General features: G+C 72.6%; 171 protein-coding genes, 7 tRNA genes and 3 pseudogenes. 60 read left to right on the forward strand and 121 right to left on the reverse strand.

Annotated features, from left to right (window positions below; translation table 11 throughout):
- Positions 1–1,311: 1,311 nt before the first annotated feature.
- The 4 genes from DDQ41_RS05955 to DDQ41_RS31165 form a co-directional block, all read right to left on the reverse strand.
- Entirely contained in the window at positions 1,312–2,028 is a 717-nt protein-coding gene (locus tag DDQ41_RS05955) for a hypothetical protein (RefSeq protein WP_109293538.1), read from the reverse strand.
- A gap of 84 nt (positions 2,029–2,112) precedes the next feature.
- On the reverse strand, positions 2,113–5,787 hold the full coding sequence (locus DDQ41_RS05960) for a golvesin C-terminal-like domain-containing protein (protein ID WP_262508369.1): 3,675 nt from the start codon (positions 5,785–5,787) through the stop codon (positions 2,113–2,115).
- Between the two features lie 661 nt (positions 5,788–6,448).
- Positions 6,449–7,276: a hypothetical protein gene (locus DDQ41_RS05965; protein WP_162602618.1), complete on the reverse strand. Its 828-nt coding sequence runs from the start codon at positions 7,274–7,276 to the stop codon at positions 6,449–6,451.
- Positions 7,277–7,388: 112 nt separating this feature from the next.
- Entirely contained in the window at positions 7,389–7,892 is a 504-nt protein-coding gene (locus DDQ41_RS31165; protein ID WP_147317759.1) for a hypothetical protein, read from the reverse strand.
- 934 nt (positions 7,893–8,826) lie between these two features.
- Here DDQ41_RS31165 and DDQ41_RS05970 point away from each other — a divergent pair.
- Complete coding sequence (locus tag DDQ41_RS05970) at positions 8,827–9,393, forward strand: CHAT domain-containing protein (RefSeq protein ID WP_109293541.1); 567 nt, start codon at positions 8,827–8,829, stop codon at positions 9,391–9,393.
- Between the two features lie 764 nt (positions 9,394–10,157).
- On the opposite strand, the gene DDQ41_RS05975 is transcribed toward DDQ41_RS05970, so the two are convergent.
- From DDQ41_RS05975 to DDQ41_RS05985, 3 genes are all read right to left on the reverse strand, one after another.
- Positions 10,158–10,234, reverse strand: a tRNA-Ile gene (locus DDQ41_RS05975).
- A 176-nt stretch (positions 10,235–10,410) separates the two neighbouring features.
- Positions 10,411–10,483: transfer RNA gene (locus DDQ41_RS05980), tRNA-Asn, on the reverse strand.
- A gap of 5 nt (positions 10,484–10,488) precedes the next feature.
- Positions 10,489–10,561, reverse strand: a tRNA-Asn gene (locus DDQ41_RS05985).
- A 252-nt stretch (positions 10,562–10,813) separates the two neighbouring features.
- Here DDQ41_RS05985 and DDQ41_RS05990 point away from each other — a divergent pair.
- The 4 genes from DDQ41_RS05990 to DDQ41_RS06005 all read left to right on the forward strand — a co-directional run bounded on the left by DDQ41_RS05990 (position 10,814) and on the right by DDQ41_RS06005 (position 17,264).
- Positions 10,814–11,113 (forward strand): hypothetical protein, encoded by a 300-nt coding sequence (locus DDQ41_RS05990; protein WP_109293542.1) that lies wholly within the window; start codon positions 10,814–10,816, stop codon positions 11,111–11,113.
- 736 nt (positions 11,114–11,849) lie between these two features.
- Complete coding sequence (locus DDQ41_RS05995; protein WP_109293543.1) at positions 11,850–13,289, forward strand: FGGY family carbohydrate kinase; 1,440 nt, start codon at positions 11,850–11,852, stop codon at positions 13,287–13,289.
- Between the two features lie 316 nt (positions 13,290–13,605).
- Entirely contained in the window at positions 13,606–15,339 is a 1,734-nt protein-coding gene (locus tag DDQ41_RS06000) for an ABC transporter ATP-binding protein (RefSeq protein ID WP_109293544.1), read from the forward strand.
- Positions 15,339–17,264: an ABC transporter ATP-binding protein gene (locus DDQ41_RS06005; RefSeq protein ID WP_109293545.1), complete on the forward strand. Its 1,926-nt coding sequence runs from the start codon at positions 15,339–15,341 to the stop codon at positions 17,262–17,264. Before DDQ41_RS06000 ends, DDQ41_RS06005 begins: the two co-directional genes overlap by 1 nt.
- 338 nt (positions 17,265–17,602) lie before the next feature.
- On the opposite strand, the pseudogene DDQ41_RS32985 reads toward DDQ41_RS06005, so the two are convergent.
- The 6 genes and pseudogenes from DDQ41_RS32985 to DDQ41_RS06045 form a co-directional block, all read right to left on the reverse strand.
- Positions 17,603–18,544, reverse strand: a pseudogene (locus tag DDQ41_RS32985) (RNA polymerase sigma factor); the annotation flags it as partial.
- A gap of 877 nt (positions 18,545–19,421) precedes the next feature.
- Positions 19,422–21,329 (reverse strand): DNA primase, encoded by a 1,908-nt coding sequence (gene dnaG / locus DDQ41_RS06020; RefSeq protein ID WP_109293547.1) that lies wholly within the window; start codon positions 21,327–21,329, stop codon positions 19,422–19,424.
- Between the two features lie 9 nt (positions 21,330–21,338).
- The gene (locus DDQ41_RS06025) at positions 21,339–22,607 is read right to left on the reverse strand and encodes an NAD(P)/FAD-dependent oxidoreductase (RefSeq protein ID WP_109293548.1); all 1,269 of its coding nucleotides are present in this window, start codon (positions 22,605–22,607) and stop codon (positions 21,339–21,341) included.
- Between the two features lie 627 nt (positions 22,608–23,234).
- The gene (locus DDQ41_RS06035) at positions 23,235–24,575 is read right to left on the reverse strand and encodes a deoxyguanosinetriphosphate triphosphohydrolase (protein ID WP_109297563.1); all 1,341 of its coding nucleotides are present in this window, start codon (positions 24,573–24,575) and stop codon (positions 23,235–23,237) included.
- A gap of 38 nt (positions 24,576–24,613) precedes the next feature.
- Complete coding sequence (locus DDQ41_RS06040; protein ID WP_449451403.1) at positions 24,614–25,621, reverse strand: sirohydrochlorin chelatase; 1,008 nt, start codon at positions 25,619–25,621, stop codon at positions 24,614–24,616.
- Between the two features lie 259 nt (positions 25,622–25,880).
- Positions 25,881–26,585, reverse strand: a complete 705-nt coding sequence (locus DDQ41_RS06045; protein WP_109293549.1) for a hypothetical protein — start codon at positions 26,583–26,585, stop codon at positions 25,881–25,883.
- A gap of 516 nt (positions 26,586–27,101) precedes the next feature.
- On the opposite strand from DDQ41_RS06045, the gene DDQ41_RS06050 reads away from it, so the two are divergent.
- Both DDQ41_RS06050 and DDQ41_RS06055 read left to right on the forward strand, forming a co-directional pair.
- Positions 27,102–27,722 (forward strand): SanA/YdcF family protein, encoded by a 621-nt coding sequence (locus tag DDQ41_RS06050; RefSeq protein ID WP_109297565.1) that lies wholly within the window; start codon positions 27,102–27,104, stop codon positions 27,720–27,722.
- A 238-nt stretch (positions 27,723–27,960) separates the two neighbouring features.
- Positions 27,961–30,336 (forward strand): molybdopterin oxidoreductase family protein, encoded by a 2,376-nt coding sequence (locus tag DDQ41_RS06055; protein WP_262508371.1) that lies wholly within the window; start codon positions 27,961–27,963, stop codon positions 30,334–30,336.
- Positions 30,337–30,368: 32 nt separating this feature from the next.
- Here DDQ41_RS06055 and cutA read toward each other — a convergent pair whose 3' ends face one another.
- Both cutA and DDQ41_RS06065 read right to left on the reverse strand, forming a co-directional pair.
- A complete protein-coding gene (cutA, locus tag DDQ41_RS06060; RefSeq protein WP_109293550.1) occupies positions 30,369–30,701 on the reverse strand; it encodes a divalent-cation tolerance protein CutA in 333 nt (110 codons plus the stop codon).
- A gap of 366 nt (positions 30,702–31,067) precedes the next feature.
- Positions 31,068–31,325 carry a hypothetical protein gene (locus tag DDQ41_RS06065; RefSeq protein WP_162602619.1) on the reverse strand — a complete coding sequence of 86 codons (258 nt, stop codon included), beginning with the start codon at positions 31,323–31,325 and terminating at the stop codon, positions 31,068–31,070.
- A 379-nt stretch (positions 31,326–31,704) separates the two neighbouring features.
- On the opposite strand from DDQ41_RS06065, the gene DDQ41_RS06070 reads away from it, so the two are divergent.
- Positions 31,705–32,151 (forward strand): hypothetical protein, encoded by a 447-nt coding sequence (locus tag DDQ41_RS06070; RefSeq protein ID WP_109297566.1) that lies wholly within the window; start codon positions 31,705–31,707, stop codon positions 32,149–32,151.
- 244 nt (positions 32,152–32,395) lie between these two features.
- On the opposite strand, the gene fxsT is transcribed toward DDQ41_RS06070, so the two are convergent.
- Positions 32,396–34,534 carry an FxSxx-COOH system tetratricopeptide repeat protein gene (gene fxsT / locus DDQ41_RS06075; protein WP_162602620.1) on the reverse strand — a complete coding sequence of 713 codons (2,139 nt, stop codon included), beginning with the start codon at positions 34,532–34,534 and terminating at the stop codon, positions 32,396–32,398.
- Positions 34,535–34,628: 94 nt separating this feature from the next.
- On the opposite strand from fxsT, the gene DDQ41_RS31170 reads away from it, so the two are divergent.
- From DDQ41_RS31170 to DDQ41_RS06100, 3 genes are all read left to right on the forward strand, one after another.
- Entirely contained in the window at positions 34,629–35,012 is a 384-nt protein-coding gene (locus tag DDQ41_RS31170) for a hypothetical protein (RefSeq protein ID WP_162602621.1), read from the forward strand.
- Positions 35,013–35,460: 448 nt separating this feature from the next.
- Entirely contained in the window at positions 35,461–35,988 is a 528-nt protein-coding gene (locus DDQ41_RS06095; RefSeq protein ID WP_109293554.1) for a hypothetical protein, read from the forward strand.
- Positions 35,989–36,150: 162 nt separating this feature from the next.
- Positions 36,151–36,783, forward strand: a complete 633-nt coding sequence (locus DDQ41_RS06100; RefSeq protein ID WP_109293555.1) for a class F sortase — start codon at positions 36,151–36,153, stop codon at positions 36,781–36,783.
- Between the two features lie 235 nt (positions 36,784–37,018).
- Here the strand turns inward: DDQ41_RS06100 and DDQ41_RS06105 are convergent, their stop codons facing one another.
- Positions 37,019–37,798, reverse strand: a complete 780-nt coding sequence (locus DDQ41_RS06105; protein WP_109293556.1) for a sulfite exporter TauE/SafE family protein — start codon at positions 37,796–37,798, stop codon at positions 37,019–37,021.
- Positions 37,799–38,180: 382 nt separating this feature from the next.
- Between DDQ41_RS06105 and DDQ41_RS06115 the strand changes: the two genes are divergently transcribed.
- The 5 genes from DDQ41_RS06115 (at position 38,181) to DDQ41_RS06135 (ending at position 44,192) form a co-directional block, all read left to right on the forward strand.
- Entirely contained in the window at positions 38,181–39,407 is a 1,227-nt protein-coding gene (locus DDQ41_RS06115) for an NAD(P)/FAD-dependent oxidoreductase (RefSeq protein ID WP_109293557.1), read from the forward strand.
- 1 nt (position 39,408) lies between these two features.
- Positions 39,409–41,919, forward strand: a complete 2,511-nt coding sequence (nirB, locus tag DDQ41_RS06120; RefSeq protein WP_109293558.1) for a nitrite reductase large subunit NirB — start codon at positions 39,409–39,411, stop codon at positions 41,917–41,919.
- Positions 41,916–42,263 carry a nitrite reductase small subunit NirD gene (gene nirD / locus DDQ41_RS06125; protein WP_109293559.1) on the forward strand — a complete coding sequence of 116 codons (348 nt, stop codon included), beginning with the start codon at positions 41,916–41,918 and terminating at the stop codon, positions 42,261–42,263. The genes nirB and nirD overlap by 4 nt, the downstream gene beginning before the upstream one ends.
- A gap of 232 nt (positions 42,264–42,495) precedes the next feature.
- Positions 42,496–43,008 carry a DinB family protein gene (locus tag DDQ41_RS06130; protein ID WP_109293560.1) on the forward strand — a complete coding sequence of 171 codons (513 nt, stop codon included), beginning with the start codon at positions 42,496–42,498 and terminating at the stop codon, positions 43,006–43,008.
- Positions 43,009–43,256: 248 nt separating this feature from the next.
- A complete protein-coding gene (locus DDQ41_RS06135) occupies positions 43,257–44,192 on the forward strand; it encodes an oxidoreductase (protein ID WP_109293561.1) in 936 nt (311 codons plus the stop codon).
- 171 nt (positions 44,193–44,363) lie between these two features.
- Here DDQ41_RS06135 and DDQ41_RS06140 read toward each other — a convergent pair whose 3' ends face one another.
- The 6 genes from DDQ41_RS06140 to DDQ41_RS06170 form a co-directional block, all read right to left on the reverse strand.
- Positions 44,364–44,771: a VOC family protein gene (locus tag DDQ41_RS06140; RefSeq protein WP_109293562.1), complete on the reverse strand. Its 408-nt coding sequence runs from the start codon at positions 44,769–44,771 to the stop codon at positions 44,364–44,366.
- 543 nt (positions 44,772–45,314) lie between these two features.
- Positions 45,315–46,358 carry an ArsR/SmtB family transcription factor gene (locus DDQ41_RS06150; RefSeq protein WP_172607620.1) on the reverse strand — a complete coding sequence of 348 codons (1,044 nt, stop codon included), beginning with the start codon at positions 46,356–46,358 and terminating at the stop codon, positions 45,315–45,317.
- A gap of 537 nt (positions 46,359–46,895) precedes the next feature.
- On the reverse strand, positions 46,896–49,604 hold the full coding sequence (gene ppdK / locus DDQ41_RS06155; RefSeq protein WP_109293564.1) for a pyruvate, phosphate dikinase: 2,709 nt from the start codon (positions 49,602–49,604) through the stop codon (positions 46,896–46,898).
- Positions 49,605–50,033: 429 nt separating this feature from the next.
- Positions 50,034–51,179: a tRNA dihydrouridine synthase DusB gene (gene dusB / locus DDQ41_RS06160; RefSeq protein WP_109293565.1), complete on the reverse strand. Its 1,146-nt coding sequence runs from the start codon at positions 51,177–51,179 to the stop codon at positions 50,034–50,036.
- Between the two features lie 242 nt (positions 51,180–51,421).
- The gene (locus tag DDQ41_RS06165; RefSeq protein WP_109297568.1) at positions 51,422–51,667 is read right to left on the reverse strand and encodes a DUF6158 family protein; all 246 of its coding nucleotides are present in this window, start codon (positions 51,665–51,667) and stop codon (positions 51,422–51,424) included.
- A gap of 115 nt (positions 51,668–51,782) precedes the next feature.
- Positions 51,783–52,007, reverse strand: coding sequence for a DUF6243 family protein (locus DDQ41_RS06170; RefSeq protein ID WP_109293566.1), 225 nt, complete (start codon positions 52,005–52,007; stop codon positions 51,783–51,785).
- A gap of 494 nt (positions 52,008–52,501) precedes the next feature.
- Between DDQ41_RS06170 and DDQ41_RS06175 the strand changes: the two genes are divergently transcribed.
- On the forward strand, positions 52,502–53,461 hold the full coding sequence (locus DDQ41_RS06175) for an aldo/keto reductase (RefSeq protein ID WP_262508645.1): 960 nt from the start codon (positions 52,502–52,504) through the stop codon (positions 53,459–53,461).
- 259 nt (positions 53,462–53,720) lie between these two features.
- On the forward strand, positions 53,721–54,308 hold the full coding sequence (locus tag DDQ41_RS06180; RefSeq protein ID WP_109293568.1) for a TetR family transcriptional regulator: 588 nt from the start codon (positions 53,721–53,723) through the stop codon (positions 54,306–54,308).
- A 654-nt stretch (positions 54,309–54,962) separates the two neighbouring features.
- On the opposite strand, the gene DDQ41_RS06185 is transcribed toward DDQ41_RS06180, so the two are convergent.
- Entirely contained in the window at positions 54,963–56,345 is a 1,383-nt protein-coding gene (locus DDQ41_RS06185; protein ID WP_109293569.1) for a glycine--tRNA ligase, read from the reverse strand.
- 405 nt (positions 56,346–56,750) lie between these two features.
- On the opposite strand from DDQ41_RS06185, the gene DDQ41_RS06195 reads away from it, so the two are divergent.
- The 4 genes from DDQ41_RS06195 to DDQ41_RS06210 all read left to right on the forward strand — a co-directional run bounded on the left by DDQ41_RS06195 (position 56,751) and on the right by DDQ41_RS06210 (position 59,998).
- The gene (locus DDQ41_RS06195) at positions 56,751–57,797 is read left to right on the forward strand and encodes a metal ABC transporter substrate-binding protein (protein ID WP_109293570.1); all 1,047 of its coding nucleotides are present in this window, start codon (positions 56,751–56,753) and stop codon (positions 57,795–57,797) included.
- Between the two features lie 50 nt (positions 57,798–57,847).
- Complete coding sequence (locus DDQ41_RS06200) at positions 57,848–58,618, forward strand: metal ABC transporter ATP-binding protein (RefSeq protein WP_109293571.1); 771 nt, start codon at positions 57,848–57,850, stop codon at positions 58,616–58,618.
- Positions 58,615–59,523, forward strand: coding sequence for a metal ABC transporter permease (locus DDQ41_RS06205; RefSeq protein ID WP_172607634.1), 909 nt, complete (start codon positions 58,615–58,617; stop codon positions 59,521–59,523). Before DDQ41_RS06200 ends, DDQ41_RS06205 begins: the two co-directional genes overlap by 4 nt.
- 64 nt (positions 59,524–59,587) lie before the next feature.
- Entirely contained in the window at positions 59,588–59,998 is a 411-nt protein-coding gene (locus tag DDQ41_RS06210) for a Fur family transcriptional regulator (RefSeq protein ID WP_109293573.1), read from the forward strand.
- Positions 59,999–60,297: 299 nt separating this feature from the next.
- Here DDQ41_RS06210 and DDQ41_RS06215 read toward each other — a convergent pair whose 3' ends face one another.
- The 8 genes from DDQ41_RS06215 to leuA form a co-directional block, all read right to left on the reverse strand.
- Positions 60,298–61,137: an isoprenyl transferase gene (locus DDQ41_RS06215; RefSeq protein ID WP_109293574.1), complete on the reverse strand. Its 840-nt coding sequence runs from the start codon at positions 61,135–61,137 to the stop codon at positions 60,298–60,300.
- 11 nt (positions 61,138–61,148) lie between these two features.
- The gene (gene recO, locus DDQ41_RS06220) at positions 61,149–61,958 is read right to left on the reverse strand and encodes a DNA repair protein RecO (protein WP_109293575.1); all 810 of its coding nucleotides are present in this window, start codon (positions 61,956–61,958) and stop codon (positions 61,149–61,151) included.
- Positions 61,959–62,111: 153 nt separating this feature from the next.
- Positions 62,112–62,444, reverse strand: coding sequence for an ArsR/SmtB family transcription factor (locus DDQ41_RS06230; RefSeq protein WP_109293577.1), 333 nt, complete (start codon positions 62,442–62,444; stop codon positions 62,112–62,114).
- 147 nt (positions 62,445–62,591) lie between these two features.
- The gene (locus DDQ41_RS06235) at positions 62,592–62,966 is read right to left on the reverse strand and encodes a hypothetical protein (protein WP_109293578.1); all 375 of its coding nucleotides are present in this window, start codon (positions 62,964–62,966) and stop codon (positions 62,592–62,594) included.
- A 409-nt stretch (positions 62,967–63,375) separates the two neighbouring features.
- The gene (locus DDQ41_RS06240; protein ID WP_109293579.1) at positions 63,376–65,685 is read right to left on the reverse strand and encodes a tetratricopeptide repeat protein; all 2,310 of its coding nucleotides are present in this window, start codon (positions 65,683–65,685) and stop codon (positions 63,376–63,378) included.
- A 176-nt stretch (positions 65,686–65,861) separates the two neighbouring features.
- Positions 65,862–66,878 (reverse strand): class A beta-lactamase, encoded by a 1,017-nt coding sequence (bla, locus tag DDQ41_RS06245; RefSeq protein ID WP_109293580.1) that lies wholly within the window; start codon positions 66,876–66,878, stop codon positions 65,862–65,864.
- Between the two features lie 1,010 nt (positions 66,879–67,888).
- The gene (locus DDQ41_RS06250) at positions 67,889–68,608 is read right to left on the reverse strand and encodes a TerB family tellurite resistance protein (RefSeq protein WP_109293581.1); all 720 of its coding nucleotides are present in this window, start codon (positions 68,606–68,608) and stop codon (positions 67,889–67,891) included.
- Positions 68,609–68,768: 160 nt separating this feature from the next.
- On the reverse strand, positions 68,769–70,538 hold the full coding sequence (gene leuA, locus DDQ41_RS06255) for a 2-isopropylmalate synthase (RefSeq protein WP_109293582.1): 1,770 nt from the start codon (positions 70,536–70,538) through the stop codon (positions 68,769–68,771).
- 302 nt (positions 70,539–70,840) lie between these two features.
- Between leuA and DDQ41_RS32275 the strand changes: the two are divergent.
- Together DDQ41_RS32275 and DDQ41_RS06270 are read left to right on the forward strand one after the other, a co-directional pair.
- Positions 70,841–71,230: pseudogene (locus DDQ41_RS32275) on the forward strand (M4 family metallopeptidase); the annotation flags it as partial.
- A gap of 275 nt (positions 71,231–71,505) precedes the next feature.
- Complete coding sequence (locus DDQ41_RS06270; RefSeq protein WP_109293583.1) at positions 71,506–71,772, forward strand: protealysin inhibitor emfourin; 267 nt, start codon at positions 71,506–71,508, stop codon at positions 71,770–71,772.
- A 51-nt stretch (positions 71,773–71,823) separates the two neighbouring features.
- On the opposite strand, the pseudogene DDQ41_RS06275 reads toward DDQ41_RS06270, so the two are convergent.
- From DDQ41_RS06275 to DDQ41_RS06320, 10 genes and pseudogenes are all read right to left on the reverse strand, one after another.
- Positions 71,824–72,199 (reverse strand): annotated as a pseudogene (locus tag DDQ41_RS06275) (zinc ribbon domain-containing protein); the annotation flags it as partial.
- 379 nt (positions 72,200–72,578) lie between these two features.
- On the reverse strand, positions 72,579–73,526 hold the full coding sequence (era, locus tag DDQ41_RS06280; RefSeq protein WP_109297569.1) for a GTPase Era: 948 nt from the start codon (positions 73,524–73,526) through the stop codon (positions 72,579–72,581).
- Positions 73,527–73,900: 374 nt separating this feature from the next.
- Positions 73,901–74,857, reverse strand: coding sequence for a WxL protein peptidoglycan domain-containing protein (locus tag DDQ41_RS06285; protein WP_167450305.1), 957 nt, complete (start codon positions 74,855–74,857; stop codon positions 73,901–73,903).
- A 175-nt stretch (positions 74,858–75,032) separates the two neighbouring features.
- On the reverse strand, positions 75,033–76,400 hold the full coding sequence (locus tag DDQ41_RS06290; protein ID WP_174720263.1) for a WxL domain-containing protein: 1,368 nt from the start codon (positions 76,398–76,400) through the stop codon (positions 75,033–75,035).
- Positions 76,401–76,706: 306 nt separating this feature from the next.
- Positions 76,707–77,060, reverse strand: coding sequence for a cytidine deaminase (locus tag DDQ41_RS06295; protein WP_109293585.1), 354 nt, complete (start codon positions 77,058–77,060; stop codon positions 76,707–76,709).
- Positions 77,061–77,218: 158 nt separating this feature from the next.
- Positions 77,219–77,572 (reverse strand): MmcQ/YjbR family DNA-binding protein, encoded by a 354-nt coding sequence (locus DDQ41_RS06300; protein WP_109297571.1) that lies wholly within the window; start codon positions 77,570–77,572, stop codon positions 77,219–77,221.
- An 8-nt stretch (positions 77,573–77,580) separates the two neighbouring features.
- Positions 77,581–78,849: a hemolysin family protein gene (locus DDQ41_RS06305; RefSeq protein WP_109293586.1), complete on the reverse strand. Its 1,269-nt coding sequence runs from the start codon at positions 78,847–78,849 to the stop codon at positions 77,581–77,583.
- Entirely contained in the window at positions 78,846–79,343 is a 498-nt protein-coding gene (gene ybeY / locus DDQ41_RS06310; protein WP_109297572.1) for an rRNA maturation RNase YbeY, read from the reverse strand. Before ybeY ends, DDQ41_RS06305 begins: the two co-directional genes overlap by 4 nt.
- A 14-nt stretch (positions 79,344–79,357) precedes the next feature.
- Positions 79,358–80,380 (reverse strand): PhoH family protein, encoded by a 1,023-nt coding sequence (locus DDQ41_RS06315; protein ID WP_109293587.1) that lies wholly within the window; start codon positions 80,378–80,380, stop codon positions 79,358–79,360.
- A 344-nt stretch (positions 80,381–80,724) separates the two neighbouring features.
- The gene (locus DDQ41_RS06320; RefSeq protein WP_109293588.1) at positions 80,725–81,834 is read right to left on the reverse strand and encodes a carbohydrate kinase family protein; all 1,110 of its coding nucleotides are present in this window, start codon (positions 81,832–81,834) and stop codon (positions 80,725–80,727) included.
- Positions 81,835–82,360: 526 nt separating this feature from the next.
- Here DDQ41_RS06320 and DDQ41_RS06325 point away from each other — a divergent pair.
- Entirely contained in the window at positions 82,361–83,647 is a 1,287-nt protein-coding gene (locus tag DDQ41_RS06325; RefSeq protein ID WP_109293589.1) for an MFS transporter, read from the forward strand.
- Between the two features lie 304 nt (positions 83,648–83,951).
- Here DDQ41_RS06325 and DDQ41_RS06330 read toward each other — a convergent pair whose 3' ends face one another.
- The 8 genes from DDQ41_RS06330 to hrcA all read right to left on the reverse strand — a co-directional run bounded on the left by DDQ41_RS06330 (position 83,952) and on the right by hrcA (position 92,045).
- The gene (locus DDQ41_RS06330) at positions 83,952–84,953 is read right to left on the reverse strand and encodes an adenosine deaminase (protein WP_109293590.1); all 1,002 of its coding nucleotides are present in this window, start codon (positions 84,951–84,953) and stop codon (positions 83,952–83,954) included.
- 30 nt (positions 84,954–84,983) lie between these two features.
- The gene (locus DDQ41_RS06335) at positions 84,984–85,892 is read right to left on the reverse strand and encodes a ribonuclease Z (RefSeq protein ID WP_109293591.1); all 909 of its coding nucleotides are present in this window, start codon (positions 85,890–85,892) and stop codon (positions 84,984–84,986) included.
- A 138-nt stretch (positions 85,893–86,030) separates the two neighbouring features.
- Positions 86,031–86,390 (reverse strand): histidine triad nucleotide-binding protein, encoded by a 360-nt coding sequence (locus tag DDQ41_RS06340; protein WP_109293592.1) that lies wholly within the window; start codon positions 86,388–86,390, stop codon positions 86,031–86,033.
- 384 nt (positions 86,391–86,774) lie between these two features.
- A complete protein-coding gene (locus tag DDQ41_RS06345; RefSeq protein ID WP_245990991.1) occupies positions 86,775–87,326 on the reverse strand; it encodes a hypothetical protein in 552 nt (183 codons plus the stop codon).
- 537 nt (positions 87,327–87,863) lie between these two features.
- On the reverse strand, positions 87,864–88,595 hold the full coding sequence (locus DDQ41_RS06350; protein ID WP_109293593.1) for a 16S rRNA (uracil(1498)-N(3))-methyltransferase: 732 nt from the start codon (positions 88,593–88,595) through the stop codon (positions 87,864–87,866).
- Positions 88,592–89,665 (reverse strand): nitronate monooxygenase, encoded by a 1,074-nt coding sequence (locus tag DDQ41_RS06355; protein WP_109293594.1) that lies wholly within the window; start codon positions 89,663–89,665, stop codon positions 88,592–88,594. Before DDQ41_RS06355 ends, DDQ41_RS06350 begins: the two co-directional genes overlap by 4 nt.
- Before the next feature lie 226 nt (positions 89,666–89,891).
- Positions 89,892–91,028, reverse strand: coding sequence for a molecular chaperone DnaJ (gene dnaJ, locus DDQ41_RS06360; protein ID WP_109293595.1), 1,137 nt, complete (start codon positions 91,026–91,028; stop codon positions 89,892–89,894).
- On the reverse strand, positions 91,029–92,045 hold the full coding sequence (gene hrcA, locus DDQ41_RS06365; protein WP_109293596.1) for a heat-inducible transcriptional repressor HrcA: 1,017 nt from the start codon (positions 92,043–92,045) through the stop codon (positions 91,029–91,031). It abuts the gene before it with no gap.
- 188 nt (positions 92,046–92,233) lie between these two features.
- On the opposite strand from hrcA, the gene DDQ41_RS06370 reads away from it, so the two are divergent.
- Positions 92,234–92,956: an MBL fold metallo-hydrolase gene (locus DDQ41_RS06370; RefSeq protein WP_109293597.1), complete on the forward strand. Its 723-nt coding sequence runs from the start codon at positions 92,234–92,236 to the stop codon at positions 92,954–92,956.
- Between the two features lie 10 nt (positions 92,957–92,966).
- Entirely contained in the window at positions 92,967–93,767 is an 801-nt protein-coding gene (locus tag DDQ41_RS06375; protein ID WP_109293598.1) for a DUF3097 domain-containing protein, read from the forward strand.
- 392 nt (positions 93,768–94,159) lie between these two features.
- On the opposite strand, the gene DDQ41_RS06380 is transcribed toward DDQ41_RS06375, so the two are convergent.
- From DDQ41_RS06380 to lepA, 4 genes are all read right to left on the reverse strand, one after another.
- Positions 94,160–94,666, reverse strand: coding sequence for a DinB family protein (locus DDQ41_RS06380; protein ID WP_109293599.1), 507 nt, complete (start codon positions 94,664–94,666; stop codon positions 94,160–94,162).
- Positions 94,667–94,884: 218 nt separating this feature from the next.
- Positions 94,885–96,117, reverse strand: a complete 1,233-nt coding sequence (gene hemW, locus DDQ41_RS06385) for a radical SAM family heme chaperone HemW (RefSeq protein ID WP_109293600.1) — start codon at positions 96,115–96,117, stop codon at positions 94,885–94,887.
- A gap of 415 nt (positions 96,118–96,532) precedes the next feature.
- Positions 96,533–98,422, reverse strand: a complete 1,890-nt coding sequence (locus DDQ41_RS06390) for an AMP-dependent synthetase/ligase (RefSeq protein WP_162602622.1) — start codon at positions 98,420–98,422, stop codon at positions 96,533–96,535.
- 304 nt (positions 98,423–98,726) lie between these two features.
- A complete protein-coding gene (lepA, locus tag DDQ41_RS06395) occupies positions 98,727–100,598 on the reverse strand; it encodes a translation elongation factor 4 (RefSeq protein WP_109293602.1) in 1,872 nt (623 codons plus the stop codon).
- A 281-nt stretch (positions 100,599–100,879) separates the two neighbouring features.
- On the opposite strand from lepA, the gene rpsT reads away from it, so the two are divergent.
- Positions 100,880–101,146 (forward strand): 30S ribosomal protein S20, encoded by a 267-nt coding sequence (gene rpsT, locus DDQ41_RS06400; RefSeq protein WP_109293603.1) that lies wholly within the window; start codon positions 100,880–100,882, stop codon positions 101,144–101,146.
- Positions 101,147–101,804: 658 nt separating this feature from the next.
- Here the strand turns inward: rpsT and holA are convergent.
- Positions 101,805–102,791: a DNA polymerase III subunit delta gene (gene holA, locus DDQ41_RS06405; RefSeq protein WP_109293604.1), complete on the reverse strand. Its 987-nt coding sequence runs from the start codon at positions 102,789–102,791 to the stop codon at positions 101,805–101,807.
- A 232-nt stretch (positions 102,792–103,023) separates the two neighbouring features.
- Positions 103,024–103,269, reverse strand: coding sequence for a hypothetical protein (locus DDQ41_RS06415; RefSeq protein ID WP_109297574.1), 246 nt, complete (start codon positions 103,267–103,269; stop codon positions 103,024–103,026).
- Positions 103,270–103,643: 374 nt separating this feature from the next.
- Here DDQ41_RS06415 and DDQ41_RS06420 point away from each other — a divergent pair, with 374 nt between their 5' ends.
- Positions 103,644–104,099 (forward strand): pyridoxamine 5'-phosphate oxidase family protein, encoded by a 456-nt coding sequence (locus DDQ41_RS06420; protein WP_109293605.1) that lies wholly within the window; start codon positions 103,644–103,646, stop codon positions 104,097–104,099.
- A gap of 9 nt (positions 104,100–104,108) precedes the next feature.
- Here DDQ41_RS06420 and DDQ41_RS06425 read toward each other — a convergent pair whose 3' ends face one another.
- From DDQ41_RS06425 to leuS, 5 genes are all read right to left on the reverse strand, one after another.
- Entirely contained in the window at positions 104,109–106,622 is a 2,514-nt protein-coding gene (locus DDQ41_RS06425; protein WP_109293606.1) for a ComEC/Rec2 family competence protein, read from the reverse strand.
- A complete protein-coding gene (locus tag DDQ41_RS32875; protein WP_316681489.1) occupies positions 106,619–107,287 on the reverse strand; it encodes a ComEA family DNA-binding protein in 669 nt (222 codons plus the stop codon). The genes DDQ41_RS06425 and DDQ41_RS32875 overlap by 4 nt, the downstream gene beginning before the upstream one ends.
- 948 nt (positions 107,288–108,235) lie before the next feature.
- Complete coding sequence (locus DDQ41_RS06440; RefSeq protein WP_109293609.1) at positions 108,236–109,081, reverse strand: DegV family protein; 846 nt, start codon at positions 109,079–109,081, stop codon at positions 108,236–108,238.
- Positions 109,082–109,278: 197 nt separating this feature from the next.
- Positions 109,279–110,067, reverse strand: coding sequence for a hypothetical protein (locus DDQ41_RS06445; RefSeq protein WP_109293610.1), 789 nt, complete (start codon positions 110,065–110,067; stop codon positions 109,279–109,281).
- A gap of 247 nt (positions 110,068–110,314) precedes the next feature.
- A complete protein-coding gene (leuS, locus tag DDQ41_RS06450; RefSeq protein WP_109293611.1) occupies positions 110,315–113,206 on the reverse strand; it encodes a leucine--tRNA ligase in 2,892 nt (963 codons plus the stop codon).
- A gap of 553 nt (positions 113,207–113,759) precedes the next feature.
- Here leuS and DDQ41_RS06455 point away from each other — a divergent pair.
- Together DDQ41_RS06455 and DDQ41_RS06460 are read left to right on the forward strand one after the other, a co-directional pair.
- Complete coding sequence (locus DDQ41_RS06455; RefSeq protein ID WP_262508372.1) at positions 113,760–115,376, forward strand: hypothetical protein; 1,617 nt, start codon at positions 113,760–113,762, stop codon at positions 115,374–115,376.
- On the forward strand, positions 115,373–116,959 hold the full coding sequence (locus DDQ41_RS06460; RefSeq protein WP_109293612.1) for an NADH-quinone oxidoreductase subunit NuoF family protein: 1,587 nt from the start codon (positions 115,373–115,375) through the stop codon (positions 116,957–116,959). Before DDQ41_RS06455 ends, DDQ41_RS06460 begins: the two co-directional genes overlap by 4 nt.
- Before the next feature lie 174 nt (positions 116,960–117,133).
- On the opposite strand, the gene DDQ41_RS06465 is transcribed toward DDQ41_RS06460, so the two are convergent.
- Positions 117,134–117,760, reverse strand: a complete 627-nt coding sequence (locus DDQ41_RS06465) for a DNA topoisomerase subunit B (RefSeq protein ID WP_109293613.1) — start codon at positions 117,758–117,760, stop codon at positions 117,134–117,136.
- A gap of 157 nt (positions 117,761–117,917) precedes the next feature.
- On the opposite strand from DDQ41_RS06465, the gene DDQ41_RS06470 reads away from it, so the two are divergent.
- Entirely contained in the window at positions 117,918–118,454 is a 537-nt protein-coding gene (locus tag DDQ41_RS06470; protein ID WP_162602623.1) for a hypothetical protein, read from the forward strand.
- A gap of 199 nt (positions 118,455–118,653) precedes the next feature.
- Here DDQ41_RS06470 and DDQ41_RS06475 read toward each other — a convergent pair whose 3' ends face one another.
- Positions 118,654–118,953: a helix-turn-helix transcriptional regulator gene (locus DDQ41_RS06475; RefSeq protein ID WP_109293615.1), complete on the reverse strand. Its 300-nt coding sequence runs from the start codon at positions 118,951–118,953 to the stop codon at positions 118,654–118,656.
- A 72-nt stretch (positions 118,954–119,025) separates the two neighbouring features.
- Between DDQ41_RS06475 and DDQ41_RS06480 the strand changes: the two genes are divergently transcribed.
- Together DDQ41_RS06480 and DDQ41_RS06485 are read left to right on the forward strand one after the other, a co-directional pair.
- Positions 119,026–119,946: a hypothetical protein gene (locus DDQ41_RS06480; RefSeq protein ID WP_109293616.1), complete on the forward strand. Its 921-nt coding sequence runs from the start codon at positions 119,026–119,028 to the stop codon at positions 119,944–119,946.
- 50 nt (positions 119,947–119,996) lie between these two features.
- Positions 119,997–121,685, forward strand: a complete 1,689-nt coding sequence (locus DDQ41_RS06485) for a hypothetical protein (protein WP_109293617.1) — start codon at positions 119,997–119,999, stop codon at positions 121,683–121,685.
- Positions 121,686–121,926: 241 nt separating this feature from the next.
- On the opposite strand, the gene DDQ41_RS06490 is transcribed toward DDQ41_RS06485, so the two are convergent.
- The 8 genes from DDQ41_RS06490 to DDQ41_RS31620 all read right to left on the reverse strand — a co-directional run bounded on the left by DDQ41_RS06490 (position 121,927) and on the right by DDQ41_RS31620 (position 127,558).
- Positions 121,927–121,999, reverse strand: a tRNA-Ala gene (locus DDQ41_RS06490).
- A 560-nt stretch (positions 122,000–122,559) separates the two neighbouring features.
- Positions 122,560–122,793 (reverse strand): hypothetical protein, encoded by a 234-nt coding sequence (locus tag DDQ41_RS06495; protein ID WP_109297576.1) that lies wholly within the window; start codon positions 122,791–122,793, stop codon positions 122,560–122,562.
- 399 nt (positions 122,794–123,192) lie between these two features.
- Positions 123,193–123,265 (reverse strand) — tRNA-Ala (locus DDQ41_RS06500).
- A gap of 340 nt (positions 123,266–123,605) precedes the next feature.
- Positions 123,606–124,265, reverse strand: a complete 660-nt coding sequence (locus DDQ41_RS06505; RefSeq protein ID WP_373995437.1) for a histidine phosphatase family protein — start codon at positions 124,263–124,265, stop codon at positions 123,606–123,608.
- Complete coding sequence (gene rsfS / locus DDQ41_RS06510) at positions 124,262–124,702, reverse strand: ribosome silencing factor (RefSeq protein ID WP_109293619.1); 441 nt, start codon at positions 124,700–124,702, stop codon at positions 124,262–124,264. Before rsfS ends, DDQ41_RS06505 begins: the two co-directional genes overlap by 4 nt.
- A gap of 177 nt (positions 124,703–124,879) precedes the next feature.
- Complete coding sequence (locus DDQ41_RS06515; protein WP_109293620.1) at positions 124,880–126,718, reverse strand: LCP family protein; 1,839 nt, start codon at positions 126,716–126,718, stop codon at positions 124,880–124,882.
- Positions 126,719–126,740: 22 nt separating this feature from the next.
- Positions 126,741–127,358 (reverse strand): nicotinate-nucleotide adenylyltransferase, encoded by a 618-nt coding sequence (nadD, locus tag DDQ41_RS06520; RefSeq protein WP_109293621.1) that lies wholly within the window; start codon positions 127,356–127,358, stop codon positions 126,741–126,743.
- 38 nt (positions 127,359–127,396) lie between these two features.
- Entirely contained in the window at positions 127,397–127,558 is a 162-nt protein-coding gene (locus DDQ41_RS31620) for a hypothetical protein (RefSeq protein ID WP_167450240.1), read from the reverse strand.
- A 284-nt stretch (positions 127,559–127,842) separates the two neighbouring features.
- Between DDQ41_RS31620 and DDQ41_RS06525 the strand changes: the two genes are divergently transcribed.
- The gene (locus DDQ41_RS06525) at positions 127,843–128,967 is read left to right on the forward strand and encodes a M48 family metallopeptidase (RefSeq protein ID WP_109293622.1); all 1,125 of its coding nucleotides are present in this window, start codon (positions 127,843–127,845) and stop codon (positions 128,965–128,967) included.
- Here the strand turns inward: DDQ41_RS06525 and DDQ41_RS06530 are convergent.
- The 12 genes from DDQ41_RS06530 to rplU form a co-directional block, all read right to left on the reverse strand.
- Complete coding sequence (locus tag DDQ41_RS06530; RefSeq protein WP_109293623.1) at positions 128,952–130,052, reverse strand: SCO2583 family membrane protein; 1,101 nt, start codon at positions 130,050–130,052, stop codon at positions 128,952–128,954. The genes DDQ41_RS06525 and DDQ41_RS06530 overlap by 16 nt on opposite strands.
- 77 nt (positions 130,053–130,129) lie before the next feature.
- A complete protein-coding gene (locus DDQ41_RS06535; protein ID WP_109293624.1) occupies positions 130,130–130,741 on the reverse strand; it encodes an SCO2584 family spore wall biosynthesis protein in 612 nt (203 codons plus the stop codon).
- 66 nt (positions 130,742–130,807) lie between these two features.
- Positions 130,808–132,091: a glutamate-5-semialdehyde dehydrogenase gene (locus tag DDQ41_RS06540; protein WP_109293625.1), complete on the reverse strand. Its 1,284-nt coding sequence runs from the start codon at positions 132,089–132,091 to the stop codon at positions 130,808–130,810.
- Positions 132,092–132,305: 214 nt separating this feature from the next.
- Positions 132,306–132,872 (reverse strand): hypothetical protein, encoded by a 567-nt coding sequence (locus tag DDQ41_RS06545; protein ID WP_245990986.1) that lies wholly within the window; start codon positions 132,870–132,872, stop codon positions 132,306–132,308.
- 144 nt (positions 132,873–133,016) lie between these two features.
- Positions 133,017–134,099: a glutamate 5-kinase gene (gene proB, locus DDQ41_RS06550; RefSeq protein WP_262508646.1), complete on the reverse strand. Its 1,083-nt coding sequence runs from the start codon at positions 134,097–134,099 to the stop codon at positions 133,017–133,019.
- Positions 133,996–134,658, reverse strand: coding sequence for a hypothetical protein (locus DDQ41_RS32280; protein WP_262508373.1), 663 nt, complete (start codon positions 134,656–134,658; stop codon positions 133,996–133,998). The genes proB and DDQ41_RS32280 overlap by 104 nt, the downstream gene beginning before the upstream one ends.
- A gap of 100 nt (positions 134,659–134,758) precedes the next feature.
- Positions 134,759–136,885 (reverse strand): hypothetical protein, encoded by a 2,127-nt coding sequence (locus DDQ41_RS06555; protein WP_373995429.1) that lies wholly within the window; start codon positions 136,883–136,885, stop codon positions 134,759–134,761.
- Positions 136,886–137,068: 183 nt separating this feature from the next.
- Complete coding sequence (locus tag DDQ41_RS06560; protein WP_109293629.1) at positions 137,069–138,568, reverse strand: bifunctional cytidylyltransferase/SDR family oxidoreductase; 1,500 nt, start codon at positions 138,566–138,568, stop codon at positions 137,069–137,071.
- Positions 138,569–138,760: 192 nt separating this feature from the next.
- Positions 138,761–140,842, reverse strand: a complete 2,082-nt coding sequence (locus DDQ41_RS06565) for a glycosyltransferase family 4 protein (protein WP_109293630.1) — start codon at positions 140,840–140,842, stop codon at positions 138,761–138,763.
- Positions 140,843–141,471: 629 nt separating this feature from the next.
- Positions 141,472–142,908, reverse strand: a complete 1,437-nt coding sequence (gene obgE, locus DDQ41_RS06575; RefSeq protein WP_109297577.1) for a GTPase ObgE — start codon at positions 142,906–142,908, stop codon at positions 141,472–141,474.
- A 143-nt stretch (positions 142,909–143,051) separates the two neighbouring features.
- Positions 143,052–143,306 (reverse strand): 50S ribosomal protein L27, encoded by a 255-nt coding sequence (rpmA, locus tag DDQ41_RS06580; RefSeq protein ID WP_109293632.1) that lies wholly within the window; start codon positions 143,304–143,306, stop codon positions 143,052–143,054.
- A 14-nt stretch (positions 143,307–143,320) separates the two neighbouring features.
- Entirely contained in the window at positions 143,321–143,641 is a 321-nt protein-coding gene (gene rplU, locus DDQ41_RS06585; protein ID WP_017944922.1) for a 50S ribosomal protein L21, read from the reverse strand.
- A 527-nt stretch (positions 143,642–144,168) separates the two neighbouring features.
- Here rplU and DDQ41_RS06590 point away from each other — a divergent pair.
- The 5 genes from DDQ41_RS06590 to DDQ41_RS06610 all read left to right on the forward strand — a co-directional run bounded on the left by DDQ41_RS06590 (position 144,169) and on the right by DDQ41_RS06610 (position 152,352).
- Entirely contained in the window at positions 144,169–144,765 is a 597-nt protein-coding gene (locus tag DDQ41_RS06590) for an acyltransferase (RefSeq protein WP_109293633.1), read from the forward strand.
- Positions 144,766–145,778: 1,013 nt separating this feature from the next.
- The gene (locus DDQ41_RS06595; RefSeq protein ID WP_245990984.1) at positions 145,779–147,284 is read left to right on the forward strand and encodes a D-glucuronyl C5-epimerase family protein; all 1,506 of its coding nucleotides are present in this window, start codon (positions 145,779–145,781) and stop codon (positions 147,282–147,284) included.
- Positions 147,285–147,558: 274 nt separating this feature from the next.
- On the forward strand, positions 147,559–148,662 hold the full coding sequence (wecB, locus tag DDQ41_RS06600) for a non-hydrolyzing UDP-N-acetylglucosamine 2-epimerase (protein ID WP_109293635.1): 1,104 nt from the start codon (positions 147,559–147,561) through the stop codon (positions 148,660–148,662).
- A gap of 145 nt (positions 148,663–148,807) precedes the next feature.
- Positions 148,808–150,220, forward strand: a complete 1,413-nt coding sequence (locus DDQ41_RS06605; protein WP_109293636.1) for a glycosyltransferase — start codon at positions 148,808–148,810, stop codon at positions 150,218–150,220.
- Positions 150,217–152,352, forward strand: a complete 2,136-nt coding sequence (locus DDQ41_RS06610) for a glycosyltransferase family protein (RefSeq protein ID WP_109293637.1) — start codon at positions 150,217–150,219, stop codon at positions 152,350–152,352. The genes DDQ41_RS06605 and DDQ41_RS06610 overlap by 4 nt, the downstream gene beginning before the upstream one ends.
- Before the next feature lie 102 nt (positions 152,353–152,454).
- Here DDQ41_RS06610 and galE read toward each other — a convergent pair whose 3' ends face one another.
- The 21 genes from galE to DDQ41_RS06725 all read right to left on the reverse strand — a co-directional run bounded on the left by galE (position 152,455) and on the right by DDQ41_RS06725 (position 182,946).
- Entirely contained in the window at positions 152,455–153,423 is a 969-nt protein-coding gene (gene galE / locus DDQ41_RS06615) for a UDP-glucose 4-epimerase GalE (protein WP_109293638.1), read from the reverse strand.
- Between the two features lie 80 nt (positions 153,424–153,503).
- Positions 153,504–154,787: a nucleotide sugar dehydrogenase gene (locus tag DDQ41_RS06620; RefSeq protein WP_109293639.1), complete on the reverse strand. Its 1,284-nt coding sequence runs from the start codon at positions 154,785–154,787 to the stop codon at positions 153,504–153,506.
- Positions 154,784–156,415: a glycosyltransferase family 2 protein gene (locus DDQ41_RS06625; RefSeq protein ID WP_109293640.1), complete on the reverse strand. Its 1,632-nt coding sequence runs from the start codon at positions 156,413–156,415 to the stop codon at positions 154,784–154,786. Before DDQ41_RS06625 ends, DDQ41_RS06620 begins: the two co-directional genes overlap by 4 nt.
- On the reverse strand, positions 156,412–157,425 hold the full coding sequence (locus tag DDQ41_RS06630; RefSeq protein WP_109293641.1) for a Gfo/Idh/MocA family protein: 1,014 nt from the start codon (positions 157,423–157,425) through the stop codon (positions 156,412–156,414). The genes DDQ41_RS06625 and DDQ41_RS06630 overlap by 4 nt, the downstream gene beginning before the upstream one ends.
- Positions 157,422–158,540, reverse strand: coding sequence for a DegT/DnrJ/EryC1/StrS family aminotransferase (locus DDQ41_RS06635; protein WP_109293642.1), 1,119 nt, complete (start codon positions 158,538–158,540; stop codon positions 157,422–157,424). Before DDQ41_RS06635 ends, DDQ41_RS06630 begins: the two co-directional genes overlap by 4 nt.
- A gap of 333 nt (positions 158,541–158,873) precedes the next feature.
- Entirely contained in the window at positions 158,874–162,875 is a 4,002-nt protein-coding gene (locus DDQ41_RS06640; protein WP_109293643.1) for an Rne/Rng family ribonuclease, read from the reverse strand.
- Positions 162,876–163,110: 235 nt separating this feature from the next.
- The gene (locus DDQ41_RS06645) at positions 163,111–163,899 is read right to left on the reverse strand and encodes a TIGR03936 family radical SAM-associated protein (RefSeq protein ID WP_109293644.1); all 789 of its coding nucleotides are present in this window, start codon (positions 163,897–163,899) and stop codon (positions 163,111–163,113) included.
- Between the two features lie 770 nt (positions 163,900–164,669).
- Positions 164,670–164,948 carry a hypothetical protein gene (locus DDQ41_RS06650; protein ID WP_373995428.1) on the reverse strand — a complete coding sequence of 93 codons (279 nt, stop codon included), beginning with the start codon at positions 164,946–164,948 and terminating at the stop codon, positions 164,670–164,672.
- 32 nt (positions 164,949–164,980) lie between these two features.
- Positions 164,981–165,829, reverse strand: coding sequence for a helix-turn-helix domain-containing protein (locus DDQ41_RS06655; protein WP_109293645.1), 849 nt, complete (start codon positions 165,827–165,829; stop codon positions 164,981–164,983).
- An 18-nt stretch (positions 165,830–165,847) separates the two neighbouring features.
- Complete coding sequence (locus tag DDQ41_RS06660; protein WP_109293646.1) at positions 165,848–166,372, reverse strand: DUF6879 family protein; 525 nt, start codon at positions 166,370–166,372, stop codon at positions 165,848–165,850.
- Between the two features lie 567 nt (positions 166,373–166,939).
- Complete coding sequence (locus DDQ41_RS06675) at positions 166,940–168,865, reverse strand: TIGR03960 family B12-binding radical SAM protein (RefSeq protein WP_109293649.1); 1,926 nt, start codon at positions 168,863–168,865, stop codon at positions 166,940–166,942.
- An 80-nt stretch (positions 168,866–168,945) separates the two neighbouring features.
- Positions 168,946–170,664, reverse strand: coding sequence for a CYTH and CHAD domain-containing protein (locus DDQ41_RS06680; RefSeq protein ID WP_109293650.1), 1,719 nt, complete (start codon positions 170,662–170,664; stop codon positions 168,946–168,948).
- A 243-nt stretch (positions 170,665–170,907) separates the two neighbouring features.
- Positions 170,908–172,107: a rod shape-determining protein RodA gene (rodA, locus tag DDQ41_RS06685; protein ID WP_109293651.1), complete on the reverse strand. Its 1,200-nt coding sequence runs from the start codon at positions 172,105–172,107 to the stop codon at positions 170,908–170,910.
- A gap of 3 nt (positions 172,108–172,110) precedes the next feature.
- Entirely contained in the window at positions 172,111–174,285 is a 2,175-nt protein-coding gene (mrdA, locus tag DDQ41_RS06690; protein WP_109293652.1) for a penicillin-binding protein 2, read from the reverse strand.
- A 19-nt stretch (positions 174,286–174,304) separates the two neighbouring features.
- Positions 174,305–174,970, reverse strand: coding sequence for a rod shape-determining protein MreD (gene mreD, locus DDQ41_RS06695; protein WP_109293653.1), 666 nt, complete (start codon positions 174,968–174,970; stop codon positions 174,305–174,307).
- An 18-nt stretch (positions 174,971–174,988) separates the two neighbouring features.
- Entirely contained in the window at positions 174,989–176,065 is a 1,077-nt protein-coding gene (gene mreC, locus DDQ41_RS06700) for a rod shape-determining protein MreC (protein WP_109293654.1), read from the reverse strand.
- A 166-nt stretch (positions 176,066–176,231) separates the two neighbouring features.
- Positions 176,232–177,251 (reverse strand): rod shape-determining protein, encoded by a 1,020-nt coding sequence (locus tag DDQ41_RS06705; protein ID WP_109293655.1) that lies wholly within the window; start codon positions 177,249–177,251, stop codon positions 176,232–176,234.
- Positions 177,252–177,575: 324 nt separating this feature from the next.
- Complete coding sequence (gene ndk, locus DDQ41_RS06710; RefSeq protein ID WP_109293656.1) at positions 177,576–177,986, reverse strand: nucleoside-diphosphate kinase; 411 nt, start codon at positions 177,984–177,986, stop codon at positions 177,576–177,578.
- Positions 177,987–178,092: 106 nt separating this feature from the next.
- On the reverse strand, positions 178,093–178,458 hold the full coding sequence (locus DDQ41_RS06715) for a DUF4233 domain-containing protein (RefSeq protein ID WP_109293657.1): 366 nt from the start codon (positions 178,456–178,458) through the stop codon (positions 178,093–178,095).
- Between the two features lie 4 nt (positions 178,459–178,462).
- Positions 178,463–180,013 carry a bifunctional tetrahydrofolate synthase/dihydrofolate synthase gene (gene folC / locus DDQ41_RS06720; protein ID WP_373995427.1) on the reverse strand — a complete coding sequence of 517 codons (1,551 nt, stop codon included), beginning with the start codon at positions 180,011–180,013 and terminating at the stop codon, positions 178,463–178,465.
- Positions 180,014–180,297: 284 nt separating this feature from the next.
- Positions 180,298–182,946, reverse strand: coding sequence for a valine--tRNA ligase (locus DDQ41_RS06725; RefSeq protein ID WP_109293658.1), 2,649 nt, complete (start codon positions 182,944–182,946; stop codon positions 180,298–180,300).
- A 136-nt stretch (positions 182,947–183,082) separates the two neighbouring features.
- Here DDQ41_RS06725 and DDQ41_RS06730 point away from each other — a divergent pair, with 136 nt between their 5' ends.
- Positions 183,083–184,075, forward strand: coding sequence for a hypothetical protein (locus tag DDQ41_RS06730; protein WP_109293659.1), 993 nt, complete (start codon positions 183,083–183,085; stop codon positions 184,073–184,075).
- 180 nt (positions 184,076–184,255) lie between these two features.
- Here the strand turns inward: DDQ41_RS06730 and clpX are convergent, their stop codons facing one another.
- The 5 genes from clpX to DDQ41_RS06755 form a co-directional block, all read right to left on the reverse strand.
- Complete coding sequence (gene clpX / locus DDQ41_RS06735) at positions 184,256–185,533, reverse strand: ATP-dependent Clp protease ATP-binding subunit ClpX (protein WP_017944896.1); 1,278 nt, start codon at positions 185,531–185,533, stop codon at positions 184,256–184,258.
- Positions 185,534–185,676: 143 nt separating this feature from the next.
- Positions 185,677–186,360, reverse strand: coding sequence for an ATP-dependent Clp protease proteolytic subunit (locus DDQ41_RS06740; protein WP_109293660.1), 684 nt, complete (start codon positions 186,358–186,360; stop codon positions 185,677–185,679).
- Between the two features lie 40 nt (positions 186,361–186,400).
- Positions 186,401–187,006: an ATP-dependent Clp protease proteolytic subunit gene (locus tag DDQ41_RS06745; RefSeq protein ID WP_109297579.1), complete on the reverse strand. Its 606-nt coding sequence runs from the start codon at positions 187,004–187,006 to the stop codon at positions 186,401–186,403.
- 409 nt (positions 187,007–187,415) lie between these two features.
- Positions 187,416–188,846: a trigger factor gene (gene tig / locus DDQ41_RS06750; RefSeq protein ID WP_109293661.1), complete on the reverse strand. Its 1,431-nt coding sequence runs from the start codon at positions 188,844–188,846 to the stop codon at positions 187,416–187,418.
- A 192-nt stretch (positions 188,847–189,038) separates the two neighbouring features.
- Positions 189,039–189,115: transfer RNA gene (locus tag DDQ41_RS06755), tRNA-Pro, on the reverse strand.
- Positions 189,116–189,324: 209 nt separating this feature from the next.
- Here DDQ41_RS06755 and DDQ41_RS06760 point away from each other — a divergent pair.
- A tRNA-Gly gene (locus DDQ41_RS06760) sits at positions 189,325–189,398 on the forward strand.
- On the opposite strand, the gene DDQ41_RS32290 is transcribed toward DDQ41_RS06760, so the two are convergent.
- Both DDQ41_RS32290 and DDQ41_RS06770 read right to left on the reverse strand, forming a co-directional pair.
- Positions 189,367–189,618 carry a hypothetical protein gene (locus DDQ41_RS32290; RefSeq protein ID WP_262508374.1) on the reverse strand — a complete coding sequence of 84 codons (252 nt, stop codon included), beginning with the start codon at positions 189,616–189,618 and terminating at the stop codon, positions 189,367–189,369. The two genes, DDQ41_RS06760 and DDQ41_RS32290, sit on opposite strands and share 32 nt — an antisense overlap.
- Before the next feature lie 670 nt (positions 189,619–190,288).
- Positions 190,289–190,483: a hypothetical protein gene (locus DDQ41_RS06770; protein ID WP_109293662.1), complete on the reverse strand. Its 195-nt coding sequence runs from the start codon at positions 190,481–190,483 to the stop codon at positions 190,289–190,291.
- Between the two features lie 402 nt (positions 190,484–190,885).
- On the opposite strand from DDQ41_RS06770, the gene DDQ41_RS06775 reads away from it, so the two are divergent.
- On the forward strand, positions 190,886–192,118 hold the full coding sequence (locus tag DDQ41_RS06775; protein ID WP_174720264.1) for an acyltransferase family protein: 1,233 nt from the start codon (positions 190,886–190,888) through the stop codon (positions 192,116–192,118).
- Here DDQ41_RS06775 and DDQ41_RS06780 read toward each other — a convergent pair.
- The gene (locus tag DDQ41_RS06780) at positions 192,066–192,515 is read right to left on the reverse strand and encodes an HD domain-containing protein (RefSeq protein WP_109293663.1); all 450 of its coding nucleotides are present in this window, start codon (positions 192,513–192,515) and stop codon (positions 192,066–192,068) included. The two genes, DDQ41_RS06775 and DDQ41_RS06780, sit on opposite strands and share 53 nt — an antisense overlap.
- A 39-nt stretch (positions 192,516–192,554) precedes the next feature.
- Complete coding sequence (locus tag DDQ41_RS06785) at positions 192,555–193,697, reverse strand: PP2C family protein-serine/threonine phosphatase (RefSeq protein WP_109293664.1); 1,143 nt, start codon at positions 193,695–193,697, stop codon at positions 192,555–192,557.
- 105 nt (positions 193,698–193,802) lie between these two features.
- On the opposite strand from DDQ41_RS06785, the gene DDQ41_RS06790 reads away from it, so the two are divergent.
- Positions 193,803–195,032: a GNAT family N-acetyltransferase gene (locus tag DDQ41_RS06790; protein WP_109293665.1), complete on the forward strand. Its 1,230-nt coding sequence runs from the start codon at positions 193,803–193,805 to the stop codon at positions 195,030–195,032.
- A gap of 158 nt (positions 195,033–195,190) precedes the next feature.
- Here DDQ41_RS06790 and DDQ41_RS06795 read toward each other — a convergent pair whose 3' ends face one another.
- From DDQ41_RS06795 to DDQ41_RS06805, 3 genes are all read right to left on the reverse strand, one after another.
- Entirely contained in the window at positions 195,191–196,018 is an 828-nt protein-coding gene (locus DDQ41_RS06795) for an Fpg/Nei family DNA glycosylase (protein WP_109293666.1), read from the reverse strand.
- Entirely contained in the window at positions 196,018–196,512 is a 495-nt protein-coding gene (locus DDQ41_RS06800) for a ribose-5-phosphate isomerase (protein ID WP_109293667.1), read from the reverse strand. Before DDQ41_RS06800 ends, DDQ41_RS06795 begins: the two co-directional genes overlap by 1 nt.
- A gap of 199 nt (positions 196,513–196,711) precedes the next feature.
- Positions 196,712–197,308, reverse strand: a complete 597-nt coding sequence (locus tag DDQ41_RS06805; RefSeq protein WP_109293668.1) for a biotin transporter BioY — start codon at positions 197,306–197,308, stop codon at positions 196,712–196,714.
- Positions 197,309–198,011: 703 nt separating this feature from the next.
- On the opposite strand from DDQ41_RS06805, the gene DDQ41_RS06815 reads away from it, so the two are divergent.
- From DDQ41_RS06815 to DDQ41_RS06825, 3 genes are all read left to right on the forward strand, one after another.
- A complete protein-coding gene (locus tag DDQ41_RS06815) occupies positions 198,012–199,475 on the forward strand; it encodes an amino acid permease (protein WP_109293670.1) in 1,464 nt (487 codons plus the stop codon).
- Positions 199,476–199,647: 172 nt separating this feature from the next.
- Positions 199,648–199,905: a hypothetical protein gene (locus DDQ41_RS06820; RefSeq protein WP_162602624.1), complete on the forward strand. Its 258-nt coding sequence runs from the start codon at positions 199,648–199,650 to the stop codon at positions 199,903–199,905.
- A gap of 73 nt (positions 199,906–199,978) precedes the next feature.
- The gene (locus DDQ41_RS06825; RefSeq protein ID WP_109293672.1) at positions 199,979–200,623 is read left to right on the forward strand and encodes a superoxide dismutase; all 645 of its coding nucleotides are present in this window, start codon (positions 199,979–199,981) and stop codon (positions 200,621–200,623) included.
- 181 nt (positions 200,624–200,804) lie between these two features.
- On the opposite strand, the gene DDQ41_RS06830 is transcribed toward DDQ41_RS06825, so the two are convergent.
- A complete protein-coding gene (locus DDQ41_RS06830) occupies positions 200,805–201,440 on the reverse strand; it encodes a DsbA family oxidoreductase (protein ID WP_109293673.1) in 636 nt (211 codons plus the stop codon).
- A 136-nt stretch (positions 201,441–201,576) separates the two neighbouring features.
- Between DDQ41_RS06830 and pepN (DDQ41_RS06835) the strand changes: the two genes are divergently transcribed.
- The 6 genes from pepN (DDQ41_RS06835) (at position 201,577) to DDQ41_RS06860 (ending at position 214,716) form a co-directional block, all read left to right on the forward strand.
- On the forward strand, positions 201,577–204,168 hold the full coding sequence (gene pepN, locus DDQ41_RS06835) for an aminopeptidase N (protein WP_172607614.1): 2,592 nt from the start codon (positions 201,577–201,579) through the stop codon (positions 204,166–204,168).
- A gap of 217 nt (positions 204,169–204,385) precedes the next feature.
- Positions 204,386–205,393, forward strand: a complete 1,008-nt coding sequence (locus DDQ41_RS06840; protein ID WP_109293675.1) for a hypothetical protein — start codon at positions 204,386–204,388, stop codon at positions 205,391–205,393.
- A 397-nt stretch (positions 205,394–205,790) separates the two neighbouring features.
- A complete protein-coding gene (locus tag DDQ41_RS06845; RefSeq protein WP_174720351.1) occupies positions 205,791–209,123 on the forward strand; it encodes a S8 family serine peptidase in 3,333 nt (1,110 codons plus the stop codon).
- Between the two features lie 204 nt (positions 209,124–209,327).
- Positions 209,328–210,356 carry an aspartate-semialdehyde dehydrogenase gene (locus tag DDQ41_RS06850; RefSeq protein WP_109293676.1) on the forward strand — a complete coding sequence of 343 codons (1,029 nt, stop codon included), beginning with the start codon at positions 209,328–209,330 and terminating at the stop codon, positions 210,354–210,356.
- 220 nt (positions 210,357–210,576) lie between these two features.
- The gene (pepN, locus tag DDQ41_RS06855; RefSeq protein ID WP_109293677.1) at positions 210,577–213,147 is read left to right on the forward strand and encodes an aminopeptidase N; all 2,571 of its coding nucleotides are present in this window, start codon (positions 210,577–210,579) and stop codon (positions 213,145–213,147) included.
- Between the two features lie 315 nt (positions 213,148–213,462).
- On the forward strand, positions 213,463–214,716 hold the full coding sequence (locus tag DDQ41_RS06860) for a S8 family peptidase (RefSeq protein ID WP_174720352.1): 1,254 nt from the start codon (positions 213,463–213,465) through the stop codon (positions 214,714–214,716).
- Positions 214,717–215,567: 851 nt separating this feature from the next.
- Here the strand turns inward: DDQ41_RS06860 and DDQ41_RS06865 are convergent.
- From DDQ41_RS06865 to DDQ41_RS06875, 3 genes are read right to left on the reverse strand one after another with little or no spacing between them, the layout of a single operon-like run.
- Positions 215,568–215,810 carry a hypothetical protein gene (locus DDQ41_RS06865; protein ID WP_109293679.1) on the reverse strand — a complete coding sequence of 81 codons (243 nt, stop codon included), beginning with the start codon at positions 215,808–215,810 and terminating at the stop codon, positions 215,568–215,570.
- 20 nt (positions 215,811–215,830) lie between these two features.
- Entirely contained in the window at positions 215,831–218,089 is a 2,259-nt protein-coding gene (gene malQ / locus DDQ41_RS06870) for a 4-alpha-glucanotransferase (RefSeq protein WP_109293680.1), read from the reverse strand.
- Positions 218,090–218,350 carry a hypothetical protein gene (locus tag DDQ41_RS06875; protein WP_109293681.1) on the reverse strand — a complete coding sequence of 87 codons (261 nt, stop codon included), beginning with the start codon at positions 218,348–218,350 and terminating at the stop codon, positions 218,090–218,092.
- 254 nt (positions 218,351–218,604) lie between these two features.
- Between DDQ41_RS06875 and DDQ41_RS06880 the strand changes: the two genes are divergently transcribed.
- A complete protein-coding gene (locus DDQ41_RS06880; RefSeq protein ID WP_109293682.1) occupies positions 218,605–221,529 on the forward strand; it encodes a beta-N-acetylglucosaminidase domain-containing protein in 2,925 nt (974 codons plus the stop codon).
- Positions 221,530–221,797: 268 nt separating this feature from the next.
- Here DDQ41_RS06880 and DDQ41_RS06885 read toward each other — a convergent pair whose 3' ends face one another.
- Entirely contained in the window at positions 221,798–222,334 is a 537-nt protein-coding gene (locus tag DDQ41_RS06885; protein WP_017944864.1) for an HNH endonuclease, read from the reverse strand.
- A 339-nt stretch (positions 222,335–222,673) separates the two neighbouring features.
- On the opposite strand from DDQ41_RS06885, the gene DDQ41_RS06890 reads away from it, so the two are divergent.
- From DDQ41_RS06890 to DDQ41_RS06915, 6 genes are all read left to right on the forward strand, one after another.
- A complete protein-coding gene (locus DDQ41_RS06890) occupies positions 222,674–223,726 on the forward strand; it encodes a mechanosensitive ion channel family protein (protein ID WP_109293683.1) in 1,053 nt (350 codons plus the stop codon).
- A gap of 262 nt (positions 223,727–223,988) precedes the next feature.
- Positions 223,989–225,635 carry a ricin-type beta-trefoil lectin domain protein gene (locus DDQ41_RS06895; protein ID WP_109293684.1) on the forward strand — a complete coding sequence of 549 codons (1,647 nt, stop codon included), beginning with the start codon at positions 223,989–223,991 and terminating at the stop codon, positions 225,633–225,635.
- Positions 225,636–226,092: 457 nt separating this feature from the next.
- A complete protein-coding gene (locus tag DDQ41_RS31175; RefSeq protein ID WP_162602625.1) occupies positions 226,093–226,254 on the forward strand; it encodes a hypothetical protein in 162 nt (53 codons plus the stop codon).
- 7 nt (positions 226,255–226,261) lie between these two features.
- The gene (locus DDQ41_RS06905; RefSeq protein ID WP_109293685.1) at positions 226,262–227,569 is read left to right on the forward strand and encodes a 6-phospho-beta-glucosidase; all 1,308 of its coding nucleotides are present in this window, start codon (positions 226,262–226,264) and stop codon (positions 227,567–227,569) included.
- A 65-nt stretch (positions 227,570–227,634) separates the two neighbouring features.
- Complete coding sequence (locus tag DDQ41_RS06910) at positions 227,635–228,687, forward strand: N-acetylglucosamine kinase (RefSeq protein ID WP_449451404.1); 1,053 nt, start codon at positions 227,635–227,637, stop codon at positions 228,685–228,687.
- 453 nt (positions 228,688–229,140) lie between these two features.
- Complete coding sequence (locus DDQ41_RS06915) at positions 229,141–230,574, forward strand: hypothetical protein (protein WP_262508647.1); 1,434 nt, start codon at positions 229,141–229,143, stop codon at positions 230,572–230,574.
- Positions 230,575–230,686: the final 112 nt, after the last annotated feature.

Here is a 230,686-nt window from a genome sequence, read left to right on the forward strand (position 1 = left end):
TCACGACAGGCCGCCAAGCCCCTCCTGCGGCCGCCCCGACCAGCAAAGTTGCAGGTCAGAACGTTTCTGCGTCACCACTGAGTGGTGGGGCGGGTGGGACTCGAACCCACGGCCGACGGATTATGAGTCCTTTGGGGATCTTGGCGGCCCTTGGTTCTCTACGCTGATTTTGGGCGTTCTCCCAGATCAGAGGGCATGACCTCTGACCGTTCCACGGAACCGTTGTCGGTCTGCTCCTGTCCTTGCGTCCTCAACGCGTCCTCAGCGCGTCTCCACAGGGCCACGCAGCCGGGCAAACAGACCATCGCCCCAGCTCCGAGCAGGACTCGAACTCTGCCGCAGCGGATTCGCTTTCCACTGCACGGGGCTCCGCCCCTCGACGTCGAGGGGCGGAGCCCGGTGACTTGTCAGCGACCAGTTGGATTCCCCACTGGCGGCTACTTCGTGTACGCAGGGTGAAGTCATCCTTGGCTGCGCTCACCCCACCACGGCGGGATCGGAGGCGGGTCGCTGAGCTTGCGGGCTGGGCGCTTCGGCATCGGCGACTCCCCATCGCCCGCACCTGGGCGATGGCACCGGCGATCAGGGAGCCGGCTCCCTTGACGGTGCCGGCCGAGACCTTGCGCAGTCGAGAGGCGACGATCAGCGAGGGCCGCGAGCGGGATGGAGGCGGTCACCATCTGGAAGTGCAGGCCTTCGACCTTGAGGCGTCCGTGCTCAGCGCCCCTGCGTGGCGGCCCCGTGGACCTGCTCCCTCTCCGAGTCGATGTCCAAGCATGACGACCTGGTCGCAGATCGGAAGCAGGTCGCAGTACCCGGCCAGGTTGCACGTGGAGACCCGTGCGGCTGAATCCAGTTGGCGTGCGTGTCCACAGCTGAACGCGCACAGGAGGCTACCCAGCGTGAACGGTACCCACAGCCCGGTGAACGCCTTCGCCACCGCACCGTGCCGCAGCATACCCATGTCGTCGCCGCTGTCCGCACTGCCCGCGACCAGGGGCTCGACCTTCGCGTCCGGCGCGGCCTCGGCGCCGTTGCCCGCCCTGGCCAGTCGCACCTTCTTCCCGCACCAGTTCCGGCAGGACGCACCGCTCGGCCTAGCGGACCGCCGCGGCCACCCCCCCCATGAGCGAGCGGGTTCTGATCATCGAATCCGGCGAATACCGCCGCACGACTATGGGGGAATTTCACTTACGAGGTGCCTTGCTGGTTGGTGCCGATGGAAGCATGAGGACTCTTGCTTCCCAGCTCAGCGGGCACCTCCCTGCGTCAGCCCAGCCCCACCTCGATCACCGATCGATGGATCAATGCTTAGTGGTCCCAGTCTAAGGTGAAATAGGTCGTACTGGCTGACCATTTGATGACGAAGTCGTGTGCGGCACGGATTTCCTCCAGGGGTGCCTGCGCTACGCCGTTCGTGCGCTCGCAGTACCAGTCATTGTCATGGCATTCCGGAACCGGAGTCCGCTCCACAAGGGTCTTCTTAACCCTGTCGTCCCACTCGACCCGCTCGCCAGCGACTGTGAGTTCTGGATAGACGAGGTTACTTCCATCCTTGTTTTTACCACTTTCCTGATAGTACATCAGGGCGTACACCAAGGAGCCGGGCGACTTCTCGTCGCCGGTGTTACGATCCCCTACTGCAGCCGCTCCATCGTCGATACTCTTGAGCACATCCGAAATCACCCCGTTTGCCCCGTAGTAGAAGTGCTTCGTCCGGTGACACTCCATGCGGTGCTCGCTCTTCTCGGTCTTTACATCTCCCTCGTTTCCTTTCATGCACATGTCGCTGGTCGTCGTCGAGTAAAGCTTCAGCCTTGTGGCCCCGCGCGCGAATGCGCTCTCGGTGCGCTTCAGACTCCGGTCTGCTGCCGCTCGCGCCTCCGCTGCTTCGGTGGAGCGTGCAGATTCCTGGAGCTCGTCCTCTTCGGCTCCAGAATCCGCCAGTAGGTAGGTAACTGGGACGAGGGCTGCCAGGACGACAAGGATCGCCAGTTCCTTCCCGCCGAACCGGGGTTTGCTGGTCATGCGGTGACTCTCCTGAGCTGAGTAACGGGGGGCCCGGGAGCACCCGGCCCCCCGCGCGTCTGCGGAACGGTGTGGTTGCGTCCGTTACAGCACGCCCTCCAGTGCATCCGCGTACAGACGCGCACCACTGATCTTGGGGTGGAAGGACTGAGCCGAGACCGGAACGCCGACGTCGGATTCGGTCATCTCCAGGACTATCCCATGGACCGTTTCGGGGTCACCACAGATCGCCTTGCCTTTGAAATCGTTTGTCGGATCAGCAAAGGTGGCTCCCGCCGAAGCAGCCGCCTTATCCATCTGCCTGTTGAGCAAATTTCCCATGGAGTTCATCCAGGATCCTTCTGCCTGATCGATGGTCGGCACGCAACTGCCGTTGTCCGACATCAGTGGCGGGTACCCCATCAAAACGATCTTGGCGTTGGGTGCCTTCGCTTTGATGGCCTTCAGGCTATTCACGATCCGCGGCGTCACGTGGTCGACGATGACGTCCTCGGCGATGTCTGCCATCGGCCGGAAGTCATCCTTGAATGCCGCGGTCAGCTCCGGGTCGTTGGCATCCTCGACCTTGAAGTGGTGTGTCATGCAGGAACCCTGTCCCGCTCCCTTGAAGCATGCCTGGACGATGTCGGCGAACTGGGCGTCGTTTCCACCGATTGAGATCGTGACCAGGGTGGTGTTCTCGTCCAGGTAACCCTTGTCGATCTGCGGCAACTCGCCGTTCTGGGAGGTCCGGGTGATGTTGTACGACCTGGCGCCGGAGCAGGCGATCAGGTGGTAGTCCATGTTGGCGTTGCGGCTGTCTGCCAGAGCACCGATGGAGCTGCTGGATCCAGGCAGCGCCGCCTGTCGGGACCACGTGTGCCTGGAACGGTGACAGGCGTTCTTGGTCTTGTCGTCGTCCCCGTAGTAGTTCGTCTCCTTGTAGTAGCCGCTCTCGTCGGAGGCCGAGGCACCCTCACCGGAAGAGTAGGAGTCGCCCATGGCCACGATGAAGTTCTTCGGCTTGCCCGGCAGCTTCTGGAAGGCGACCGCGTCCCAGGCGATGTCCTCGTCGCCCGTTCCGTCGGCGGTGATCGTGGACAGCGAGACCTTGGGAGTGCCGGCGAACTGGAAGACGCCCAGGTCCACCCAGCGGTTCTCCCTCGTGCGCTGGAGTGCCACGCGGTGCTTGATGCCGTTGCCGGTGTCGATGAGGTACTTGGCCTGACGGGTGTGCGCCCCATGGTCGGGCATGTGGACCATGACCCTGGACCAGCCGTTGATCTCCTGGTTCAGCTGCCATGTGCCGGTGGCCTTGAGCCGCTGGCCCTTGGCGTCGTCTTTACGGGTGTGGCCGAAGTAGAAGTGGCCGCCGAAGCCCGCCCCGAGTTGATGGGTGTCGATCTTCGCGGGCCACCTCACATAGCAGACTGCGCATGCGGTTTCGCCGTCACCGAAGTCGAAGGTGAAGGTGCCCTGGTTGGTCCAGGAGTTGGCGCAGCCGGGTCTCACGGTAGGAGTGCCAGCCGGCACGTTGTCGACGACCAGGGCGCCGGCGGGCAGACCGCTGGTGGTGCAGCTGGGTGGGTAGGCGGTCCCGTCGGGCTCCTCGGCCCAGCTGACCGGGAAACGGGTGAAGTCGTTGCCGCAGGAGTAGTCGCAGTCGTCTTTCCACGTCACCGACTGGTTCCACCAGCACTTGTAGTCCGCGCGGGTACAGGGGCCGGTGCCGGTACCATTGTGGGCATCGTCTCCGATCTTGTCCGGATCGCAAGCGTTGGCTGCGGTACAGAAGGTGCCCTCGGCTGGCTTGACCCGCGCCCGGTTGTACTTGGCGGAACCTTCGAGCTTCGCGCTTCCCTCGGTGCCGTTCCACCACGCTGCCAGGAAGGCGGGCACCATCTTCCCCGGGGCCTCCAGGAAGGACGGTGGATGGGCGGCAAAGCCCAGCACCTTCTCCTGGTAGGGCCAGTCCTGCGGATGTGCGGCGTCCGAGGCTTCCTCATTGCCGAAGAAGTCTTCCATGAAGGGTGTACGTCCGGCGTCCCACTCAGGATTGGCAGGGTTGTTCGCCCAGCCCACGCCCCAGGGGCTGCCGTCGCCCTTGTTCGGGTAGAAGCCGGAGTTGTACGCCCACAGGGCGAACGTCCAGTTCTCCAGCTTGGCCGAGTTGCCGTTGTTGACCTTGAGGCCACCCTTGCGGGTCTCGTTCCACTTCGAAGCCAGGATCTGCATACCAGCGGCGACGTTGGCCGTGTAGTCGAGAGCCACTGCACGCTGCGTCTGGTACGGCCAGGCCGTACCGCCGTGCCCGTCTTCCTTGCCGGCCAGTCGCATGTGGTCGGTGACCTGCATGATGCCGTAACCGCAGTCGGCCTCGGTCCAGTCGATGTCCCAGTCGTTGGACGAGCGACCGTCGTAGTAGTCGATGCCGTAGTAGTTGCCGATCAGCGGGCTACTCGTGACACCTGGCACGGCGATGCGGGATGCCTGCCACATATTGGACTCTTGCGTAGTGACGCCGAGCATCACCTGCGCTGGGATCGATCCACCGCCCTCGAGAGCTGGGGCGGGAAACAGGCTCTGCGGTTGGTAGGCCGGCATACCCAGGTTCTTCCAATTCGCCGGTCGGCTGATATGCGCGTTCAGATTGTTGCGAATAGCCTGGTTCACAGCCCACTCCACCTGACGGGGCTTGGGCTGCATCGCCTGGTTGCGCGGATCGTTGCGCGGCACGGAGCAGACCCGCTCCGATTCCACGACCTCGTGGCGGTCCGCCGAAGACATAAGGGTGCCCGCTGTCTTCGGCCTCAATCCAGCACCGCCGGAAGAAGTCGACTTCGTCGATGCCTTGTCGACACCTCCCTTGGGCGCCGCGAGTGCCGGCGTGCGGTCTCTACCCTGCTTACTGTGAACGCTGGTGCGCCTGCTGGGGTCGACGGTGAACGTGGTCTCCTTGCCGCTGTTGACCACGGTCATTTCGACGTGCACCGGGCGGGACGCGTCTGGGTCATCGGCTCGCAGCAGTACTCCCTGGCCGTCGGCCCAGGCCGTCTCGGTCAGCACCGCTTCACCACGCGTGGAGACCTTGGCGTCCTTCGGTACTTTGGCGAGCTGCCGTACCGCCCTTGGCAGCTTCTTGCCCACGGCGGGCTTGGCTTTGCCAGTCAGGTAGACAGTGCCAGCGACCTGGGTAAGTCCTGTCTCCGTCAGCGGACCCGCAGCGAGCAGCGCAGCATCGACCTTCTTGCCGTTCGGCTTGGTGACCTGACCGGCCGTGATGCGCTTGGCCTGCGTCTGCTGCACCTGGGCATCAGCGGTGGCGGTCCCCTTCTTCGCTGTGAACGCCTGCTTGTCGAGGAAGACGATGCCTCCATCGGCATCGGGTGCCAGCCGATAGGGCACCGACTCGGTGTGGACCAGTGCGGTCTTCTGGCCCTTCGCATCGATCTTGACGATCCGGGCACCGTTTGCGCCCACCACCGAGTCGTCCTTGGCGATGACGGCCGATGTGACCTGGCCCTTGGTCTCGATCGGTGGCGACAGCTTGCCGGTTGCGACGTCCAGAATGAAGAGCCGAGTCGCCGCCTTGTCCTCGCCTCCGGCCTGGGTCAGCACGGCTTTCTCGGCAACCCCGCACCCGGGGTTGTAGTACGCGAGGGACGCCTGCAGCGGCAGCTTGGTGACCTTACCGGTCTCCAACTCGACGACCGCGGTGAACGCGCCGCGCGCCATCAGCTTCGGCTCGTTGGTGAACGTACGCGGTGCGTAGACGACCACCGCACGGTTTCCCGATGCTGTTACGCAGGCATTACCGATCCACGCGTCGGCCTCGAAGCCGGGCTCGGACAGAGATGCCGCGGTCTTCCAGCCGTAGCCTTCTCGCTTGTCAGCGACGAGGATGTGGAAACCCTGTGCGTCAGACGAAGTAGTCCACGCGCGATCGGCTGAGTCCTGCCATCCCGCGCCGAGCAGGCTCTGGCGCTGGGGCTCTCGAACAGCCGGAGAACTGGCCGGTCTCTCAACTCGCTGCGAGGAGGGTTCTTGAGGAAGTGGATCAGCCGTATCGGCGACAGCAGTAGTCTGTGCGAGTCCGGCCAGGACCGCTGCGGACGCAAGGCCGGCGACCCAGCTCCGGGCGTGTCTGGACACTTTCAACTCTTACCTTCCTTTTGGTCAGGTCTTGACCTCAGCGGAAAGGGCCGCCGCCGTAGCCCTGGCGGGGGAGCAGGGCTACGGCGGCGGTCTGGAGGCTCCACGTCGGTGCCTGACAGTCGCTGGTACTGAAGGCGCCTCCTGGTAGCCAGCACGTCCGCCACGACTTGGACTGCTCGGCCGGGCGCCCCTCCGCACGGATCCGGGATCCGAGCGGGAGCGGCGCGGACTTCCGCACGGTGGGCGATGCTTGGAGGTGCGCGTACGGTTGGGGCCCGCCTGATGGCTACCTCGCCAAGGCAGTCGCCTTCGCGACAGTGGCTTTGTGCTGCACCCGTGCGGCCTCAAGGGCTGCGTGATGCTTCTTGATCCCACTCTGCTGAAGTTGAACCTCAGCTTCGAACCAGGTCTTCTCGACCTGATAGCGGTCCCGGCATGCCACATCGGCCTTCGCCGTGGCGATCTCCAGATCGGTCACTTCGTCTCGTGCGGCGAAGCGCGGATCATCGTTCGCGTCCATGGGCCGTGCGTACACGTAGCCCTTGGACTTCATACAGGCCGACCACTGTCTGAACGCCTCCTCTACGGAGGGGGATTCTTCGGCAGCCTTGAACGACTGAGTGTTGATCTCCTGCACGATGCTTGCTTCTTGCACAGGCGGCACCTGGGCATCGGCCGTCGCCGCGCATGCCTTCAGCACACCGTCGTCCGCACCTGACCGGTCAACCGCTCCCACCGCCAAAGCCTCGTCGTAGGCTTGCTGCCGAGCAGGATCAGGGTGATAGCCGTGCTGTGCGGCTTGTGCGGCGTCGTGCACCCCGTACCGCCAGTCGGTCGGCGTGTCTCCTCCGAGCGCGGGAAGATCGGGCGCAGGAACCCACTGCTCGAAACCCGCCTTGGCCATGCATTCATCGATCAGCTTGTCCCGGGCCACACTGACGACGCGCGTCTCGGAGGCTGTGGGCGCGTATGCCTCGACCGGAAGCTTCCACGTTGCCGGATCGCGTGGGTCACCCACGACCGCTGGCGGCGCCGCAATCCCTGACCGACCCGCCTCACCAGTCAGCGCCGTCGTCGCTCGCGAATCTTCCTGCGAGAGGATTCCGACTGCCAAGACCCCTGCGGCAACCGTCACGGCTACTGCGACCGGAACGCCTATTGTTACAAGCCGGCTCCTCGGCTTCATGGCTCAACTCCCCCTTAGAATGTTCTGAGAAACCTTGTCTTCAGGCCCACAGGAACGAGGCGTTCTGGTTGTACACGTTCCGGAACCGGTCGATGTGCTGGTAAGGGGCCATCGCATCGTATGGCCCCTTGTAGCCGCTGTTGTAGTGCACACGAGCCGTGTATTTATAGTGCTCGTTCTCCCCAGAGGCCGCATTGTTCTTGATTTTCTGTCCTGAACCGGGCAGGGGACGACTCCCGCCTGTAATACAGTACTTGAGAGGGTGGTCGTGACCGTCACCGGGACGAAGCGCATCAAAGTTGTATACGGCCCATCCTATGTTTCTGTACGCACCGTTTTGGCCAGAGTTGAAATATATATGGAACTTGAAAGCCGACTCATAGGGTATATCGCAGGCAGCCTCGTTTCCGAGGTTGTCGGCGTCCGAACCCGGCGGCCAGTCAGCGTATGCCGGACTGGAGATCAACAAGGCCGCAGCCGCAGTCGCAAAAACAACGCCGGCTCTTTTCATAAACTCCCCCTCTGTATGCAGCAGGGAGGCCACATCTACTGGCACAACCCCCGTTACCGATGCATGAAGTGAATGCTTTCTACTTCGCGGCCCGCTCCACCCTCGATCCCAGTGAAAGCTTGCCGATGATCACTCCAGCCCCGAGAGCATATATGCATGACCACCCGCCCTGGACTATCCAACCCAAGAGGGGGCCGAAAATGCACCAAACGGCCGCGCCGCACACAGAGCACGGGCACCGCCCCCACCTGCAGCGTCTCCAGCCGAAGGAAGTCGACTCAGCCCTACCCCAACCAGAACCGGAATGACTCATATAGGCACCCAGTTGAAGACTCTCCGCAGTAGCCCATTACCAGAGCACCCCTCTTCGCAGAAAGTTACATCGCGCCGGATGTCACATCCAGTCGCCGAGATGCGCCACCTCCGACGAGAATCAGACATTCCCCATGTAGGGGTTACCGGATAAGACCGCTTCGGACGGCATCCCTCCCGCCCTCGCGCTCTCGTTGGAAGACATCGCCCACCTCGGCAACCTCGGGGCATGCATCCGTTCCGCCCCCGGGTACCGGGCCGCGCAGGATGCCCTGGACACCGCGCTCCGAGCGGCGTTCCGGTATCGGCATGAAGGCGTCAGCTGGGCCGGCAGGAGGGCGTCGGCTGGGCCGCCATCGTGCGTGCACTCGGGGTCGCCGAGGCGGAGCTCCGGCACCGTATGGGGGAGACCAGAGACAAGCCACCCGGGCCACGCCCACCAGCCCCGGCATCGCCACGCATCGGTGCCCGGCCCGGCCACGGAGCCGCCACTCAGCAGGCGTCACATCCTCGGATGGCTGCGAGGCGGACTCGAACGGGTGAGTGGGTCCAAGTCGAGCCGATTTTGGTGGGGCCAAGTGCACCGTGAAAGCCATCCCAGCACGCCGTTCTCTTCTCGGCCGCCTTCTCCTCGTACACCGCCGGCAGAGGTGCCGTGGCACCCGTAGGCATCACCCGCCGCGTGCTCTTCCCCTCTGGCGACGCACGCCCCGGCGGCAACGACCTCGGCTCCGAGGCCGCCTGTATCCGGCAGGCCCTCGTCGGCAGCCTGGTCCAGGTCAGCGAAATGGCAGCGTTCGGGCTCGCCGAGATCTGCCGGGCGCTGGACGATCACGCCCCCGCGATCCTTCACCTCGCGGCGCACAGTTCCTTCGGCGGCATTCACCTGGCCCAGGACGGAAGTGATCTCTGCATCGCCTACACGGACCTGTGCGCGCAGATCGCCCGCGCACGCTTCCCGCCCCGCCTCGCCGTCCTCAACGTCTGCGACTCCGCTCCACTGGCCGCCGAGATGTCCAAGACCGTCACCGCAGCAATCGGCTGGTCCCACGCCCTCGACGACGGGCAGGCGCAGGTCTTCACGCGGCAGCTCTACCGCTCCCTTGCCGAACGCCGATCCGTCGGCGACAGCTGCGAGGACGCCGAAGCCGCACTGTCCGGTCCCCATCCGGGCTGCCCGCCACCCGTACCGCACGGCGACACCGGCGGCCGTGCCCTGTGAGAGCCCCGACACCAGACGCCCTGTGCACCGGCACCGGCACCGGCACCGGCACCGGCACGGAGGCGAACGCATATCCGAGGCCGCGGGCTTCGTGTCCCCGCCGCGGAAGAGCGGGCTCCCCGGCCCGACCGTTCAGGGAACCGGTGGAAGCACCCCCTGGACGGCGCCTCCGAGCGCGCCTTCGGCCCCTCGCCGGAGCTGCCGAAGGGACGTTGGGGAGCCTCGCGGAAGGCGGCCGTCGTCCGCCGGCTCCGGTTCGACGTCCACGACTGCGTCTCGTCGCGGGAGGCGAGTCCGCCACCTTCCGGCCCCGTGAAGTCAACCCGGGGCCTCCTTCAAGAAGACCCACATGATCAATCGGTGGCACCTGAACCTTCCGCGGACATCGCCTCTGTCGCCGACGTCCGCGGAACTCGCCTTCCAGGGCACGGGCGCTGTGGACACGATCTGCTCTGGGGCCTCGGCACAGAACGGCGAGCGGCCCCGGGGCCCTTGCCGGCGGAACCCGAGCCACTGGACCGGCAGAAGCCACGGAGAGCGGTCACTCGACCCGGCGTGCGGCGCGTCACACGCCGGAGCCATGGGATCGCCGTGGGATCATCCTGATGACTTGACGCTCCCGCTCCGCCGACAACCCCAGGTCAAGGCAGTCCAGGCCCGGCAGGACAGGCCGGAGACGCCGCCTGTCGCCACACCGATGCGAGGCGATCGCCACACGCGGAATCACCCCTCAGGGGTGTTTCCGCAGCTCAGAACGTTTTTCTTGGTGGGGCGGGTGGGACTCGAACCCACGGCCGACGGATTATGAGTCCGCTGCTCTAACCGGCTGAGCTACCGCCCCCAACGGCGCGTCGCGCACATGTGTGCGCGCCGTCTGCCGCAGCATAGCCGCTCATACGATCTCCTGCTTCGGATGGTCGGCAACGCCACGATCATGGGGACGGCGATGCCTGCCCGCGCGGTTCCCCGGGCGGTGACATGAAAAAGGACCCCCGAGGGGCCCCTCTTCCGCTTCCGCTCCCCCGGCTGGACTCGAACCAGCAACCCTCCGGTTAACAGCCGAATGCTCTGCCAATTGAGCTACAGGGGATCGCGCTCCCCCGACTGGACTCGAACCAGTAACCTGCCGGTTAACAGCCGGCTGCTCTGCCAATTGAGCTACAGGGGATTGCCGCGTGTGCATCGAACGTACCCACCCCGGGTGCTCCCGGGCGGCGCTCGCTCGCTGCGACACATACATTAGCGCAAGCAGGGGGGTGCTCCGCCAATCGGTTCCCCCCGGTGACCACGCGGTGAACTCCGGGCCGGCACCCGGGGTGATCGCAGGGTGATCTCGGGGCCGTGCGGGTAGGCGAGCACCGCGGCCTCACGGTCCGTATCGAATCGGCGTCGGTGACGACGCCTGCGAAGGGTGGCAGCCATGCGCTACCGGCTCACGTTCATGGCCGGACTCGGTGTGGGATACGTGCTCGGCGCACGGGCCGGGCATCAGCGGTACGAGCAGATGAAGAAGGCGGCACGGGAGTTCGCGCAGAACCCCGCCGTGCGGAACGCGGCGGAGTCCGCCGCGCAGTCCAGCCGCGAGATCGCGGGCAGGGCGCTGCACGTGGTGAGCGACAAGGTCGGCGACCGGATGCCCGACGCGGTGGCCGAGCGGGTGCGGTCGCTCCGGGAACGGAGTCGGGGCGGCGAGGACGACTGGGGCACGAGCAACACCTAGTGCCGCCTCGGGCAGGGTCTGCGCGTCGGCAGCGGCGCGGAGCGGCGTCCGGTCCGGTGCGGTGGATCGCAGGGCGCCGGATCGGCCTCGCAGCGGGTCTGCCCGGTTGGTTTCGGCAGCGCGGCGAGTCGCCGTGCCGGGCGTCGCGACGGGGCGAACGTTGCCCGATGCGGTGCCCAGCGGCCGGGGCGGGCGGCGAAAGCAGCTCCGTCCGCCCGCGGGCCGGGAGGGACCGTCGCCCCACGCCCCAGGCGTCCGGCCTGGACGGGGCCGGAACCGTCCAGGCCGGAGAGCCCCCGCACCCTTCCGGCACGCCCGGCCCTGCTCCGTAACTGCACGTCCCGGCCCGCCCCGATCCGTAGCGGCTCGTCCCGCCCCGCCCTGCTCCGTAGCGGCACGTCCCGGCCCGAGCCCCGTGCCCTTCCGGCACGGGGCTCGCCTCGTGAGGCGTTGTCCCATCCGGAGGAACGCGGCTCCCGGGGTCCCGCGCGCGGGCCGCCGCCCCCGCGCGGGCCGCCGGCACGGCGCAGCGCCCGGCTGCCGGGTGCCCGGGCCCGGAAGGCGCCCCGGAGCGACGAGCCGGCTCCTCCCCCCGGCGGTTCCGCCCGGTCCCCGCCGGTTCCGCCCGGTCCCCGCCGGTTCCGGCCGGTCCCCGCCGGTGCGGCCCGTACGGCCCCCGCTCCGTTCCATGGCCCTCGGCCGTGGGAGTGGCGCGAGTGCGGCAGAATCTGAGGGCATGGGGATAGTTGCCGGGCTGGACAGTTCGTCCGCATTCACACGCATCGTCGTCTGCGACGCGGACACGGGCGCCGTGCTGCGCCAGGGGTACGCACCGCATCCCGTCGAAGCCAGGGCCACCGACGTCGATCCGCAGGCGTGGCTGCTGTCGCTGGGTGAGGCCGCCGCCGGGGGCCTGCTCGAAGGCGTGCAGGCCATCGGCGTGTCCGCGCAGCAGCACGGGCTGATAGCGCTGGACTCCTCCGGCGCCCCGGTGCGGCCCGCGATGGTCGGCAACGACAAGCGGGCCCAGGCGGCGGCCGCCGATCTGGTCGAGGCGTTCGGCGGGCGGCAGGCGTGGGCCGAGGCCGTCGGCTCCGTACCCCAGGCCGGGCTGCCCGTGTCGAAGCTGCGGTGGCTGGCGCGGAACGAACCGGAGGCGGCCCGGCGCACCTCGCTGGTGCTCCAGCCCCATGACTGGCTGGTGTGGCAGCTCCTGGGCCGGCCGGCGCGGAGGACGACCGACCGAGGTGCCGCGTCCGCGACCGGGTACTGGTCCGCGGGCACGGGCTCGTACCGCCCCGATCTCGTGGGGCTCGCGCTCGGCCACGAGGCGGCGCTGCCCGAGGTGCTGGGGCCGGCCGACTCCGCCGGAACGACGCCGGAGGGCCTGCTGATCTCGGCCGGTACCGGTGAGACGATGGCGGCCGCGTTCGGGCTGGGGCTCGGCACGGGGGACGCGGTGGTGTCCCTCGGAGCCACCGGGTCCGTGATGGCGATCCACCACGAGGCGCTCGCGGACCCCTCCGGAATGATCACGTCGTTCGCCGACGCGACCGGTATGCATCTGCCGGTCGTGCACACCCTCAACGCCGTGCGCGCGCTGCGCGGCACCGCCGAGATGCTCGGCGTCGAGGATCTGTCCGAGCTGTCGGAGCTGGCGATGAAGTCCACCCCGGGAGCCTCCGGTCTGGTCCTGCTCCCCTATCTGGAGGGTGAGCGCACCCCGAGTCTGCCGCACACCGCGGGCACCCTGACGGGACTGCGGCGCGAGTCGATGAAGCCCGAGCATCTGGCACGTGCCGCGTTCGAGGGCATGCTGTGCTCGCTGGCCGACGCGCTGGACGTCCTTCGCGGCAGGGGCGTGGTGGTGCGCCGGGTGTTCCTGCTGGGGCAGGCGGCGGAGCTGCCGGCGGTCCAGGCGGGTGCCCCAGCGATCTTCGCCGCGCAGGTCGTCGTGCCGCAGCCCGCCGACTACGCGGCGCGGGGCGCGGCCCGGCAGGCGGCGTGGGCGCTGGGCACGGTGCAGGGGACGCTGAACCCGCACGCCCCGCCGTCCTGGCAGGGCGCGGCGGCGCAGGTCTTCGAGGCGGGTGACGAACTCGCCGTCGGCCAGGCCGTGCGCCAGCAGTACGCGGCGACGCGGGAGCAGATCCACCCGGGGGCGTTCAACCCGTGACCGGTGGTGCGGCTGCTGCCGGTTGACGCCCCGCCGGCGGGACGGCCCCACGTCCGCGCCCGGCGCGCCGTCCCCGACCGCACCCCTGCCCCCACCTCCGGCCGCGCCCCCCGACCGCGCACCTGTCCCGCCACCGACCGCATCCCCCGACCGCGCACCTGCCCCCGCCACCGACCGCTCCTGCGGACGGGTCCGCCCGTACTGCCGTCCACGCGGGCGTTCTTGACCGGGCCTTGGCGAAAACCCCTGGGTGCCCGGTGGCGCGGTACCGGAGTATGGGGACGACTCCACGAATGCCCCCGATCGAGAGACCGCCGTGCTCATACGACTCCTCCGGACGTTCCTGCGTCCCCACCGGCAAGCGATCACCCTGCTGGTGACGCTTCAGCTGCTCCAGACCGGCGCCACCCTCTATCTGCCCACACTCAACGCGGACATCATCGACAACGGCGTCGTACGTGGGGATACCGGATACATCCTGACATTCGGCGCACTGATGACCGGCATCAGCGTCGTCCAGGTCGTCTGCAGCACCGGGGCCGTGTACTACGGCGCGCGGACCGCCGCCGCGCTCGGACGGGACGTGCGGGCCGCGGTGTTCGACCGGGTCCAGTCGTTCTCGGCCCGCGAGGTGGGGCGCTTCGGCGCGCCGTCGCTCATCACCCGGACGACCAACGACGTCCAGCAGGTCCAGACGCTGGTACTGATGGCGTTCACGCTGATGGTCTCGGCGCCGATCATGTGCGTCGGCGGCATCGTGCTGGCCCTGTCCCTCGACGTTCCGCTGTCGGCGGTGCTGCTCGCGGTCGTACCGGTGCTGGGCGTCTCGGTGTCGCTGATCGTCAGGAGGATGCGGCCGCTGTTCCGGACCGTGCAGGAGCGGCTCGACACGGTCAACCGGGTACTGCGGGAGCAGATCACCGGAAACCGCGTGATCAGGGCCTTTGTGAAGGACACCTACGAGGCCGGGCGGTTCCGCCTGGCGAACACCGAACTGACGGACGTGTCGATGGCGACGGGCCGCCTGATGGCGCTGATGTTCCCCATCGTGATGACCGTCGTGAACGTGTCGAGCGTCGCCGTCGTCTGGTTCGGCGCCCACCGCATCGAGAGCGGTGCGATGCAGATCGGCGCCCTCACCGCCTTCCTCGCCTATCTGATGCAGATCGTCATGGCCGTGATGATGGCCACCTTCATGTTCATGATGGTGCCGCGCGCCGAGGTCTGCGCCGAGCGCATCGCGGAGGTCCTGGCGACCGAGTCGAGCGTGGTGCCGCCGCCCGCCCCGGTCCGCGAGACGGCGCGGCGCGGCCATCTGGAGGTCCGCGGCGCCGGCTTCCGCTACCCGGGCGCGGAGCAGCCCGTGCTGTACGGGGTGGACCTGGTGGCCCGGCCCGGGGAGACGACCGCGATCATCGGCTCGACGGGCAGCGGCAAGTCGACCCTGCTGGGGCTGGTTCCGAGGCTGTTCGACGTCACCGGCGGCGAGGTCCTCGTGGGCGGCGTCGACGTACGGGAGCTGGATCCGGCGCTGATGGCGCGGGCCGTGGGGCTGGTGCCGCAGAAGCCGTACCTCTTCTCGGGGACGGTGGCGACGAACCTGCGCTACGGGAATCCCGGCGCGAGTGACGCGGAGCTGTGGCGGGCACTGGAGGTCGCGCAGGCCGCGGACTTCGTGCGCGAGCTGGACGGCGGGCTCGACGCGCCCGTCGCCCAGGGCGGCACGAACGTGTCGGGCGGCCAGCGGCAGCGGCTCGCGATCGCGCGCACGCTGGTGCAGCGGCCGGAGATCTACCTGTTCGACGACTCCTTCTCCGCGCTGGACTACGCGACCGACGCGGCACTGCGCGGCGCTCTGGCGCTGGAGACCGCCGAGTCGACGGTCGTGATCGTCGCCCAGCGGGTGTCGACCATCCGCGACGCCGACCGGATCGTGGTCCTCGACGAGGGCCGGGTCGTCGGCACGGGCCGCCATCACGAACTGATGGACGGCAACGAGACCTACCGGGAGATCGTCCTCTCCCAGCTGACAGAGGCGGAGGCTGCCTGATGGCCGGTCCCGGCGGACGCATGATGATGGGCCAGTCCGGCGAGCGGAGCATGGACTTCAAGGGCTCGGGACGGCGGCTGCTGCGGCAGCTGCTGCCGGAGAAGGGGGCCCTGTGGGTGATGGTCACGGCCGGCGTGGGGAGCGTGGCGCTGTCGGTGGCCGGCCCGTGGATCCTCGGCAAGGCCACCGACCTGGTCTTCGCGGGCGTGGTGGGACGGGAGCCGCCGGCCGGGCTGTCCCGGGACGAGGCAGTCGAGGCGCTGCGCGAGCGCGGTGACGGAGGCCTGGCGGACATGCTGTCCGCGGTGGACTTCACGCCCGGCCGCGGAATCGACTTCACCGCCGTCGGCGGGGTGCTGCTCGCCGCACTCGCGGCGTTCGCGGTCGCGGGGCTGCTGATGCTGGTGTCGACACGGGCGTCGACCCGGGTCATCAACCGGACCGTGTACCGGATGCGCGAGGACGTGCAGGCGAAGCTCGCGCGGCTGCCGCTGGCGTACTTCGACCAGGCCAGACGCGGTGAGGTGCTGAGCCGGGCGACGAACGACATCGACAACATCTCGCAGACGATGCAGCAGTCGATGGGCCAGCTCATCAACTCCCTGCTGACGATCGTCGGTGTGCTGGCGATGATGTTCTGGATCTCGCCGCTGCTGGCCCTGGTCGCGCTGGTGACCGTGCCGCTCTCGGTGGCGGTGGCCGCGTGGGTCGGCAAGCTCTCCCAGCCGCAGTTCGTCCGGCAGTGGCAGTCGACGGGCCGGCTCAACGCGCACATCGAGGAGATGTACTCCGGCCACACCCTGGTGAAGGTCTTCGGGCGCCAGGGGCAGTCGGCACGGGAGTTCGCCGAGCAGAACGAGGCGCTGTACGAGGCGGGGTTCCGGGCCCAGTTCGGCAGCGGGGTCATGCAGCCGCTGATGTACTTCGTCTCCAACCTCAACTATGTGCTGGTGGCGGTCGTCGGCGGGCTGCGGGTCGCGTCCGGCACACTGTCGATCGGCGACGTGCAGGCGTTCATCCAGTACTCGCGGCAGTTCTCGATGCCGCTGACGCAGGTGGCGTCGATGGCGAACCTGGTGCAGTCCGGGGTGGCGTCCGCCGAGCGGATCTTCGATCTGCTGGACGCCGGGGAGCAGGCCCCCGACCCGGTCCGCGGGGCCCGTCCCGGGCAGGCGCGGGGCGCGGTCGCGCTGGAGAAGGTGTCCTTCCGCTACGACCCGCTGAAGCCGCTCATCGAGGATCTGTCGCTTGCGGTCGAGCCGGGCCAGAAGGTCGCGATCGTCGGCCCGACGGGGGCCGGCAAGACCACGCTGGTCAATCTGCTGATGCGGTTCTACGAGGTGACCGGCGGCCGGATCACCCTGGACGGGGTGGACGCGGCCGCGATGTCCCGGGACGACCTGCGCGCCGGGATCGGGATGGTGCTCCAGGACACCTGGCTGTTCGGCGGCACGATCGCGGAGAACATCGCCTACGGCGCCTCCCGCGAGGTCACCCGGGAGGAGATCGAGGAGGCGGCGCGGGCGGCCCACGCCGACCGCTTCGTGCGGACCCTCCCCGACGGCTACGACACGGTCGTCGACGACGAGGGGTCCGGTGTCAGCGCCGGCGAGAAGCAGCTGATCACGATTGCCCGGGCGTTCCTCTCCGACCCGGCGATCCTGGTGCTGGACGAGGCCACCAGCTCGGTCGACACCCGCACCGAGGTGCTGATCCAGAAGGCGATGGCCCGGCTCGCCCACGGGCGCACGTCGTTCGTCATCGCGCACCGGCTCTCCACCGTGAGGGACGCGGACGTGATCCTGGTGATGGAGAACGGTTCCATCGTCGAACAGGGCACGCACGAGGAGCTGCTGCCGGCGGGGGGCGCGTACGCGCGGCTGTACGCGGCGCAGTTCGCCCAGGCGGTCGCCGAGGTCGACTGACAGTGAGGACGTGACGTGGTGACGCTGCGGCTGAGGCACGCCGGCGCCGGGCCCGGGATCCCGGCCGCCAGGGTCCGCGTCACGTTCGTCGAGTTCGTCACGTTCGCCAGGGTCCGGCGGGATCCGGCGGGGTCCGGCGGGGTCCGGCGGGGCGCACGGCCGGATCCACGTCCCGGCCGGCAGAGTCCGGCGAGGCGCACGACCGGATCCACGTCCCGGCCGCCAGAGTCCGGCGGAGCGCACGACCGGGGCCCGCGGGGGTTGCGCCCGGAGGCCCGCGGGGTCACCGGCCGGGAGACCCGCCGGGCCGCGGCCGGGCTCGTCGGAGGTGGGAACGGTCAGTCGAGATAGCCGCGCAACTGGTCGGCGTAGGCGTGGTCGCGCAGCTTGCCGAGGGTCTTGGACTCGATCTGGCGGATGCGTTCGCGGGTGACGCCGAAGATCCGGCCGATCTCCTCCAGGGTGCGGGGCCGGCCGTCGGCCAGTCCGTACCGCAGCTGGACCACCTTGCGCTCCCGCTCGCCGAGCGTGGAGAGGACGGCTTCGAGGTGCTGCCGCAGCAGCAGGAAGGCGGCGGACTCCACGGGCGACGCGGCGTCGCCGTCCTCGATGAGGTCGCCGAGGGCGACGTCGTCCTCCTCGCCGACCGGCGCGTGCAGCGAGACCGGCTCCTGGGCGAGCCGCAGGACCTCGCCGACGCGTTCGGGCGCAAGATCGAGCTGGGCGGCGACCTCCTCGGCCGTGGGCTCGCAGCCGCGTTCCTGGAGCAGCCGCCGCTGGACCCGTACGACCCGGTTGATGAGTTCCACGACATGGACGGGCACACGGATGGTCCGGGCCTGGTCGGCGAGAGCCCGGGACATGGCCTGGCGGATCCACCAGGTGGCGTACGTGGAGAACTTGTAGCCGCGTGCGTAGTCGAACTTCTCGACGGCGCGGATCAGCCCGAGGTTGCCCTCCTGGACGAGGTCGAGCATGGTCAGTCCGCGCCCGACGTACCGCTTGGCGACGGACACGACGAGCCGCAGATTGGCCTCGATGAGCCGGCGCTTGGCCATCCGGCCCATGACGACGAGCCGGTCGAGGTCGAGGGCTAGCTGGGAGTCGAGGTCGGGGGTGCTGCCCAGCTTCTCCTCGGCGAAGAGGCCCGCCTCCACCCGCCGGGCGAGTTCCACCTCCTCGGCCGCGCTGAGCAGCGGGATCCTCCCGATCTCCCGCAGATACTGCCGGAACAGGTCGGAGGAGGGCGCGTGGCCGCCCGCGTCCCTGCGGACCGGCGGGCCGGGGGACTCGACAAGCACGGGTGAGGCGGAACGGCCGTGGGGCTCGCCTGACCCCGGGGACTCGGGGCGCCGGTGGGACCCGGAGGGCTGATGGGACCCGGAGAGTTGATCGGACTCAGGGGACCCATGGAACTCAGGAGACCCATGGAACCCGGAGGGCTGATGGGACCCCGAGGGCTGATCGGACTCGGGGGACCCATGGAACTCAGGAGACCCATGGAACCCGGAGGGCTGATGGGACCCCGAGGGCTGATCGGGCTCGGGGGACCCATGGAACTCAGGAGACCCATGGAACCCGGAGGGCTGATGGGACCCGGAGGCCTCGGGCGGGCCCTCCGCGCCGGGTCCGTCCTCCGCCTCCATGTCGTCCGGCGCCGGTGGGGGCTCGTTCTCGGGGTGGTGCGCTGCCCTGCTCTGCGCGGGGACCGCCGTGAACGGCTCGGCTTCGGTCAGGGTGCGGGTCTGCACGGGGGCGACCTCCAGAGTGGGTGCTGCCGGAAGGGGGGCAGGCGGCAGCGGGACGGGGACGGCGGCCGGGCCGCCGTCCGTCCCGTACACGATGAGCGGATCCGCGGGATTGAGTGGCCCGCCTGCCGTGGACCGGCCGCGCTCCGGGGACTCAGGCACCGCACCCCAGTGTGGGGTACGACACATCACCGCCACGAGGGGCGTGCGGTGACTTTTTGCGTCCGGCGCGTGACCGCGCGGTCACCGATGGGCCGGGGGGTGCGGGCGCCGGGGCGCGGCACGCGCCGGACCGCAGCGGGCGCCGGGGCGGGGCCGCGTCCCGCCCCTGTGCCCGACGCGGCGGGGCGCGCGTCCCGGCCGGTGCCGCCGATCAGCGGAGCGGCGACGAGACCGGCGCCGGGTCCCGTCAGAGCGCGTCGGCGCCGCGGTTGCGGAGCGACCGGGCGTACTGCTGGAGCACCCAGAGCTCGTTCTGCACGGCGGCGATCCGCTGGGGGTCGGCCTGGGCACCGACACGGGCCAGGGTGCCCTGGACCTCGCTGATACGGCGGTCGACGGCGCGCAACCGGACCTGGACGAGCTGGACGCCCGCGTAGCTCTCGTCGACGGTCCTGGAGTGGACTGATTCCACCGCGAGTTCGGTGACCATCGCGCGGACGGAGTCGTCGGGCGCGGCCTCCCGGACGCGGGCCAGATAGGCGGGCGGGTCGGGGACGCCGGGCTCCGCGCCGCCCGCGTCGGCGATCGCCTGGCGCACGGCCGCGTACGGCGGGGCCGTGAACTCGTCCGCGCCGTAGGCGTCGAAGGCGGGCGACACCAGCTCCGGATGCTGGAGGGCGAGCTTCAGCAGTTCGCGCTCGGTGCGGTGGGCGGGACTGCGCAGATTGAGCGCCGGCCCGTCCGGGCGCGGGGCGGGGGGTGCGGTGCCGTACCGCGGGGAGTGGGGTGCGGGGGCGGGCCCCCGGCCGCCGCCGGTCCCCCGCTCCCGGGCCCACCGGGCGAGTTGTGCGACGCGGCGCACCACGAACTGCGTGTCGAGGATGCCCAGCAGGCCGGCCAGCTGGACGGCGACCTCGTGCTGGGAGGCGCTGTTCTTGATCCGCGCGACGATGGGCGCCGCTTCGTCGAGGGCGGCGGCCCTGCCGACCGGGGTCTCCAGGTCGTACGCCTTCACGATCTGCCGGATCGCGAACTCGAACAGCTGGTTGCGCGGCTCGGCCAGCTCCCGCACTGCCTCGTCGCCCTTGGCGAGCCGCAGGTCGCACGGGTCCATGCCGTCCGGGGCGACGGCGATGAAGGTCTCCGCGGCGAACTTCTGGTCGTCCTCGAAGGCCCGGAGCGCGGCCTTCTGACCGGCCGCGTCGCCGTCGAAGGTGAAGATCACCTTGGCGCTGCCGTTGTCCATCAGCAGCCGGCGGAGGATCTTGATGTGGTCGCCGCCGAAGGCGGTGCCGCAGGTCGCGATCGCCGTCGTGACACCCGCGAGATGGCAGGCCATCACGTCCGTGTACCCCTCCACGACCACGGCGCGGCTGGACTTGGCGATCTCCTTCTTCGCCAGGTCGATGCCGTAGAGCACCTGGGACTTGCGGTAGATCGCGGTCTCCGGGGTGTTCAGGTACTTCGGGCCGTTGTCGTCGTCGCGGAGTCTGCGCGCGCCGAAGCCGACCACATCGCCGGCGATGTCCCGGATCGGCCACATCAGCCGGCCGCGGAAGCGGTCGATGGGGCCGCGGCGGCCCTCCTGGGAGAGGCCGGAGAGCAGCAGCTCCTTGTCGGAGAAGCCCTTGCCGCGCAGGAAGCGGGTGAGGTGGTCCCAGCCGGCCGGGCTGTAGCCCACGCCGAAGTGCTGCGCGGCCGCCTGGTCGAAGCCGCGCTCCGCGAGGAACTTCCGGCCGGTCTCGGCCTCCGCCCCGTCGAGCTGCTCGGCGTAGTACCGGGCCGCGATGCGGTGGGCCTCCACCAGGCGGATGCGCTCGCCGCGCTGGTGGGCCGGGTTGTACCCGCCCTCCTCGTAGCGCAGGGTGATGCCGGCCTGGGCCGCGAGGCGCTCGACCGCCTCGGAGAACGACAGATGGTCGATCTTCATCACGAAGGCGATGGTGTCCCCGCCCTCCTGGCAGCCGAAGCAGTGGAAGAGGCCCTTGCCCGGACTGACCTGGAAGGAGGGGGACTTCTCGTCGTGGAAGGGGCACAGGCCCTTGAGGTTGCCACCGCCCGCGTTGCGCAGCTGGAGGTACTCGGACACGACGGAGTCGATGGGGACCGCGTCCCGCACCGCCTTCACGTCGTCGTCGTTGATCCGTCCCGCCACGGGTGAATCCTAAGGGGCGGGTGCGACAGCGCTGAGCGCAGTGCCCGGGTCGGCGAGGGCGTCCGGGTCGACGGCGCCGCGGGAGCGGACCAGCTGCTGGATGTCCTGTGTGACGTCCCACACGTTCACGTTCATCCCGGCGAGGACCTTGCGGTCCTTGAGCCAGAAGGCGATGAACTCGCGCTTGCCCGCGTCGCCGCGCAGCACGACCTGGTCGTAGCTGCCCGGCGGGGCCCAGCCGGAGTACTCCATGCCGAGGTCGTACTGGTCGGAGAAGAAGTACGGGACGCGGTCGAAGGAGACGTCGCGGCCGAGCATGGCGCGGGCGGCGGCGGGACCGCCGTGCAGGGCGTTGGCCCAGTGCTCCACGCGCAGCCGGATGCCGAGCAGGGGATGGTGGACGGCCGCGACGTCGCCGGCGGCGTAGATGTCCGGGTCGGAGGTGCGCAGGGAGGCGTCCACGGCGACGCCGCCGCCGTGCGCGCGGTCGACGAGCGCCAGTCCGGCGGTCTCGGCGAGACCGGTGCGGGGCGCGGCGCCGATCGCGGCGAGGACGCTGTGGGCGGGGTGCTCGTCGCCGTCCTCGGTACGGGCGGCGAGGACCATGCCGTCCTGTCCGACGATCTCGGAGAGCCGGCTGCCGAAGTGGAAGCGGACACCCCGCTCCCGGTGCAGGTCGGCGAAGAGCTGCCCCAGCTCGGGGCCGACGACCTGGTGCAGCGGAGTGGGCTCGGGCTCGACGACGGTGACCTCGGCCCCGTAGCCGCGGGCGGCGGCCGCGACCTCCAGCCCGATCCAGCCCGCCCCGGCGATCACCAGATGGCCGTTGTCGCGGCCGAGGGCGGCCAGGACCTGGCGCAGCCGGTCGGCGTGGGCGAGCCGGCGCAGATGGTGGACGCCGGCCAGGTCCGTCCCCGGCACCTCGAGGCGGCGCGGCTCGGCACCGGTGGCGAGCAGCAGCTTGTCGTAGTGGACGGCGGTGCCGTCGCCGAGCAGTACGGAGCGGTCCTCCCGGTCGACGGCGATGACGGACTGGCCGAGGTGCAGCTCGACGTCGTGCCGGGCATACCAGGCGGGCTCGTGGACGAAGACGGAGTCCCTTTCCTCCTTGCCGGTCAGATACCCCTTGGACAGAGGTGGCCGCTCGTAAGGGTGGTCGCGTTCGTCACCGATGATGATCACCCGGCCGGTGAAGCCCTCGGCACGGAGGGTCTCCGCCGCCTTGGCCCCGGCGAGTCCCCCACCCACGATGACGAAAGTCCGATGTGCGTCGACCACTTGATGCCTCCCTGTTCACGGCTGGAGGTCCCGGAGGTGTCCTCCGGGATGACACAGCACGCTACGCCGCCTTGCTTCGAGCGTCCCGCACGGAGCGTGATGGCGGAAGAGGGGCGCCCCGGCGGGCGTACCGGAACGGCTTATTCCGGTTCCCTGATCGCGGGGCGCACGATCCGGCGCGAAGCGGGGGCGGGGGCGCGTGGTCGCCGCGGATGCGCCGGGAGGGCGGGCGGCGCGCGGCCATCGGAAGCGGAACACCGGGACGGAGACCATCGGGACGGAGACCACCCGGGCCGAGACCACCGGGGCCGAGACCATCGGGACGGAAACCAACCGGGCCGAGACCACCGGGGCCGAGACCATCGGGACGGAAACCAACCGGGCCGAGATCATCGGGCGGGAACCAACCGCAGGGACCACCGCGGGAACCACCGACCACCGCGGGAACCAACCGCAGGGACCACCGGGGCGCGCGGGCGGCGACGCCGCAGCCGCGGCCCCGCGGATCACTCGGCGGACATGCGGGCGGCGAGCGGCCGGGCCGGTCACCACCCTGGGGACGTGCGGGCGTGCGGTGTGCGCAGCCCGCCGTGCGGGGCGCGGGCGGCGGCGCACGCCCCCGCCGGATCACCGGGCGGGCGGGCGCAGCCTGGCGTGCAGGGCGCGGGCGGCGGCGTCGGTGAGGGAGGCGATCTGGTCGACGATCACCCGCTTGCGGGCCCGGTCGTCCGGGGCGCCGTCGAACATCGCCCGGAACTGCGGGTCCAGCCCCTCGGGCGCCCGGGCGGCCAGGGCCTCGGCCAGTTCGGCGACGACGACGCGCTGGTCCGCACGCAACGCCTCCTGCTCTGCGCGCTGCATCACATAGCGGTCCGCGACCGCCTTGAGCACCGCGCACTCCAGACGGGTCCGCTCCGGGACGACCAGTTCGGCGGCGTAACGGGTGAGCCCGCCGGTGCCGTAAGCCTGCCGGGTGGCACCCTCGGCCGCCAGGCAGAAACGGCCGATGAGCTGGCTGGTGGCATTCTTGAGCCGGGCCTGGGCCACGGCCGAGCCGTCGTAGCCGTGCGGCCACCATTCCTGGTCGACGAGGCGGTCGAGGGCGTCGGCGAGGGCCTGCGGATCCGTGTCCCCGGGCACATAGCGGCCGACGGCGACCGCCCAGATCGCGCCGCGCTCGGTCTCGGACAGCAGCATGTTCGGGTCGACGTGGCCCGCGTGCAGACCGTCCTCGAAGTCGTGCACGGAGTACGCCACGTCGTCGGCCCAGTCCATGACCTGGGCCTCGAAGCACTTGCGGTACGCCGGGGCGCCCTCCCGTACCCAGGCGAAGACCGGCAGGTCGTCCTCGTACACACCGAACTTGGGCGAGCCGGGGTCGGCGGGATGGCCGCCTCGGCTCCAGGGGTACTTGGTGGCCGCGTCGAGTGCCGCGCGGGTGAGGTTCAGCCCGACGCTGACCAGTTCGCCGCCCGCCGCGCCGGCGGCGGAGGGGACCGCTCCGGAGCGGACGAAGGCCTTGGGCTCGATCCGGGTGAGCAGCCGCAGCGACTGGGCGTTGCCCTCGAAGCCGCCGCAGTCCCCGGCGACCTCGTTGAGGGCCTGCTCGCCGTTGTGCCCGAAGGGCGGATGGCCCAGGTCGTGGGCGAGGCAGGCGGCCTCCACGAGGTCGGGGTCGCAGCCGAGGGCCGCGCCCAGTTCCCTGCCGACCTGGGCGCACTCCAGGGAGTGGGTCAGGCGGGTACGCGGGCTCGGGTCCCAGGCCGCGCTCCGCGAACCGGGCGTGACCACCTGCGTCTTGCCCGCGAGCCGGCGCAGCGCGGCGGAGTGCAGCACCCGGGCGCGGTCGCGCTGGAAGGCCGTGCGGCCGGGGCGCTTGTCGGGCTCGGGCGCCCAGCGCGCGGTGGCCGCGTCGTCGTAGCCGCAGCTCTCGCCGAGGCCGGTGGGCGTGCTCGTGGTGCCTTCCATGCCCCTGACGGTAACGCGGGCCGCCTCGGCGGCGTGACTCAGGCGGTGGCCGGCGGGCATGGGGCGGCTGTCGGGGCGACCGTCGCGTACGGGCCGGACGTCGCGTACGGGGCGGACGTCGCGTACGGGCCGGACGTCGCGTACGGAGCGGACGTCGCGTACGGAGCGTCCCGTGCCGCGTCGTAGCGGTGGAGGACGAGCCGGGCGAGCGCGGGATGGTCGCCGAGCGGGGCGGCCGCGACCCACGGCGCCGCGCTGCGGGACGCCGTGGCGAACCGGCCGGGCGCGGTGAAGTACGAGGCGAGCGCGACCCGGTGCCGGCCGCGCGCCGCCAGCGCCCGCAGCGCCTCGGGGACGGTGGGCGAGCAGGCGGAGGCGTAGGCGGGGACGACGGGCACGCCGCCGAGGCGCTCGGTGAGCAGGGCGGCGGTGCGCCGGGCGTCCGCGGCCGAGGCCGGGTCGCGCGAGCCGGCGGCGGCGAGGACCACCCCGGCGCCGCGGGCACCGGCCCGCGGGTCCGGCCAGCCGGCCTCCACGAGCCGGTCGTGGAGGGCCTCGACGAGCAGGGGGTGCGGTCCGAGCGGCGGCGCGAGCCGGGCGCGCACCCCCGCGGCGGCCACGGCGGCGGGGATGTCGTGCCCGACGTGGAAGCCGCGCCCCAGCAGCAGCGGCACGAGTACGGCCTCGCGACCCCGCAGCCCGGCGAGGGTGTGGGGCAGCAGCGGGGTGTCGAGTTCGATGTGCCCGAGCCGCACGTCGGCACCGGGGCGCAGCTCCCGTACCCGGTCCAGCAGGCGGCTGACGGTCCGCAGGGCGCGGGGGTCCCGGCTGCCGTGGGCGACGGCGACGAGTACGGGGTCGGCGACGGGGACGGGGACAGGGGCGGATACGGGGGCAGGCGCGACGACGGGGACGGGGACGGGGGCAGGGGCGATAGCGGTTGCGGATACGGGTACGGGTACGGGGTCGGCGCCGCACTGCGCGGTGGCCGCCGGGGCCGTGGAGGGGCCGCCCGCTGCGGCGGGCGACGGGCTGGGAGAGGTCATGGGTCTGCGCACTCCGTTGAGCTGGACATGACTGAGCTGTGCCGCGAGCTGCGCGGTGACGCTGATGAGCAGCCGCGTCGAGCCGTCGAGGGGCAGCGGATGCGGAAGCGGTGACTCGCGAGGGTGTGCCGGCTCCGTCATGAACCGATACTGGCGGGCGCAGATTGCCACGCCGTTGCGCCGTGATGACGGGTGTTTACCGCTGCCTCACCGGGGCGCGGGAAGCGATGTCGGACGGCGGGCCGCTCCGGGTGCCGACTCAGGCCGCCAGCCACACCCGCAGCTCGGGGCCGGGCACGCAGCCCTGCCTGGCCGCCGCCGCCAGGTCCTCACCGTACTCGTAGCCGACGACGGGCATGCCCGGCCAGAGGCGGGCGACGGTGGCGAGACAGCCGGACCAGGCCCGGTCGAGGTCGCCGTCCGCATCGAAGACGTTCGAGACGCCGATGACGTACTCGCTGCGGATCACCACGGCGCCGGCGACCGTGCGGCTGCCGCCGTCGGCCGTGCCGGCGAGGACGGTGACGGTGCGGTCGGACAGGAGACGCGGACGGAACAGCCCGGACAGTGCCGCGTCGCCCCCCGACCAGGCGGCCTCCCAGCGGTCGAGGTCCGGAGCGGTCCGCACGGGGCGCCAGGCGACGCCACCGGGCGCGACCGGCGCGGCGAGCACGGCGGGCCGGTGGATCCAGCGCGCCTGGAAGGCCACGTCGAATCCCTCTCCGGAGAGGTCCAGCCGTCCGAAGCTGTCCTTCACCGAACAGCCCCCCGCCGAACGGTCCACCTGGCCCAGCACCTCGCGGGCCGTTGCGTCGGGGGCGAGGGTGACGGCGTCCGGATGCAGCGGCGGGGTACGCCGCTCGCTGGTCCAGGCGCGGTCGCCGAACACCCCGGGTATCCCGTGCGCACGGCACATCGCGTGGCACCATTCGGCGTTGTTCCGGGCTGCGGAGACAGCGAGCATGGCTCGATCATGCCGTACTCTCCGCCGCACCGGCCCGGTGTCACGGAGCGGAGAGCACTGTTCCACCCCGGTTTACGGCTTCTGCGGGTGGCCCGCGACCATCGAAATGCTGAGCCGGCCGGTGTCCCGGCTCACATCGCCCGGACGCGGCGAACCATCGTGCCCCGCCGAACGTCGGAGGAGACGGGCAGACGAACCAGGGGGTCATCGATGCGGAAACTCTCGCCGCTGCGGCGGGGGCCGGGCGGACCCGTGCGGCGCCTACTCGGACCGGGCGGACCCGGCCTCCTCGGACCCGGCGGACCCGGCGGACCCGTGCGGCGCCTACTCGGAGCCGGGACCACGCGGGGCGGGCTAGGACCCGGGACCACGCGGGGCGGGCTAGGACCCGGGACCACGCGGGGCGGGCTCGCGCCGGGCGCTGCCGTGCCGCACGAGCCCGCACCCGGCCGGCTCCCGCGGGGCCGGCTGGTGCCCCGGACCACCCGGGGCAGGCGGCGGGCCGTGCAGGGGCTGATGCTGGCGACGGTGTGCGCGCTCGCCCCGGCGACCTGGCTGCACGCCGTGGCCGGCGACCGCACCGGCACCGTCACCGGCGCCCCTGATCGCGAAGTCGCCGTGGTGTTCGGTGCCGGGCTGCGCGAGGGCCGGCCGACCCCGTATCTGGCCCACCGGCTCGACGCCGCGGCGGAGCTGTACCGAGCCGGAAAGGTCAGGGTCGTCCTCGTCACCGGGGACAACAGCCGGGTGGACTACGACGAGCCGGACGCGATGCGTACATACCTCGTCCGGCGCGGTGTGCCGGACGGCCGGATCGTCAGCGACCACGCGGGCTTCGACACCTGGGACTCCTGTGTCCGCGCCAAGAGGATCTTCGGCGTCGACCGGGCCGTGCTGGTGACCCAGGGCTTCCACATCAAGCGCGCGCTCGCGCTGTGCGACGCCGCCGGGATCGAGTCCTACGGCGTCGGCGTCGCCGAGCCCCACGACCGGATCTGGTACTACGGCGGCGTGCGCGAGCTGTTCGCGGCCGGCAAGGCGGCGCTGGACGTCGCGCTCCGGCCGGACCCGCGCTTTCTGGGGCCCCGCGAGGCGGGCGTCACCGAGGCCCTGGCCGCGTCGGCCGCCGCGCCCTGACCACCCAACGCCGGACCGGGAACCACGCACCGCCGGACCGTAAACCACCCACCGCCGCGCCCCAAGCAGACCGCTCACCGCCGGACCCTGAAACACCCAACGCCGGACCGGGAACCACCCGCCGCCGCGCCCCAAGCAGACCGCTCACCGCCGCGCACCGGGCCCGGGGAGGGCCGCGTACCGAGGCCGTAATGCGGCGAGCGGGCCGCCGTAACACGGGCGACGCACGCTGGGGCGCATGTCCCACACATCGGCCCCGGCGCCCGCCCCCGGCCCCGTCGTCGCTCCCGTCGTCGCTCCCGCCGCCGACCCCGCCCTCGTCCCGACCCACTGCCCCTACTGCGCCCTGCAGTGCGGGATGAACCTGCGCGGGTCCGGGGAGACGGTCGAGGTCGTGGAACGGGACGACTTCCCGGTCAACCGGGGCGCCCTGTGCGGCAAGGGACGTACGGCACCCGCGGTGCTCTCCTCCCGGGTCAGGCTGACCGGGCCCCTGGTCCGACGCCCCGCCACCGGCAGGCTCGAACCGGCCACCTGGGAGGAGGCTCTCCGCGCCACCGCCGACGGGCTGCGGCGCACCCGGACGCGGCACGGGGCGGACGCCGTCGGCGTGTTCGGCGGCGGGGGCCTGACCAACGAGAAGGCCTACGCGCTCGGCAAGTTCGCCCGGGTGGTGCTCGGCACCTCCCAGATCGACTACAACGGGCGCTTCTGCATGTCCTCGGCGGCGGCCGCCCAGGGCAAGGCGTTCGGACTGGATCGGGGACTCCCCTTCCCCCTGGAGGACGTCCCGCGCACCGGCTGCGTGCTCCTCGTCGGCTCCAACCTCGCCGAGACCATGCCCCCCGCGCTGCGGTACCTCACCGAGCTGAAGGACAACGGCGGCACGCTGATCGTCGTCGACCCGCGCCGTACGAGGACCGCGGAGCAGGCCGACCTGCACCTCGCACCGCGCCCCGGCACCGATCTCGCGCTCGCGCTCGGCCTGCTGCACCTGGTGGTGGCGCAGGGCCGCACCGACGAGGAGTTCATCCGCGAGCGCACGACCGGGTGGGAGGATGCCAGGGCGGCCGCCATGGCGCACTGGCCGGAGCTGGTCGAGCGGATCACCGGGGTGGGCGTGCCGCGGCTGCGGGCGGCCGCGGCCATGTTCTGCGACGCCCCGAACGCGATGGTCCTCACCGCCCGCGGGCCGGAACAGCAGTCGAAGGGCACCGACACCGTCGGCGCCTGGATCAACCTCGCCCTCGCCACCGGCAACGCAGGCCGTCCGCTGGCCGGTTACGGCTGCCTCACCGGGCAGGGCAACGGGCAGGGCGGGCGGGAGCACGGCCAGAAGGCCGACCAGCTCCCCGGGTACCGCAGGCTCGACGACCCGCTGGCGCGCGCACACGTGGCAGGGGTGTGGGGAGTCGACCCCGACTCGCTGCCAGGCCCCGGCCGGAGCGCGTACGAACTGCTCGACGCGCTGGGCCGGGACGTACGGGCACTGCTGCTGATGGGGTCCAACCCGGTGGTGTCCGCGCCCCGCGCCGCGCATGTGGAGGGACGGCTGCGTTCCCTGGACTTCCTCGCCGTCGCCGACGTGGTCCTGTCGGAGACGGCGGAACTGGCGGACGTGGTGCTGCCGGTGGCCCAGTGGGCGGAGGAGACGGGGACGACGACGAACCTGGAGGGCAGGGTGCTGCTGCGCCGCCGGGCGCTGACACCGCCGCCGGGGGTGCGCAGCGACCTGGAGGTCCTGCACGGTCTCGCCGGGTTGCTGGGGCACGAGAAGGGGTTCCCGACGGACCCTGAGGAGGTCTTCGGTGAACTGCGGCGCGCCTCCTCCGGCGGCCCCGCCGACTACGCGGGCATCAGTTACCGGCGGCTGGAGGAGGAGCAGGGCGTGTTCTGGCCCTGCCCGGAGACGGGCGGGCACGGAAAGGAGCCGGGCGGACACGGAAAGGGGGCGCGCGGGTACGGAAAGGAGCCGGGCGGACATGGAAAGGAGCCGGGGACGGGGGCCGGGGAGCCGCATCCGGGCACGCCGCGGCTGTTCCTCGACCGGTTCGCGACGCCTGACGGGCGGGCCGCGTTCGCGCCGGTGGTGCACCGGGAGGCCGCCGAGCCCACCGACGCCGAGTACCCCGTCGTGCTGACCACCGGGCGGGTCGTGGCCCAGTACCAGTCGGGGGCGCAGACCCGCCGGGTGGACGAGCTGAACGCGGCCGCCCCGGGGCCGTTCGTCCAACTCCATCCGCAGCTCGCGGCGCGAGTGGGGGTTGCCGAGGGCGAGCCGGTCGCGGTGGTCTCCCGCCGCGGTCGGGCGGTCGCACCGGCCCGGGTGAGCGAGGCGATCCGCCCCGACACGGTGTTCATGCCCTTCCACTGGCCGGGGGCGGGGCGCGCCAACACGCTGACCAACCCGGCACTCGACCCGACGTCGCGGATGCCGGAGTTCAAGGTCTGCGCGGTGCGCCTGGAGCGTCCGGAACACCCGGGGTACCCGGAACACAGCGAAACCCCGAAACACACCGAAAGCCCGGAACCGACAGAAAGCCCGGAAAGCCCATCACGGCAGAACAGGCGGAGTGGGCAGAACGGGCGTCGAATTGACGGGCGGCACGGCTGACGCGGGCGCACCGCGAGGGCCCGGGCCGTACCTCACGCCCGCTCCGCGGTCTCCGACGCGATCCACGCCAGGTACTCCGCACTGCCCCGGAGGACCGGTGTCGCGATGATCTCGGGGGTGTCGTAGTCGTGGTGGGCCAGCAGATGCGCCTCCAACGCGTCGTAGCGCTCCTCGGTGGTCTTCAGCAGGACCTGCCACTCCTCACCGGTCTCGACGGCGTTCCGCCAGTGGTACACGGAGGTGACCGGCGCCGAGATCTGCGCGCAGGCGGCCAGCCTCGCCTCCACCGCGCCGCGGGCCAGCTCCTCCGCCTTGGCGGCACTGTCGGTCGTGGTCACAACGGTCAGGGCGCGACTCACGCACACTCCTCGTTCGGCGCGGACGGGCACGTCCGCGCGGCTCGGGTCCCGGCAGGCGCCGGGCCCACGGCCGTACGTCTACCACCGACCCGGCCCGGCGATCCAGCGCCGGCACACCGGCCACCCGCCCCAGCACACCCGGCACGAGGACGGTCCCCGGCCCTGCGATGTGCCGCATCCGGTGCCGTGCCGACGCCGTGCGCCGGTCCACCGGGGACGACAGCGGAAGCAGCGGGGCGGCGCATCACGTCCGCGGCAGCCCGCCGGTCCACCGGGGACGGCAGAACGGGCCCACCCGGGCCGTCACTTCCGATTCGGGCCCGGCATCTGGCGGCCACTCATCGAGTCTCACTCACGACCCGATGAGTCCCATCAGGAGTCGAGATACCGGTCGGACAGCCGGCGAAGCGGCCAGGACACCACCCATGTCACCGATGCGCACAGCACTGCCCACCCGAATCCGTCGACATTCAGGGCTTCACCGAGCAGATGGGCGATCAGCAGCGCATTGACGGCGCCGACCAGGGGCGGTGTCAGGACAACGAACACGCCCACCAGGCATCCGATGACAAAGCCGGACAGGACTGCGGTGAAGGGGTCGAACATCAGTACCCGCACGCTCGTGATCATGATTCGAATGCCCACAACGGAGCGGGCGGTAGCGGCAATTGGACCTACAGCCGCGCTGACGACGGCCCATCCCAACGCGCCGCCGGCCAGTGCGGCGGCCTCCCAGCGCAGGCTCTCACCCCCCCCCCGCACCCACCCGCACTCCCGGCAGCATCCACACCGCGCAGGCGAAGCCCACCGCATTCCCCAGCAACCGCGCTATAAGGTGCACCACGGACGAAGGCTAGCCGGGTCGGCCCCGGGCGGTGCCCGTTTCTCCGGGAGGAGTCGGCGGCCGTGGGCGAGCGGAGGAGGCGGCAGGCCGGACCCCGGCGGGAACCGAGCCGCCCGGCCAGGCGTTCCACCCATGGTGAACATCCACTCACGGAGGGTGTCCTTCATGGATCCGATTTCGATAGGGTTGCTCGCGGCCCTGGCGGGCGGTGTCGGCGGCGAGTTGGGCCGGCAGGCGTGGGCGGGGTTGAGTGCCCTGGTGCGGCAGCCCTTCAGGCGCGGGCGGGACGGGGCAGATGCCCCTCAGGTCAGTACGGGGGAGCTGGAGTTGGCAGCCCTGAGCCGGGCGCCGGACGACCAGGCGCGGGCACGGGCCCTCAGCGCCGCCCTCGCCGCTCGCAGCGCGCTGGACCCCGACTTCGGCGCCCGCCTGCGGCAGTGGCACGAGGGGGCGAGACTGATCCCCGAGGAGGACGGCGGCGTGCACAACAGCATCAGCGGAGGCAACCAGTACGGGCCTGTGCTTCAGGGCCGGGACTTCTCCGGGCTCTCCTTCAGCACGCCGCCTCCGCCGCCGGCCGCCCCTGAGGGCGGAACTCCCGCGGCGCGTTGACCGGGCGGCCCCGAGGCGAGATCAGCGCGGGATGACCTCAGTGCGGGCCGGATGCGCACGGGATGACCTCCGTGCGGGATGACCTCCGTGCGGGCCGGATACGCACGGGCCCGGCCTCGTCGCCCCTGACGAGTAGGTGCGCGGCTTCGCGCGGCCGGATGCGCGCGACCCGGATACGCGCGGGCCCGGCATGCCTCCGCGGGCGCCGGACGGTGCGGGGGGAGTTGCGCCGGGCCCGCACCGTTCAGGGGGAGCCGTCGGGACCCGGCGCACGGTGCTGCTGTTCCCGTGCGGCTTCGAGTCGCTCACGCGACCAGCGGGTGTCCGGTTCCTCCGGTCCGAGTGCCCGCTCTCGCTGGGCGAGCGTGCGCTCGTGCAGCGCGACCGCTTCGGGCACCCGGCCCGCGGCGAGATACGAGTCGGCCAGATTCGACTGGGACCGGAGGGTGTCACGGTGCTCCGGCCCCAGGACACGTACGCGGTCCGCGACGCTCTGCTCCTGCGCGGCGACGGCCTCCTCGTAGCGCCGCGCGTCGTGGTGGGTGTTGGCGATGTTGTGCAGGCACCGCAGGGTGTCCGGGTGGTCCGGTCCCAGCACGGCCGTGCGGCGCTCGAGGACCTGCCGGTGCAGATGCAGCGCCTCGTCGAGCCGGCCCGCCTGCTTGTAGGTGAGTGCGAGGTTGTGCATCGACCACAGCACGTCAGTGTGATCGTCGCCGAGGGCCGTGGCACGATCACGCAGGATGGCCTCGTGCTGGACGATGGCCTCGTCGGTCCGCCCGAGGGCCTTGCAGGTGATGGCCAGCGCCTCCCGTGTCTGCAGGGTGAGCCGGTGCTCCGCGCCGTGCAGCCTCAATCGGGCGTCCAGCGTGGCGGAATGGACGTCGAGCGCCTCCTCGTGGCTGCCGAGGGCACGGAGCGCCTCTCCGAGACGATGGCGGGAGGCGAGGGTGTCGGCGTGACCTTCCCCCAGTGCCGTTGTCCGCCGCTCGGCGGCCCGCGCCAGAGACCCGCGGGCCTGGCCGGTCCACCCCTGGGCCAGCATGAACGTTCCCACTCCGTGCAGTGCTCCCGCGAGATCGGCCACCGCCTGCCCCGGCACACCACCGATCGAGTCGACGAAGGCGTCCAGGGCCTCGGTGTGCGAGATCAGGCGGAGCCAGTGCGGCCAGTCGGCGACCGTCGAGAAGGGGTCCTCGGGGAGAGCGGACCTGAGCAGTTCGCAGGCCGTGGCCGCTTCCCCGCCGTCCACCGTCATGCCCGACCGGAGCAGCCGTCGCAGGAGCTGGTGGATGCTCACGCTTCCGCCGTCCGCCGTGATCAGCGAGTAGGAGCGCAGGAGTTCGATGTCGGAGCGTTGGCGTAGCGACGTCTGGGACTCGGGTGCCAGCAAGCCGAGCGGGATGGTCTCGGGCGCGTAGCAGCAGGCCGTCCTGAGGAGGTGGACGGCGCTCGGCCGCAGCGCGGCGACGGCGTCGACGCTCAGGCGGAGGCTGCGCGCCGTGTTGCGGCGGTACACGTCCGTCCATGCCGGTGAGTCGAGGAGCTCGCCGGGCTCGGCGTCGAGGAGCCGCTGATAGCCCTCGTAGGACAGCCCCTGTGCGCGCAGGTAGGCCGAGGCCTGCTGGAGGGCGAGGGGGAGTCCTCCCAGGTCCGCCGCCAGCCGGTGGGCGCCGTCGTCGGCGTCCAGGCCCGTACGCCCGGAGAGCCACGCCGCGCCGACGGGGGCGGGCAGGGGCTCGACGGTCGTCGCGGCCAGCCCGCACTCCGTCCAGTCCACGTGCCACCGCGTGGTCACGACCACCGGCCCGCGATCGATCCGGGCCAGCACGGCGGCCACGTCACTCGGCGTCTCGACGCTGTCGAGGACGAGCAGCCAGCCGTCATGGTGGTGCAGCCAGTCCATGGCCCAGGCGGCCGCGTCCGCCGGTGTGCGCCACTGCCGGTGTCCGGGCAGCAGATGATGGGCCAGGGCTGCGAGGCCCCGGGTCACGGCCCCGCCGTCCTGCGCGCTGACCCACCAGGTGAGCCGGTACCGCGCTCGCAGCTTGCGGGCGGCGTGCAGGGCGAGTTCGGTCTTGCCCACACCGGGCATGCCGACGAGTGCCACGCCGAAGCCGTCGTCGGAGGGCGCCTCGAGCTGCCGGACGACTTCGTCCAGATCGTCGTCGCGGCCCCACAGCCGGCCGGAGGGAGGCCGTGGCGGGTTCGCCACCGGGGTGAACGCGTGGACGTCGGACGCCGGCGGCAGTCCCGACTCGTGGATGTGCGTGTGCACGCCGCCCACGACCGTGCGGGCTTGGACAACCGGCCCGTGGACGGTCCCCGACAGGTCGTTCCCGGTGACTTCCCGCTCCGTGCCGCCGGCCGCGTCCTCCGCCATGCCCGCCCCCGTTCGTCCCGGATCACAGCGTGGCACAGGTCGGCCCCGGACCATGCGGCATCTTCGAATGGTCTTGTCTGGTTCTGGTGTGGCCATGACGCCTCGGCACACCGCCGTGAACCGCCGGCTGCCGAGCGGGAGTCCGCGGGGCCGCTACCGCCCGGGCAGCCGCCACCCACCCGGGCCGCCGCGGCGGGAGCAGCAGGAGCAGCAGGAGCAGCAGGAGCGGCACGAGCAGCACGAGCGGCAGGAGCAGCACGAGCGGCACGAGCGGCACGAGCGGCAGGAGCAGCAGGAGCAGCACGAGCGGCACGAGCGGCACGAGCGGCACGAGCGGCACGAGCGGCAGGAGCGGCAGAAGCGGCAGGAGCGGCGGGAGCGGTGCTTCAAACCGCCTGACGCGGTGGCGAGGCAACGCCACCCGCCGCCACGGCGTCACCCGGTCCCCGCGGCACCGCCGCGACCCCGCCCGTCCTGATGCGGGTGTGGCATGCGACGGCAGATGCCTGCCGAGTACGCCGGCGGGGCCGGGAACCCGCGGGGCGTGGCACCGGTCCGCCGGGCCGGCACGACGGAGTTCGCGGTGGACGAAGGGCCGTCGGGGCGACCGGCCGGGGCGTACGCGGCGGTCCCTTGGGACAGGGGCCGGCACCGACCGCCGCCGTGCCCCGCGGTGCCCTCGCCCAGCGCGTCGCCCGCCCTCTCACTCGTTCGGCGCGGTCCTTCGCACCGCCCGGCCAATGGCTCAATCACACCGCTCTGACCTGCGGTGACACCACCGGATCAACATGACACGCGGTATGGCCCGTGCGAATCTGATCGCCCATCAGCAGGCGTGGCGGGCCGACTGCCCCTTACCTCTTGAGGTGTAGGAACGGCCTCCGGCACCACCGTCCGGCGGCACGGCCAACGCCCCGGAGGACGTCATGCGCACCACCGCCCGCCTGCTGGCCGGACCGGCGCCGGCGGCCGCCTGCGTCGGCGCGGCGGCCGGGTCCGGCGCCCGGGCGGCGGACCCCGGGACGCTGGCGCTGACGCCGTCGAGCACCACCGCCGGAGCCTCCGTGACCGCGAGTACCACCGCATGCGGCAGGCGCGGTCACGGCACGGGCGACGCCGGGTCGCTCGGCGCGGAACGCTTCGACCTGGCACCCGGCGCCGGTGAGGGCGCCGCGGCAGCCGCGGCAGCCGCGGCCGGCGGGTTCACGGTGCCCGAGGACACCGAGCCGGGGACGTACACGGTATCCGTGCTCTGCGACAACGGCAGCAAGGCCTACGGGGATCTCGTGGTGCGGGCCCACGGGCAGGAACCGAGCGGCCATGTGAAGACGGGAGTCGGCGGCAGCGTCGGCCCCGACATCACCCAGATCACGGCGGGGGCGGCCGTCCTGGCCGCGGCCGCCGTCGGCGGGACCTGGCTCCTGCGCCGTCGGGCGAGCGGCGCGCAGGGCTGACGGAGAGCGTTCGCGCTCGGCCTCCACCGTCCCTCGTACCGCCGTCCCCGCCCCCGTCACGCTTCGTCCGGCTGACGGGGGCGGGGAGTTCCGCTCGTCCGGCTGACCGGGGGAGAGGAGTTCCGTCCCCGGGCCGGGCGTCCGGGGAGTCAGGAGGAGCCCATGAAGTCGAACGGGTTGCTGCCGGCCCTGGCCGTCTGCGCCGGGGTGTGGCTGGTGCAGAACGGGGCGCGGCCCGTCACCCCGCCCGCTCCCTCGGCCGCCGAGGCCTTCGCCGCCGGCCGGCACACGGACGCCGCCGCGCCCCCGCTGCCGCCGTCGCCCCCGGTGCGGTTGCGGATCCCGAGGATCGCCGTGGACACCCCGTTGGCACGCCTCGGGCTTGCCGCCGACGGCAGCCTGGAGGTGCCTTCCGGCGGCGGGGGCGGGGCGGCCGGCTGGTACGGCGGCGGCACCACCCCGGGCGCCCGGGGTACCGCGATCGTCGCCGGTCATGTCGACGACGCCGACGGGCCCGCCGTCTTCTACGGGCTGGGCACCCTGAAGAAGGGGAACCGCGTCGAGGTGCTCCGCGAGGACGGCGTCACGGCGGTGTTCGCGGTCGACGCGGTGGAGGTGTACGAGAACGACGCCTTCCCCGACCGGAAGGTGTACGGGGCCGCGCGAGGGGCCGAGCTGCGGGTGATCACCTGCGGCGGCCCGTTCGACCCTCGGACGGGCTACCGGGGCAACGTGGTGGCCTTCGCGCACCTGGTCGGGGTGCGCGGACCGGTACCGGTCCCGGTCCGGTCCTGAGCGCGCCGCGCCCGCGGGGCGGCAGGCACGGCCCCGCGGTGGCCGCAGGGCCGAGGGGCCTCGCGGTGCCGCAGGGCCGAGGGGCCTCGCGGTGCCGCAGGGCCGCAGGGCCGAGGGGCCTCGCGGTGCCGCAGGGCCGCAGGGCCGAGGGGCCCGCGGCACCGCGGCGGTCCCGGCTCCGGGCCCGGGAGCCCCGGCTCCCGGGCAGCCGCCGGACCTCGCTCCCCGCGAGCCCTCAGCCCGACCACTGGTCGAACGCCAGTTTCGCCACCAGCGAGAACACGACCACGAGCAGCACGCCGCGGACGAACTCCGCGCCCCTGCGGAGGGCCGTCCACGCCCCGAACATGCCGCCCGCCAGGTTGAACAGCGCCATCAGCGCGGCCAGTTGCCACAGCACCGTCCCCTGGTAGGCGAACATCGCGAGGGCGCCGGCGTTGGTGCACACGTTGACGATCTTGGCGGTGGCGGAGGCGGCGACCAGGTCCAGATGGAGCACGGCGGTCAGGGCGAGCACCAGGAAGGTGCCGGTGCCGGGCCCGAACAGGCCGTCGTAGAAACCGATCCCGCCGCCGACGAGGACGACCGCGGTGGCGATCCGGGCGCGGGTGACCGGTCCCCGGTCGCCACGGGTGCCGAAGGACGGGCGCAGCATGACGAACGCCGCGACGCCCAGGAGCACCACCATGATCACCGGCCGGAGCACGTCGCTGCTGATGCCCGCCGCGAAGAACGCCCCGGCCATGGAGCCGGCGAGCGCGGTCAGTCCGATCCGTACGGCCGTCCCCACCTGCACCGGGGCCTTGCGGACGTAGGTGACCGCCGCGCCGGTGGTGCCGACGATGGCGACCGCCTTGTTGGTGCCGAGGATCTGGGCGGCGGGCACCTGCGGCATGCCGAGCAGCAGCGCCGGGATGAGCAGCAGCCCGCCGCCGCCGACCACCGCGTCGATCCAGCCGGCCGCCAGCGCGGCGACACACAGGAGGACGAGGGTGGTCAGCGATATGTCAGGCATGGGGCGACCCTACGGAGACGATGCGTGCACCGTCCATCGAACCCGTGAGTCTTGAGCTACCTCTGAGGTTCCCCGGCCCGCGGCCACCGGCCACCGGCCACCGGCCCGGCCCCTCACCCTCCGGGCCCCTCACCCTCCGGGCCCTTCACCCGCCGGGCCCTTCACCCGCCGGGCCCCTCACCGGCCCGGCCCCTCACACGCCCGGCCCCTCACCCGCCCGGCCCCTCACCCGCCGGGCCCCTCACCCGCCGGGCCCTTCACCGGCCCGGCCCCTCACCCGCCGTGCGCCTCACACGCCGGGCCGGCGGGTACTGAGGGCAGTGTTCCGCGAGGGAAACAACCGGGATGCCGACGGGTAACACCCGCCCCTCAGTCTGCGTACATGGATTCGAGGATCGTGGTGGTCGGCGCCGGGATGGCGGGAGCGCGGGTGGCGCGGCAGCTCGCCCCGGCGTACGACGTCACGCTGCTCGGCGAGGAGCCGCACGCCCCCTACAACAGGGTGCTGCTGGCCGATGTCCTGGCAGGCCGGTACGGCCCCGAGGTGATCGCGCTTCCCCCGGTCCCGGGGGACGCGGCCCAGGTGCGGCGCGGGGTGCGGGCGGTGCGGGTCGACCGCCGGGCGCGGACCGTGCACTGCGCGGACGGCACGGTCGCGGTGTACGACCGCCTGGTGCTGGCGACCGGCTCGAACCCCGTGCTGCCGCCGCTGCGCGGGCTCGACGGCGGGCTGCCCGGCGGCGTGCACCCCTTCCGCACCCTCGACGACTGCCTGGCGCTGGCGGCCGCGGCCCGGCCCGGCAGCCGCGCGGTCGTCGTCGGCGGCGGGCTGCTCGGCGTCTCCGCCGCACGGGCCCTGGCGGAACGCGGCACGGACGTGGTCGTCGCCCACCAGGGCCCCACCCTGATGGACCGCCATCTCGACCCGGAGGGCGGCGGCCTGGTGCGCCGCCATCTGGAGGGTCTCGGCGCGGAGGTCCACACCGAGTGCCACGCCCGGGGGCTGCGCCACCGCGACGGTGCCGTCACCGGCGTCGAACTCGCCGACGGCTTCGTCCTCGACGCCGACCACGTCGTCCTCGCCTGCGGCGTCCGGCCCCGCACCGGCCTGGCCGCGGACGCGGGCCTCACGGTCCGCCGGGGTGTCGTCGTCGACGACACCCTGACCACATCCGACCCGCGCGTCCACGCCGTCGGCGACTGCGCGGAGCACGCGGGCACCGTCTACGGGCTGGCGGCCCCCGCCCTGGAACAGGCCGACGTGCTCGCGTCGGTCCTGACAGCCGACCCCGTACCGGGCCGGGAACCGGGGGGCCGGCGCTACACCGGCACCCGGTCCCTCACCCGGCTCACCCTCGGATCCGCCGGCGCCTTCGACGTCGCCGCGTTCGGGGAGCCCTCACCGCGGCCCGGGGACGACGTCGTCCGCCTCGCCGACGCCACCCGCGGCGCCTACCGGAAGGTCGTCGTCCGCGGCGACCGGCTCGTCGGCGGCGCACTCCTCGGCGACCTCGCCTCCGTCGGCGCGCTCGCCCGGGCCTGGGAGGGCGACGAGCCGCTCCCGGACGCACCCCTGCTCCACCTGCTCACCACCGATGGAGGACTCTGAGATGACCACCCCCACGATCGTGCTCGTCGGGCACGGGATGGTCGGCCAGCACTTCCTGGAGGCCCTCGCCGAGCGGGGAGTCACCGGTCGCGCCCGGGTCGTCGTGCTGTGCGAGGAGCCCCGCCCCGCCTACGACCGGGTCCGGCTCACCTCGTACTTCTCCGGCCGGACGCCCGACGGGCTGTCCCTCGTCGAGGACGGGTTCATGGCCCGGCACGGCATCGAACTCCACCTGGACGACCCGGCGGAGCACATCGACCGCGCCGCCCGCACGGTCACCTCCCGCAGCGGGCGGACGATCCCGTACGACTCTCTCGTCCTGGCCACCGGCTCCTACCCCTTCGTGCCGCCCGTCCCGGGCCGCGACGCCGAGGGCTGCTTCGTCTACCGCACCATCGAGGACCTCCTCGCGATCGAGGAGTACGCCAAGACCTCCCGCACCGGGGTGGTCGTCGGCGGCGGACTCCTCGGGCTGGAGGCGGCCGGCGCGCTCAAGGGCCTGGGCCTGGACACCCACATCGTGGAGTTCGCGCCCCGGCTGATGCCGGTGCAGGTCGACGACGGCGGCGGCACCGCGCTGCTGCGCACCATCGAGAACATGGGCCTGACCGTCCACACCGGCACCGGCACCCGGGAGATCGTCGCCGACGGCCCCGCCGTCACCGGCATGAACCTCTCCGACGGCTCGTCGCTCGCCACCGACCTGGTGGTCTTCTCCGCCGGCGTGCGCCCCCGCGACCAGCTGGCCCGCGACACCGGCCTCGCCGTCGGCGAGCGCGGCGGCATCGCCGTCGACGAGCACTGCCGCACCTCCGACCCCGACGTGTACGCGATCGGCGAGTGCGCCCTCGCCGCGGACGGGCGGGTCTACGGGCTCGTCGCGCCCGGCTACGAGATGGCGAAGGCCGTCGCGGACGTCCTCGCCGGCCACGCCCCCGGCACCGTCTTCACCGGCGCCGACACCTCCACCAAGCTGAAACTCCTCGGCGTGGACGTGGCCTCCTTCGGCGACGCGCACGGCACGGCAGACGGCTGCCTCGACGTGGTCTACTCCGACTCCCGCTCCGGGATCTACAAGAAGCTGGTCGTCGCGGCGGACGGCGCCCTGCTCGGCGGAGTGCTCGTCGGCGACGCCGAGTCGTACGGCATGCTCCGCCCCCTCACCGGCTCCGTACCGCCCGTGCCGCCCGAGCAGCTGGTGCTGCCCGCCGGCACCGGTGCGCCCGCGGCCCTCGGCCCGTCCGCACTGCCCGACGAGGCCGTGATCTGCTCATGCCACAACGTCACCAAGGCCGAGATCCGCGCCCACACCACCCTGCCCGAGGTGAAGAAGTGCACCAGGGCGGGCACGGGCTGCGGAAGCTGCCTCAAGGTCATCGGCCGGCTGCTGCCGGGGGCCGCCGACCAGGGCCTGTGCGGCTGCTTCTCCTACACCCGCAGCGAGCTGTACGAGATCGCCCGCACCCTCGGCCTCGCCTCGTACGCCGAACTGCTCGACTCCCACGGGCGCGAGGAGGCCCGCGGCGGCGACGGCTGCGAGACCTGCAAGCCAGCCGTCGGCTCGATCCTGGCCAGCCTCGGCGGCGGCTACATCCTCGACGGCGAACAGGGCGCCCTGCAGGACACCAACGACCACTTCCTCGCCAACCTCCAGCGCAACGGCTCCTACTCGATCGTGCCGCGCATCCCCGGCGGCGAGATCACCCCCGCGAAACTCATCGTGATCGGCGAGGTGGCCCGCGACTTCGGCCTCTACACGAAGATCACCGGCGGTCAGCGGATCGACATGTTCGGCGCCCGCGTGGACCAGCTGCCCGCCATCTGGACGCGGCTGGTCGACGCCGGCTTCGAGTCGGGCCACGCCTACGGGAAGTCCCTGCGCACGGTCAAGTCGTGCGTGGGGCAGACCTGGTGCCGCTACGGGGTGCAGGACAGCGTCCGCATGGCGATCGACCTCGAACTGCGCTACCGCGGCCTGCGCGCCCCCCACAAGCTGAAGTCCGCGGTCTCCGGCTGCGCCCGCGAGTGCGCCGAGGCGCAGTCCAAGGACTTCGGCGTGATCGCCACCGCCAACGGCTGGAACCTGTACGTGGGCGGCAACGGCGGGGCCACCCCGCGCCACGCGGACCTGCTCGCACAGGACCTGTCCGACGCCGAACTCGTCCGGCTCGTCGACCGGTTCCTGATGTTCTACATCCGCACCGCCGACCGCCTGGAGCGCACCTCGGTCTGGCTGGAGCGCCTGGAGGGCGGACTCGGCCACCTGCGGGACGTCGTGGTGCACGACTCCCTCGGACTCTGCGCCGAACTCGAGGCCATGATGGCCCGGCACGTGGACGGCTACCGCGACGAATGGGCCCAGACCCTCGACGACCCGGACCGGCTGCGCCGCTTCGTGTCGTTCGTCAACGCCCCGGGCGCACCGGACCCCTCCGTGAGGTTCGTCCCCGAGCGGGACCAGATCAAGCCGGACCTCACCGTACTCACCCTGGAAGGGACACCCACCCGATGACGGTCCAGGACGCACCCCCGCTCACGCTCCAGATCGAACTGTCCGGCACCTGGCTGCCCGTCTGCGAGGTCACCCGGCTCACCCCCGGCCGCGGCATGGCCGCCCTGCTCCCCGACGGCCGGCAGGCCGCGGTCTTCCTGGACCGCTCCGGGACCGCGTACGCGATCGGCAACCGCGACCCGTTCACCGGCGCGCAGGTCCTGTCCCGCGGCCTGCTGGGCTCCGCCGACGGGCGGCCGTTCGTCGCCTCCCCGCTGCTGAAGCAGCGGTTCGACCTGGCGACGGGCCGCTGCCTGGACGACGACGAGGTGTCTGTGCCGGTGTACGCGGTGCGCCGGGCCTGACGGGGAGCGGGCGGACCCCGGCGGCCCGGTGGCCCGGCGATGCGGCCCGCCCGGCGCTGCGGCGAGGCGGCCCGCGCGGCGAGGCGGCGAGGCACGTGCGGCCGGCCCGGACACACGGGGGCGGCCGGACGAACGGGGGCGGCCGAACTCCGGAGCGATGCCGGGCCGGGCGTACGGTCCGTGCGGTAAACCGGGTGCGGTCCGGAGAGGGCCTCCGCTACCGTCGCCGCCCATGACGCTTCCCCGGGTACGTCCCCCCTTCGTGGCAGACGAGCGCACCCAGCTCGTCGGCTGGCTCGACATGCAGCGCGCGATCGTCCACTACAAGTGCGAGGGGCTCGCGGAGGCGGACGCCCACCGGCCGGTCCTGCCGGCCTCGCCCCTGATGACGGTGGCGGGCATCGTCTCCCATCTGCGCTGGACCGAGAACTCCTGGTTCGAGGTGATCTTCCTCGGCCGGCCCGCCGACGGACCGCAGTTCGCCGAGGCGCCCGAGGACGCCGACATGCGCGTCGAGGGCGTCCCGCTGGCACACCTGCTGGAGGAGTACCGGCGGCAGTGCGCGATCTCGAACGAGATCATCGCGGCCCATGCGCTCGACGAGACCGGCCGCCACCCCGACTACACGTCGTCCGCGGCGACCCTGCGCTGGATGCTGATCCACATGGTGGAGGAGACCGCCCGGCACGCCGGTCACCTGGACGCCGTCCGGGAACTGCTCGACGGGCAGAAGGGCTACTACTGACACGGCCCCCGGCTGCCCGCGCCGCCCGGGAGATGCGAAGGGCCGTTCCGGCGGGGCTACGACCGGCCCGGACATCCAGGCGCCTGACGGGTACTCAGACCGTTCCCTTACCAGGCCGTACGGCCGACCGTACTCTTGCGGCACGGCCCGCCGCCCCCGGCACGACCAGGACTACCGAGCGGGCGCCACGGGGCAGGGGGGTCGCGCCGGCGAGACCGCCGGGCGACCGAGTAGCGGAGGAGTACCGCATGCCGTCGACGACCGGCTGGACCAGGCACGACATCCCCGACCAGAGTGGACGCACGGCCGTGGTCACCGGAGCCAACAGCGGCATCGGGCTGGTCACGGCCGGGGAACTGGCCCGGCGCGGGGCGCGGGTGCTGCTCGCCTGCCGCAGCGGGGCACGCGGCAGGCAGGCCGTCGAACGCATCCGGCGCCAGGTGCCCGGCGCGGAGGTGGAGTTCAGGCCGCTGGACCTGGCCGACCTGTCGTCCGTGCGAGCGTTCGCGGAGTCGTACGCCCCCGGGACGCTCGACCTGCTCGTCAACAACGCGGGCGTGATGGCCCTGCCGTACGGCCGTACGGCCGACGGCTTCGAGACCCAGTTCGGGATCAACCACCTGGGGCACTTCGCCCTGACCGGACTGCTCGCCGGGAAGCTGCTGCACACCCCCGGCGCCCGCGTGGTGACCGTGTCCAGCGGGATGCACGCGCTGGCCAACGTCGACATGGGCGACCTGAACAGCGAGCGCCGCTACCGCCGCTGGGTGGCCTACGCCCGCTCCAAGACGGCGAATCTGCTGTTCACACACGAACTGGCACGGCGGCTCCGGGAGGCGGGTTCGGACGTGGTCGCGGCGGCCGCGCACCCCGGCTACGCGGCGACCGGCCTCCAGACCGCCGGGGCGAGGATGGAGGGCCGCCGCACCGCCGAACGACTCGCCGAACTCGGCAACCGGGTCTTCGCCCAGTCCGCGGAGGCGGGGGCGCTGCCCACGCTGTACGCGGCGACCGCGCCCGGTGTGCGCCCCGACTCCTTCACCGGCCCGCGCCTGATGGGGATGCGGGGCGCGCCCGCGCGGTCCCGGCGTGCCCCGTGGACGCTGGACGACGCCGCCGGTGAGCGGCTCTGGGTGGCCTCCGAGCAGCTCACCGGCGTGACGTACGAGGACCTGAAGGGCTGACTCCGGGCGCGGTCACCGGCTCCGGGCCGGCCAAGGCTCGGGACTCCGGGCCGGCCAAGGCTCGGGCCGGGCCGGGGCTCGGGCCGGCTCGGGCCGGCTCGAGCTGGGGCTCGGGCTCGGGCTCGGGCTACTGGCCTAGCGGTCCCGGAGCCGGGCGGGCCGCGGGCCGGGCTACTGTCCCTCGGCGGCCTGCGGGTCCATCCAGACGACCTCCCAGATGTGGTGGTCCGGGTCCTGGAAGGAGCGGCCGTACATGAAGCCGTGGTCCATCGGCTCGTTCGCCGGCGAGCCCCCGGCCGCAAGGGCCGCGTCCGCCAGCTCGTCGACCTTCTCGCGGCTCTCGGCACTGAGCGCGACGATCACCTCGGTGCTGGTGGCGGCGTCCGCGACGCTCTTCCCGGTGAAGTCCTTGAACCTGGCCTCGGTCAGCAGCATCGCGAAGATCGTGTCACTGACGGCCATGCAGGCGGCGGTCTCGTCGGTGAACCGGGGGTTGAAGGTGTAGCCGACGGCCTCCCAGAACGCCTTCGACGTGTCGAGGTCCTTCACCGGCAGGTTCACGAAGATCATCTGGGACATGGCTGGTGCCTCTTTCGTGGTCTTGCTCGTCGTCGCGCCCTCGGGCGTCGTTTGTCGTGGGTAGAGACCGCTGGGGCGCCCAGGACTCATCGCCCGCGGAGGGGCAATTCCGCGGAGCGCGTGCGACGGCCTCGCGGGCCCGGGTACGGCCGGGCGCGTCCGGGCCCTTCAAGGGCACATCAAGGGCACATCGGGGGAACATCAGGGACATACCCAGGGGCGGCCGGGCGCGTGCGGGCCCCGTCTCCCGCTTCCGGAGGACGCGGAGACCCGGACCCGGAGCCGGACCCAGACCCGGACCCAGAGCCGGACCCAGACCCGGACCCAGAGCCGGCCCCGGAGCCGGCCCCGGAGCGGGAGCCGGAGCCGGAGCCGCGGCAGTCGGCAGTCGGCAGCGGACCGGGCACCGGAGACGGGAAACCACAACCGGGACCGGGCGGCAGGAGGAGGCGGCAGGACCAGGCGGTCGGACCGGGCGGCAGGAGCAGGCGGCCGGGTGCCGGGCCCAGCGGGTGCCCGGCGCGGGGAGTTCGTCCGGCGGCGTCACCTGCGAGGTGACGGGACCGTTCCGGGCGCGAGTCCGGACACGGGCACTCCCGGGGGCTCCGGATCGCGCTGGGCGCGGCCTCTCAGCAGGGCCGTGCCCAGCGGCGTCATCGTGTGCAGCACCGCGTTGCCGTTCCGCAGCGTGAACACGAGCCCGGCCTCCCGCAGCACGCAGGCGTGCTGGCTGGCGGAGGCGAGCGACACCCCCGCGCGGCGGGCGAGTTCGCTGGTGGTGCAGCCGCTGCCGATGGACTGGAGCACCGCCGAGCGGGTGTGCCCCACGAGCCGGCCCAGCGACATCCCGTCCCGCCCCCATGTCGCCGGCGAGCCGCTGTGCGTGACGGGGTAGACCAGCACCGGCGGCAGCTCCGGGTCCCGGCGGACCACGGGCGTGCCGCGGCAGAAGTACGACGGCTGCAGCAGCAGCCCGCGCCCCTGGAGCCGCAACTCGCGCTCCACCGGGTAGTCGGCCTCCAGCACCGGCGCACGCCAGCGCAGCATCGGCGGCAGCGAGGCGAGCAGTTCGTCCGCGCCCCCGTCGAGCAGGGCCCGGCCGCGCACGGCCCGATCGGCCTCTACCGCCGCCTGGATGTGCGGCCAGTACGGCTCGACCGCCGACCGGTGGTAGCTGCGGAGCACCCCGACGAGCCGGTCCATCGGCCCGTCCGCGCCCTCGGCGAGCCCGGCGAGCCGGCCCGTGAGCACGGTGTGGGGGCGCTCCGCGGCGAGCAGCGCCAGCTCTGCTCCGAGCCTGCGCACCGGGGTGGCCCGCACCGCCTGGAGTCCCTCCTCCAGTCCTTCCAGCGCCTCGGGCGGAGTCAGGAAGTCCGGGAAATAGCCGCGCTGCGGGACGAGCGCCGCGAGGAGCCGTGTTTCACCGTTCAGCCGGGCCCGGGTTTCCGTCCGCCATTCGCCGAAGACGGTCGCGCCGCGCCGGTCCCGTAAACGGTGGAAACTCAGAATCGTTTCCCACAAAACATCCGGCCTGGCCGCCATCCGCACCCTGGCGAGGTCTTCACCGGTGAAGTGGATTCGCAGCACGGAACCCCCACTGTTGCATCCGCAATCGCCCCCGTCACTGAGTATGCACTCAATCACAGGACGTTACCATGGTGTTTCAGCCACAGTTGAAACGCATCGCGTAACAGGGTGGCGAACCGAAAAGCTGTACGACGTCGGACACGAAACCTTCGGGTACCGAGGGGCGAGGCAAAGACCGTGGGGGGCTTTCCACGCCTGGCGGCGGTCGGCGGAGGTTGCGGCTCCGTGTCCGACATCGGGAATGGAGCGCGGCCGACGGGTGGGGATCCGTCGACCGCGCTCCGCCTGTTCTTTGCTCAACGAATGGCGGAAATCAAGCATCCGTTGAAATCCACCGCCGATCCGTGGTCGAGCAGCACGCGCGGGCAACAGATCCCACCGCCGTACCCCAAAAGGAAACGAGCGGAACAGGCACCTCCGCACAAGGTGCCCGTCCCGCTCGTCTCCTGGTGCACCGGGACCGCCGGCCGGTCGGTGAGGGTCGGGGACCACCGACGGCCCCGGAGCCGGGGCCGGCCGCGGGTGCGGCCGGGCGGATCAGCGGCTGTCGCTGCCGGAGGACCGGGCCGCCGCGCGGCCCGCCTCCAGACGGGCCACGGGGATCCGGAAGGGCGAGCAGGAGACGTAGTCCAGGCCGGCCTCGTGGAAGAAGTGCACCGACTCCGGGTCGCCGCCGTGCTCGCCGCACACGCCGAGCTTCAGGTCCGGGCGGGTGGCCCGCCCGGCCGCCACCGCGTCGCGCACCAGCGAACCGACGCCGTCCTTGTCGATCGTCTCGAACGGGCTGACGCCGAAGATGCCCTTCTCCAGGTAGGCCGTGAAGAACGAGGCCTCCACGTCGTCCCGGCTGAAGCCCCAGACGGTCTGGGTGAGGTCGTTCGTACCGAAGGAGAAGAACTCCGCGGCCTCCGCGATCTGACCGGCCGTCAGTGCCGCGCGAGGCAGCTCGATCATCGTGCCGAGCGCCAGTCTCAGGCCCACACCCGTGGCGGCCTCGACCTCGGCGATCACCTGCTCGGCCTCCTCCCGTACGATCTCCAGCTCCTGCACGGTGCCCACGAGCGGGATCATGATCTCGGCACGAGGGTCGCCCTTGGCGTTGCGGCGCTCCGCCGCGGCCTCCGCGATGGCCCGCACCTGCATGGTGAACAGCCCGGGGATCACCAGGCCGAGACGGACTCCGCGCAGGCCCAGCATGGGGTTCTGCTCGTGCAGCCGGTGCACCGCCTGAAGCAGGCGCAGATCGTTCTCGTTGGCGTCCTTGCGGGCCTCGGCGAGCGCGACGCGCACCGACAGCTCGGTGATGTCCGGCAGGAACTCGTGCAGCGGCGGGTCCAGCAGCCGTACCGTCACCGGCAGCCCGTCCATCGCCTCGAACAGCTCGACGAAGTCCCTCTTCTGCAGCGGCAGCAGCACCTTCAGCGCGTCCTCGCGCTCGTCGTCGGTGTCGGCGAGGATCAGCTTCTCGACCATCCCGCGGCGCTCGCCGAGGAACATGTGCTCCGTACGGCAGAGCCCGATGCCCTGGGCGCCGAAGCGGCGGGCGCGCAGCGCGTCCTCGGCGTTGTCGGCGTTGGCCCGTACCCGCAGCCGGCGCACCCGGTCCGCGTAGGCCATGACCCGGTGCACGGCCCGGACCAGTTCGTCGGCGTCGTCGGCACCCGCGTGCATCCGGCCCTCGAAGTACTCCACCACCGGGGAGGGCACGACCGGGACCTCTCCGAGGTACACCCTGCCGGTGGAGCCGTCGATGGAGACGACGTCGCCCTCCTCCACCACCGTGCCGTTCACCGTCATCCGGCGGCGCTTGGTGTCGACCTCCAGTTCCTCGGCGCCGCAGACACAGGTCTTGCCCATACCGCGGGCGACGACGGCGGCGTGCGAGGTCTTTCCGCCGCGGGAGGTCAGGATGCCCTCGGCCGCGATCATGCCGTCGAGGTCGTCCGGGTTGGTCTCACGGCGGATCAGGATGACCTTCTCGCCGGAGCGCGACCACTTGACCGCCGTGTAGGAGTCGAAGACGGCCTTGCCGACCGCCGCGCCCGGGGAGGCGGCGATGCCCCGGCCGAGCTTCTCGACCCGTGCGGCCTCGTCGAAGCGCGGGAACATCAGCTGCGCCAGCTGGGCACCGGTGACGCGTTGCAGGGCCTCCGCCTCGTCGATGAGGCCCTGGTCCACGAGCTGGGTGGCGATCCGGAAGGCCGCGCCCGCGGTGCGCTTGCCGACCCGGGTCTGCAGCATCCACAGCCGGCCGCGCTCGATGGTGAACTCGATGTCGCACAGGTCCTTGTAGTGCGTTTCGAGCGTCTCCATGATCTGCATCAGCTGGTCGTACGACTTCTTGTCGATCGACTCCAGGTCCGCCAGCGGCACGGTGTTGCGGATACCGGCCACGACGTCCTCGCCCTGCGCGTTCTGCAGGTAGTCGCCGTAGACGCCCTGGTGGCCGGAGGCGGGGTCGCGGGTGAAGGCGACGCCGGTGCCGGAGTCCGGGCCGAGGTTGCCGAAGACCATGGAGCAGACGTTGACCGCGGTGCCGAGGTCGTGCGGGATGCGCTCCTGGCGGCGGTAGAGCTTCGCCCGGTCTCCGTTCCAGGAGTCGAAGACGGCCTTGATGGCCAGGTCCATCTGGTCGCGCGGGTCCTGCGGGAAGTCGCGGCCGGTCCCCGACTTGACGATCTTCTTGAACTGCTTGACCAGCTTCTTCAGGTCGGAGGCGTCGAGGTCGGTGTCGACCGCGACCCTCTTGGCCTCCTTGGCCGCCTCCAGGGCGTCCTCGAACAGCTCGCCGCCGACCCCGAGGACCGTCTTGCCGAACATCTGGATGAGCCGGCGGTAGGAGTCCCACGCGAAGCGCTCGTCGCCGGCCTGCCGGGCGAGTCCCTCCACGGACGTGTCGGACAGGCCGATGTTCAGGACCGTGTCCATCATGCCCGGCATGGAGAACTTGGCGCCGGAGCGGACGGACACCAGCAGCGGGTCGTCGGTCTGGCCGAGCTTCTTGCCCATGCGCTGCTCCAGCGCGTCGAGGTGCGCACTCACCTCGTCACGCAGTGCCGCGGGCTCCTCGCCGCTGTCGAGGTAGACCTTGCAGGCCTCGGTGGTGATGGTGAAGCCCGGAGGGACGGGCAGACCGAGGTTGGTCATCTCGGCGAGGTTCGCACCCTTGCCACCGAGGAGGTCCTTGAGGTCCCTGTTGCCCTCGGTGAAGTCATAGACGAACTTCTGATCTCTGATTTCCGACACGGGTCTCGACTCCTCGAGGACTCGGTGGCTGCCCTGACGGCGAGGAACATACCCAGATCGAAGGAACGTGGGTACGTCCACTTGTCCGTCATTCGGCCGTAACCACCCGTCCGCCAGCAGATCGCAGGTTTCCGTTCCCCGAAGCGGCACCCCCCGGAGCTTCACCCCTCGAAGAGCGCTTGACCCAAAGCGGAACTTCACCGCTCGGATGAGCAGTCTTCCCGGCATCTGAGTTCACCTCTTGAACCCCGAAAGGGTGGCACGCAGTGCCACTCTTTCCGAAGTCGCAGCCACCCCGAGAGTGCTCATCTGAGCGCAACCCCTATCAGGGGTGGCGAGGATCACGCCGCCGGGAACGACCGGATCCCATCATCCGGACCCGCTCACCCCCGGATCCGGCCCGGCCTCCCGACCCGGCGCTCTGCCCGGTCAGCCGCCGGACGTGTCCAGCTCCGCGTCCTCGCTCACACCTGCGCAGTCGTACGGATCCCTCAGCCAGCCGTCCGGGAGCACCACCCGGTTGCTCCCCGACGTGCGCCCGCGCGGGCCGTCCGCACCCGGCGGCCACGGCTGCTCCAGGTCCAGCATGCTCAACTGAGCGCGCAGCTCCTCCAGCGACGAGGTCACCGCCAGCCGCCTGCGCATCTCCGACCCGACCGCGAACCCCTTCAGGTACCAGGCCACATGCTTACGGAAGTCGATCACGCCGCGGGACTCGTCCCCGATCCACTCCCCCAGCAGCCGCGCATGGCGCACCATCACCTCCGCGACCTCGCGCAGCGACGGCCGCGCACACGCCCCCGACCCGTCGAAGGCACCGACCAGATCCCCGAACAGCCACGGCCTGCCCAGGCAGCCTCGCCCCACGACCACCCCGTCACAGCCCGTCTCACGCATCATCCGCAACGCGTCGTCCGCCGACCAGATGTCGCCGTTCCCCAGCACCGGGATCTCCGGCACGTGCTCCTTCAACCGGGCGATGGCGTCCCAGTCCGCCGAGCCGCCGTAGTGCTGAGCCGCCGTGCGCCCGTGCAGGGCGATCGCCGTGACACCCTCCTCGACCGCGATCCGCCCCGCGTCGAGATAGGTGATGTGTCCGTCGTCGATGCCCTTGCGCATCTTCATCGTGACCGGCAGGCCCCCGGCGTTCCCGACCGCCTCGCCGAGGATCGCCCGCAGCAGGTTCCGCTTGTAGGGAAGGGCCGAGCCACCCCCCTTGCGGGTCACCTTGGGCACCGGGCAGCCGAAGTTCAGATCGATGTGATCGGCCAGATCCTCGTCCACGATCATGCGGACGGCCTTGCCGACCGTGACCGGGTCCACTCCGTACAACTGGATCGAACGCGGCCGCTCCGACGCGTCGAAGTGGATGAGCTGCATCGTCTTCTCATTGCGCTCGACGAGCGCCCGCGTCGTGATCATCTCGCTGACGAACAGCCCCTTGCCCCCGCTGAACTCGCGGCAGAGGGTACGGAACGGCGCGTTGGTGATACCGGCCATGGGCGCGAGCACCACCGGGGGCTGCACGGCGTGCGGGCCGATGGACAGCGTCGGGGACTGGGCGAGCGTGGTCATCGGACCATTGTCGCGCACTGTCAAATCAATTAGTTAGGCGCACTATTCATCCCGGCCGGCCGCCCGGCCCGGCTCCCCCGGCAGGCGCGGATTCGAGGCGCCCCCGGCGTCGACCCGTCTCCTGGAGCCGGCTCCCTGGGTCCGGCTCCAGGAAACGGGCCTCAGAGGGAACCCGCCCCGGGGGCCGGCCAAAAGAGGCCGGTCCAAGGGAGCCGGTCCAAGGGGGCCGGCCCCGGGGAGCCTCAGGCGTCGCCACACGTCCGGGCCCTCGCACCCTCCCGGGTCCTGCCCCTCAACGTGGCGCGCCCGGGGTGGCGGCGGAGGTACTCGGCCTCGAGAACACCCATCCGGGAGGTGTGGGTGTCCAGAGCGTCGTCGGAGCCGTACAGCAGGGTCTCGTGGCGAGTGCGGTGGATGGCCTCCAGCTCCTTCAGCAGTTGCCCGTCCTCCAGCCGCTCCGGCGGCACTCCGCGATCCCGCTCCGCCATGTCACACACCTCCGGTAGGTACGCCCCTTCCATCATGGCCCCGGATCGGGCGGCCGCATCCGAAGACGGAAGTGCCCGGACCACCGGCCGGTCCGGGCACTTCGGCGTGAGGGTGTCAGTCCCGGGCGCCGCCCTCGTCCCGGGTCGCCTCGCTGTGGGACGCCTCGGCGTCCGGGTTGTGCAGAGCGCGCTCACGCATCCTGCGCAGGAGTTCCTGCTTCTGCTCGGCGGCCGCCAGGCGGTCTGCCCGGCCCGCCGGACCGTCGCCTCGCTGGTCGGCACGGGACAGCTTTCTGCGCTGCCCGCCCACACCGAGAAGGTTGTTGCGGCCCTTGGCCACGGGGTTCTCCCATCGTGGTGAGGAGTGGTCTGGAGATCAGCTAACGGGGGCGGGGCATGCCCGCCGCACTCTCACTCGTAGATCTGGATGAAGGAGGACATGCGGCGACGGTACCGGGCCGGGCCCGGTCGAACACCTGGTTTTACCGGGCCGCTCGGGGGCGGTGCCCGATCATGTCGACAGATGGCAACTGACAGATTTTGAAATCTGTCATCTGTAATGCCATAGTTGTCACCGTCAGAAACCCACCTCTCCGAGGAGCCCCTCTCATGACCTCCCCCGGCTCTTCCTCTTCTCCCGGCTCCCCCGGCTCTTCTTCTTCTCACGGCTCCCCCGGCTCCCCCGGGTCCCCCAGGTCCCCCAGGTCCCCCGGGTCCCGCGGTTCTCGCACCGGACCAACCGGCGGCCCCACCCCTCTGGCCGCTCCAGCCCCTCCGGCACTCCGCCCCGTCCCCACCCGCTCCCTCGGAACCACCGGCCCCCGCGTCTCGGCGATCGGGCTGGGCACCATGGGCATGTCGGCGTTCTACGGTGACGTCGATCGCCCGGAGTCGATCGCGACGATCCACGCCGCCCTCGACGCCGGCGTCACGCTGATCGACACGGGCGACTTCTACGGCATGGGCCACAACGAGATGCTGGTCCGCGAGGCACTGCGTGCCGCTCCGGCGGGCAGCCGCGAGAGGGCGCTGATCAGCGTGAAGTTCGGGGCACTGCGCGACCCGGACGGCGGCTGGGCCGGCCACGACGGCCGCCCGGCCGCGGTCAGGAACTTCGCGGCGTACTCGCTCCAGCGGCTGGGTACGGACCACATCGACGTCTACCGGATCGCCCGTGTCGACCCCGGTGTGCCGATCGAGGACACGGTCGGCGCGATCGCCGAACTGGTCGAGGCAGGCCATGTCCGGCACATCGGCCTGTCCGAAGTCGGTGCCGAGACGCTCCGCCGCGCGGCGTCGGTCGCCCCGATCAGCGATCTTCAGATCGAGTACTCGCTGATCTCCCGCGGCATCGAGGACGCGATCCTGCCCGCGGCGCGGGAGCTGGGCATCGGTGTCACGGCGTACGGGGTGCTGTCCCGCGGCCTGATCTCCGGGCATTTCGCCGCCGACCGGGAACTGGCGGCAGACGACTTCCGGGGTATGAGCCCCCGCTTCCAGGGCGGCAATCTGAGCCACAACCTCGGGCTCGTCGAGCGGCTGCGCGGGATCGCCGGACAGAAGGGGGTCTCGGTCGCCCAGCTGGCGATCGCCTGGGTGCTGTCGCGTGGCGAGGACATCGTTCCGCTGGTGGGTGCGCGGCGCCGGGAGCAACTTGCGGAGGCACTGGGTGCCCTGGATGTGGAGTTCGGAGGGGACGAACTCGCGGCGGTCGAGCGGGCGGTTCCGCGTGGAGCGGCCGCGGGTGAGCGGTACCCGGCGCCGCAGATGGCGCATCTCGACAGCGAGCACTGAGGTGCGACGGCGGGTGCCGTCCGGATCCGGGCACGGCGGGAGCCGGCCGGCGGGGTCGTCCCCCGCGGCCGGACCCTGCGGCCGAACCCCGCGGCCGAACCCTGCGACCGGACCCTGCGGCCGGGCCCCGCGGCCGGGCCCCGCGGGCGCAGCGGCGGACACCGGTCGTGCCGTTGCCGGCCGCCGTGCGGCCCGTCCCGGCCGGGGCGGCTCGGCGGCCGCCCCGGTCGTGTCGGTGGGGGAGGGTACCGTCGGTGCCATGTCCACCACGGAGACCCTGAGCGCCGACCGCATCCTCGAGGCGACCGAGGAGGTGCTGCGCCGTTTCGGCCCGTCCAAGGCGACGGTCGTCGACGTGGCACGCGCCCTCGGGGTGAGTCATGGCAGTGTGTATCGGCACTTCCGTACGAAGGCGGCGCTGCGTGAGGCCGTGACGGCTCGCTGGCTGGGACGTACCGAGGAGTTGCTGTCGGGGATCACGGAGGGGCCTGCGGGTTCGGCGGAGGAGAAGCTGCGGTCGTGGCTGTCGTGCCTGTTCGAGGCGAAGCGCCACAAGGCGGGTGACGATCCGGAGCTGTTCGCCACCTACGCGGTGCTGATCACGGAGACCAGCGGTGTGGTGGACGAGCATCTTGTGGTGCTGGTCAGCCAGTTGACGCGGATCATCGAACAGGGTGTGCGCGGCGGGGAGTTCGGGGCCCCGGATCCGGTGTCGACGGCGCAGGCGGTGTTCGACGCGACGGCACGTTTCCACGATCCGGTGTTCGCGCGGGAGTGGCGGAGGCCGGCGATCGACGACGAGTTCCGCGCGGTGTGCGAGTTGCTGCTGCGGGGGCTGCGCGCCTGACCGGACCGTTCTCCGTGGCCCCGGTCAAGTCGCCCGGCGCGCGTTCCGATCGGCGGTGGCGGTCCTCCGCGCGGGGGCGAGGAGATCCGTGTCCGGGGCCGGGCCGGCGTGCGCGGGGTGGTTCGCCCGTGCCGGCCCGAGTCGTGGTCGGGTGCTCCGGGGGCGGCCGGGGTCGACGGTGTCCCGGTGTGCGTCGTCGAGATGCTCCTCGGCCCTGAGCCGGGGCTGGACTGGACGGCTCCGGTCCGGCCACAGGTGTTGCAGGTGCCGCACATGTCGCAGGTGTTGCAGGTGTTGCAGGTGTTGCAGGTGTTGCAGGTGCCGCGGGCGAGTGCTTTGCGCACACCCGCCTTCCGTACGCCCGACCGCTTCTCGTACGCGGACGGCGTGTTCACGTCCGTGCCGGTCCCATGCGCCGGTCCCATGCGCCGGTCCCATGCGCCGGTCCCATGTGCCGGTCCCATGTGCTGGTTCCATGCACCGGTTCCATGCGCCGACCCTGCTGCCCGCGCTGGTACCGCCGCTGCTGCCGGTACTGCTGCCGGGCGGCATGGAGCAACCGTCCGCCGGCGGTCGGCGAGTGGGCCCGGTAGGCGGCAGGCCCCCGGTTCCGTACCCGGAACCGGGGGCCTGCCGCCGTAGTGGCGCCGGATGTCAGCAGCCGAGGAGGCGGGTGGCGAGGTAGCCCTGGATCTGGTCCAGGGAGACGCGCTCCTGCTTCATGGTGTCGCGCTCGCGGACGGTGACGGCGTTGTCGTCGAGGGTGTCGAAGTCGACGGTGACGCAGTACGGGGTGCCGATCTCGTCCTGGCGGCGGTAGCGGCGGCCGATGGCGCCGGCGTCGTCGAACTCGATGTTCCAGTTCTGCCGGAGGTCGGCGGCGAGACCCTTGGCCTTCGGAGAGAGCTGGGGGTTGCGGGACAGCGGCAGGACCGCGACCTTCACCGGCGCGAGGCGGTGGTCGAGGCGCAGAACGGTGCGCTTCTCCATGACGCCCTTGGCGTTGGGGGCCTCGTCCTCGTTGTAGCCGTCGAGGAGGAAGGCGAGCATGGTGCGGCCGACGCCGGCGGCGGGCTCGATGACGTACGGCGTCCAGCGCTCGCCGGCCTCCTGGTCGAAGTACGACAGGTCGGTGCCGGAGGCCTTGGAGTGGGCGCCGAGGTCGTAGTCCGTGCGGTTGGCGACGCCTTCGAGCTCGCCCCATTCGCTGCCGCCGAACTGGAAGCGGTACTCGATGTCGGCGGTGCGCTTGGAGTAGTGGGAGAGCTTCTCCTTGGGGTGCTCGTACCAGCGCATGTTCTCCTCACGGAGTCCGAGGCCGGTGTACCAGTTCCAGCGCTGCTCCATCCAGTACTCGTGCCACTTCTCGTCCTCGCCGGGCTTGACGAAGAACTCCATCTCCATCTGCTCGAACTCGCGGGTGCGGAAGATGAAGTTGCCGGGGGTGATCTCGTTGCGGAAGGACTTGCCGACCTGGGCGATGCCGAAGGGCGGCTTGCGGCGGGAGGTCTGCTGGACCTGGGCGAAGTTGGTGAAGATGCCCTGGGCGGTCTCGGGGCGCAGATAGGCGACGGAGCCGGAGTCCTGGGTGGGGCCGAGGTGGGTGGAGAGGAGACCGGAGAACTGCTTGGGCTCGGTGAACCGGCCCTTGGTCCCGCAGTGGGGGCAGTTGATGTCGGTCAGGCCGCCCGCGGGGGTGCGGCCGTGCTTCTCCTCGTATGCCTCTTCGAGGTGGTCGGCGCGGAAGCGCTTGTGGCAGGAGGTGCACTCGGTGAGCGGGTCGGTGAAGGTGGCGACGTGGCCGGAGGCCTCCCAGACCTCGGTCGCAAGGATCACCGACGAGTCGATACCGACGACGTCCTCGCGCGAGGTGACCATGTAGCGCCACCACTGGCGCTTGATGTTCTCCTTGAGTTCGGTGCCCAGCGGTCCGTAGTCCCAGGCGGCGCGCTGGCCACCGTAGATCTCGCTGCTGGGGTAGACGAACCCACGGCGCTTGCTCAGGTTGACGATCGTGTCGATCTTGTCGGCGGCCACGGTGCTCTCTTCATTACGACGACGAAGTGCGAAGGCCTCAGATTACCGGCGCCCGTACCCCCTGTATCAAATCGGTTCGCCTCCTCGTTCGGGGAAGCGGCGGGGCTCGGGAGGTGGCTTCGGAGGCGGAGGTGGGGTGCCGGCGTCCGTCGGCTCCGGTCCCCCGCGCAAACCGGTCCGGGTGTGGTGCGGGTGGCGGGCCGCGATTGCGGGGCGGGGGGCGCGGGACGGGGGGCGCACGGGGCGCGGGGCGGGGGCGCGGGTTGTGCACCCTCCGCCTCCTCCGCGGGGGAGGGCGGGGCGGACCGCGGCGAACGAGGAGGCGGGGCGGGCGGGCGGCCGTCGTCTGATCGCAACCGATGATTCAATTGACAATCGTTTCCACATTTGTTGAAAATGAGTGTCATGAACGTACGCCGCCGCATATCCACCGCCGCTCTCGCCGGAACGACCGCGCTGGGCCTTGTCACGCTCTCGGCCTGTTCGGGCACGTCCTCGGCAGGCGAAGACGAGGGCGGCGGCAGGCTGGACGTGGTCGCCTCGTTCTACCCGATGCAGTATCTCGCCGAGCAGATCGGCGGCGACCACGTCGAGGTCACGACACTGACGAGGCCGGGCGTGGAGCCGCATGACCTGGAGCTTCAGCCCAGGCAGGCGTCGGAGCTCCGCCGGGCCGACTACATCCTCTATCTGAAGGGCGTGCAGCCCGCCGTCGACGAGGCGATCGCGCAGTCCGGGGTCGAGCACGTCGTCGATGCCGCGACCCTGACGAAGCTGGAGAATCACGGTACCGACGTCGGCCACGACCACGGCCACGAAGGCGAGGAGCACGCGGACGAGGAACACGCGGGCGAGGAACACGCGGGCGAGGAGCACGACGCGGACCACGCGGGCGAAGACGGGGCGGGCGAGGAGCACGGCACCGAGGCGGGTGGCGATCCGCACATATGGCTGGACCCGGTGAAGTACGCGGAGGTCGCCCGGGGGGTCGGGGACTCGCTGGCGAAGGCCGACCCGGACCGTGCCGCGGACTACCGGAAGAACACCGAGGCGCTGGTCGGCAAGCTGAAGGCGCTGGACACCGAGTTCGCCGACGGTCTGCGGAACACCACGACCAGGACCTTCATCACCGCCCACTCCGCCTTCGGCTACCTGGCCGAGCGGTACGGCCTGGACCAGCACGGCATCGCCGGGATCGGTCCGGAGTCGGAGCCGAGCCCGGCCCGGATCAAGGAGCTTCAGTCGGTCGCCGAGCAGGAGAAGGTGACCACCGTCTTCTTCGAGACGCTGGCCAGTGACCGCACGGCGAAGGCGCTCGCCCAGGACACGGGCATGCGGACGGACGTCCTGGACCCGCTGGAGGGCATCACGGACAAGTCCAGGGGTGACGACTACATCGCGGTGATGGAGACCAACCTCGCCGCGCTGCAGAAGGCGCTCGGCGCGAAGTGACGGAAGCAACCCCCGCCGTATCGGCACGAGGAGCATCGGAGGCGCGGCCCATGGATTCAGCCGCAGAGCCCGTCATATCCGTCCGCGGGGCCAGGGCGACACTGGGCTCCCGTCCCGTGCTGCGCGGTGTCGACCTCACCGTGGAGCGCGGTGAGGTGGTCGCGCTGCTCGGCGCGAACGGCTCGGGGAAGTCGACGGCGGTCCGCTCGCTGATCGGCCAGGTGCCGCTCGCGGCCGGTTCGGTGTCCTTGTTCGGTACCGAACTGCGCCGTTTCCGTGCGTGGTCGCGGGTGGGCTATGTACCGCAGCGCACGACCGCGACGAGTGGGGTGCCGGCGACGGTCCGGGAGGTGGTGGCGTCCGGCCGGCTGTCGCATTCGAGGCTGGGGCGGCTGTCGAAGCGCGACCGTGCGGCGGTGCGGCGGGCGATCGAGGTCGTCGGGCTCGCCGGCCGGGCGGGGGACTCGGTGAGCGCGCTTTCGGGAGGGCAGCACCAGCGGGTGCTGATCGCCCGTGCGCTGGCCGCCGAGCCCGAACTGCTCATCATGGACGAGCCGATGGCGGGTGTGGACCTCACCAGTCAGGACGTTCTCGCCGGGACGCTGCGGGAGCAGGTCGCGGCGGGGACGACGGTGCTGCTGGTGCTCCATGAGCTGGGCCCGCTGGAGCCGCTGATCGACCGGGCCGTGGTGTTGCGGGACGGCTGCGTCGTCCATGACGGACCGCCTCCGCGTGCCGTGGGCCAGCATGCGCTGCCCGGTCACGACCATGTACATCCGCACGCGGCCGACGAGCCGCTCCGCACGGGACTGCTGACCTGATCATGGAATTCCTCCAGGACCCCTTCATGCAGCGGGCGCTGCTGGCCGCGCTGCTGGTGGGCGTCACGGCGCCGGCCGTGGGCATTCATCTGGTGCAGCGCCGGCAGGCGCTGATGGGCGACGGTATCGGCCATGTCGCGTTGACCGGTGTCGGTCTCGGGTTCCTGCTGTCCACGAACCCGGTGTGGATGGCGGCACTGGTCGCGGTGGCCGGTTCGGTGGCGATGGAGCTGATCCGGGCGTACGGGCGGACCCGTGGCGACATCGCGCTGGCCATGCTGTTCTACGGCGGCATGGCGGGCGGTGTGATGCTGATGAACCTCAGCGCCACCGGGTCCAGCGCCAATCTGACGTCGTACCTGTTCGGTTCGCTGTCGACCGTCTCGGACGAGGACGTCGTCGCGATCTGCCTGCTGGCGGGGTTCGTACTGCTGGTGACGGTGGGGTTGCGGCGCCAGTTGTTCGCGATCAGCCAGGACGAGGAGTTCGCCCGGGTCACGGGGCTGCCGGTGCGGGCTCTGAACCTGCTGGTGGCGGTGACCGCCGCGGTGACGGTGACGGTCGCGATGCGGGTCGTCGGGCTGCTGCTGGTGAGCGCGCTGATGGTGGTGCCGGTGGCGGCGGCGCAGCAGGTGACCCGCTCGTTCGCGGTGACGTTCGCGGTGTCGGTGGCGACCGGGGTGGCGGTGACACTGGCCGGCACGGTGACCTCGTACTACCGGGACGTGCCGCCGGGTGCGACGATCGTGCTGCTGGCGATCGCGGTGTTCGTGCTGTTCACCGCGCTGGCGGCGCCGCTGGCGCGGCGGCGGTCGAGGGTGGTCGCGGCGGCCGGGGCCGCGGACGCGGGGTGCGACGTGGACGTTGCGGCGACCCGCCGTCCGGCGGGTGATGCCGCGGTCTGACCGGGCCGGCGGGCGGGCCTGGCAGAATGGCCGTCGAGGAGCGGCGGAACGTAAGGAGGTACCTGTGGCGACGGCTGGACCCCCCGTGCGCGGCCGGTCGACCCGGCAGCGGGCCGCGGTGGCGGCGGCGCTGGACGAGGTGGACGAGTTCCGCAGTGCGCAGGAGCTGCACGACATGCTCAAGCACCGCGGCGATTCGGTCGGCCTGACAACGGTCTACCGGACGCTGCAGTCGCTCGCCGATGCCGGCGAGGTCGATGTACTGCGCACGAGCGACGGAGAGTCGGTGTACCGGCGTTGCGCGTCGGGTGAGCACCACCACCATCTGGTGTGCCGGGTGTGCGGCAAGGCGGTCGAGGTCGAGGGCCCGGCGGTGGAGCAGTGGGCGGAGGCCATCGCGGCGCAGCATGGCTATGTCAACGTGGCCCACACGGTGGAGATCTTCGGTACATGCGCGGAGTGCGCGAAGAAGTGAGCCGGTGACGTGAGGGAGTGAGCCCGCGCCCCGGTGACCCCGGGTGTGCGAGGCGCTGTGTGCGCGCGGGCCCGTGGCGGCCTGCGGTTCCGGGGAACCGCAGGCCGCCACGGGCCTTCTGCCGTACGGGCTCGCGCCGTGGGGCTGTCGGACGGTGGCGCCGGGCGGTGGGGCCAGCCGGTGGGGCCCGTCATGCGGTGGGCGCCGGGCGGTGGGGCCAGCCGGTGGGGCCCGTCATGCGGTGGTGCCGGTCCGGTCGGCGGTGGCCGTGCGGGCTTCCCACCGGGTGGGTGCAGGGCTTATCCCTTGTCGAGTTCCTTCTCGATGCGGGCGAGTTCCTCGTTGGGGACGGCGCCTCCGAAGCGCCGGTCGCGCCGGGCGTACTCCAGGCACGCGCGCCACAGGTCGCGGCGGTCGAAATCGGGCCACAGCACGTCCTGGAAGATCATCTCTGCGTAACTACTCTGCCAGATGAGGTAGTTGGAGGTGCGCTGCTCGCCGCTGGGACGGAGGAAGAGGTCGACGTCCGGCATGTCGGAGTAGTAGAGGTACTTCTGGAACGTCTTCTCGTTGACCTTGGAGGGGTCTAGCCGGCCGGCGGCGACTTCCTCGGCGATCTTCTTCGCGGCGTCGGCGATCTCGGCGCGCCCGCCGTAGTTGACGCAGAAGTAGAGCGTCATGGCGTCGTTGGTCCTGGTCTGCTCCTGGGCGACCTGGAGTTCCTGGACGACGGACTTCCACATCTTGGGCATGCGGCCGACCCAGCGGATGCGGATGCCTAGTGCGTCCATCTCGTCCCGGCGGCGGCGGATGACGTCCCGGTTGAAGTTCATCAGGAAGCGCACCTCCTCCGGGGACCGCTTCCAGTTCTCGGTGGAGAAGGCGTACAGGGAGAGGTTCCGGACGCCCATCTGCAGACAGCCCTTGAGTACGTCGAGCACGACGCCCTCGCCGACCTTGTGGCCCTCGGTGCGCGGCAGGCCGCGTTCCTTGGCCCAGCGCCCGTTGCCGTCCATGACGACGGCGACGTGGTTCGGCACGAGGTCGGCGGGAAGCCTCGGCGGGAGCGCCCCGGACGGGTGCGGCTCGGGGACCTCGTACTCGCGGCGGGATCGTCCCAGGATTCCGCTTCGTGCCATGGGGGTCACACTCACTTCTTCTCGGCGTGCTTGTCGGCGTGCTTGTCGGCGTGCTTGTCGGCGTGCTTGTCGGCGTGCTTCTCCACGTACCGCAGCGAGCGCAGGCCGCGCTCCAGGTGCCAGTGCAGATAGGCGGACACCAGTCCGCTGCCTTCCCTGACGTGGCGCGCCTCGCACGCCTCCGCGGTGTCCCAGTCCCCGGTCAGCAGCGCGCCGAGCAGGCCGATCGCCTCGGCAGAGGGTACGACGCTGCCGGGTACGCGGCAGTCGCCGCAGACGACTCCGCCCGCGGCGGCGGAGAAGAACCGGTTCGGCCCGGGCATGCCGCATCGCGCGCAGTCGGAGAACGACGGCGCGTAGCCGTTCACGGCGAGGGAACGCAGCAGGAACGCGTCGAGGACGAGGTGCGGCGGGTGCTCTCCGCGGGCGAGGGCGCGGAGCCCGCCGACCAGCAGCAGGTACTGCTGGACGGACGGCTCGCCCTCGTGGTCGGTGAAGCGCTCCGCGGTCTCCAGCATGGCGGTGCCCGAGGTGTAGCGGGCGTAGTCGGTGACGATGCCGCTGCCGTACGGGGCGATGGTCTCGCTCTGGGTGCACAGCGGCAGGCCGCGGCCGACGAGGTCGCTGCCTCGGGCGAAGAACTGCACGTCGACGTGCGAGAACGGTTCGAGGCGGGCGCCGAACTTCGACTTGGTGCGGCGTACTCCGCGGGCGACGGCGCGGACCCGCCCGTGTCCGCGGGTGAGGATCGTGATGATGCGGTCCGCCTCGCCCAGCTTCTGCGTGCGCAGCACGATGCCGTCGTCGCGGAACAGGGTCATGGGGTCATTGTCTCGTACCGGCCGGGCGCCACCGGGGCGGGTCCGGTGGGCCGTCGCCCCGGCTGCACCGGCCGTCCCGTCCGGCCCGGCCGGCCCGGCTGTCCCGTCCGCCCCGGCTGTCCCGGCTGTCCCGGCTGTCCCGTCCGCCCCGGCTCACACGTCGGCCTGGCGGAGTTCCTCCAGGAGTTCGTTCTGGCCCACGAGGAGTTCGGTGAGGATGCGGCGGGCAGCACGCAGCAGTTCCGCGACGTCGCCGCCGGCGAGGGCGTAGCTGACGGTGGAGCCGTCGCGTATCGACACCACGATCCCGGAGCGGCGCAGCACCGCCAGTTGCTGGGAGAGGTTGGACGGTTCGACCTCGATGGCCGTGAGCAGGTCGCGCACCGGCACCGGACCGTTCTGCAGAAGCTCCAGCACCCTGATGCGGACGGGGTGCCCGAGCATGCGGAAGAACTCCGCCTTGGCCTGGTACAGCGGTACCTGCATGTGATCGCTCCTGGTGAATCGACGATTACGGGCCGATCCTCCCGCCTCCGGGCGCCCCCCTCCCAGAGGGTTCAGCCCATCGGGATCTCTCGAATTGCAGATTTCTTCAATTCATGGGCAGCCGGAGGCGAGGAGATCGTCACGGCGCTACAGCTCGAGGTCGACCTCGATCCGCTTGAGCTGGTGGCGGGCCATGGCCAGGTTGGCGTTGTTCTTGTCGAGGACGAGGTAGAGGAAGAGGCCGTTGCCCCCGCGGCCCTTCAGCAGCCTTATGAGGTGGTACTGGGTGCCGAGGGTGATCAGGATGTCGTCGATGTCGTCGGTGAGTCCGAGGTGCTCCATGGTGCGGGTCTTGGCGCGGATCACGTCCGTGTTGCCGGCCGCGGCCACCGCCAGGTCGAGGTCCTTGCCGCCGCCCAGGGTTCCCAGAGCCATCCCGCTGGTGTAGTCCACGAGCGCCACCCCCAGCGCCCCCTCGATCGATGTCATGGACTCTTTCAGGGAAGTCTCCACGTTGGCCATCTCTGCGCTCACTCCTCATCAGTACATGCGTTCGGATACCGGTGTACGGGCGGACTGACCGCGCGGCCGGCAGGTGACGAGGACGCTACCTACGGTGAGGAGGCCATGGAGGGTTTTGGTGGAACGTGCCATCAGCAGGCCGAAAACGGTCCCTGAGGGCTGCCCGAGCCCTTGAGGTAGCGGGTCCGTACATTGGGCCTACGGACCCGGTGTACGGACCCGGTGTACGGACCCGGATACCGGTTTCGGGCGACGACCGGCACCGGTACGGGACCGGTAGCCATCGGCGCCCGCGCGGGAACCCGCAGCATCGGGAAACCGGCACCCGTACGGAAACCCGCAGCATCCGGCGACCGCCGCCGAGCCCCGGCCGTCCGCACGGCGGCCGGGCGGATCGCGTCCACCCCGCTCAGACGTCGATCTTGCGCCTTACCTCGGCCTCGCGGGCATGGTCACCCAGCAGCCGATGAGCGGCGGCGGCCCTGCGGTACTCCTCGCCGGCGCCCGACGGGTCGCCCTGCACGAGCAGGTTGTCGCCCACCGCCTCCGCGGACGCCGCGATCCCGGCACCGAGCCCGGCACGCTCGAAGGCGGCCAGGGCGGCACGGTGCAGCTCCACTCCCGCGCCGTGGGCGCCACGGCGCTCCTCCAGGTGCCCCAGCTCGCTCAGCGCGCGGCCCTCCCCCGCCGGGTGGCCTTCCCGGCGGTAGAGGGCGAGGGCGGCGCGCAGATGGCGCTCGGCGGGCACGAGACCGCCGGCCTGGGCGTAGGCGGTGCCGAGCCGGTGCCGGGTGTCGGCGAGTGCGGCCGCGTCACCGATCCGGTGGCGGGCGAGGAGGGGCAGCGCCCGCTCCAGGCAGTCGATCGCCTCGTCGGGGCGGCGCCGGTCCAGGTGGAGGGCGCCGAGACCGCGCAGAACCTCGGCCTCGGCGGCGGTGTCGCCCGCCTCCCGGCAGTCCTCCAGGGCGGTCCCCAGCTCCCGCAGGGCCTCCTCGTACCGGCCCGCGCTGCGCAGGACGGCGCCCAGCAGCCGCCGGGTGGTGGTCTGTTCGGCGCGCACGGCGGCGTGCCGGCCGAGGGTGGCCGCCATGCGCAGATGGTCCACGGCCCGGTCGAGCCGTCCTTCGTGCGCGTACGCGGAGCCGAGGCCGCGCAGGGCGTGCGTAGTCCGGTCGTGCTCGCCGGAGCGGCGGGCCGCGTCGAGGACGGCGGCCCACATGGCGGCGCGCGCGCTCTGCCCCGGCCGGCGCGCCAGCCAGGGGTCGGCGGCGGTGGCGAGCGCGTGGGCGTGGTGGAGCAGTCCTTCGCGTACGGCGGCACGGACGAGATGGGGGACGGCGTACTGCTCCGCGACGCCCCAGGCTCGGCTGCCCCGGGCGGTGGCGTCCTCGGTACAGGCGGTCAGTACGCGTTCGAGTGCCGCCCGGCGGTCGGCGGCCGCCGTCTCGTGGTCGAGGCGTTCCGCGGCGAGCAGGCGGACCAGGTCGTGCAGCCGGTACGCGCCGTGGCCCGCGGGACCGCCGAGTTGCGCGTCGGTGAGGCGCCGGAGGCCGTTCCGGGCTGCTGCGGGGTCGAGGTCCGCGGCGGCGGCGGCGATCCGTAAGGTGACGCGGCCCGCGGGGCAGGCGCCGAGGGCGCGCAGCAGGGCCCGGTCGGCTGCGCCGAGGGCGGCGTAGGCGGTTTCGAAGGCGGCGCGGACGGCGAGGTCGTCCATGCGCAGATCGTGGAGGCGGTCGCGTTCCGCGGCGAGACGGCCCGCGAGGACCGGCAACTGCGAGGTCGACTGGGAGCGGTACACACCGGCAGCGGCGCGGACGGCGAGCGGCAGCAGTCCGCAGGCGTGGACGGCGGTCCGCGCGTGGTCGGTCGAGGCGGCGGTGCGGCCGGGCCCGGCGACGGCGGCGAGGAGGGCGAGCGCGTCGGGTTCGGTGAGCGGGGCGAGCGGGACGGGCGCGGCCTCGGGCAGGTTCCGGAGCGCGTCACGGCTGGTGACGAGGGTCAGGCAGTGCTCGCCCGCCGGCAGCAGGGCACGGGCCTGGCCGGCGTCCGCGGCGTCGTCGAGGAGCAGCAGGATCCGCCGGCCCGCGGTGCGGCCGCGGAAGCGGGCAGCCAGTTCGGCGAGCGTGCCCGACTGCTCCTCGGCGGGGGCGCCGAGGGCGGCGAGGAGCCCGGACAGCACGGCGGCGGGCGGCGGCGGTTCACCGTGTCCGCCGCCGAGTTCGGCGTACAGCCGCCCGTCGGGGAACAGCGGCCCGAGTTCGTGGGCGAGGCGGACGGCGAGCGCGGACTTGCCGGTGCCCGGCGCTCCGGTCACGGCGATGGCGCTGTGACCGGAGCGGACGAGGCGCAGGATCGTGTCGGTCTCGGCGGCACGTCCGGTGAAGTGGTCGACGGGCGGGGGCAGTTCGGTCCGGCCCGGCGGGGAGTGGCGGGCGGCCGGCGGCGGTGCGGCGGGGTCGGCGGCCGGAACCGGCGGCGCGGCGGGGCTCCGCCGGGTCCGGGGCCGGCGCACGGCGGTGTACGCGGCGGCCGCGGCCACGGTCGCCGCGAGCGGCCAGAGGAAGGGGGCGAGCGGGGCGAGGACCGGGGGGAGGGCGTGGGTGCCGCAGGCGGCGGCCGGCAGGGCCAGGACGGGGGCCAGGGCCGGGGCCAGGGCGAGTGGAACCGCCAGCAGCGCCGATCCCGTGACCAGCACGGCAGTTGCACGAGTGCGCAGCACGGTTCCCCCGTCCCGGTTCCCTCTCCCCTGCGTCCGGCGCCCTGGTCCGTGCTCACGCCGTACGCGTGCGTCACATTCTGGCCCCTGCGGTGTCCGGTGTGCTCGGCCGGGGTGGGGGATTCGGGGATCGGCGCGTGGGAAGGGCGCCGCGCGGGGATCGGCCGAGCACAGGCGCTTCAGTCATCGCCCTCGTGGGCATCGAGGCCCGCGCGCGGAGATGGGCCGAGTTCGTCCGCGAGCAGCTCGGCGATCCGGGCGACGAGCCGGTTGTCGGGGGCGGCGTCGGGATGCCGCCTGGTCGTCAGGACGGCCAGGACGACGGGGGAGCCGTCGGGGGTCCAGGCGATACCGACATCGTTGTTCGTTCCGTACTCGCCGGCGCCGGTCTTGTCCGCGAGGGTCCAGTCGTCGGGGAGTCCGGCGCGGAGGCGTTCCGTGCCGGTGGTGTTGTTCAGCAGCCATCCGGTCAGCCGCTGCCGGTCCGGGCGGGAGAGCGCGTCGCCGAGGACGAGCCGGGAGTAGGTACCGGCGATGCCGCGCGGGCTGGTGGTGTCCTCGACCCGCCAGGGCTCGGCCGAGTTCAGCCGGGGCTCCCACCGGTCGAGCCGGGTGACGCCGTCCCCGATGGAGCGGCAGAAGCGGGTGACGGCGGAGGGGCCGCCGAGTTCACGCAGGAGGAGGTTGGCCGCGGCGTTGTCGCTGTAGCGGACGGCGGCGTCGCAGAGGCCGGCCACGGTCATGCCGTTGGCGAGGTTCTCCCGGCGGCCGGTGATGACGGCGTAGCCCGACTCCTCGGTGTCCTTCTCGGTGTAGTGGATGCGCTTGGCGAGGAACTCGCCCCTGCGGTCCAGGTCCCTGAGGACGGCCGCGACGGCCGGCGCCTTGAACACCGAGCACATGGGGAAGAGTTCGTCGGCGCGGTGGGAGACGGTCCGGCCCGTCCTGGTGTCGCGCGCGAAGACGCCGAGCCGGGCGGAGTACGTCCGCTCGAGTTCTGCCAGGCGGCGGGAGATCCCGTCCGGTCGGGTCGTGCCGCCCCGGTCGGCGCCGCCGCGCGGGCCGTCGGCGGGCTGCCCGTCGCCGTGCCGCGCCGTGGCCGCCACCGTGGCCGACGGCAGGCCGGCGGCCAGCGCGGCCGCCGCGCCGGCGGTGAGCAGTGTGCGGCGGGTCCGCCGCGCCCGTGAAGTGTCCAAGGCCGTGCTTCCTTTCGTCTGCCGCACCCCGGCCCGCGGGCGGCGGGGGCGCCGCGGTCCGCGGTCGCCTCCGCCCCATGGCACCCTTCCCCCGGTGGTGCCACCGCTGCCGGTACGTGCTGGTTCCTGACCGGGTCCGGCAGGCACGGGCACGGGCCTGCCACCGTGCCCAGGCCCCAGGCGCAGGCGCAGGCGCAGGGATGGGCCTGGGCCTGCGCCGGGTCTGCGCCGGCGCCCGGGAAGCCTCGATGCCCGCGCCTCGGTTGCCGCGGGAGCCCGTGCCGTCCCCGTCCGGGGCCGCGCCCCACCATGGCCGGCGCTTCCCCGACACCCGTGGGCCGGTGGTGATCACTCTCCAGGACGATCCGCCGGCCCGATCGGTTCCGGGTGCCCGCGGGCTGCCGAGTCGCCTGGGTGTGCGGCCGTCCGGCACACCACCCGCCCCGGACCGCAGGGGCGCCGGCGGGTCGGTCCGGCGTCCCGCCTGTACGGGCTGGAGGCTCAAGTCCGCGCGGGCGCAGGCGGATCCGTACCGTCCCCGGCCGGCCGCCGCCCCGTCCGGGACCGAGGGAGCTGCCGCGGCCGGGTGCCGTCCCCGGGCGGCCGGCTGCCGGGTGTCCGGCGTGCGTGGAACGCCTCCCGGCCGGGATCGGCGGGGCGTGAGGTCCTCCGCCCGGCGATGACGGCGGGTGTCCCGGCCCGCCGGGTCCGGATGTCCGCCATGGCGGGGGCGGCGGGGGCGGCGGGGGCGGCACGCGTGCCGGAGGTGCCGAAGGCGCCGCACGTACGCGAGATGCCGAAGGCGCCGCACGTGCCGGGGGCGGCGGGGGGCGGCACGCGTGCCGCACGTACCCGAGGCACCGCACGTACCCGAGATGCCGAAGGCGCCGCACGTACCGGGGGCGGCGGGGGGCGGCACGCGTGCCGCACGTACCCGAGGCACCGCACGTACCCGAGATGCCGGAGGTACCGCACGTGCCGGGGGCGGCCCGGTCGCGATGCCGGTACGTCTACGGGGACGGCGTGCGTGCGGCGGCGAGCAGACGTGCGGTGTCGTCGGCGCACAGTTGCAGCGCGTTGCCGACCGTGGTCAGCACCTCCCGCTCCGCCGGGGTGTAGGGCCCGTCGGCGAGGGCGATACCGGCGCCCTGCAGCAGGATCGATTCACGTCCGGCCGGTGCCAGATGCGGGGTGAGCGGCTCCAGCGCCTCATGCAGTTCGATGGCGAGGGCCGCGCCGCAGGGTCCCGCGTCGGCGATGAAGCGGCCGGTGTCGGCGGCGAGTGCCTCCACCAGGGCGGTCAGCTGGTCCTCGGTGCAGTCGCTGATCCCGGCGGCGCGGACCGCGGCGACCGCGGTCCGCCGGACCGGGCGGGCGGCGGTTCCCCCGGCGGCGAGGACGGCGAGCGCGACGGTGTGCACGGCGTCGCGGAGCATCGCGGAGAAGCGGCCGGTGGTGGGGTGGTCCAGGGCGTCGGTGCCGAAGTGGCTGTGGCAGGCGGCGCATTCGACGACCGGCCCGGCGTGTCCGCGCGGGAGGACGGGGACGCCGAGGACGGTGAAGCGGCGGCGGCCGGTGCGGCGGCGGTAGTTGCGGTCTCCTCCGCATTCGGGGCAGAAGAACTCCCCGTCGCCGACAGTGCTCCACGATGTGCGCGTCCCGAAGACACGAAGTCCGCGATGGCCGTGGATGCGCGGTTTTCGGCCGCTCTGTCCGCGGGCTGGCAGCACGTCGCACCTCCGTGACCCTCCGGCAACATTGCCGCGTTGACGTGATGTTAGCCACATCACGGAGGTGGCGTCAGCACCCGGACGCCACATCGCCCGGACATGGCCGAACCCCGCCCCTGTGCGGGGAGCGGGGTTCGGCGGCCGCGGGTGGCGGCGGGCGTCAGCGGGAGGCGCGGTTGACGGCCGACACGACCGCCTTCAGCGAGGCGCGGGTGGTGTTGGCGTCGATCCCGATACCCCACAGGACCTTTCCGTCGATGGCGCATTCGATGTAGGAGGCCGCCTGCGCGGAGGCTCCCTCGCTCATGGTGTGCTCCTGGTAGTCCAGGACGCGCGCGTCGACTCCGATCGAGTTCAGGGCGTCGACGAACGCGGAGATGGGGCCGTTGCCGGTGCCGTTCAGCACCGTGTCCCGGCCGTCCACGACCGCCTCGACGGCGAGGGTGTCGGTGCCGTCGGTGTCCGAGGTGCTCTGGCCGGAACGCAGCTGGACGCGGCCCCACGGGTCGACCGGGTTGGGCAGGTACTCGTCCTGGAAGACGGACCAGATGTCCTTCGGGGTGATCTCGCCGCCCTCGGCGTCGGTCTTGGCTTGAATGATGCGGGAGAACTCGATCTGCATCCGGCGCGGCAGGTCGAGCTTGTGGTCGTTCTTCAGCACATAGGCGATGCCGCCCTTGCCGGACTGCGAGTTGACGCGGATGACCGCCTCGTAGGAGCGGCCCACGTCCTTGGGGTCGATCGGCAGGTACGGGACGGCCCACGGGATGTCGTCGGTCGTCACGCCGGGGCCCTGCGCGGCCGCGTCGGCCTCCATGGCGTCGAAGCCCTTCTTGATGGCGTCCTGGTGGGAGCCGGAGAAGGCGGTGTAGACGAGGTCGCCCGCGTAGGGGTGGCGCGGGTGCACCTCCATCTGGTTGCAGTACTCGCTGGTGCGGCGGATCTCGTCGATCTGGGAGAAGTCGATCTGCGGGTCGACGCCCTGGGAGAACAGGTTCATGCCCAGGGTGACCAGGTCGACGTTGCCGGTGCGCTCGCCCTGGCCGAACAGGCAGCCCTCGATGCGGTCCGCGCCCGCCATGATCGCCAGCTCGGCCGCGGCCACGGCGGTGCCGCGGTCGTTGTGCGGGTGCACGGAGAGGCACACGTGCTCGCGGCGGGTCAGATGGCGGGACATCCACTCGAAGCGGTCCGCGTGGGTGGAGGGCGTCGAACGCTCCACGGTGGCGGGCAGGTTCAGGATGATCTCCCGGCCGGGGCCGGGCTGCCAGACGTCGCAGACCGCCTCGCAGACCTCGAGGGCGAAGTCCAGCTCGGTGTCGGTGAAGATCTCCGGGCTGTACTGGTAGCCGAAGACGGTCTCGTCGCCCAGCAGCTTGTCGGCGTACTCCATCACCAGCCGGGTGCCGTCGACGGCGATCTGCCTGATGTCGTCCCTGGAACCCCGGAAGACGACACGGCGGAACGTCGGCGCGGTCGCGTTGTAGAGGTGGACGGTGGCGCGCCCGGCGCCGGCGATCGACTCGACGGTGCGCTCGATCAGGTCCTCGCGGGCCTGGGTCAGCACGGAGATCGTCACGTCGTCCGGGATCGCGCCCTCCTCGATGATCGAGCGCACGAAGGCGAAGTCCGTCTCGCCGGAGGAGGGGAAGCCGACCTCGATCTCCTTGTAGCCCAGCCGGACGAGCAGGTCGAACATCTCGCGCTTGCGGGCCGGCGACATCGGGTCGATCAGGGCCTGGTTGCCGTCCCGCAGGTCGGTGGAGAGCCACCGCGGGGCCTTGGTGATCCGCCGGTCGGGCCAGGTGCGGTCCGGGATGTCCACGGCCTCGTACGGGCCGTACTTGTGGACCGGCATGCCGGACGGCTTCTGGGCGTGCGTGGCGTTGGTGATCGGGGTGGGACGGCCGCTCCACTGCGACTGTGACATGGCGTCGGGCTCCTCGGGTCCTGCGGGCTGGGGTCCCCCCGCCCGGGGGCGGTGGGGGAGGCCGACTGTCGACGCAGCACCAGACTCCGCGGTGAGGGGGTCGGCCTACGACAACAGGCCCTCGCCGCGGCAGCTAAGAAGAAGCAGCCCGAAACGCATGATGCGGACGAGCCTAGCGGAGCTTCGGCGCGGGCGCCGGTGCCGTTTCAGTATGCGGGACGACCGAACCGCAACGGTCACATACGGCGGATCGCTCCATTCCACTCCGTTTCATCCCATTCCACTCGTCGCCGTTGCCTTCGGTGACGGCCGCCTGGCGCGGTGTCACCGCGCTGAACGCGTCGTTCCCGGACGTCTTCGGCTCCCCGGTGAGGCGGTACACACCCGGCCGGAGCGCGGACCGGGCCGACCGGCTCACCGGTGCCGGGCTGCCGGCCCCCGGGGCCGGCGGGGTGGCGCCGCGGTCGGCGAAGGCACCGGGGACGGCGTACGACGACATCCCCGCAAGGACCCCCAGCCTGCGACGACGGCCGGCTACGTCCGGGCGGCCGGGACAACGGCGGCGTCCACATCGACTCGGGCATCCCGACCACGTCCCCCATCGGCTCGCCGTCCAGCTGGGCGGCAAGGCGTGGGAGCGGGCCGGCCGGCTCTGGTACGACGCGTTGACCTCGGAGAGGCTGCGGGGCGACGCTTCGTTCCCCGGCTTCCCCGACTTCCCCGACCTCCCCGGCCTCCCCGGCTTCCCCGGCTTCCCCGGCTTTCCCGGCGTCCTCGGCGTCCTCGGCTTTCCCGGCTTTCCCGGCTTCCCCGGCGTCCTCGGCTTCCCCGGCTTTCCCGGGGAGACGGTCGCGGCGGCCATCGCGCGCTGCGGAAGGGGGCGAGGAGCGCGAGGCGCCGTGGTGGAGGCGTGGTCCCGGGTCGGTGCACCTGCCAACCGACCGCGGTCCGTACTAGAACAGAAGACATGCGCATCCAGGTACGACGCACGGGCGGGTTCGCCGGCATCGAGCGGGTCCGCGAGGTGGACACCTCGGGGCGGCCCGACGCCCAGGAGTGGCACACCCTGGCCGAGCGGGCGGTGGGCGACGGCCGGGACACCCCGCCGGTGGGGGTGCCGGACGGCTTCCGGTACCAGCTCACGGTCGACGGCACGACGGTGTACTGCGCGGACCCGCGGCTGTCCGAGGCACAGCGGCAGCTGATCACCCGGCTGCTGGACGAAGGCGCCTGAGCACGGCGCGGCGTTGACATCCTCGCCGCTCTGAAGGGCGGCGGTTCCCGCCTACCGCGCCGTTGATGGCTGCGGTGTCGGGTGGGTTCCTGTTTCGCTGCGCGGTGCGGGCACGGGTGCACGTCTTACCTGCGCTCGACAGGCTGACACCGCCAGTCCGGCGGCCTTGGCGACGTTGACCGCCGCGTTGATGTCCCGGTCCAGGACGGGCCCCGCACGCCGAGCACGTCCACACACGGACGTGCAGGGGCTTGGGGCCGTCCTTGACGCCGCACCGCGAGCACACCCGGGAGGTCGGTTCGAACCGGCCGATCTTCACGAGGGTGCGCCCGTACCGGGCGGCTCTGTACTCCAGCATGGTCACGAACGCCGACCATCCGGCGTCGTGGACGGACTTGGCCAGGCACGTGCGCGCGAGTCCCTTCACTTGCACCGGGGCTCGCCCATGCGGGGGCGGTTGCCCTTCAGGCCGTCGAAGATGCACCGCGAACAGACCCGGTAGCTTGGAGTCGGGCGCGCGACCCGGGGACCGTGGCTGCCGGACGGGCCCGGGGCCCGGTGACTGCCGGACAAGGCCCGGGGATCGGCAAGTGCGGGCCGGCCCCGGACCCGGTCGGGTGCCGGAGCCGGTAGGTGCCGGGTGCCGGACCCGGCCGGGTGCCGGAGCCGGTGGGTGCCGGGTGCCGAAGCCGGCCGGGTGCCGAAGCCGGTAGGTGCCGGGTGCCGGAGCCGGTAGGTGCCGGGTGCCGGAGCCGGTGGGTGCCGGGGGCCTGCGCGCCCCGGGCCGGGGGTCGCCGGCGCCCCGGTCAGAAACCCAGTCTGCGCAGCTGCTTCGGGTCCCGCTGCCAGTCCTTGGCGACCTTGACGTGCAGATCGAGGAAGACCGGCGTGCCGAGCAGCGCCTCGATGTGCTTGCGGGACTTGGTGCCGACCTCCTTGAGGCGGCTGCCCCTCGGGCCGATGACGATGCCCTTCTGGCTGGGGCGCTCGATGTAGACGTTGGCGTGGATGTCGAGCAGCGGCCGGTCCGCCGGGCGTCCCTCGCGCGGCAGCATCTCCTCGACCACGACCGCGATCGAGTGGGGCAGCTCGTCGCGTACGCCCTCGAGCGCCGCCTCGCGGATCAGCTCGGCGACCATGACCTGCTCCGGCTCGTCCGTGAGGTCGCCCTCCGGGTAGAGCGGGGGGCTCTCGGGGAGCAGCGGGACGAGGAGGTCGCCGAGCAGGGTGACCTGGCTGTCGCCGACGGCCGACACCGGGACGATCTCCGCCCACTCGAAGCCCAGCTCGCTGCCGAGGCGGTCGACGGCCAGGAGCTGCTCGGCCAGGGTCTTGGAGTCGACCAGGTCGGTCTTGGTGACGATCGCGACCTTGGGGGTCTTCCTGATCCCGGCCAGCTCCTTGGCGATGAAGCGGTCGCCGGGGCCGATCTTCTGGTCGGCGGGCAGGCAGAAACCGATCACGTCGACCTCGGCCCAGGTGGTGCGCACGACGTCGTTCAGCCGCTCGCCGAGCAGGGTGCGCGGCTTGTGCAGGCCGGGGGTGTCCACGAGGACGAGCTGGGCGTTCAGGTCGGGCCGGTGGACGATGCCGCGGACGGTGTGGCGGGTGGTCTGGGGCCGGTTGGAGGTGATGGCCACCTTCTGGCCCACCAGAGCGTTCGTGAGGGTGGACTTGCCCGCGTTGGGGCGGCCGACGAAGCAGGCGAAACCGGCGCGGTGCGGCGCCTCGGATCCGGGGGTGTGAACGCTCATGCGGGCCATTCTCCCCGATCCGCGGGGCGACCACGCACCACGTGCCCGGCGGGGCGGGCCCGGGCGCCCGGCGACGGGCAAGCGCCCCGGGGCCGGGTGGGACGGTCGCACACGGCCGCACACGGCCGCTCGGCGGCCACGCCTGCGGCCCCGGGACCGGGCGGGCCCCGCGTCTTCCCGGGAGCCGCCCCGAGGGTCCGCTTCCGCGCCTCGGCGGGGCCGCCGCGCGGGGTCTGCCGCGAGCACGCGACCCGGCTGCCCCCGGCCCGTCCCCTGCCGCCCCCTGCCGTCCCCGCGGCGCCGGCCGGCGGCTCCCGGCGCCACCGCGGCGGGCCGATTCCGCGAGCGCGACCCGGTGGCCCGGCGGGAAGGCGTCAGCCTTCCCGTACCGCCAGACGCCCTGCCCGGAGTCCTGCCCGGCGCCTTGCCCGGAACCGCAGCAGCACCCCGGCCCCGGCGGCGGCCAGGGCGGCGGCGACCAGCCAGGGCACGGCGAGGAAGGACACCGAGCCGGTTCCGCGGGTGTCGCCCGCGCTCGCGGTGAGGGTCACCTCACCCCGGTCGAGCTGCGGGGCTCCGGCCCAGCTCGCGGTGAGCCGGATCCTCTGCCGCGGCAGCAGTTCGCCGGGCACGCCGGTCAGGTCCCGGGCCAGCAGGGTGCGGCCGAAGAGGCCCTCGGCACGCAGGACGACCTTCGGATCGAGGGTGACGTTGCCGCGGTTGTGCAGTGTGTACGAGATCAGGGCGCTGCTGTCGCCGGTACCGGGGACGAGGGGTTTGTCCGGGGTGTAGCGGACGTCCTCGACGGCGAGCGCGGGCACGGCCGGGCCGTTCACACGGAGGTGGACGCGGGCGCCGACGGCCCGCTGGACGCCGACGCCCACGGCTCCCCCGGGCCCTGCGGCGACGCGTTCGTCGAGGGCGACCAGCGCGCCCGGGTGGTCGCCGGGCTCTGCGTCCTCGGGGACGGTCAGGGTGTACGGGACGGTGACCGAGGAGCGGGCGGGCACCGTCACCCGGGTGCGGTCCGGCTCCGCCCAGGCACCGACACCGCGCTGCCTCTCCTGGCGGGTGCGGACGGCGAAGCCCCCGTCCCTGGGGGTGTTGTGGGCGTCCGCCGCGTACAGCAGGAACGTCATCGGCGCGGTGGTCTTGTTGGTCACGGTGACGCTGTCGGTGAGCGTGGTGCCGGGATCGGCGGAGAGGTAGAAGTACGGGCGGCGGCCCGGTCCGGAGGCCGTGGGCTCGACGGACCACTCGCCGTTGTCGGCGGAGTGCGCGGCGGGGGCGGCGTACAGGAGCGCGGCCAGCGCGAGGAGGGCTGCGAGCAGCGGGAGGAGCGGCGCGGGACGAGGGACGAGGGGCGCGGGACGAGGAAGGAGGGGCGCGGGACGAGGAAGGAGCGGCGCGGGACGAGGGACGAGGGGCGCGGGCAGTCTTCGCACGGGTGCGGTTCCCCCGGGTCGGGGCGGGCCGACCGGGTGCGCGCCCGGCCCGCCGTGGGTGTCAGGTGAGGGTGAGGGTGAGGACTCCGGAGTAGGCGCCGGGGGCGGTGAACGCCGGCACGTCCAGCGACACCTTCGCTCCCGCGGTGAACTCGCCTCCGGTGAGGGCCGCGTCGGGGGCGGACGCCAGGGTGGCGCCGGCCGTGCCGACGACGCCCGCGGAGCCCGCCGCACAGGTGCTGGGACTGCCGGCCTTGGTGGTGCAGGCGGGGGTCCAGCTCAGCCGGCCGGCGTCGATCTTCCCGCCGGGACCCGTGAAGTCGGTGACCTTGCCGGTCAGGGACCAGCCCGCGGGCCCGCCGCGGAAGTCCTTGACGGTCACCGCGTGGAGGTCGCCGGTGGCTGCGCCGCCCTTGCCGAAGTCGACGGACGTCAGCGGGACGGTGTCACCGGCCTGGGTCATGGACAGGGTTCCGGCCGCGATCGCCGTGGAGAGCTTCTGGCTGTTCGCGGGGACGGGGGTGTCGTCGACGACGGTGTACGCCGCCGGGCCCGCACCCTTGTCGTCGTTCCAGGCGGTGCCCTCGTAGGCGACGACTCCGGTGGTGGCCTTGTCGGTGACCGTCAGCTGTGCGGAGAAGGTGCCCGTCGCGCTCGCCTTGACGGTCGCCCGGTCCGCGGTCTCGGCCGAGCCGGCGCGGCCGGCGACGGTGATGTCCGCGAGCGGGGTGAAGTCGGCACCGGTGACGGTCACCTTGTCGCCCGGTCCGCCGGAAGCCGTGCCGAGCTGGATGGAGCGTTCGTTGGCGCCGGGTTGCTCGGTGGCGACGATCGTCCGCGAGACGGGCGCGGGCGGGTTCGTCACCGTGCAGGGTGTGTCCAGCTCCATGATGTAGCTGGTGTGGATGTTGTAGTCGCCCGGGGAGAGGGTGATCGAGCCGGGTGCGGTGACCGTGAAGGTGCCGGTCATGGAGAACGGCGGGAACGGTGCCTTGCCGGGGACGGGCGGGTTCTTCTTCGGCCCGGCGACGGTGACGCCGCCCTGCTGGGCACCGCCGAGGGTCACGCTGCCGGTCGGGGTCATGATGTCCGCGGGCAGGGCGAGGTCGACGGGGTTCCCGGCGGCGGGCTTGGTGACCGTGTAGGTGACGGTGACCTTGTCTCCCACCCTGGGTGTGGCGTTGTCGACGGTGATCTCGCCCGTGGTCGTGCCGTTGATGGGCGGGATACCGGAGATCGGCGGAGGGACGCAGCGCGTCGGGTAGTCGACCTCCTGGGCCGTCCCCGCATGGGCCGTCCCCGTCTGGGCCGTCCCCGTCTGGGCTGCGGCGGAGGGAGCGAGGAGTCCACCGCCGGTGGCCACGAGCGCGCTCACCCCCAGCAGCGCCGCCCAGCGGCGTCTTAGTGGTGTGGATGGCAGGGATGCCATGCGCTTCCCCCTTCGCTCTGCCTCAACTGGGTGGCCGTCATTGACGGGGCGGGGGGAAGAGAAGTCAATGGAATCGAGACACATTGACTGATGGCCCATCAGATCGTGTCAAGATCGAGGGCCTCGCGGGCGCGGGACCGGCCGTCACCGAATCAACAGCAAATCGTGTCGCAAATCGAGGGCCTCGCGGGCGCGGGACCGGCGCCGCCCGTGCCGTACGGCGAGCTGGGCGCGCGTGGCCGCCGGAGTCGTCTCAACGGCTCCGCGGGGTCGGGACCGGCGGCCGGCGGGTCGGCGCGCCTTGCGTCAGCCCGCCCGCTCGGTCGCCCGCAGAAGGCCGTCGGGAGCGGCCAGCAGCACCGGTGTTCCGGGGCCGCCGAGGTCGCGGACGGCGGCCCGGTCGGCGTCGGCGACCGTGTCGGCGTCGGTGACGACAGCCGCGGCTTCCAGGGACTTGGCGCCGCTGGCCACGGCCATCGCGACCGCCGTCTGGAGGGCGGTCAGCCGCAGCGATTCCAGCGCCACCGTGCCGGCGACGTACGTACGGCCCGTCTCGTCCCGCACCGCCGCGCCCTCGGGAACGCCGTTGCGGGCGCGGGCGCTGCGCGCCAGCGTGATGATCTTGCGGTCCTCGGGGGCGAGTCCGGAGCTGTCGGTCATGGGACGAGCATAGTTCGCGGCACGGACACCCCGGGCGGGCGCCTGCCCGCGCGGGGCGCAGCGGGTGCGGGGCCGAGGAGCCGGGGGTGCCCGCCGGGGGTGCCCGCCCGGGGGTGCCCGCCCGGGGTGCGCGGCCGAAGAGCCCGGGGCGCGCGGCCTCAGGGGCGGTCGAGGCGGAGCCGCTGCGCCTTCGGCAGGCCGGCGACGACCAGGTCGTAGGAGTCCTCGATGAGCTCCCGGACCATCCGGGTCGGGAGCTGCCCCACCGTGACGGTGTTCCAGTGGCGCTTGTTGAGGTGGTAGCCGGGGACGACCGCCGGGTACTCCGCGCGCAGCCGGACCGCCTCGTCGGGATCGCACTTCAGCGACACCGTCAGCGGGGTGGCCGCCAGGTCGGACAGGGCGAACATCCGCCCGGCGACCTTGAAGACGGAGACGTCGGGGCCGAAGGGGAAGTCCTCCACCGCGGCGTTCTGCTCAAGGCAGAGCTCCCTCAGCCGGCGGGGCGTCAGCGGGCCGCTCACGCCGGCTCCACGAGCACGGTGACGATCTTGTTCCGGCGGCCGGCGGGGGACTCGGCGGTCAGCCGCAGGGCGCGGCCGTCCGGGAGTTCGACCTGGACGCTGGCACCGGAGATCGGAACCCGGCCGAGGGACTTGGCCAGCAGTCCCCCGACGGTCTCCACGTCCTCGTCGTCGTAGGCGTCGAGGCCGAACAGCTCGCCGAGGTCGCCGATGTCGAGCCGGGCGGTGACGCGGTAGCGCGAGTCGCCGAGTTCCTGCACGGGCGGCAGCTCCCGGTCGTACTCGTCGGTGATCTCGCCGACGATCTCCTCCAGGATGTCCTCGATGGTGACGATGCCGGCCGTGCCGCCGTACTCGTCGATGACGACGGCGACGTGGTTGCGCTCCCGCTGCATCTCGCGCAGCAGATCGCCCGCGTTCTTGGTGTCGGGCACGAAGGCCGCCGGGCGCATCGCCGTCGAGACCAGCTCGGTCTCCGCGTCCCGGCTGATGTGGGTCTTGCGGACCAGGTCCTTCAGATACACGATCCCGACGACGTCGTCCTCGTTCTCCCCGGTGACCGGGATGCGGGAGAAACCGGAACGCAGGGCGAGGGTCAGCGCCTGGCGGATGGTCTTGTAGCGCTCGATGGCGACGAGGTCCGTCCGCGGGACCATCACCTCCCGGACGAGGGTGTCGCCGAGCTCGAAGACGGAGTGGACCATCTTCCGCTCCTCGGCCTCGATCAGGGACTCCTGCTCGGCGAGGTCGACCATCGCGCGCAGTTCGGCCTCGCTGGCGAAGGGGCCCTTGCGGAAGCCCTTGCCCGGGGTCAGCGCGTTGCCGATGAGGATGAGCAGCTGCGGGATCGGCCCCATGATCCGGGCCAGCGGGAGCAGGACGTACGCGGCGGCCGTCGCCGTGTTGAGCGGGTGCTGGCGGCCGATGGTGCGCGGGGAGACGCCGACGGCGACATAGGAGACGAGGACCATCACGCCGATGGCGACGGTCAGCGCCTGCCAGGTCTTGGCGAACTCCTGGAGGCAGGCATAGGTGACCAGCGCCCCGGCCGCCATCTCGCAGGCGACCCGCACGAGCAGGGCGACGTTGAGGTAGCGCGTCGGGTCGGAGGCGACCTGGACCAGGCGGGCGGCGCCGCGCCGCCCGGACCGCAGCGCCTCGGCGGCACGGAAGCCGGACACCCGGGCGATGCCGGCCTCGGCGCAGGCGGCGAGCCAGGCGACGACGACCAGGGCGACGGCGCCGATGACGAGTTGGACGCTCATGAGACGGTCGGCGCCGGGGACGGACCGGTCAGGCCCTTCTCCGCCCTCCAGCCGTCGACGATCGCCGCCTGCAGACCGAACATCTCGGCGCGCTCGTCGGGCTCCTCGTGGTCGTACCCGAGCAGGTGGAGGACCCCGTGGACGGTGAGCAGCCGGAGCTCCTCGTCCATGGAGTGGCGGGTCGGCGCCTCCTCGCCCTGCTTCTTCGCGACCTCGGGGCAGAGCACGATGTCGCCGAGGAGCCCCTCGGGGGGCTCCTCGTCGTCCTTGACCGGCGGACGCAGTTCGTCCATGGGAAAGGACATGACATCCGTGGGCCCGGGCAGGTCCATCCACTGCATGTGGAGCTGCTCCATGGCCTCGGCGTCCACGACGATCACCGAGAGTTCGGAGAGCGGGTGGATGCGCATCCGCGCGAGCGCGTAGCGGGCGATGTCGAGGATCGCCTGCTCGTCGACCTCGGTGCCGGACTCGTTGTTGACGTCGATCGACATGGTGCTGACCGGTTTCACTTCCCGTTGCTGCCGTTGCGGCTGTCGTACTGCTCGTAGGCGTCGACGATACGGCCCACGAGCTTGTGCCGGACGACATCCCGCGATGTCAGCAGGGAGAAGTGCACGTCCGGGACGCCGTCCAGGATCTCCCTGACCTGGCGCAGACCGCTCTTGGTCCCGCCGGGCAGGTCGACCTGGGTGACGTCACCGGTGATCACGATCTTCGAGTCGAAGCCGAGACGCGTCAGGAACATCTTCATCTGCTCGGGGTTCGTGTTCTGCGCCTCGTCGAGGATGATGAACGCGTCGTTGAGCGTGCGGCCGCGCATATACGCCAGCGGCGCCACCTCGATCGTCCCCGCTGCCATCAGACGCGGGATCGAGTCCGGGTCGATCATGTCGTGCAGGGCGTCGTACAGCGGCCGCAGATACGGGTCGATCTTCTCGTAGAGCGTGCCGGGCAGGAAGCCGAGGCGCTCGCCCGCCTCGACCGCGGGCCGGGTGAGGATGATCCGGTTGACCTGCTTGGACTGCAGCGCCTGCACGGCCTTGGCCATCGCCAGGTACGTCTTGCCGGTACCGGCGGGGCCGATGCCGAAGACGACCGTGTGCTTGTCGATGGCGTCGACATAGCGCTTCTGGTTGAGCGTCTTGGGGCGGATCGTGCGGCCGCGGCTGGACAGGATGTTCTGGGTGAGGACCTCGGACGGGGTCTCGGGCGCCGCGCCGCCGTCTTCCTCGCGAAGCATGGCGATCGAGCGTTCCACCGCGTCCTCCGTCATCGGCTGCCCGGTGCGGAGCACGAGCATCATCTCGTCGAAGAGGCGCTGGACGAGTGCGACGTGCCGCTCGTCGCCGACCGCGCTGATCGCATTGCCGCGGACATGGATGTCCACGGCCGGGAACGCCTTCTCGATCACGCGCAGCAGGGAGTCACCTGAACCGAGCACGGTCACCATCGGGTGCTTCGCGGGGACGGTGAAGTGGGCTCGTGCCTGCCCCGGCGCGAGGGTCTGGTCTGTGGGTGTCTGAGTCATGGGCCGGCTCTCTGGCCTGCGCGTACCTCCCGTTGCGAGGTTCTCGCCGCTCGACAACCTCTGGGATACCAGCCTACGACCCCGCACGGACAGTCCCTAAGCGCTTTTCCACACCCCTCGGGAACCGCCTCCCCGTTTCCCCGTCTTCTCGGGGGTGCGGGGGGCGCCGGGGCGCGGGGGCGCGGGGGCGCGGGGACTCGGAGGCTCGGGGCGGGTCGGTGCGGATCGGTGGCGGGGTCCGGTGCGCGTGAGGGCAGGGCAAGGAGGGGGCAGCTACGCGGACGGGGAGGGGAGTCGGGGGCAGGTGGCAGGGGCGGCAGGAGTGGGCCCGGGTTCCGGTGGTGTCAGGCAGGCCGCCGGAAGCCGATCGTCGGGAGCGCGCGGGGCAGCGGCCAGGGGCGGCCGGGAGCGGGAACGAGCCCGGCCAGGAAGGCGTAGCGGGCGAGCGCCTCGGGGTCCTGGTCCGCGCAGCCCCGGACGTACCGCCACCACGCCGCCACCTCGGTCCAGCCGGGCGCCGACAGCGATCCGCCGAACTCCCGCACGGACAGCGCGGCGGTCAGGCCGGCGAAGGCGAGGCGGTCCGCGAGCGGCCAGCCTGCGAGAGTGCCGGTGACGAAACCCGCCATGAAGACGTCTCCGGCCCCCGTGGGATCCAGCACCTCGACCGCGATCGCCGGGACCTCGGCCGACTCGCCGGAAGCGCCGTCCACGGCGTACGCGCCGTCGGCGCCCAGAGTGACGACCGCGAGGGGCACCTTCTCGGCAAGCACCCGGGCGGCCGCGCGGGGGCAGTCGGTGCGGGTGTAGCGCATCGCCTCCTCGGCGTTGGGCAGGAACGCCTCGCACAGTTCCAGGTCGTGCAGGGCGCGCAGGTCCCAGCGGCCGGATTCGTCCCAGCCGACGTCGGCGAAGATCCGGGCTCCCCGGCCGGCCGCCTCCGCGATCCAGGGCTCGAGGCGGCCCGGCGCGAGCGAGGCGACGGCGGCCCGGGCCCGGGGCGCCACCGCCGGGGCGGTCTCGGACAGGGGGGCCTCGTGGCCGTGCGACACCATGGTGCGCTCGCCCTCGTACGCCATGGAGACCGTCACCGGGGAGTGCCAGCCGGGCACCGTCCGGGACTGGGAGAGGTCGATGCCCTCGCCCTGCTCCAGGGCGTCCCGGCAGTAGTCGCCGTAGAAGTCGTCACCGAAGGCCGCGGCGAGGGAGGTGCGCAGGCCGAGCCGGGCCAGTGCGGTGGCCATGTTGGCGACGCCGCCCGGGCTCTGGCCCATCCCCCGCGCCCAGGTCTCGGTACCGCGGGCCGGAGCGGTGTCGAGCCCGGTGAAGACGATGTCGAGGAAGACGGTGCCGGTGAGGAACACGTCGCACGCCGGGTCCCCGTCGGTGCGCAGAGCGGCCAACGGGTCGATGTGCGCGGTGTGTTGCTGCTGCTCTCCGTCGGTCGTGATCACGGTGGCTCCCGGATGGCCGTGCGCTGCGTGCAAAGAGCGGTCCGAATCATGACAGTGTGCCTGATCCGGGCCCGTGCGCGACCCGCGCACGACCCGCGCACGACCCGCGAGCGGCCCTCTCGCGGCACTTGTACGGCACTTGTACGGCGCTTGCACGGCGCTTGCACGGCGCTTGCGAGCCTGGGCCCGGGACCTTCCGCGACCCTCGCCCGGCGGTGGGCCCGGGGTTTCCGGCGGCCCGCCCCCACGGCCCTGGCCCGGGGCGTCGGGAGGGGGTCCGGGATCAGGGTCGGCATCGTCCGGGAGCGGACCTCGACCAGGAAAAAGGGCCTCTGCTACCCGGTAGTCCACACCGCAAACCAGATGTGTCCCGCATCACATCCTTCCGGCTTCTCCGCCGCCCGGGGTGCTTGATACAAATTGGCGCGCGTTCCCGTGCAGCAGTCACCGGGCGCTCTCTCTCCTCCTCGCCCGTGAGGCGCGGTGGATCCCCATGCCTTCAGCCCCCTTGCTTCCGGGAACGCCCATGTCCTCGCGCCTGCGCGCCGCGTGGCCGCTGGTCGCCGTCTTCGCCGTCGGCTACCTCGCCTCCTACCTTCTCCCCACCGTCGTCGGCCGGCTCTCCGCCGGACTCGGCCTGACCCCCGCCCAGGCCGGACTGGTCGGCTCCGGCCTGCTGTTGGCGTCCTCGGCCGCCGGCTTCGCGCTGGCCTCCCGGGTCGAGCGGTTCGGGCCGCGCCGGCTCGCCCGGGCGGGCCTGGTCCTCGCCTTCGCGGGCTACGGTGCGGCGGCCCTGACGTCCGCGGTACCGGCCGTCGTCGCCGGCGTCACGGTAGGCGGCCTCGGCTCCGGCACGGCGACCGCGGTCGCCGCGGCAGGCATCGCCGCCCAGCGCGATCCGCACCGGGTGTCCGCGCTCGGACTGCTCTCGGTGTCGGCGGCCGCCGGAGCCCTGTACCTGACGATCCCCCGGCTCGGCGGCGGCCACACGCTGCCGTTCGCCGCGCTCGCGACGGCGGCGCTCGCGGCATGGCCCGCGACCCGTCGGCTGGACTGCCCCGGGGCCCGGGTGAGCGTGCCGGGCGTCCAGGGCTTGCCGGGCCCGCGCGGCTCCCGGCCCCCGCTCCCCCGCCGCCGCTCGGGCATGGTGCTCGCGGCCTCGATGCTCTGCTGGGCGATGGCCCAGAACGCCCTGTGGGGCGTCAGCGGCCGGATAGGCACGACCCAGGCCGGACTGAGCGAGGTCACGGTCGGCGCGGTCTTCGCCGTGGCGCTGGGTGCCGGGCTGTGCGGCGTCGCCGCCGCCGGGACGGTGGGCGCGCGGTTCGGCCGGGCGGTCCCGATCGGCGCGGGTACGGCGCTCATCGCCTGCTGCGTCGTCATCAGTTCGTCCGCGCACGGCCTGGCGGCCTTCGCCGTGGGAGAGGTCCTTTGGAACACCTTCTACCCGGCGGTGCTCTCCTATCTGATCGGCCTCGCCGCCTCGCTCGACTCCCGCGGGCGCTGGGCCGTCCTCGTCGGTTCGGCGTCGTCGCTGGGCGTGGCCTGCGGCCCGGTGGCGGGCAGCCTGCTGTCGGAGCACTCGGGGTACCCGGGCATGGGGCTGGTGCTGGCCGCGGCCCTGCTGGTGGTGGCGGTGCCGATGACGGCGGTCGCCGTGCACACCTCGGGCCGTCGTCCGGTGGCCGTGCCCCTGCCGGTGCCCGCGGCGCTGCGGCGCCGCACCGCGGCGGCCCCCGCGGTGCTCGCGGAGATCCCGGTCCCGGTGGTGGAGACGGCCCCGGCGAGCGCGGCGAAGGTCCTGGCCTCCTGAGGCCGGGGCGGCGGCGCGCCCTCGGGGGGATCCGCCGCAGCCGGCCGGGGCGCCGAGGCGCGCGGCACCGCCCGGGCCCGCCGGCGCGGGTCGGCGCGGGTCGACGCAGGTCGACGCAGGTCGACGCAGGTCGACGCAGGTCGACGCAGGTCGACGCAGGTCGACGCAGGTCGGCCCGGGCACGGGGATCCGTGCCCGGGCCGGGCGGGTGGGGCAGGGGCCGAGGCCGGTGGTGAGGGACCGTGACGGCCGGTGCGGGCCACGCCCGGCGGGGCCGGTCCTCACGCCCGGCGGACCCGCGGTGTCACTCCCGGTCGAAGTCGTAGCCTGCGACCTCCGCGAGACAGCGCTCGCGGCGTGCCTCGTCCTGGTCCAGGAAGGCCGCGCGGAAGGAGTTGCGGGCCAGTTCCCGCAGCTGCTCCTGGGTCAGCCCGAGCGCCTCGCGCACCGCGTGGAAGGTGTCGCCGACGTAGCCGCCGAAGTAGGCGGGGTCGTCGGAGTTCACGGTGACCAGCAGTCCGGCGCCCATCATGGCCCGCAGCGGATGCTCCTCCAGGGTGTCGACGGCCCGCAGGCGGACGTTCGAGAGCGGGCAGAGGGTGAGCGGGACCTGCTCGCGGACCAGCCGTTCGACCAGCTCGGGATCCTCCATGGAACGCAGTCCGTGGTCGATCCGTTCGACGCCGAGGACGTCCAGCGCCTCGCGGACGTACCCGGGCGGCCCCTCCTCCCCGGCATGGGCGACCTTCCGCAGGCCGAGGGACTCGGCCGCCGCGTACACCTCGCGGAACTTCGACGGCGGGTGACCCACCTCGGCGGAGTCGAGACCGACCGCGGTGATGTGGTGCAGAAAGGGCTTCGCGGCCTCGAGCGCCGCCATCGCGGACTCGGCCGACCGGTCGCGCAGAAAGCACATGATGAGCCGGGTGGACACGCCGTGCCGCTCCTCGGCGCGGTCCAGCGCGTGCGCGAGGCCCTCGACGACCGTGCCGACCGGGACACCGCGTTCCATGTGGGCCTGCGGGTCGAAGAAGATCTCGGCGTGCCGCACCCCCTGGGCCGCGGCGCGCGCCAGATACGCGTCGGCGAGTTCCGTGAAGTCGTCCGCGGTGTGCAGGACCGCCATCAGCCCGTAGTAGAGGTCGAGGAAGGACTGAAGATCGCTGAACAGGTAGGCCCTGCGCAGGTCTTCGGTGCCGGCGTAGGGCAGTTCGACGCCGTTGCGCTCGGCCAGGGTGAAGGCGAGCTCGGGTTCGAGGGTGCCCTCGATGTGCAGATGCAGTTCGGCCTTGGGAATGAGTGACATCGGGTGCTCGCTCGGGCGTCGGCGGGTGGATCAGGCTTCGCGTCTGGGCACCGGGACCCGTACGAGGTCCCGGGCCACGGACAGTTCGCCCTCGAAGCCGGCGGCACGGGCCTGCCGCTCGAACTCGTCGGGTTCGCTGTAGCGCTGGGAGAAGTGTGTCAGTACGAGGTGCCGTACGCCCGCAGCGCGCGCCACGCGGGCCGCCTGTCCCGCCGTGAGATGACCGTGGTCGCCGGCGAGCGCGACGTCCTCGTCGAGGAACGTCGACTCGATCACCAGCATGTCGCAGCCCTCGGCCAGCTCGTACGCCCCGTCGCAGAGACGGGTGTCCATCACGAACGCGAAGCGCTGCCCCCGCCGCACCTCGCTGACGTCCTCCAGCGCGACCCCGCCGAGGACGCCCTCCCGCTGGATGCGGCCCACGTCGGGCCCCTCGATGCCGTGCGCGGCCAGGCGGGCGGGCAGCATGCGGCGTCCGTCGGGCTCGGTCAGCCGGTAGCCGAAGGACTCGACGGGGTGGTCGAGGCGGCGCGCCTCGAGCGTGTAAGAAGGCGTGTCGGCGATGACGCCGCCGCCCGCGACCGGGGCCTCGGTGAGGCGGACCGTCTCGCGGTAGGCCGTCGCGTACCGGAGCCGTTCGAAGAAGCGCTGCCCGCTCGCCGGGTAGTGGGCCGTGACCGGGTGCGGAACCTGGTCGAGGTTGATGCGCTGGATCACGCCCGCGAGGCCGAGGGAGTGGTCCCCGTGGAAGTGGGTGACGCAGATCCGGTCGATGTCGTGTGCGGCGACCCCGGCCCTCAGCATCTGCCGCTGGGTGCCCTCACCGGGGTCGAAGAGGATGCCCTCCCCGTCCCAGCGCAGCAGATAGCCGTTGTGGTTGCGGTGCCGGGTGGGCACCTGGCTGGCCGTGCCGAGCACGACCAGTTCGCGTACGGACAAGATGGGCTCCGTGCCTTTCGGTGCCTTTCGGCGCTGTTCAGTGGCGTTCGGTGCCGTCCGGTGCCTTTCGGTGCTGTTCGGTGGCGTCCGGTGCCGTCCGGTGCCGTCCGGCGCTTCAGCGCCTTGCGGTGCGCCGCTCTACCCGGGCGGCCACTGCAGACCGCGCCCGCCGAGGACGTGGGCGTGCGTGTGGAACACGGTCTGGCCGGCTCCGGCGCCGGTGTTGAAGACGATGCGGAAGCCGGAGGCGTCGACCTTGTCCATCGCGGCGACCTCGGCGGCCTCGCGCAGTATCTCGGCCGCCACGCCCGGCTCGGCCCCGGCGAGGGTGGCCGCGTCCGGATAGTGGACCTTGGGGATCACCAGCACATGCGTCGGCGCCTGCGGGTTGATGTCCCGGAAGGCGAGCGTGGTCTCCGTCTCGCGGACGACGGTGGCAGGCACCTCCCCCGACACGATCTTGCAGAACAGGCAGTCGGCTTGCGGTTCTCCCGCCATGGTCCGGGCCCCTTCACGACTCCGACGATCAGTGGAACTGCATGGTATCGGTGCCGGGGTGCGCCTTCTCCCGGTGCCGGGTGCGCCTCTTCCGGGTGCCCGGGTGCGCCTTCTCCGGGTGCCCGGGTGCGCCTTCTCCGGGTGCCGCGCGGCACGGGCCCGCGCCCCGGTCCCCCGGCAGGGCCGCTTGCCTCCCGGGGCATGCCTCGGACCCCTGCCCGGCTCCGGCCGGGGGTCGGCAGGGGGTCGGCAGGGACCTCCGGCGGCCCCTCGGCAGGCGGGCCTCCGAGCGGCAGGGGCCGGGATCTCCGGTAGGGGCGGCCGGGGGCACCTGGGCTGTGCGACCGGGAGTGCCCGGACGGGAGTGCCCGGACGGGGTGCGGCCTATCCGGCGGTGGTGCGGGTCTCGGTGACGGTGACGGTGACAGTCGCGGTGACCGTGGGACGCGGCGCCCCGCCGTTCCCCGGGGCGGGAGGGAACGACCACGGCGTCCTGGTGGCGGTGGGCAGCGGGGCGTTGCAGTCACCGAGGACGTAGGCGCGGAAGACCCGGCGGCCGTCGGACTTCGCCGTGAGGTCGCCGTGTACACACCTGCCGCCGATCTCCTGGGTGACCGTTCCGGTGATGGTGATCCTCGCGCCGTCGCCGGTCTCGCCCTCGCAGTCGACACCGGCCGCCGCGCGACCCGAAGGGGAGGCGCCGGTGGCGCTGTTGAGCCGCGCCGAGCAGCTGAGCCAGTGGACGGGGACACCCTCCTCCTCCAGCGCCCGCGTGCCCGCTCGGTCGGTGGTGTACGACACCGCCATGGCGCTCAGACCACCGGATGTCCCGGGGTCGCAGGCCACGAGGCCGGAAGCGGTCAGGGCCGCGCAGGCGGACGCGGTCAGGACACGGAGCGGGCGGGGGAGGCAGCGCAGGCGGAGAGGGGCCGTCATGGGCGGCAGCGTGCCAGGAGAGGGGGGAGCACGGTAGACCGTTTGCGGCCAACGGCCCCTTCACATAAGCCGGACGGGTGACACTCGCGGGCGCGACGCCACTCGGCGAGGCACCACCGCTCTCCCTGCTCCGGCCGGGGTCGGCTCGGCCGGGCCGCAGTCGGGGCCGGGCCGGGAAACCTTCGGGGCCGGGGCCGGGAACCCTCGGGGCGGGGGCTCGGGGTCGCGCCAGGGCCTCGGGCTCGGGCTCGGGCTAGAGACAGAGACAGAGACAGAGACAGAGACAGCAACAGGGACAGGGACAGGGGCAGGGGAGCGTTCGGGCGGCGCCCTCGCCGAAGGCGCAGCGGCGTACGCCTCCGGGAGGCCGGTCCCCGCCGGGGACCTCGCCGCTGCCGGCACCGGCCGGGGAGGGCCGCTCCGCCTTCTGCCCTCCGCCGCTCCGCCACCGGCCCGCCGCCGGCCCTCCGCCGGTCGTCCGCCGGTCGTAAGGAGCGGGCGCCCGCAGCCGCGGCGCACGGCGGAAGGCGTAGCGGTTCAGGACCAGCGGCCGGTGCGACCGAGCAGCAGGGCGGACGCCGCCGTCCCCGCGGTGGAGGTCCGCAGGACGCTCCTGCCCAGGCGGCAGGGCCTGGCGCCCGCCTCGGCGAACACGGCCGACTCCTCCGGCGAGACGCCCCCTTCGGGCCCGACGACCAGCACGATGTCCCCGGAGGACGGCAGTTGCGCGGTCGCGAGCGGTTCCGCGCCCTCCTCGTGCAGCACGACCGCGAGGTCCGCCCCTGCGAGCAGCCGGGCCACCTGCCCGGTCGTGGCCGCCTCGGCCACGTCGGGGAAGCGGAGCCGCCGTGACTGCTTGCCCGCCTCACGGGCCGTGGAGCGCCACCTGGCGAGGGACTTGGCGCCGCGGTCGCCCTTCCACTGCGTGATGCAGCGGGCGGCCGCCCACGGCACGATCACGTCGACGCCGGTCTCGGTCATCGTCTCGACGGCGAGTTCGCCGCGGTCTCCCTTGGGCAGGGCCTGGACGACGGTGATCCGGGGGGCGGGTTCCGGCTCCTCGCGCAGTTCCGTGACGGTGACGTCGAGGCGATCCCTGCCCTCGACTGCGGCGACGGTGCCGTAGCCTCCGGTGCCCCGGCCGTCGGTGAGGACGATCTGCTCCCCCACGCGCAGACGGCGCACGGAGACGGCGTGCCGCCCCTCGGGCCCGTCCAGGGTGACGGTGCCGGTGCGGACCTCTCCGACCAGGAAGACGGGGGCGGTCACGAAGGGTTCCGGAGCGCGAGGGCGGCGGCGGCCGCGGCGGTCTCTGCGGCGAGGACCTCGATGAGGCGCCCGGCGGGAAGGTAGCGGGCCAGGCGGTGACCCTGGCCGGCCCAGAGGGCCATGGCCTGCGGGTCGCCGGCCTTGGCAGCGGCCTTGCGCAGACCGGAGGTGAGGTGGTGCACCTCGGGGTAGGCGGCGGGCGCGTACGGCCCGTGTTCCCTCATGAACCGGTTGACGAGGCCGCGGGCGGGACGACCGGAGAAGGCCCGGGTCAGCTCGGTCCTGCCGAACAGCGGACTGGTCATGGCCTGCTTGTGCAACGCGTTCGCGCCGGACTCCGGGCACACCAGGAAAGCGGTGCCGAGCTGGGCCGCCTCGGCCCCCGCGGCCAGGACGGCGGCGATCTGCGAGCCGCGCATGATGCCGCCCGCCCCGACGATCGGCAGGCTCACGGCCTCGCGGATCTGCGCGATCAGCGCGAGCAGGCCGATGCCGGCGCCGTCGTCGGCCGGGTCGTCGCGGTGGGTGCCCTGGTGGCCGCCGGCCTCGACGCCCTGCACGCAGACGGCGTCGGCACCCGCGTGCTGCGCGGCCAGCGCCTCGTCGGCCGTGGTGGCGGTGACGACCGTGAGCGTCCCGGCGCGCCTCAGCCGGGCGACGGCCGCGGCGGTGGGGCAGCCGAAGGTGAACGACACCACGGGCACGGGGTCGTCCCGCAGGACGGCGAGCTTGGCCTCGTAGCCGTCGTCCCGGCCGGAGTCGGGATCGCCGAGCGGTGTGCCGTACCAGCCGGCCTCGCCGGCGAGCTGGTGCCGGTAGACGTCGACGGCCGCGGCGTCGGCGTAGGCGGGCTGCGGCATGAACAGGTTCACCCCGAACGGGCGCCCGGTGAGACCGCGAAGCTGTTTGATCTCCTGGTACATCCCGTCCGCGGTCTTGTAACCGGCGGCGAGGAACCCCAGTCCCCCCGCCTCGGACACGGCGGCGACGAGTTCCGGCCGGGAAGCGCCTCCCGCCATGGGGGCCTGCACGATCGGGTGACGGCAGAGATCGGTCAGCGCGGAGGACATGCCCGCATGGTGCCATGCCCCGCCCCCACGTCCGAATCCCGCCCTCCGGTACCCCGTGGCCGGCCCCGGGGCGCGACCGCCACCGGCACGGACGGGCGTGCGGGGCCGCGGCCCCGCACCGGGTGCCGACGCCGCCGGGGCCCGCGGGCGGGCACGGCGCCGTGCCGGTCACGACCCCGAGGGCCCGCCGGGACCCCGCCGGGACCCCGAGGCCCGCGGGGCGGCGTCACCTGCCGTTGAACGCGTCCTTGAGGCGGGAGAACAGCCCCTGCTGTCCCGGCTGGAACTGGCCCATGGGCCGCTCCTCGCCGCGGAGCTTCGCCAGCTCCCGCAGCAGGCGTTCCTGCTCGGGATCGAGCTTCCCGGGCGTCTGCACCTCGACATGGACGATCAGGTCGCCGCGCCCCCCGCCGCGCAGGTGGGTGACGCCCCGGCCGTGCAGCGGGATCGACTGGCCGGACTGGGTGCCGGGGCGGATGTCGATCTCCTCCACGCCGTCGAGCGTCTCCAGCGGCACCTTCGTGCCGAGGGCGCCCGCGGTCATGGGAATGGTCACCGTGCAGTGCAGATCGTCACCGCGGCGCTGGAACACCGGGTGCGGCAGCTCGTGGATCTCGACGTACAGATCGCCGGCGGGGCCGCCGCCCGGGCCCACCTCGCCCTCGCCCGCCAGCTGGATGCGGGTGCCGTTGTCCACTCCTGCCGGGATCTTCACGGTCAGGGTGCGGCGCGACCGGACCCGGCCGTCGCCGGCGCACTCCGGGCACGGGGTCGGGACGACGGTCCCGAAGCCCTGGCACTGGGGGCACGGCCGCGAGGTCATGACCTGGCCCAGGAAGGACCGGGTGACCTGCGACACCTCGCCGCGGCCGCGGCACATGTCGCACGTCTGCGCCGACGTACCGGGCGCGGCGCCCTCGCCCGAGCAGGTCGTGCACACGACGGCGGTGTCGACCTGGATGTCCTTCGTGGTGCCGAACGCGGCCTCGTTGAGCTCGACCTCCAGCCGGATCATGGCGTCCTGGCCGCGCCGCGTCCGCGACCTCGGCCCGCGCTGGGACGCGGTCCCGAAGAACGCGTCCATGATGTCGGAGAAGTTGCCGAAGCCGCCGGCGCCGAAGCCGCCCGCGGCGCCGCCGTTGGCAGCGGACAGCGGATCGCCGCCGAGATCGTAGACCTGCTTCTTCTGCGGGTCCGACAGCACCTCGTACGCGGCGTTGATCTCCTTGAAGCGCTCCTGCGTCTTCGGGTCCGGGTTCACGTCCGGGTGGAGTTCCCGCGCGAGCCGCCGGAAGGCCTTCTTGATCTCGTCCTGCGATGCGTCGCGGCGTACGCCGAGTACGGCGTAGTAGTCCGTGGCCACCTACGACTCCGCCAGGATCTGTCCGACGTAACGTGCCACTGCGCGTACCGCTCCCATCGTTCCGGGGTAGTCCATGCGGGTCGGTCCGACCACGCCGAGTTTGGCGACTGCCTCGTCGCCCGAACCGTAGCCGACCGCGACGACGGACGTGGAAGTGAGCCCCTCATGGAGGTTCTCGTGCCCGATCCGTACGGTCATGCCCGGGTCCTTGGCCTCTCCGAGCAGCTTCAGCAGCACGACCTGCTCCTCCAGTGCCTCCAGCACGGGCCGGATGGTGAGGGGGAAGTCGTGGGCGAAGCGCGTCAGATTGGCGGTGCCGCCGATCATCAGCCGTTCCTCGGTGTCCTCGACCAGCGTCTCAAGGAGGGTCGAGAGCACCGTCGTGACGGTGGCGCGGTCCTCCAGGTCGAAGGACTCCGGAAGGTCCTGAACCAGCTGCGGCACGTCGGTGAACCGCCGCCCGACGACCCGGCTGTTGAGCCGGGCCCGCAGGTCGGCGAGCGAGGTGTCGGAGAACGGCGCGGGGCAGTCGACGTGCCGCTGCTCGACCCGTCCGGTGTCCGTGATCAGCACCAGCATCAGCCGGGCCGGGGCCAGCGCCAGCAGCTCCACGTGCCGCACGGTGGAGCGGGTGAGCGAGGGGTACTGGACGACGGCGACCTGCCTGGTCAGCTGCGCCAGCAGCCGCACCGTGCGGGCGACGACGTCGTCGAGGTCGACGGCGCTCTCGAGGAAGTTCTGGATCGCGCGGCGCTCGGGCGACGACAGCGGCTTGACCCCGGCGAGCCTGTCCACGAACAGGCGGTAGCCCTTGTCCGTGGGGATGCGGCCGGCGCTGGTGTGGGGCTGGGCGATGTAGCCCTCGTCCTCCAGCACGGCCATGTCGTTGCGCACGGTCGCCGGCGACACGCCGAGCCTGTGCCGCTCGGTGAGGGCCTTGGAGCCGACGGGCTCCTCGGTGCCGACATAGTCCTGGACGATGGCGCGCAGCACCTCGAGTCTGCGTTCGCTGAGCATGGCGCACACCTCCAGCTTGGTTCCTCGGCGGTCCTTCGGCCCTGGTCTGGCACTCGGCCTCACTGAGTGCCAGCTTTCCCCGGCCCAGTGTACGGCCGGGAGGTACATCCCTAGCAAGGGCGGCCGGACACCCCGCCCCGCCGCGGCGGGGCGGGACGGCGCTCTTCGCTCCGGGATAGCGTCGCCGTATGGACGTCCGTTGGGAAGACTTCGGCTGGGAACGGCTCGCTCGCGGCGTGGGGCGGCGCCGACTGCCCGTCTGGGACGCGACGGCGGGACTGGTCGCCGGCGGGAGTGCGGCGCTCCTGTACGACACGGGCGCGACACTCCGCGAGGGGGAGGAGCTGCGGGCGCAGGCCGAGGCTCTGCTCGGCGGCCGGAGTGTGACGCACATCGCGCTCAGCCACCCCCACTTCGACCATGTGCTCGGCACCGCGGCGTTCCCGGAGGCCGAGGTGTACGGCGCGGTCGGTGTCGACGGGGTCCTGCTGCGGGACCGGGCCGTGCTCCGCGACGACGCGATCCGCCACGGGATGCCGCCGGAGGACGCGACGACGGCCGTCGACGCACTGGTCGTCCCGCGGCACACCGTCTCCGGCGAGTGGACGCTCGACCTCGGCGGCCTCCGGGTGATGCTGGCGAACGCCGGCCCGGGCCACAGCCGCCACGACCTGGTGCTGCTGGTGCCCGGCGACCGCGCGGTCGTCTTCTGCGGCGACCTGGTGGAGGAGTCGGGCGACCCGCAGGCCGGACCGGACGCCATCCCGTCCCGCTGGCCGGCGGCGCTGGACCGGCTGCTCGCCCTGGGCGGGGAGGACGCGGTGTACGTGCCGGGGCACGGGGCGGTGGTGGACGCCGCCTTCGTACGCGCCCAACGCGATGAACTGGCCCGGCGGTTCGGGGTGCCGTAGCGTCTGGCCGATGCGCAGCTACAGCCCCGATCTGACGCCCCCGTGGAAGCGGCCCGCCGCCGTGCCCGAGGTCCCCGCCGACCCCGGCCTGGTGGTCGAGGAGGTCACCACCGGCTTCTGCGGCGCGGTGGTCCGCTGCGAGGCGGGGGCGGTGACGCTGGAGGACCGCTTCGGCAAACACCGGGTGTTCCCGATGGAGCCACGGGGATTCCTGCTCGAGGGAAAGCCCGCCACCCTGGTCCGGCCCGCGTCCGGCGGGCCCGCCGGGCCCGCCCGCACGGCCTCCGGATCGATCGCGGTGCCCGGGGGGCGCGCCAGGGTCGCCCGCGCCGGCCGCATCTACGTGGAGGGCCGGCACGACGCGGAGCTGGTGGAGAAGGTCTGGGGAGACGACCTGCGCGTCGAGGGGGTGGTGGTCGAGTACCTGGAGGGGGTCGACGACCTGCCCGCCGTCGTCGCCGAGTTCGCCCCGGCCGCCGACGCGCGACTGGGCGTCCTCGTGGACCATCTGGTGCCGGGCTCCAAGGAGGCGCGTATCGCGGAGTCGGTGACCGACCCGCACGTCCTGGTGGCCGGCCACCCGTACATCGACGTGTGGGAGGCGGTGAAGCCGTCGTCCCTCGGCATTCCCGCCTGGCCGTCGGTGCCGCGGGGACAGGACTGGAAGACGGGCGTCTGCCACGCGCTCGGCTGGCCGCCGGACACGGGGGCCGCCTGGCGGCGCATCCTGTCCCGGGTGCAGAGCTACCGGGACCTGGAGCCGGCGCTGCTGGGACGGGTCGAGGAACTGATCGACTTCGTCACGGCCTGACCCGGGCCACTGCCGGAGCCGGATGCTGGCGCTGGAGCCGGGTGCTGGTGCTGGTGCTGGAGCCGGGTGCTGGTGCTGGAGCCGGGTGCTGGTGCGGAACACGCGCGGGGCCGAGAGCGAGCGAGCAACGCGGACCGGTCCGCTGCCGGATCCGGTCCCCGGACAGGACACCCGGGCAGGGCGTGTTGCGGCGGTAGCTCCGTCCGCCCCCAGAGCGGGGCGCGCGGCGCCCGGTGGGTGCGATCGCAGGGCGGAGGATCGCCCTCGTACTGGATGTACTGGATGTACTGGATGTACTGGACGTAATAGAAGTACTGGAAGTAGTGGTGGAAGCACTGGGATGGCTCGGACAACGCAGCGCGGGGGCCCTCCCGTACCCGAAGGCGAACGCCCTAGTCGCCGGTCGTGCCGTCGAGCATCTCGCGCAGGATGTCCAGATGGCCGTTGTGGCGGGCAGTCTCCTCGGTGAGGTGAAGGAGAATCCAGCGCAGGTCGACTCGGCGGCCGTCGCTCCGGACCCGCTTGGCCCGGCTGTCCAGGTCGTTCCCGGCGACCAGCTCGCGGTAGCGGGCGCTCTGCGCGGCGTACTCGTCGAGCAGCTGCTCCATCGGGAGGTCGACGGCGACACGCATCTCGCGGTCCGGGTCCTCCTCGGTCCAGGGGCCCTGGTCCTCCTCACCGAGGAAGACCACCTGGAACCAGTAGTACTCGACCCAGCGGAGATGGCTGATCAGTCCGCTCATCGTCATCAGCGGCGAGCCCGGCAGAAGCGCCTTGCGGGCGTCTTCCGCGGAGACGCCCGCGCACTTGACGCAGGCGGTGTCACGTGCGTAGTCGAGGAACGTGGTGAGCTGGGTACGTTCGTCCCAGGCGGGCGGCAGATCGCTGATTCTCGTCATCGCGCCAAGCGTCCCCGATCACGGCGGCCGTTGTCGACCGGTTTCGGGAAGGCCCGGACCGCTCCACCCGGGCCCCGGACCGCTCCACCCCGACACCGGGTCCGACCGGCCGCTTCGGCGGTTCGGTGCCCGGCGGGCCGCCCGGGTGGGTCATCGGGCGCCCGGCCGGTCGGTCCGTGAGCGGGACCCGGCGGAGAAGCCACCACAGATCCTCACCGTCAGTCCACCAGGTCCCGGACCACCGCGTCCGCCAGGAGCCGGCCGCGGAGCGTCAGTACCGCCCGGCCCGCGTGGTACGGCCCGGGCTCCAGCAGGCCGCTCTCCAGAGCGCGACGGGAGGCGTCGAGACCGGCCGGCCGCAGCAGGTCCAGCGGGCAGCCCTCGCGCAGCCGCAGTTCCAGCAGCACCCGCTCCACCCGCCGGTCCTCGTCCGGCAGGACCTCGCGCCCGGCGCCGGGCGAGCGGCCGCCGGCGAGCGCCGCCGCGTACGCGCCGGGGTGCTTCACGTTCCACCACCGCACCCCGCCCACATGGCTGTGGGCGCCCGGTCCGGCACCCCACCAGTCGGCGCCGCGCCAGTACAGCTCGTTGTGCAGGCAGCGCCCGCCCTCCGAGGCTGCCCAGTTGGAGACCTCGTACCAGTCGAAGCCCGCCGCGGCCAGCACCTCGTCGGCTGTGAGATAGCGGTCGGCGTGGACGTCGTCGTCCGTCATCGGCACCTCGCCGCGGCGGATCCGGTGGGCCAGCCGGGTGCCGTCCTCGACGATCAGTGCGTACGCGCTCACATGGTCGGGGCCCGCGCCCATCGCCGCGTCGAGCGAGGCCCGCCAGTCGTCGTCGCTCTCGCCCGGGGTGCCGTAGATGAGGTCGAGGTTCACGTGCTCGAAGCCCGCCGCCCGGGCCTCCGCGACACAGGCCTCCGGACGGCCCGGGGTGTGGGTGCGGTCGAGCACCCGCAGCACGTGCCGCCGGGCGCTCTGCATGCCGAAGGACACCCGGTTGAAGCCCCCCGCCCGCAGTTCGGCCAGGTAGGCCGGGTCCACGGACTCCGGGTTCGCCTCCGTGGTGATCTCCGCGCCGTCGGCGAGCCCGAACTCGTCGCGGACGGCGCCCAGCATCCGGACCAGGTCGGCGGCGGGCAGCAGGGTGGGTGTGCCGCCGCCCACGAAGACCGTCCTGACCTGCCTCGGATCGTCTCCGAGGACCTTGCGCGCGAGCCGGACCTCCTCCACGAGGGTGTCCGCGTAGTTGTCGCGGGAGGCCAGGACACCGCCGGTGCCGCGCAGCTCGCTCGCGGTGTACGTGTTGAAGTCGCAGTAGCCGCAGCGCGTGGCGCAGTAGGGGACGTGCAGATAGAACCCGAGGGGCCGGTCGCCCGAGGCCGCGAGGGCGTGCGTGGGCAGTGACCCGTCGAGGGGCACGGGCTCACCGTCAGGGAGTGCGGAAGGCATGCGTTCCATTGTCCGCTACGCACGGGGTGGCCCGGCCGGGACCGCCCGTCCCGGCGAGGAGCGGTCCGGCGGACGCGGGCCCGCGCCGGCGTCCCTCGCCCTCGTGTCCCCCTCACCGGCGTCGCCCCGCGCCCGTACCGGTCAGCGGCCGATCGGCGGCCGATCGGCGGGCCGGGAGCAACGGGCAGGTCAACGGGCCGGCAGCAGCGGGCAGGCCGGGAGCAACGGGCAGGTCAACGGGCCGGGAGCAGCGGGCCCGGGCCCCGGGCGGTTCGGCGGCCCGTCGCGGCAGGAGCCGGCCGACGGGCCGCCGAGCGGTGGTACCGCGCCCCGCCGAGCGGTGGTGCCGCACCTCACGGACGGGGTGCCGTACCCCGCGGGGGATCGGGCCACGCGCCCCTTGCGGGCAGTGGCGTCACGCCTCGCGCGCGCCCTCGTACATGCCTTCGATGAGGTCCTTGTACTCGCGCTCGACGACCGGGCGCTTCAGCTTGAGGCTGGGCGTCAGTTCGCCGTGCTCGACATCGAGGTCGCGCGGCAGCAGGCGGAACTTCTTGATGGTCTGCCAGCGCTGGAGCGTCTCGTTGAGCCGCTGCACATAGCCCTCGATGAGCCGCTCGGTCTGCGGGTCCGCGACGACCTCCGCGTACGGCTTGCCCCCCAGGCCGTTCTCCTCGGCCCAGCCGAGGACGGCGGCCTCGTCGAGCGCGATGAGCGCCGTGCAGTAGTTGCGGTCCGCGCCGTGCACCAGGATGTTCGACACGAACGGGCACACCGCCTTGAACCGGCCCTCGACCTCGGCCGGCGCGATGTACTTGCCGCCGGACGTCTTGATCAGGTCCTTCTTGCGGTCCGTGATCTTGAGATAGCCGTCGGGGGAGAGTTCGCCGATGTCACCGGTGTGGAACCAGCCGTCGGGCTCCAGGACCTCGGCCGTCTTCTCCGGCAGCCCGTGGTAGCCCTCCATGATCCCCGGGCCGCGCAGCAGGATCTCGCCGTCGTCCGCGATGCGCACCTCGCAACCGGGCAGCGGCTTGCCGACCGTGCCGGTGCGGTACGCCTCGCCGGGGTTGACGAAGGAGGCGGCACTGGACTCGGTGAGGCCGTAGCCCTCGAGGATGTGGATGCCTGCGCCGGCGAAGAAGAAGCCGATCTCGGGCGAGAGGGCGGCGGAGCCCGAGACCGCGGCCCGGAGGCGGCCGCCGAAGGCCTCGCGGAGCTTGGAGTAGACGAGCGCGTCGGCGGCCTTGTGCTTCATGGTGAGGCCGAGGGACGCCGAGGCGGTGCCGGTGCGGCGGTAGTTGTCCTGGGACTCCTTGGCGTACTCGCGCGCGACGCCGGCCGCCCACTGGAAGATCTTGTACTTGGCGGCTCCGCCGGCTCTCGCCTTGGCGGCGACGCCGTTGTAGACCTTCTCGAAGATGCGGGGCACGGCCGCCATGTACGTCGGCTGGACCACCGGAAGATTCTCGATGATCTTGTCGACCCGGCCGTCCACGGCGGTGACGTGGCCGACCTCGATCTGGCCGGAGGTGAGCACCTTGCCGAAGACGTGCGCCAGCGGCAGCCAGAGGTACTGGGTGTCCTCCTTGGTGACCAGCCCGGTCGAGGCGATCGCCTTGGCCATGTAGGACCAGTTGTCGTGCGGGAGCCGAACGCCCTTGGGGCGGCCCGTGGTACCCGAGGTGTAGATGAGGGTGGCGAGCTGGTCGGCGGTGATCGCCTCGACCCGCTCCTTGACCGCGCCGGGGTTCTCGGTGAGATGGCCGGCGCCGCGCGCCTCCAGCTCGGCGAGCGAGAGGACCCACCCCTCGGGGTCGCCCTCGGCCGGCTGCGCACCCGCCTCGTCGATCACGACCACATGTCTCAGCCGCGGCAGCTCGGCGCGCCGCTCGCGGGCCTTGGCCAGCTGGGCGGCGTCCTCGGCGATCAGCACCCCGCTCTCGGAGTCGGCCAGGATGTACGCGGACTCCTCCGCGTTCGTCTGCGGGTACACCGTCGTCGTGGCCGCGCCCGCGCAGAGGATGCCGAGGTCCGCCAGGATCCACTCGACCCGGGTGGACGAGGCGAGCGCCACCCGCTCCTCGGGGCGGACACCGAGTGCGATCAGTCCGGCGGCGATGGCGTAGACCCGATCGGCCGCATCCTGCCAGCTCAGCGACTTCCACTCGTCGGGCCCCTGCCCGAAGGCGGCGGGGACCGGATGGCGGTAGGCCTCCGCGTCGGGAGTGGCTGCCACGCGCTGGACGAAGAGCGTCGCCACGGAGGGCGGTCGGTTCTCGATCAGATTCTGTGTGTCGCTCACGACATCCTCCGGGCCTGCTGCGGTGTTGCTGCACGACTGGCTGATTGCCCCACTGGTCACAGTTGTTTAACTCGCGAGTAACCCTCGGGCCTGATCAGGGTAGAGCGCCGCGCTGCGCCGCGTAAGGGGCCGCAGGCTGCCGCTTGATAACGAACGGGCCCGTGTACCGGGGGTACACGGGCCCGTCGGGGCGCCTCGGACGAGCGGGGGCGACTGGTGCTTTCGCGCTACCCCCGCACTGCCTCTTCCCGCTTCTCCCTCTTTCTCAGCCTTGCCGCCCGCTACCTCCGAGCCTTGCCGCCCGCTACTTCTTCGCCTTGCCGCCCGCGGAGTCGTCACTCGACAGCACGGCGATGAACGCCTCCTGCGGCACCTCCACCGAGCCGACCATCTTCATCCGCTTCTTGCCTTCCTTCTGCTTCTCCAGCAGCTTCCGCTTTCGGGAGATGTCACCGCCGTAGCACTTGGCGAGCACGTCCTTGCGGATGGCCCGGATCGTCTCGCGGGCGATGACGCGGGAGCCGATGGCCGCCTGGACCGGCACCTCGAAGGCCTGGCGCGGGATGAGCTCCTTGAGCTTGGCGACGAGCCGGACGCCGTACGCGTACGCCTGGTCCCGGTGGGTGATGGCCGAGAAGGCGTCGACCTTGTCGCCGTGCAGCAGGATGTCCACCTTCACCAGCTGGGCGTCCTGCTCGCCGGTGGGCTCGTAGTCCAGGGAGGCGTAACCGCGGGTCTTGGACTTCAGCTGGTCGAAGAAGTCGAAGACGATCTCGGCGAGGGGAAGGGTGTACCGGATCTCCACCCGGTCCTCGGAGAGGTAGTCCATGCCGAGCATCACGCCGCGGCGGCTCTGGCAGAGCTCCATGATCGATCCGATGAACTCGCTCGGCGCCAGGATCGTCGCGCGCACGACCGGCTCGTGGACGTCGGAGATCTTGCCCTCGGGGAACTCGCTCGGGTTGGTGACGGTGTGCTCGGTGCCGTCCTCCATGACCACCCGGTAGACCACGTTCGGAGCGGTCGCGATCAGGTCCAGGCCGAACTCGCGCTCCAGGCGCTCCCGGATGACGTCGAGGTGGAGCAGTCCGAGGAAGCCGACGCGGAAGCCGAAGCCCAGGGCGGCGCTCGTCTCCGGCTCGTAGACCAGCGCGGCGTCGTTGAGCTGCAACTTGTCGAGCGCGTCGCGCAGCTCGGGGTAGTCCGACCCGTCGAGCGGGTAGAGGCCCGAGAACACCATCGGCTTCGGGTCCTTGTAGCCGCCGAGAGCCTCGGTGGCGCCCTTGGTCTGCTGGGTGATGGTGTCGCCGACCTTCGACTGGCGGACGTCCTTCACACCGGTGATCAGGTAGCCGACCTCGCCCACGCCGAGGCCGTCGGCCGCCAGCATCTCCGGGGAGTTGGTACCGATCTCCAGCAGCTCATGGGTCGCGCCGGTGGACATCATCCGGATCCGCTCGCGCCTGTTGAGCTGGCCGTCCACGACACGTACATAGGTGACGACGCCCCGGTAGGAGTCGTACACCGAATCGAAGATCATCGCGCGGGCGGGGGCGTCCTTGACGCCGACCGGGGCCGGCACCTCCCGCACCACCCGGTCCAGCAGGGCTTCCACACCCGTGCCCGTCTTGGCCGAGACCCGCAGGACGTCCGAGGGATCGCACCCGATGAGGTTGGCGAGCTCCTCGGAGAACTTCTCCGGCTGCGCGGCCGGCAGGTCGATCTTGTTGAGCACCGGGACGATGGTGAGTTCGTTCTCCATCGCCAGATAGAGGTTGGCGAGGGTCTGCGCCTCGATGCCCTGTGCCGCGTCCACCAGCAGGATCGTGCCCTCGCACGCGGCCAGCGACCGGGACACCTCATAGGTGAAGTCGACGTGGCCCGGAGTGTCGATCATGTTGAGGATGTGGGTACGGCCCTGCTCGTCGCCCGTGGTGGGCGCCCAGGGCAGACGCACCGCCTGGGACTTGATCGTGATGCCGCGCTCACGCTCGATGTCCATGCGGTCCAGGTACTGGGCGCGCATCTGCCGCTGCTCGACCACACCGGTCAGCTGGAGCATCCGGTCGGCAAGCGTCGACTTGCCGTGGTCGATGTGCGCGATGATGCAGAAGTTGCGGATCAGCGCCGGGTCCGTACGGCTCGGCTCGGGCACATGGGGAGGGGTCGCGGGCACGCAGGGTCCTGATTCTTGAGCGCCGAGCGCTCGTCTCGGGTCGATGTCGGATCGATACGCAGCCTCCATGCTCCCACGGCTGCGGGGCTGCGCCCGGTTTGGGCCGGCCGGAGCGGCACTGGTAGGCTGGCCAGCTGTGTCTCGCGTGTCCTCTCCGGAGGCACCTCCCACGCCCGGAAGGGTCATGCGCTCGGAAGAGCCGTGTCCTCGGAAGGCCGTCCCGGAAGGTCGTGGGTGAGGGGCACGCCTTCAAAGACCGTCAATCCTGAAAAGGCTCTTTCGTGGCGAACATCAAGTCCCAGATCAAGCGGAACAAGACGAACGAGAAGGCGCGCCTGCGCAACAAGGCCGTCAAGTCCTCGCTCAAGACCGCGATCCGCAAGGCCCGTGAGGCTGTCGCCGCCGGCGACGTCGAGAAGGCCACCGTGGCCACCCGCGAGGCGTCCCGCAAGCTCGACAAGGCCGTCTCCAAGGGTGTCATCCACAAGAACGCCGCCGCCAACAAGAAGTCGGCGCTGGCGTCCAAGGTTGCCTCCCTCCAGGGCTGAGCTCCCGCCCCGGGTGCCCCCGGGACCTCCGGCAGCCGCCCCCCTGGGGGTGACCCGCCGGACGACTTGACCGCCGGACCGGACCAGACGGGCCCTCTCTCATCCGTCCCCGGACCCCGGCACCCCGGATTCGCACGCGGCCTGCGTTCGCCACGCGGGTGCGAATCCAACGGCTTTCCCGGCCCCGGCCGGACCCGAAGACCCCGCTTCCCCGTTCCTCCCCGGTTCGGGAGGGCGGGGTCTTCGCGTTTGCGTCCGACCGCGGGCTCGGGGCCGAGCACCCGGTCGGACCCGGCGTGAGGTGGCGGCGGCCGCGGGCGGCGGCTTCCGGGGTACGGACATGGCGGCACCGGGCAGCGGGGGCGTGAGGCCGGGAAGCAGCAGGGCACGGAGAGCAGGGCGGGAGCGGCGACGGCAGAGAGGGCGGAGAACGGAGATACGGAGAGGGCGGAACACGGAGGTACGGAGAGGGCGGGTACGGGGAGGGCGCGCGGCCGGGACCCGGAAGGACCGGCCAGAGGAACCTGCCGGGACTGGGCCAAGAGGACGGGTCACGAGGACCGGTCACGGGGACGGGGCCACGAGGGCGGGCATGAGCCGGCCCGAGCCTGAACGCGCATGGCGCGGGGACAGGGCGGGCGGGCCGCGCCGGGGAGGGTCAGCGGCGCAGGCGGGCCGCGCGGGCGATCGTCACCACCGCCTTCTCCAACGCGTACTCCGGGTCGTCACCGCCTCCCTTCACCCCGGCGTCCGCCTCCGCCACGGCGCGCAGGGCGAGGGCCACGCCGTCCGGCGTCCAGCCGCGCATCTGCTGGCGGACACGGTCGATCTTCCACGGCGGCATGCCGAGTTCGCGCGCGAGATCCGCCGGGCGGCCGCCACGGGCCGACGACAGCTTGCCGATCGCCCGTACCCCCTGCGCCAGCGCGCTGGTGATGAGGACGGGCGCGACACCGGTCGACAGCGACCAGCGCAGTGCCTCCAGCGCCTCAGCCGCACGTCCCTCGACCGCTCGATCGGCCACGGTGAAGCTGGACGCCTCCGCACGACCGGTGTGGTAGCGGCCGACGACGGCCTCGTCGACCGTGCCCTCGACATCCGCGACCAGTTGCGAGACGGCGCTCGCCAGCTCCCGGAGGTCGCTGCCGATGGCGTCGACGAGGGCCTGGCATGCCTCGGGGGTCGCGGACCGTCCCAGCGTGCGGAACTCGGAGCGCACGAAGTTCAGTCGCTCGGCCGGCTTCGTCGTCTTGGGGCAGGCCACCTCGCGCGCGCCCGCCTTGCGTGCCGCGTCGAGCAGTCCCTTCCCCTTCGCGCCGCCCGCGTGCAGCAGAACCAGCGTGATCTCGTCGACCGGTGCGGAGAGGTGGGCCTTGACGTCCTTGACCGTGTCCGCGGAGAGGTCCTGCGCGCTCCGGACGACGACGACCTTGCGTTCGGCGAAGAGCGAGGGGCTCGTCAGCTCGGCGAGCGTGCCGGGCTGGAGTTGGTCGGGGGTGAGATCCCGGACGTCCGTGTCGGCGTCGGCGGCCCGGGAGGCCGCCACCACCTGCTGCACGGCACGGTCAAGCAGCAGATCCTCCTGGCCCACCGCGATCGTGACGGGGGCGAGGGGGTCGTCGTCGGTGTTCTTCCTGGTGGCCATCGCGGTCCAGCATCCCACGGGCCACCGACACCGAGGCCCCTGCCCGGCGCTCGCTGTGCCGGCACCGACGGCCCAGTCCGGCGCTCGCCGCCCCTGCCCCGGAACCGGCACCGGCACCGGCACCGGGGCGAAGCAAGCCCCTCCCGGCCCCGGAACGCAGTCCTCGAACGGTAGGTACGCGCACGGTACGCAGACGTTCGACGGGTGTTCGACGGGCGGGCTGCCGGAGCCGCTAGAGTTCCTCCCGCCAGCCGTCCCAGCCGGCCACGAAGTCGTCCAGTTCGGCGGGGCTCAGCCTGGCTTCCGGGTCCTCGACGACCACGAGCCACTGTGCGTCCTCCGCATCGTCCTCCCCCGCCAGGGCGTCGCGCACCAGCCGGGGCTCGTCGTCCACGCCGAAGCGATCCCCGATCGCCTCGAGGACCTCTTCTGCGGCGTCACGGTCCGGCAGGACGAGCACATGTCTCACATCACTCACCGCCACATTGTGCCGCGCTCCCGGCGAGCGCCCTGCCGTCCCGGCGGCGGCGAGGAGAGGCGAGCGGTGCCCCGGGGGCGTCGCGGTGTTCCCCCGGCACGGACCGCGCCGGCCCCTGCCAAGGGGCTCGCGGCACCTCCGAGTCGGCCCGGGCCGGGGCGGTCGGCCCCGATGCGGCGGGGGACAGTGCCCACGGCCTCCGGCCGGGAGGCCGCCTTGCCGCGGGGAAGGCCTCGCTGTGTTCGCGGGTGCGGTCCCTGCCGCAGGCGCTGACCGCACCCGCCATACGTCACAGGTCCTAGGACGTCGGGCGGAGCCGCCTCCGTCCGCTGCCCGACGTGCCGGAACGCACCCGCGGCGTACGCTCTCAGGTCATGACGAGCCCCGAGCCGGTCCGCAACCGTGCGCAGCGTAGGAAGGACACCCTCAGCCGACTGACGCAGGACCGTGATGCCTGGGTCGCCACCTCATCGGCGAACGGCAGGCCCGCACTCGTGCCGCTGTGGTTCCTGTGGGACCGGGGCACCCTGCTGATGTGCACCCGGCGCGACACCGTGACCGCCCGCAATCTGACACCGCGCGGCGAGGCCGTCGTCACCGTCGGCCCGGCCACTGACGTCGTGCACCTGTCCGGCACCGCCGAGATCGTGGAATGCGACGCCCTGGCGGCCGACTCCGCCCGTGCGTTCTCGGCGAAGCTCGGTTGGGACCCGCGCGACGGGGCCCAGTGCGTCTTCCTCCGGATCATCCCTCACACGGTCAAGGCCTGGCGGGAGGAGAACGAGCAGTCGGGCCGTCTGCTGATGCGCGGCGGACAGTGGCTGGACTGACGGAGCCGTTCATGACGCCCTCGAAGTCCGGGAGCCGCGTGCTACTGCTCGCAGATCTCCTCCAGAGCCCATGACCGCGATCGCCCCGTCCCTGTCGGTACGCAGCACCAAGGCGCCCTGGGACCGCAGAGCGGCGACCGTCCGGGCCGACGGATGCCCGTACGGGTTGCCCCGGCCGCAGGAGATGAGCGCCAGCCGAGGCCGGGCCGCCGCGAGCAGAGCCGGATGCTGGAAGGCCGACCCGTGGTGCGCGACCTTGAGCACGTCGACGCGTGGGAGGGCCGGATGGGCCCTCATCAGCCCCTGCTGCGCGGGGGGTTCCAGATCCCCGAGGAGCAGCAGCGACACACCCGCTTCCGTCCGCGCGAGCAGGGTGACGCTCGCGTCGTTGGGCTCCGAAGGATTAGTGCCGGTTCCCGTCCCGGGCACGGGCCAGAGCACCTGCCAGGTGAGGCCTCCCACACGCCGTCGCTCCCCCGGTCCTGGACGGATCAGCGGCACACCGGCGGCCTCCGCGGTCCGGTGCACGAACTCGGCCTGGTCGCGCGGCTCTTCGAGGCCGGTCGTCTGGATGGCGCCGACGCTTCTGCCCCGCAGGGCGCCGGGCAGCCCCGCCACATGATCGGCGTGAAAGTGGGTCAGCAGGAGCAGAGGCACCCTCCTGACGCCCAGTTCGTGGAGGCATCGGTCGGTCAGCGCCGGGTCGGGGCCGGCGTCCACCACCACGGCCGTCCCCTTACCCGCAGCCAGAACCGCGGCGTCGCCCTGGCCGACGTCGCACACGGCGAACGACCAGTCAGGCGGCGGCCATCCGGTGACGATCCTGGTCAGCGAAGGCGGCCGCAGCACCACGAGGACGAGGAGGAGGGCGCATCCCACGGCGGGCCAGGGGCCCCGGAGCAGGCGGCGCACCATCAGCACCCCCGCAGCGGTGACCGCGGCCAGCAGCAGCGCGCCCCACCAGCCACCGGGCCACTCGGCCTGTGCGCCGGGGAGACCGGCGCCGGTACGGGCGACTCCGGCGATCCACTGGACCGGCCAGCCGGCACAGCGTGCCAGCAGTTCGGCGGCCGCCGTCGAGACGGGTGCGGCGGCGAGCGCCGCGAACCCGAGCACCGTGGCGGGCGCCACGGCAGGCTCGGCGAGGAGACCGCAGGGGATCGCCACGAGACTGATCCGCTCGGCGAACACGACCACGACCGGTGCGCACACCGCCTGCGCCGCGGCGGCAGCGGCGAGTGCCCCCGCGCATCGAGCCGGCACTCCGCGCTGCCGCAGGCCGGTGCTCCAGCGCGGGGCAAGGGTGAGGAGTGAACCCGTGGCCAGCACGGAGAGCAGGAACCCGAAGGTACGGGCCGACCAGGGGTCCCACAGCACCAGCAGCAGCACGGCCGCCGCCAGGGCCGGGAGCAGCGATCTGCTCCGCCCGGTGCCGATGGCCAGGAGAGTGATCGCCCCGCACGCCGCGGCGCGCAGCACGCTCGGTTCCGGCCGGCACACCACCACGAACCCCAGCGTGAGCGCGCCGCCGAACAGCGCGGTCGCACGCAGTGAGATACCCAACCGGGGAGCCAGACCGCCCCGTTCCGCCCTCAGTGCCCTTCCCGGTGGGCCGATGAGCAGGAACAGGACGATCGCCAGGTTGCTTCCGGAGACGGCCAGCAGATGAGTGAGATCCGTCGCCTTGAACGCCTCCTGCAGTTCGGTCCCGATGCGGGAGGTGTCGCCGACGACGAGCCCCGGAAGGAGGGCACGTGCGTCCGGTGGCAGTCCGTCGGTGGCCTGCCTCAGCCCCGCGCGCAGGTCCCCCGCCACGCGCTGCGCCGTGGTCGGCGGCCCCGTGATCCGGGGCGGTCCCGTGCCTCCGGCCCGTAGTACGGCCGCGAACCGGCCCTCCCCCTCCGGCGGCGGCTCGGCCCGGGCGGAGAGCGTGAGCCGCGTCGACGGCAGCAGCTCCAGCCATGCGCCGGCCGCCGCCCCGGGCCGGACGATCACCAGCACCGGCGCCCTGGTGGCCACCGGCTCCCCGTGCGCAGTGCTGACCCGGACGACCTGTGCCTCCAGCAGGACGGCCGGCTGTGCCGCACGATCACCCCATGTCCGAGGGCGGGTCGTGCGCGGATCGGTGACGACGGTCAACTCTGCCGTGATCGAGCCGTACTTGCCCGCCGCCTCGGGCACCGGCCCCCGGTACAGGTCCGCGCCGCGCAGTGCGCCGGCGGCCGTGCCGGCGGCTGTGCACAGCAGCACCGCGGCGGCGGCGACCCTGTTGCCGGCGCCATTCCAGGGGCGGCGGCGCGCCGCCCCGACGGTCAGGGGCAGCAGCAGCGCGCCCGCTGCCGCGAGGCAGCCCAGCACCGTCGCACCCGGCCAGGGCGGCCGAGCCGTCAGACCGGCAGCCGCGGCGCCCCAGGCGGCGAGCGCGGGCAGCACCAGACGCAGATCGGCCGGGCGTTCCTCCAGGACATCGGCCGCCTCCGGCCGTGGCTCGGCCTCGGGGACACCCGCTGCGGTCATGGTCATGGCCGCACCAGCGGTTGCAGCTCCTCGAACCGGCGGTCCCCGATGCCCTTCACCTCGCGGAGTTCGCCGACCGAGCGGAAGCCGCCGTGCTCTGCTCGGTAGTCCACGATGTGCCGGGCGAGCACCGGGCCCACGCCCGGCAGGGTGTCGAGTTGCTCCACCGTGGCGGTGCTGAGGCTGAGCGGCCCTCCGCCCGGAACACCCCCGCCCGCCGGCCCCTGCGGTCCCGGAGCAGGCCCGCCGGGAGCCTGCGGGACGCCCACGGCCACCTGCTCGCCGTCCACGAGCACCCGCGCCCGGTTGAGGCCGGCGAGGTCGGTGCCGGCCCTGACCCCGCCCGCCGCCCGCAGCGCGTCGGCGACCCGTGCCCCCGCCGGGAGGTGGAGGACGCCCGGGCGCAGGACCTTGCCGCTCACATCGACGACGATGCGCCCGGTGGGCTCCCGCGTGGGCGGTGGGCCCGGCGAAGGCCCCGGCGCGGCCGCCTCCGGCGCGGGAGGTGTGCTCCCGGCCAACTGCGGCGCGGGCACCGGCTCCGGTCGGCCGACCCGGAAGTGCTGCACGGCGAAGGCCACCCCGAGGACCAGGACCACCACGAGGGCGGCCAGCGTCCTCGGCGCCAGCCCGCAGCGCAGCCGCACCCACGACGGCAAACGCTCCCCCACGGCCAGCCGTGTCCGCTCACGCAGCGAAAGCCCGATGCCGGTCGGCCGCGCCGGCGGTGACAGCCGTGGCAGCCGTGACAGCTGTGACGGATCGCTCGAGCCGGGCGGTGGCGCGGCCCGGCGACGCCCCCGCTCCGGCGAAGCGGCGGACTCCCCCATCTCGTCCGACCCGGCGGCCGCCCGGCCCCGTACCCGCACCGGTGCCGGTGCCGGTACCGGTACCGGTACCGGCCCGGCGGTCGGCTCCCGGAGATGTCCTGGCGGCGGTCCGGTCCCCGTGCGGGGCGTGTCCGACGTCGGGAAGAGGGCTTGGGCCCGCGACCTCACGGCCGACGACGGTGCCGTGTGCGGGACCGGGGATGCGGTGGACGAGGCCGGCACCGGACCCTTCCCCGGCCGCAAGCGCTGCCGGCGGTGACGGGCACGGCCGTCCGAGGCGGGAGCACGGCCCGGGCCGCTCGTCGCGGAGCGTGATCGGTGAGTCATGGGACCCGACGTTAGGCAGTGCCGCACGACCCTGCTGAGCAGCATCGATTCCGGTGGAGAACGTGACCTTTGTGGAAAACTCCGCCACTCTCCGGAGTGAACGATGTGTCCATTCGACCGGGAAACACCGCTCGGCAGGGCCGCCCCGCACCTCACACCAGCGGGGGGACCGCGCCCCGTCTCCCACACGCGAGGGCATCTCCCCTCACAACGCGGAGGGCACCCTCGGCGCCACGTCGTCAGAGCCCTCACCACGACGGCACTTCGACCGCAACGCCGCACCGCACCGCTCGACCCCAGCACCCCAGCACCCCAGCACCGCCGAACCAGCAGGGCCCGCACGGCCACCGGCCGGGATCCGGCCCCAGGTGCCGCCCCGGTCCGGATCCCCGCTCGGTGTGCCCCCTCCCGCAGAACCCCGGACCCGGCCCCGGCCCCCGCCCCCGCCGGGACCGCGCGCCCTCACCTCGCCGCGACCACGGCCCCCAGCAACCCGGGGCCCGTGTGCGCGCCGATCACCGCGCCCACCTCGCTGACGTGCAGCTCGCACAGGTTCGGCAGCCGCATCCGCAGCCGCTCGGCCAGGGCGGACGCCCGTTCCGGCGCGGCGAGATGGTGCACCGCGATGTCCACCGGGCCGGTACCGGCGCACTCCGCCGCGATCTCCTCGAGGCGGGCGATCGCCTTGGAGGCCGTACGCACCTTCTCCTTGAGTTCGATCCGGCCGCCTTCGAGCTGCAGCAGCGGCTTCACCGCGAGCGCGGATCCGAACAGCGCCTGAGCGGCGCCGATCCGGCCGCCCCGGCGCAGATAGTCGAGGGTGTCGACGTAGAAGAAGGCGGACGTGCCCGCGGCCCGCTTCTCGGCGGCCGCGACCGCCTCGTCGAGGGAGCCGCCGGAGTCCAGCGCCTCGGCCGCGGCGAGCGCGCAGAACCCCAGTGCCATCGCCACCATGCCGGTGTCCACCACACGCACCGGGACGGGCGCCCCCGCGGCCGCCAGCACCGCCGCGTCATGGGTACCGGAGAACTCCGAGGACAGGTGCAGCGAGACGACGGCGGTCGCGCCGGCCTCCGCGGCGGCCCGGTAGGCGGCGGCGAAGGTCTCCGGGCTCGGCCTGGACGTGGTCACGGCGCGGCGCTTCTGGAGTGCCTGCGCGAGGGATCGGGCCGAGATCTCGGTACCCTCCTCGAGCGCCTGGTTCCCGAGCACGACGGTCAGTGGTACCGCGGTGATTCCATGCGACTCCATCGTCTGCGGCGGCAGGTAGGCCGTGGAATCGGTGACGATCGCGACATGGCGGGACATGAGCGGGAGGTTACCCGCAGCGGTCGCCGCACGGGAGCCCGGGCCCGCCCCTCGGCCCGGCCCCGCCCCTCGCTTCCGTATCGCGGACGGGCTCCGTCAGGCGCGACCCCGCTGTCCGGCGGGGAGCACCCGGCGCCCGCCGGACCACGTGGGCCGCGGCCTCCGCCGCCCCGCGGCCGCCCCGCCGGCCCCGCCGACTAGTTCGTGGGCTCCGGGCGCGTGGTCTTGTCCCAGGAGTACCCCGTCGAAAGGCGCGGATCCCGCGCCGGGATCGCCCGAGGCTCCTGGGCGCCCGTCCCGGGCCCCGGGTCACCCGGTTCCCGCTCGTCCCGGCCCCCCGCGGGCGGCGAAGGTCGCGATGCCGGCGCCGAGGGCGCCCAGGGCTCCTGTGCCGCCGTCGGCTGAGCGGGCTCCGCTGCGGGCCCGGGCCACACCGGTTCGCCGCGCGACCAGTCGCGCAGCGCTCCCGCCTCGACGTCGATCTGGGCGGCCAGGGACTCCAGGTCGTCTTCGGCGAAGGATCGCGCACGGTCCCGGGCCGCCCAGCGGAGGGACTCCGCGGAGTGGGTGATCCGCTCGACCCGCTCACGCAGCTGCGGCAGCCGTTCCGCGGTCCGGCCGCGGTCCGGCTCGCGCTCCAGCCTCCGGAGTTCCTCGTCCAGCTCCCGCCCGTGCACGCTGAGCCGCTCGAAGAGGCCGATCGACTCCCGCAGCGACGCGTCCTCGGCCGCCCCGGCGCGCAGGGCGTCCTGTGTGGCCTTCATCGACGTGCGCAGGCGGAGCCTCAGCTGGGCGAGTTCGCCGGCCACGCCGACCTGCCCGAGGCTCCTGGCCCGCAGCGTCGTGTCCTCGACGGTGCGCCGCGCCTGGCTGATCGTGCGGTCCACCCCTCGCTTGGCCGCGCCGACCGCCTTCACTCCCGCGTACACCCCGAGGGCCACGAAGGCGGCGAAGAGCAGCGCCAGGATCAGGATGACGGTTTCCATGGGCGCCCCTCCGGGTGGTGTGCGGGGTGTGTCTCCGAGTGGTGTGCGGAGTGTGCTTCCACGGTATACGGAGCGGGCCGGGCGGGGGTTCCGGTGGAACCCCCAACCTGCCCGTAGGGGAAAGATCAGGGCCGGGACCCGGGGTTCTGCCGGGTCCCGGCCCAGGCGCAGGGGCCCCGGGCCGTGAGCGAGGCCCCGCGGCCCAGGGCCGGGCCTCGCTCAGGGCCCCGGCCCAGGGCGGGGCCGGCTACGCCGGGACGATGTTCACCAGCTTCGGCGCCCGCACGATCACCTTGCGGACCTCCGCGCCGCCCAGCGCGGCCACTACGGCCGGGTCGTCCACGGCCAGCGCCTCCAGTTCCGCGTCACCGATCGACGGGGAGACCTCCAGGCGGGCCTTGACCTTGCCCTTGACCTGCACGACGCAGGTCACGGTCTCGTCCACGACGTAGGCGGGGTCCGCCACCGGGAAGTCCTGGTGCACGACCGAGCCCGAGTGGCCCAGCCGGCGCCACAGCTCCTCGCCGATGTGCGGGGCCAGCGGGGCGATCAGCAGCACCAGGCGCTCCGCCACCGAGCGGGCGACCGGGCCGCCCGTCCTGGTCAGGTGGTTGTTCAGCTCGGTGATCTTGGCGATGGCGGTGTTGAAGCGCATCGCCTCCATGTCCTGGCGGACACCGTCGACGGTCTTGTGCAGGGCACGCAGGGTGGCCTCGTCCGGCTCCGCGTCCACGACGGTGACCTCGCCGGTCGTCTCGTCGACGACGTTGCGCCACAGCCGCTGGAGCAGCCGGTACTGGCCGACGACGGCGCGCGTGTCCCAGGGGCGGGAGACGTCCAGGGGGCCCATCGCCATCTCGTACAGGCGCAGGGTGTCGGCACCGTACTCGGCGGCGATCTCGTCCGGGGTGACCGCGTTCTTCAGGGACTTGCCCATCTTGCCCAGCTCGCGCCGGACGGGCTCGCCGCCGTGGACGTACCCGCCGTCGCGCTCCTCGACCTCGGCGGCGGGCACCGGGAAGCCGCGGGCGTCCCGGTAGACATGCGCCTGGATCATGCCCTGGTTGTAGAGCTTGTGGAACGGCTCGCTGGACGAGACGTGCCCCAGGTCGTACAGCACCTTGGACCAGAAGCGGGCGTACAGCAGGTGCAGTACGGCGTGCTCGGCGCCGCCCACGTACAGGTCGACACCGCCGTGCGGCTGCCCCTCGCGGGGGCCCATCCAGTACCGTTCGATCGCCGGGTCGACCAGCCGGTCGGCGTTGTGCGGGTCCAGGTAGCGCAGCTCGTACCAGCAGGAACCGGCCCAGTTCGGCATGGTGTTGGTCTCGCGGCGGTACCGCTTGACCCCGTCGCCCAGGTCCAGCTCCACCTCGACCCACTCCGCGTTGCGCGACAGGGGGGTTTCGGGCCGGGTGTCGGCGTCGTCCGGGTCGAACGTGCGCGGCGAGTAGTCGTCGACCTCCGGGAGTTCCAGCGGCAGCATCGACTCGGGCAGCGCGTGGGCCACGCCGTCCTCGTCGTAGACGATCGGGAACGGCTCGCCCCAGTAGCGCTGCCGGCTGAACAGCCAGTCACGCAGCCGGAAGTTGACGGTCGCCTCGCCGACGCCCTTGGCCACCAGCCATTCGGTGATCTTCGCCTTGGCCTCGGCCACCTCCAGGCCGTCCAGCGAGATCTCGTCGTTCGAGGAGTTGATCGCCGGGCCCTGGCCGGTGAACGCCTCGCCCTCCCAGCCCTCCGGGGGGCGCACGGTGCGGACGATGGGCAGGCCGAACGCCTCGGCGAACTCCCAGTCGCGCTCGTCCTGGCCGGGGACGGCCATGATCGCACCGGTGCCGTAGCCCATCAGCACGTAGTCGGCCACGAAGACCGGGATACGGGCTCCGGTGACGGGGTTCACGGCGTAGGCGCCGGTGAACACGCCGGTCTTGGCCTTGTGCTCGGTCTGGCGCTCGACGTCGCTCTTGGTCTGGGCCTGCTTGCGGTACTCGGCGACGGCCTCGGCGGGGGTGGCCGCACCGCCGGTCCAGGCGTCCCTGCCCCGGGCGTCCTCGGGCCACTCGGCGGGCAGGACCGAGTCGATCAGGTCGTGCTCGGGCGCCAGCACCATGTAGGTGGCGCCGAACACGGTGTCGGGCCGGGTGGTGAAGACGGTGACCCGGGCGTGGTCGTGGCCGTCGACGGGGAAGTCGACGCGTGCGCCCTCGCTGCGGCCGATCCAGTTGCGCTGCTGCAACTTGATGGCCTCGGGCCAGTCCAGCGCGTCGAGGTCGTCCAGCAGCCGGTCGGCGTAGGCGGTGATGCGCATGTTCCACTGCCGCAGGTTGGCCTTGAAGACCGGGAAGTTGCCGCGCTCGGAGCGACCCTCGGCGGTGACCTCCTCGTTGGCCAGCACGGTGCCCAGCCCGGGGCACCAGTTGACCGGTGAGTCCGAGGCGTACGCCAGGCGGTGGCCGCTCAGGACGTCGGCGCGCTCGACGGCGCTCAGCTCACTCCAGGGGCGCCCGGACGGGGTGGCGCGCTCACCGCTCTCGAACTGCGCGGCCAGGTCCTCGATCGGACGGGCCTTCCCCGCGGCCTCGTCGTACCAGGAGCCGAAGATCCGCAGGAAGATCCACTGCGTCCACTTGTAGTAGTCCGGGTCGATCGTCGCGAACGAGCGGCGCCTGTCGTGGCCGAGCCCCAGCCGGCGAAGCTGGGCCTTCATGTTCTCGATGTTGGCCTCGGTGGACACCCGCGGGTGCGTGCCCGTCTGGACCGCGTACTGCTCGGCGGGCAGGCCGAAGGCGTCGAAGCCCAGGGTGTGCAGCACGTTGTGGCCGGTCATCCGCTGGTACCGGGCGTAGGCGTCGGTGGCGATGTAGCCCAGCGGATGGCCGACGTGCAGTCCCGCGCCCGAGGGGTACGGGAACATGTCCATGATGAACTTCTTGGGCCGTGCCACGACGCCGGCGTCGCCGGCCAGATCACCGCTCGGATTGGGCGCCTCATACGTGCCGTCGGCGTCCCAGAAGTCCTGCCAGCGCGCCTCGATGTCGGCGGCCGCGGCCGCCGTGTAGCGGTGGGGTGCGGCCGCCTCCGCGGAGGTGGCCCCATCCGTGCCGGAGGCCACAGGGGAGGAATTCTTCTCGCTCATGATCCTTAAAGCTCCATCGATCGTCTCTGCCTGCGATTGCCTGAAACGAAAAAGCCCCTCGCACAGGAGGGGACGCCGCGCCGAATCCGGCCGGATGGTCACCGGCCGGGACTGATCAGCGCGGCCCGCTAAGCAGAAGGCGTACGGCACGCATGGCGCCAGGGTACAGCAGGCCGTCTTCCCACCGCGCGGAGTGCCCGCCCTTCGGCACGGCCGGCAACGGCGGAGAGTCAGCGGAGACACGGCCCTGCGACCGGTTCCGGAACCGGAACCGGAGGCCCCGGAAGCGCGGCCCGCCGGGCCCACGCCGCTGCCGTGAAACGGCCTCCGGAGGGCGGCGGAGGACCGCCCGGTGCGCGGAGTACGTCGCCTCCGGGCGTGCAGAACCGTTTCGGACAGCCCGAGTTACTCGGCGTATCACCCCTATCCGGGGCAACCTCAGAGTCAGTTGTCGGCCAGGCTGACCACTAAACCTCGAAAACTCGTACCCATTGGTATGACTCCACTTAGAGTGCGACGACGGGACCGCTTTCCCGCACCATTCGGAGCCCCCATGAACCCTCGTCGCAAGATCCGTTCGTCGCCCGGTGAACCGGGCCTGAGCCGCCAGGCACAGGGCGGACTGATCGCCGCCGCTCTCGTGCTGATCCCGCTGCTCGCCATCCTTGGCAACGATGCCTTCCGGGCCGCGCTGGACTTCGCCGCCGGTGTGCTGTCCCTGGTCTCCCTGACCGCGTCGGTCGCCTGGGGCCTCATCGCCACCGACCGCGTGTTCCTCTCCACGCGCCACCGCCTGCTCGCCCAGGCCATCCACAGAAGCACCGCCGTCGCCTCACTCGGCTTCCTGCTGCTGCACGCCACGGTCAAGATCTCGCTCGACCACGTCGGACTGCTCGGCGCCCTGGTGCCGTTCGGCCTCGGCATCACCGGCACGTCCGGGCTCATCGGCTTCGGCTCGCTCGCCGGACTGCTGATGGTCGTCGCCGGTTCGACCGGTGCCGCGCGCAGCGCACTCGCCGGCAACGGCCGCTTCGCGGGACGCTGGCGGGCGCTGCACATGCTGGCGTACCCGGCGTGGTGCTTCGCTCTCGTACACGGCCTCTACGCGGGTCGCCCCGCCGACGCGTGGGTGACCGTGATGTACAGCCTGGCGCTGCTCGGGGTCGCCGCCGCCGTGTCGCTGCGGCTGCTGCCGCTGCCGGTGAAGCGGCAGATCGTCGAGCGGATCATGAGCCTGGTCGGCACGGCCGGCGACGTCCCCGGAGCCGCCGAGCAGAGCACGCGCGACATGGCGTCGTCCCCCCTCCCCGGCGCGTCCGGCATCCCCGCGCAGCCCCGTGCCCGCTTCGAGCGCGAGTTCCCGCGCGGCGGCGCCGACCCGGGCGACCCGCCGGGGAGGCCTCCGGGTCAGCCTCTCGGAGCCCCGCGCGGCGAACCGCGCAGGCTCGCCGCACCGTCCCCGCAGTTGTACGAGGCGACCCAGCAGCTCCACGGCACGGCACCGGACCGGCCGTACGAGCCGGCCCCGGCCGCCGGGGCCTTCCCCACCGGGGCCTTCTCCGCCGACGGCCCGGCCGTCGGCGGACCGCTGTCCGGCGACGGCCCCGGCACGGGGATATCCGCCGCCTATCGAGCGGTCTCCCGAGCGGGTGACGCGCCCCCGCGCACCGGAGGGCCGGGGGTGCCGCAGCAGCGCTCCTCGGACGATGTGCCGTACGCCGAGCGCGTCCCGATGACCGAGGAGCTGCCGATCGTCCCGGACGACTCCCCGCCCCGGCCCGCGAGCTGGCCGACACCCTCCCCGCCGCCCCCGGCCCAGGCCTTCCCGCAGCCACCCACGGCGTCTTCCAACCACCACAACGATCACAACAACCGCAACGACCACAACGAGCCGGACATCCCCGGCACACCCGGCAACCCCGGTGACCCCTACCCGGCCTACGGCACGGCCGCTGCCTCCGGCTACAGCGAGCCGTACGCGGCTCCTTCCGGCGGCGGATTCGATCCGGCGGCCCCGTTCGGCACCGCAGGCACTCCGGGCGGCTACGACACCCCACCGTCCGCCGAGCCCCACCGGGACTCGTACGGCGAGACCCAGCCGCAGCCCGGACCGCTGTATCCGCCGACGGCAGGGGAACCCTGGAACGCACCCGCAGGAGAACGACCGTGAACGCCCCGCTCCCCGATGTCCCAGAGGTCCGTGTCGTCGGCCTGCCCCAGCTCACCCAGGGGTTCGACCTGGTCGAGCGCCTCGACCTGGCCATGCATCTGAAGGTGCACGGCCCGCTCGAACCCATGAGCGGCGAGCGGCTGGCCCAGCTTGCCGAGAACATATCCCTGCGCGGCCGCGGCGGCGCGGGCTTCCCGTTCGCCCAGAAGCTGCGGGCCGTGGCGAAGGCCGCCATCCGGCGCGGTGTGCGGCCCGTGGTGGTGGTCAACGCCAGTGAGGACGAACCCGCGTGCCGCAAGGACACGGTGATGGTCAACCGGGCGCCCCATCTGATCCTGGACGGCGCGCTGCTCGCCGCCGAGGCGCTGGGCGCACGCACCCTGATCGTCGCGGTGACCCGCAACTCCACGGAGGTCTCCATCCGGGCGGCGCTGGCCGAGCGCGGACTGTCCGACCGGCGGGGGCAGCAGCTGCGCGCACGGGTGCAGCGCAACCCCGAGCGCATGGTCTCCGGCGAGGCCTCGGCGATCATCCGGGCCATCAACGGCGGCCCCGCGCTGCCTCCCGGGCGCCGTGAGCGGGCCGCCGAGTCCGGTGTGGCGGGGGCACCGACGCTGCTGTCCAACGCGGAGACGTTCGCGCAGCTCGCCGTGGCCGCCCGGATCGGGGCCCGCCGATACGGGCACACGGGCCTGGAGAACGAACCGGGCACGGTGATGCTCACGGTCTCGGGGGCGGTGGCACGTCCCATGGTGATCGAGGTGCCGACCGGAGTGCCGATGCGGTACGTACTGCAGCTCGCGGGGGCCCCACCCGTTCCCCAGGGCGTCCTGACCGGCGGCTACCACGGCAACTGGATCGACGCCGCCGCCACCCACCAGGCCGTGATCTCCCGGGAGTCGCTGGCCAATGTCGGCGGGGCGCTGGGCGCCGGCGCGATCCTCCCGATCGGCCAGGAGACCTGCCCGCTGGGTGAGGCTCAGCGGGTGGCCAACTGGCTCGCCGCCGAGACCGCGGGCCAGTGCGGACCGTGCAAGCTCGGCCTGCCCGCGGCGGCCGGCGGCCTCTCCGACGTGATCAACGGCGGCGGGCCGGCCGCCCTGGAGGCGCTGCGCGAAGTGACGCAGGCGGTCAAGGGCCGCGGAGCGTGCAAGCACCCCGACGGCTCCGCCCGGTTCTTCGCCTCGACCCTGTCGGCGTTCACGGACGACCTGGCCGCGCACGTCCTGCACGGCGGCTGCGGCCGGGAGACGGTCGGCGTGCTGCCGCTGCCCGGCCCCGTCGGCCAGGAGACGCAGGAGTCCATCCCGAGCGGTGAGAAGCTCGCCGTGGACTGGACGCTGTGCCAGGGCCACGGGATCTGCGCGGAGATCGTGCCGGAGCTGATCCGCATGGGCGCCGACGGATTCCCCTCCGTGGCGGAGGCGGCGGTCCCGGTGCATCTGCAGGGCCGCGCACAGCGGGCCGTGCGCCGTTGTCCCGCGCTGGCACTGCGCATCGAGCAGGCACCGGCCCCTCGGGGCGGAAAGCCCGCCCTGCCGCCCGGCGGTGACCGCAAGGCCCTCGGCAGCGGCCGGGGTTGACGCACGAAGGAGGGCCATCCGATCGGATGGCCCTCCTGGTGTGCTCTGACGAGCCGCTGTGGGCTGTTCTTGAGTGGGCTTGATCAGGGGGTTCGGAAGGGTTGCAGAGATCGTTGCCCGTTGCGGGGTAGATCGTTGCCCGGCGGCAGGGGGTTGCGCGCGGTGGGGGATGACTCAGGCCGTGCGCCGGTCGTCGATTTTGGAGGAGAGCTGTGGCCATGCCGCGGTGAGTCGTGCCAGGTCGTCGGCCGTCAAGTCGTGAGCCGTACGCAGGGGCTCGTCGGGGAGGAAATGGACGGCGGTCCCGGTCGTGCCGTCGTCGGTGATCGGTTCCAGGTCGGTGGTGGGGATGCCGTGTTCGTATCGCTGGGTCCAGGATCCGTTGCGGCGGCGGTTGGTATGGACGAGCCACGTGCTGAGTGCGGCGACGACCGACATGCCCCGGCGGGGGTGGGTGTCGGGCAGTGGGAGCGTGTCGGGGTGGTCGAAGAAGCGGAGGTCCTTTGTCGCCATGACCGGCTTCTTCACGGCCTGGCCGTGTTCGTCGAGGCGTGTGTCGGTGCCCCGTCCGTCGTCGGCGATGGTTACGGAGCCGTCGGAGTGGAGCGTGATGCGGCAGTGTCCGCTGTTGCTGTACTCGGCCTCGTCCGCCGCATAGGCGATGACTTCGAGAACCAGGTGCCGGAGGCCGCCGGGGGCGAATACGGCGGGGTTTTGGCGGATGTGTTCAAGGTGGTCGAGGTCGACGGTGCTCGCCCAGTCGTGCGTGGTGTTGCGCCAGGAAGCCCTTGGTGTGTCCATCCGAGAAGTATGGAGCCGGTGATCACGGGCGCGGGATGTGTGGGTCCGGCCTGCCCCACTCCATGATCACCTCCTACAGTGTGAGGGGAGTGCCGCCAACTTGGCTCCCTTGTCTGCGAGTTGGCGGGCGTCGGCCTTGGGGTGAAGGGGGCGGCTGATGGCATCGCTGCTGGAGAGGCTGAGGGCGAGGGCGTCACGGTCGCGGGCGAGGGTGGAGGACCTGCGCTCGCGGATCGCCGCGCTGGAGAAGGAGCTCGCCGCCGAGGAAGCGGAGCTGTCGCGGTGGGCGGTTGCCGAGGAGGCGGTGGCCGAACTGCTGGCCGAGGACGACGCCGGCGGTGGGGAGCCGGCGGCCGGGCTGCCGCCGGTGGCGGTGGCCGCGGCCAGGAGGCCGCAGGCCGTGGTCTCGGCGCCGGTGACGCGGGGGGACGGCGAGGTGCTGGCCGGGGTGAGTGAGGACGTGGTGCTCGCGCTGGCGTCGGCGGGGCGGCCGCTGCGGTCGAGGGAAATCTGCGAGGCGGTCGGCGCGGGAACGGAGCACCGGCCGGTGGAGGGGATGCGGGTGAGGCTGAAACGGCTGGTCAAGCAGGGCTGGCTGACCGAGGACCAGGTGGGGCTGTTCGCGATCGCGCCCGGGGTCGGGGATCCGGCGTCGGCGGGTGCGGTCGTGGAGGCTGCGGGCGGGGACGTGTGAGGCGGCGCCGTCGGGATGGCCGTCCCGGCGGCGCCTGGGGTTGCGTGAGCGCCCTGGACCATGAAGAAGAGGCTCGCGCGTCCGACAGGTTAGTGCTGTTGCGCCGTGTTGGGTTCGCCGGGCCGTAACTGGGCTCTGGCCTGCGGGAATTGCAGTCTGTTGGCCGGGCCGGGAGGGCTTTGGCGGCATGTCTGCACACCTACCGGCGCGCAAGCGGGGGCCACAGCGGGGTGTTCAGGCCCGTCTCCAGGCGGGCGATCGTGGCGACATCGGGCCAGCAGCGGCCCTCGATCACGTCGGCGATGGTCTGCCGGTTGACCCCCAGCAGGTCAGCGGCACCGCGGCGGCTCAGACCGCGTTCGCGCAGAGCGTCGGCGAGGCGGCGGGCGATGGTCTGGACGACTGCTGCGGCGACGTCGTCGACGACCGCGTGGGGCCAGGCTTCCGGATCTTGGGTGCATTCCCTGGGCGCGCGGGAGCGCGCGCTGCCTCCGACCATGCTTCCACGCTCCTGTCTGTTGATGTCGTACGCGACTTGGGCGGCAGGTTGTCCTGCCGCTACTCGTGGTTCATGGCACTGGACCTGGCGACGTCTTCGGTCATCGACGCGTACACCCCGCGGGAGGCTCCCGCCTGCTGGGTTGAGGTGGGGCCGCTGGTGAAGGCGGTGGTTACCGCGACCGTCGAGCGTGTCCCTTACTCGGTTGTGGACCTGCTGCACGTTGTCGCCCGGCTGGCCGTCTGGGCAGAGGGGCGGGGGGTTGCCCGTGAGCCGGCCGCCTGGCTGAAGAACGAGACGATCGACGCGTTCGTGCTGACCGGCTGCGCGGGCCTGAAGCCTGGCACCCTGCGCACCTACCGCACCTGGCTGCGGCGCGTGAGAGAGGTACTGGTCTTCGACGATGGCGGGCAGGAGGGGCTGAAGTTGTCCGCTCCGCCGGCGCCCGCGGCGCCCTATGAGGACGAAGAGATCGCCGCCTTGCGGTCCTGGGCCCGGCAGCTGCGCCCCCGGGCGCGGTCGGATGCGCTGGCCCTGATGGCGCTCGCGGACGGGATGGGACTCGCACCGGGAGAAATCGCCCGACTGCGCGGGACGGACATCCGCCGCACCCGCTCCGGCGCCTGCGTACTCGACGCCGCGGTGCTCGGACGGCTCCTGGTGGCCCACGCCGGCTGGGAAGAGATCCTCGCCGAGCTCGCGGGACAGGCCGGGGACGACTTCCTGTTCCGCCCCGGCCACAAGGACCCGCCGCCGGACAACCTGATCGCCTCCTTCACCCACCAGCACCGGCCCGCAACACCCCTGCCGAAGCTGAACGCCCGCCGCCTGCGGGCTTCTTGGATCGTCTCCCTGATGCGCCGCCGCATCGACCCCGGAGTGATCGCGGCCGCGGCCGGGCTCGCCTCGACCGCCTCCCTCGCCCGCTACCAGCACTTCGTGCCCCCGCTCAGCGACCGCGAGACGGCCCGCCTGCTGCGAGGCCAGCAGTGAGGGCCCCGCCGCCGGACCATCCGGCCGGCCGCTCCAGCCGTCCGCGGCCGGTGACCGACGCCCCGGCCCGCATCCCGGACTCGAAGGTCTTCCAGCTGGCCGCGCTGCTGGATGGCTCCGGCGCCCTCGACCTGATCAACGGCGAACTGTCCGGGCGGCCCGGCCCTGCCGGCCTTGCGCCCCGGACCGTGCTGACCGGACTGCTGCTGTCCGTCCACTACACCGGCAAGGCCACCCTGGCCGAAGCCTGGCGCATCCTCACCTTCAGCCTCTCGCCCACCGCCCAAGGCCGCCTCGGCATCAAGCCCGGCGAAACCGCCGGCCCCCGGGCCCGGCTGGCCCTCTCCCGCCGCGTCTACCGGGCCTTCGACCGCGTCACCACCGCACTGGATGTGGCCCGCTGCGACCGACGCCGCCGCCTGCCTCTGGACGAGGCCGCCACCTTCGCGGCCGCCTGGGAAGACAATGATCCCGAACACATGCGTAAGAGGGCCGTGCTGCAGCAGATCTGCACCGCCCTGATCACCAACACGATCCGGATCGCCCGACGCTGCGGGGCACTGAAGCACTGGCGAGGCGACGTCGGCATCGACGCCACCGCCCTGGCCTCCTGGCACAAGCCGCCCAGCACCAAACGCAACCTGGCCTCCGTCGACCTCACCGCGGGCTGGCACTTTTCCGGCGGCTCCAACGAACCCACCTTCGGCCTCAGCGGGCACCTCGCTCTCGCGGCCGCCTCCCGCCCCCACTCGGGGCGCGACGCGCAGATCGCGCTCGGCCTGGTCGTCGACTACCCCGGTGTCCGCACCGGCCCTAACGCGATCACCCTGCTCACACCCCTGACCAGGCTCCAACTCCCTGCCGGGACACTCGCCGTCGACCGCCTCTACACCGACGCCCGCCCCGAGACCTTCGCCCTGCCCGCCCGCAAGCTGGGCTACCGGCTCGCCCTGGACTACAAGCAGGACCAGCGCGGCATCCAGGGCAGCCACCGCGGCGCCGTCATGATCGACGGCACCCTCACCTGCCCCCACGTCCCACCCGCACTCGCGAACGCCACCCACCGGCTCGACGACAAAACCGCCCGCCGGCCGGATGACCTCACCAAGACACAGATCAACAACCGCAAGCCGTACTTCCTCCACCTCAAACAGGGCCCCGACGAGGGCGGGGCCATCCGGCTCGCCTGCCCCGCCACCGGCACCTCGCCCACCGTCAACTGCCCGCGCAGACCACCCGCCCGCACTCCGCCACGCACCATCGATCTCACCGACCCACGACAGACACAGGCGCACCCGGCGGCCCGCCCCACCGTGACCATCCCGCCCCACGCGGCCGGTTCCCCGCCGGACATCTGCCGCCAGCACTCGATCACGATCCACCCCGGCGACCTGGGCACCATGGACAAGTTCCGCCAGGACCTGCCCTACCTCACCGACACCTGGCGCGACACCTTCAAGGTCGTCAGGGCTCAGAACGAGGGGATCAACGGAATCCTCAAGGGCCACAAGGTCGACATCTCCGAACCGAAGAACCGGCTCGCCCACGGCCGCGTCGCCCAGACCCTCCTCGTCACGCTCATGATCACCATCGCGAACCTGGCAATCTTGGACGCCTTCTGCCAGACCACCCGAGGCGAGCACCTGCCCGCCACCGCCTACGAAGAGCTTCCGCTCACCCCACCGGACCGTTCCGCGGCCCGGCCGATCGGACGCCTCCCACCCGGCACACCACGATGATCCGCAAGTGAACAGCCACACCAACCACCGCCACGAGACGTTCCCGGTCCCGCAGCCGCACCACCGTGCGCTCCACGGCATCGGTCACCCCCGGAAGGCCCCATCCGCAGGCCCCGGAACCGCCCCTCAGCCCCGGCCGACCTCCGAACCGCCCCCGAAAACCGCAAGATCCCGCCCAATCGACTAGATCGGACGGGATCTCGTGAACCACTCCTGAGCGAACTCAAGAACAGTCCCGCTGTGGAGCTAAGGAGAATTGAACTCCTGACCTCTTGCATGCCATGCAAGCGCTCTACCAACTGAGCTATAGCCCCGTGCCGTCCGCCGCTTCCTTCCGGGGTCTCCCCCGCGGCGACACGGAGAACATTACACGGTTCCCCCGGTGGTCCACCAAATCCCTTCCGGTACGCATCGGTGCGGGCGGCAACGTCCGCCTCCGTGATCGCCAAGGGCGCGGCCGCGGCCAGGCGGGTACTGACCGCGGTTGCCGAGCCGCCGGGCGGCGGCTCGGCAACCGCGCCCTCGGCGCCTCACGCGCCCGCCCGCCGTCGTCCCCGGTGTTCCGGACGGCGCAGCGAGCGGCCGGAGCGCCGCGCATCGAACCGCGTGTCCACCGAGCGGATGGTCAGGCCCTGCGAGGACGTCCGGTACGGGAGCGCGGCTGGGCACACCGCGACCGGCGCCGCCCGCCACGACTGCCCGTGCGAGCCGCGCCGGGTTCCCCACGGTCCGGAGCGGCCCGAACCCGCCCTGCGCCATGCCGAGATGACACTCCGGGCCGCCGCGCACCGGTCACCGCCGCGGTACCGGCCGGACCGAAGCGGCCGAAGCGGCCGGGGCTGTCGGGGCCGTCGGGGCCGAGCGCGCGGGAGCGTCAGGCCCTCGCGAAGGAGTAGAAGCGTTTGAGCGCGCAGTGCTCGTCGAGCAGCCGTCCGTAGATCGGCTCGCCCTCGAGTTCACGGTAGGTCTCGATGGGGTCGCCTTTTATGATCAGCGCACGCGCGCACTCCTCGCACCAGTACTGGTACTCGGGGTTGACCGGGTCCATGTCCCGGACGATCGGCGTGCCGCTGCCGCACCAGTCGCACTTCCTCCGGTGTGCACCCATCATTCAGCTCCAGCCGTGGCCGCAGGCGGTGCACACGTACGAGATACCTCCACTGTCGCCGAGTACTTGGACAACACGGGACGAACCGCAGGAGGGGCAGCCGAGGTGAGCACGGTCTTCGGCAGCGAGGAGTCGGTCGTCTTCCCCGTTGCCGCCTCCGGGCATCGCCTCTCCCTCCCGTCCAGGCTTCGTCCCCCTTCAGCCGTCCCGATTCTGCCATGGCGGGGCGAGGGGGTCATCGGCGTCGGCGAACCCGCGCCGCCGTGGTCGCGGAGATCGCCGCGCCTGCCGGGTGCGGGACTTCGACTCGCCCTGGAAACGCGAAATCCCGCCCCTGCCGGGACGGGATACGGATGACACAGACGGCGCCTGCGAAACTGCTGCCGATGATGCCTCTTGTGGAGCTAAGGAGAATTGAACTCCTGACCTCTTGCATGCCATGCAAGCGCTCTACCAACTGAGCTATAGCCCCTTGCGTCCTTCGCGCTCCGCGCTGCGAACAAGAAGAACCTTAGCCTGTGACCAGCCGGAAAGTGAAATCGGCCGGTCCCGGGCCGTCCATCCGGCCCCGGGCGGGCCGGGCCCGGTCGACCCTCGCACCGGGCGTTTCGCTGCCGGGGCAGGCAGTGCGCCGCCGGAGGCGGTCCCGGAGCGCTCGCGGAGTCGTTCGGGGCCCGGCCGGGCCGGGCCCCGAACGACTCCGCGAGCGCTCCCCGGGGTAAGGGCGCGTGGCCCCGCGCCCCGCCGCGCTGCGCCGCCGTGTCAACCTCCGTCGGTCGGTGTCGGTCGGTGTCAGTCGCCGTCAGCCGCCGTCAGTCGTCGTCGCCGAGCACCGGTTCGGGGAGCGTGCCCGCATTGTGCTCCAGCAGGCGCCAGCCCCTGGCGCCCTCTCCGAGTACCGACCAGGAGCAGTTCGCGAGACCGCCCAGACCCTCCCAGTGCCGGGCCTCCAGACCCAGCAGCCGGCCGATCGTGGTGCGGATGGTGCCGCCGTGGCTCACGACGACGAGCGTGCCGCCGTCGGGCAGCTTGCCGGCGTGGCGCAGCACGACCGGCGCCGCCCGGTCGGCGACCTCGGTCTCCAGCTCACCGCCGCCGCGGCGCACGGGCTCGCCGCGCTTCCAGGCGGCGTACTCCTCGCCGTGGCGCTCGACGATCTCCTCATGGGTCAGCCCCTGCCACGCACCCGCGTACGTCTCGCGCAGTGCGGAGTCCCGGGTGACCGCGTGGCCGGTGATCGAGGCGAGTTCGTCGGCCGTCGTCGCCGCCCGGCTGAGATCCGAGCTGATGATCGCGTCCGGCTTCAGAGAGGCGAGGAGCCGGGCGGACCGCCTGGCCTGGTTGACGCCGGTCTCGGTCAACCCGATGTCCGTGGAGCCCTGGAACCGGCGTTCGAGGTTCCAGGCGGTCTGGCCGTGCCGCCACAGGACGATGCGGCGGCCTCTGCCCTTGCCGGTGTCGCTGCGGATCAGCTCAGCTCACCGTCCGATCCGCTGCCGTCGCCGGTGAGCCCGGCGTGCTCCTCGGTCTTGCCCCGGGTCCGCACGGCGTCCTCGGGCAGCGGAAGCTCCGGGCAGTCCTTCCAGAGTCGCTCCAGGGCGTAGAAGACCCGCTCCTCGCTGTGCTGGACGTGGACCACGACGTCGACGTAGTCGAGCAGGATCCAGCGCGCGTCACGGTCGCCCTCGCGGCGCACCGGCTTGGCGCCCAGCTCCTTGAGCAGCTTCTCCTCGATCTCGTCCACGATCGACTTGACCTGGCGGTCGCTCGGGGCGGAGGCGAGGAGGAACGCGTCGGTGATCGACAGCACCTCGCTGACGTCGTAGGCGATGATGTCGTGCGCGAGCTTGTCCGCAGCCGCCTGCGCGGCGACGTCGATGAGCTCGAGGGAACGGTCCGTAGCGGTCACAAGCAGGCTTTCGTCGGCGGTCGGGACCCTTACAGGGTCTCACGGACCACGGACAGCCCACGCGGCAACCGATCGCGGGCGGCTCGCATCGCGCGGACGCGCCGCCCCGGGCAGCTCCGCCGGCTCACCGGGGCCGCGGGCGGCGCTCCGCCGTGCCGACCGGGAAGCTCCGCCGGCTCACCCGGAGTCGTGGTCCTGGCCGAGAACGACCAGCACGTCGGCGTTCGAAGCCGCCTCGCCCTTCCCGACCGCGCTCTCGTCCAGGCCCAGGGTCTTGGCGACCTCCACGGCGTTCTGCTTCTGCGCCGCGTCACCGTAGACGACCCGCGTCGACGGCCCGGGGTCCGCACTGCCTGCGTCCACGAACGCGTATCCGCCGTTCACCAGGACGATCCTGGTGCTCTCGGTCGCGTCGCCGTCGCCGCTGCCGTTGCGGACGGCCACCCGGACCGCCGCGCCCTGCTCCGGTGCGCTGACGCGGCCGCCGAGCACGTCCTTCACCATGCCGTCGGCGACGTCCCGGCCGAGCGTCCCGTCGTCCTGGACGGGCAGCACCGCGGTCTTGTAGTCGCCCCCCTTGGCGCGCCCGGAGAGCCTGGCGAGCGACGCCCCGAGGTCCTTCTCGGGTAGCGACGGGTCGAGGATCTGGGCCAGGGTCTCGATGGTCACGGTGGCGGACGCGGCGTCGCTCGGCATCTTCCGCAGCACTCCGTACATGACCTGGCCGAACCGCTGCAGCTGCTCGGCCTCGGCCTCTCCAGGGGCGCGGTGGGTGGCGTAGGCGACGGCCGAGCGCCCGTCGAGCGTCTGGTTCTCGCCCTGCCGCACCAGGGGTGCGTCGCCCTTCCGGGCCCCGGGCACCACCGTGTCGGTGGTGATGTCGATACCGCCGACCAGCTCGACGAGGTTCTCGAGGTACGGGGTGTCCAGGCGCCAGGTACCGGTGATCCGGGTGCCGAGCAGGGTGCCGACGGCCTCGCGCGTGCCGGTGGTGCCGTCCTCGTCGACGGACTTGCCGAGGGTGGTGGCGGACCCCTCGTCGTCGGCGACGGAGAGTGCGTTCGGCAGCAGCACGGTGGTGCCCTGCCCCGTGGTGGCGTTGTCCACGAGGAGGGCGGTCGACGTGCCCTTCTGCCGGGTGTTGTGGAGGTGCAGGACGATCACGTCCCGTTGCTGCGGACCCGTCGCGGTGGTCTGCGCGCCCCCGGCGTCCGAGGTGCCGGGCAGCTTGCCCGCGTACCAGAGGTAGCCGACGCCGCCCGTGACGGCGAGGGCCAGGACCGCGGCGAGGGCCACGACGCGGTTGCGGCCGCGCCGTTTGGCCTCCTCGCGGCGCTCGGAGCGGCTCTCGGTGAACTTGAGCCAGTCGATGACGTCCTCGGAAGTCTCGTCCGGCTCCTCGACGAAGGAGAACTGCTCGGTGCGGTACTCGCCGTCACCGTCGCCGTCGGCGGCACCGTCGGCGGCACGGCGCTGACCGGGCAGGGCCGCGCCGCCCCGGTCCGGCTCGGCCGGGGCGGGATCATGGTGCTCGCCGGGCCGCTGCGGCGCGGCGGGCTGCTCCTGGGAGGGCACGCTCCACTGCCGGCCGGTGTCGACCGGAGCCCGCCGGCCCGCCTCGTGGCCGGGTCCGCGGTCACCGTAGCCGTATCCGTAGCCGTCCTGGGGCGGTTGCTCCAGGCCGTAGGGGTCGTACGGCTGCTGCGGTCGCATCTGCTGCCCGGGCTGCTGCTGTGTGGTCTGAGCCTGCTGCTGGGGCTCGGGCTGGGGGTAGGGGTAGGCGTGGGGGTCGTAGCCGTACTCCTGGGACGCCTGGGACGGCGGGTGCTCGTGCTGCGGCTCGTGCGGGCCCGGGGAGTACCGGCCGTACGCGTCGTAACCGGGGTACTGCGGGTCGTGCTGGGTTTGCGGGGGGTACTGGTAGACCGGCTGCCCGTACTCGTCGTAGCCGACGATCCGCGGCTGCTGCGGGTGGTACGCGTCGTACGGGTCGTACGGGTGCTGCTGGTCGTTCACCGGTGCCCCTCTCCGTGGCTCACTAGCCGCGGTACAACTGGCGCTTGTCGATGTAGCGCACCACACCGTCCGGCACCAGATACCAGACCGGATCGCCCTGCGCGACCCTCGCGCGGCAGTCGGTGGACGAGATCGCCAGCGCGGGCACCTCCACCAGGGAGACGCCGCCCTTGGGGAGCCCGTCGTCAGTCAGGTCGTGACCCGGCCGGGTCACGCCGATGAAGTGCGCGAGGGAGAACAGCTCCTCCGCGTCCCGCCAGGTGAGGATCTGGGACAGCGCGTCGGCCCCGGTGATGAAGAAGAGGTCCGAGTCCGTGTTGAGTGCCCGCAGGTCCCGGAGGGTGTCGATGGTGTAGGTCGGCCCGCCGCGGTCGATGTCGATGCGGCTGACGGAGAACTGCGGGTTGGAAGCCGTGGCGATGACCGTCATCAGATAGCGGTCCTCAGCAGGCGACACCGCCTTGTGGCCCTTCTGCCACGGCTGTCCGGTCGGTACGAACACCACCTCGTCGAGGTGGAACAGGGCCGCCACCTCGCTGGCGGCCACCAGGTGTCCATGGTGGATCGGGTCGAACGTCCCGCCCATGACGCCGAGTCGGCGCTTGCCGCGGCCGGTCGTAGGCACTTCCTGCTGTCCCATGCGTGCAGAGCCTACTGGCACGGCCGTTCGGATCCGGCTCAGCGGTCGCGGTTGAAGCGGGTGGTGATCCACAGCAGCAGGAGCAGCGCGCCCAGCGAGCCGAAACCGGTGAGGTAGGGGCTGAGGCTTTGGTGGCCGCCACCGTGCTCGGCGTCCTCGGCGAGAGTGACCAGGGTGGCGGCGGTGCTGGCGAGACTCATCTTCTGCGGGCCCTATCGATCGGAGTCGGAGCGGAGACTTCGGGCACATCGTATGCGTGCCCTCCGGGCACGCTCACGCCGACTCGGTGTTGCCGGTTCGCCGGCCCGGTCCGCGGCCGAGTGCGGTGTCCACCGGGCGGGCGCCGCCGAGGGGAACCGGGCCCCGGCGGAGTTGTCCACAGCCCCCGCCGCATCGCGACGGCAGCGCCTAGTGTGGGGTCTGTCAGGGGGACGGGGCACGACCCCTGACGACGGCAGGACGCGTCGAGAACCAAGGGGGCACCATGACCGACCGCAGTTCCGAGAACGTGCCGGGCAGGCGCCGCACGCGCTTCCCGGGCATCTCCTCGCGGGCGTACGAGCACCCGGCGGACCGTTCGGCGCTGGTCGCCCTGCGCAGGCTGAGCGGGTTCGACACGGTGTTCAAGGCGCTGAGCGGGCTGCTGCCGGAGCGCAGCCTGCGGCTGCTCTTCCTGTCCGACTCGGTGCGGGTGAGCGAGACCCAGTTCGCGCACCTGCACACGATGCTGCGCGACGCCTGCTACATCCTGGACCTGGAGAAGGTCCCGCAGATGTACGTCACACAGGACCCGAAGCCGAACGCCATGTGCATCGGCCTGGACGAGCCGATCATCACGGTCACCACCGGCCTGGTGGAGCTGCTCGACGAGGAGGAGATGCGGGCGGTCGTGGGCCACGAGGTGGGGCACGCCCTGTCCGGCCACTCCGTCTACCGCACCGTCCTGCTCTTCCTCACCGGTCTCGCGGTCAAGGTGGCCTGGATCCCGCTGGGCAACATGGCCGTCATGGCGATCGTGACCGCGCTGCGGGAGTGGTTCCGCAAGTCGGAGCTGTCCGCGGACCGGGCCGGGCTCCTGGTGGGCCAGGATCTGCAGGCCTCGATGCGCGGTCTGATGAAGATCGCGGGCGGCAACCATCTGCACGAGATGCACGTGGACTCCTTCCTGGAGCAGGCCGAGGAGTACGAGGCCGGGGGCGACCTGCGGGACTCGGTGCTGAAGATCCTCAACATGCTGCCGAGGACGCATCCGTTCACGACCGTGCGCGCCGCCGAGCTGAAGAAGTGGGCGGAGAGCCGTGACTACCAGCGGATCGTCGACGGCCACTACCCGCGGCGCACGGAGGACGAGGACACCTCCGTCACCGACTCGTTCCGTGAGTCCGCCTCGCACTACGCGGACTCGGTGCGGGGCAGCAGGGATCCGCTGATGAAGCTGGTGGGGGACATAGCGGGCGGCGCGGGCGACCTGGGCGGCCGGCTGCGCGACAGGTTCGCCTCGGCCGCGTCCGGCGGCAGCCGCGGGGGTGGCGACGGAAGCGGCCCGAAGGACGCGGGGACCGGCCGGGGGGACGACGGCCCGGAGACGACGGGTCAGCGCGGGGGCTGACCGCCGCTCGAGAGGGTCCCGCAGACCGCCGCCGCGGCACGACCGGATTCGTACGGGTCGGTCCCGGCCGGTCCCCTGCCGGTAGCCCGCCGGCCCGCCAGCAGCGGCTGCATCACGGCGGCCGCGTCGGCCGAGCAGGACATCGGGCCCGCCTGCGTGTAGCTGAACAGCAGCTCGGCCCGGTGAGCGCGCAGGTCGCCGCGGTCGAAGCGGAAGTGCAGCTGACGCCGCACGGTGAAAAGGGAGGCGCCGTCCGCGGTCCGGCCGTCAGGGGCGGCGGTCGCGCCCCCTCCCGCCCCGGCGGGACGCACCGTGTAGGCGAAGGTGTGGTCCGTGGTCACCTCCAGCGCGTCGGGGCCGGCCTCGGCGAAGGCCAGTGAGCCGCGGACCCGTACCTCCGGGGCGGCCATCGCGACACGATCCGGGTCGAAGCGGACGAGCCAGCCGGTCGCCGCGTGGCGGCCGTCGTCCTCGGGTTCGTTCATCGACCGGTCGAACTGGTCCAGCTGGTCCGGGTCGAGCAGCACCCGCACCGGCCGTACGGCGCCCTGGCCGAGGACCGCGGGGTCGACGGATGACCCCACCAGATAGTCCTTGGCGATGGTCAGCGCGGTCATCACCTGGTCGTCCGAGAAGTTCCTGGTGTGCCGTACGGCCGGAAGGGTGATGCCGGCGGCTCCGGTGCGGAAATCCGCCGCGGGGCTGCGGGCGAACAGACCGGCCGGGTCGCCGCCCGCCACGGTCCCCTCGGGGGCGAGCGGGACGACGGTGCTCCGCAGCGCCTGGACGGGCCGGCCCTCCGGCGGGCGGTAGGGGTGGCGCACGCCCGTGTAGAGGGCGGCACCGAAGGCCATGGCGATCAGCAGCACCAGCACCAGGAAGTGCCTGGGCCCGCTGCGCAGTCCCCGTCCGGGTCGGCTGCGGACGGCAGTGGCGTGGTCCCCCATCCGCTCCCGGGCCGAGAACTCCTGGAGGCGGGCAGCACGGACGAACGATTCGTCGAAGACGACGGACCGGTACTCGTCGTCGTTTCCGCCGGGGAGCCCCTCGGGTGTCCCCTCAGGTGGGTCTCCACGCCCTGCCATGTCTTCAGGGTAGGTCTGCGGGCGTCCGCGTGAACGCGGCGCCGGACGCCGTGGCGCGTTCGCCGGGACCGGCCGGGTCAGGGCGTGCGGGGGACCGCGGAGACGGGGGGCGCGGAGTACTCGGCCGACGCGGCGGGACTCGCTCCACGGTCCGGGACGGTGCCTCTGGCGGGCGCGTCGACGCCGGTGGTGGTGGTCGGTGTGGGCGGGGGGTCCTGGCGGCCGGCCGACGCTCCCCGGTACACGGCCGTGAAGGCCAGGGCCACCATGCCGACGCCCATCACCACGGCGAGGACCCAGGCGACCGGACGGTGCCAGCGGGCGGAGCCCCGGTAGGGCCGCAGCGCGCCGCCGTGCGGCCCGTAGGGGTCGGCGTAGCCGTCGAGGCCTTCGGGGTCGGACTCGCCGGGGCCGCGTTCCCGGCCGTACTCGCCGGACGGGCCACGGCCGTCGTCATGGAACTCGTCGTCCGTGGGGGCGAGGCCCGACCGGGCGCGAGCCGCCTCCGCCTCGGCACGGGCCTGTGCGGCGGCGAGCAGCCGCTCCACGGCGCTCGGTTCGTGGATCTCCGCGGCCCGGACGAATTCCTCGTCGAACACCACGGAGGCGAAGTCCTGGTCCGCGCCTCCGCGGTCGTCGTCGGGCTCCCGGCCGTCCGGGAACGGCCTGCCCCCCACGTCGTCCGGCACGTCTTCAGGGTAGACCTGGGTCTGGGATTTCGTCAGGGAGTGCGGGCATCCGACCGCACCCGCCCGTCACCGGGTGTGACCGTCCCCCGTCACGATGTACTTGGTCGAGGTCAGCTCGGGCAGGCCCATCGGGCCGCGGGCGTGCAGCTTCTGCGTGGAGATGCCGATCTCGGCGCCGAAACCGAACTGACCGCCGTCGGTGAAGCGGGTGGACGCGTTCACGGCCACCGTCGTGGAGTCCACCAGCCGGGTGAAGCGCCGGGCCGCCGCCTGGGACGTGGTGACGATGGCCTCGGTGTGCCCGGAGGACCACAGGCGGATGTGCTCCACGGCCTTGTCCAGGGAGTCCACCACGGCCGCGGCGATGTCGTAGGACAGGTACTCGGTCTCCCAGTCCTCGTCCGTGGCGGGCACCACCGTGGCCTTGGAGCCCTCGGCGAGCGCGAGGGTGCGCTCGTCCGCGTGGACGGTGACGCCGGCCTCGGCGAGGGCCTGAAGGGCCCGGGGCAGAAAGGCCCCTGCGATGTCCCGGTGGACCAGGAGGGTCTCCGCGGCGTTGCAGACGCTCGGCCGCTGGGCCTTGGAGTTGACCAGGATGTCGACGGCCATGTCGAGGTCGGCCTGGGCGTCGACGTAGACATGGCAGTTGCCGGTGCCGGTCTCGATGACCGGGACGGTGGACTCCTCGACCACGGTCCGGATCAGGGAGGCCCCGCCGCGGGGGATGAGGACGTCGACGAGACCGCGGGCGCGCATCAGCTCCCTCACGGAGTCGCGGCTCTCACCGGGGACCAGCTGCACGGCGTCCGCGGGCAGCCCGGAGCCGCCGACGGCATCCCGCACCACCCTCACCAGGGCGGTGTTCGAGGAGTACGCGGAGGAGGAGCCGCGGAGCAGCACGGCGTTGCCGGACTTCAGGCACAGCGCGGCGGCGTCCACCGTCACGTTCGGCCGCGCCTCGTAGATGATGCCGACGACGCCGAGGGGGACGCGGACCTGGCGCAGGTCGATCCCGTTGGGGAGGGTCGACCCGCGGACGACCTCACCGACCGGGTCGGGCAGCGCGGCGACGTGCCGGACGTCCGCGGCGATGGCCCGCACCCGCTCCGGGGTCAGGGTGAGCCGGTCGACGATGGCCTCGCTGGTGCCGGCCTCCCGGGCGCGGGCGATGTCCTCGGCGTTGGCCTCGACGATCTCGCCGGTCCGCACCTCGAGGGCGTCGGCGATCGCCAGCAGGGCGTCGTCCTTGACCGCACGCGGAAGTGGCGCGATGTCGGCGGCCGCGGCGCGGGCCCGGTAGGCGGCCCGGACGACCGGGGTCAGGTTGTCGTACGGCGAGAGCGAGGTCATGCCCGCAGGGTAATGCGCACGCCGCGGACATCCCCCGGGTATTCCGCACTGCGAGACGCGGCGGACCGGGCGCCGGTACGGGAGGGGCCTTCCCCGGGGGCGGCCGCCCCGGGCCCGGACACCGGTTCCACCGGCCGGTCCCGCCGACCGGCACGAGGTCCCGGTGGCAGGTCCGGTGGCAGGTCCCGGCGCGGGGCCCCGGTGGCCGCCGTCGTCAGAAGGGGTGAACGCCGACGGGTGTGGCCGGGGGCAGCCCGTACCCCTCGGCGATGCGCTGGTGGTAGGTCTCGCGGTCGATGACCTCCAGGCCGACGATCTCCCACGGCGGCAGCCTGGCAGTGGACCGGTGCTCACCCCACAGCCGCAGGGCTACCGCGGCGGCGTCGTGCAGGTCCCGGGCCTCTTCCCAGTAGCGGATCTCGGCGTGGTCGCCGGCGTACCGGCTGGTGAGCAGGAACGGATGGTCGTGGGCGAGCTGCTCCAGCCCGCGTCTGACGTCCTGCAGCGGCGTCTGCGCGCCCGAGACGCAAAGGGTGATGTGCCACAGCCGGGACACGGCCCGCTCGCCGGCGTGCGGCTCGGCGTCCTCGGCTGCCTGGCGTTCCCTCAGGTGGAGCCCGTCGGCCCGGGTGAGGCCGTCCCGGGCGCCGAGGTCCGCGGGCCGTTCGAGATCGGGGCCCGCGTCCACACTGCTCAGGGCGCGCTGCTCCCCAACGGACCTGCGGGCGTGGGTGGTTGCCCGTGTCCCACGGGGCGCCGCCCCTGGGCGCGCTCGTCTCACCGGCGGCCTCCTTTCGATGCGTCGTGGTGCCGAACCCCGCCTTCAACCCCTCTGACAAAGTTGACCAGTCCGGGGCCGGTGGTGGGGCGGTTTTGATGAAGGTCCCTGCCGGAGGGCCGGACTTTCAGCCGTTTCAGGGTGATGTCAGGGGTTCAGGACGACGAGGTCGTCCCTGTGTACGACCTCCCGCTCGTAGGCGGGACCGAGTTCCCTGGCCAGGTCGCGGGTGGAGCGGCCGAGGAGGAGGGGGAGTTCCCTGGAGTCGTAGTTCACCAGGCCCCGGGCGACGGCCCGGCCTCCGGCGTCCCGCAGCTCCACCGGGTCCCCGGCCGTGAACTCGCCGTCGACCGCTGCGATTCCCGCGGGCAGCAGTGACTTGCGGCCCTCCACCACCGCCCTCACGGCCCCGTCGTCGAGGGTGAGCGCGCCCTGCGGGGTGGAGGCGTGGGCGAGCCACAGCAGCCGGTCGGCGGACCGCCGACCGGTTCGGCGGAAGTAGGTGCCGGTGTCCCGTCCGGCGAGGGCGTCGGCGGCACGGGAGGCGGAGGTGAGGACGACCGGGACGCCGGCCGCCGCGGCGATCCGGGCCGCCTCCACCTTGGTGACCATGCCGCCGGTACCGACTCCGGCCCTGCCCGCGGAGCCGATCTCCACCCCGGCAAGGTCGGCGGGCCCGCCGACCTCCGCGATCCGGGAGGTGCCGGGCCTGCCCGGGTCGCCGTCGTAGAGGCCGTCCACGTCGGAGAGCAGGACCAGCAGGTCGGCGCGGACGAGGTGCGCGACGAGGGCGGCGAGCCGGTCGTTGTCCCCGAAGCGGATCTCGTCCGTGGCGACGGTGTCGTTCTCGTTGACGACGGGGACGGCGCCCATGGCGAGCAACTGGTCGAGGGTGCGGTAGGCGTTGCGGTAGTGGGCGCGGCGGCTGGTGTCGTCGGTGGTGAGGAGCACCTGCCCGACGCGGACGCCGTAGCGGGCGAAGGAGGCGGTGTAGCGGGCGACCAGCAGGCCCTGGCCGACGCTGGCGGCCGCCTGCTGACGGGCCAGGTCCCTGGGCCGGCGGGCCAGCCCGAGCGGCGCGAGCCCGGCGGCGATGGCTCCGCTGGAGACGAGCACTATCTCCTTCTCACCGCCGCTGCGGACCTTGGCGAGCACGTCCACGAGGGCGTCCACCCGGTCGGCGTCGAGTCCCCCGGAGGCCGTGGTGAGTGAGGACGAGCCCACCTTCACGACGACTCTGCGTGCTTCCGTCACATACTGCCTTGCCACTGTCACGTGCCGAATCTATGCCAGGCGCGGCCGTCGGCGCGCCTTCGTTCCGGCGGCCGGACAGGCATCCGGCCTTGGCCGGAAGCGGGCGGGGCGGGAAACGGGCGGGGCGTCCGTCCGCCCTCCCCGGGCCGCGTCCCCGGGCCGCGCCGCCGGCCGGCCCGCGAGCCGCCTCGCGGGGAGGCCGCCTCGCGGGGAGGCCGGGCAGGCGCCCGGGCCGGCGGGACAGCGGCCGGCGGGACAGCTCCCCCAGGGTGACCACGACGGCCGCCGCGATCATCAGCCAGGCGTTGTCGCCGAGCGCCCACGCGATATAGCCGGCGGTGAAGACCACCACCCCGGCCACCAGGCGCAGCCGGTCGTCGAGGCGCCCCAGCAGCCTGCCCACCCACAGGCCGCAGGCCACGACGAGCAGGGTGTTGGTGGCCCGCAGGATGCCCAGCACGTTCACGCCGTCGACGGTCACCTGCCAGGAGCCCAGCGACAGCAGTTGCTGCTCGGGGAAGTCGGAGCCGAGCACGCCTTCGCCTCGGACTCGGCGGCCACGGCGACCATCGGGGTGTAGGCGTCCTTGTCCGCGGGCCGGCGGGACAGCGGCCGGCGGGACAGCGGCCGGCGGGTCAGCGGGCCGCGGCGGCCGCCCCCGCACCGTCGGTCCCGCCGACGCCGGCGCCGGCGCCGTTGCCCTCGGCTTCGGCACCCGGCCCGCCGGCGTCCGACTCCCGGTCGAGTTCGCCGATGGCCTGCTCCCCGACGCGCTGCCGCACCCCGGTGTTGCGTGCCTCGGCCTTGGCCGCGAGGGCGCGCACCGCGGCGTCGAACTGCTCGATCGACGAGGGCTCGTCCGGCCCGAGGAGGTACTTCCTCAGCTCGGCGCGCGCGCCCGAGAGGGTGTCGGCCGCCGGGTCGGCGACGGCCGCCAGCAGCCGGTCGACCTCCCCCGCGCCGTTGGAGAGGACGACCGCCGCGCGGACCGCGGTGTTCTGGCGCCTGAACTCCTCCTCGCCGAGTTCCGCCGAGTCGGTCACCGCGTACGGCTTGCCGCTGGCGATGAAGTCCGAGACGACACTGGAGATGTCGGAGACCATGGCGTCGGACTCGTTGAAGCAGTCGTACAGCGCGGGCCGGGAGCCGGTGACGACGGCGTGCTCCCACCACCCGAAGGAGCGCCAGTAGGCGGCGTTCCACTCCGCCCGCAGGTTCTTGATCTCGGCCAGGCGCTCGGGGTCGGCGAGGGAGACACGGGACTCCTCGGCCTCGTCGCCGCCGGCGCGGCCGGGCTTGGTGAGCGCCGCGAGCCGGGCCTCGATCCGGGCCAGCGAGGCGCGGGCGGCGGCCTGTTCGCCCTGCGCGGCGGCGGCCTCTCCGGCCCAGCGCGGGTCGGCGGCGCGCTCTGCGGCGGCCTTCCGCACCATCGCCGTGATCCGCTCGTGGGCGGCGAGGGCCTTCTTGTTGCGGATTCCGGTGAAGGGGTGCGGCTTGTAGATCAGGCGCACCGGGTGCTCCGCCTCGAGCAGCCGCCGGACGATGTTCTCGCCCGCGAGCAGCAGGGAGGTGTTGCCGGGGTTGTTGTCCCAGCCCTCCCAGGTGGGTGCGTACAGGACGGTGGGGACGGGGTTCTTCGGTGTGCCGGTCCAGGGCCGGATGGGGGCCAGCTGCGGGCGGCCCACCTCGACGATGTCGTCGTCGCGGACGCCGACGTCGGCGATCGCATAGCGGTCGCGGCCGGCCCGGCCCGCGGTCCACACCTCGTCGTACACCTTGGAGAAGGGGTTGACGCTGGCGAGCTTGTCGCTGTCGCCGTGGCCGATGAAGACGTGCTTCATGGTCGGGACGCGCAGCATGTGGATGTTCTTGCCGACGTTGGCCGGATAGAGCGCGACCCGGACCGAGTCGAACGTCGTCGTCATGAGGTGCTGGCCGCCCGGGATGCACAGCACCGGTACGGAGGTCTGGTTGAGCTTCGCGACGAGGCCCCGCTCGCGCATGACGACGATCGGCCGCCCCTCGAGCTGCTCCATGGTCTCGAGCCACATGTTGACCTGGTAGGCGGAGTCCTCGGAGCCGGAGAAGTACAGCGCCACGGTGGGCTGGTACTCGTCGAGCCACTTCTGGACGGCCTTGAGTACGGCGGGCCCGGAGGGCACCCGGCGCCTGCGGCGGAGGTAGGGCACGAGTGCCGCGGTGTAGCCGAGGGCGAGGGCGATGCTCAGGGCGGTGCCGGCGTAGCCGACGGCGTCGTGCCCGGTGGCGGCCGCGACGACGACGCCCGCCATCGCGGGGATGTCGAGGTGCAGCATCTTCTCGCCGGAGCGCCGCAGCAGGGCGCGCGGCGGGGCGTCCGGGATGCGCACGGCGTGGAGGTCGACGTTGCGGGTGACGACCGGCATGGTCCGGCGCAGCCGGATCAGGGTGGTGAGGGCTCCGTGCGGGGCCTGGAGGCCGTAGAAGAGCAGGAAGAACGCGACGGCGGCGTAGAACAGCGGTCCCTCGGCGAGGCCCGTGCGGGCGAGCAGCAGGATCAGCAGCAGCTGGCGGAGCATGAAGCGGATCGGCAGACCGGCCCGGACCTTGTTGAGGCGGTTGACCAGGTAGCTGCCGCGCTGGTGCAGGTACCAGTCGGCGGCGTAGGTCACGGCCGCGGCCGCCGCGAACATCCAGATGTCCGGGATCAGCGCGGCGATCACCACGCAGGGATAGCCCAGGCCCATCAGGACCGCGGCGGCCAGCTCTGACCTGCTGCCCACACGTGCCAGGCGAATGGCGGTCGAAATCACGTAGAACCTGCTCCGAAAGTGCCGTTGAGTGCCGTTAAGTGCCGCTTGATTCACATTGGGGAAAATTGTGAGGGCGGGTCCTCACGAACTCGGGCCTCTGGGGATCGCGGCGGCGATCCCAGAGGCCCGAATCAGATCATTGACGGAGGAGTATTACACATCTGCCTGTCGGTCCAGCACGGACGCCAGGGCCTGCTCGAATCCGGAGGCCTCGCCTGCCCCGCGGGTCGGGTCCTGTTGCCGTACGTCGATGACATGGCCGGTCAGCTCGGAAAGCAGCACGTCCAGCGAGGTCCGGGCCACGGCCTCGGAGGACAGCAGCGAACCGGCCGGCTCCCGGCCGAACGCCTTGGTGCGCATCGGTGTGGCCGTGCGCTCGGGGTTGACGCAATTCACCCGGATCCCGTCGGCCGCCCATTCGTCGGAGAGGGCCTGGGTGAGATTCACCATAGCCGCCTTGGTCGACGAGTAGAGGCTGTATTCGGCGCGGCCCCGGGTGTAGCTGGACGAGGTGTAGAGAAGCAGCTGCCCCTTGCTCTCCGCCAAGTACTTGTACGAGGCACGGGCGATCTGGACGGGCGCCAGGTAATTGACGTTCAGCGCTTCCTGAATGGTCGCGTTGTCGGTCTCGGCGAGCTTGCCGATGCGCAGCACGCCCGCGGTGTTGATGACGTAGTCGACGCGTCCGGTCTCCGCGTACGCCTTGGAGAGGGCGTCGTCGACGTGCTCCGGGTTCTCCACATGGGTGCCGGTGGTGGAGCGGCCCAGCGCGTAGACGTTCGCGCCGTACTCCTCGGCGAGGGCGGCGATGTCGGCGCCGATGCCGTACGAGCCGCCGAAGACGACCAGGGTCCGGCCGGCCAGCAGCTCGCGGTAGGCGGCCTCACCGGCCTGGCGGGGCGCCGCGGTGGAGGCGAGCTGGAACAGCTTGTCGGCGATGAAGACGTCGACCGGCTGCGTCACCTTCATGTTGTACTCGTCACCCGCGACGACGTGGATCGGCACGTCGGGGAGGTACTTGAGGACGACGCTGCAGTCGTCGGTCGCCTGGAAGTTGGGGTCGCCCGCGGCGATCTGGTACGCCCGGCGGATCGTCGAGAGCTTGAACGCCTGCGGGGTCTGGCCGCGGCGCAGCCGGGAGCGGTCCGGGACGTCGGTGATGAACTCGCCGTCCTCCCCGTGCGTGCGGGTCACGATGATGGTGTCGGCGGAGGGGATGGCCACGTCCACGGCGTGGTAGCGCTCCAGGGCCCTCACACAGTCCGCGATCACTCGCTGTGACAGAAGCGGACGCACCGCGTCATGGAAGAGGACGTTGGCGTCCTCGCCCTCGGCGAGGCCCTCGCCGAGGGCGGCGATCGCCCGCTCGGTGGTCTCGTTCCGGGTCGCGCCGCCCTCGATGACCCGGCGCACCTTGGTCAGCCCCGCCTTGGCGATGATCTTCTCCACGTCGGGGACGAAACCCGGCGCCATCAGCACGATCACATCGTCGATCGCTTCGGCCTGTTCGAAGATCGTCAGCGTGTGCTCGATGACGGCCTTGCCGGCGATCTTCAGCAGCTGCTTGGGGATCGCGAGTCCCACACGCTGGCCGGTACCACCGGCGAGCACGACTGCGGTGGTGCGGGGCTTGGCTTCGTGCGGCACGGACACAGACGGACCTCTACCTTGCGATGAACTGGGGACGGTGTGATGGTCGCACTCTGCGTGACCGTCCCGCAAGGCGCTCCGCAAGGGCTCCACACCGCCCGGAAAGCCCGCGTTCACCCGGTGGTCAGGGAGGTTCGCGAGGACGGACCGGTCCAGGAGGTGACTGACACCACAGGCCAAGGTTGTGGCGCTTGGTCACTTCATCGCTTTGTCGATGACTTTGAGCACGAGTTCGCTGCCCGCGCTGAAGAAGATCTTCACCGTGACCCGATCCGGTTCCCGCAGACGGAGCCGGTCCACGGCGGCCCGGATGCGCGCGAAGGGACGCTTCCTGAGAAGGTCGACGGCGGGGTAGGAGAAGACGCCGCCCTTCTCCACGACGTCGTCGAGCACCCGGCCGATCCGCACCGGCGCCGCTCCGGGCGCATGGCGCAGCCAGAGGTCCCAGACGTCGTGTCCGGAGGCCTGCACCGCGACCGGCGCGGCGAGCGGGATCGCGCAGCGGAACCCGTCGGCCCCGACGCGGGTGCCGGGGAACTCCAGCTCACCCGCGTCCGCTCCGCGGCGGAGCAGCAGGAGCACCGGGTCCCCCACCGGCCGTGCCTGCCCGAGCAGCCGCCCGCACACGGTGATCCGCCGGGAGCCGACGGTGATCCCGCCGGACTCGGCGTGGACCGGGCGCACCCAGGAGCGCAGGGCGAGGCCGCCGTGCCGCACATAGGGGACGAGGGTGTGCACGGGCTCCCCCGGCCTGACGCGTTCGGCGGCCCGCATCGCTCCACGCTGGTCGACGGCCCGGACGGCGAGTCGGGCACGGGCCGGTGCGGCTCCCTTTGCCGCATCTGCGGCACCTGCCGCCGGTGGGTCGATACGGCAGGTCCACACGCCCTCGGCCAGACCGGCGTCGGCGGGGATCACGGCACGGCCGGACGGGCCGAAGGGGAAGACCCGGTCGGGGACGGCGGCGCCGGGATGGGAGCAGACGAGGCCCGCCCGGCCGCGGGGCTCGCCGAGGAGGGCCACGGTCACCGCGCCGTCCGCCTCGGCCGTGCAGTCCACCAGCGGGCCGGGGGCCGGTTCGCCGTTTCCGGTGGTGGCGGGGGCCGTCGCCGCGGGGTGGGTGCGGGTGCGGGTGCCGGCGCCGAGGACCGCGAACAGTTCCTCGTACCGCTTCGCGACCGGCCCCGGGTCGAAGCGGGCGGCGTGGGACCGGGCGGCGGCGCCCATGCGGCGGCGCAGCGGCTCGTCGTCGATGAGGCGGAGAAGGGCTGCGGCGACGGCCCCGCGGTCGCCGACGGGGACGAGCAGGCCGTCGACGCCGTCGGCCACGATCTCGCGCGGTCCGTAGTCGCAGTCCGTGCTGACCACGGGAAGTCCGCACCGCATCGCCTCGACGAGCGTCATCCCGAAGGACTCGTGGCGCGAGGTGGAGACCGCGATGGCGCCTTTCACCCATTCCGGCTCGATGGGTGAGCGGGGCCCCATCAGATGGACGTGGTTGTGGAGACCCAGCTCGTCGATGCGCCTGCGGAGACGCTCCTTCTGCCTGCCCCAGCCGCAGATGCGCAGGGTCCACTCCGGACGCACGGCCACCACCCGGGCGAAGGCCTCGATCAGGACGTCGTACTGCTTCTCCGCGGCGAGCCGGCCGGCCGCGACGACGGTCGTCCCGCCGAGGTCGGAGACCGGCACCACGGGCTCGGGGACGCTGTTCGGTATGGCCAGCACCCGGGTGCCCGGCAGCGGCATCCGCTCCCGCCACACGGCGGCGTCGCCCTCGGAGACGGTCACGAAGGCGTCGAGCGCGGCGAGGTGGGGGCGCAGTTCGGAGCGCAGCTCGGGACTGTGGTGATGGTGCGTCATGTGCTCCTGGCCGATGAGCACGGCCCGGGCGGGTGCGCACCGGGCGACATACGCGACGAGTCCGGGGCGGGTGCCGATGACCACGTCCGCGCCGGAGACGGCGTAGTGCTCGCGCACCCGGCCGTCGGTGAGCCGGCTGTACTCAGCGAAGCGCGCCTCGTGGGGCGGAACGCACTCGGAGGGCTCCAGAGCAAGGGGGTGCTTCGTCTCGTTTCCGGGAGAGGAGGGGCGGGTGTCCACCAGCGGGACGACGGTGATGCGCGGGTCGATCGCGAAGAGCGGCTCGTCCCGGTGCCGGAAGACGGACACGATCTCCACCTCATGGCGTCCGGCGAGCTCCTCCGCGAGGTTGACCGTGGTGCGGATGGTGCCGCCGATGCCGTAGACGGTGTGGATGAGGAAGGAGACCTTCATCGACGCTCCGTTCGGCCGTGCCGGGGCACCTTGCTGCCCCATCCCCGCGAACAAGACGGTGATATCGGGGCCGGGGTTGCGCCACCGCACGGATCCGAACGGAGGGGGCATCGTCCCCGATACCGGTCACGGCGTCAGGGCCCGCTCCCGGGACGCGGGAACATCGGGCGGAGCACTGGGGCGGCCCGGGCACGGAGACGCGCCCGGGGCCGGCCGAGGAACGGGCACCACAACTGGCACGGGAACGGGCACGGACAGGGACACGGGAACGGGCACGGACACGGACACGGGCACGGGCACGAACACGGGAACGGGAACGGACACCGCGGAACGGGAACGGACACGGACACGGGCACGGACACGGGAGGAACGGACACCGCGGAACGGGAACGGACACCGCGGCACCGACACCGGCACCGGCACCGGCACCGGCACGAGTCAGGAGCGCCGGACGGGGGAAGGGCCCGGGACCTGAGCCGCCCGGAGGACGGGCGGGGGCCCGGGGCCGCGACGGACGCTGGAAGCCGCCGCCCCGCGGCCCCGCCGGAAAGACGGCCGGGCGGGGACGGGACCGCTGCCCCGCCCCCGCCCGGCCCGCGGGACGGGCAGGAGCCGGCGCCCCCGCGCCGTCAGAAGGGTTCGAAGTCGTCGTACTCGCGCGTGGCCTCGTCGCGCTCGGCCTGGCGGTCCTTGCGGCGCTGCGCCGCGGGACGCGGGGCCTCGAAGCGGTGGTCCTCGCCGCGGCGGCCGAGCATTTCCGCACCCGCCATCATCGTCGGCTCCCAGTCGAAGACGACGGCGTCGTCCTCGGGGCCGATCGCCACGCCGTCGCCGGCCCGCGCACCGGCCTTGACCAGTTCCTCCTCGACGCCGAGGCGGTTCAGCCGGTCCGCGAGGTAGCCCACCGCCTCGTCGTTGTTGAAGTCGGTCTGGCGGACCCAGCGTTCGGGCTTGTCGCCGCGCACCCGGAAGAGGCCGTCCGCCTCCCGGGTGACGGTGAAGCCGGTGTCGTCGACGGCCTTCGGACGGATGACGACACGGGTCGCCTCCTCCTTCGGCCTGGCCGCACGCGCCTCGGCGACGATGCCGGCCAGCGCGAAGGACAGTTCCTTCAGCCCGGTGCGGGCGACCGCCGACACCTCGAAGACGCGGTATCCGCGCTCCTCCAGGTCGGGGCGGATCATGTCGGCGAGGTCCTTGCCGTCGGGGACGTCGACCTTGTTGAGGACGACGATCCGCGGACGGTCGTCCAGACCGCCGTAGTGCCGCAGCTCGTCCTCGATGACGTCGAGGTCGGAGACCGGGTCGCGGTCGGACTCCAGCGTCGCCGTGTCCAGCACATGCACCAGCACCGAGCAGCGCTCGACGTGGCGGAGGAACTCCAGGCCCAGGCCGCGGCCCTGGCTGGCGCCGGGGATCAGGCCGGGGACGTCCGCGATGGTGTAGACGGTCGAGCCGGCGGTGACGACTCCGAGGTTGGGCACCAGGGTGGTGAAGGGGTAGTCCGCGATCTTCGGTTTGGCCGCCGACAGCACCGAGATCAGCGAGGACTTGCCGGCGCTCGGGTAGCCGACGAGCGCCACGTCCGCGACCGTCTTGAGCTCCAGGACGATGTCACCGGACCGGCCGGGCTCGCCGAGCAGGGCGAAACCGGGCGCCTTGCGCCGGGCCGAGGCCAGCGCCGCGTTGCCGAGGCCGCCGCGACCGCCCTCGGCGGCCACATACGTCGTCCCGTGCCCGACCAGGTCGGCCAGCACACTGCCCCGCCCGTCGAGGACGACGGTGCCGTCCGGCACGGGCAGCACCAGGTCCTGTCCGTCCTTGCCGGAGCGGTTGCCGCCCTCGCCGGGCTTGCCGTTGGTCGCCTTGCGGTGCGGCGAGTGGTGGTACTCGAGCAGCGTCGTGACGGACTGGTCGACCGTGAGGACGACGTCGCCGCCGCGCCCGCCGTTGCCCCCGTCCGGCCCGCCGAGCGGCTTGAACTTCTCCCGGTGCACGGAGGCGCAGCCGTGGCCCCCGTTACCCGCGGCGATGTGCAGCTCGACGCGGTCCACGAAGGTGGTCATGGTGCTGTGCCTCCAGTACGAGAGTGGCGAGGTGCCGAGCACGGCGACCCGTGCGGAAACGGCGGACATGTCTTTCTGTCAACAAGCGAAGGGCGGACCCGCTTCCCGCCCGGGGAAGTGGTCCGCCCTCGCCAGAACTCCGGTCAGGCGACCGGAACGATGTTCACGACCTTGCGGCCGCGGAAGGTGCCGAACTCCACGGCACCGGCCTGCAGCGCGAACAGCGTGTCGTCGCCGCCGCGGCCGACGCCCGCGCCCGGGTGGAAGTGGGTGCCGCGCTGACGGACCAGGATCTCACCGGCGTTGACGACCTGGCCGCCGAAGCGCTTCACGCCGAGCCGCTGGGCGTTGGAGTCGCGACCGTTCCGGGTGGACGATGCGCCCTTCTTGTGTGCCATCTCTCCTCAGTCCCTTACTTCGCAGCCGTGGGGATCGCCGTGACCTTGATCGCCGTGTACTGCTGGCGGTGGCCCTGGCGACGGCGGTAGCCGGTCTTGTTCTTGTAGCGCAGGATGTCGATCTTGGCGCCCTTGTGGTGGTCCACGACCTCGGCCTGGACCTTGATCCCGGCCAGCACCCACGGGTCGCTGGTCACGGCGTCGCCGTCGACGACGAGCAGGGTCGAGAGCTCGACCGTGTCGCCGACCTTGGCAGTGGAAATCTTGTCAACCTCAACGATGTCGCCGACAGCAACCTTGTGCTGGCGACCACCGCTGCGCACGATGGCGTACACGCGGATCTCTCTCTCGCTCGTCACGGATACCCCTGATGCCAGCCGCCCGCGCGGGCCGGGGCCCGGACTGTCCGCTGGGGATGGACGGCCTCTCCGGATCACGGACCCGGAGGGAGGTGCTCAGAAGCTGGCGTACGGAAACACGCCGACGGTCAAGGTTACGGGCAGGGCCGCAAGGGGTCAAACCAGCCCCGGGGGGCCACCGGGGGCGGTGAACCGGCCACACCTCTCCGCCCCGGGACACCACCACCCCCGCCGACCGGGTTCCGGTACGAGCCGCCCCACGCCCCGTGCCGCACGGCATGCCGCACAGCAGTCCGTCAACCGTCCGATCGTCGATCGCGGATTCCCCGGTGCTCCCCGCGATCCACGTCACAGCTCCGGCGGTCCGCCGGCGGACCGCCGTTCCCGGCCGCCGCGGGCGCCGCCGGCGAACCCGGGGGCCGTCCGCTCCGGCCGCACCGCCCGGGCGGGCGGGCGGGCGGCCCGTATGCTCGGCCGGAGGCCAGACACCGGAAGGCAGACAAGTGAACTACAGGGTCCAGCCCAGCGCCCAGGTAGACGAGACCGCCCAGATCGGCGCCGGCAGCAGTGTGTGGGATCTCGCGCAGATCCGCGAGGGCGCCCGCCTCGGCGAGGGCTGTGTGATCGGCCGGGGCGCGTACGTCGGCACGGGCGTCCGCATGGGCGACAACTGCAAGCTGCAGAACTACGCCCTGGTGTACGAGCCGGCCGAACTCGGTGACGGCGTCTTCATCGGACCCGCCGTGGTGCTCACCAACGACCACAACCCGCGTTCCGTCGACCCGGAGGGCAGGCAGAAGCGCGGCGGCGACTGGGAGGCGGTCGGTGTGGCGATCGGCGACGGGGCGTCGATCGGCGCGCGCTCGGTGTGCGTCGCCCCCGTCGCCATCGGCCGCTGGTCGCTGGTCGCCGCCGGCGCCGTGGTGACCAGGGACGTGCCCGACTTCGCCCTGGTCGCCGGGGTGCCCGCGCGGCAGATCGGCTGGGTCGGGCGGGCCGGTGTGCGGCTGGCCGAGCGGGAGGGCGAGCCGGGCGTGTGGGAGTGCCCGCAGACCGGTGCCCGCTACGAGGAGAAGGACGGCGTGCTCACCGAGCGCTGACCGCCACCGCACACCCGTGAGGGCTCGGGGGCCAACTGCCCTGCGTATGCGAGTACACAGGACCGCCACCGCGACACCCGCGAGGGGGGCACCCGGACGCAGGAGGCTCCACGGCCGGTCGCCACCGCCACCGCACACCCGCGAGAGGCCCGGCCCTGACAAGCCCACGACGCCCGCCGGGCCGGACCACCGCCGGCCACCGCACACCCGCGAGAGGCCCGGGGGCCAACTGCCCTGCGTATGCGAGTACACAGGACCGCCACCGCGACACCCGCGAGGGGGGCACCCGGACGCAGGAGGCTCCACGGCCGGTCGCCACCGCCACCGCACACCCGCGAGAGACCCGGCCCTGACAAGCCCACGACGCCCGCCGGGCCGGACCACCGCCGGCCACCGCACACCCGCGAGAGGCCCGGGGGCCAACTGCCCTGCGTATGCGAGTACACAGGACCGCCACCGCGACACCCGCGAGGGGGGCACCCGGACGCAGGGGGCTCCACGGCCGGTCGCCGCCGCCACCGCACACCCGCGAGGGGCCCGGCCCCGGCCCCTCCTCGCGGGTGCGCCGGACGACCCGCCCCCGGCGCTCTTCTGCCGTCCGGCGGCCGGGAGGCCGGCTCGACCGGCCGATCGAGTCGGGCTCCCGGCTTCCGCGTGTCTGTCACGGATTCCGCCCGGAGCGTCCGCATAGGATCCGCAGCCATCGCCGATCTTCCCCGGGGGCTTCAGGCATGGCTGAGAACGGTGGCACCGCACGGAACCGTTCCGCACCGGAACACCGCGTACCGGAGCACCTCTCACCGGAACGTTCCACACTGGACCGCAGAGGGTTCGTCCGCCTCGCGGGCGGCACCGCGCTCGGCACGGCCCTTGCCGGGACGGTTGCGGCGCAGGCAGCTTCGGGCGCACCGGCCGCGGCTCGGCCGCTCCCACGGGCCGCACTCACGCGACTCCCCTCGCTCCCGCCCCTCCCGCCTCTCCCGCCCTTGCCCGACCAGATCTCGGGAGGAAAGGTGACTCCCCCCGCGCCCTCCGTCCGCGCCCCCCGCCCGGACGGCACCCCCGCCGCCGCCACGGTACGCGCCGCGGTCCCCGACACCCTGCCCTTCGCGTTCCACGGCAACGGCTACACCGCACTGGACCTGCCGGAGCGGCTGCGTCCCTGGCGCGACCGGCCCACGCCCTGGCCCGCCGTCACCCCGGACACCACGCACACCTATCTCGACCCCGACGGCGCCATCATGTACCGCCCGCGCAGGTCGTCCCCCGGCTACGACCAGCCCGTCACCCAGATCCAGTTCGGCCTCGGCTGCGTCACCGGCTACCGCGTCGAGAAGGACCCGGCCCGCAGGGCGGTCTTCCTCAAGCGGGCCAAGGCCCAGGCGAAGCGCCTGATCGACAAGCACGTCGAGGCCCGCGGCGCCTGGTACTTCCCGTACCCGTTCGACTTCACGCACGGCAGCCACAGCGGCATCTCCTACCGGGCGCCCTGGTACTCGGGGATGGCCCAGGGCGAGGCGATCAGCCTGTTCGTGCAGCTCGCCGGGCTCGACGGGGTCACTCCGGAGGAGCGCACGCTGTACCGGGCGGCCGCCGACGGGGCGTTCGCCTCGCTGCTGCGCGCGGACGACGGCGAGCCGTGGGTGGTGAACAGGGACGACGCCGGCTACCTCTGGATCCAGGAGTACCCGGTCGACCCGCCCGGCACCTCGGACCGCACCTACAACGGCATGGTCTTCGCCATGCTCGGGTTGTGGGACTACGTCAGGACGACGGGGAACGCGCTCGCGGCCCGGCTGTACGACGGTGCGTGCACCACGGTCGACCACTACTTCCCCACCCTGCGCAACCGGCGCTGGGCCTCCTACTACTGCCTGACGCACCGGATCCCGACACCCTCGTACCACCAGCACCACATCAGTCTGTACCGGCAGTTGCACTGGCAGACCGGCAGCCCCCGCTTCGCCCACATGAGCGACCTGCTGACGGACGACCACCCCTCGGGCCTCCTGCCGGAGGGCTCGCCCGTCGTCCTCGCCGCCGGTCGGCACGTCCTGTACCGGTACGACACCGGCGCGGACGGCGACTTCGCCGCGGCGAAGGGTGACGCCGAACTCGCGCGCAGGACCGTCAGCCTCCCCCGCACCACCCGGGTCACCGCGAACCGCCGCCGCCGGATCATGGGCCGCGGCGTGGCCTACCGGATCGACTCCGGAGCCCACGCGGGCTGGTGGGCCGGCGAGTCCCACCCCCGGTGCCGGCTGCTCGGCGAGTACCTCCCCAGCGACTACCGGCCCGGCCGGACGCTGACCTTCCCGGCGGGCCGCGCGGTGGCCTGCCACCGCTACGGCGCGGACGGCACTGCCACCGCGACCCGTACCGTGGCGTTCGACCGGGCGTCAGACGCGCCCTTCGACCGGCGGTCGGTCGTCGACGGGCGCCCGATGTGCCGGATCGCCGGCGGAGCCCTCGCCGGCTACTGGGTGCATGCCGGCGACGTCGTCACCGACGGGCACTGAGCGGCGCCCCCACCGGCTCTCCGGGGCAGCGGGGACGTCCCCCGGAGAGCCGTCCCCGCTGCCCCGGTTTCGACCGAACCACGCACACGGTTCACACAATCGTTACGCGGTCACCGGGTGGTCGCGGAGAGTGTGCTGACCTCCGCGCGAGCGGCCCGCGACCGGGTCCCGCAGCACGGCACTGGCCCTGGTCAGTGCGCGGATTGCCTACCATTGCGAGCAGCGTGAGACCGTCACACGCCTGCCCCCGCCGGACCGAGAAGAAGAGTGCCCAGTGAAAGTCATCAGCATCGTCGGAGCCCGTCCTCAACTGGTGAAGCTCGCCCCCGTCGCGGCGGCGTTCGCGGAGACCGAGCATCGGCACGTCATCGTGCACACCGGGCAGCACTACGACGCCGACCTCTCCGACGTCTTCTTCGACGGCCTCGGCATCCCCGACCCCGATGTGCACCTGGGCGTGGGCTCCGGCAGCCACGGTGTGCAGACCGGCTCCGTGCTCTCCGCCCTGGACCCGGTCCTGGAGCGGGAGAAGCCGGACTGGGTCCTCGTGTACGGGGACACCAACAGCACGATCGCGGGCGCGCTCTCGGCCGTGAAGATGCACCTCCCGGTGGCACACCTCGAGGCGGGTCTGCGCTCCTTCAACCGGCGGATGCCGGAGGAGCACAACCGGGTCCTCACCGACCACTGCGCCGACCTGCTGCTGGCCCCGACCGAGGAGGCGATGCGCCACCTCGCGGACGAGGGGCTCGCCGACCGGGCCCGGCTCGCCGGTGACGTCATGGTCGACATCTGCCTGAAGATCCGGGACGCCGTACGCGCCGGGGAGCACCCCGCGCCGGCGCTGCCCGAGGGCATCGACCCTTCGCAGCCGTTCCTGCTGGCGACGCTGCACCGCCCGGACAACACGGACGACCCCCGGCGCCTCTCCGCGATCCTGGAGTCGCTGGCGAAGCTGCCGGTCCCGGTGGCGCTGCTCGCCCATCCGCGCCTGGTCGCGCGGGCCGAGGCGCACGGCATCAACCTGGCCCAGGGCGGTGTTCACGTCGGCCGGCCGCTGCCGTACGCGGGTCTGGTCGCCGCCGTGCTGGCCTCGGCCGGCGTGGTGACGGACTCCGGCGGCCTTCAGAAGGAGGCGTTCCTGCTGGAGCGCGTCTGCACCACGGTCCGTCCCGAGACCGAGTGGGTGGAAACCGTAGGCACCGGCTGGAACGTCCTTGTTCCCGACCCGCACACCCTCTCTCCGGAGGAGTGGGCGGCGACGGTGACCCGCGCCGTGCCGACCGCCGACCCCGGCATCCCCTACGGCGACGGCCGGGCCGCGAAGAACGTCGTCCGGATCATGGAAGAGTGGAAGGGGGGCAGCCGGCACGCGTGACGGACCAGGGGCTCCGCGCCGCGCGCCCACAACGGGCGACGCGGCGACCAGGTGGCCCGAATCCGTACATGTCACCGTGCTAGCGTCACCGACTATGTCAGCGACTCCCGGGTCCGGGCTGCCCGCCGAAGGCAAGCGGCCTCATGTGATCTACCTCGCCATCGGGTTCCCGCCGGCCGCCAAGAGTTCGGCCTACCGCATGCGCGAGACCGCGAACCAGTTCGTCAACGTGGGCTGGGACGTGACCGTCGTCAACGTCGCCCAGGAGTCCTGGGAGCGGGACTCCGGCATCGACCTCACCCTGCTGGACCAGGTCGACCCGAGGGTCGAGATCGTCGAACTGCCGCTGGCGCGCGAGGATCTCGAGACGGACATCCGCCTCTACGACGAGGCCCGCGCGCTCAACCCCAACGCCTGGGTCGCCCAGTTGCGCCGCCGCCAGACGAAGCCGTTCCCGGAGCCCAACTTCGGCGAGTGGCGCACGGACCTGGAGCAGGCGGTACTGCGCGTCCACGAGGAGCACCCGGCCGATCTGCTGCTCGCCAGCTGCGTGCCGTACGTGAACCTCGCCGCGGCCTGGAAGCTGTGGGAGGAGAAGCGGGTCCCCTACGCCGTGGACTTCCGCGACGGCTGGTCCATCGACGTCATCGAGGGCGTCGAGGCGTTCGGGCCCGACTCCGAGGAGGGCCGCTGGGAGCGGAGGATCCTCGACCACGCCCTCTCCCTGTGGGTCGTGAACGACCCCATCGCCGACCACTACCGCCGGCGGTACCCGGACTTCGCCGACCGCGTCCACGTCGTGCGCAACGGCTACGACGCCGACAGCTCCCCGGGCCGCGCCCACGCCCCCGACCCCGAGTCGGGGCTGGTGTTCGGCTACCTCGGCACGGTCAACTTCACCCCGCAGCACCTGGAGACGGTGCTCAACGCCTGGAAGGCGGCGCGGGAGAAGGAGCCGCTGCTGGCCAACGCGCGCTTCGAGGTGCGCGGCCACATCGGCAACGGCGCCGGCCGGGAGGCGAACCGGCACACGGAGATCCTCAAGCAGGCGGAGGCCGACGGCGTCCACTTCGGCGGTCCCGCGGCGAAGGCCGAGGTCGCGTCGATCTACTCCGGCTGGGACGCCATGGTGCTGATCCTGATCGGCGGCCGCTACGTCACCTCCGGCAAGGTGTACGAGTACATGGCCACCGGCCTGCCGATCGTGTCGGCGCACGTCGTCGAGCACGACGCGTCCAACGTGCTGAGCGGGCACCCGCTGTGGACGGGCGCCGTCGGCATCGACGAGGAGGGCCTGACCGAGTCGTTCGTCCGGGCCGCCCACATGGCGGTGGAGACCAGCGACGAGGTGCACTCCGAGGCCATGGCCCACGCGGACCAGTTCACCCGCGAGGCCCTGATGACCGTCGCCGTGAAGAACCTCGTCGAGGAGTTCACGGCGAAGCACGCCGCTCAGGGCACGCGGAAGGCCGTGGCCGGCCCCACCGCGGCCCCGGGCGACGGGGAACCGGCGCCCCTCGCCGAGAAGCCGATCGCCGCCGGAGGACCCACCCCGTGACCGAAGTCCTGTTCGTCGCCGCCGCCAAGCCGCAGTTCGGCGTACTCGCCGACTCGGTGCGCAAGTTCAACGCCCTGGGCGCACGGGTGCACCTCGCGGCCACGTTCCACCTGGAGTCGTCCGCCGAGGAGGTCGCCGGGCTGGAGCTGGCCGGGCTGCACCAGCTGCCCCGGAGCATCGCGCACCGCAGCCAGGCGCTGCGCCGCAAGGCGCGCACGGCCCCGCTGGGCATGCGGGTGTGGATGCAGTCCAAACGCGACACATGGCTGCGCGACCGGGCCCGCAGGGCCGACGTCATGGTCGCGCTCGACCCGGGCGCCGTGTACACCGTGTGGCGGCTGGCCCAGTACAACCGCGGCGCCGCCGCCGTGTTCGGTCTGGCGCCGGGCATGAAGGCCGTCGAAGGTCTGGCTGCGCAGGGCGGCAGTGTGCAGCGCCGCTCGGTCCTCCCGCCGCTGGACGCCGTGGCCCGCGACGTCCGCCGCTCCGTCGACGGGCTGCCGGCCGCGGTGATGCGGACCGCGACGGCACGTCCCGTGATGCGCTCCACCGTCGGGGCCCGGCTGTGGCGCACCGCCGTCACCGCCCCCGGTGTACCCACCCGGGTGCGCGCCGCGACCTCCCGCTATGTCGCGGAGGGCATGCAGTGGGCGGGCCGCACGAGCGGTGCGGCCATAGCGCTCGCGGATGCCGCGTCGAAGATCCCGGACCTCGCGCTCAAGGCCCAGCTCCTCGACGAGGGCGTGATGAAGGAGATCGCGAAGGGCCTCAGCCCGCGCCATCTCGGCAGGGCCGTGGCGGCCCAGCTCGCCCACGCGGACCGGGAGTTCGCCGCCGGCCGCGTGGAGGCGGCGGCCGGAGCGCTGGACCGGGCGCTGTTCCTGGGCTTCCACCGGGTGCTGCACATCGACCAGTTGTCCTCGCCGCTGGCGGAGGACGCGGAGGCCTTCGTCGCCCCGCTGTACCGCTCCGGGGCGATGCGGGCGCTGAGCCGTCCGCGGGGCCGCAGGACACCGCACCGGAAGGCGCCCTCCGACCGGCCGCTGCGGCTGCTGGTCACCACCAGCGCCAACGACAACTTCCTGCGCCACGTCCTGGACCACTTCGGCGGACACCCCGGCGTGGAGCTGCGCTTCCTGGACCTGGCCGCCTCGAAGCACCTGAAGCGGATCGCCTGGGCGGGCCGGCGGATGCTGGTGGACCGGCTGTCCGACGGCACCAGCGACTACCAGGAAGAGGTCGAGCGGCTGTTCCGCCCCTACCTCGACTGGGCCGACACGGTGTTCCTGGACTGGTCGGTGGGCCCGGCGGGGATGCTCACCACCATCGACCCGGGCGACACCCGCGTCGTGGTCCGGCTGCACAGCTACGAGGCGTTCACGCGCTGGCCGCACATGACGGACTTCTCGCGGATCGACGACCTGGTCTTCGTGGCCCCGCACGTGAGGGACCTGGCCGTGTCGCTGGTTCCGCAGCTGCGCGGCGACGGGGCACCCCGCTTCCACATCGTCGACAACGCGATGGACCTGTCCGGCTTCGCCCGGCCCAAGCCCGCCGAGGCCCGCTTCAACCTGGGGCTGGTCGGGATGAGCCAGGTCGCCAAGGACCCGAGGTGGGCCGTGGACGTCCTCGAGCGGGTGCGCCGGCACGACGAGCGCTACCGGCTGATCCTGGTCGGCGGGGACATGGACCCGAAGACGAGCATGGCGACGCGCGAGTACCGCCGCGAGTTCGAGAAGGTGCTGGCTCCCCTGGAGGAGTCGGGGGCCGTGGTCCGTCTCGGCCCGACGGACGACGTTCCGTCCAGGCTCCCGGAGATCGGCACCATCATCAGCTCCTCCGTCCGCGAGGGCTGCCATGTGGGCCTGATGGAGGGCGCGGCGAGCGCCGCCCTCCCGGTCGTCCGCGACTGGCCGTTCTACGCGGGCAAGCCGAACAGCGCCCGCACCCTCTACCCCGAGGGCTGGGTCGTCGGCTCCCCCGACGAGGCGGCGAAGCGGATCCTGGAGGCCACGGCCACCGAGGAGGCGTGGCGCGACGCGGGCAAGCTCGCGGCCGAGCACGCGCTGTCGGCGTGGGACTGGCCCGTGGTGCGGAAGCACTTCGAGAAGCTGTTCCTCGAAGACCGCTAGGGGCGCACGCGAAGGGGCCGCCCGCCGGGCCCCTTCCGCACACCCAGGTGCCTCCCGGGCGACGGCCCGTCGGCCCCGCGGGGGGCCCGACGGGTACCGCCCCTACGGGTGCCGCAGGCGCCAGCCCGCCCACGCGGACTCGACCATCTGCCGCACCTCGTGGCGCGCGCTCCAGCCCAGCTCCTCGCGGATGCGGTCGGCGGAGGCGACCACCCGGGCCGGGTCGCCCGGCCTGCGCTCCGTGACCTCGGGCTTGACGCCCTGGTGACCGGTGACGTCCTGGATGATCCCCACCATGTCGGCGACCGAGACGCCCTCGCCGCGGCCGATGTTGAGGACCAGCCGGGCGTTCGGGTCGGCGGTGAGCCTGCGGGCCGCGGCGACATGGGCGGAAGCGATGTCCTCGACATGGATGTAGTCGCGGATGCAGGTGCCGTCCGGCGTGGCGTAGTCGTCGCCGAAGATCCGCGGCGCCTCGCCTGCCGTGAGCCGCTCGAACACCATCGGGACCAGGTTGAAGACGCCCTCGTCGGCGAGTTCGGGCGTGGCCGCGCCGGCGACGTTGAAGTAGCGCAGCGAGGCGGTGGCGACGGGGTGGACCCTGCCGACGGCCGCGACCAGCCACTCACCGGCGAGCTTGGTCTCGCCGTACGGGTTGATGGGCGCGCACGGCGTCTCCTCGGTGACGAGGCCGACGTCCGGCATGCCGTACACGGCGGCGGAGGACGAGAACAGGAACCGGCTCACCCCGGCGGCGACCGCCGCGTCGAGGAGGACCCTGATCCCCTCCACGTTCTCCCGGTAGTAGTGGAGCGGCTTCTCCACGGACTCGCCCACCTGCTTCTTGCCCGCGATGTGCACGACGCCGGTGACGGCGTGGTCGCGAAGGACGCGGTCCACGGTGCCGCGGTCGAGTACGGTGCCGGTCTCCAGCGGCACCCCGGCGGGCAGCCGGTCGGCACGCCCCGTGCTCAGGTCGTCGAGGACGACGACGTGCTCGCCGCCCCCCGCCATCGCCTTCACCACGTGCGAGCCGATGAATCCGGCGCCACCGGTGATCAACCAGGTCATGGGAACCTTCCTGCAGGAGGGCCCTGCCCCGCGCGTGCACGGGGCAGGGCCGGGTCGTCGCGTACGGAGCGGGCCGTCCGTCAGCCGCCGATGACGACGCGGCGGACGCCCTCCCAGCGGGTCGGGTCGGTGGTGCGGCGGCCGTCGACCAGGACGGTGACGTCCGGCAGGTCGGAGGCCGCCAGCTCGCGGTACTCCGCGTGGTCGGCCTGGAGGACCGCGGCGGTGACCTTCTCGCCCCGGTGCGGGGTGAGGCCGTGCGCGGCCAGCTCCTCGGCGGTGTACATCGGGTCGGAGACGAACGGCACCGCACCGCGGGCCCTGAGGGCCTCGACGGTCCCGAAGACGCCGGAGAACGCGGTCTCCTTCACACCGCCGCGGTAGGCGGCTCCGAGCACGAGCACACCGGCGCCGGTCAGGTCGCCGTAGGCGGCGGCCAGCAGGTCCACCGCGTACTCCGGCATGGCGGCGTTGGCCTCGCGGGCGGAGCGCACGACGGTCGCCTCCGGGTCGTTCCACAGGTACATCCGCGGGTAGATCGGGATGCAGTGGCCGCCGACGGCGATGCCGGGCTGGTGGATATGGCTGTAGGGCTGCGAGTTGCAGGCCTCGATGACCTTCTTGACGTCGATGCCGTTCTTGTCGGCGAACCGGGCGAACTGGTTGGCCAGGCCGATGTTGACGTCGCGGTAGGTGGTCTCGGCGAGCTTCGCGAGTTCGGAGGCCTCCGCGGTGCCCAGGTCCCAGACGCCGTTGGGCCGCGGGAGGTCGTCGCGCTCGTCGAAGTCCAGGACCTGCTCGTAGAACTCCACACCGCGGCCGCCGGAGGCCTCGTCGATGCCGCCGACGAGCTTGGGGTAGCGGCGCAGGTCGGCGAAGACCCGGCCGGTGAGCACGCGTTCGGGGGAGAACACCAGGTGGAAGTCCTCGCCCGCGGTGAGGCCGGAGCCCCGCTCCAGCATCGGAGCCCAGCGGGTGCGGGTGGTGCCGACGGGCAGGGTCGTCTCGTACGAGACGAGGGTGCCGGGCCTGAGGCCCTCGGCGATGGCCCGGGTCGCGGAGTCCATCCAGCCGAAGTCCGGGGTGCCCTCGGCGTCCACGAACAGCGGGACGACGACCACGACCGCCTCGGACCGTGCGACGGCCGCGGCGGTGTCGGTGGTGGCGGACAGCAGCCCGGCGTCGACCGCCTGCTTCAGCCTGACGTCCAGGTCGTGCTCGCCGGGGAAGGGCTCGGTGCCGGCGTTGACCAGCTCGACGACCTTCTCGTTGACGTCGGCGCCGATGACCTTGTGGCCCTTGGCGGCGAACTGCACGGCGAGCGGAAGCCCGATCTTGCCGAGCGCGACTACACAGATATTCATCGGGTCAGTTTCCTCTTCACACGGGACATCAGGTGACGCAGCCGGCCGCGCCCGCCGGACGGCGGGGACTCCCAGAGCGGAGCCGTGGTGATGACGAGCCGCCCCTTGGCGTTGGCATTGGCGGAGGCGCGGTGAGGGGCCTCCTCGCGCCAGCGCCGGGCCAGCGGCAGCGGCCGGCCCAGGGTCCTCACCGGGACCTCGTACGTCGAGCCCGCCACGTCCAGATAGACCCGGACGCCGAGTCTGGCCCTGCCGGGCTCGACGGGGATCCGCGCGGTGAGCACCGTCCCCGTGCCGTCGTCGGTGGTGGTGCGGCTCAGCTCCCCCGACGGGGCGGGCAGTTCGGTGCCCACGGGCAGCCTGCGCGCACCCGGCTTGTCGGCGCTCTTCGGCATCGCCTTCTTCGCGAGGCGGATCACGGCGCGGTCCGTCTCGCCAGTGACGGGGACGCGCACCGAGAGGACCGCGGTCAGGTCACCGCCCCGCTGCTCCCACCGCGCCGAGACCAGCCCGGTGCCGGCGGCGAGTTGCCCGGGCACGGACTCGCCGATCACCTCGTACAGCCGGTCGGGCAGCGCCAGGGCCGGGTCGCGGAACCCTGGATAGCGCAGGAACGCCCGGCCGTCCTCCAGCAGCAGCGGAGGGGGCCCCGCGGCGGCCTCCTCCTCGACGGCGCGGACCAGTTCGGTGACGGCACCGCGCTGGGCCAGCCCGATCCGCACCCGCCGCCTGACGTCCATCGCGTCGCGGAGCGGTTCGGTGAGGTAGTCGTCGGCGAGGGCGGCGACGCCGGCGCAGACCCGGATCCGCGTCTCCCCGTCGAGTGCCGGGAAGTCGTGCTGGACCAGCTTGGCGAGTTCCCAGGTGAAGTGGCGCCGGAACACCGCGTCGCGCCGCGGGCCGGCCTCGATGAGCCCGGCCGTGAACCTCATGATCTGGGCGGTGCAGCGCAGCCGCGCCAGGTGGTCGGCGCGGTACGTGATGTTGCTCGCGTCCCCGCGCTTGACCGCGTAGTAGTACGTGTAGTCCGCCAGCACGGAGATCTTCCGCGCCCGGACGCACGCCTCGAGCGTGAACGGCTGGTCGCTGCCGACCGGCAGGTCCTCGGGGAAGCGCAGCTTGTGCCGCTCCACCAGCTCGCGCCGGAACAGCTTGGTGTTGGCCAGGGTGAAGGGCAGCGCCGAGTCGTACAGGCTGACGTCCGGGTCGCTCTTGCGGTAGAGCGCCTGGTGGACGTAGCGGCCGTTGGTGCCGGCCATCTTGCCCACGACGACATCGGAGCCGTGCTCGTCGGCACAGGCCACCATCCGCCTCAGCGCGTCCTCGCCGAGTCGGTCGTCGGAGCCGACGAAGTACACGTAGCGGCCGGTGGCCACCTCCAGGGCCCGGTTGCTGGGCGCCGCCGGGCCGCCGGAGTTGGGCTGGTGGACCACCTTCACGGTGCCGGGGTACCGCTCCGCGAAGCGGTCGAGCTCCCGGCCGCTGTCGTCGGTCGAACCGTCGTCGACGGCCACGACCTCCAGCCGGTCCACCCCGATGCTCTGGTTCACCAGCGAATCGAGGCACTCGGTGAGGTACGGCATCGTGTTGTAGACGGCCACGACGACGGTGACATCCGGGGTGGTCAACTGGCCACGCCCTCCGGGTCCAGCCGCACGGTGGTACCGCTCCTGGCGGAGTCGATCACGGCGGCGGCGACCTCGACCGTCCGCAGGCCCTGGCGCAGCGTGCAGATGTCCTTGGACTCGCCGAGCACCGCGTCCCGGAAGAGCTCGTGCTCGACGAGGAGCGGCTCGCGCTTCGGGATCGCGTAGCGGACCATGTCCCCCTCGGAGACTCCGCGGAACGCCTGGAGGGCCTCCCACTCGGTCGCCACCGCCGCGTTCGAGTAGAACGTCAGGTCCGCGGTGAGGGTGTCGGCGATGAAGCAGCCGCGCTCGCCGGTGACCGAGGTGAAGCGCTCCTTGAGCGGGCTCAGCCAGTTGACGAGGTGGCTGACCATCGTGCCGTCGGAGAGCTTGCCGACGGCCGAGACCATGTCCTCGTGCGGGCGGCCCGACTTGGAGACGGTGTGCGCCGCGATCGACGTGTACTGCCGGCCGGTGACCCAGGCCGTCAGGTCGATGTCGTGGGTGGCGAGGTCCTTGACCACGCCGACGTCCGCGATGCGGTGCGGGAAGGGGCCCTGCCGGCGGGTGACGACCTGGAAGACGTCCCCGAGTTCACCGGCCTCCAGCCGGGTGCGCAGGCTGCGCAGGGCGGGGTTGCAGCGCTCGATGTGGCCCACGCCGGCCACCAGGCCGCGCGTCTCGAAGGCCTCGACCAGCCGGCGGGCGCCCTCGACGGTGTCCGCGACCGGCTTCTCGATCAGCGCGCCGACGCCGGCCTCGGCCAGCTTCAGGCCCACTTCCTCGTGCAACGCGGTCGGGCAGGCCACGACGGCGTAGTCGATGCCGAACGCGATCAGCTCGTCCACGGTGGGCAGCACGGGGGCGCTCTGCGCCCAGCCGTTCCTGTCGCCCATGGGGTCCACGACGGCGACGAGTTCCACACCGTCGAGCCCGGCCAGAACGCGGGCGTGGTGGCGTCCCATGGAGCCCAGGCCGATCAGGCCGGCCCGCAGTGCGGTGGCGGTCACAGCGTCTCTCCCAGCGCGTTCACGGCGGTGACGATGCGCTCGAGGTCGCCCTCCGTCAGCGACGGGTGCACGGGCAGCGACACGACCTCGGCGGCCGCCCGCTCGGTCTCGGGCAGGTCCCAGTGGCGGCCCGCCTTCTGGTCCGGCTCCCAGTACGGCTTCAGCCGGTGGATCGGCGTCGGGTAGTAGACGGCGTTGCCGACGCCCGCCCCGGTGAGCTGCGCCATGGCGGCGTCGCGGTCGCCCCGGACCCGGATCGTGTACTGGTGGTAGATGTGGCGCGCGCCCTCGGCGACGACCGGGGTCACGACGTTCGCCGCGGTGATGTGCTCGGAGAGGTACGCGGCGTTGGCGATGCGCCGGTCGGTCCAGCCGGGCAGCTTGGCGAGCTGGACGCGGCCGACGGCCGCGGAGACGTCCGTCATGCGCATGTTGGCGCCGACGATCTCGTTCGCGTAGCGCTGCTCCATGCCCTGGTTGCGCAGCAGGCGGAGGGTGCGGGCGATCTCGGCGTCGGCCGTGGAGACCATGCCGCCCTCGAGGCTGTGCATGTTCTTGGTCGGGTAGAAGCTGAACGTGCCGCCGGAGCCGAAGGCGCCGACCGGGGTGCCGTGCAGTGCGGCCGCGTGCGCCTGGCAGGCGTCCTCGACGACGGCCAGCTTGTGCCGGTCGGCGATCTCCGTGATCCGGTCCATCGCCGCCGGGTGGCCGTAGAGGTGCACCGGCATGATCGCGGCGGTGCGCGGGGTGATGGCGGCCTCGACCGCGGCCGGGGAGAGGCAGTACGTGTCCGGGTCGATGTCGGCGAAGACGACGTCGGCGCCGACCAGTCGGACGGAGTTCGCCGACGCGGCGAACGAGAACGACGGTACGACCACCTCGTCACCCGGACCGATACCGAGAGCCATCAAAAGGAGGTGCAGCGCGGAGGTACCGGAGTTGACGGCCACGCAGTGGCGGCCGGCCACGAACTCCGAGAAGCCCTCCTCGAACGCGGCCACCTCGGGGCCCTGGACCACCCGGCCGCTGCGCAGCACGCGCACGGCTGCTTCGATCTCCTCTTCACCGATGACCGGACGGGCAGCGGGGATGGGCTGCGCGTTGCTGCTCGGCATTGGACGTCCTCCTTGAACACCGTGAGAGCTCTATGTGGCAGAGGTCAGGGGGCTGCGGGGCGTCTTCGGGCCGCGCGAACCCCTCCGGCGTGATGGCCGACGCCCTACCGAGGAATGCTGGCACCGGTCTGTCCCTTTAACCGGGCCGGTCACCGACGCAGTCTCCGGGCGGGTCCTCGGCACGGCAGCGACCGCCGTCACATTATCAGGGATTCCCCAGGCAATTTCTGGGCCGTTAAGGGGCCCAGGCATCAGTTCCGAAACAAATGGCGTGTCCCGCCCCAGAGTCCACAGGGGCGGGACACGAACATTCAACCACCGGTCATGGATTGTTCAGCTTTCCGCCGACGCCGTCACGGTCGGCAGGCTCTGCTGTTCCGCCGCGGCGGTCTTCCCGGCGGCCGTCTTGGCCGTCTTCTTGGCGGTCGTCTTCTTGACGGCCGTCTTCTTGACGGTCGCCTTCTTGACGGCCGTCTTCTTGACGGTCGCCTTCTGGGCAGTCGCCTTCTTGGCCGCGGTGGTCTTCTCGGCCGCCGTCTTCTTCGTGGCGGCCTTCTTCGCCGTGGCCTTCTTGGCGGTCTTGCGGGCCGCCTTCTTCGCCGGGGCGTCCGCCGGCTCCTCCGCCTCGGCGGGCACGGCCTCCGCCCCGGGCTCCTGGGGGGCGACGACCACGACGACCGCGGCGTCCTCCGCGCCGGACGGCGAACCCGCCGGAGCGGTGACCTTGCGGGTCACCCGGCGACGGGCCCGCGGCGGAGCGGCGGCGGGGACCTCGTCGGCCGGAGCCCCGGGAGCCGCGGCAGCGGGCGCCTCGGCCGGGACCTCGGCGGTCTCGGTCACGATCTCGGCCGCCTCGCCGCCCTTCGGGGAACCAGCCGGAGCCGACGCCTTGCGGGTGGCCCGGCGACGGGTACGGCCCGCGGGGGCCGACTCTGCCTGCTCCGCCTCGACGGGCACGGCCTCCGGCCCGGCCACCGGTTCGGCGGCCGCCTCGGCGGTCTCCCCGGCCGGCACCGGCTCTGCCTGCTCCACCCCGGCCGCGACAGGCTCGACCGGCTCGACCGGCTCGGTCTGCCTCGGCGCACCGGCCGGTGCCGTCGCCTTGCGGGACACCCGGCGGCGGCCGCGGCGGGAGGCGGCCGCCTCGGCCTCGGCTGCGCTGCTGTAGAGCTCCTCGTCGGGAGCGAAGGCAGGCTCCGGCAGCGCCGTCGGCGCCGCGGCCTCCGCAGCGACCTCGGCCTCGGTCTCCTCCAGCCCGCTCGGCGCGGCCTCGGCGCCCGGCGCCTCGACGACCACCTCGTGCTCGTGGACGTGCTCGGCACCGCCGCGGCCGCGCTTCCTGCGCTTGCCGCCACCGCCACCGGCGGCCGCCGGCTGCTCCATGTGCACGATCACACCGCGGCCGTTGCAGTGGACACAGGTCTCGGAGAACGACTCCAGCAGCCCCTGGCCCACCCGCTTGCGGGTCATCTGCACCAGGCCCAGCGAGGTAACCTCCGCCACCTGGTGCTTCGTGCGGTCCCGGCCCAGGCACTCCAGCAGGCGCCGCAGCACCAGGTCGCGGTTGGACTCCAGGACCATGTCGATGAAGTCGATGACCACGATGCCGCCGAGGTCCCGCAGCCGCAGCTGGCGCACGATCTCCTCGGCCGCCTCCAGGTTGTTCCTGGTGACGGTCTCCTCGAGGTTGCCGCCCTGGCCGGTGAACTTGCCGGTGTTGACGTCGACCACGACCATCGCCTCGGTCTTGTCGATCACCAGCGAACCGCCCGAGGGCAGCCAGACCTTGCGGTCCAGCGCCTTCATCAGCTGCTCGTCGATCCGGTGCACGGCAAACACGTCGGTCTCGCTGGTCCAGCGCTGGAGCCGGTCCGCCAGGTCGGGCGCGACGTGCGACACATAGCCGTGGACGGTCCCCCACGCCTCGTCGCCGCTCACGATGACCTTGGAGAAGTCCTCGTTGAAGATGTCGCGGACGACCCGGACGGTCATGTCCGGCTCACCGTAGAGCAGCGTCGGGGCGTTGCCGCTCTTCGCCTTCCCGCGGATCTCCTCCCACTGGGCCTGCAGCCGCTCCACGTCGCGGCGCAGCTCGTCCTCGCTGGCGCCCTCCGCGGCGGTGCGCACGATGACGCCCGCGTCCTCGGGGACGATCTTCTTCAGGATCGTCTTCAGCCGGGCCCGCTCGGTGTCGGGGAGCTTCCGGCTGATGCCCGTCATCGAACCCTCGGGCACGTACACCAGGTAGCGGCCGGGCAGCGACACCTGGCTGGTGAGCCGGGCACCCTTGTGGCCGATCGGGTCCTTGGTGACCTGCACCAGCACCGACTGGCCGGACTTGAGCGCGGACTCGATACGGCGCGGGCCGTTGGCGAGGCCGAGCGCCTCGAAGTTCACCTCACCCGCGTACAGGACCGCGTTGCGGCCCTTGCCGATGTCGACGAAGGCGGCCTCCATCGACGGCAGGACGTTCTGCACCTTGCCCAGGTAGACGTTGCCGACGTACGACGTCGACTGCTCCTTGTTGACGTAGTGCTCGACCAGCACGTTGTCCTCGAGAACGCCGATCTGGGTGCGGTCCCCGTGCTGCCGCACGACCATCACGCGCTCGACGGCCTCGCGGCGCGCCAGGAACTCCGCCTCGGTGATGATCGGCACCCGGCGGCGGCCCTGCTCGCGGCCCTCTCGGCGGCGCTGCTTCTTCGCCTCCAGCCGGGTGGAACCCTTGATCGACTGCACCTCGTCCGAAGGCTCCGCCTTGGGACGGGGCTCCCGGACCTTGACGACCGTGCGCTCCGGCTCGTCGGCACCGGGCTCGGGCTCGGCTGCGTCACCGCTGCGACGGCGACGGCGACGGCGACGGCGGCTGCTGCTGGTCCCCGCGGCGGACGGGGTGGCGGCCTCCTGCTCCTCCTCGTCGTCCTCGGGCTCCGGTTCCTCCTCGGCCCCGGCCTCCGCCTCGGAGTCCTCGTCGGCCCCGGCCTCCGCCGCATCGGCGGACTCGCCACGGCGACGGCGACGGCCGCCGCGGCGGCGACGCCGGGAGGGACGGCCCTCGTAGTCGTCGGACTCCTCGGTGTCGTCGGTCTCCGGCTCGCCGGACTCGACCTCGGCCTCGTCGGCCGGCTCGGACTCCGTGGTCTCGACGGCGGGCGCGGACTCGCCGCGACGGCGACGGCGGCGGCGCTGCTGGGCGCTCGCGGCGGCCGAGCCCCCGGTCTCCGCAGCCTCAGCCGCCTCAGCCGCCTCCGCGGCCTCGTCCCCCTCGTCGTCCCCCTCGTCGGCCGCGGCGGCAGCGGCGGCAGCGGCCGCGGTCTCCGGGGTCTGGAACACCGGCTCGGTGAAGACGGGTGCCTGGAACACCGGCACCGCGGGCCTTCCGGCCCGGCGTCCGCGGGCGGCCGGCCCGGCCTTCTCCTCGCGCTCTCCCCGCGCGGTACCGGCCTCCGCCCCGCGCTCCTCGCGCACCTCGCGCTCCTCGTCGGCGCGCTCGTCCTGCGCGGGCTCGGCGGCGGCCCGCCCGGCGGCGACCCGGCGGCGGGTACGGCCCCGCGAGGCAGCCTTCCCCGCCGCCTCGGCCTCGGCCTCGTCGGCGGCGATGCGTGCGACGGTGTCGGCGGGCAGGCTCTCACCCGCCGCGGACTCGTCCTCCACGGCGGCCTCCGGCGCACCGGCGGGGGCGGCGGCCCGGCGCGTGGCACGGCGACGCGTGCGGCCACGCGGCGCCTCCTCCACCGGCTCCCCCGCGGCCGGCGCACCGGCAGCGGCGGGTTCAGCGGTCTCGGCAACAGCCCCGGCGGGCCCGGTGGCCTCGTCGGCGGCAGCGGCGGACCCGGCGGCCTGCGGCGCGCCCGCGGGGGCGGTGGCCCGGCGGCGGGTGCGGCGCGCGGGCTCCCTGGCGGGCCCGGTTTCCGCGGCGGTCTCGCTCACGGCACCTTCCTCGATGTCTTCGTCGGCGGCGACGGCCTCGGCCGTACGCGCCACAGCAGGCGAGGTCGCGGGCGCCTCGGCGGAGGCGGACTCTGCGACGACCTCGACGGGGTCCGGCGAACCGGCGGGCGCGGTCGCCTTGCGGGCCGCCCGCCGACGGGTACGCGGCGCGGGCGCCCCGGCACCATCCCCGGCGGACCCGTCCTCCGCGGACGGTATGGCGGCCGACAGGGTGGCCGTCACATCGGCGACGGTCTCCACCTGCGCGGACTGCACGGCACCCGCCGGCGGGCCCGCCGGCCGCGACGCGGCGCGGCGGCGACGCGGCGGCAGCGTGTCGCTCGGCGTGGAGTTGTCGTTCTCTTCGGTGTCCCCGGTCACACCGGGGTCCTTCGGTTCGAGCATGCGGGCGGTTCTCCCGTCACGCTCCCGGGCGCCGAGCCTCGATCCGGTCCGGTGGCACGTCCCGCGTGATGAGTGCGGGGCCTCCGTCCGGGGCGCGGGCGCCGCACGGGAGCTGTATGTCTGGCTCGCCGGTTCCGTACGCGCTGTACGCACGGCCTGGCGAAAGTCTCCTGGTCATTGCGCTGCCCGACCCAGGTGGCTCCCGAGTACGAGGGCGGCGCTACAACGACTGCCCCTACGCGGAACCGGTACCCGCGGGCACCGTCGCGGCGGCTCCGGCGGCCCCTGAGCGATCGGCCGGGGCGGCCGTGACTGCCTCGCGGTCGGGCGCGAGCGGGTCGGTCACCGTGCCGGACTCCTCGTCGAAGAGCCCCTGCGCCAGCCTGGTCACCGCTGCGGGGACCGGCGGCGCCAGGTCGGCCACAGCTCGGAGACCGGACAGGACGTCGTCGGGTCGCACGGCAGGCGTCACGTGCCGAACAACCAGCCGCAGTATCGCACAAGGCTGCTCTTCGGGCCTATCAGGCTGTGGACAACTCGCCTTGAGGTCGACCACCGCACCACGGGTGTCGAAGGTCCGCATCCCGTTCTTGGTCTTGCGCCGGACCTCGACGGCGTCCGCCGCGACGAAGGCGGCGATCGCCTGCTCGGCCTCCTCCACCGGGACGCCGTCGAGCCGCAGCTCCCATACGGACGCAGTCAGCCGGTCGGCGAGCCCCGACGTGCGGGCCTCGACGGCGTCGACCACGTCGAGCCCGGCGGGCAGCGACTCGTCGAGGAGCTTGCGCAGCTCCGCCGGGTCACGGTGATCGGTCAGTGCGATCTCGAGGTACTCGGCCTCGGAGCCCGTACCCGTGGGGGCGGCGTTGGCGTACGACACCTTCGGGTGCGGGGTGAAGCCCGCCGAGTACGCCATCGGCACCTCGGCGCGGCGCAGAGCGCGCTCGAAGGCGCGCTGGAAGTCGCGGTGGCTGGTGAACCGGAGGCGGCCTCGCTTGGTGTAGCGCAGTCGGATGCGCTGCACCGCGGGTGCGGGCGGTGGGCCTTCGGGCTGTCGCTTGCCCAGTGGTTCCTCTCCTCGGTGCGGGGCGGGCGCCTTCCTGCGCCGCCCTTCGTGGCCTTCGGGCCCTGGCGCGCGGCCCGCGCGGCCCGCCCCCGCCGGTACGGGAGGACGCGGGCCCGGGCGCCGCGCCGGGGCAGTCCGTGTGTGTTGCGTACCACCCAGGTTACGCGCCCGGACGGCCGCGGGTTCCGCGGCCCGGGTCTGACGGGGCTCGCCGGCCCGCACCTGCCGGGTGTCCCCCCGCGTGCCGCGGCGCCTCCTCCCGGCCGAGGCGGGCGAGGGCCCCGCGGACGGCCCGGCCCCGGCTCCGGCTCCGCACGGCCCGCCGGGACCCGCACCCGGTCGCGGACGCAGATGGCCCACGGGGGTGCGGACGCCCCGGCACCCCTCGCGCTTCCCCCGCCCCACGGCCGAGGGGACGCGGCGGCCCGGCCCGGGGGTGTCCCCCGGGCCGGGCCGTCACAGCACCGTCACTCGACCACGGTCAGCGGCAGCAGCTTCTTGCCGGTCGGACCGATCTGGATCTGGGTGTCCATCTGGGGACACAAAGACAGCGCCCACAATCCATCGGGTAGGTGCCCGCCGACGTGAAGACGTACGACGTAGAGACCGAGTGGACCGCCGCCGACCTGGCCCAGCTGGAAGAGTTGAAGGCGCCACCTGGGAGAGGGCGCCCGAGACCGTCGCACAGGGACACAGGCAGGCCCCCGGCATCACGTCGGGGGCCGCTGTCATGCACGGGCCTGTCCGGCGGGACAGGGCAGGTCGGGAGCAGCGCGGTTCGGCGAGCACGTCACAAGGGCGACGGAGTGGAAGACGGTGCCCTTCAGGTAGTGGCCGAGGGATACGTCTCCTCCCCACGTCAGCCGCTCGACAGCAGCCTTCACAAGGAGCACCAGCCTGGTCACCTCCCGATCCTGCTCCGAGGCGAACCGGGTTGCGAACTCTGCGAGCCGGAGGCCCAGCCACTCGCCGGCTTCCTTGGGTTCCTCCCACGTCCCTCGGATCATCGAGGGCGGCTGTTGCACGCGGTTGCACGGATTCACCCGAGGGCGGCGAGAGCCTTCGTGATCAGAGCGCGGGCTTCGGCTCCGCGCACTGCGGATCGAGACAGCTCGGAGAAGGCCCGGAGGTACGTACGGATCTCGCCGGGCGCAGTCAGGTTGATCTCTGCTGTGAGGGTCTCCACTGCCACCTGTTGATCGTCGAAGGTGTAGAAGGCTTCGAGCGGCCAGACGGTACGGCGAGCCCGTGCGGGGATGATGCCGAGGGATACGTTCGGCTGTCCCATCACAGCGAGCACGTGCTCAAGCTGTGCCGCCATCGCGGCATCGTCACTCACCCGGTAGTAGAGAACCGTCTCTTCGAGCACCAGGGCGAACCGGTGATCCCCTTCCCGGATCACGCGGGACCGTTGGGTCCGAGCCCGCACGGCGTCAGCCACGTCGTCCGGTGTCCCCTGGAAGGCCGTGATGGATCGTAGGAGCCCTGTCGCGTAACCAGGGGTCTGGAGCATCCCCGGCATGACGTTCGAGGCGTACACGCGAAAGGAGCGGGTCCGCTGGTACAGCGGGACAGTCTGCTCATGGACTCGGCGCATCCCGTCACGGTGGATCTGCCGCCACTCCACGTACATCGACTCTGCGTTCCGGGACGCAGCGATCAGATCGGCCGCGTGATCGTCGGCCCCGCAGGCAGCACACCAGGCGCGGATGTCTGCGTCCGAGGGCGGCGTCTTGCCCCGCGCGATCCGGGATGACTTCGACTTGTGCCAGCCGCACCGAGCGGCCAGCTCATGCCCTGTCAGGCCAGCGTCTTGCATGAGGCCCTGCAAGCGGGCAGCCACAGCGGCTCGTGCCGCTTGGGCGCTGGAGAGTGGAGAGGAAGGCATGAGCTGACCGGTCAGGAATCAGACGGCGTACTTCTCGTGCGGGATGGCTCGCTCCCACACCGCTTCGAACGCCGATGCGCACAGCTCAACTGCGGCCGGGTCTTCCGTCTGGTCAGTGTGGACCCACCGGCCGACTCCGTCGAAGACGTTGAACTGGACAAGGCGGCCGTCGAACAACCAGAAGTCGTTGCCCGGCAGGGCAAGGTCCGAGGCGTTGCGACGGGGCAGCCAACGGATCTGCTCTCCGGCCGCCACGTTCGTGAAGGTGCCCGAGTGCTCGAAGGCGATGTAATCGCTGACCGGCTCCGAGACGATGCGGGCACGTCGGATGACCACGCCCTTGGCCGTGACCTCCTGAACGAGGTCGAGCCAGGGACGCCACCACGAACCCCGGTCCTCCGGGTCGAGCCGGCGCCCTTGCTTCCACGCGGCGAAGCCTTCGATCTCGTTCTCGACGCCGTACGTGTCGCGCATCTCCAGATGCACGGCTGACTCCCGCACTGACCTGATGAGGTCAGAGAAGTCAGTCAGACTCTGCGACACGGAGCGCCTCCCTGAGAAGCGGGATCATCCGCTTCGGAACCCTGATCACCGACTCGTGCCCGGGGATCGGCACATCTCGCGAGCTCTCGCCCGTGGTCCGCTCGTCTGCCGTCCACTCCTGGATCACAAGATCCTTCGACTCCTGGTCCACCCACACAGCGGGTGATCCGTGATCTCCGGACTCGGGATCTTTACCGACGAACCGTAAGGCCATGGTGTCCCTCCCCGTCGAGCGCGTTGCGCCTGGTTGCACGACCTTCACTCTGTCGGAACCTGCGGGTCAAGAGGGCATGTTCACCCCGATCCGACCCGATGCTGTTCATCGGCGCCACGCAGAAGGCGCCCGGACCTTTACGGCCCGGACGCCTCTCGCCGGCTACACCCACTCGACCGCCGAGACGATGCCCGGATCTTGCCGAGGAGCAGGGAGCGGCGTTCGCCGCACAGGGCGGGGAGCCTGCTCCCGCTCCTTCGTCCCGAGCCCCCGAAGGATCTCGGCCTTCTCCGCTTCGCTCATCCCAGCGAGCGTCTCAGCCATCCTCTGGACGGCATCGCCGCTGGTCACGGCTACTTCTTGACCTCAAGCGGGAGCAGCTTCTTACCCGTCGGGCCCGTTTGTGGCCATGTGTCGAACTGAGGACACACACCGCAGTCGAAGCACGGAGTCCAGCGGCAGTCCTCGACCTCCGTCTCGTCCAGCGCGTCCTGCCAGTCCTCCCAGAGCCAGTCCTTGTCGAGACCGGAGTCCAGGTGGTCCCACGGCAGGACCTCCTCGTAGGTGCGCTCGCGGGTCGTGTACCAGTCCACGTCCACGCCGAACCCGGGGAGGGTCTTCGCCGCGCTCTGCATCCAGCGGTCGTAGGAGAAGTGCTCGCGCCAGCCGTCGAAGCGGCCGCCGTCCTCGTACACGGCCCGGATGACGGCGCCCACGCGGCGGTCGCCGCGGGAGAGCAGGCCCTCCACGATGCCGGGCTTGCCGTCGTGGTAGCGGAACCCGATGGAGCGGCCGTACTTCCTGTCGCCGCGGATCTTGTCGCGGAGCTTCTCCAGCCGGGCGTCGGTCTCCTCGGCGGAGAGCTGCGGCGCCCACTGGAAGGGCGTGTGCGGCTTGGGTACGAAGCCGCCGATGGACACCGTGCACCGGATGTCCTGGGAGCCGGAGACCTCGCGGCCCTTGGCGATGACGTTCACCGCCATGTCGCCGATCTGCAGCACGTCCTCGTCGGTCTCGGTGGGCAGGCCGCACATGAAGTAGAGCTTGACCTGGCGCCAGCCGTTGCCGTAGGCGGTGGCGACGGTGCGGATCAGGTCCTCCTCCGACACCATCTTGTTGATGACCTTGCGCATCCGCTCGGAGCCCCCCTCGGGGGCGAACGTCAGGCCCGAGCGGCGGCCGTTGCGGGTCAGCTCGTTGGCCAGGTCGACGTTGAAGGCGTCGACACGCGTCGAGGGGAGGGACAGGCCGATCTTGTCCTCCTCGTACCGGTCCGCGAGGCCCTTGGCGATGTCGCCGATCTCGCTGTGGTCGGCGGAGGACAGCGAGAGCAGGCCCACCTCCTCGAAGCCGGTGGCCTCGAGGCCCTTGTCGACCATCTCGCCGATGCCGGTGATGCTCCGCTCCCGGACGGGTCGCGTGATCATGCCGGCCTGGCAGAAGCGGCAGCCGCGGGTGCAGCCCCGGAAGATCTCGACGGACATCCGCTCGTGGACGGTCTCGGCGAGCGGGACGAGCGGCTGCTTGGGGTAGGGCCACTCGTCCAGGTCCATGACGGTGTGCTTGGACACCCGCCACGGGACACCGGACCGGTTGGGCACCACACGGCCGATGCGGCCGTCGGGGAGGTACTCGACGTCGTAGAAGCCCGGAACGTACACCCCGCCCGTCCTGGCCAGGCGGAACAGCAGCTCCTCGCGGCCGCCGGGGCGGCCCTCGGCCTTCCAGGCGCGGATGATGTCGGTGATCTGGAGGACGGCCTGCTCCCCGTCACCGATCACCGCGGCGTCGATGAAGTCCGCGATCGGCTCCGGGTTGAAGGCCGCGTGGCCGCCGGCGAGCACGATCGGGTCGTCGGCCGTGCGGTCCGCCGCCTCGAGCGGGATACCGGCGAGGTCGAGGGCGGTGAGCATGTTGGTGTAGCCGAGTTCGGTGGAGAAGCTCAGACCGAGGACGTCGAAGGCCTTCACCGGGCGGTGGCTGTCGACGGTGAACTGCGGGACGCCGTGCTGCCGCATCAGCTCCTCGAGGTCCGGCCAGACGCTGTAGGTCCGCTCGGCGAGGACGCCCTCGCGCTCGTTGAGGACCTCGTAGAGGATCATGACGCCCTGGTTGGGGAGTCCGACCTCGTAGGCGTCCGGGTACATCAGCGCCCAGCGCACGTCGCAGCTCTCCCACGGCTTGACCGTGGAGTTCAGCTCACCACCGACGTACTGGATGGGCTTCTGCACATGCGGGAGCAGAGCTTCGAGCTGTGGGAAGACCGACTCGGAAGACATCAGGAACCTTCGTGGACGGGCAGAGGGGGATTCCCAAGCCTAACCCGGTCGTAAGGAGCTTCCGGCCGCCCGGGGCGCGGTCAGCCCCTGAGCGCGGTGCGGAACCCGGGCCGGGAGGCCTCCGCCCAGACGCCGGGCAGCTCACGCTCCCGGTCGGCGGCCGTGGCCTGCTCGCACCCGAACAGCAGTCCCCAGGTGAACGCGGACTCACCGGCCGCGTGGGCCTGGACCGCGAGGTCGCGGAGGGTCTCGCGGGCGACGACGCTGTCCTGGTGGTCGCCGAGGACGGTCTGGACGGCCTTCATCCGCCTGGCGAGCTTCCCGGCGGGCTTGCCGAGGGCGGGGGTGACGGCCTCGGCCGCGTACCGGGCGCGCTTGGCGGCCTTGCGGGCGTCGTGCATGGCCGTGTCCCGGTCGTGGCCCGCGGGGAGGCCGAGGGCGTGCTCGATGCGGACGGCGAGCCGGTCGTAGTCCTTGAGTACGGCCCTGGGCAGGGCGGCGGCGGGCTTCGCGGTGGCGGCGGGGAGCAGCGGCGGCTCGTCGAGGAGTGCGTCGAGGGTGTCGAGGAGGGTGAGGTAGCGCCGGGTGTCGAGCACCGCGACGGAGCGGCGGCGTGCGCCGGCGCGGTTGGCGGTGGCCCAGATGCGGAGCCTGCCGCGGACGGGGCCGAGCCGGAGCCGGAGCGGCAGGGCGTCGAGGCGGGCGCGCAGCCGCTCGGACATCACTTCCTGGTCGCGGGCCGCGCCCAGTTCGCCCGCCAGCCATTTCAGCTCGTCGCCGATCGGGGCGGTGGCCTGAGGGTCGACGATCTTCCGGAACGTCCTGAAGGCGCTGCGCATGCGGCGGGTGGCGACGCGCATCTGGTGGACCGCGTCGGGGAGGTCGCGGCGTACGGCGGGGTCGAGGGCGACCAGGGCGTCCCGCTGCTCGCGCAGGTAGGCGAGGACGTGTTCGCCCGCGTGCGTGGATTTGAGCCGTGCCCCCCGGTGGCGGACGCTCTTGGCGGCCTCGGGGGCCTTGGGGGCGCGTGGGGCGCCGTCGGGGGCGAAGGCGTCGGCGTGCCGCGAGGATCCCCGCTCGCCGGACGGTGCGGTGGCGGAGGTCGTGCGGTCGTCCCCGGCGGCGGCCCGGCCCTTCACGGCGGCTGCCGCGGCGGCCGCGGCTCGCGTGGTCGCGGCTCCCGTGGTCGCGGCCGGGCCCGGTTCGGTCTCGGCGAGGGCCCTGGCGAGCTTGGAGGGGGAGGACGCGGGCTCGATGCCGGCCTTGCGGAAGCGCTTCTCGACGCGGTCCAGCAGGACGGGGTCGGCGCCGTCGGCCAACTCGACCTCGATCTCGGTCCACCCCGTCGTTGCCCCGCCCGGTGCCAGACGCTCGGCGTGCACGATGTCGCGGGACAGTTCGGCCAGGAGCCGGCCGCGCTCGTCGACGAGATGGTGGACCTCGCGGGAGGACCGGATGCGGACGACGGCGGTGAGGGGGGTGGTCCGGGTGCGGGAGCGGACGAGTCGGGCGAGGGTGCGGGGCACCGTGTCCTCGAGGGGGGCGTGGATCTCCTCGCGGATGCCGGTGGTGACGGGGAACTTCAGGTGCCAGCCCTCGTCGGTACCGCCGGTGCGGCGGCGCAGCGTGATCCTGTCGGCGTCGAGGCGCAGGCCGGGGGTGTCGTAGTAGTCGGCGTCGAGTTCGCTCACGCCCTTCGCGACGGTGTCCGCGATCCCGGCCGCGCCCCTGAGGTCCGGGATCACCGTGCCGGGTGTGGCTTCGTACTTCCGCTCGATCTCCCGCTTCGTCTCCGCCATGAACTGAATCTATCCGCCGGGTGTCCTTCTAAGCGGTCTCGGCGAATTACCGCGGTGATCCCTTGGCCGGGTCCGGCCGCGTCCGGCACCGGCGGTGCCGGAACGGGAGCGGCGGCCGGAACAGGTGCGGCCGGAACGGGAGCGGCGGCGCAAACGGGGCGCGGGCACCGGCCGGCGGAACAGGGGCCGGTGCGGGCGGCCTGCGGCGCGGACCCGGCCCCGGCTCGCGGCGGGCGGACCGGGTCAGGCGGACATCGGCCGCTGCACCTTGATGGACTGGAGCAGTCCGACGGCCACCCAGACGGCGAACATCGACGAGCCGCCGTAGGAGACGAACGGCAGCGGCAGTCCGGCCACGGGCATGATGCCGAGGGTCATCCCGATGTTCTCGAAGGACTGGAAGGCGAACCAGGCGATGATGCCGGCGGCGACGATGGTGCCGTACAGCTCGGTGGTCTCGCGGGCGATGCGGCAGGCGCGCCACAGGACGACGCCGAGCAGGACGATGATCAGACCCGCTCCGACGAAGCCGAGTTCCTCACCGGCGACGGTGAACACGAAGTCCGTCTGCTGTTCGGGGACGAACTGGCCGGTGGTCTGGGAGCCCCGGAACAGGCCGGTGCCGAGCAGCCCGCCGGAGCCGATGGCGATGCGCGCCTGGTTGGTGTTGTACCCGACGCCGGCCGGGTCGAGTTCGGGGTTGGCGAACGCGGCGAACCGGTTGATCTGGTACTCGTCGAGCAGGCCGAGGACGGTGACCAGCACGGCGCCGCCGACTCCGGCGCCGATCAGCCCGAAGATCCAGCGGTTGGAGGCGCCGGAGGCGAGCAGCACACCCAGGACGATCACGACCATCACCATCACCGAGCCGAGGTCCGGCATCAGCATCACGATGATCATGGGGAGGACCGCCAGGCCGAGCGCCCTGGCGACGGTGCGGTGGTCGGGATGGAGCTGGTCGCCGGCGTCGACCTGGGTCGCCAGCAGCATCGCCATGCCCACGATGATCGTGATCTTCACGAACTCGGAGGGCTGGAGGGAGAAGCCCCCGCCGAGCACGATCCAGGCGTGGGCGCCGTTGATGGTCGCGCCGAGCGGGGTGAGCACCAGTGCGACCAGCACCAGGGAGATGCCGTACAGCACGGGCACGGCGCCGCGCAGGGTGCGGTGCCCGAGCCAGACGGTGCCGACCATCAGGGCGAGCCCGATACCGGTGTTGAGCAGGTGGCGCAGGAAGAAGTAGTACGGGTCGCCGTGGTTCAGCTCGGTGCGGTTGCGGGTCGCGGACCAGACGAGCAGGGAGCCGAGCAGCGACAGGGTGAGCGCCGAGGCGAGCATCGGCCAGTCGAGCCGGCGGATCGTCGAGTCGCGGGCGAGGAGCTTGGCGAGGCCGCCGCGCTCCGGCGCGTACCGCGGGACCGAGAAGCCGTGGGGTCCGGCCATGCTTCAGTCCCTCCGTCCGGTGGCGGGGGGCGGGCCGGCGAGGGAGGTGTCCTCCTCCGGCTCGGGCTGGGCCGGCGCATAGGGCGTGATCTTCGGCGCGTCGATGGAACCGTCGGGCTGGACCTTCGGCAGCGTCTTCTGGGGCTGGGGCAGCAGGGCCTTCCCGAGGTCCTGGTTGCCCTCCATGTCCAGTCCGTAGAGCGCGTTGTAGATGTTGCGCACGGCGGGGCCGGAGGCACCGGATCCGGTACCGCCCTGGGAGATGGTCATGACGATGGAGTAGTCCTTGGTGTACGTGGCGAACCAGGACGTCGTCTGCTTGCCGTGGACCTCGGCCGTGCCGGTCTTGGCGTGCATCGGGATCTTGTCCTGCGGCCAGCCGCCGAACCGCCAGGCGGCGGTTCCGCGGGTGGCGACTCCCGCGAGGGCCTCGTTCATCAGCTTGCGCGTCCTGGCGTCCATCGGCAGCTTGCCGTGCGACTCGGGCTCGATCTCGCGGATGCTCCTGCCGTCGGCGCTGATGACCGCCTTGCCGACGGTGGGGTTCCACATGGTGCCGCCGTTGGAGATCGCCGCGTAGATGGTGGCCATCTGGATCGGGGTGACCAGCGTGTCGCCCTGGCCGATGGAGTAGTTGACGGAGTCACCGGCGCGCATCAGGTTGCCTTCCAGGCAGTTCTCGTACGAGAGCTGCTGGATGTAGTCGCCGCCCTTCTTGCCGATCTTGCACCAGTAGTCCTTGTTGGCCTCCCAGAACTTCTGCTTCCAGCGGCGGTCGGGGACCCGGCCGGTGACCTCGTTGGGCAGGTCGATGCCGGTTTCGGCGCCGAGGCCGAACTGGTGGGCGGTCTTGTAGAACCAGTCCGCGGGGTCGTCCTTCGGCTTGAGCCCGCCGTCCTTCTTCCACTGCTGGTGGGCGAGGGCGTAGTAGACGGTGTCGCAGGAGACCTCGAGGGCCTGGCCGAGGGTGATGCTGCCGTGGCCCTGGGACTCGAAGTTCTTGAAGACCTGGTTGCCGATGGAGTAGGAGCTGGGGCAGGGGTAGCGGCCGTTGAAGTCGTAGCCGGCGTTGACCGCGGCGGTGGTCGGGATGACCTTGAAGATGGAGCCGGGTGCCGCCTGGCCCTGGATGGCGCGGTTCAGCAGCGGGAAGTTGGACTTCTTGCCGGTGAGCCGGGCGTAGTCCTTGGCCGAGATGCCGCCGACCCAGGCGTTCGGGTCGTAGGTGGGCAGCGAGGCCATCGCGACGACCCGGCCGGTCCTGGCCTCCATCACGACGACGGCGCCCGAGTCGGCCTTGTAGTTGGTGTTGGTGTTGTCGTCGAAGACCTTGCGGGCCTCCTTCATCGCGTTGTCGAGCTCCCACTCGGCGACCGCCTGGACGCGGGCGTCGATGGAGGTGACGACGTTGGCGCCGGGCTCGGCCTTGTCGGCCTGGGCCAGGCCGATGACCCGGCCGAGCTTGTCCACCTCGTAGCGGGTGACGCCGGCCTTGCCGCGCAGGTCCTTGTCGTAGGTGCGCTCGAGTCCGGAGCGGCCGACCTGGTCGGAGCGCAGGAACGGCGAGTCGGTGTCCTTGGCCTTCTCGATCTCCTCGTCGGTGACGGGCGAGAGGTAGCCGAGGACCTGCGCGGTGTTCGCCTCGCCGGGGGCGGCGTAGCGGCGTACGGCCATCGGCTCGGCGGTGATGCCGGGGAAGTCCTCGGCGCGTTCGCGGATCTGGAGGGCCTGCTGGGTGGTGGCCTCGTCGGTGACCGGGATGGGCTGGTACGGGGAGCCGTTCCAGCAGGGCTGGGGGGTCTTGGCGTCGCAGAGCCGGACCTTGTCCATGACGTCCTTCGGTTTCATGCCGAGGACCTCCGCCAGACGGGTGAGCACCCCCTTGCCGTCGTCCTTCATCCTCATCAGGTCGGTGCGGGACGCGGAGACGACGAGCCGGGTCTCGTTGTCCGCCAGGGGCACGCCCCTGGCGTCCAGGATCGAGCCGCGCACGGCGGGCTGTACGACCTGCTGGACGTGGTTGCCCTTGGCCTCGTTCGTGTACTCGTCGCCGTTGCGGATCTGGAGGTACCAGAGGCGCCCGCCGAGCGTGGCGAAGAGGGAGAAGACGAGGACCTGGATGACGATGAGCCGGATCTGGACGCGCGGGGTCCGTCCCGTCTCGGGAATGTTGCTCACGCTGCCGATACCCCCTCGGTCACAGTCGCTTGACTCCCCTGATCCGGCCGGCGCGGGAGGCCCGCGTCCTGGCCGCCCTGATCCGCAGCCCGCCGCGCTGGCGGCCGATGCGCAGTCCGGTGCCGGAGGTGGCCCAGCCGCTGGAGACGTCGGCGGTGCCGGTCTGGGGCTCGGCGAGCGGGTCGTTCTCGGCGCGTCTGGCCAGCGCCATGATCAGCGGCACCGTGAACGGAGCCAGGAGCAGGTCGTACAGGGCGGCCGTGAACAGCAGCGAGCCGAGGCCGACATGGCGTGCGGCGGTGTCGCCGACGAGCGCGCCGACGCCCGCGTACAGCAGGGTCGAGCCGACGGCCGCCGCCACGACCACGACCATCGGGCCGGTGGCGGAGGTCAGCCGGCCGTTCTCGGGCCTGGCGAGTCCGACGAGGTAGCCGACGACGCAGAGCACGAGGGCGTAGCGACCGGCGGCGTGGTCGGCGGGCGGGGCGAGGTCGGCGAGAAGTCCCGCGCCGAAGCCGACGAGGGCGCCGCCGGTGTGGCCGTAGACGAGTGCGAGGGCCACGACGGTGAGCAGCAGCAGGTCCGGCACCGCTCCGGGGAGCTGGAGCCGGGCGAGGACGGAGACCTGGACGACGAGCGCGACCACGACGAGCGTCGTGGAGAGGAGCATCCGGTTGAAGCGCATGGGGTTCGGCTCCTCCTGCTACTCGGCGTCGCGGCCGGTGCCGGCCGCGGTGCTGTCCGCCCGCGGGGTCTCCCCGCCCGGGTCCTGGTCCCGGTCCTGTACCTGTTCCCGGTCCTGTGCCCGGTCCCGGTCCCGTGCCTGCTCCCGGTCTTCCGGAGCGCCGGTCTGCGCCCGGGCACCGCCCTCCGCGGAGGGGGTGACCGTGACGGTCACCGTCGGCGTGGGTGTCGGCTTGGGCTTCGGGGGCAGCACCGTGTCGCGCGGGTCGGTGCGGGGCGCCTGCACGACGACGCCGACGATGTCGAGCTTGGTGAAGGCGGCGTACGGCCGTACGAAGACGTTGCGGGTCAGCGCGCCGCCGGAGGGGTCGACCCGGACGACCTCGCCGACCGGCACCCCGGGTACGAACGGCTTGTCGGCCTGGGAGCCGAAGGTCACCAGCCGGTCCCCCTTGCGCACCTTCGCCTTGCCGTTGAGGAGTTGCACGGAGAGCGGCTGGTCGCCCTGGCCGGTGGCGAAGCCCAGCTCGTCGGTCCGCTCCATACGGGTGCCGACGGTGAAGTCCGGGTCGTTGGCGAGGAGTACGGTCGCGGTGTTCGGGCCGACGGTGGTCACCCGGCCGACGAGACCGTCGCCGTTGAGCACGGTCATGTCGCGCCGGATGCCGTCGACCGAGCCGGCGTCGATGGTGACCGTCCAGGAGAAGCCCTGGGCGGCTCCTATCGCGATGACCTCGGCCCCCTTGATGCCGTACTGCCCGGTGGCCGCGGTCTTCAGCATGCTGTCGAGCTGCCGGATCCTGCTGCGGTTGCGGTCGTCGCTGCCGAGTCTCGCCTTGAGTGCGGCGTTCTCGCGTTCGAGGACGGAGATGCGGTCGTGCCGCTCGCCCGAGTCGCGGATCGCCCCTATGGCGTTGCCGACCGGATCGACGGCGGAGGCCACACCGTTCTCGACCGGCCCGAAGACGGCGGCCGCGGCCTGCCGGGCGCCGTCGACCGGTGACCCCTCGCCGCCGCGGATGTCCACCGTGATCAGCGCGAACGCGATGGCGATCAGCAGGACCAGGAGCAGCCGGCTCTCTTTCGTGTCCCTCACGTGCGGCGGCCGTGCCTTCCTCGTCGGAATGTGGATGCCGGGCTCTGTGGTGCGTGGTGGTGCGTGTGCCTGTCGTGCCGTGTCGTGGCCGTCGTGCCGTGTGCTGTTGTACGGGCGGCCTGCCGAACGGGGCCGGGCTACCCGAACAGCCGATCGCGGCCCCGCGCTAGCGGCGGGGCTGGGCGTCCAGCACCTGCTGGAGCGCCTCGAACTCCTCGACGCACTTGCCCGAGCCGAGCGCCACCGAGTCCAGCGGGTCCTCGGCGATGTGGATGGGCATGCCCGTCTCGCTGCGGAGCCGCTCGTCGAGCCCGCGCAGCAGCGCGCCGCCGCCGGTGAGGACGATGCCGCGGTCCATGACGTCGCCGGACAGCTCCGGCGGGCACTTGTCCAGGGTGGTCTTCACCGCGTCGACGATCGCGTTGACCGGTTCCTCGATGGCCTTGCGGACCTCGGTGGCGGAGATGACCACGGTCTTGGGCAGCCCGGAGACGAGGTCGCGTCCGCGGATCTCGGTGTGCTCGTCCTTGTCCAGGTCGTACGCCGAGCCGATGGTGATCTTGATGTTCTCCGCGGTCCGCTCTCCGAGGAGGAGGCTGTACTCCTTCTTGACGTGCTGGATGATCGCGTTGTCCAGCTCGTCACCCGCCACCCGGATGGACTGTGCCGTGACGATTCCCCCGAGGGAGATCACGGCGACCTCGGTGGTACCGCCGCCGATGTCCACCACCATGTTGCCGGTGGCCTCGTGGACCGGCAGGCCCGCTCCGATGGCGGCCGCCATCGGCTCCTCGATGATGTGCACCTGGCGGGCGCCGGCCTGGGTGGACGCCTCGATGACCGCCCGGCGCTCGACCCCGGTGATGCCGGAGGGCACGCAGACGACGATGCGGGGCCGGGCCGCCCACCGGCGCTTGTGGATCTTGAGGATGAAGTAGCGGAGCATCCGCTCGGTGATCTCGAAGTCGGCGATCACACCGTCCTTCAGGGGGCGCACCGCGACGATGTTGCCGGGCGTACGTCCGATCATCTTCTTGGCCTCGGCACCCACCGCGAGGATGCCGCCGGTGTTGGTGTTGATGGCGACCACGGACGGCTCGTTGAGGACGATCCCCCGACCCCTGACGTACACCAGCGTGTTGGCGGTCCCGAGGTCGACAGCCATGTCACGGCCGATGAACGACATAGAGTTCCCCTTGTGTCCCATGAGGATGCGTCGGGCCTTCCCAAATCGAGCTTTGACGGCTTTTCAGGCAGGCGAGGAGGGTGATGCGCGGGTGCTACGGCGTGAAGGCCTCCATCGTAGTGCCGCCTGCGGCGACTCCGCGCGCTGGGCCCCGCCTCAATAAGGGTGACGGCGAGTCGGAGCGATGCGTTCCCGGTATCGGGCCGCGTATGCCGAAGGGCGACCGAAATTCCTTCGGTCGCCCCAGGGGCCGGGCGCCGCACGGCTGACCGTACGGCTGACCGCGGGTCACCGGCCGGTGGTGGACCGGCGGGACCGGGAGCCTCAGCGCCCCGGGAAGAAGATCTTCAGCTCGCGGGCCGCGGACTCCTCGGAGTCCGAGGCGTGGATCAGGTTCTCGCGGACGATCGTGCCGTAGTCGCCGCGGATGGAACCCGGCGCGGCCGCGATCGGGTCGGTCGGGCCGGCCAGCGTGCGCACCCCCTCGATGACCCGCTCGCCCTCCACGACCAGGGCGACCACGGGACCGGAGGACATGAAGGCGACCAGCGGCTCGTAGAACGGCTTGCCCCGGTGCTCGCCGTAGTGCTGCTCCAGGGTGTCCTGGTCGAGGTCACGCAGCTCCAGCGCGGTGATCCGCCAGCCCGCCTTGCGCTCGATGCGGCCGATGATCTCGCCGACCAGACCGCGGCGTACGGCGTCGGGCTTGAGCAGGACGAGCGTGCGCTGGCTCACTAGAGGCTCCTTCGAGTGCGGGTCCCGGGAATTCACGGAAGACGGAGTCCGCAGGACGAACGGTCTTGCCGGTGCTCAGAGGCTACAGGGCCGCCGCAGACGCCCGTCACGCAGCGTCAGGTTCCGCGGGACCCGCCGCGGTCTGCCGCTCCGCCCAGCGGGCCCTGGCCTCGTCGATCTTGCGGCCGTAGTGCACCGAGGCCCACCACAGGCCGGCGAACACGGCCCCGAGGGCGAACATCGTCGGGACCACGAGGCCGCTCGCGACCAGGCCGATCTGGAGCGCCCAGCCGAGCGGCACCCCGCCGGGGCGGGTGACCATCCCGCACAGCAGCAGCGTCAGCAGCATCGCGACCCCGCTCACCGTCCACACGGTGGCCGCGGAGAGGTCCGGGTCCTTCATCGCCACCAGTCCGGCGAAGCCGATCACGAAGAACTCGCCGATCAGCGTCGAGGCGCAGAGCGTACGCATGGAGTCAGTCCCTTCCCAGCAGCAGCCGGGCCTCGCCGACCGTGATCACGGAGCCGGTCACCAGGACACCCGCGCCCGAGTACTCGGCCTCCTCCTCGGCGAGTGTGATCGCCGCTTCCAGCGCGTCGTCGAGCCGCGGCTCCACCACCACCCGCTCGTCCCCGAACACCTCCACGGCGATCGCCGCCAGCTCGTCGGCGTCCATCGCCCGATGGCTGGAGTTCTGCGTGACGACGATCTCGGTGAAGATCGGCTCGAAGGCCTCCAGGACCGCCTTCACGTCCTTGTCGGCGCTCGTGCCCACGACTCCGACCAGCCGCGAGAAGCCGAACGACTCGGTGACCCCCTCCGCAGCCGCCCGGGCACCGGCCGGGTTGTGCGCGGCGTCCAGAACGACGGTCGGGCTGCGCCGCACGACCTCGAGCCGGCCCGGCGACACCACCGAGGCGAACGCGGACCGGACCGTCTCCGCGTCCAGCGTCCGCGCGTGCTCCGCGCCGATGCCGAAGAACGCCTCCACCGCCGCCAGCGCCACCGCCGCGTTGTGCGCCTGGTGCGCGCCGTGCAGCGGGAGGAAGACCTCCTCGTACTCGCCGCCGAGTCCGCGCAGCGTCAGCAGCTGCCCGCCGACGGCGACCTCCCGCGACGCCACCCCGAACTCCATGCCCTCGCGGGCCACCGTCGCGTCCACCTCGACGGCCCGCTTCAGCATCACCTGGGCGGCGTCCACGGGCTGCTGCGCCAGGATCACCGTCGCGCCCTGCTTGATGATCCCGGCCTTCTCGCCGGCGATCTCGGCCGCGGTGGTGCCCAGCCGGTCGGTGTGGTCCAGGTCGATGGGGGTGACCACCGCGACCGAACCGTCGATGACGTTCGTCGCGTCCCAGCTGCCGCCCATGCCGACCTCGACGACGGCCACGTCGACCGGCGCGTCGGCGAAGGCTGCGTAGGCCATCCCGGTGAGCACCTCGAAGAAGGAGAGCCGGTACTCCTGCGCGGTGTCGACCATGTCCACGTACGGCTTGACGTCCCGGTACGTGGCGATGAACCGCTCGGCGTCGATCGGGGCGCCGTCCAGGCTGATCCGCTCGGTGACCGACTGGACGTGGGGCGAGGTGTACCGCCCGGTGCGCAGCTCGAAGGCGCCGAGCAGCGCCTCGATCATGCGGGCGGTGGAGGTCTTGCCGTTGGTGCCCGTGATGTGGATCGACGGGTAGGCGCGCTGGGGCTCCCCCAGCACGTCCATCAGTGCGGTGATCCGGCTGACCGACGGCTCCAGCTTGGTCTCGCCCCAGCGGCCGGCGAGCTCCTGCTCGACCTCGCGGAGCGCCTTGTCCACCTCCGGGTCGGCGGGGCGCCTCGGCACCTGGTCCCCCCGCGGCGGCCCGGCCTGGGTGCGCAGCGTGCGGCTCCCGGCCTCGATCACCGCCAGATCGGGGTCGCGGTCGGTCTCGGCGTCGACGATCGCGTCGAACTCGTCTCCGGTCGCGTCGCCGGTCTCGTCTCCGGTTGCGTCGCCGGTTGCGTCGAAGGGCTCTGGCTGCTGGTCGCTCACGACCGACAGTCTACGGAGCGCCGCCGACACCCGGACCGACGGCCGGTCCGTACCGGGTCCGGGCGCCGACCGGAACCGCCCGGGAAACCGCCCGGTGCCGTCGGGCACCGTCGCGGGCGCCGTCGGGCGCCCTGCGGGCGGCGGCGCCCGCACGCGCTGCGCGCCGGGGCCGAACTCCCGTGGGCGGGTGCCCGGCCGGCTCCGCCGCGTGCGAAGCCGAGGCCCCCGGCCGGTCGGACTCGCCGGTCTCCGGGGGCCTCGCACATGGCGGCGGGTGCCGCGGGTCAGCCCTGGGGCAGGTTCGCGAGCTGGACGCCGATGCGCTCGACGGCCTCCTCGGCCCTGGCCAGCCGACCGCGGATCTTGTCCACGACGTCGTCGGGGGCCTTGGCGAGGAACGCCTCGTTGCCGAGCTTCGCCGTGGCCTGGGCCTTCTCCTTCTCGGCGGCCGCGAGGTCCTTGGCCAGGCGCCTGCGCTCCGCGTCCACGTCGATCGCACCGGACAGGTCCAGCGCGATCCGGGCGCCCGCGACCGGGACCGTGGCCGTGGCATGGAAGGCGTCGCCCTCCGGCTGCAGCCGGAGCAGCTGCCGGATCGCGCCCTCGTGGGGGGCGAGGGCCGTGCCGTCGAGCGTCAGCCGGGCCGGGACCTTCTGGCCGGGTTGCAGGCCCTGGTCGGAGCGGAACCGGCGGACCTCGGTGACGACCCGCTGGACGAGTCCGATCTCCCGCTCGGCGGCGGTGTCGCGGAAGCCCCCGGGGGTTTCCGCTCCGGGAACGGCCACCGCCCCGGGCCAGTCGGCGACGACGACCGACTCGCCGCCCGTGAGCGTGGTCCACAGCGTCTCGGTGACGAACGGGACCACCGGGTGCAGCAGCCGCAGCGTGACGTCGAGGACCTCGCCGAGCACCCGGGCGGACACCTTCGCGGGCTCGCCGCCGGCCGCGAACGTGGTCTTGGAGAGTTCGACGTACCAGTCGAAGACCTCGTCCCAGGCGAAGTGGAAGAGGGTGTCCGACAGCTTCGCGAACTGGTAGTCCTCGTAGTACGCGTCGACCTCGGCGACCACCGCGTTCAGCCGCGAGAGGATCCAGCGGTCCGCCGCCGCCATACGCTCGTGCGCCGGCATCGGGCCCTCGACCGTGGCGCCGTTCATCAGCGCGAAGCGGGTCGCGTTCCAGATCTTGTTGGCGAATTTGCGCGAGCCCTGGACCCAGTCCTCGCCGATGGGGACGTCGACGCCGGGGTTGGCACCGCGGGCGAGCGTGAAGCGCAGCGCGTCGGAGCCGTACTTCTCCATCCAGTCCAGCGGGTTGACCGCGTTGCCGAAGGACTTCGACATCTTCTTGCCGAACTGGTCCCGGACCATGCCGTGCAGGGCGATGGTGTGGAACGGAGGGGTGCCGTCCATCGCGTACAGGCCGAACATCATCATCCGGGCGACCCAGAAGAACAGGATGTCGTAGCCGGTGACCAGGACGGAGTTCGGATAGAACTTCGCCAGGCTCTCGGTCCGCTCGGGCCAGCCCAGCGTCGAGAAGGGCCACAGCCCGGAGGAGAACCAGGTGTCCAGGACGTCGGTCTCCTGGTGCCAGCCCTCCCCGGACGGCGGCTCCTCGTCGGGACCGACGCAGACGACCTCGCCGTCCGGGCCGTACCAGACCGGGATGCGGTGCCCCCACCACAGCTGGCGAGAGATGCACCAGTCGTGGAGGTTGTCCACCCAGTCGAAGTACCGCTTCTCCATCTCCTGCGGGTGAATCCTGACCCTGCCGTCGCGGACGGCGTCTCCGGCCGCCTCCGCCAGCGGACCGACCCTGACCCACCACTGCGGGGACAGCCGCGGCTCGATGGTGGTCTTGCAGCGCGAGCAGTGGCCGACGGAGTGCGCGTACGGGCGCTTCTCGGCGACGATCCGGCCCTCGGCGCGCAGCGCGGCGACGATGGCGGAGCGGGCCTCCAGGCGGTCCAGGCCCTGGAAGGGGCCGTGCACGGTGATGACCGCGCGCTCGTCCATGACGGCGAGGTTCGGCAGTCCGTGGCGGCGGCCGATCTCGAAGTCGTTCGGGTCATGGGCGGGCGTCACCTTGACGGCGCCGGTGCCGAACCCGGGGTCGACGTGCTCGTCGGCGACGACCGGGATGCGGCGGCCGGTGAGCGGCAGCTCGATCTCGCGGCCGACGAGGTGCCGGTAGCGCTCGTCCTCGGGATGGACCGCGACGGCCGTGTCACCGAGCATCGTCTCGGCGCGGGTGGTCGCGACGACGATCGCCTCGTCGCCCTCGCCGTAGCGGATCGAGACCAGCTCGCCGTCGTCGTCCTGGTACTCGACCTCGATGTCGGAGATGGCCGTCAGACAGCGCGGGCACCAGTTGATGATGCGCTCGGCGCGGTAGATCAGCTCGTCGTCGTAGAGCCGCTTGAAGATGGTCTGGACGGCCCTGGACAGGCCCTCGTCCATGGTGAAGCGCTCACGGGACCAGGCGACACCGTCGCCGAGGCGCCTCATCTGGCCGGAGATCTGCCCTCCGGACTCGGCCTTCCACCGCCAGACGCGGTCGACGAACGCCTCACGGCCGAGGTCGTGGCGGGACTTGCCCTCCTTGGCCAGCTCGCGCTCGACGACGTTCTGGGTGGCGATGCCCGCGTGGTCCATGCCGGGCTGCCACAGCGTCTCGTGGCCCTGCATCCGCTTGCGGCGGGTGAGGGCGTCGATCAGCGTGTGCTCGAAGGCGTGGCCCAGGTGGAGGCTGCCGGTGACGTTGGGCGGCGGGATGACCACCGTGTACGGGGGCTTGCCGCTCTGCGCGTCCGCCTCGAAGTAACCGCGCTCCACCCAGCGCTCGTACAGCTTCCCCTCTACCTCGGCCGGCGCGTACTGGGTCGGCAGTTCGGGGGTGCTGGCTGGCTGCTGCTGAGCGTTCTCGGTCACGGGCCACAGTTTAGAGGTGTCCGGGTCCCGTTCCGAAACGGGAATGCCCGGGAACGGTACGGGCCCCGGTGGGGCCGGGCCGGGGCGGTTCCGCCAGGATGCCGGGAGCGCACGGGCGTCTTGAGGGGAACCGGGAATGAGCCACAACCAGCCGGGCCCGTACGGCGGTCAGCCCCGGCTGCCCGGACCGTACGGCGCTCCCGGCCCCTACGGCCCGCCGCCCCGGGGGCCGGTCGGGGCGCCGCAGCCCGGCTACGGACCGCCGCGGCAGCCTCCGCAGCCTGCGCAGGGTCTTCCTCCGCAGGGCCTTCCTCCGCAGCCGCCCGGTTACGGCTACCCGCGGGCCCCGCAGCCCGGACCGTACGGCCCGCAGCCCCACCACGGCGCAGGCCCCGGCGCCTACCCGTCCCCGCCACCGCCACCGGCGCGGGGCGGCGGCAGGAGGAAGGCGCCGGCCGCCGGCGGCGCGGTCGCCGCCCTCGCGGTGGTCGCGGGCTGCGCCTGGTGGCTCACGCCGGGCCGGACCGGCTCCGGTGTCGCGGCGGACACGAAGGGCTACCGGTTGACGCCCGCCGCGTCGGCCGGGGGGTTCGAGAAGGACAAGGACAGCACCGGCAGGCTCTCCGCCGAGGAGAAGTCGGAGGCCGAGGCCCTCCTCGGTGTCAGGGGCGCCCGGAAGGCGGGCGCCAACTACACAGCGGGGGACCCCGAGCGGCCGCTGAACGGCAGAGCGCTGAGCCCGACCGGCCTCTGGGGCGAGATCGACGACCCGGAGAAGGCACTCGACGGCTGGTTCCGCGAGCTGGCGGAGGGCGGCGGGGACGGCTCGGACGATGTGCGGGTCGAGTTCGCCGGGAAGGCCGCCGACGTGGAACCCGCGGGGTTCGAAGGCGCCCTGATGAAGTGCCGGACGGCCAGGCTCACCCCCGCGGGCGACGCCGGCTCGGCGGGTCCGGGCGCGAAGGCGTCCGGGGTGCCCATGTGCGCTTGGGCCGACTTCAGCACGGTCGCCGGGGTCGACGTGGTCGGCCTGTCCCAGATCCTGGGCGGCGGGGGCGGGGCCGTGCCGCAGCGCGAGGTCACCGAGCCGACGGCCGAGCCGTACGGCAGCTCGCGCACGAAGGTCTGAGCACGGCCCGGCCCCGGTACTCCCGGTGCTCCGAGAGCCGGGACGAGCACGGGGCGGCCGGACCGCCCGACCGCCCGACCGCCCGACCTCCCGACCTCCCGGGTGCCGCGGGGGGCACGACGACCGCAGGGGGCGGGGGCCGGTTCGGTGAACCGGCCCCCGCCCCACCCGCGTACCGCGCTACGCGCTCTTCTCGTGACGGCCGTCGTTCTTCACGATCCGCGGCACCAGCGTCGGGTTGACGTTGTTGTGGACGACGTCCGCCGTGATGACGACACGGGCGACGTCCTTGCGGGACGGCACCTCGTACATCACCGACATCAGGACCTCCTCCATGATGGCGCGCAGCCCCCGCGCGCCCGTGCCGCGGAGGATGGCCTGGTCGGCGATGGCCTCGAGGGCGGGGCGGTCGAAGTCCAGCTCCACGCCGTCGAGTTCGAAGAGGCGCTGGTACTGCTTCACCAGCGCGTTCCGCGGCTCGACCAGGATCTTCAGCAGGGCCTCGCGGTCCAGGTTGTGGACCGAGGTGATGACCGGCAGGCGGCCGATGAACTCGGGGATCATCCCGAACTTCACCAGGTCCTCCGGCATGACCTCCTGGAACTGGTCGCTGGCGTCGATCTCGCGCTTGGAGCGGATCGTCGCGCCGAACCCGATGCCCTTGGCGCCGGCGCGGGACTCGATGATCTTCTCCAGGCCGGCGAACGCACCGCCCACGATGAACAGCACGTTCGTCGTGTCGATCTGGATGAACTCCTGGTGCGGGTGTTTCCGTCCGCCCTGCGGCGGTACGGAGGCCGTCGTGCCCTCCAGGATCTTCAGCAGGGCCTGCTGGACGCCCTCGCCCGACACGTCACGGGTGATCGACGGGTTTTCGCTCTTACGGGCGACCTTGTCGATCTCGTCGATGTAGATGATCCCGGTCTCGGCCTTCTTGACGTCGTAGTCGGCCGCCTGGATCAGCTTCAGCAGGATGTTCTCGACGTCCTCGCCGACGTACCCGGCCTCGGTCAGCGCCGTGGCGTCGGCGATGGCGAACGGGACGTTGAGCATCCGCGCCAGGGTCTGGGCCAGCAGCGTCTTGCCCGAACCCGTGGGGCCCAGCAGCAGGATGTTGGACTTCGCGAGTTCGATGGCGTCGTCCCGGCCCTGGCCGTTCTCGCCGGCCTGGACGCGCTTGTAGTGGTTGTACACCGCGACCGAGAGGGCCTTCTTCGCGGGCTCCTGCCCGACGACGTATCCCTCGAGGAACTCGTAGATCTCGCGCGGCTTGGGGAGTTCCTCCCACCGCACCTCGGAGGTCTCGGCGAGCTCCTCCTCGATGATCTCGTTGCAGAGGTCGATGCACTCGTCGCAGATGTACACCCCGGGGCCTGCGATGAGCTTCTTCACCTGCTTCTGGCTCTTTCCGCAGAACGAGCACTTGAGCAGGTCGCCGCCATCACCGATGCGTGCCACGAGGTGCTTCCCCTTCGCCTGGGAGCGCTTGGTTCAGCGGCTCCTGGTGCCTCATATCCGACGGTACCCTGCCGGGCCCCCGGTTCGGGCCCCCCTTGGCGCGGTTCACATTGACGTGTACCGCGCCAGGGGCAGGCCGAACGTCAGGCGGCCGCTGCGGCCGCGCTCTTGCGGGTCGACACGATCTGGTCGACCAGGCCGTACGAGAGCGCGTCCTCGGCGGTGAGGATCTTGTCGCGCTCGATGTCCTCGCGGACCTTCTCGATCGGCGTGGAGGAGTGCTTGGCCAGCATCTCCTCGAGCTGCACGCGCATCCGCAGGATCTCGTTGGCCGCGATCTCCAGGTCCGAGAGCTGCTCCCGGCCCGTCTGCGAGGACGGCTGGTGGATCAGCACCCGGGCGTGCGGGAGGGCCATCCGCTTGCCGGGGGTGCCGGCGGCGAGCAGCACCGCCGCGGCGGACGCCGCCTGGCCCATGCAGACCGTCTGGATGTCCGGCTTCACGAACTGCATCGTGTCGTAGATGGCGGTCAGCGCGGTGAAGGAGCCACCGGGGCTGTTGATGTAGATGGAGATGTCGCGGTCCGGGTCCATCGACTCCAGGCACAGCAGCTGGGCCATGACGTCGTTGGCGGACGCGTCGTCGATCTGGACCCCGAGGAAGATCACGCGCTCCTCGAAGAGCTTCGCGTACGGGTCGTACTCGCGCACACCCTGGGAGGTGCGCTCGACGAAGCGGGGGACGACGTACCGGTTGTCCACCTGCGGGCCGGTGTAGAGGCCGCTCGCGGAAGCTGCGGGGAACTGGTTCATGGTCGTGTTCACCATCCTGGTGGCGTTCGGTGGGCTGGGACTACGGGGGCCGGGATCAGGCGCCGGTGCCGCCGCCGCCCGGAACGCCCGAAGCGGCGGAGATGATCTCGTCGATGAGCCCGTAGTCCCTGGCCTCCTCGGTGGTGAACCAGCGGTCGCGGTCGCCGTCGCGGATGATCGTCTCGACGGTCTGGCCGGAATGGCGGGCGGTGATCTCGGCCATGCGCTGCTTGGTGCGCAGCAGGTACTCGGCCTGGATCTTGATGTCCGAGGCGGTTCCGCCGATGCCGGCCGAGCCCTGGTGCATCAGGATGTCGGTGTGCGGCAGGGCGAAGCGCTTGCCGGCGGTGCCGCCGGTGAGCAGGAACTGGCCCATCGAGGCTGCCATGCCCATGCCGATGGTGACGACGTCGTTCGGGATGTACTGCATGGTGTCGTAGATCGCCATGCCCGCCGTCACCGAGCCGCCGGGGCTGTTGATGTAGAGGTAGACGTCCTTCTCCGGATCGGCGGCCAGGAGGAGGAGCTGTGCCGTGATCTTGTTGGCGATGTCGTCGTCCACCTGCTGGCCCAGGAAGATGATGCGCTCCCCGAGCAGCCGGCTGTAGACCTGGTCGCCGAGGCCTCCACCGATGGACGGCTCACCGGCGGCGTTAGGCATCAGAATCGTCACGTAATCCACCTGCTCGTCTCTGACGGCTGCGGCCGTCTCAGCGTCTGGGAACCCGGGGGCGGGGGGATCCCCGCGGGCGGGTAGTCCCCTGCCTTCGTATTCATGGACCCTAACGCGCTGGTGGGCGGGCGCCATCCCGGTTCAGGAACTGTTCGCTGGCAGCGCAAGCTAGGGGGCGCGCGCCGCACTGAGCACGCCCCGTGGAGGTGCCCGCGGCGGGAACCGCACGGCGCCCTCCCGGACCCGCGGTGCGCTCCGGGCCCGACGGGGCCCGCCCGGGACGCGGCGACGGGCCCGGGTGCCGCTCCGGAGCGGCACCCGGGCCCGTCGTACGGGCGACCACCGGGGGCGGGCCGGCACGCGTCGGCACCGGCCCGCCCCCGGCGGAGTCGGGGGCTCAGCCCTCGGACTTCCGCTCGTCACCGGTGGCCGCGGCGGCGGGCTCCTCGGCCTCGGCACCTTCGGCGGCCTCGGCGGACTCGCCCTCGGCGGCCTCGGCGGCCTCGTCCTCGTCCTCGTCGTCGCTCATGTCGACGACCTCGCCCTTGGTGTCCTTGACCACAGCCACCTCGACCACCGCGGCGAGGGCCTTGCCACGGGCGACCTCGCCGACGAGCATCGGCACCTGGCCGCCCTCGACGACCGCCTGGGCGAACTGGTCGGGGGACATGCCGGAGGAGGCGGCGCGCCGCATCAGGTGCTCGGTGAGCTCCTCCTGGCTGACGTTGAGCTTCTCCCTGGAGACCAGCTCGTCGAGGACGAACTGGGTCTTGATGCCCTTGACCGCCTGCTCCTTGGTCTCGGCGTCGAACTCCTCCTCGGTCTTGCCCTGGAGTTCCAGGTACTTCGCGAGGTCGAGGCCCATCTGGCCGAGCTGGTGGTGCTCCAGGTTGTGCTTGCGGGTGCGGATCTCGTCCTCGAGGAGCTTCTCGGGGATCGGGACCTCGACCAGCTCCAGGAGCTTCTCGAGCACGCGCTCCTGCGCCTGGGTGGCCTGGTCGTACTGCTTCATCTTCTCGAGGCGCTTGCGGCTGTCGGCCTTCAGCTCCTCGAGGGTGTCGAACTCGCTGGCCATCTGGGCGAACTCGTCGTCCGGCTCGGGCAGCTCCCGCGCGGCGACCTGGGTCACCTTGACGGTGATCTCGGCGTCCTTGCCCTCGGCGGAGCCGCCCTTCAGCTGCGAGGTGAAGGTGGCCTCGCCGCCGGCCTCCAGGCCGGTGACGGCCTCGTCGACGCCGTCGAGGAGTTCACCGGAGCCGATCGTGTACTGCACGCCGTCGGCGACGCCGTCCGCGAGGACCTCGCCGTCGACCTTGGCCTCCAGGTCGACGGTCACGACGTCGCCCTCGGCGGCGGCACGCTCGACCGGGGAGGTGGAGGCGAAGCGGGTGCGCAGCTGCTCGACGGACTCCTCGACGTCCTCGTCGGAGACCTCGACCGCGTCGACCTCGACCTCGATGCCGGAGTAGTCCGGGATCTCGATGGCCGGGCGGACGTCGACCTCGGCGGTGAAGTTCAGCGTCTCGCCGTCCTTCAGCTCGGTGATGTCGACCTCGGGCTGGCCGAGCGGGTTGATCTCCGCCTCGTTGACCGCGTCGGTGTAGAACTTCGGGAGCGCGTCGTTGACGGCCTCCTCCAGCACCGCGCCGCGGCCGAACCGCTGGTCGATGACGCGCGCCGGGACCTTGCCCTTGCGGAAGCCCTTGACCGTGACCTGCTGGTTGATCTTCTTGTACGCCGCGTCGAGGCTGGCCTTGAGCTCCTCGAAGGGCACCTCGACAGTGAGCCGAACCCGGGTCGGGTTCAGGGTCTCCACGGCGCTCTTCACGGTTCGGTCTCCTTGGTGGCTGAATTCTGGGGCTCTGCTGGGTCCACCACGGAGGATCGTCCTGCGGCGGAGCAGCGGATCGGGCCCGGCGCCTCGGACGCTCGGTCGGACACACGGGCACACGGATTGCATAGTAACCGCAAGCGGGATCGGCCCCACAATGCGATCTTGGCCCGGGCCTGATCGCGATGTTGGTCGGGGTGGCGGGATTTGAACCCACGGCCTTCCGCTCCCAAAGCGGACGCGCTACCAAGCTGCGCCACACCCCGTCGGTGCGACACGTAGGGTACATGGCCCCAGCCGGCGGCCAGGCCCCTTTCCCCGGGGATACGGAGGGATCCGGGGGCATCCAGGCGGACGGGCGGCGCTCGCCGGGGCGGCGGGGGCGCCGCCGGGGCGACGGGTGTGCGGCGCACCCCGGGGACCCGCTACGATGCTCTTCGTGCCGCGGCCACACAGGACCTGCGGCGCGGTGCTTGCGGGCGTAGCTCAATGGTAGAGCCCTAGTCTTCCAAACTAGCTACGCGGGTTCGATTCCCGTCGCCCGCTCCAGACGGCTCAGGGCCGGGTCGGAGGACTGCTCCTCGACCTGGCCCTGATGCGTTCCCCGACCCTCAATTCGGCCCTGCGTGCCCGTTGCGTGCCCGTTCCGACCGGGATCCTGCCCGCGGGCCTGCTCGGCCACGGCGCTCACGGCCTGACCGATCAGCCGCTCTCGCTCCGCTGTGGCGGGCTGGTAGATCAGCGCGGCGCGGGCGGAGCTGTGGCCCATCCCGGTCATCAGCGTACGGGTCCCGGTCTCTCGCCCCGTGGCAGCTCCAGCCCAAAGCCGCTCCCGCCGACCTCACGGGAGAGGACCGCGCCGGCCTGGTGCGACCTGATGGCTGGCCCGCGTCTCAGCACCCACCGCTCGCGCGCTCCTGCGGAGGGCAACCGCACGACGGGCAGTCGACACCGCCAGGAGCGCGAACCAGGCGCCTCCCACGCACGGCCCTAGGAGATCCCACCAGTCCAGGACAGGCTCCGCAAGGATCCTCGCCACCCACCAGACGTCATAGGAAACGATGCCGGTCAGCGCCGAGGCTACGAGAGCTGTCGTCCACCAACGCTCAGGCCATCCCTTGCTCACGTTCCCCCCAGCCACAACCGCGGATGCCGACGCTCCAAGTGTGCCGTGCCCGCTGCGTGCCCGATCCGGCGGGACGTAACGGGGACTCAAGGGGAACAGCAGCGCCGACCGCGCTCCGGCCCAGATCGGGGGCTTGCCGGGTCAGCCACCATCCGCATCCGGCGTCTTCCGGACCGGGGGCAGGGCCGGACGGCCGGCAGGGCAGCCGAGGAACGCGGCACGCAGAACGCAGCGTGGAGTGCGGAGTGCGGAGTGCGGAGATCGCGGCACGCAGCACGCGGCGCGGCGTGCGGAGCAGAGAGTACGGAGCCGTTCAGAATCTGATCGCATTGATCGAATCGGCGAGCGAGTTCAGGAAGTTGTCGATCGACGGCGCCATACCGCTCGAGGCGAGGAAGAAGCCGAAGAGCGCCGCGACTATCGCGGGACCGGCCTTGATCGAGCCACCGCGGATCATCACCACGAGGATGATCGCCAACAGCAGCACCACAGACAGTGAAATGGCCACAACTGATCACACCCTCGCTCGGTCCGCCTTGCCCGCCGGGGGGCGTGCGGCCCGGCACACCCCCGTCCCCACCCATGGTGCCACCAAGACCCGGGCCGAGGTGACGGCCTGACAGATCGTCAGCAAATGGACCGGATCACATCGCGCCGCACCGGCGGACGGGCCCGCGGGGCGCCACCACCCTCCGCCACCCGGTGGTGCGAAATGCACACATGCAGGTCACAGGGAATTCATAAAACGCCGGTAAGGAAATTCTCCGATGCCTCGGCGTTCACCGTTTCGCACCGTTTAAGCAGGATTAATTGGGGCATACGGGATGTTTCGCAGCGACAGCGGCGCTGAATGCAGAAGATCTTCCGGCGGGTTTTACGAATTCCCCGGCATCCGGTTAGGGTGCTTCAAATGTTCCACGCTCCGAATGGATTGCAGAAGGATCGCGTCACCGGCGCCTCCCGCGAGCCGGAGCCCCTCCCCGGGAGGACAGCGACGGCCGAACCCGCACCGCCCGCGCCACCGGTGTCGGCGCCGGTGCCTCAGGAGGCGCCCGCGACCGCGGCGCGGGAGGCACCCCAGGCACCGCCTGCCAAGAGACGCGACGCCTACTTCGACAACGCCAAGTACCTCGCCATCGTGCTGGTGGCGGTGGCGCACGCGTGGGAGCCGGTGATGGAGGGCAGCCGCGCCACGAGGGCGGCGTACATGTTCGTCTACGCCTTCCACATGCCGGCGTTCATCATCATCTCCGGCTACTTCTCGCGCAGTTTCCAGGCCCGGCCCGACCAGCTGAAGCGGCTGGTGAGCGGGGTCGTCGTGCCGTACGTGGTCTTCGAGATCGCGTACACGCTGTTCAAGCGGTGGGCCGACGACGACCCCGACTACCCGTTCAGCATGAACGACCCGATCTATCTGACCTGGTTTCTGATCGCGCTGTTCGTGTGGCGGCTCTCGACACCTCTGTGGCGATCGGTGAAATGGCCGCTGGCCGTCGCCCTCGGCCTCGCGGCGCTCGGCACGCTCACCCCCGGCATGGGCCAGAGCCTCGACCTCCAGCGCATCCTGCAGTTCCTGCCGTTCTTCGTGCTGGGCCTGTCGATGCGGCCGGAGCACTTCCAGATGCTGCGGCGCCGGGAGGTCAGGCTGCTGGCGCTGCCGGTGCTCGCGGGCGCCGCGGTGGCCGCCTACTGGGTGGCGCCGGACGTGCGCATGGGCTGGTTCTACCGCTCCACCAGCGCCGTGGAACTGGACGCGCCGTGGTGGGCGGGCCCGCTGGTGACCCTCGCCCTGTTCGGCTGCGCGGTGGTGCTGGCGGCCGCCTTCCTCGCCTGGGTGCCGCGTCGCAGAACGTGGTTCACCGTGCTCGGCGCGGGCACCATCTGCGGCTACCTGCTGCACGGCTTCCTCGTGAAGTCCCTCGACTACCTGGGGGTGGTGGCGCGGTACCCGTGGCTGGCGGAGCCCGCCGGGCTGGTCGCGGTCACCCTCGCCGCCGCGGCGGCCGTGACACTGCTCTGCACCCCGCCGGTGCGGCGCGTACTGCGGTTCGCGACCGAGCCGGAACTCTCGTGGGCGTTCCGGCAGGACGTCACCCGGCTGTCAGGCCGAGCAGCCGACGCATCGTCGCGTACTTCGCGCTGAGCCGGGTCCGGGTCGGCTCGTCGAGCAGGGCGAGCCGGTCCGGATCCGCGTTGTGTGCGAGGTCCGCCTCCTTGACGAGACGCGCGCCCGGAGTGGCGAGGATCCGCCGCGCGTACGACTCGGCGTCCTCCCCGGGCCGCCTGGTCATCGCGTCCACCAGTTCCTTGACCCGCCGGGGGAGTTCGGCGGCGGCGAGCCACTCCCGCGACAGCACGCCGTCCTCGACCGCGTCGTGCAGCCAGGCGGCGGCGATCTGCTCGCCGGTGCCGCCCCGATCCCTCACCCCGTCGGCCACCGCCCGGAGGTGCTCGGCGTAGGGCCGGCCCGCCTTGTCCGTCTGGTGCGCGTGGGCTTCCCGGGCGATCGCCTCGACCTGGTCGACCGTGAAATTCGGCATGCGTGGGACCCTACGGGCGCCGGGCCGCCCGCGCAGCCGTCACGGCTGCCTGCGGATCAGCAGCAGCGCCCGGTCGTCGTTGACGTCCTTGGCCACGGCCTCGATGAGGTGCCAGGCGGCCCCCTCGAAGCCCGTCCCCACATAGCGGTCGGCCTCACCGGTGAGCCGGTCCATGCCCTCGGCGATGTCCCTGTCGTTCGCCTCGACGAGGCCGTCGGTGAAGAGCATCAGCACGTCCCCGGGGCGCAGAGTGCCCTTGACCGGGTCGAACTGCGCGCCCTCGTACACCCCGAGCAGCGGGCCCTCCGCGGCCTTCTCCTCCCAACGGCCGGTGCCGGCCTGGAGCTGGAGCGCGGGCAGGTGCCCGGCGGAGAGCATCTCGTAGTCGCCGGAGTCCAGGTCGAGCACGAGATGGACGGAGGTGGCGAAGCCCTCGTCCCAGTCCTGGCGCAGCAGATAGCCGTTGGCCGCGGGGAGGAAGCCGTGCGGGGGAAGGGACCCGAGGAGGCCGCCGAAGGCGCCGGAGAGCAGCAGGGCGCGGGACGCGGCGTCCATGCCCTTGCCGGAGACGTCGGTGAGGACGACCTCCAGGGTGCGGCCGCCGTTGGTGCGGGCCGCGACGACGAAGTCCCCGGAGAACGACTGGCCGCCGGCCGGGCGCAGCGCCATCTCGCGGTGCCAGCCCTGCGGCAGCCGCGGCAGGGCGCTCTGCACCCGGATCCGTTCGCGCAGGTCGAAGAGCATGGTCCCGCCGCGCCGCCAGGGCACCCCGACCCGGGCCCGGAACTGGGCGATGAGCAGCCCGAAGAGTCCGCAGGCCGCCACCACCAGCACCGTCCCCGGGGTGACCCGGGCCGGGCCCTCGGTGTACGGGCCGAGCACCAGCGACTCGACGATCAGCGCGAGGGCCGCGGCCGCGTAGAGACCGAGCAGACTCGCGGGGCGCAGCAGCAGCCCGCCCGCGACGATCGGCAGCACGAGGGCGGCCGGGGCACACCACACCGGCGTCAGGATGGTGCCCCAGGCGATCGCCGGGACGGTCAGCAGCAGTCCGGCCAGCGCGATCCAGTCGGAGCCGTCACCGCGGAAGTAGTCGACCCCGGACTTGCGCAGCGCCGTGCGGGCCCGGTGCGTCGCCTTCCGCATCCGGGCCGTGTACGAGTCCGCTGTGCCACGTGCCATCGTCGGCGACCCTATCCACACCCTCGCCCGCCGTGGAGGGGGACCCCATGACATTGCGTTCGAAATCGGGTCGCGACGGGACGCGGGCGCTGGTAGTCATGGCGCATGACGACTGAACTGCGGGTACTCCGTCGCGAGGAGTGGGACCAGTGGTACGGGGGGCTTGAGATCGCCTTCGGCGGCCTCCCGGAGTCCCCGGAGGAGCGCGCGCTGTGGAGCGAACTCACGGAGTACGGGCGGTCGATCGGCGCGTGGGAGGGCGGCGAGTGCGTCGGCACGGCCGGGGCCCACTCCTTCAGGGTGTCGGTTCCGGGCGGTTCGTTCGTGCCCGCGGCCGGGGTCACCATGGTGAGCGTGGCCGCGACCCACCGGCGGCGCGGCGTGCTCACGTCGATGATGCGGCGCCAGTTGGACGACGTCCGTGCGCTGGGTGAGCCGCTGGCCCTGCTGACGGCCTCTGAGCCGGAGATCTACGGCCGGTTCGGGTACGGCGTCGCGACCTACCAGCTGGTGATGGACATCGACACCGTCCGCGGGGGGATCACCGCGCCGCCCGGGACGGACGGGGTGCGGCTGCGGTTCGCTCCGCTCGGGGAGTCGGCCGGGGCGTGCGAGGCGGTGTACCGGAGCGGGCTCGGCTCACGGCCCGGGATGCTCGCGCGCGCACCCGGCTGGGAGCGGCTGCCGCTGCTCGACCCGCCCGCGGACCGCGAGGGCGCCTCGGCGGCTCAGTGCGTCCTCGCCGAGCGGGACGGCGAGGTGGTGGGCTACGTCCGCTTCCACAACAAGCCGGAGTGGGAGGCGTGCGGGCCCAACGGCTCGATCCTGCTGCGGGACGTGGAGGCTCTGGACCCGGTGGCGTACGCGGCGCTGTGGCGGTTCCTCTTCGGTATCGACCTGACGTCGCGGATCCGGGTCCGCAACCGGCCGGTTGACGACCCGCTGCTGCATCTCGTCACCGACGTCCGGCGCTGCGGTGTGCGGGTGCGGGATTCGCTGCATGTGCGGCTGGTCGATGTGGGCGAGGCGCTGGGGGCGAGGACGTACCGGGCGCCCGTGGACGTCGTGTTCGAGGTGCGGGACCCGTTCTGCCCCTGGAACGAGGGCCGTTGGCGGCTCTCGGGGGATGCCAAGGGCGCGTCGTGCGAGCGCACGTCCGGTGCCGCCGATCTGGCCCTGAACGTACGGGACCTGGGTGCCGCGTTCCTCGGCGGGGTGACGCTGTCGTCCCTGGCGGGTGCGGGCCGGGTGCGCGAACTGCGCGGTGGTGCGCTGGCGGAGGCGTCGACGGCCTTCGCCTCGGACGTGGCGCCCTGGCTCCCGCACGGCTTCTGAGCCGTTCCGACGCCGGGTGGGACCGACCCGGGCACCGGAACCGGCACCGGCACCGGCACCGGCACCGGGACCGGCGGGGAACGGCGGGGAACGGGGCGGTGGTGCCGATGGCGGTGGTGGCGGCGTGGTCCGCGGCCACCGCGGCCCCGGGCCGGGTGTCAGGCGGGCTGGCAGCCCGCGCACCAGAAGAGGTTGCGGGCGGCGAGAGCGGCGGTGCGGATCTCGCCGCCGCAGATGTGGCACGGCAGCCGCGCCCGGCGGTAGACGTAGACCTCGCCGCCGTGGTCGTCGACGCGCGGTGCCCGGCCCATCGCGTCCGGTGTGTGCTCGGGCCGGACGGTGTCGATGCGGTTGTGCCGTACGCCCTCCCTCATGAGGGCGGCCAGGTCGGCCCAGAGGGCCCGCCACTCGCGCTCGGTGAGGTCCCTGCCCGCGCGGTACGGGTCGATGCCGTGCCGGAAGAGGACTTCAGCGCGATAGACGTTCCCGACGCCGGCGACGACCTTCTGGTCCATCAGGAGGGCGGCGATCGCCGTCCGGGAGCGGGAGACCCTGGCCCAGGCCCGGTCGGGGCCGTCGTCCGGGCGGAGCGGGTCGGGACCGAGCCGCGCGTGTACCGCCGCCTTCTCGCCGTCCGTGATCAGGGCGCAGGCCGTGGGGCCGCGCAGGTCGACGTACGACCCGGAGTCCGCGAGCCGGAGCCGCACGGTGCCGACGGGCGGCGGGGCCGGCGCCTCGCCGAAGTCCACCGTGCCGAACAGGCCGAGGTGGATATGGACCCACTCACCGCCGCCGCGGCCGCCGAAGCCGCCGAAGCCGAGGAAGAGGTGCTTGCCGTGGGCCTCGGTACGCTCCAGCACAGAGCCGTCCAGCAGCGCCGCCGAGTCGGCGAACCTGCCCTGCGGACTGGTGACCCGCACGGGCCGGCCGCCGAACCGCTCCCGGTAGTCGGCGGCCAGCCGGTGGATGGTGTGCCCTTCGGGCATCAGGCGGTCGGCTCCTGCGGGTGGTGCGCCGGGACGGGGGGCAGCTCACCGGTGGTCTCGTACCGCTCGAGCATCTCGATGCGGCGGGTGTGGCGCTCCTCGCCGGAGTACGGGGTCTTGAGGAAGACCTCGACGAAGGTGGTGGCCTCGTCGGTCGTGTGCATCCGGGCGCCGACGGCGACGACGTTGGCGTTGTTGTGCTCCCGGCCGAGGACCGCGGTCTGCACGCTCCAGGCCAGCGCCGCGCGGACGCCCCTGACCTTGTTGGCGGCGATCTGCTCGCCGTTGCCGGAGCCGCCGATCACGATGCCGAGGCCGTCCGGGTCCGCGGCCGTCCGCTCGGCGGCGCGCAGGCAGAACGGCGGGTAGTCGTCCTGGGCGTCGTAGATGTGGGGACCGCAGTCGACGGGCTCGTGGCCATGGGCCCTGAGCCACTCGACGAGATGGTTCTTGAGTTCGAAGCCGGCATGGTCGGAGCCGAGGTAGACGCGCATGGTCCGAGTGTGGCACGCGGGATGCCGGGAAGACGGCAGCGGGGTACGGCGGCGTCCACCGCCCGGCAGGCCACCGGGGGCCTCCCTCCGGCAGGCCCGCCGCGGTGAGGTCCGCGGGACGGCGCGCCCGGCGGGCCCCACCGCGGTGGGACGGCTCCCCCGGGGGAGGCGCGGCCGCTCGGTCCCGGCCGCCGAGCGTTCAGCCGCGGCGGTCGGCGAGCTTCCAGGCGGCGGGCAGCGCGCCCATGGCGAGCGCGGCCTTGAGCGCGTCGCCGATCAGGAAGGGCACGAGGCCGGCCGCCACGGCCTGCGGCAGCGTCATTCCGGTGGCGAGCGCCAGGTACGGCACACCGATCGCGTAGATGATCGCGGAGCCGAGGACCATCGCACCGGCGGTGCGCAGGACGGAGCGGTCCGCGCCGCGCCGGGCGAGGGCGCCGACGGCGGTGGCGGCGACCAGCATGCCGAGGATGTAGCCGAGGGACGGCATGGCCCAGCCGGAGGATGCCTCGGCGAACCACGGCATGCCGGCCATTCCGGCGAGGGCGTACAGCGCGAGGGAGAGGAAACCGCGTCGCGCGCCGAGCGCGGTGCCGACGAGGAGGGCGGCGAAGGTCTGGCCGGTGACCGGGACCGGGGAGCCCGGCACCACCACGGAGATCTGCGCGGCGACGCCGGTGAGCGCGGCACCTCCCACGACAAGGGCCGCGTCCACCGCGGACTTGGCGCGCGAGGCGGGCAGCAGATCGGCGAGGACCAGCCCCCGGCGAGGGGCGGAAGCGGCAGCAGTGCTCATGGGGACTCCGGGTGCGAGGGCGGTGATGACGTCGTTGTGGACATGGCGACGCTAGCCCAGAAGTGAACGGTCGATCACCGTCAGTCGATGACAAAGCAGCGATCGACCCCATGGTTGGGTTCGCACAAATCGATCTGGGCAAGCATCGCGGGTGCGTGATGCTCGTCACGGAGGTGGTGACTGATCAGCCCGGTTCCGATGACAAGGGTCCAACCCCGGAGGGACTGTAGGTTCTCACCAATTCCCGGCATCGCCGGGGATGCCGAAGGCGCACATCCGCCGCACCGCCCGGCACCGGGTGCGATGGCGGCCGCGGGGGCGCCGCCGATGCCGGCCCCTGTCCCTGCCTCTGCCTCTGCCCCTGCCCCTGCCCCGGCCCCGGCCCCTGCCCCTGCCCCGGCCCCGGCCCCGGCCGACAGTGGACGTCGCGGGCGGTGGCGGCGGGGTGGCGGTGGCGGCGGATCCCAGGCAGCCGCGCGGCGCGCCGGCTTGGTCGCGCCCGGTGCGCGCGACCGCCGGGTGCCGTGTGCTGCCGCCGGGCGGGCGGTCCGCTGGTCCGCCCGCCCGGCGGCAGCGCGCCGGAAGAGGCACCGGTTCTTCACATTGTGTAAGCATTCTGTCCGTATAGCGGGCACCGGTGCTCAGTGAGCGGTGGGCCCTCCAGACTGTCGACCGCTCCATCCGCTCATGAACAGGCACTCCCATGTCCCGGACCCCGGCACCCGCGCCCGTCGGCACCCGAACCGGCTCACCCCTCGCCCACGGCCTCAAGCAGCGCCATCTGTCGATGATCGCCCTCGGCGGCGTGATCGGCGCCGGCCTCTTCGTCGGCTCCGGCGCCGGTATCGCCGCCGCCGGCCCGTCCATCGTCATCGCCTACGCGGTGTCCGGCCTGCTCGTCATGCTCGTGATGCGCATGCTCGGCGAGATGTCCGCGGCGAACCCGGCCTCCGGTTCCTTCTCCGTGCACGCCGAGCGGGCGCTCGGCCCGTGGGCGGGCTTCACCGCGGGCTGGTCCTTCTGGGTGCTGCTGTCCGTCGCCGTCGGCCTGGAGGGCATCGGCGCGGCGAAGATCGTCAGCGGCTGGCTGCCCGGCACCCCGGAGTGGGCCTGGGTCGCGCTGTTCATGCTGGCGTTCTGCGTCACCAACCTGGCCGCGGTGCGCAACTTCGGTGAGTTCGAGTTCTGGTTCGCCGCGCTCAAGGTCGGCGCGATCGCGCTGTTCCTCGTCCTCGGGGGCCTGGCCATCCTCGGGGTGCTGCCGGGGACGGACGCGCCCGGCACCGCCAACCTCACCGGCGGCGGGGGGTTCCTGCCGAACGGGGCGGAGGGACTGGTCATCGGCCTGCTCGCGTCGATCTTCGCGTACGGCGGCCTGGAGACGGTCACCATCGCGGCGGCCGAGTCCGAGCACCCGGTCCAGGGCGTCGCCAAGGCCGTGCGCACCGCGATGTGGCGCATCGCGCTGTTCTACATCGGCTCGATGGCGGTGATCGTCACGCTGGTGCCGTGGGACGATCCGGACGTCGCCGACCCCGACAAGGGCCCCTACGTCACCGCGCTGAGCCACCTGGGCATCCCGGGCGCCGGCCTGGTGATGCAGATCGTCGTACTGGTGGCGTTGCTGTCCGCGATGAACGCCAACATCTACGGCGCCTCCCGGATGGCGTTCTCCCTGGTCGCCCGGGGCCAGGGCCCCGCGGCCGTCGGCAGGGTCTCGGGCGGGGTGCCCCGGATCGCGGTGCTGTCCTCCTCCGCCTTCGGCTTCCTGTGCGTGCTGCTCAGCTACTGGCGGCCGGACGACGTCTTCCCGTGGCTGCTGAAGATGATCGGCGCGGTCATCCTGGTCGTCTGGCTGTTCATCGCGGTCTCGCAGCTGGTCCTGCGGCGCCGCACGGAGCGGGAGGCCCCGGAGAAGCTCGTGGTGCGGATGTGGCTGTTCCCGGCGCTGACCTGGGTCGCCATCGCGGGCATGCTCGCCGTCTTCGTCCTGATGCTGCGCGAACCCGGCACCCGTGACCAGCTGATGGCGACCGGGGCGATGACCCTGGTGCTGGCGGCGTCGGGCGCCGTGCTTCAGCGCAGGCGCAAGTCCGGGCGCGCGGGCGGAGGGTCGGAGGCAAGCGCCGAGCGGGAGTCGGCACCGGCGGGGGCCGCCGCGGACTGAGCGGGGCGCCATCGCGGCACAGGACCCCCGGGCACACGAGGCCCGGGGGTCCCGGCGTGCCCGGAGCATGCGGCGACGATGCACACGGCGGCGATGCATGCGACGGCGGTGCACATGGAGGCAATGCACACGGCGGCGGTGCATGCGACGGCGATGCACATGGGGGCGAAGCATGCGGCTGCGGTGCACACGGCGCCCGACGGCCCTCGCGCCGCGAGAGCAACCGGGACCCGCCCGCCGAACCGCGCCGGGTTCCGGCCCGGCCGCCTCCGGCACCGCCTTCGCGGAGTACGGCCGGCGCTTCGGTCCCGGCGCCGAGACCGCCATCGCCGACGCCGCCATCACCGACGCCGCCGTCACCGGCTCCCCCGTCCTCTCCTCGAACGCCCGCGACGCACGGGCGCGGCGTCGCGCCGGCCGAGAGGACTGATCAGGCTCCGCACCCTCCTGCTGCTAGTCTGCACCTGCGAAGAGTTTGCAATAAGCAGCCGGAGGGCTCGGACATGGCCACTTACACGCTCCCTGAACTTCCGTACGACTACGCGGCGCTGGAGCCGGTGATCAACCCGCTGATCATCGAGCTGCACCACGACAAGCACCACGCCGCGTACGTCAAGGGCGCCAACGACACCCTCGAGCAGCTCGCCGAGGCTCGGGACGGTGATGCCTGGGGCTCGATCAACGGCCTGGAGAAGAACCTCGCGTTCCATCTCTCCGGCCACATCCTGCACAGCATCTACTGGCACAACATGGCCGCCCCCAAGGAGGGCGGCGGCGGTGAGCCGCTCGCGGCGGACGGCGTGGGCGAGCTGGCGGACGCGATCACCGGCTCCTTCGGCTCCTTCGCGAAGTTCCGGACCCAGCTGTCGAAGGCCGCCGCCACCACCCAGGGCTCAGGATGGGGCGTGCTCGCCTACGAGCCGGTCAGCGGCCGGTTGATCGTCGAGCAGGTCTACGACCACCAGGGCAACGTCGGGCAGGGCTCGGTGCCGATCCTGGTCTTCGACGCCTGGGAGCATGCCTTCTACCTGCAGTACAAGAACCAGAAGGTGGACTTCATCGACGCCATGTGGGGCGTCGTCAACTGGCAGGACGTGGCGCGGCGCTACGCCGACGCCAAGGACCGCACCCCGCTGATCACCCCGTGACCCGGGCCCCGTCCCGGCCGTAGGCCGCCCTGCCCGTGATCGTCTTCTCACCCTTCACCGGCAGGCGGAAAGAAAGGGAAGAGGGCCCCCGCGAGTCGGGCACCTCCCGGACAGGGCTCCGGGGCGTGGCGCGCGGGGGTCCTCTGCGCGCCCCGCCCCGGTCGGGACACGCCGCAGGGCGTCAGGAGAAGTCAGGGCCCTTCGTCCGGGTGCGCTTGATCTCGTAGAAGCCCGGAATCGACGCCACCATCAGCGTGCCGTCCCAGAGCCGGGCGGCCTCCTCACCCTTGGGTGCCGGGGTGACGACCGGGCCGAAGAACGCGATCTGCCGCCCGTCCTCGCCGGGCACCGCGATGACCGGCGTGCCGACGTCCTGGCCGACCTTGGCGATCCCCTCGCCGTGGGAGGCGCGCAGCTCGGCGTCGTAGGTGTCCGATTCGGCGTGGTCCGCGAGCGCGGCCGGCAGGCCCACCGCGTCAAGAGCCTCCAGGACCACCTCGGGCGTGATGCCGCGGCCCTCGTCGTGGATACGGGTGCCGAGAGCGGTGTAGAGGGGGCCGACGACCTCGTCGCCGTACTTCTGCTGGGCGGCGGTCACCACGCGTACCGGGCCCCAGGCGCCCTCCATGGCCCGGCGGTACTCCTCGGGGAGCTCGTCCAGCCTGTCCTCGTTCAGCACCGCCAGGCTCATGACGTGCCAGCGCACCTCCACCGGCCGCACCTTCTCCACCTCGAGCATCCAGCGGGAGGTCATCCAGGCCCACGGGCACAGCGGGTCGAACCAGAAGTCGGCGGGGGTCCTGGTGCTGTCGGACATGTCACTCCTCGTGTTCGTGGCGGGGTCGCTCCCCCTCGCGGCAACACCGGAGTCCACCGGCCGCATTCCCCGATCACGCCGCCCACGGGCGCGTGCGAGGATCGGTCCTGCCCGAACGAGACACGGAGGAGTGGACGTGCCCGGAGAGAACCTGTCCCGCGACGAGGCCCGCGCCCGGGCCGAGCTGCTGTCGGTCGACGGATACGAGGTCTTCCTCGACCTGCGGTCCGCGACCGCGGAGAGCGAGGAGGCGCGGCCGCGGACGTTCCGTTCGGTCACCACGATCAGGTTCCGCCGCACCGGCGAGGGCGACGGCACCTTCGCCGATCTCGTCGCCCCCTCGGTGAACGCGGTGACCCTCAACGGCCGTGCGCTCGACCCGGCCGAGGTCTTCGACGGCTCCCGGATCGCGCTGAGCGGTCTGCGGGATGAGAACGTCCTGGTGGTGGACGCGCAGTGTGCGTACAGCAGGACCGGGGAGGGCATGCACCGCTTCGTCGACCCCGAGGACGGCGAGGTCTACCTGTACACGCAGTACGAACCCGCCGACGCCCGGCGGGTCTTCGCCGACTTCGAGCAGCCGGACCTGAAGGCCCCCTTCCGCTTCGAGGTGGCCGCGCCCGAGGACTGGACGGTCTGGAGCAACGCCGCGGTGGAGTCGCGCGAGGGCGGGACCTGGCGCTTCGCCGAGACCAAGCCGATCTCCACGTACATCACGGCCGTCGTGGCCGGCCCGTACCACAGCGAGAGCGACCTCTACACCCGCGACCTCGGCGACGGGCGGACACTGGAGATCCCGCTCGGCGCCATGTGCCGCAAGGGGCTGGCCAAGCACTTCGACGCGGACGACGTCTTCCTCGTCACCAAGCAGGGCCTGGACTTCTTCCACGACAACTTCGACTACCCGTACCCCTTCGGGAAGTACGACCAGGCGTTCGTGCCCGAGTACAACCTCGGCGCGATGGAGAACCCGGGCTGTGTGACCTTCCGGGAGGAGTTCGTCTTCCGGGGCAGGGTGACGCAGGCGTCGTTCGAGCGCCGGGCGAACGTCATCCTGCACGAGATGGCGCACATGTGGTTCGGCGACCTGGTCACCATGCGGTGGTGGGACGACCTCTGGCTGAAGGAGTCCTTCGCCGACTTCATGGGTTCGCTCTCGCTGGTCGAGGCGACCCGCTTCCGGAACGGCTGGGTGACGTTCGCCAACAACCGCAAGGCCTGGGCGTACCGGGCCGACCAGCTGCCCTCCACACACCCCGTCACCGCGGACATCCACGACCTGGAGGACGCCAAGCTCAACTTCGACGGGATCACCTACGCCAAGGGCGCCTCGGTCCTGAAGCAGCTCGTGGCGTACGCGGGGCCCGAGGCGTTCATGGAGGGCGCGCGGCGCTACTTCAAGCGCCACGCCTACGGCAACACCCGCCTCGACGACCTGCTGGCGGTACTGGAGGAGACCTCGGGGCGGGACATGAGGGCCTGGTCGCGGTCGTGGCTGGAGACCTCCGGCGTCAACACGCTGACGCCGCAGCTCACCTGTGACGCGGGCGACCGGATCACCGAGCTGGCGGTCGTGCAGGACGGCGGCGCCGGGCCCGGTGCGGCAGCCCCGTCGGCCCCGCGGCCCCACCGGGTGGCCGTCGGCCTCTACCGGCACGAGGGAGCGGAGCTGGTGCGCTACGCACGGGCCGAGGTGGACGTCACCGGGACCCGGACGGTCGTGGCGGAGCTGGCGGGCCGGGAGCGCCCGGCGATGGTGCTCGTCAACGACGACGACCTCACCTACTGCAAGGTCCGCTTCGACGAGGGGTCGCTGGACACGCTGCGGAGCCACCTCGGATCGGTGGTGGACCCGCTGGCGCGGGCGGTGTGCTGGTCGGCGCTGTGGAACCTGACGCGCGACGCCCTGATGCCGGCCCGGGACTTCGCCGGGCTCGTCCTGGACTTCGCCGGACGGGAGTCGGACATCGGCGTGCTGCAGACGGTGCTCGCGTGGGCGCGCACCGCACTCGTCCACTACGCGGCGCCCGAGTGGCGCCCGGAAGGCGGCCGGCGGCTGTCGGAGGGGGCGCTGCGGGAGCTGCGGCTCGCGGAGCCCGGCAGCCAGCACCAGCTGACCTGGGCGCGGTTCTTCGCGTCCGTGGCGGCCGGCGACGCGGATCTCCGGCTGCTCCAGGGGCTGCTGGACGGCACCGCCCAGATCGACGGGCTGGAGGTCGACCAGGAGCTGCGGTGGGCGTTCCTGGAGCCGCTCGCCTCGCACGGGGTGGCCGGCGAGCCGGCGATCGGCGCGGAGCTGGCGCGCGACGACACCGCGTCCGGCAGGCGCCACCAGGTGCGCTGCCTGGCCGCCCGGCCCTCCGCGGCGGTCAAGGACCAGGCGTGGGCGCAGGTCGTCAAGTCGGACGCGCTGTCGAACGCGCTGGTGGAAGCCACCATTTCGGGCTTCACCCAGGCGTCGCAGCGGGAGCTGCTCGCGCCCTACGCCGAGAAGTACTTCGCGGTGATCGAACGGGTCTGGGCGGAGCGGTCGATCCAGATCGGCATGGACGTGGTCCGCGGTCTGTTCCCCGCGCTCCAGGACGACGCGGCCACACTGCGGGCGACGGACGCGTGGCTCGGCTCCCACCCCGACGCGCCCGGGGCGCTGCGCCGGCTGGTGCTCGAGTCCCGGGACGACCTCGCCCGCGCCCTGCGGGCCCAGTCCTGCGACGCGGCGGCCGGCTGACGGCCCGCTCCGCGTCGGCGGTGCGACCGGGCCCGGTTCCGCTCCCCGCCCGGTTCCGCTCCGCGTCGGCGGTGCTCCCGGGCCCGGCGGGGAGCGCCGTGCGCGGCAGAACCGATCGGCCATCGAACTGCCGTACTTTAGGACGGGGATGTCCTGAATCGTCGACGACCGTGTAACAGCGGTTAGGAGCCTGCCGCCGCGCGGGAATCGGCGGGGCATGAACCACAACACCCCTCTCTCCCCCCGCCCGTTGAGCGACCTCTCCGACGTACGGCGGCGCGTGCTGTCGGCCGCGCAGCTGCGAGCCCGGGGCGTGACCGCCGGGCACACGGCCGAACGGTGCGGCCCCGGCGGCCCCTGGCAGCAGATCCTGCCCGGTGTGTTCCTGCTGCACCCCGGAACGCCCACCGGTGAGGAGCGGCTGCACGCCGCGGTGACGTACGCCGGCCGCCCCGGCAGGAGCGAGGCCGTGGTGACGGGGCCGGCGGCGCTCGCGCTCCACCGGTTCGCCTCCGCGCCTTCCCCGACGGCGCTGGAGCGGATCGACGTGCTGGTGCCGCACACCCGGCGGCTGCGCTCGGTGGGCTGCGCCAGGCTGATCCGCACTCAGGCGCTGCCGGGGCCGGAGGTGGTGACGGGACTGCCCGTCGCCCCCGCGGCGCGCGCGCTGGCCGACGCCGTCGCCCGGCTGAGCGACCCGGCGCCGGTGCGCCGGCTGCTGATCGAGGCCGTGCGCGCCGGCCACTGCGAACCCGGCGCCGTGGTGGCGGAGTTGACGCGTGCCCGGCTGCTGTCCCGCCCTCATGTGGTGGACGCCGTCGACCGCCTGCTCGCCGAGGGCCGTGCGGTCGCCGAGGGGCGCCTCTACGACCTGGTGCGGATGTACGGGGTTCCCGAGCCGGTGTGGAACGTCGATCTGCGCCTGCCCGGCGGGCCGCATCTGGGCGGTGTCGACGCCTACTGGCCCGACGAGGCCGTCGCCGTCGAACTCGGCACCCGCGCGCCGCGCTCCGCGGCCGCCCACCACGGGCCGGACGCGGACCCGGGGTGGCCGGCGTCCGGCCGCCGGCACGAGCAGTTGGAGCGTCTCGGGATCACGGTCGTCCAGATCGCGCCGACGAGTCTGCGGGACGCCCCGGTGCAGCAGGCGATGGTGCTGCGTACGGCCCTGCTGGCCTCCCCGGACCGGGAGCCGGCGCCGTATGTCGTCGTCCTCCCCCGCTGAGGGCCGTCCCGTCGTCCGCGGTGGATCAGCGCGCGGCGTCGGACGCGGTGGATCGCGAGGCGGGGGGGCGTCCTCCCACCGGGCGCATTCGGGCGGTGCGGCAACGCGCGCCGGTTGACCGCCGGTCCCGGAGCGCACCGCTCCAACGTGGGCGCCTTCCGGCGCCGGATCCTCCGAACGGCACGGATCGTCGTCCGCTGCCGAACGGCCCGGCGCGCGCGAACGACCGGATATCCGCCTGTTTGCATCCCGTGGGGCGCGTTCCGCCACTGGCGGATGTCCGCCAGGACCGTATCCCGCCTCCGTCAACTCTCCACAAACCTGTGTCACTTGCGAAAGGCTGAGCGGTCATCCGGTACCGGATACCGGACCCCTCTTTCACAAAACAGGGATGCTGATGACAACCCTCGAGTCCCAGGGCTCCATACCCGGGCCCAGACGTGTGGCACGGGTCGCCGCCGCCGCAGGCCTCGTGGCCGCGCTGGTGGCCACCGGCGCCGCCCCCGCCTTCGCGGCCACCTCGGTGGACGATCCTCCGGCCCGCGGCCCGGTCAAGAGCGCCGAGCCGCCCGCCGACAAGCTCGGCGAGGCCGATGCCCGGCTCCTCGCCGAAGCCGAGGCGAAGGGCCAGAAGACCGTCACCGTGATGGTCGCCACCGTTCCCGGCCAGACCGGGCAGGTCGCCGGTCAGCTGGGCGCCGTCGCCGGCGCCGTCGTCGGCCAGCGGGACGACAAGCTCGGCTACGTGCGGGCCACGCTCCCCACCGGCAGGGCGAAGAGCGCCCTCGGCAAGGCCGGTGAACTCGACACGGTCCAGGGGATGGACCTCCAGCGCGAGATCAGGCTGGACGATCCGAGGCCGGACGCGGGCGCCAGGGGTACCGCTTCCGCCGCCTCGGCATCGGCCGCCTACCCGGGGCCGGGCAGGAAGACCAAGGCGAAGAACCCGTACAACCCGTCCCACGAGACGGGTGCCGTGGAGTTCGTCGAGGACCACCCGCGGGCCGACGGCCGCGGTGTGACCATCGGCATCCTCGACTCCGGGATCGACCTCGGCCACCCGGCCCTGCAGAAGACCACCACCGGCGAGCGCAAGATCGTCGACTGGGTGACCGCGACCGACCCGGCCACGGACGGCGACGGCACCTGGCGGCGGATGGACACCGGCGTGACCGGTCCCGTGTTCACCGTGGGCGACCGCAGCTGGAAGGCGCCGGCCGGCGAGCACCGGTTCAGCGTCTTCGAGGAGCGGGCCACCCTCGGCGGCGACATGGCCGGGGACCTGAACCGCGACGGCGACACCACCGACAAGTGGGGCGTCCTGTACGACGCCGCCGCCGGTACGGTCCGCGTGGACCTGGACGACGACGCCGACTTCACCGACGAAGTCGCGATGAAGCCGTACAAGGACGGCCACCGGTTCGGCTACTTCGGCACCGACGACCCCGCCACCGAGATCGCCGAGCGCATCCCGTTCGTGGTGGAGATCCGCAAGGACGTCGAGTTCGAGGCCGGGAAGTTCTCCGACTACGTCAACATCGGCGTCGTCGAGGGCTCGCACGGCACCCATGTGGCCGGTATCGCCGCCGCCAACGGCCTCTTCGGCGGCCGGATGAGCGGTGCGGCGCCCGGCGCCAAGCTGGTCTCGTCGCGCGCCTGCACCTGGAGCGGCGGCTGCACCAACATCGCGCTGCTCGAGGGCATGCGGGACCTGGTCGTCAACCGCGGTGTGGACATCGTCAACATGTCCATCGGCGGTCTGCCCGCGCTGAACTACGACGACAGCGAGCGCGGCGACGACGCCGACAACGCGCGCGCCCTGCTCTACAACCGCCTGATCGACACCTACGGCGTCCAGCTGGTCATCTCGGCCGGCAACTCGGGCCCCGGCGTCAACACGATCGGCGACCCGGCCCTGGCCAACAAGGTCGTCTCGGTCGGCGCGGCCGTCTCCCGCAGCACCTGGGCCGCCAACTACGGCTCGCAGGTCGCGAAGCGGTACAACATGTTCAACTTCTCCTCCCGCGGCCCGACGGAGAACGGCGGCTTCACGCCGACGATCACCGCACCCGGCGCGTCGGTCAACACGATCCCGACCTGGCAGGCGGGCGCCCCGGTGCCCGAGGCCGGCTACAGCCTGCCTGCGGGCTACGGCATGCTGAACGGCACCTCGATGTCCGCGCCGCAGGCGACGGGCGCCAGCGCGCTGCTCATCTCCGCCGCCAAGCAGCGTCGCCTGGAACTCTCCCCGCTCACCCTGCGGACCGCGCTGACCAGCACCGCCAAGCGGATCGCCGGGGTGAAGGCACACGAGCAGGGCGCGGGCCTGATCGACGTCGAGGAGGCGTGGGAGTCCATCCGGGACGGCGCCACCGCCCACTCGTACACAGTGAAGGCACCGGTCGACACCGCGCTCGACCACCTGCTGAAGCCGGAGGCGGGCTTCGGCGCCGGCGTCTACGACCGCGACGGCGGGCTGAAGCCCGGCCAGCGCAGGACGTACGACGTCACCATCACGCGCACGAGCGGCCCGAACCGGCCGATCGAGCACGAGCTGGACCTGCGCAACAACGACGGCACGTTCCGCATCGTCGGCGACGACGAGGTGGACCTGCCGCTGAACCGGCCGGTCACGGTGAAGGTGCAGGCCAAGGCCGGCTCCACCGGCGTGCACAGCGCCATCCTGGAGCTGGACGACGAGCGCACCGAAGGCGTCGACAAGCAGATCCTCACCACCGTGGTCGCCTCCAGCGAACTGGTGAAGCCCGGCTACTCCCACTCCGCCAAGGGGTCGGTGCAGCGCAACGGCTTCACGTCCCACTTCGTCACGGTGCCGGAGGGCACCAGGACGCTGGAGGTCGCGCTCGGCGGTCTCGCCGCGGGCAGCCAGACCCGGTTCATCTCGATCCACCCCTACGGCGTGGCCGTCGAGAGCACCGCGTCCACCGTCTGCTACGCGAACTACGTCAACCCGGCCAACACCTGCCGCCCGGACGCGCGCTCCTACGCCGACCCGCAGCCGGGCGTCTGGGAGATCGAGGTCGAGTCGCGGCGCACCTCCCCGGTGCTGGACAACCCGTTCACGCTGGACGTCACGCTGCTCGGCGCCACCTTCGACCCGGCGGTGAAGACCCTGCCGGAGGCGGAGGTCGGCACGCCTGCGGAGGTCGACTGGCGGGTCACCAATGACGCCGCCGCGCTGGAGGGCAGGCTGAAGGGCGGCTCGCTCGGCTCCGCGAAGACGGCGGCGCCGACCATCGCGCAGGACGAGCGCCAGGTGTCCACGGTCACCATCGGCGCCGGCGTCGAGCGGCTGGACGTGGTCATCGGGAACACCTCCGACAAGGGTGCCGACCTGGACCTCGCGGTCCTCAAGGACGGCCGCCTCGTCGGCCAGTCCGCGGACGGCGACTCCGAGGAGTCGGTGTCTCTGACCAACCCGGCCGCGGGCACCTACACGATCCTCGTCGACGGCTACGCGGTGGCGCCCGGCGGCACCACGTACGACTACAAGGACGTGTACTTCTCGTCGGCGCTCGGCACCGTCGAGGTCGACGAGTCGAAGACGGTCTCGCTGGCCAACGGCGCGAGCGCGCAGGTCTCCGCCGAGGTGAAGGTGGCCGGTGCCGCGCCCGAGGGCCGCCGCTTCTTCGGCGAGGTCCGGCTGGTGAACGCGCGCGGCACCGCCGCGGGCACCGGCAGCGTGGTGATCGAGAAGGTCGTCCCGTAGCGGTCTGACCCGGTCACGGGGGGGCGGGCGTCCGGCCGGGCGCCCGCCCTCCGTGCGTGTGTGCGGCCCTGCGTGTGTGAGCAAGGCCATGCGTCCCGCCCCTCGGACAATGGATTGGACAAAACGGCCGTGGACAGACGCATCATGGAAGGCACCCAGGCCATGCAGGCCATGCAGGCTGCACAAGCGTACGGAGGAGTCCCCGTGAAGGTCGGAATCGTCGGAGCCACCGGGCAGGTCGGCACGGTCATGCGCAGGATCCTCGCCGAGCGGAAGTTCCCGGCCGACGAGCTCCGGCTGTTCGCCTCCGCCCGGTCCGCGGGGTCCGTGATCGAGTGGCAGGGCCGGGAGATCACCGTCGAGGACGCCGCCACCGCCGACTACTCCGGCCTGGACATCGTGCTCTTCTCGGCCGGCGGCGCGACCTCCCGGGCGCTCGCCGGGAAGGTGGCCGCCCAGGGTGCCGTCGTGATCGACAACTCCTCCGCCTGGCGCCGGGACCCCGAGGTGCCGCTGGTCGTCTCCGAGGTGAACCCGCACGCGGTCAAGGACCGCCCGAAGGGGATCATCGCCAACCCGAACTGCACCACCATGGCCGCGATGCCCGTGCTGAAGCCGCTCCACCGGGAGGCCGGGCTCACCGCGCTCGTCGCCACCACCTACCAGGCGGTGTCCGGCTCGGGCCTGGCCGGCGTCGCCGAACTCGACGGCCAGGTGAAGGCCGTCGCCGAGCGGGCCGCCGAGCTGACCCACGACGGGGAGGCCGTCGTCTACCCGGAGCCGGGTGTCTACCAGCGCCCCATCGCCTTCAACGTGCTGCCGCTGGCCGGTTCGATCGTCGACGACGGCTCCCACGAGACCGACGAGGAGCAGAAGCTCCGCCACGAGTCCCGCAAGATCCTGGAGATCCCGGACCTCAGGGTCTCCGGCACCTGCGTCCGCGTACCCGTCTTCTCCGGGCACTCGCTGCAGGTCAACGCGCGCTTCGAGCGTCCGCTGAGCGTGGAGCGGGCCCAGGCGCTGCTGGCGGACGCGGAGGGCGTCGAGCTGTCCGACATCCCGACCCCGCTGCAGGCCGCGGGCAGGGACGCCTCCTACGTGGGCCGCATCCGGGCCGACGAGACCGTCGAGAACGGTCTCGCCCTGTTCGTCTCGAACGACAACCTGCGCAAGGGCGCCGCGCTGAACGCCGTCCAGATCGCCGAACTGGTGGCGGACGAACTCAGGGGCTGATCCGCCCGGGGCCACCGCGGGGCGGGGTCGCGTGCCGGGCGCACGGGACCCCGCCCCGCCGTCGTGCGCCCCCCGCCCCACCGTCGTACGCCCCCCGTCTCCCGCCCGGGGAGTCCGCCCCGGGGAGGGTGCCCCGGGGGACGGGCGGGCCGCGGGTGGCCCGTGGAAGGATGAGCCGGAACGTCGCATACCGAGGACGCAGAAACGAGGAGATGACCGGGTGCCTGGCACAAACCTGACCCGCGAAGAGGCACAGGCGCGGGCGCGCCTGATCACCGTTGACTCGTACGAGATCGACCTCGATCTCACCGGGGCGCAGGAGGGCGGCACCTACCGGTCCGCGACCACCGTGCGCTTCGACTCCGCCGAGCACGGCGCGGAGACCTTCATCGACCTGGTGGCCCCCGCGGTGCACGAGGTCGTGCTGAACGGCCGGCCCCAGGACGTGGCCGCGGTCTTCCGGGACTCGCGGATCGCCCTGCGGCATCTTCACGAGGGCCCGAACGAGCTGACCGTCGTCGCGGACTGCGCGTACACCAACACGGGCGAGGGCCTGCACCGGTTCGTCGACCCGGTGGACCGGCAGGCCTACCTCTACACCCAGTTCGAGGTTCCGGACGCCCGCCGGGTGTTCGCCAACTTCGAGCAGCCCGACCTGAAGGCCACGTTCCGGTTCACCGTGAGGGCGCCGGAGGGCTGGAGCGTGGTCTCCAACTCGCCGACTCCGGAGCCCAGGGACAACGTCTGGCACTTCGAGCCGACCCCGCGGATCTCCACGTACATCACCGCCCTGATCGTCGGCCCGTACCACTCCGTCCACAGCTCCTACGAGAAGGACGGGCAGAGCGTCCCGCTCGGCATCTACTGCCGCCCGTCGCTGGCCGAGTTCCTGGACGCCGACGCGATCTTCGAGGTCACCCGGCAGGGCTTCGACTGGTTCCAGGAGAAGTTCGACTACGCCTACCCGTTCGCCAAGTACGACCAGCTCTTCGTACCCGAGTTCAACGCGGGCGCGATGGAGAACGCGGGCGCGGTGACCATCCGCGACCAGTACGTGTTCCGCTCGAAGGTGACGGACGCGGCGTACGAGACGCGCGCCGAGACCATCCTGCACGAGCTGGCGCACATGTGGTTCGGCGACCTGGTCACCATGGAGTGGTGGAACGACCTGTGGCTCAACGAGTCGTTCGCCACCTACACGTCGGTGGCCTGCCAGGCGCACGCGCCCGGCTCGAAGTGGCCGCACGCGTGGACGACGTTCGCCAACTCGATGAAGACCTGGGCGTACCGGCAGGACCAGCTCCCGTCCACGCACCCGATCATGGCCGAGATCGGCGACCTGGACGACGTGCTCGTCAACTTCGACGGGATCACCTACGCCAAGGGCGCCTCGGTGCTGAAGCAGCTCGTCGCCTACGTCGGCACCGACGAGTTCTTCCGCGGCGTACAGGCCTACTTCAAGCGGCACGCCTTCGGCAACACCCGGCTGACCGATCTGCTGACCGCGCTGGAGGAGACCAGCGGACGCGATCTGAAGACCTGGTCCGGGGCCTGGCTGGAGACCGCCGGCATCAACGTCCTGCGGCCGGTGGTGGACACCGACGCGGCCGGGACGATCACCTCCTTCGCGGTGAAGCAGGAGGCCCCGGCGCTGCCGGCGGGCGCGAAGGGCGAGCCGGTGCTGCGCCCGCACCGCATCGCCATCGGCGCCTACGACCTGGACGGGGCCGGGCGGCTGGTGCGCACCCACCGCGTCGAGCTGGACGTCGACGGCGAGTTCACCGCCGTGCCCGAACTCGTGGGCAAGCCCCGTCCGGCGGTGGTGCTGCTCAACGACGACGACCTGACGTACACCAAGGTCCGTCTCGACGAGGAGTCGCTCAGGACCGTCACCGAGCACCTGGGCGACTTCACCGACTCGCTGCCGCGGGCGCTGTGCTGGGCGTCGGCGTGGGACATGACCCGCGACGGCGAGCTGCCCGCCCGCGACTACCTGTCGCTGGTGCTGTCGGGCATCGGCAGGGAGTCGGACATCGGCGTGGTGCAGTCGCTGCACCGGCAGGTGAAGCTCGCCCTCGACCTGTACGCGGCACCTCAGTGGCGCGAGACGGGGCTGACCCGGTGGACCGACGCGACGCTGGCGCATCTGCGCGCGGCGGACCCGGGCAGCGACCACCAGCTGGCGTGGGCGCGGGCGTTCGCGGCGACCGCCCGCACCCCGCAGCAGCTGGACCTGCTCCAGGCGCTGCTGGAGGACCGGGACTCGGTCGAGGGCCTGGCCGTGGACACGGAACTGCGCTGGGCGTTCGTGGAGCGGCTGGCGGCGACCGGGGTCTACGACGAGGAGGAGATCGCCGCCGAGCTGGAGCGGGACCGCACGGCCGCCGGTGAGCGGCACGCGGCGACGGCCCGGGCGGCCCGTCCGACGCCGGAGGCCAAGGCCGAGGCCTGGGAGTCGGTCGTCGGGTCCGGCGAGCTGCCGAACGCGGTGCAGGAGGCGGTCATCGGCGGGTTCGTCCAGACCGACCAGCGCGAGCTGCTCGCCCCGTACACGGAGAAGTACTTCGCGGCGGTCAAGGGCGTATGGGAGTCGCGTTCCCACGAGATCGCCCAGCAGATCGCGGTGGGCCTCTACCCGGCGCTCCAGGTGTCGGGCCAGACGCTGGACGCGACGGACGGATGGCTGGACTCGGCCGGCCCGAACGCGGCGCTGCGCCGGCTCGTACTCGAGTCCCGCGCCGGTGTCGAGCGGGCCCTGAAGGCCCGGGCGGCGGACGCGGCGGCGTCCTGACCCGCGGGGCCGCGAGCCCCGTACGGCGCGTATGAGGGCGCCCCGGACCCGCGATGGTTCCGGGGCGCCCCCGCGCATGCCCGCCGGGCCCCGCGAGCGGCCCGTGCCGCGTGTGGCCATCCGCGGGCGGCCCGTGCCGCGTGTGGCCATCCGCCGGCGGCCCGTGCGCGACCGGGACCTGTTCGGCGCCGCGGCCCCGGCAGTCGGGGGAGATCCGTGCCCCCGGACGGGCGATCGGCTGACAAGGACTCAAGCGGGGGCGCGGCCGGGTCGAGAAACGGTGATGTGATCATCGTCGACCGGATGGGAGTGTCCATGCGACTGTTCGCGCGCCGCGCCGTCACCGCACTGCTGCTCGCCGTGGCCGCGGCGGCCCCCGGAGCGGCGGCGGAGGCGGATACGGAAGGGCCGGCCCCCGCCCCGCTGTACCGGTCGTCCCAGCCGGTGAAGGGCAGCTACATCGTCTCCCTCCGGGAAGGCGCCGACCCGGCCGCGGTCGCCCGGGACGCGGGTGTGAAGCGCAGGTACACCTACAACCGGGCCATGCGCGGGTTCTCCGCGACGCTGAACGCGGCCCAGCTCGACACCCTGCGGCTCGCACCGGGCGTGGTGGCCGTCGAGGAGGACGCGCGGGTCTTCGCGCGCCGGCTCCCCCCGGAGCCGCGTGTCCCGTCCGCGGACCGGCTCCCCGACCGGCTCCCGGACCGGCTCCCGGACCGGGGCGGTGCCGGGATGCTCCGCCGGCAGGCCGCGAGCTGGGGACTCGACCGCGCGGACCAGCGGGCCCTGCCGCTGGACGGGCGGTTCACCGCGGCGTCGAAGGGCTGGGGCGTCACCGTCTACATCGTCGACACCGGGATCGACTACGGTCACAGCGAGTTCGGCGGCCGCGCGGTGTCCGGTTTCGACGCCGTCGGCGACGGCCGCCGCGGCCGGGACTGCGAGGGCCACGGCACCCATGTCGCGGGGACGGTGGCGGGGACGGAGTACGGGGTGGCTCCACAGGCCCATGTGGTCAGCGTCCGGGTGCTCGACTGCGCGGGTGAGGGGGCCTGGTCCGGAATCATCGCGGGCCTCGACTGGGTGGCGAAGAACGCCCGGCACCCCGCCGTCCTGAACGCCTCCCTCGGAGGCCCCCCGTCCCCCTCCGCCAACGCCGCCGCCCGGGCCGTCTTCGACAGCGGGGTGCTGCCGGTCGTCGCGGCGGGCAACTCCGCGCAGGACGCGTGCGGGGTCTCGCCCGCGAGCGCTCCCGACGTCATGACCGTCGGTGCGACCGACACGTCGGACGCCGAGACCGGATACAGCAACTACGGCCGGTGCCTGCGGCTGTACGCCCCGGGCAGCGACATCACCTCCGCCCGGATGGGCGGTGGCGCCACGTCGATGAACGGCACCTCGATGGCCGCGCCGCACGTGTCCGGCGTCGCCGCGCTCTACAAGGCGGCACATCCCGCGGCGAGCCCCCAGGAGGTCGCCGACTGGCTCGTCGCCCAGTCCACGAAGAACGCCGTGAGGAACATCTCCCAGGGGTCTCCGAACCGGCTCCTCTTCACCGGCGGGCTGTGACCCGTGCGCCCGCCGTCCCCTGCCGCGGGGCCGCCGCCCCGCGGCAGGGGGGTGCCCCTATCTGTTTCGTCAACCTCGGTGGGGTTGATTCGTAGGGGTTGATGCCGGTTTTCGGGAACGCTTCGCGAAGCGGGATGTTCCTGGCGGGTCGGGTGGCTGATGGGCGGGCCGGTGGTCGGCAGGGCCGGCGTCGCGCCGGGCCGGGCGGTCGTCAGTCCCCTCATCGGCGGTCAAGCGGTGCCCCAGGACCCGGCGGCAACACCCCCGGGTCATCCCTTCGACAGGGGGCAGACAGCCATACCGGGCCCGGAGGCCAGGCGCCCCGTTTCGGGGCCGCGAGAAAGGTATCGGGGAGCGGGGCGGGCCGGTGGCACCCGACCGCGCCTCATGCCTCACGGCTCACGGCTCACGGCGACGCCCGGCGGCGGCCTCGGCGCGCCCGGCGGGGCGGGCGCGCGGAGTCGGGGTGAGGCGAGCCGGTGGCGAGGGCGGGCAGGCGGTGGCGGGGGCGAGCTGGGCGGGCCGCCGCCGGGCGGTCACGGGGCCGTGCTGAGCCAGACCGTTCGGACCGGCCGGGCCGAGCCGACCGGGCCGACCGGGCCGGGCCGACCGGGCCGGGCCGACCGGGCCGACCGGGCCGGACCCGTCGGCGAGCGCCCGGAGGCGGGGAGTCGGAGGCGGGGGCCGGAAGCAGGGGGGCGGAGGCGGGGGTCGGAGGCGGGGGGGCCGGCCGCCTCCGCGGGAACGCGCGAGGGCGCCGCACGGTGTGGGTACCGTGCGGCGCCCTCGCGGCACACCGTGGTGCGGCGCCGCGCCCGCGGGACCGCCGTCCCGGGCCCCGCGCCGGAGGGTCAGGCCTGCTTCCCGCCGGGCCGGTCGGACTTGTCGAGGACCATCACCAGGCCCGCGATCAGCACGAACAGCGCAATCGGGGCCACGACGAACAGGCCGAGCGTCCCGGCCACGCTCAGGCCGGTGCCCGGGTGGTCGCCGTCGTCGCGGGTCAGCGCGACCGCGGGGGACGACATGAGCAGCATCATCAGCGTCGTACCGGCCGCGACGGCGCCGGTGCGCAGGGCGTTCTTCTTGTCCACGGTGCAAACGTAGCGAACGGCTAGGACGGCCGCGCGCCCGGGGTGCCGGTACGGGGTGCGGGCCCGGGCCGGAACACGTCCATGAGCGCGTGCAGCCTCGGCGAGGCGGCCAGGTCGTCCAGGGTCATCGGGCGGCCGGCGGCGTCCGCGACGGGCAGCCGCCAGTTCGGGTACTGGTCCCAGGTTCCGGGCAGGTTCTGCGGACGGCGGTCCCCCACGGCGTCCGGCAGCCAGACGCCGACCATCCGGGCCGGGGTCCGGAGCAGGAACCGGTACACGGCGCGGATCCCGCCCTCCTCGTCGCGGGTGCCCTCCGGCAGCAGGCCGAGCCGGGCCAGGCAGGCGCGCCATTCGGCCACCTCGGCGGAGTCCTCCCAGCGCTCCCTGTCCAGCGGCCGGGTGAGCAGGCCCAGCCGGTGGCGCAGCGCCACGTGCTCGCCCGTGAGGCGGGCCGCGGTGGACGGCAGGTCGTGGGTGGTGGCGGTGGCCACGCAGCCCCGGCGCCAGTCCTCGGGCGGCAGCGGCCGGCCGCTGCCGGCCCAGTCGCGCTCGAACCAGAGGACGGAGGTGCCGAGCACTCCCCGGCGCGACAGGGCCTCGCGGACCCCGGGCTCGACGGTGCCGAGGTCCTCCCCTATGACGACCGCCCCGGCGCGGCCGGCCTCCAGCACCAGGACGGCGAGCATCGCCTCGGCGTCGTAGCGGACGTATGTGCCCTCGGTGGGCTGGGCGCCGAGGGGGACCCACCAGAGCCGGAACAGGCCCATGACATGGTCGAGGCGCAGCGCGCCGGCATGCCGCAGGAGTCCGCGCAGCAGCCCCCGGAAGGGGGCGTAGCCCGAGGCGGCGAGCACGTCGGGCCGCCAGGGCGGCAGGCCCCAGTCCTGGCCGCGGGCGTTGAACGCGTCGGGCGGGGCGCCCACCGACATGCCCGCGGCGAAGGCGTCCTGCTGGGCCCAGGCGTCCGCGCCGTCCGGGTGCACGCCGACGGCGAGGTCGTGCACGATCCCGACGGCCATCCGGGCGCCGCGGGCCGCCGCCGCGGCCGCCGCCAGCTGCTCGTCGGTCAGCCAGGCGAGCCGGCAGTGGAAGTCGACGCGGTCCATGAGGTCGCCGCGGGCTCGGGCCGTCTCCGGGGAGCGCGGGTCGCGCAGGCCCTCGGGCCAGGCGTGCCAGTCGGAGCCGTGGACCTCGGCGAAGGCGCACCAGGTGGCGTGGTCGTCCAGCGCCCGGCCCCGCTCGGCCAGATAGGCGCAGTACGCGGCCCGGCGGCCGGGGCCGAGGGGGACCCGCACCACCAGTTCCAGCGCCCGGACCTTGAGCCGCCAGACGGCGTCGCGGTCGATCAGCGCGCCCTTCTCCAGGACCGAGGCGCGCAGTTCGGCGGCCTGCTCCAGGACGGCGTCAAGCCGGTGGCGGTCCTGTCCGGTGACGTACGCGTACTCGGGGATGTCCTCGATCCGCAGATGCACGGGGTCGGGGAACCGGCGCGAGGAGGGGCGGTAGGGGGACGGGTCGGTCGGATCGCCGGGCACGGCCGCGTGCAGCGGGTTGACCTGTACGAATCCCGATCCGAGGGCGCGGCCGGCCCAGGACGCTAGCTCGGCGAGGTCCCCGAGGTCGCCCATGCCCCAGGAACGGCCGGACAGCAGGGAGTACAGCTGCACCAGGAAGCCGTGGACCCGCCCGGCGGGCTGGTCCACGGCCTCGGGTGCGACGACGAGCGCGGCACTGCCGGTGCGTCCGCCGCTCGTCCGCACGGTCAGCCGGTGCACCCCGGCGGGCAGTTCCGCCCAGCGGTGCGCGGCGGGTGGGCCGCCCCCGGCGGAGGCGGCACGGTCCCCCGCGGAGGCCGGACGGTCCGGGGCGGAGGCCGGACGGTCCGGGGCGGAGGCGGCACGGTCCCCGGTGGAGGCCGGACCGTCCCCGGCCGACGTGCCGCCGGACTGCACCGCGGGTACGTGGGGAACGTGTTCCCGCCATTCCAGCCGGCCGCCGCCCTCCAGGTCCACACGCACCCGGGAGCCGGGCGGGACGGCGACGGGGGGCGGCCCGGTGGCGGGGAGCCACGCGACCACGGTCGGCGGGAGCAGCCGCTCCTCGGCGGTGGATTCGGCCGCCGCGAGGGCGGCACGGACCGCTTCCGGTGTGGCGGCGTCCACATCGAGAGCGGCGAGCACCGCGACGACCGTGGAGTCGGGGACGGGTACGGTGACGCCCGCCGAGGGCGAGTACGTGGTGGCGACACCGTGCAGCGCGGCGAGCCGGGCCAGGCCCATTCAGACTCCCGGGGACTCCGAGCCTCCGGCGTCGCCGGTGGCGGTGGGTTCGCTGGTGAGGGGGGCGGCGTCCACGAGAGGGGGCTCGCTGGTGAGCGGCGGTGCGGCGGCGAGCGGCGGCTCGCTGGTGAGCGGACCTGCGTCGGGGAGCGGGGCCCCGCCGGCCAGGGGCGGTACGGAGGTCAGCGGCGGCTCGCTGGTCAGCGGGCCGGGAACCTGTTTGGACAGGGCGGGGAGCAGAAGCTGTGCGGGTGCGGCCACGGAGGGCCTCCTCGTGCTGGGCGACAGGACATTGGCAGGCCTACCCACTGGGCACGGCCGCAGACGTACACCTCTCGTCAACGTGTTCCGTGTCACATTCTGCTTCACGCGGGGGAGTTGGACGGGGCGGTCGCGACTCTCGCGCGCCGATGGGCAAATACGACACAACCGTCAGCCGCATTGACACCTTCACCGCAGCGGTGGTGGGCTCGGTTCCGGTTCACGGGGGCACGGGAGTCGAGGGGAGACCGGACGTGCGGTTCGGGCGCAGGAAGCAGACGGCGACCGCCGTCGCCGTCGCCGTGATCGGCGGGCTGCTCGGGACGGCTCCCGGGGCCCTCGCCGCGCCGGAGGTACCGGGCTCCGCCAGCACGGCCACCCCCGACCGGGAGGCCGCGGGAACGCCACCGCGGGTCTGGCCCCGCCCCCATACCCTCAAGGCCACCGGCCCCGCCGTGCCGCTGGGTGAGGACGTCACGCTGCTGGCGGCCCCGGACGCCGACCCGTACGCCGTCGAGACCGTACGCGGGTCGCTGCGCGCCGCCGGGGTGCGGACCGTCCACACGGAGCTGCCCGGCCGAGGCACGCTGCTCCACCTCGGCGGAACCGGAGCACTCGAGGCGCTGCGCGCCCTGCGCGTACCGGAACGCGCCGACCTGCCCCGGGGCGGCTACCGGATCGGCACCGGGCGGGTCGCCGGACGCGACACCGTCGCCGTGGACGGCGTCGGCGCGGACGGGCTGTTCCACGGGGCCCAGACGCTGCGGCAGCTCGTCGTGGACCGCACCGTGCCCGGGGTGGCCGTACGGGACTGGCCGGGCACGGCCGTACGCGGGATGACCGAGGGCTTCTACGGCCGCCCGTGGAGTCATCAGCAGCGGCTGGCGCAGCTCGACTTCATGGGCCGCACCAAGCAGAACCGCTATCTCTACGCACCGGGCGACGACGTGTTCCGGCAGGCCCGCTGGCGCGATCCGTACCCCGCCGCCCAGCGCGCCGAGTTCCGCGAGCTGGCCGAGCGGGCCCGGCGCAACCATGTGACACTCGCCTGGGCCGTCGCTCCCGCCCAGTCCATGTGCCTGGCCTCCGACGACGACGTGAAGGCACTCAAGCGCAAGATCGACGCCATGTGGGCACTGGGTGTGCGCGCCTTCCAACTGCAGTTCCAGGACGTCAGCTACAGCGAGTGGCACTGCGACCGGGACCCCGACACCTTCGGTTCCGGCCCGGACGCCGCGGCCGGGGCGCACGCGCGGCTCGCCGGGGAGATCGCCGGGCACCTCGCCGAACGCCACCCCGGCGCGGAGCCGCTGTCGGTGATGCCCACGGAGTTCTACCAGGACGGCGCGACCGAGTACCGCACGGCGCTCGCCAAGCTGCTGGCACCCGGTGTCCAGGTCGCCTGGACGGGGGTGGGGGTCGTGCCCCGCACCATCACCGGGCGGGAACTCGCCGGAGCCCGGCAGGTGTTCGGCCGCCCGATGGTCACCATGGACAACTACCCCGTCAACGACTACGCGCAGGGCCGCATCTTCCTCGGGCCCTACACCGGACGGGAGCCGGCCGTCGCTTCCGGTTCCGCCGCGCTGCTCGCCAACGCCATGGAGCAGCCGACCGTGTCCCGCATCCCGCTGTTCACGGCGGCCGACTACGCCTGGAACCCGAAGGGCTACCGGCCCCAGGAGTCCTGGCGCGCGGCGGTGGACGACCTCGCGGGCGGCGACCCGGGGACCAGGGAGGCGCTCGGCGCGCTCGCCGGGAACCACTCCTCGTCCATCCTCGGCTCCACCGAGTCCGCCTACCTCCAGCCCCTGATGGCCGAGTTCTGGCGCTCGCGAACCACCGACGACGCCAAGGCCAGGGACGAGGCGGCGCGGCGGCTGCGGGCGGCGTTCACCGTGATGCGGGAGGCCCCGGAGCGGCTGTCCCCGCTCGGTGCCGAGGTCGGCCCCTGGCTGGACCAGCTGGCCCGCTACGGCACCGCGGGGGAACTCGCCGTCGACATGCTGCAGACCCAGGCGCGCGGCGACGGCGAGACGGCCTGGCGGACGTCGCTGGCGCTCGCCCCCCTGCGCACCGAGATCGGCCGGGGGAAGGTGACCGTCGGCAAGGGCGTGCTCGACCCCTTCCTCGACCGGGTGGCGAAGGAGTCCGCGGCGTGGACGGGCGCCGACCGCAGGCCGGGCCCGGCGGCCCGTAGCGGCGACACCTACACGATCCGGCTGGACCGCGCCCGGCCCGTGGAGGCCGTGACCGCGATGACCGAACCCGGCCCGGAGGGCGCCGCGGGCACGCTGGAGGCGCATGTCCCGGGCCAGGGCTGGCAGACGCTCGGCGGGCTCGCGGCCTCCGGCTGGACCCAGAGCCGCCTGCGGGGACTGCGTGCGGACGCCCTCCGCATCACCGGGGCACCGGCGGCGACCGCCGTGCACGCGCTGGTGCCGTGGTTCGCCGACGAGCCCCGGGCCCGGCTCGCCCTCGGCCGGGACGAGCTGGACGCGCCGATCGGCGGCGGCCCGCAGCGCACCGAGGCGTATGTCGACGCCCAGCGTCCCGACGAGGTGCGCGGCGCGCTCACCGCCAAGGCTCCCAAGGGCATCACGGTGGCCGTGCCGAAGGAGGTGCGGGCGCCCCGCGGCCGGCGTACGGCCGTGCCCGTCGAGGTGACGGTGCCGCCGGGGACTCCGGCGGGCGAGTACGAGGTGCCGTTCGCCTTCGGCGGGGAGGAGAGCACGCTGACCGTACGGGCCTACCCCGCGACCGGCGGCCCCGATCTGCTCCGTACGGCCGTGGCGTCGTCGTCCGGCGACGAGACCCCCGACTTCCCGGCGGCCGCCGCGACGGACGGCGACCCCGGCACCCGCTGGTCCTCCCCCGCGGAGGACGGCGCCTGGTGGCAGGCGGAGCTTCCCGAGCCGGTCCGGCTGGGCCAGCTGGTCCTGCACTGGCAGGACGCGCACGCGTCGAGGTACCGCATCCAGGTCTCGGGCGACGGGCGCACCTGGCGCACGGCCTCGACCGTCCGCGACGGCCGGGGCGGCCGCGAGTCGGTCCGCCTGGACGCGCCGGGGACTCGTTTCGTCCGTGTGCAGGGCGACGCGCGGGCGACGCGCTTCGGCTACTCGCTGTGGTCGGTCGAGGCCTACGCGGTGTCGGAGCGGGCCGCCGGCGAGCGCTGAGCGCCCCGGCGACCCGGCGACCCGGCGACCCGGCGAGCTTGCCGGCGGCGGCCCGGGCGTCCGGCGGGGCCGGAACACCCTGCGGGGCCCGGAACACCCTGCGGAGCCGGGAGCCGGGAGCCGGGAGCCGGGAGCCAGGAGCAGGGAGCCGGACGGCGGCGCGCGCCCGGCGGCCGGACGACCTGCTCGGCGCCGTGGGCGTGGTGCGTGCGGACGGCGGCGCGCGCCCGGCGGCCGGAGCGCGCGCACACGACAGTGGCCCGGATCCTCAGGCGGAGATGCCGTCGATCCGGGCCATCGCGTCGTCCGCGCCGTACGGCTGCAGATATGGCAGCCAGCGCGGGTCCCTATGCCCGGTGCCGATGATGCGCCAGGCGAGACCGCTCGGCGGGGCGGGTTGGTGCCGCAGCCGCCAGCCCAGCTCACGCAGGTGCCGGTCGGCCTTGACGTGGTTGCAGCGGCGGCACGCCGCCACCACGTTGTCCCAGACGTGCTGACCGCCGCGACTGCGCGGAACGACGTGGTCGACGCTGGTTGCGACGCCACCGCAGTACATGCAGCGGCCCCCGTCGCGGGCGAACAGCGCACGACGGGTCAGAGGAACGGGCCCCCGGTAGGGGACCCGGACGAAACGCTTGAGCCGGACCACGCTGGGCGCGGGGATCACCCGGGTCGCACTGTGCATGAAGGCGCCGGACTCCTCGAGGCAGACGGCCTTGTTCTCGAGGACGAGGACGAGCGCGCGGCGGAGCGGTACGACGCCGAGCGGCTCGTACGACGCGTTGAGGACCAGGACATGCGGCACGGATGCCTCCTTGTACGCCGGCGGCGCGTGGCTCGCGCCGGGACGATCTGTACTCAGTCTCTCCTCATGGCTGGTCGAAGCGCCACCACGTACCCGTAACGGGCCGGAGGGATTTTGTGTGCGCTGGGCCACACCGGGGCGGTCTCCGCGCCGTGCCCCGCCTCCCCCGTGCGCCGTGCCCCGCCTCCCCCGTGCGCCGTGCCCCGCCTCCCCCCTGTCGTGAACCTCGTCTCCCTCCCTGTGGTGAGCCTCGTCTCTCCCCTGTGGAGAACGCCGGAGGCACGTCGTATGCGCCGATAGTGTGGATGGTCCGCCGATCGCACACCCGGAGGTTCCCCCGTGTTCCTGGCCGCCGATCCGTCCGATCCGCCCGTCAGTCTCGACGAGGCCGCAGAGCGGGCCAACGAGGCCGCCGGATGGGTGGAGCAGAACTGGGCCACCTGGCTGAACGTGGGTCTGCGGATCCTGCTGATCGTGGTGATCGCGGTCATGTTGCGGATCGCCGTCCGCCGTGCGCTCACCAAGCTCATAGAACGGATGAACCGCAGCGCGCAGGCCGTGGAGGGCACCGCGCTGGGCGGTCTGCTGGTCAACGCCGAGCGGCGCAGACAGCGCTCCGAGGCGATCGGCTCGGTGCTGAGGTCGGTCGCGTCGTTCGTGATCCTGGCCACGGCGGGTCTGATGGTGCTCGGCGCCCTCAACATCAACCTGGCCCCGCTCCTCGCCTCCGCCGGCGTGGCGGGCGTGGCCCTCGGGTTCGGCGCGCGAAACCTGGTCACCGACTTCCTCTCCGGTGTCTTCATGATCCTCGAGGACCAGTACGGAGTCGGCGACGCGATCGACGCGGGGGTCGCCTCGGGCGAGGTGATCGAGGTGGGCCTGCGGGTGACGAAGCTGCGCGGAGACGACGGCGAGATCTGGTACGTCCGCAACGGCGAGATCAAGCGGATCGGCAACCGGAGCCAGGGCTGGGCCACGGCATCCGTGGAGGTGAACGTGTCACCGTCCGAGGACCTGGGCCGGGTGCGCGAACTCATCGAGGAGGCCGCCGCCGCGATGGCCAAGGAGGAGCCCTGGAACGAGCGGCTGTGGGGTCCGGTCGAGGTGCTGGGCCTCACCGAGGTGCTGATCGACCGGATGACGATCTCCGTGTCCGCGAAGACCATGCCGGGCAAGGCGCCGGGCGTGGAGCGCGAGCTGCGCTGGCGCATCAAACGCGCCTTCGACGAGGCGGGGGTGCGGATCATCGGTGGAGTGCCGCAGCAGGCCGGGGAGCAGGACGCGCACGACCCGACGGCCGGCATGGCGGCCCCGTCCGCCTACGCCTCCGCCACGTCGCCGCAGTCGGTGGCCGCGTCCCCGATCTCCCCTCCGGCCCCGCTGTCGAAGTAGGGCCGTGCCCGGACCGGGCAGGCACCCCGGGACCCCCGCGGGATCCCGGGGCACCGCCTCCCGATACCGCCCGGAGCAGGGAACCCACCGGCGGAAGCACTCCCCCTCGCCGCGTCCGCGCCCGCACCGTGAGGGCTTCCCAACCGCAACCCGAGGTCGAGGAGTTGAGCGGGGGGCGCCGTTCCCCCGTAATCCCCTGTAACCAACACCTCCGCGGCGCACGAAGCACCAGGGGCGCGGAGCGCGGCAAGTGAGGGGTCCGATGCATGAGCTGCAGAAGGTCGTTCCGACGACCGCGTCCTGGGAGAGCGGCTGCTCGCAGGCCGCGGACTCGGAACTCGCCGAGCGCATCCGCTCCCGAGGCCCGGTCGACGACGGGGCCGAGAGCGAGCTGAAGCGGCGCCATATCGCCTTCGCCCTGGTCTGCGCACAGCTGTGCACCCGGGGCCGGGTGGCCGCCGACCGGCTGGCGCGCGAGGCGCTGGAACGGGCGGCCGAAGCCGCACGCTCGGGCTTCGACCCCAGCGGCACCTGGCGCGACTTCGTACTGACGTGTGTGCACCGCACCGCCCTGAGCTGGGCCCGAGGCGGCAGGCGGCCCCTGCTCGAACCCGCCTTCCTCGGCTGGGCGGACGGCCACGGCGAGGACCGGGCGGACGGCCACGGCGAGAGCCGGGCGGGCGGCCACGGCGAGGACCGCGGTGGCCGGCCCGCCGGGCCGACTCCGTCGGAGCAGCAGCAGGCGCTCCGCGAGGGCTTCTTCGCCCTCCCCGAGGCCGCCAGGGGTCTCCTGTGGTACTCGCTGGTGGACAAGGAGCCGGACGAGAGGGTCGCGACCTACACCGGGGTGTCGCCGGACGCCGTTCCGGCCCTGCTGGCCAGGGCCCGGCAGTCCCTGCACGGCGCCCTGCTACAGGCACACGCGGAGCGCGCCGGGGACACCCGCTGCAACGGCTTCCGGCGCCTCGTCGAGGCCGCGGCGGTCGCCGGCACCAACCCCCGCTGCGGCGACCTCGCCGTCCACCTCGACACCTGCCTCGCCTGCGAGGGGCTGCTGACGCAACTGATCCTGCTCTCCGACGACCTGCGCACCGCACTGGCCGACGGGCTGCTCGTCCGTGACGGTGCGGCGTACGCGTCCGCCGTCGCGCAGCGGGCCCCCACCCCGGCCCCCGGTCCCCCACCGGCAGGCCGGCCGGAAGTCGGGGACAGCACGCTGTGGAACCCCGGACCGGTAGACCGCCCCGCGCGGCGCCGACCGGGGCGCTGGGCGCGCGTAGCCGGTGCGGTGGCCGCAGTGGCCGCCGTATCGGTCCCCCTGCTGCTCATCGCCGAGCGCCAGTCCGGGGAGCAGGGGCCCGGTGGCGGCCGGGCCGAGGCCCGCCCGGCCGCCCCGGTATCCCCCAGCGGGACCGGCACCGGTCCCGCGCTGCCCGGGGCCGGGAGCACACCTCCGCCCGGCGATCTCGTCTACGGGCGGATCATGCACGCGGGCAGCGGACTGTGCCTGGACATCGAGGACGGACTGGTCGTCAAGCGCGGCGGCACCGTGGCGGCCCGGTGCACCCAGGCCTCCACGCAGCGGTGGGCCCTGGACGCGCAGGGACGACTCCACAACCTCCACGACTCCGCGTTCTGCCTGAAGACGGACGGGGACGCAGCGGGCGTCGGTGTCCGCCCGTGCGACTCGGACAATCCGGAGAAGCTGGAGAAGATGGCCTTCCTCGTCGAGCCGGTGGGCCCGATCCGGCCGAAAACCGACCCCGAGGCCGCGCTCGTCCCGGACCCGGACTGGGTGGAGAACCCGCGGCCTCTGGAGCTTCGTACCGTGACCGGCGGCAGCGATCAGAGCTGGACCGTGGAGTCCCTCGTATCGCCCACGAGGGGCAGGGCGACGGCCGGGCCGTGACGTTCGGCGGACACCCGGACACCCGGACAGCCCGACTCCCTTACTCCCCGACTCCCCGACTCCCCGACCGCCCGACTCCGTTAGTCCCCGACCGCCCGACTCCCGGGCGCCCGGACTCCGGTACTCCCGGACGGTCACCGGGACGGGCGACCAGCGTGCGGCCGAGCGGCTGAGAGGCCGCGTCCGGCCGCGGGTGGCCACGGGTGGCGGATACGCGCCCCTTCGGCCGCGTCGCCCTTCGGCCGCACCACCAGCCCGGGCGCTTCCCGGCAACCGGCGGGTGGCGCGGCCGCGGCGAGGTCCTTGCGACGGCGGCTCCCCCGAGTGGGGCCGTCCAGCCTGCGGGCCGGCGGTCGCTCCGGTGCCCGGACGCCCTTCGACGGCCGGAAGTCCGCCAGAGGACGCACCGCACGGAGCGAGGCCTGCGGCGGCGCGACCATGACGGTGGCGGCGCCCGATGACGGTGATGAAGGTGATGAAGGTGATGACGGCGGCGACGGCGGTGACGGTGATGGGGACGGTGATGGGGATGACGGCGGTGATGCCGCCGGTGGCCGCCGGGTACCTCCCACACAGAGGCCCTCGTCGAGGGCATCGCACCGACCGGATGAAGGGCTGAGACGAACATGCCGCAATCCACCGCGGGCCACCCCCGTGACCCCCGGCAGGCGAAGATCGCCGTCGTGGGCGGCGGGTCCACATACACACCCGAACTGATCGACGGATTCGCGCGGTTGAGGGAGATCCTGCCGCTCGGCGAACTGGTGCTGATCGACCCGGCAGCCGACCGGCTTGACCTGGTCGGCGGGCTCGCCCGGCGGATCTTCGCCCGCCAGGGTCACCCCGGGACCGTTTCGACCACCGGCGACCTGGACGCAGGGGTGGCCGGCGCCGACGCCGTGCTGCTGCAACTGCGCGTGGGCGGTCAGGCCGCGCGGGAGCAGGACGAGACCTGGCCGCTGGAGTGCGGCTGCGTCGGGCAGGAGACGACCGGGGCCGGCGGGCTGGCCAAGGCGCTGCGCACCGTACCCGTGGTGCTGGACATCGCCGAACGGGTGCGGCGCGCGGCCCCGGACGCCTGGATCGTCGACTTCACCAACCCGGTCGGCATCGTGACCCGTGCGCTGCTCCTCGCCGGTCACCGGGCGGTCGGGCTGTGCAACGTCGCGATCGGCCTGCAGCGGAAGTTCGCCGCGCTGCTGGACACCGCGCCGGGCGAGGTGCACCTGGACCATGTGGGCATCAACCATCTGACCTGGGAGACGGGTGTCCGGCTGGGCGGGCCGGAGGGCGAGGACGTCCTGCCGCGGCTGCTCGCCGGGCACGCGGGCTCCCTCGCCGGGGACCTGCGGCTACCGCGGGAGGTCCTGGACCGCCTCGGCGCGGTGCCGTCGTACTACCTGCGCTACTTCTACGCGCACGACACGGTCGTACGGGAGACGAGGACCGCCCCGCCCAGGGCCGCGGAGGTCGCGGCCCTGGAGGAACGGCTCCTGGCGATGTACGGCGACCCGTCGCTGGACGAAAAGCCCGCACTGCTCGCCCAGCGGGGCGGCGCCTACTACTCGGAGGCCGCCGTCGACCTCGTCGCATCACTCCTCGGGGGGACGGGCAGTCCCTACCAGGTGGTCAATACCCACAACGACGGCACGCTGCCGTTCCTCCCCGACGACGCCGTCGTCGAGACGCAGGCGGTCGTCGGCACCAAGGGTGCCGTGCCGCTGCCACCGCCCGACGTCGATCCGCTGTACCGCGGGCTGATCGCGAACGTCACGGCCTACGAGGAGCTGGCACTGGAGGCGGCACTCCGCGGCGGCCGGGACCGCGTTTTCAAGGCGCTGCTGGCGCACCCGCTGGTCGGCCAGTACGCGTACGCCGAAGCCCTCACGGAGCGGCTGATCGCCCACAACCGGGAGCACCTTCCGTGGGCGTGAGCGATCCGGCGGAGGGCGCGCCGGCCGTGCCCGGCTCCGAACCGGGCCGCCCCCCTGCGGCGGTCCTGGCCATCGACGCGGGCAACAGCAAGACGGACGTGGCGGTGGTGGACACGGAGGGCTCGGTGCTGGGCTCGGCCCGCGGCGGCGGGTTCCAGCCGCAGCGGGCGCGCGCCGCGAAGGGGGGCGCCGCACTCGGCGGACCCGACACACGCGACGCACTCGACGGATCCGGCCGACACAACGCACCCGACGCACTCGACGCACTCGACGCACTCGACGCACTCGACGGCACGGTGCGCCAGGCCCTCGGCAGCGCGGGGCTGAGGTCCGTCACGCATGTCTCCGCCTGTCTCGCCAACGCCGATCTGCCGCTCGAGGAAGCGGAGTTGGCGGCTGGCGTACGGGCCCGCGGCTGGGGTGCCACGAGCGAGGTCCGCAACGACACCTTCGCGGTCCTGCGAGCCGGGGTCGACGAGCCCGGGGGCGTCGCCGTCGTCTGCGGCGCGGGCATCAACTGCGTGGGCATGGCGCCGGACGGCCGTACCGCGCGCTTCCCGGCCGTCGGCAGGATCTCCGGGGACTGGGGCGGGGGCGCGGCGCTCGGGGAGGAGGCACTGTGGTTCGCCGCCCGCGCCGAGGACGGGCGAGGTGAACCGACCGAGCTGGCCCGGACGTTGCCGGCGCACTTCGGCCTGCCGTCGATGTACGCGCTCATCGAGGCACTGCATCTGGGACGTGTCGGCACGGGGCGCAGACACGAACTCGCCCCGGTCCTGTTCTCGACCGCCGCGGCCGGCGACGCCGTGGCGGGCGCCATCGTCGACCGGCTCGCGGAGGAGGTCGTGCTGATGTCCACGGTGGCGCTCGGCCGACTGGGGCTGCTGGGCGAGGAGGTCCCCGTGGTACTCGGAGGCGGCGTGCTGGCGGCGCGGCACCCCCGGCTGAACGGCGGGATCGAGAAGTCGCTCGCCGTCCGGGCGCCGAAGGCGGTCGTCTCCGTGGTGACCGCTCCGCCCGTCCTGGGCGCGGCGCTGCTGGGCCTGGACCACCTCGGGGCGTCGGCGGCGGCACGGGTCCGGCTGCGGTCACGGTACGAGAGCCATGCGCCGCGGTAAGGGGATCGGGCGCCCCGCCGCAGGTCCGCCGAAGCCTGGCCACCCACCGGACCCGCCGGCGTCACCGGTCCGCCGAAACCGGCACAAACTGTACAACCTGTACAACCCGCATAACCCGCGCAACCGACACAACCGGTGCACGGCGGTGTGTCGGGCGCGCCGGTACACCACCGTGTCCGTCCTCGTGCCCGGCGCGCCGGGCAGACGGCCGGACGGCCGGACGGACGGACGGCCGGAACCGAAACAGCCTTCGGCGGCGTATTCAGGACGAGGTACCAGGACGGCGTACCAGGACGCGGCGGCATTGACGCGACACGCCGGATGACACAAGATCCTGTGAACGCTAGGTGTGGAATGTCCGCTCCCGCGGCCATACTTCTGGCCGGAAGCAGTTCCCCACCCGCGGGAGGTCGGACGCCGTCAGATGACCGAGGGGGAGGTCAGTTGACACACATGCCGAGCGCGGCGGGCCCGCCCGCGCCTCCGGTGCCGCACGTCCCGGCGCAGTCCGGCCCGGCATCCGGCCCGGGGTCACGCCCCTCTGCCGGTCGGCCGGCGCCGTCTCCGGGGCCGCCCGCGCGGGAGAGCGCCTGGGCGGAGACCTCGTCGCGGCTGCGCGCCGCCGCGACGACGGAGCCCGGGCGGCTGCGCATCATCGGCGCCGTACTGGCGGCGCTGGTGCTGGCGTTCGGCGCCGCGACGGCTGTCGAGATCACCGGCCGTTCGGCCTCCGCCGACGCCGTGGTCGACCGCAGCCAGCCGCTCAGCGCGGACGCGGCGAGCATCTACCGCTCGCTCGCCGACGCCGACACGGCCGCCGCGAGCGGCTTCCTGGCCGGGGCACAGGAGCCCGCCGCGGTGCGGGAGCGCTACCGCGAGGACATCGCCGGCGCCTCGCGGCTGCTGGTGAAGGCCGCCGCGAACACGGACGGTTCGACGGACTCACGGCGCTGGATCACCGTGCTCAACGAACAACTCCCCCGCTACACGGGCCTCGTCGAGCGGGCACGGGCGGGCAACCGCCAGAGCCTCCCCCTCGGCGGGGCCTATCTGCGGTACGCGAACGAGTCGATGACCACCGAACTGCTGCCGGCGGCACAGAAGCTCTACGAGGAGGAGACGGCCCGGCTCGAAGACGACCACGGCGGCGCCCGGGCGTGGCCCACCATGTCGCTGGGGCTCGGGGTGGTGGCGCTCGGCGCTCTGGTCTGGGCGCAGCGCCGCGACTACCTGCGTACGAACCGGGTGTTCAACCCCGGGCTGCTCGCCGCCACCGCGGCGTGCACGGTGACGCTGCTCTGGCTCGGCGCCGGGCACGCACTCGCGAGAGCGGGGCTCGACGAGGCCCGGGCCGAGGGACAGCAGTCCCTGACGGTCCTCAACGACGCCAGGATCAGCAGCCTCAAGGCCCGGGCCAACGAGAATCTGACCCTGGTCGCACGGGGTGCGGTGCTCACCGAGGACGGCAAGGGCGACAAGTACGAGGCGGGCTACGCCTCGGGAATGAGCCGGCTCACCGCCTCGCTCGGCCGCGCCGGGCAACTCGCCGGTGACGGTGCGGGTCGCGCACCGGTCGCGCAGGCGGTCTCCGCGGCGTCCGAGTGGAGGAGCCGGCACCGGCAGGCCGGTGAGAGCGACCGGGCGGGCGACTACGACGGCGCGCTCGCCAAGGTGATCGGCGGCGAGGGTTCGACGGGCCAGTGCTTCGACCGGGTGGACGCCGCGCTGGAGAGGGCGCTGGCGCATGAGCAGGCCGAGTTCACCGAGGCCGCCGAGGGCGGCCGGGGCGCGCTGGCGGGCCTGCCGGCCGGGGCCGCCGTGCTGACGGTCGCCGGCGCGGCAGGCGCCGTGCTGGGCATCGGCCGCCGACTGTCGGAGTACCGGTGAGAGGGGGAGAAGTGGCTGACCCGATGCCGGACGGGACACCCGGCGGGACACCGGGCGGAACACCCGACGGAACGCCCGGCGGAACACCGGGCGGAACACCCGACGGAACGCC

The organism is Streptomyces spongiicola (genome assembly GCF_003122365.1).
Lineage (GTDB): Bacteria > Actinomycetota > Actinomycetes > Streptomycetales > Streptomycetaceae > Streptomyces > Streptomyces spongiicola.

Bases quoted from the DNA above. Each gene is read 5' to 3' on its own strand.
- DDQ41_RS05955 (WP_109293538.1), bottom strand. From the start codon at position 2,028: ATGACCAGCAAACCCCGGTTCGGCGGGAAGGAACTGGCGATCCTTGTC.
- DDQ41_RS05990 (WP_109293542.1), top strand. From the start codon at position 10,814: ATGCGCTACCGGCTCACGTTCATGGCCGGACTCGGTGTGGGATACGTG.
- DDQ41_RS05995 (WP_109293543.1), top strand. From the start codon at position 11,850: ATGGGGATAGTTGCCGGGCTGGACAGTTCGTCCGCATTCACACGCATC.
- DDQ41_RS06005 (WP_109293545.1), top strand. From the start codon at position 15,339: ATGGCCGGTCCCGGCGGACGCATGATGATGGGCCAGTCCGGCGAGCGG.
- DDQ41_RS06035 (WP_109297563.1), bottom strand. From the start codon at position 24,575: ATGGAAGGCACCACGAGCACGCCCACCGGCCTCGGCGAGAGCTGCGGC.
- DDQ41_RS06040 (WP_449451403.1), bottom strand. From the start codon at position 25,621: ATGACCTCTCCCAGCCCGTCGCCCGCCGCAGCGGGCGGCCCCTCCACG.
- DDQ41_RS06045 (WP_109293549.1), bottom strand. From the start codon at position 26,585: ATGCTCGCTGTCTCCGCAGCCCGGAACAACGCCGAATGGTGCCACGCG.
- DDQ41_RS06050 (WP_109297565.1), top strand. From the start codon at position 27,102: ATGCTGGCGACGGTGTGCGCGCTCGCCCCGGCGACCTGGCTGCACGCC.
- DDQ41_RS06055 (WP_262508371.1), top strand. From the start codon at position 27,961: ATGTCCCACACATCGGCCCCGGCGCCCGCCCCCGGCCCCGTCGTCGCT.
- DDQ41_RS06065 (WP_162602619.1), bottom strand. From the start codon at position 31,325: ATGATCACGAGCGTGCGGGTACTGATGTTCGACCCCTTCACCGCAGTC.
- DDQ41_RS06070 (WP_109297566.1), top strand. From the start codon at position 31,705: ATGGATCCGATTTCGATAGGGTTGCTCGCGGCCCTGGCGGGCGGTGTC.
- fxsT (WP_162602620.1), bottom strand. From the start codon at position 34,534: ATGGCGGAGGACGCGGCCGGCGGCACGGAGCGGGAAGTCACCGGGAAC.
- DDQ41_RS31170 (WP_162602621.1), top strand. From the start codon at position 34,629: ATGACGCCTCGGCACACCGCCGTGAACCGCCGGCTGCCGAGCGGGAGT.
- DDQ41_RS06095 (WP_109293554.1), top strand. From the start codon at position 35,461: ATGCGCACCACCGCCCGCCTGCTGGCCGGACCGGCGCCGGCGGCCGCC.
- DDQ41_RS06100 (WP_109293555.1), top strand. From the start codon at position 36,151: ATGAAGTCGAACGGGTTGCTGCCGGCCCTGGCCGTCTGCGCCGGGGTG.
- DDQ41_RS06105 (WP_109293556.1), bottom strand. From the start codon at position 37,798: ATGCCTGACATATCGCTGACCACCCTCGTCCTCCTGTGTGTCGCCGCG.
- DDQ41_RS06115 (WP_109293557.1), top strand. From the start codon at position 38,181: ATGGATTCGAGGATCGTGGTGGTCGGCGCCGGGATGGCGGGAGCGCGG.
- nirB (WP_109293558.1), top strand. From the start codon at position 39,409: ATGACCACCCCCACGATCGTGCTCGTCGGGCACGGGATGGTCGGCCAG.
- nirD (WP_109293559.1), top strand. From the start codon at position 41,916: ATGACGGTCCAGGACGCACCCCCGCTCACGCTCCAGATCGAACTGTCC.
- DDQ41_RS06130 (WP_109293560.1), top strand. From the start codon at position 42,496: ATGACGCTTCCCCGGGTACGTCCCCCCTTCGTGGCAGACGAGCGCACC.
- DDQ41_RS06135 (WP_109293561.1), top strand. From the start codon at position 43,257: ATGCCGTCGACGACCGGCTGGACCAGGCACGACATCCCCGACCAGAGT.
- DDQ41_RS06140 (WP_109293562.1), bottom strand. From the start codon at position 44,771: ATGTCCCAGATGATCTTCGTGAACCTGCCGGTGAAGGACCTCGACACG.
- dusB (WP_109293565.1), bottom strand. From the start codon at position 51,179: ATGACCACGCTCGCCCAGTCCCCGACGCTGTCCATCGGCCCGCACGCC.
- DDQ41_RS06165 (WP_109297568.1), bottom strand. From the start codon at position 51,667: ATGGCGGAGCGGGATCGCGGAGTGCCGCCGGAGCGGCTGGAGGACGGG.
- DDQ41_RS06180 (WP_109293568.1), top strand. From the start codon at position 53,721: ATGTCCACCACGGAGACCCTGAGCGCCGACCGCATCCTCGAGGCGACC.
- DDQ41_RS06195 (WP_109293570.1), top strand. From the start codon at position 56,751: ATGAACGTACGCCGCCGCATATCCACCGCCGCTCTCGCCGGAACGACC.
- DDQ41_RS06200 (WP_109293571.1), top strand. From the start codon at position 57,848: ATGGATTCAGCCGCAGAGCCCGTCATATCCGTCCGCGGGGCCAGGGCG.
- DDQ41_RS06215 (WP_109293574.1), bottom strand. From the start codon at position 61,137: ATGGCACGAAGCGGAATCCTGGGACGATCCCGCCGCGAGTACGAGGTC.
- recO (WP_109293575.1), bottom strand. From the start codon at position 61,958: ATGACCCTGTTCCGCGACGACGGCATCGTGCTGCGCACGCAGAAGCTG.
- DDQ41_RS06230 (WP_109293577.1), bottom strand. From the start codon at position 62,444: ATGCAGGTACCGCTGTACCAGGCCAAGGCGGAGTTCTTCCGCATGCTC.
- DDQ41_RS06235 (WP_109293578.1), bottom strand. From the start codon at position 62,966: ATGGCCAACGTGGAGACTTCCCTGAAAGAGTCCATGACATCGATCGAG.
- leuA (WP_109293582.1), bottom strand. From the start codon at position 70,538: ATGTCACAGTCGCAGTGGAGCGGCCGTCCCACCCCGATCACCAACGCC.
- DDQ41_RS06270 (WP_109293583.1), top strand. From the start codon at position 71,506: ATGCGCATCCAGGTACGACGCACGGGCGGGTTCGCCGGCATCGAGCGG.
- era (WP_109297569.1), bottom strand. From the start codon at position 73,526: ATGAGCGTTCACACCCCCGGATCCGAGGCGCCGCACCGCGCCGGTTTC.
- DDQ41_RS06290 (WP_174720263.1), bottom strand. From the start codon at position 76,400: ATGGCATCCCTGCCATCCACACCACTAAGACGCCGCTGGGCGGCGCTG.
- DDQ41_RS06295 (WP_109293585.1), bottom strand. From the start codon at position 77,060: ATGACCGACAGCTCCGGACTCGCCCCCGAGGACCGCAAGATCATCACG.
- DDQ41_RS06305 (WP_109293586.1), bottom strand. From the start codon at position 78,849: ATGAGCGTCCAACTCGTCATCGGCGCCGTCGCCCTGGTCGTCGTCGCC.
- ybeY (WP_109297572.1), bottom strand. From the start codon at position 79,343: ATGTCGATCGACGTCAACAACGAGTCCGGCACCGAGGTCGACGAGCAG.
- DDQ41_RS06315 (WP_109293587.1), bottom strand. From the start codon at position 80,380: ATGACTCAGACACCCACAGACCAGACCCTCGCGCCGGGGCAGGCACGA.
- DDQ41_RS06325 (WP_109293589.1), top strand. From the start codon at position 82,361: ATGTCCTCGCGCCTGCGCGCCGCGTGGCCGCTGGTCGCCGTCTTCGCC.
- DDQ41_RS06330 (WP_109293590.1), bottom strand. From the start codon at position 84,953: ATGTCACTCATTCCCAAGGCCGAACTGCATCTGCACATCGAGGGCACC.
- DDQ41_RS06340 (WP_109293592.1), bottom strand. From the start codon at position 86,390: ATGGCGGGAGAACCGCAAGCCGACTGCCTGTTCTGCAAGATCGTGTCG.
- DDQ41_RS06345 (WP_245990991.1), bottom strand. From the start codon at position 87,326: ATGACGGCCCCTCTCCGCCTGCGCTGCCTCCCCCGCCCGCTCCGTGTC.
- DDQ41_RS06355 (WP_109293594.1), bottom strand. From the start codon at position 89,665: ATGTCCTCCGCGCTGACCGATCTCTGCCGTCACCCGATCGTGCAGGCC.
- hrcA (WP_109293596.1), bottom strand. From the start codon at position 92,045: ATGCTCAGCGAACGCAGACTCGAGGTGCTGCGCGCCATCGTCCAGGAC.
- DDQ41_RS06370 (WP_109293597.1), top strand. From the start codon at position 92,234: ATGGACGTCCGTTGGGAAGACTTCGGCTGGGAACGGCTCGCTCGCGGC.
- DDQ41_RS06375 (WP_109293598.1), top strand. From the start codon at position 92,967: ATGCGCAGCTACAGCCCCGATCTGACGCCCCCGTGGAAGCGGCCCGCC.
- DDQ41_RS06380 (WP_109293599.1), bottom strand. From the start codon at position 94,666: ATGACGAGAATCAGCGATCTGCCGCCCGCCTGGGACGAACGTACCCAG.
- hemW (WP_109293600.1), bottom strand. From the start codon at position 96,117: ATGCCTTCCGCACTCCCTGACGGTGAGCCCGTGCCCCTCGACGGGTCA.
- holA (WP_109293604.1), bottom strand. From the start codon at position 102,791: ATGGCCACCAGGAAGAACACCGACGACGACCCCCTCGCCCCCGTCACG.
- DDQ41_RS06420 (WP_109293605.1), top strand. From the start codon at position 103,644: ATGACGAGCCCCGAGCCGGTCCGCAACCGTGCGCAGCGTAGGAAGGAC.
- DDQ41_RS06425 (WP_109293606.1), bottom strand. From the start codon at position 106,622: ATGACCATGACCGCAGCGGGTGTCCCCGAGGCCGAGCCACGGCCGGAG.
- DDQ41_RS06440 (WP_109293609.1), bottom strand. From the start codon at position 109,081: ATGTCCCGCCATGTCGCGATCGTCACCGATTCCACGGCCTACCTGCCG.
- DDQ41_RS06445 (WP_109293610.1), bottom strand. From the start codon at position 110,067: ATGGAAACCGTCATCCTGATCCTGGCGCTGCTCTTCGCCGCCTTCGTG.
- leuS (WP_109293611.1), bottom strand. From the start codon at position 113,206: ATGAGCGAGAAGAATTCCTCCCCTGTGGCCTCCGGCACGGATGGGGCC.
- DDQ41_RS06455 (WP_262508372.1), top strand. From the start codon at position 113,760: ATGAACCCTCGTCGCAAGATCCGTTCGTCGCCCGGTGAACCGGGCCTG.
- DDQ41_RS06465 (WP_109293613.1), bottom strand. From the start codon at position 117,760: ATGGACACACCAAGGGCTTCCTGGCGCAACACCACGCACGACTGGGCG.
- DDQ41_RS06470 (WP_162602623.1), top strand. From the start codon at position 117,918: ATGGCATCGCTGCTGGAGAGGCTGAGGGCGAGGGCGTCACGGTCGCGG.
- DDQ41_RS06475 (WP_109293615.1), bottom strand. From the start codon at position 118,953: ATGGTCGGAGGCAGCGCGCGCTCCCGCGCGCCCAGGGAATGCACCCAA.
- DDQ41_RS06480 (WP_109293616.1), top strand. From the start codon at position 119,026: ATGGCACTGGACCTGGCGACGTCTTCGGTCATCGACGCGTACACCCCG.
- DDQ41_RS06495 (WP_109297576.1), bottom strand. From the start codon at position 122,793: ATGGGTGCACACCGGAGGAAGTGCGACTGGTGCGGCAGCGGCACGCCG.
- nadD (WP_109293621.1), bottom strand. From the start codon at position 127,358: ATGGGACAGCAGGAAGTGCCTACGACCGGCCGCGGCAAGCGCCGACTC.
- DDQ41_RS31620 (WP_167450240.1), bottom strand. From the start codon at position 127,558: ATGAGTCTCGCCAGCACCGCCGCCACCCTGGTCACTCTCGCCGAGGAC.
- DDQ41_RS06525 (WP_109293622.1), top strand. From the start codon at position 127,843: ATGACCGACCGCAGTTCCGAGAACGTGCCGGGCAGGCGCCGCACGCGC.
- DDQ41_RS06530 (WP_109293623.1), bottom strand. From the start codon at position 130,052: ATGGCAGGGCGTGGAGACCCACCTGAGGGGACACCCGAGGGGCTCCCC.
- DDQ41_RS06540 (WP_109293625.1), bottom strand. From the start codon at position 132,091: ATGACCTCGCTCTCGCCGTACGACAACCTGACCCCGGTCGTCCGGGCC.
- DDQ41_RS06565 (WP_109293630.1), bottom strand. From the start codon at position 140,842: ATGAAGGTCTCCTTCCTCATCCACACCGTCTACGGCATCGGCGGCACC.
- obgE (WP_109297577.1), bottom strand. From the start codon at position 142,908: ATGACCACCTTCGTGGACCGCGTCGAGCTGCACATCGCCGCGGGTAAC.
- rpmA (WP_109293632.1), bottom strand. From the start codon at position 143,306: ATGGCACACAAGAAGGGCGCATCGTCCACCCGGAACGGTCGCGACTCC.
- galE (WP_109293638.1), bottom strand. From the start codon at position 153,423: ATGACCTGGTTGATCACCGGTGGCGCCGGATTCATCGGCTCGCACGTG.
- DDQ41_RS06620 (WP_109293639.1), bottom strand. From the start codon at position 154,787: ATGAATATCTGTGTAGTCGCGCTCGGCAAGATCGGGCTTCCGCTCGCC.
- DDQ41_RS06635 (WP_109293642.1), bottom strand. From the start codon at position 158,540: ATGCCGAGCAGCAACGCGCAGCCCATCCCCGCTGCCCGTCCGGTCATC.
- DDQ41_RS06640 (WP_109293643.1), bottom strand. From the start codon at position 162,875: ATGCTCGAACCGAAGGACCCCGGTGTGACCGGGGACACCGAAGAGAAC.
- DDQ41_RS06650 (WP_373995428.1), bottom strand. From the start codon at position 164,948: ATGATCCGAGGGACGTGGGAGGAACCCAAGGAAGCCGGCGAGTGGCTG.
- DDQ41_RS06655 (WP_109293645.1), bottom strand. From the start codon at position 165,829: ATGCCTTCCTCTCCACTCTCCAGCGCCCAAGCGGCACGAGCCGCTGTG.
- DDQ41_RS06675 (WP_109293649.1), bottom strand. From the start codon at position 168,865: ATGTCTTCCGAGTCGGTCTTCCCACAGCTCGAAGCTCTGCTCCCGCAT.
- DDQ41_RS06680 (WP_109293650.1), bottom strand. From the start codon at position 170,664: ATGGCGGAGACGAAGCGGGAGATCGAGCGGAAGTACGAAGCCACACCC.
- rodA (WP_109293651.1), bottom strand. From the start codon at position 172,107: ATGGCCGGACCCCACGGCTTCTCGGTCCCGCGGTACGCGCCGGAGCGC.
- mreD (WP_109293653.1), bottom strand. From the start codon at position 174,970: ATGCGCTTCAACCGGATGCTCCTCTCCACGACGCTCGTCGTGGTCGCG.
- DDQ41_RS06705 (WP_109293655.1), bottom strand. From the start codon at position 177,251: ATGTCGTTCATCGGCCGTGACATGGCTGTCGACCTCGGGACCGCCAAC.
- DDQ41_RS06715 (WP_109293657.1), bottom strand. From the start codon at position 178,458: ATGCGTACGCTCTGCGCCTCGACGCTGATCGGCGAGTTCTTCGTGATC.
- DDQ41_RS06730 (WP_109293659.1), top strand. From the start codon at position 183,083: ATGAGCCACAACCAGCCGGGCCCGTACGGCGGTCAGCCCCGGCTGCCC.
- DDQ41_RS06740 (WP_109293660.1), bottom strand. From the start codon at position 186,360: ATGGTGAACACGACCATGAACCAGTTCCCCGCAGCTTCCGCGAGCGGC.
- DDQ41_RS06745 (WP_109297579.1), bottom strand. From the start codon at position 187,006: ATGCCTAACGCCGCCGGTGAGCCGTCCATCGGTGGAGGCCTCGGCGAC.
- DDQ41_RS32290 (WP_262508374.1), bottom strand. From the start codon at position 189,618: ATGGGCCACAGCTCCGCCCGCGCCGCGCTGATCTACCAGCCCGCCACA.
- DDQ41_RS06775 (WP_174720264.1), top strand. From the start codon at position 190,886: ATGTTCCACGCTCCGAATGGATTGCAGAAGGATCGCGTCACCGGCGCC.
- DDQ41_RS06780 (WP_109293663.1), bottom strand. From the start codon at position 192,515: ATGCCGAATTTCACGGTCGACCAGGTCGAGGCGATCGCCCGGGAAGCC.
- DDQ41_RS06785 (WP_109293664.1), bottom strand. From the start codon at position 193,697: ATGGCACGTGGCACAGCGGACTCGTACACGGCCCGGATGCGGAAGGCG.
- DDQ41_RS06790 (WP_109293665.1), top strand. From the start codon at position 193,803: ATGACGACTGAACTGCGGGTACTCCGTCGCGAGGAGTGGGACCAGTGG.
- DDQ41_RS06795 (WP_109293666.1), bottom strand. From the start codon at position 196,018: ATGCCCGAAGGGCACACCATCCACCGGCTGGCCGCCGACTACCGGGAG.
- DDQ41_RS06800 (WP_109293667.1), bottom strand. From the start codon at position 196,512: ATGCGCGTCTACCTCGGCTCCGACCATGCCGGCTTCGAACTCAAGAAC.
- DDQ41_RS06805 (WP_109293668.1), bottom strand. From the start codon at position 197,308: ATGAGCACTGCTGCCGCTTCCGCCCCTCGCCGGGGGCTGGTCCTCGCC.
- DDQ41_RS06815 (WP_109293670.1), top strand. From the start codon at position 198,012: ATGTCCCGGACCCCGGCACCCGCGCCCGTCGGCACCCGAACCGGCTCA.
- DDQ41_RS06820 (WP_162602624.1), top strand. From the start codon at position 199,648: ATGCGGCTGCGGTGCACACGGCGCCCGACGGCCCTCGCGCCGCGAGAG.
- DDQ41_RS06825 (WP_109293672.1), top strand. From the start codon at position 199,979: ATGGCCACTTACACGCTCCCTGAACTTCCGTACGACTACGCGGCGCTG.
- DDQ41_RS06830 (WP_109293673.1), bottom strand. From the start codon at position 201,440: ATGTCCGACAGCACCAGGACCCCCGCCGACTTCTGGTTCGACCCGCTG.
- DDQ41_RS06840 (WP_109293675.1), top strand. From the start codon at position 204,386: ATGAACCACAACACCCCTCTCTCCCCCCGCCCGTTGAGCGACCTCTCC.
- DDQ41_RS06845 (WP_174720351.1), top strand. From the start codon at position 205,791: ATGACAACCCTCGAGTCCCAGGGCTCCATACCCGGGCCCAGACGTGTG.
- DDQ41_RS06860 (WP_174720352.1), top strand. From the start codon at position 213,463: ATGCGACTGTTCGCGCGCCGCGCCGTCACCGCACTGCTGCTCGCCGTG.
- malQ (WP_109293680.1), bottom strand. From the start codon at position 218,089: ATGGGCCTGGCCCGGCTCGCCGCGCTGCACGGTGTCGCCACCACGTAC.
- DDQ41_RS06895 (WP_109293684.1), top strand. From the start codon at position 223,989: ATGCATGAGCTGCAGAAGGTCGTTCCGACGACCGCGTCCTGGGAGAGC.
- DDQ41_RS31175 (WP_162602625.1), top strand. From the start codon at position 226,093: ATGACGGTGATGAAGGTGATGAAGGTGATGACGGCGGCGACGGCGGTG.
- DDQ41_RS06905 (WP_109293685.1), top strand. From the start codon at position 226,262: ATGCCGCAATCCACCGCGGGCCACCCCCGTGACCCCCGGCAGGCGAAG.
- DDQ41_RS06915 (WP_262508647.1), top strand. From the start codon at position 229,141: ATGCCGAGCGCGGCGGGCCCGCCCGCGCCTCCGGTGCCGCACGTCCCG.